This is a genomic window from Rahnella sp. CJA17(1/100) (genome assembly GCF_963881615.1).
Lineage (GTDB): Bacteria > Pseudomonadota > Gammaproteobacteria > Enterobacterales > Enterobacteriaceae > Rahnella > Rahnella aceris.
This window is the reverse complement of record NZ_CAWOJA010000044.1, coordinates 1-230,686: the sequence shown is the minus strand read 5'-3', so window position 1 is coordinate 230,686 and position 230,686 is coordinate 1. Positions and strand designations below refer to the sequence as shown.

Here is a 230,686-nt window from a genome sequence, read left to right as displayed (position 1 = left end):
GCCGACAGAGTGACAGCAAACTGACGATACAGCGCACCGGTAATACCCGGCAGAACCGCAATGGGCACAAATACCGCCAGCAGAACCACAGTAGTGGCGATGACCGGCCCGGCAATTTGCTTCAGAGCCTTGCGGGTTGCGGCCACACGCCCGAGCGACGGATCCTCCATCATCAGGCGCTCAACGTTTTCCACCACCACGATGGCGTCATCGACCACTACTGTCAGCGCCAAAATAATGGCAAACAAGCTGAGGGTATTGGCGGAATAGCCAAAGGCATAAAGCACGGCAAACGTCCCCAGTAAAGACACCGGAATGGTCAGTGCGACGATGAATGTCGCCCGCATACTTTGCAGGAACAGATAAACAATCGACAGGACGACGACGAAGGTCAGTACCAGTGAAACGGCAATCTCATCAAGTGTAGCACTGACAAAACGAGTCGAGTCGAATTTGATTTCATAGGTGAGATCATCCGGGAAATTGCGTGCCTGACGCGACATTTCCTCCCGCACAGCATTCGCCACATTCAGCGCATTTGCCCCCGGTGCGGGATAGACTGACAGGAAGGCAGACGGCGTCTGATTCAGTGTCGCATTCACCTGATAATCCTGCGCACCCAGTTCAATACGCGCGACATCGCGCAAACGCACCGTACCGCCATGAGCATTTTTACGCACAATAATATTGCCGAACTCTTCCGGCGAACTCAGACGCCCCGCGCCGCTGATGGTCAGGGTTTGCTGCTGCATTGACGGACTCGGTGACGCGCCAATCTGCCCGGCCGCCGCCTGCACATTCTGATTCTGAATAGCGGCACTGATTTCCATACTGCTGACATCCAGCGCTTCCATTTTGCGCGGGTCCAGCCAGATACGCATGCTGTAGTCACGGGAACCGAAAACCCGGACATCACCCACACCATCCACACGCGCCAGCGCATCACGCAACTGAATGCTGGCAAAGTTACTGATAAACAGCATGTCATGGGTATTTTCCGGTGAAAGGAGGCTGATGCCCATCAGAATATTAGACGCCTGTTTGCGCACCGACACGCCCGTGCTCAGCACTTCCGGCGGAAGACGTGAGCTGACCTGTGAAATACGGTTTTGTACTTCAACAGCCGCCGTATCCGGATCCGTACCGCTGGCGAACGTAATAGTCAGCGTGTAGCTGCCGTTATTGCCGCTGTTCGACGACATATACAGCATGTTACTGACACCGTTAACCTGCGCCTCAATCGGCGCGGCAACGGATTCCGCTACGTCCCGTGCACTCGCACCGGGATAAATAGCACTGACTGACACCACGGGTGGCGTGATATCCGGATATTGCTCAACCGGAATGACCTTCAGAGCGACGGCACCGATCAGCGCCGTCACCAGCGCGATGACAACCGCAAAGCGGGGTCTTTTAATAAATTGCTGGAGCATCGTTATTCCTTAACGTTTCTTCGCGGCCATATCCGGGGCATCCGTAGCAGCCCGTGCATTCACTTCCATACCTGGCCGGATCCATTGCAGGCCTTCTGTCACAACTTTTTCTCCGCCCTGCAAACCCTCAATGACGAAATAGCCGTATCCCGTTTGTGCACCAAGACGCACCGGGCGTGCTTCCACGCGCTGTCCGTCATTCACCAGCAAGACAAAGTGCCCTGCCGCATTTTGCTGCAAAGCCTGCGCAGGCAGTACCGGCAGAGAATGTCCGGAACGCGGCTCTGCGGCCACATTCACGGTGCCCCCCGGCAGCAAACGATGGTCTGGATTTGCCACGGTCAGCCTGACCGGCAAGGTCCCTGTTTGCGCATCAATACGATTGCCGAGGGATTCCAGCACGGGCGCTTTCATATAAGGTGAACCGTCCGATAAGCGCAGAGAAAGCGTCATGTTATCGGCAGAGAAAGCGTCTTCCAGCGTGCTACTGCTGTGGCTGGCACTGAGAACATCACGTTCATTCACTGAAATCACCACACGTACCGGATCGAGTTGCACGATTTCCGTGAGTGCACCGCTGGCCGGATTCACCAGACTGCCGGTATGAAAATGGCTCACGCCGATGCGCCCTGCAATGGGCGCCGTAATGCGGGTATAGCTTAGTTGCAGTTCCTGCATTTTTAACGCCGCCTGCGCCTGCGCGACAGCCGCACGGGCGGTATCACGGGCAGCCAGCGCGGTATCGACATCAGACTGGCTGACGGTACGCGCATCACCGAGACGCTGTATGCGGTTCAGATGGGTTTGTGCATGGCGTGCGGTAGCATTGGCGCTGTCGAGCTGGGCTTTGGCCTGAGCGACAGCCGCCTGATGCAAGGCGGGATCGATTTCATACAAGACGTCGCCGGCATTCACAAACTGCCCCTCCTCAAAGGCCCGGCGGGCGATAAATCCTTCAGTCCGGCTGGTTACATTGACGGCCTGAACAGCTTCAAGACGCCCGAGATAGGTCCGGCTGACGCCATCAGGTTGAGTGGCGATGGTCGCAGTGGTCACCGTCGGCAAAGGCTGTGCCGCCACACGGGTCAGGGGGAATAATAATGTTGTCAGCAGCACTGGCACTGCCATAAAACGGCTCATTGCAGGAAACATATGTCACTCTCCATGTGATGTCGGATGGTGCTCTTTTAATTCAGCTAAAGCGCCCACACCGGCAAACATCAAATATTAATCTATAAAAAAATTCCTAATCAGGATTATTGAGAATTATAAATATTGTCTGATATCACAAACTGATCTCGATCACCTCGAGAACCAACCTTTAACATATTTACGTTTTATTTAAGAAACATTTAGATTGATAGCCTGAATAACAAAACTTCATGTTCACATCAAAATGACCGGCTAATGAAAAGCATCAACAAGGATTAATCACTCCTGAAATCATTATTTTTACTCAAATTTTTAGTATCATGATTAACTTTACCTTCGATGACAAAACCTTACAGACCCCTGTCATCACTGAAATCGATATAATCAAAACCGCCGTAAGATAACAAAAGCAAAAGCACTGAAGGAAACCTTCCTGATACCATCAAAAATAATGAACAAGTTAAATTAATCGGTTAATTTGAAAATAATAGTTTGCCAATATGTTTCCAAATGTTTATTTTCCACAAACACCCTCTTCACTGAGAACATCATCTTATGCTGTGGAAAAATACACCTGCACGCTTTGGCCATATTTCAGTGTTAATTCACTGGCTCATCGCTGTGGCCGTTTATGGTTTATTTGCACTGGGATTATGGATGGTCGGATTGGGCTATTACGACACCTGGTATCACCGTGCACCGGAAATACATAAAAGTATCGGCATCCTGATTTTTGCTGCGATGGTATTCCGTCTTGCCTGGCGGTTTATTTCTCCGCCACCTAAGCCGCTGGCAAGCTACAGCGTGAAAACGCGTATTGGCGCCTGGCTGGCTCATGTTCTGCTGTTCATCGGCCTGTTCGGCATTCTGATCAGCGGTTATCTGATTTCGACGGCTGAAGGTCAGCCTGTCAGTGTCTTCGGCTGGTTTGAGATCCCTGCCACACTGTCTGGACTGGAACAACAGGCCGATATCGCGGGCACGCTGCATCTGTGGATGGCGTGGGGCATTGTGATCATCTCAGGTTTTCACGCCCTTGCCGCGCTTAAACATCATTTCATCGATCGTGACAGCACCCTGACCCGCATGCTGGGGCGCTGATCCGGCTCACGGTCAGCTCTTTACTTATGTTGTTCATATTATGGATAAACGGAGAATAACCATGTTGAAAAAGACCACTCTGGGTTTAACCCTGGCGTCGCTGTTACTGGCGGCGGGTTCGGCAACGGCAGCCAGCTACAAGATCGACAAAGAAGGTCAGCACGCTTTTATTGAATTCCGTATCAAGCATTTAGGGTACAGCTGGCTGTACGGCAGCTTTAATGATTTCGATGGCGGATTCACCTTTGATGAGAAAGATCCCGCTGCGGATAAAGTGAATGTCACGATTAACACCACCAGCGTATTCACCAATCACGCCGAACGTGACAAACATTTGCGCAGCGCTGAATTCCTGAATGTTGGCAAACATCCGCAGGCCACATTCAAATCAACATCAGTGAAGAAAGAAGGTGAAAATCTGGCAGTGACTGGCGATTTCACGCTGAACGGCGTCACCAAACCTTTAACGTTACAGGCTAAGTTGCTCGGTCAGGGCAAGGATCCATGGGGCGGTTATCGTGCAGGTTTTGAAGCGGCAGGGTCCATCGCGCTGAAGGATTATGGAATTACTACCGATCTCGGTCCGGCATCGCAGAATGTCGAGCTGATTATTTCGGTCGAGGGTGTGCAGGAGAAGTAATCCCCTTCCCTCAACGTATAAAGCCCTGAATCGCTGCCGCCATTCAGGGCTTTTTTATACACGCCGGTCAGTCGTTTTCAGGGGCCGGAATATGCATGGTGGTTTGCAATAAGCCTTTGGACTTGTTGAATATTTTTATGCCATTCTCACGACCCGCGCGCAATGCACGTTGTTCTTCTACTGGCAGCTTCAACTCTGTCATACAGATTTCGCTGCAACAGCCGTCAAATTTCGCTGCACACGTCGGGCACTGAATAAACAGCAGATGGCAGCCGTCGTTTTTGCAGTTGGTATGGTTATCGCAGGCCACACCGCACTGGTGACAGTGTGCAATCACGTCATCGGAAATACGCTCGCCCATACGCTCATCAAAGACAAAGTTTTTGCCTTTAAATTTTACCGGTAACCCCTGCTCTTTGGCACGGCGTGCATATTCGATAATACCGCCTTCCACGTGATAGACGTTTTTAAAACCGTTATGCAACATGTACGCGCTGGCTTTCTCACAGCGAATGCCGCCAGTGCAATACATCACGATTTTCTTGTCTTTGTCTTCTTTAAGCATATCAACGGCCATAGGCAGTTGATCGCGGAAAGTGTCAGACGGGACTTCAATCGCATTATCAAAATGCCCCACTTCGTATTCGTAGTGGTTGCGCATATCGACAAACAATGTGTCCGGATCGTCAATCATGGCGTTGACCTGTTCGGCTTTCAGGTACTCACCCACATTTGACGGGTCGAAAGAATCATCATCAATCCCGTCCGCGACAATGCGGTCACGCACTTTGAGACGCAACACCCAGAAGGATTTACCATCATCTTCCAGCGCGACATTCAGGCGGATCTGATCCAGCGCCGGATGGCTGGAAAACAGCACGGTTTTGAACGCTTCAAACTGGCTTTGCGGCACGCTGATTTGTGCGTTAATCCCTTCTTTTGCTACGTAAATACGGCCAAATACGTTAAGGCGTGTCAGGCTGACGTACAGGGCGTCACGAAAGGCTTTTGGATCTTCGAGCTGGAAATACTTATAAAAAGAAACCGTAGTGCGGGGCTCAGTTTCAGCCAACATGCGCGCACGCAGTTCCTCATTAGAAATACGGTTATGTAACACTGGCATGGTGTACGTTCCTGTCTTTCAGGGGAATTTAACTATTGATACCGAATAGCTACTTTTGAAGCGGCAAGATTATACATTAAAGCAACAATGAGGACATCTCCCGTTGCAAATTCGTCAGGAGAAAAACACCTGCTGTACATTGCCCATTTTTGAAATGCGATAACCTATTCTTAGTTGTTATCTATTCTTGTAGTCCATCACCACGCTGAATTTTAAGGGGCATGAAACATGAGTAAGCTTTTTGAACCGATTTCCTTAGGGAAGCTGACACTCGCTAACCGCATCGTGATCGCGCCAATGTGCCAGTATTCATCCGACGAAGGGAAAGCCACGTCCTGGCATCACGCGCATCTCGGGCAGTTATCCTTTTCAGGTGCGGGTTTGCTGATCCTGGAAGCGACCGCTGTCGAGGCCGTGGGGCGTATCTCGGCTCAGGATCTGGGCTTGTGGGACGATGCAACCGAAGCGGCCATGAAGGATTTAGTGACCGGCTTACGTGAAAACAGCGATATGCCACTTGGCCTGCAACTCGGACATGCGGGACGTAAAGCGTCGTGTGCTGCGCCGTGGCAAGGCGGAGCACAAATCGCCCAGTCAGCGGGTGGCTGGCAGACGATTGCGCCTTCCGCCGTCGCCTTCACCGAAGGCACTGAGGCCCCGCAGGCAATGTCGCTGGAGCGAATCGCTGAGCTGAAAAAAGCCTATGTCGATACAGTTCGTCGCGCCGACCGTCTGGGCTTTGATCTGCTGGAACTGCACGGCGCTCACGGTTATCTGCTGCACCAGTTCCTGTCGCCACTTTCAAACCAGCGCACCGACCAGTACGGCGGCTCACTGGAAAACCGTATGCGCCTGCTGCTGGAGATCTTCGGGGAAATCCGTGCGGCATTCCCGGCAGAAAAACCGATTGGTGTGCGTATTTCCGCCACCGACTGGGTGGAGGGAGGCTGGGATCTGGAGCAATCCATTGAACTCGCCAAAGCGCTTGATGAACTGGGTTGCAGCTACATTCACGTCTCCAGCGGCGGTCTGAGTCCGCATCAGAAAATCACCGTCGGCCCGAACTATCAGGTGCCATTTGCTGATGGCATTAAGCGTTATGTGAAAATGCCGGTGATCGCTGTGGGTCTGATCACTGAACCGGAACAGGCGGAAGCCATTATCGGCACCGGACAGGCAGACATGATTGCTCTGGCACGCGGTATTTTGTATAACCCGCGCTGGCCCTGGCATGCAGCGGCAAAACTGGGGGAAAAAGTGGCCGCGCCGAAACAGTACTGGCGCAGCGAACCGCATAGCGTCAAAGGCCTTTTCCTGCCGGAATAATAACCAGATTTAAGATTAACGCGAAAGTCGCCAGAAAGGGGATTTTGCAAACGTGATCACGGGCGGCCCGACAGCCGCCCGTTTCATTGACAAAAAGACATTCTCTATTGATATTTGAATTGATGGTGAATGAATATGCTGGGACATTAATGAGAATTCGTTTTGTTTTTCATTCACTCAACCTATAAATAAATGAGGTATTAGTGCCGTGAATTTTCACCTCACATCAAAAAAATGCCACAATATGTCACTTTGCTGCAGAAGATAACGGACAACACATATTCCGGATGAATATGTGTGCGTGTTTCTGTGGCAGGCTGCTGCATTAGACAGAGCTTATAAACTTTCTACTTCGACTCACTGACGCAGAGATTCTATGACTCAGGTACCAACCTTTAATCGTTCGTTACTGCACCCTCGTTACTGGATCACCTGGATGGGTCTGGGACTGCTTTATGCACTGGTGTTACTGCCTTATCCGGTTATTTATCGCATCGGTACCGGGCTAGGTCGCTTCTCAATGCGCTTCCTGAAACGTCGCTATAAAATCGCCAGACGCAATATCGAATTGTGTTTCCCGGATATGCGTCCGGAACAGCGCGAAGATATGATTGTGAAAAATTTCGAATCCGTCGGCATGGGGTTGTTTGAAACCGGCATGGCGTGGTTCTGGCCAGACTGGCGCATCGAGCGCTGGTTCAAAGTCAGCGGTCTGGAACATATCCAGCATGCGCGTGATAACAAACAAGGCGTTCTGCTGATCGGTGTACATTTCCTGACGCTGGAACTGGGTGCACGTATCTTTGGTATCCATAATCCTGGCGTGGGGGTTTACCGTCCTCACGATAACAAGCTGATGGATTGGATCCAGACCAAAGGCCGTATGCGCTCGAATAAAGGGATGCTGGATCGCAAAGATCTCAAAGGGATGATCCGCAGCCTCAAGCAAGGCGACATCATCTGGTACGCGCCTGATCATGACTACGGCCCGCGCGCCAGCGTATTTGTACCGTTCTTCGCGGTCGATAAAGCCGCCACCACCACCGGGACATATCTGCTGGCACGCATGGGCAAACCGGCAATTATTCCCTTCACTCCGCGCCGTCTGCCCAAAGGGGAAGGTTATGAGATGATTATTCACCCTCAGGTCGCTGACTTCCCGCTGGATGATGAAGTGGTTGCCGCCACGTATATGAACAAAGTGGTGGAAAACGAGATCTGTCAGGCGCCGGAGCAATATATGTGGCTGCACCGTCGTTTTAAAACACGCCCGCAAGGTGAGCCTTCGCTCTATAAAGCCCTTAGCGATTAATCACCCGGAACCGGTCCGGCAGCCGCAGGTCCGGTTTTTTTGATTTGCTTCATCAGTTTTTTTCACAGACTTCTTCAAACTTATCAGATTTGATCCCACCCGTTTTAGGCCAATACTCTCTCCATAATTTCTGCATGTGATTACTCCGCTGATTTTGGAGCCGCGTGCCTCCCGCCTCTTAAAGGCATGTTACCTTTGCAAGGAACACATTATGTTGGCAAAACTGAACTCCGCTTTTACCCGTGCTGTTGATCATCAGAACTTTGGTAAGCTTTTGTTGCGTCTGACTTTTGGTATTTTAGTTTTATTCCACGGTGTAGCAAAAATGGAAAATGGCGTGGGCTGGATTGCACAGATGTTACAGGCTGATGGCCTGCCGGGCTTTATTGCTTACGGTGCGTACATCGGTGAAGTGATTGCGCCGGTTCTGATTATTCTGGGCATCTTGACCCGCCCTGCCGCTCTGGTGCTGGCATTCAACATTTTAGTGGCAGTTTTCCTGGTCGTGGGTGGCAAATTTTTCACCGTTACTGAAGTCGGTGCATGGGGGCTGGAAGGTGAAGCTCTGTACTTCTTTGGTGGTCTGGTCATCATGTTCCTGGGCAGCGGCCGTTACTCTGTCATGAAGAACGAAGCCCTGCGCTAAGATCCGGTTTTAGTATTGCGTCTTTAATTCTTTGTCTGTCGCGGTCAGCCTCCTTGCTGACCGTTTTTTTGGCTTTCATCTGCTCTCCTTCACTCCTCCAGACTTTTTGAACCTGTATTTCACTTCGCTTGTTACAGTTCGTTAACATCATTGAAGTGAATGATAATTAGGCGCATAATTATTAAGCCAATTGATTGTTACTTATGCTCTGCCTTGTTTCTTTTTGTCATTCCAGAGCGAATCTGACCTCTTTCTTCGGTATTTTATGACTTCGGCCTCTGAACCTGAAATCGCCCCAGATCCCATTAACTGGAAACGTAATCTGTTTGTCGCCTGGATCGGTTGCTTCCTGACCGGTGCCGCATTCAGTCTGATCATGCCCTTCCTGCCCCTTTACGTGGAAACCCTCGGCGTAACCGGTCATGAATCCCTGAATATGTGGTCGGGGCTGGTTTTCAGTATCACCTTCTTGTTTTCCGCCATCGCCTCCCCCTTCTGGGGCGGACTCGCGGACCGTAAAGGCCGCAAAATCATGCTGCTGCGATCCGCACTCGGCATGTCCATCGTCATGGTATTAATGGGATTCGCGCAGAATATCTGGCAGTTCCTGATTCTTCGCGCGTTACTTGGCTTGCTGGGCGGATTTGTTCCCAATGCTAACGCGCTGATCGCCACACAAATCCCACGCAATAAAAGCGGCTGGGCGCTGGGTACGTTATCAACTGGCGGTGTCAGCGGTGCGCTGCTCGGGCCACTGGTCGGAGGGTTGCTGGCGGACAGCTATGGTTTGCGTCCGGTGTTCTTTATCACCGCGTCGGTGCTGTTTTTGTGTTTCATCATGACGCTTTATTTTATCCGTGAGCAGTTTGTCCCGGTGAGCAAAAAAGACATGCTGAACCGTAAGCAGGTCTTTGCCTCGCTGAAAAATCCTAAACTGGTGCTGTGTTTGTTTGTCACCACCATGATTATTCAGGTGGCGACGGGTTCAATTGCGCCGATCCTGACGCTTTACGTACGGGAGCTGGCCGGTAATACACAAAACCTGGCGTTTATCAGCGGCATGATTGCTTCGGTACCTGGCGTGGCCGCGCTGATGAGTGCACCGCGTTTAGGCAAACTCGGCGACCGGATTGGCCCCGAGCGGATCCTGGTGGCGATGATGGCGTTATCTGTGTTGTTGCTGATCCCGATGGCCCTGGTACAAACTCCCCTGCAACTGGGTATTTTGCGTTTTCTGCTGGGTGCCTGCGATGGCGCATTGCTGCCGGCCGTTCAGACCCTGCTCATCTATAACTGCACTAATCAGGTAGCAGGACGGGTATTCAGCTACAACCAGTCGTTCCGTGATGTGGGCAATGTCACCGGTCCGTTACTGGGTGCGGCGGTCTCAGCCAGTTACGGCTTCCGGACGGTATTTTTTGTTACGGCGATGGTGGTGTTATTCAACGCGGGATATTCGTACTGGTGTCTGCAACGCCGGCCTCATCAGGCCATGATTGACTAAATTCCAGCCGACGAAGCAGCAACAGGCTTATTGAGATTTTTCTGCCAGCGGCGGCACTGGCATGTAATCCGGCACCTCGACGACGGCCAGACGCACTTCGTAATGCTTGCCTGCCGTTGTAGCCGGAAGTATCGACGTCAGTTTCTGAATAGTTTCAGTCGGGTTATCACTGGCTACGCTGGCACAGAACAGTTGCCCCGGATGGCAAAAGCCGACCATCATTGGCGGCGGTGGCAGCATGCCCTCACCGTGGAAGGGTGGCAACCCGTGCGGCTGTTCTATCGGTGATTGGGGATGTGTATTTTCAGCCGCGGTACTGGCCACGCTGAATAATACGCCAAGGCCACACAGCGGCATGAGCAAAACGCGGGAAAGAGTCTTCATAACATTCACCTTATCTTGAGAAGTCTGAATCACTTTATGCCTCAAACGCTGCCCGTGTAGCCGGTTTGCTAAACTTTTACCCTCTCCCCTCACAGCCTTTGCAAAGCTGAAATTCCGCTGACATTCGTGCCTATGCCGTCCAGTCCCGCAAAGCCAGCACCACCCTATAACCGTCAATATCCTCGAAGGTTTTACCGCATTCATCCCAGTAGGGATTAAACGAAGGCACGACGATAAAACCGGCCTGCAGCATCCGTTCGCACTGCGTCAGCCACTGCTGATTATCAGGAATATAGAACACCAGGAGATTATCTTCGGTGGGCGCTCGCCCCACGGAGGAACCGTGATGATGGGTAAACTCGAGATGATAATGATGATGCGGATGCCCGACCAGCACGCCATCAAACCCCTGGTGGTCACTAAAACTGCCGATGATGTCGAAACCCAGCCCCTGCGAATACATGCGGGCTACCTGCTCAAGATTGTCCGTCGGGCGCGCCACCCGTAATACTGATTGTCGTGAAACCATGTGCACTCCCGTTTTTTAAACCGCCGCAAAGTCGCCAGCGAGAAATTGAGAATAGCAGAAATAAATCCGACTGATTTAGTCTGAAAACTTGCATCCTGTCAGTTATAGACAACAATCATTTAATCAGGTTTTTCCCTGTCAGATGGCCGTTACTTGTTCATTAATAACGCTATTTGCTGCACAACCATTAACAGTTTCAACTCAGGAGACAACAATGAGCATGTATGCAACGCTGGAAGAAGCTATTGATGCCGCCCGCGAAGAATTCCTTGAAGCCGCGCAGGATAGGATCCATGACGACGAGGAGCCAGTTCCGGACCAGTTTAATCTGCAGAAATACATCATGCAGGATGGCGATGTGATGTGGCAGGCGGAATTCCTCAGCGGTGAAGGGGATTCCATCGAAGCGCTGACGTTCCGCAGCGGTGCGTCGGCGCAGGCTATCTTTGATGAGGACTATGATCAGATAGAACTCGAAGAAGAATGGCAGGAAGAAGCCACGTTGTATGAATGGGATGAAGGTGAATACCAGCATGAACCGCCGCTGGATACTGAAGAAGGTAAAGCGGCAGCTGAAGAATGGGACGATGAAGACGAGTATCCGGGTCGTGATATTGATTAAGTTATTTTATTCGTAAGGCCCGTGGCGGGCGTCAACCGGCAGCATGAAAGTGTCGACAATCATCGACAGCGGAACATCGATGACGGTGACATAACGCCACGGACTGTCCCGCAAATCCCACTGCACACCGGGATAATACTGGTTGCCATGCCCCTGTCCCGGCACAGTCCGGCTGATAATACTGCCGCATCCGGTCAGTACCGTCGCCAGTAACGCCAGCACGCATCCGCGAAAAATAACCCGATTAATCACTCACCCAACCTGTCGATTCAATTCAAAAGAGGCACATTCAGAAGCGCTGAACAGCGCTGTCAGCTTATCATGCACAGCGCCTGCCTTATGTTAAGGCGAGGTAAAATTCCTGCATGACCTGCTAAAGAGTAACCCGTCTTTCATCACAAAGAAAACGGGCAGTATGTTTTCACATACTGCCCGTTTTTTTATTCACTCAATGTCATTTTCAGGCGGGTTTAACTTCCAGCGTCTGAGTGACAGGGAATGCCTGCGCATTGCGAGGTAATTGCTGGTAGTAAGCACTCCAGGTCTGCTGATCAGGTTGCGTCCACACCGCAGAGTGTAAACGCGCCATCAGCACCGGATCGCTCAGCAGAATCAGACGATCCGCCTTGCCCAGATCCTTAGGACCGGTTTTCAGCGCATGCTCCAGATGGGCACGACGGCCGTTTTCTACCGTTTCACGCAACAGGTGACGGGATGTTGCCATCGCCGTTGCCAGTGCGTTGAAGCCCGGATCGAAGACCGCATGCATAAAGCCATTTTGCAGCTTACGCGAACGGTTCAGCGCCAGGTATTCCTCGGTAGCCACCAGTTCACGCGGAGGATCGTATTCTTCCGGGATCAGGAACAGCTTGGCCTTCTTACTCTTAATCCCCAGCGTTGCACGGCTCGACAGCACAGAGACGATTGGCGACAGGATCAGGGAGAATACGATTGGCGCAAGCCACCACAGGAAACGCAAGTCCAGCCACGCCATACCGGCAGCCCAGACCGCACCCAGCAACAACTGAGAACCATGGCGTTTAAAGGCTTCGCCCCACGGAGTATCGTCGTCATCACGCTGCGGTGAGTTCCAGACCACTTCCCAACCCAGGAACGCGCTGACCACGAAGACGGTGTGGAACAACATACGTACCGGCGCCAGTAATACTGAGAACAGCATTTCGAGGAACATGGAAATCAGCAGACGGAATGCACCACCAAACTGTTTCGCCCCCTTCGCCCAAATCAGCACGATACTCAGCAGTTTTGGCAGGAACAGCAACACCATGGTGGTCGAGAACAAGGCTATCGCCAGTTCAGGACGCCACTGCGGCCACACAGGGAATAACTGACGGGGTTGCAGGAAATACTGCGGTTCCATCAGCGTGTGCACGACCTGCAATGCGGTAGACAAAGCCAGGAACGTAAACCATAACGGCGCGGACAGATAAGACATCACGCCGGTCAGAAATACCGCACGGTGAACCGGATGCATCCCTTTCACCAGGAACAGGCGGAAGTTCATCAGGTTACCGTGGCACCAGCGACGGTCGCGTTTCAGCTCGTCAAGCAGGTTCGGTGGCAACTCTTCATAACTGCCCGGCAGATCATAAGCAATCCACACGCCCCAGCCCGCACGACGCATCAATGCCGCTTCCACAAAGTCATGAGACATGATGGAACCGGCGAAGGAGCCTTCACCGGGCAATGGCGCAAGCGCACAATGCTCGATGAACGGTTTCACACGGATAATGGCGTTATGGCCCCAGTAGTGGGATTCGCCCAACTGCCAGAAATGCAGACCGGCGGTAAACAACGGACCGTAAACACGGGTCGCAAACTGCTGGCAACGTGCATACAGCGTATCCATGCCTGACGCTTTTGGCGCAGACTGGATAATACCGGCGTTCGGGTTGGCATCCATCAGACGGGCCAGGCCGGTCAGACATTCGCCACTCATGACGCTGTCAGCATCGAGAATAACCATATAGGCATATTCCCCGCCCCAGCGACGGCACCAGTCATCAATGTTACCGCTTTTACGTTTCACACGACGACGACGACGGCGATAGAAAATACGTCCGTGACCTTCAACGTCGCGGCACACTTCCATCCAGGCTTTTTGTTCCGCTACGCAGATATCCGGATCGTAACTGTCGCTCAGCACGTAGATATCAAACTGATCCAAATCACCTGTCGCTTTAACCGATTCATACGTTGCACGCAGACCCGCGAAAACGCGCTCCACGTCTTCGTTACAAATCGGCATGATCAACGCGGTACGGTTGTTCGGATTCAGCGGCTCATTACCTTTCGTCGAGGCGGTAATGCTGTATTTGTCCCGACCGATGAGCAATTGTAAAAAGCCCATCAATGCCGTCCAGAAACCGGCCGACACCCAACAGAACAGAATGGCGAACAGCACCAGGATCCCGGTCTGTAAAACGTAAGGCAGCAGTTGCAGAACCGACTGTTGCCAGTCCTGATTGAGCATATCGCTTGGATCGATGAGCGCCCAGCCCTGATACGGCAGAATGGTTTTCATGTACCAGGTCGCGATCGCCGTCTGCACCAGCATCAGAACCAGCAGGATGTAGCGACGCACGGAACCGGCGTGACGCCAGCGCTTTTCTGACTCGGGCATATCTGATGTAGAGTGACGCGAAACCGCGCTGCGCCCCATCATATTGTCCCAGAAACGCCCGACCGGGTTGGTGCGCCAGACATCAGGGAACATGCTGGAACGTTTAACCGGTGGCATGGCGCTGGCAATCGTACGCCCTTCGTTATCGACTTCGTCTAACGAGCCCTTTTCAAGGGCATCAGGCCAGCTTGCGCCGACGCGGGCTTTCACTGACACCAATGGCGCATCAGGATCGGCCGCATCAGTTGTGGTCGAGGCATCACCGCCTAAACGGTGATGTACGGTAGCAAAAGCCTGCCCCGGCTCAGCGGGAAGCTGCTGAGAGAGCGCCGCTTTCTGTTCATCAGTAAGCGGCAAAGCTTCTACATAATCTTGAGTAGAGTGCATTGACTTATTCATTTGCAGGCAGCTGATAGCTCCAGGTTTCACTCAGAGTTTTGTCGCCATTGGCCAGAGAAGCGCGCATTTCGATCGCCTTCTTAGGATCCTTCACTTTCAGGCGCAGCGTCAGACGCCAGCCCTTCGTTACAGGATTATAGCGTACGGAGTTTTCAACCAGATCACCGTTGTCGCCCACGCTGACCTGAGACACGACTGGCGTGTCGCTCTTCAGCGCTTTCAGGTTTGGACCGACGAAGTCGACGAGGAAAGCAACGCTGCCATCTGGCTCACGGATCAGATTCGACTGTTTCACATCTCCGGTAGAACGCATGGTGCGTTCAACCCACGCCAGATCAGGAGAATGCAATTTCTCTTCTTCACGGGTGAAATGTAAACGATAGTTCAGGCTGAGCGGTTTGCCTGCATCGGGTAACTGATCAGGGGTCCAGAAGGCGACGATATTATCGTTGGTTTCATCCGCCGTCGGGATTTCCACCAGTTCAACTTTCCCTTTACCCCAGTCACCTTTGGTCTCAACCCAACCGCTTGGACGCAGGTCATAACGGTCGTCCAGGTCTTCGAAGTTAGAGAAACTGCGGCCACGTTGCAGCAGCCCGAAGCCTTTCGGGTTCTCCATCGAGAACTGGCTGACGGCAAGGTGTTTCGGATTGTTCAGCGGACGCCAGATCCATTCACCGTTACCGGCGTGAATAGACAGGCCGTTGGAATCATGCAGCGCCGGACGGTAGTTCAGCACCGGCGAAGGCTGGTTTGCGCCAAACAGGAACATGCTGGTTAACGGAGCCACACCCAGTTTGCCGACTTTATCGCGCAGATAAACCTGAGACTGCACATCGACAGTGGCTTCTTTACCCGGATAAACGTCCAGACGATAAGCACCGGTCGCACGCGGAGAATCCAGCAAGGCGTAAATGACTAAATGCTTTTCATCCGGATTAGGACGTTCGATCCAGAACTCACGAAAACGTGGGAACTCTTCGCCGGAAGCCAGCGCGGTGTCGATCGCCAGACCACGGGCAGACAAGCCATAAACCTGGCCTTTACCGATGACACGGAAGTAGCTGGCACCCAGCACACTCATAATCTCATCATCTTTGTCTGCTTTATTGATGGGATAAAGCACTTTGAAGCCGGCAAAACCGAGGTTTTTCACTGAGTCAGCGTCATGCTTGACGTTGCCAAAGTTGAAGTAGTCCGGGCTGTATTTAATTTCTTTGACTGAATCAGCCGTTACTTCGTTGATTTTCACCGGAGTGTCGAAGTACATACCCTGATGGTAAAACTCAAGCTTGAAAGGCGTATTCAGGTTTTTCCAGTACGCTTTGTCATGATTGAATTGAATTTGTTGGTAGTCTGCGAATTTGAGATCGCGGAACTGAGACGGAAGATTGCTTTTCGGCGCTTCGTAACCTTTATCGGCTAACGCCTTCGCTTGTTTGGCAACATCATCTATAGAAAAAGCCCAGGCAGATGAGGTGAACATGGTCATCAACACTGCGGCACTTAGCAAACGGACTTTGATCATACGTGACCCTATGGAAAAATTTTTATCCGACACCTTGTCTCCTTTACGCGCGCTTCATTCATTTACTGTAACTATTTTAAGGGAAGTGTCAGGTTTCCGACAACTTGAGCAGTCGATGGTTCATCCATTGATGAACCGTTTAAGCGCAACAGGGTACAAGGATATCAATTCGATGAAACTCCGGCTATGGAAACTTGTCCTATAACAAAGCATGTTTTAAGGTTAGAAACTAAACTAATGTCAACGATGGTCATTTTTGCTTACGTGCAAAATTAGCCTTAAAGACAAATTACGCTCTAAAATTAGGATGAGCTACTTACAACGGATACGTAATGACACAGCCAAAACCACAACGTGAGTTTTTCTTAGACTCCATCCGCGCATATTTGATGTTGCTGGGTATTCCTTTCCATATATCATTGATTTACTCCAGTCATATCTGGGCGGTAAACAGTGCAATACCCTCTGACGGCCTGACAATATTTAATGATGTTATTCACGCCTTCCGTATGCAGGTGTTCTTTGTTATCTCGGGCTATTTTTCTTATATGCTGTATGAGCGCTATGACCCGCAGCAGTGGCTGAAGGTGCGTCTGGAGCGGGTTGCCATCCCGCTGGCGGCGGCCTTCCCGCTGATCACGATTCCGCAGCTCTATTTCCTGATGAAATTCACCAGTAAGTTTTCTGACTGGAATAATATGGATTTTTATCAGAGAATTAATGTGACCGTATGGGAACTGGTCTCACATTTATGGTTCCTGTTAACCCTGGTTATTCTCACCAGCATTTGCTTTTACCTCTTCAAATTTATTAAAGAAATTAAGAATAGTCGTATTCAAATAATAAAAAGCCGTACAAATAGCTTAGGAAAAATCTCAATTATATTTCTTTTTATCGGTTTAATTTACGCGGCATTTAACAGAAGCCTGTATCTTTTTGCACCAAATTTACTTTCCAACGGCGCGTTTAATTTCATCGTCATGCAAACGTTGTTTTATCTGCCATTTTTCATCCTGGGTGCACTTGCTTATAAATTCTCCTGGCTGAAAGAACTGTTTCTGAAACCCTCCGCGACCGCCGGGGTAGTCAGCATTTTCCTGTTCGCCGCTTACATGTTCAATCAACATGTCAATACGCCACAGCTGTACTCAATGGAAATCGATGCCATCATCACTACCCTGCTCGGGTTCCTGATGGTCAATGTGGTGTTTTCATTCAGCCATTATTTACTGAATTTCCAGGCGCCATGGATCACCTATCTGGTCAACTCGTCCTTGTTTATCTATCTGATCCACCATCCTTTAACGCTGATTTACGGTGCGTTCATTACACCGAAAATTCACAGCGACTGGCTGGGATTCTGGCTGGGGCTGGTGTTTGTATTCGGTATCGCCTTTTTGCTGTATGAAGTGCATAAGCGCATCCCGATCCTGCGGTTCCTGTTCTCTGGCAAACCACAGCATCCGGCTAAAAAGAATTCAACCGACGCGAATCCGCCGCAGAATCAGGCTTCCTGATACGCGGATATTGACCCCATACAAAGTCAGCGACATGAAAAAGGCGATCTCCGGAGTCGCCTTTTTGTTTCAAAATTTGTTATTCAGCGCGATGTGATATCAATTGTCGGGATCACAGACATCCCGACTTTCAGACGCTTCACATCGGGCTGATTACTGTCGAGCACAATTTTAACCGCCAGACGCTGTACAACTTTAGTGTAATTGCCGGTCGCATTGTCCGGCGAAATAGGCGAAAACGTCACGCCGGTGGCAGGCGAAATGCTGTCCACCTTCCCTTTCAGGGTCACACCCGGCAACGCATCCACCTTAATCTCAACCGGCTGATGCGGCTGCACATCACCCAGTTGCGTCTCAAGGTAGTTCGCCACAATGTAAGCATTTTTCAGCGGCACCACGGCCAGAACGCGTGCTCCTGCAGCCACATATCCGCCGATACGCAACGAGCGCTGCCCGACCACGCCATCCACCGGCGCCGTAATTTCGGTATAAGAAAGATTCAGCTTCGCCTGTGCCAGCGCCGTTGCGGCTGAATCGATTGCAGCTTTCGCTTCTGCCTGTTCCGCTTTCAGTACATCAACCTGCTTTTCAGCGCCCAGTGCTGCGGCCATATCACTCTGCTGCGCAGCCAGTTTTGAACGTAAATTGGCATCAGACTCATCACGTGCATCGGCCGTGCCGGAGCCATTTTGCAGCAGGCGTTTATAACGGTCAGCACTCTGACGCGCATAAGCAATACTGGCCGCATCAGCATTAACCAGTGCCCGGGCCTGCAAGATAGTCTGTTGTTGTTTCGCCAGTTGCGCGGTCAGGCTGAGCATCTGCGCATTAGCGGTTTCCAGATTTGCTTCTGCTGTCAGTACCGCATTGCGGTAATCACGATCGTCGATTCGGGCAAGTACATCACCGGCTTTCACCATCTGGTTATCCTGCACGTAAACATCCGCAATCGTGCCGGAAATCCGCGGCGCGACCAGCGTGGAATCTGCAGAAACAAAGGCATCGTCGGTAACGGGTAGAGTGCTCTTGCCGAGTATCCACAAGGCGATGACAACCAGAAATATCACTACCACAGCGGCACACAGCCAGCTCAGGCGGACAGGTGAGGTTTTTATCATGATGTTGTTCTCTCGTACTTTTCAGAGTGGAATACTACGGTTAATAGTGATGTGATACTCAGGGGCGTTTAACCAGAGACTGAGGCGGATATGTGCGTTTAGGCAAAATGGCGACCAGCAATATCAGCGAGAGTGCCAGCCCGATGATCACCATGTAGGCGTCCGATATTCCCAGCACCAGCGCCTGCTGTCTCACCCCTTGAGAAAACCGGGTGAGGACTTCTGTCGAAATCGCTGCGCCACCGCTGTTCAGCGGGGCCAGAAAGCTGCTGTCGCCACCATAAGGCTGGGAGAGCAGATAGCTCACGCTACCGGCGTGATTGAGCAAAACATTGGAATGGAATTGCTCGCGGTGGCTGACAAAGACAGCCAGCAAAGAACCGCCCATCACGCTGCCCAAACCGCGGGTGGTGTTAAACATCGCGGAGGCAAAAGGCCCTTCCAGTGGCTGTACAACACTGGTTGCACTCATCAGGATCGGCAGGACCGCCATCGGTTGTCCGAAAGCCTGCATAACCTGGATCAGATAGAAATTATCGCGCGCCCAGGCACCGGTAAGGTGTGTTCCCCAGTAACAGGAAAAGCCCACCAACCCTAATCCGCAGACAAGCACCCAGCGGCTGTCTATCCAGCGCATGGTCAGCACAAAAGCGATCAACGGGGCGAGTAATAGCTGCGGTAAACCGATAGTCAGCGCCAGCGGTCCGACCTGTATGGCACGAAATCCGCCAACCTGCTCCATATAACTGGCGGGTAACGCGGAGCCCGATAAGAAGAGAAACATCAGAGCGAACAGTGTGATTAAGCCGTGCGCCAGATTATGTCTTCTCAGCATTTGTAATTTGAACAATGGCAACGGGTGATACCATTCGTTGACCAGGAAAACCGTCAGCAAGCCAAGCGCCGTGAAAAACATCAGCGTAATCAGCGGCGAGCTGAACCAGTCGAGGCGTTCTCCCTGCTGCAAGGCCAGCACCAGCAGCGTTACCCCGCCCGTGCCAGTCAGCATACCGACGACATCCATTTGCCGGAAACGCTCAAAACGCGGCGGATCCTGCGGCAGTCCGTGGGCAATCATCGCTACCGCCAGCAGACACGGTGGGATCACCTGCCAGAACACCCACTCCCAGCCGACATAATCGGTCCAGATGGCCGCCAGTGAAGTCGCCATATTGGGCCCGAAAGTCGCCGTCAGCGCATAAGCACTCAGACCGTATAACTTGTATTGCGGCGGCATAAAACGCAGGGCGGACGTCATCAGTAACGGCGGCAAAGCACCACCGAACACGCCCTGAACTGCGCGCAGTGCAATGAATACCGGCAGATTTGGGGTGTACGGCAAAATAGCGGCGATAAGAACAAAACCCAGCGTGACGAACACGGTGAAACGACGCAGTGAAAAGGTCATGGCAAACCACGGTGCCAGCATCATTGCGGAGACTTCCGCCGCCTGATAGGCACCAATCAGCCATGAGCCCTCATCTGTGCTGATGCTGAGTGCACCACGAACATCGGCAAGCGCAATGTCAGTAACACGGTCGTTAAGGCCAGAACACAATGAGGCGATTAAAACTCCCAGTAACCCGATAACCAGCCTTAACGTAAAAGGGGGCGGCACGGGCAGTGCAGCAACAGGCGCCATTGCGATTGTCTGATTCATCGTTAACTCCACCGCTTTATCATGGCGGCGATAGGAAGAAGGCAGGTTTTGTGTCGCAGAAGTGCAAAATAAGCGACCTGCATCACAAATATTTCGATGCATTGCACCACATTGTGATACACACGGAAATACTATAATACGATGCACTGTATTGCAATGTGATTAAAAATTGTTTTTCACCCGTTGAGCCATTACATTGACCACTCAGGTTTATGGACAGGATCACGCACGGAGATAAAGGAGAAATCATGGCTCAGGACAATCCGGCAGACGAAGAACGCAGCGGTGGGATTCAGGTGATCTCGCGGGCGGCCACCATACTCAATTCGCTGGGAAAACATCCGCAGGGAATGAGTCTCGGTGCCATTGCCAATGAAGTGGATTTACCACGTTCGACTGTACAGCGCATCGTCGCCGCACTGGCCGAAGAAGGGCTGGTTCGCTCAGAAGGTAGCGGCGGTGTACGGCTTGGCCCGACGCTTCTGAAACTCGTTTCAACGGTCCATACCGATGTCATCGCCATCGCCTCCCCATTTCTGCGTCAGCTTTGCGACAACACACAGGAAACGGTGTCGCTCGGGCGGGCAAGTGGTCGGCAGATCGCCAATATTCATAGCATTGTGGCCGAGCGGGAACTGCGCGTGGTGCCGCGCGTCGGCCTGAATCTGCCCATTTACAGCACATCGAGCGGCCGTGCCCTGCTGTCGCTAAAAACCGATGAAGAGATCCGCATTATTGTCGGGGATGTGCTGGAGCCCGCCACGGAAAATACCGTGCGTACCCTTGACTCACTGCTGGAAAAAATCGCCAGTGTGCGGGAAAGCGGAATTGCGATGGAAGAGGGAGAAACGGTAAACGGCGTTACCACGCTGGCTATCGCAATAGATACAATTTTAGGCCGTTACTCAGTATCGGTACTTTTCCCTACCGCCCGGCGGGCAGCCAAAGAGTCGCAAATCCGTGAAGCGTTGCTGGAATGCAAACATGCCCTGATTGGCGAAATTGGTAAATTGGATGAAACCCAGGTATCCGGTGGAAAATAAAGAAAGAAAGGAATTGCCATGTTTGATGTCATTTTGTTAGCCGTAGACGGCTCAAAGCAATCCCTTCTCGTGATTGATCTCGCCCGCCAGCTGGCAAAGGGACGAGCTTCAACGGTTTTCGTCACCTGCTGCATTGACGAGTCTTACGCACTGGAAAATAACGGCGATGTTCCCGGTGAAATTGTCAGCTACCCGCCGGCAGAAGAAGAGCAAAACACCGCACGCGCCGTGGTCGGGCATGCGCTGGAAATTTTGTCGCAAGCAGGGATCAGTGCGAAAGGCAATCTGATCGTCGGTCCGGCCGGAGAAGCGCTGGTGGCTGAAGCTGAAAGAATCAATGCCTCGGTGATTGTCATCGGCCACCGTCAGCTTTCAGCGTTTGGACGGATGATGAAAGGCTCGGTCAGTGCGGAAGTGATCGCGGCCGCCCCCTGCCCGGTTATGGTTGAAGTTCGCGGTAATTAATATTTCTGATGCCAGACGACAAAAAGCGCCCTCAGGCGCTTTTTCAGACGGATAAAGAACAGCAATAACGAAGCGGATTATTTAATGTTTATCAGTCCCATGGATTTTGCCCAATCTGAGATGTGATCCCGATAAAAGAAAGTGATGTCCAGTTCCAGTGAACATTCCTTTGATGGCGTCACACTTCCTAAACACGGATATTCCAGCGGACGATATTCAAAAAGGAAATCATCCATTTCCTCATCAGTCATCAACTTATCGCCTTCTATTTTATCCTGGTAGAAATAGGCATCCAGCATCCAGGCGCGGTATTCAAAATCATTTTTAATCAATTGCATAGGGATAATCTCGCTAAATGACATGTTACATATCTGACAGGGCTTTCCCCTGTATGACGGCCTGTTTCATCAGATATGTGTCGTATTCGAGCCATCCATTGCCGATTTCATAACAAGAAATTAACATATTAATGACCGTTAGCAAGCTGCAATTACTCTTAAAAAAGTTTTTTCCAAACTCACCTGCGCTCAATAGAATGAAAAAACATCTTTATATAATTCAAGTAAATGAATCACATTATTTGCATTCATAAAGTAATTAATTAGGAGAGAATTATTAATAGCGGGGGAGAGAATGTGGAAGGAACAGAACTGACATTGGGGATGCTTTTGCATCGCCACTGCCAACCCTGTTCCCAAAATCTTTTTAACGTCTGCCATTCAACTCATCAAACTTTCGTTACCAGCGGCCCGGAGGAGGTGGACCTTCGCGCCAGTGTCCCGGAGGGCCATCACGCCAGTGCCCAGGAGGGCCATCGCGCCAGTAGCCGGGTGGCGGGCCTTCATGCCAGTGCTCATGATGCCAGTAGCGTGGCGGCGGCGGGGCCGGTTCGTAATAAACCCAGTGCCCGCGGCCTTCATCACGATAATGCTGGTCCCACCAACCCGGTGGACGCCAGTCACCACCATCCCAATAGTATCCGCGGTCGTCACGGTCTCCGATATGCAGTGACAACCCTGGCATATTAACGCCAAGCTCGACGTTCGCCTGTGCGACAGCTGGCAAAGTTAGCAAAACGGCGAGAACTAAAATTAGTTTTTTCATTGTGAACCTCACGACCTGCTTATCAGGTGGTAACAAAGTACCCCCAGCTATCTTCCTGTTCTATAGGAATTTATCCCAAAAAAAAGCCCTTAACGTAACCCTTACATTTGCGTCAATCCACCACCTCGTCCAACCAGGCGCAACGCTATGGCTGCAAAGGAAATTCAGTTCAACATTGCAAAGCCGTTATAAATGACAGATACAAAAAAACCGCCGAAGCGGTTTTCTTTTTGCTGCTTTGTTGTGCAAAATCAGATTTTGCAGCCTTCGCAGTCACTTTCGTCCTGAACGGCTTCAGGCACTTCTGCTGCTTTTTCAGCTGCTTTCACTTCGGCAGTTTCCAGTGCAGCATCAATGTCAAAATCAAAAATATCGTCGCTCATTCTCATCACCTTAAATGTTCAAAATCGCGTTCAGTATAAACGACAGACCCTGCCAGGCGCCGGTTTTTTTGTGCCCTGCCGCCACCGCATTTGCATAAAGTGCATCGGGAAACCATAGTTATAGTGAATGCAACGGTGTAACAGAGACACCTTTATGAATATGAAATCAACATGAGGAGAACCGGATGACGACGTCAAACATCAAAGCGTGGGCAAATACCCGTGAAACCTCTCACGAAATCGCCGAGGCCATTTTCGAACTGGCGAATAACGACGAGACGCTGGCACAGAAAATCTGGGAAGAAGGTAACGACGAAGTATTGCCTATCGCGTTCGCCAAGACCAAAGAAGACCATTTGTTCTGGGGCGAAGAGAAAATTGATCGGCAAAATGTCTGATAGCCACAGCGTGAACGGCTGACAGCCCTGAGTCAGACTTAGGGCTGAATCTGCATTAAACCGGCATGGCAGTTAGCTGTCGAAGCCAAATCCCATTTTATGCGCCCACTCAAAGATTTGCTCTTTGTAGAAAAAACGCGGCTCACACACCCCCGGTTCGCCTGGTGTCTGGATCATCACAGCGACGCACGGATAAGCCACCGGACGGGCGTCAAAGATAAAGTCATCCACTTCCTGATCGGCAAACTCAGAGGTTTCGCCTACCGCACTCGCCTGGAATATTTCATCCATTATCCACTGACGGTATTCAAATTCGTTGCTGATAAATTTCATCATTTACCTCTGTCTGGCTTTTACTCTGCTTGCGGTCATTGCCGGATTAAATCAATGGTGTAAGGCGTCGCCGCCACAGCAAGGGCACACTTCGGCGCGCGTTACGGACATTTGCGCACTGCCGTCGCAGTCCCATTCTACTCTCAGCGGTTTGCCGTTATCGTGTACGACTTTGATGAAACGATCAAAATGTGCAGCCTGCCCGGTCATCGTTTCGGTGACTAACAGTTCATCGCCCGCATAAATACGTGCAGTAGCTTGCGTGTCCTGTTTTTCACCCGAAATGATTTTGTGCAGATGGTGAATGGTAAGTTTGATTCGTTCCACTATAGCTCCTGTAACGGCTCAACATCATTTTCTCGTTTAAACACATTCACGAAAATGATGCCCAGCAGCTATTTTATCAGAGCATGCAGGGTAACGTCATGGCCTGATGCCATGTTTAGAGGGGTTAAGAGTGAGCTAACTGTGCTGTTCCGGTGCTATCTGGCAAATGGCGTTCCAGCCGGGCCAGATCGTAAACATCATAGAAATCCACAAAACCTTTGTGTCGGACAATGGATTCAATGCGGTTTTTGATGTGCTCGCTGACATCAGGGGCGCTGAGTATTTGCTTCACGGCATCAGCAGAAAGCTCGCGGCTGAAATACCATTCGCCGTTATAACAAACGCGTAAATCAAGCACCCCGATATCTTCGTAGCGATAAACTGGCTTAATTTCCAGCAGCAGCATCGCGGACATAAAGATCAGGAAAGCCGTAAATCCGATAAACCAGCCGAGTCCCATATAAGGTGAAACGTACATGACGATGCCCACGGCGATATACCCGACCAGCATAGCCAGACATAACCAGGGATGGTTTATAAAGAACTCAGCATTGATCCGCGCTTTACCATCGCGCCCTTCCTGACGATTGATGCGATCAATTTCACTGTTTAATACGTTTTTGATTACGTCCATCTCATACCTCATTGCGTCACGACTATAATGCAATCTGATTACATAATTTTATCACGACAACTGTTATAGCGCGTAGAGCAGTTCACCGGCGTTAATGGGTAAACTGTTATAGTTTGGCATTTGCACCTTACTCAACATGGAACCCGTTCAATGCATGTCAGATAAAAGGAGATCATCGTGGCATTATTAATTGTAGAGAGACCGGCCAAAAAGCTGGTGAGCTACCGGGTGGTTGGCCCCTATCAGGAGTCAATCCACAGTGGTTTTCAGCAACTGATGAAATGGGCTGCACGGCATCATCAGCCGCAAAACGAATGGCTGACGTGGTTTCATGATAATCCTGACACCACACCGGCAGAAGCTTTGCGTGCTGATCCGTCGGTGTGTGTAGCCGATAATTTTATTCTCGATGATGCAGAAGGACTGGCGTTGCAAACGCTGCCGGGAGGCACGTATGCGGCGTATCACACCACGATCACAGACGGCAATTTTGAAAAGGCCTGGCGGGACTTCTACAGCCAGCTGCTGGCCAGTACGAGCTATCGCCCGGACGGAAAAGCGTGCTTTGAGCACTATCTCAGCGACGGCTCCAAAAATGGCATCTGGGAAGTGGTTTTTTATCAGTCGGTCGAAAAAATCCCGGCAATCCGCTGAAGTGTTAAACCAGCAACGGAATGTCGGAGAGCTCGCAGAAATCGACATAAGCCTGTGGTGGTTCAGCGTCGCTGACCACCACATTAAAACGCGCAAGCGGCGCGATGGCTGCGGGCCTGACCTGATCAAATTTGCTGCTGTCAGCGACGAGAATGCTCTGCGCTGAGCGTTCTATGGCCTGATGTTTCATCAGTAATTCATCAAAATTAAAGCAGGTCACACCGTGTTCAATACTGACGCCCGCAGCGGAAATAAAGGCTTTCGCCGGGCGGATAAAGTCGAGTTCACTGCTGCGCCCGATAGGCGTAAAAATACTGTTACTGGATTTAAACGCACCGCCGCACAAGATGACTTCACAGTGAGGTTTTTCCTGCAGCGCCAGAAACGTATTGAGCGAATAACAAATGGCCGTAAATACCCGGTTATCGGCAATGCTTTCAATTACATAAGGCATTGTCGTGCCACAGTCAAAAAATACCGTATCGTTATCCTGAATAAGACTGGCTGCGCGGGCAGCGAGACGTTGTTTCTCCGCAACATGGCGGGTTTTCTGTTCACTGATAAAGTAGTGCGTCGCCGGATTATTCTTCGGATCAATCACAATATAACCGCCGAGTAAAATTACCGGTGCGGGTGCTGCGCTGAGATCACGGCGGACAGTCATTTCCGAAACATTGAGCAGTAAAGACGCTTCTTTAAGGTGAATTTTGTCGGTCTTTTTTAATGCCAGCAACAGACGCTGAATCCTGTCTTCACGCTTATTTTCCATGATGTTATCCCGTGCCTTCCCGGTTCGCAGCCGCTCACTATACCGTTGCCCGTCAGTCACCGCAAACCCCGGTAACGCCTGACATTACTGCAGCTGAATAAGCGTCAGATAACCGCCAAATACAGCGCCCGTATCAATATAAAACTGATTGGCAAACTGCATTGCATGTTCAACCGGCGTGTGACCGAAATAAAATTCATCAGCGCCAGCTATCGGTTGAAAGCGACCCGCCAGCGCAGAATTCACACGATCACGATCCCAGATAACCTCATCACCATCCAGTAGCTTATCGAACACATATTCATTGGAAAGGTAATCAGCATGAGCCACTACGATACGCCTGCCCTCACAGTTCGTCAGTTCGAGAATATGTGGCAGCGTGTCAGCCTGTAAAATCAGCGCTTTCGCCTCTTCTTGTTTGTCATGTTCAAGAGCATAAAACCAGTCGCCGCCATTACGTAACCAGCGCGGGATATTCTCTTCGTTTATGGCATCAATCGCCATCTGCTCATGATTTCCGCGTACACAAGCAAACCAGGATTCATTGAGCAGTTGCAAACAACCGACGCTGTCAGGCCCGCGATCGGCAAGATCCCCCACAGATAACAGCAGATCGCGGTGGGGATCGAAAGACACTTTCGCCAGCTTTTCCCTAAGTAAACTCAGGCAACCATGCAAATCGCCAACAATATAAATGTGTCTGTATATTGAACAATCAATACGCTGGTACAGAGCAGGAGTCATACTTCGCCAAAATCCATAATCAGGATGAATTCCTTAAGTGTAATGCAAGATGATAATGAGGAAAGTGGAGAAAATCGGGAGAAGACTTTACTCTCTCATCAGCGGCTTATGCGCTCTCTACACTGAGTTGACGCTGAAATCCACTGATAATTAAATTATCGTTAAGTAACTGACGCCTTTTTGTGCTAGACTACTGCCCGCTCTAAGTAAAACCGGAGGTTTTATGAGTTCCACAGTTTTAAGCGCTCAAGACGAGTGTCCGTTATGTCAAAGCAGGAATAAGACGTCGGTTAATATGTCGGCGAAAATTGTTACTGTGACCTGCACTTCGTGTGGCCGCTACAGTATCTTCCGCAAAACCATGGAAGAGATTTCAATCGACAGGAAGAAACGCGTTGCCCTGCAGGCGTTTTTCACCAGCCAGCCTAACTACCATTTGCCGCTATCAATCAGGGCATTGAGCAACACTGATTCATCGGGTGAATTCTGACCCTAAAAACGCCCCTCGGGGCTGTTTTAATTCCTGATTTTCTTCATCCCTTTTACTCAACAACCGACATTGTGTTCAGAGCACCTCATTCTGGCTGAGGTCGCGTGCGCGAAGGATGTTATTGAAGAAACACTTAAGGCCCCTGTTGCAGGTGGCCTTTTTTATTGCATCTGGATTACGCGAATTTCAGGCATAAAAAAACCACCCGAAGGTGGCTATAACGACATTACTACTTTATTGCTTTTGATTATTCAGCTAATTTTCCCATGGTACCCGGGACGAGACTTGAACTCGTACAGCCATAAGCCGAGGGATTTTAAATCCCTTGTGTCTACCGATTCCACCACCCGGGCTCCGGGAAAATTGGAGGCGCGTTCCGGAGTCGAACCGGACTAGGCGGATTTGCAATCCGCTACATAACCGCTTTGTTAACGCGCCTTAAATCTTACTACTTGTCTTGCACTTAAACCAATTCACGAACCAGTTTAAGAAAATTTGGAGCGGGAAACGAGACTCGAACTCGCGACCCCGACCTTGGCAAGGTCGTGCTCTACCAACTGAGCTATTCCCGCTTTAATCAGAACGTACTGATTTTTTTAACTAATCTTCTGGCACAAGACTGGCTGCCTTCCGATGCGTTGCATTCTACTGACCTGACGGATTGAGTCAATAAAATTATCTGCTTCATGCGTTCGTTTGACGTTTTTTACGGCAGTTTGATCAGGGTTCCAGCAAATCATGGCGTGCAGCGTTGAGATATTGGAACATTGACCAGAAAGTCAGCACTGCAGCAATATAAAGTGCAACCACGCCAACCCAGACCACAATAGCATCAGGACGCCACAACAGCGCGACCAGCGACAGCATCTGCGCCGTGGTTTTCACTTTCCCGATCCATGAAACCGCCACACTGCTGCGTTTTCCAATCTCAGCCATCCACTCACGTAGCGCGGAAATAATGATTTCGCGGGCAATCATGGTCGCAGCCGGTAACGTAATCCACCAGGAGTGAAAATATTCAGCCACCAGCACCAGCGCGATCGCCACCATCACTTTATCGGCTACCGGATCAAGGAATGCACCGAAACGCGTCGTCTGCTTCCAGCGGCGTGCCAGATACCCATCAAACCAGTCGGTCACGGCAGCAAAAACGAAAATCAACGCACAGACCATTGATGCCCATGGATAAGGCAGATAAAAGGCCAGCACGAAGAACGGTATCAGTACAACGCGGAACAGGGTGAGGCACGTAGGTATATTAAATTGCATAGCGAAGGTAACTGTTTGTCCGGTGTGGATATTATGAGTATGTTGCTACATTGCCTTTAGTGTTTCAACGCATTATGAATCTTTTCTGCCAATGCGATAGAAATACCCGGTACCTGTGCAATTTCCTCTACGCTGGCATTCAGTAATGGCTGAATGCCTCCCATGTATTTCAGTAAAACCTGACGCCGCTTCGGCCCGACGCCTTCAATTTCTTCCAGCGCACTGGTCGTACGGACTTTCGCACGTCTCTGCCGGTGGCCGGTAATCGCATGGTTATGCGAGTCATCACGAATATGCTGGATGACATGCAACGCTGGCGAATCAGCGGGTAACGCAATCCCTTCACCTTCCGGCACAAAGAACAGCGTTTCGAGCCCGGCCTTACGATCCGCACCTTTCGCGATACCAATCAGTAAAGGTTTGGATTTGTCCCACTCCACATTCAGCGAATGAAACACATCCAGCGCCATGCCGAGTTGCCCTTTGCCGCCATCAATAAAGATAACGTCAGGAATTTTATTGTCATCGAGCGTCTTACCATAGCGACGCTGCAATACCTGCGCCATCGCCGCGTAATCATCGCCGGGCGTAATGCCGGTAATGTTGTAGCGTCGGTATTCAGAACGCACCGGGCCATTGCCGTCAAAAACCACGCAGGAAGCGACCGTCTGCTCGCCCATAGTATGGCTGATGTCGAAGCATTCCATACGGTTAATTTCCGCAAGATTCAGTGTTTTTGCCAGTTCAGACAGCCGCTGATGGATTGTCGACTGCTGCGCCAGTTTGGTCGTCAGTGCAGCAGAGGCATTGGTGCGCGCCAGTTTCAGATAACGGGCACGGTCGCCCCGCGGCTTACTCTGGATTTGCACTTTGCGCCCGGCCAGTTCACTGAGCGAATCGGCCAGCAGATCTTTTTCCGCCAGACTGAAATCCAGCAGAATTTCGCCGGGCAGTGTCCGTTGCTGACTGCCCTGCAAATAGAATTGTCCAACGAAGGTCTGCACCACTTCGCCCAGATCGGTGCCGCCTGGTACTTTCGGGAAATAACTGCGGCTGCCCAGCACTTTGCCCTGACGGATAAACAGAACGTGCAGACATGCCATACCTGACTCGAAGCCCACGCCGATCACATCCAGATCTTCGCTGTTACCCGACACGAACTGACGCTCTGTCACGCGGCGTACAGCCTGAATTTGATCTCTTATCCGCCCGGCATCTTCGAAGCGCAGCGCTTTACTGGCTTCTTCCATGCGGTTTACGAGCTGTGTGACGACCTGCTGGTCTTTACCGGACAGGAAAAGGCGAACGTATTCCACCTGATCTTTATAATCTTCCTCACTCACCAGCCCTTTGACACACGGTCCCAGACAGCGGCCAATCTGATATTGCAGACAAGGGCGCGAACGGTTGCTGTATACGCTGTTTTCACACTGGCGGATCGGGAAAAGTTTTTGCAGCAGCGCCAGTGTTTCACGCACGGCATAGGAATTAGGAAAAGGCCCGAAATACTCGCCTTTGGCGTGCTTAGCACCGCGGTGAACTGAAAGTCTTGGATGATTATCCGCGCTGAGGAAGATCAGCGGATACGACTTATCATCGCGTAACAATACGTTATAACGCGGCTGATAAAGTTTGATGTAATTATGTTCGAGGAGCAGCGCTTCGGTTTCCGTGTGGGTCACCGTCACATCGATTTGCGCGATGTTTTTGACCAGCGTTTCGGTTTTGCGGCTGGAAACCTGGACGCGAAAATAACTCGAAAGACGTTTTTTGAGGTCTTTGGCTTTACCTACGTAGATTACGGTGCCGCTGGCGTCATACATTCTGTAGACGCCAGGCTGGCTGGTGACCGTTTTCAAAAAGGCTTTTGGGTCGAAACGCTCATCACTCACTGCCTGATAAAGTCTCCGTATTGAACAAACCGTGCCGGATTGCCAGATGTGTTAACTCAACATCACCGCTGATATTTAATTTACTAAACATCCGATAACGATAACTGTTAACTGTCTTCGGGCTCAAGTTCAGCTGTTCAGAAATTTCATTGACCTTTTGTCCCTTAGTGATCATCAGCATGATCTGCAGTTCACGCTCGGATAAGGAATCAAAAGGCGTTTCAGATTGCGGTTCAATCTGGCTCAGTGCCATTTGCTGAGCAATGTCGGAGGCAATATAACGCTGACCCGAATCAACCAGACGGATAGCATTAACCACTTCCTGTGGAGCTGCGCCTTTGCTCAGGTAACCGGAAGCCCCCGCCTGCATCACTTTGGCCGGTAGCGGGTTTTCAGTATAGATCGTTAACATGATGATCTTGATATCTGGCGAAAAGCGGACAATTTTCTTGGTCGCTTCAAGCCCGCCAATACCTGGCATGTTCATATCCATCAGGACAATATCAACGTCATTGGTCCGACACCATTTGACGGCATCTTCACCGCATTGCGCCTCACCAACAACTTTGATGCCTTTGATATCTTCAAGAATGCGTCGGATCCCTGCGCGCACCAGTTCGTGGTCATCAACAAGAAGAACGCTTATCAAAGAGAATTCTCCAAAAAATAAGGGCAACACACCGTCAGGGACTTCACGCTTGTCTTACGTAAACCTACGTATCGAACATTAAAAATTTGCTCTCAGACAGCTTATAAATGAAGAGAAGGTGGCAAATAAGAGGCCAATATCAACTAACTCGCCCCACTACCGCTCATCGGTAGTATTTTTAAAGCAGAAAGACACAGTTATTTATTATAGCCCGCGTATTTTACTCTATCAGACGTTCCTGACCAAGGAATGTCTGCAAAAAACTACTTTGCTGAATGTAAATGAGAAGTACCACCAACTGTATTAATAAATTATTAAAAATACTTGTCTAATCAAAGATCAAGCAGAAAAATCTGCGGTTTCTTTTAAGCGGTAAGTAAATAACTCCAGGCCCTTACTCATATCTGAAACTCTCTTTACGCCATGCTGGCTATTTAAGCGTCAGCACTGTCACTTCATATATCTATGATATATCCAATTATTATTTGCGATCGCACGAATTGATGATGGCTTATATGAATAAGTCTGCACATAAAGATGAAAAATTCTCAATCCCCCATTATGTTTAGTATTCTTTACTCATTGTCCGGAAACACTATATGCAGACGCTTAACCTCCCGTTTTAAGCGGCCATTCTGGCCCTGCCCTAAAACGTGCCAACTATGCTAAAATGCGGCCACTTTTCACCTGTTCAGAATTCGGTGCGCTGCCTGACAGCTTGCCTGAGGGGATACAAATAATGAGTAATTGCGATTTTACGACTGAAGCAAACGTTGAAACACTGGCAACAGAAGTTGCCTGCCTGAAAGCCACCCTGACCCTGATCCTCAAAGCGATTGGCCAGGCTGATGCAGGTAAAGTGATGCTGAACATGGAACGTTTTGTCGCGCAGATGGAAGACGAACAACAGGCTGCCGTGTTCAAAAATTCCCTGCAGCAAATCAAGTTTGCTTACCGTCAGTAATGCTATTTCAGAGTCTGTCACCCTGACAGGCTCTGCCTCTCTCCGCCCGGTTATTCCCCGCAATGTCTGCTATAATCATGCCGTGCATTCATTCAATGAGGACATAAGCATGAGCGACGAAAAGAATAAAGAAAACAAAAGCAAAGCCGACGAAGTCCATGTCAGTGACGGGCTGGGAGAACTGTTTGAAGTTTCTGAACAACTGACGGAAGAAGAAATTGAAAAAGCGGCAGAAGAAGCCAAACAAGCCGTAGAAGACGCCAAAAAACAGAAAAATCATTGATCAATGCATCACAACTTCCTTGCCCCGCATCAGGTGCTTGCGCCTCTGGCTATTGATTATCAACATGGTGAGAGCGAGCCAGCCCACAGTCACAACTGCTCACAACTGATTCATACGCTATCCGGTATTGTAGAAGTGCATACGTCGCTCGGCACCTGGATGGTGCCGCCCGGGCGCGGGGTCTGGCTGCCTGCAGAGGTTGAACACAGTCTGCGTTTTATCGGCGGTGTAAAGGCCCGCACGCTGTTTGTCGATCCCCTCGCCCGTGCTGACTTACCTGCGCAATGTCAGGTAGTGCAGATTTCTCCGCTGCTGCGTGAACTGATTTTGGCCTCGCTGACTATTCCGGCCGATTATCTGCCCGGCGGGCGCGATGAACGCATCATGGAATTATTGCTTGATGAACTGCGTCTGTTGCCGACACTGCCTCTTTATCTGCCGGAACCCAGCGAGCCGGAGCTGAGCGGGCTTTGCCAGCAAATTCGTGCAGATCTTTGTTCAACGTGGGAACTGGAAGATGTCGCGCAACGTCTGAATATCAGCAGCCGAACGCTCTCACGCCGTTTCCAGCGTGAAACGGGATTACGTTTCAGTGACTGGGTTCGCCAGGCAAAATTGCTCGAAGCACTGAACCAGCTTGCCGTTGGCGTTTCAGTTATTGATGTGGCGCTGGCACTCGGCTACGACAGCCCGAGTGCCTTCAGTGCGATGTTTCGCCGGTCGCTTGGCGTCTCACCCAGCGAATATTTTAATCAGTCATAATGGCGCTGGCCGCATTGAACAGTGCCTGCAATGAAGCACTGGACACATCGCTGTCAATCCCCACGCCATAACACGTTTCGCCCAACCTCCCCCGACAGCTCAGATACGCCACCGCGCGACTGTGGCTTTGATGTCCCAGCGTATGTTCATGATAATCGCCGATTTCCAGGAGCACATCGTAACTGCGACGCAAAGCATCCGCTGCACCGGACAGCAAACCGTTACCGCTACCCGTAATATGTTGTTCTTCATTGCGATAGCGGATCCGCGCGCTGAAATGACAGACGTTTTGCTCATCGCTGCGGATGTCATAACTGAGCAATTTCACTACGGGCAGATCGGTTAACCCGTAACGCTGCCGGAACAGTCGCCAGATATCGCTGGTACTCATTTCCTTGCCATGCGTATCGGTTTCACGCTGCACCGCTTTACTGAAATCAATTTGCAAACCGCGCGGCAATTTCAGCCCGTGATTCTGTTCCAGCAACCAGGCCGCCCCGCTTTTACCGGACTGGCTGTTCACGCGGATCACCGCTTCATAACTGCAACCGACATCCGCAGGATCTAACGGCAGATACGGCACGCGCCAGACCGTGCTCTCTGATGCTTTCTGTGCAGCAAACCCTTTTTTGATGGCGTCCTGATGCGAGCCCGAAAATGCCGTAAACACCAGTTCACCGGCATACGGATGGCGCGGATGCACCGGTAACTGGTTACATTCCTCCACCGCCTCGACAATCGTCTGCAAATTGCTGAAATCCAGCTGCGGCGAGATGCCCTGCGTGTAAAGGTTCAGCGCCAGCGTCACAATATCCACGTTGCCGGTGCGTTCACCGTTACCAAAAAGACATCCTTCCACACGGTCGGCACCGGCCAGCATCGCCAGCTCGGCACAGGCCACACCGGTTCCGCGGTCAGTGTGCGGATGCACACTGATGGAAACCTGTTCGCGGTGGCTGAAATGACGGCAGAACCATTCAATCTGATCGGCATAAACATTCGGTGTGCTGACTTCTACTGTTGCCGGTAAATTAATGATCATCGGCCTTTCATTGCCCGGTTTCCAGACATCCGCCACGGCTTCACACACTTCCAGCGCAAACTCCAGTTCAGTGAAGCAGAAGGTTTCCGGTGAATACTCAAACGTCCATTCAGTCTGCGAATATTGTTCGCACAACTGACGAATTTGCTGAGCGCCGCGAACCGCCAGCTCACGCGTTGCGGCCTGATCCTGATTAAATACCACTTCACGGAACACAGGCGCAGTGGCGTTATATAAATGCACAATGGCACGCGGCACATCTTTGAGTGCCTCAAAGGTGCGGGCAATCAGATCCGGCCGCGAAGGCGTCAGCACCTGAATCACCACGTCATCCGGGATGAGCCTCTCTTCAATCAGGCTGCGGACAAAATCAAAATCGGTTTGTGAAGCCGAGGGAAACGCCACCTCAATCTGCTTAAAACCACACTTCACCAGCAAATCAAAAAACTGACGCTTACGGGCATTATCCATGGGTTCTGCAAGCGCCTGATTGCCGTCACGCAAATCACTTGAACACCATTGCGGCGCTTTACAGAGCACATTTCCTGGCCACTGGCGATCGGGTAAATTCACCTGCGGGAAGGGGCGATATTTTTGCGACGGGTCGTTTAACATACGATTCTCCTTTTATCATTGGGCAGCGGTTATGTTCCGTTAAATCCATAGTACGCAAACGATAACTTCCTGCGCCTGACTAACTGACAGTCACCCTCGCAAAACGGACAAAAAGAAAATGATCATAAAAAAACCCGCATTCTGCGGGTTTATTCATTTTGTTATTTATTGCCGCTGCCTTCCGGCCGGATATTGTAGGTTCCGAAGAAGCTGCGATCCGTTTCCAGACTGATACTTTTACCATTCGCATCAACGGTAATCGAACCTGATGTCTTGGTCAGCGCGCAGGCAATGCGAACATCAATAGTGCGCATCCCGTTCGGCACATTCAAATCCACGTACTGATTAAAATGCAGGGAAGCCACGGTTTGTCCGTCTAAAAACACTATCAGCGGACAGGTTTTCTCAAACGGCACGACTGACCACTGATCTAAACGGTGTAAACGGATGTGGGTCTGCCCTGCCGGCGCTGCCGGGCTGGCGTTAGCGAAAGATGACTTGACCTGCAGCGTCGGTTCATAAGGATTGGCCGCACACCCGGCTAAAAATAAAGCAGCCAAGGCCACCAGTGTTTTTTTCATCGTTATCTCCCTGAGTTTATGCACGAATGATAGCAGTGTGCGCGCGGCGGGCAACAAAAAACCGGTGGGAGCGGGTACGGAGTGTCCGCAAGCGTAAAAAAGTCATCTAAATCTGTGACGTTAGTACAAAAAAACATCACCCGAATTGCTAATAGTCCTCCACTGGTATTTGATATTCTTGTTAGGATTTATCCGATCAGTCGTTCAACTCAGTTTCAGGAATCACTATGTACAGCTACACATTAATCGCCCCCGCAGGGATCGTTAAAGCCTACGAAGACGAATTCCGCGACAAAGGGATTGAGTTACTGGTTGCCAAACAGAATCGTTCGGAGACGGTCGTCTTGCGCAGTGACCGGTTCACCGAAGAAAGCACATTTATCACGCACGTTCATCTGCTGATCTTCAGCCTGTGCATGCGTGTACAAAAACAACTCAAAAATGGCAATGCACCCAATACCACCATTATGTATTGATGCATTCCTGCACTTAACACTGTTTTGGCCTCAAACCGGGGCCTGACAGCTATTCCCTGTATTTCTTCCTTCCGCTCATCTTTATATGCCATAAAAATATTCCTGCCAGATTGCGTAAATAAACGACAAACCGTTGAGGTTTATTTCCCGACAGCCGATGACTTTATTAGCAGTGCATAAAACAGAGGAACTGACGGATTAAAGAAGAAGGGAAATAACAGCAGAAGGAGCTTAATGCATTGATTAATCATTTGTTGGTGGGTCGTGGCGGGTTCGAACCGCCGACCAATTGATTAAGAGTCAACTGCTCTACCGACTGAGCTAACGACCCAACGGGACGGATTATTCTCCTCTGCAAGGGTGATGTCAAACGCTTACCCCCGCTTTTTTGCCGTTATTTTCATTAATATTTGTGAAGCTCATCACTCTTAAAAACGCTATTATTCCCACCGTCTCTGAAGAGACTTGATTAATTAACACTCAGTTATCCGCGATGTAAAAATTACGATACATTTTTTCCGTTGGCATTTTTCATGCCAGTTATAATAAATGCACACTTAACATTACTATTACAACGTTCACGCACGCTGTCGTTCCGGTCGTGATGACCAAAGGGCCACTCAGAGCTCAAAAAATTGACGTAAATGAATGCGATATGGCGGAGTTCATACGCAAAAAGCAAAAAACAGGAATCAATACAACATGCAAGAAGAGTCAAAAATCCTCGTCCAGCCTGGGGAAGAGAACGCTGAAGGTTTGCGGCGAAATCTTTCCAACCGTCATATCCAGCTCATTGCCATTGGCGGCGCGATCGGTACCGGCCTGTTTATGGGCTCAGGCAAAACCATCAGCCTCGCCGGTCCGTCCATCATCTTCGTCTACATGATCATCGGCTTTATGCTGTTTTTCGTCATGCGCGCGATGGGCGAACTGTTACTGTCCAACCTCGAATACAAATCTTTTAGTGACTTTGCCGCCGACCTGCTGGGCCCGTGGGCCGGGTATTTCACCGGCTGGACCTACTGGTTCTGCTGGGTGGTCACCGGCATCGCCGACGTCGTCGCCATCACCGCTTACGCGCAGTTCTGGTTCCCCGGACTCTCGCAATGGGTCGCCTCGCTGCTCTGCGTACTGGTGCTGCTGAGCCTGAATCTCGCCACTGTGAAAATGTTCGGTGAGATGGAATTCTGGTTCGCGATGATCAAAATCGTCGCCATCGTCGGGCTGATTATCGCCGGGCTGGTGATGGTGCTGACCCACTTCCAGACCCCCACCGGCACCGTCGCGTCCTTCAGCAATCTGTGGAATGATGGCGGGTTCTTCCCGAAAGGCGTGAGCGGTTTCTTTGCCGGTTTCCAGATAGCGGTGTTCGCGTTTGTCGGTATCGAACTGGTGGGCACCACCGCCGCCGAAACTAAAGATCCGCAGAAATCCCTGCCGCGCGCCATCAACGCCATTCCGCTGCGCATCATCATGTTCTATGTGTTCTCACTGATCATGATTATGTCGGTGACACCCTGGAGCCATGTGGTGGCGGATAAAAGCCCGTTCGTTGAACTGTTCGTACTTGCCGGTCTTCCGGCTGCGGCGAGCATTATCAACTTTGTGGTGCTGACTTCGGCGGCGTCTTCCGCCAACAGTGGCGTATTCTCCACCAGTCGCATGTTGTTCGGTCTGGCACAGGAAGGCAATGCGCCGAAAGCATTCGGCAAACTCTCTTCCCGCGCTGTACCGTCAAACGGCCTGACATTTTCCTGCATCTGCCTGCTCGGCGGTGTGGTGCTGATTTACCTGATCCCGAATGTGGTGACGGTCTTCACGCTGGTCACGACCGTTTCGGCGATTCTGTTTATGTTCGTCTGGACCATCATCCTCTGCTCTTATCTGGTCTACCGCCGTCAACGCCCGCAACTGCACGAAGCTTCAATCTACAAAATGCCGCTCGGCAAACTGATGTGCTGGGTCTGTATGGCATTCTTTGCTTTTGTTCTGGTACTGCTGACCTTGCAGGATGATACCCGTCAGGCGTTACTCGTCACGCCGCTGTGGTTTGTGATTCTGGCGATTGGCTACGGGTTGCGCAGACGCCAGTCCTGATTGCACGAATATACTGCCAAAGGTATTTGGTAATCACAGTGTCTTGAATTACTGAGGAGCATAAAAATCCTCCTCAGTAATTCTCTCTCATTAATTATTAATCTCTTTTTTATTATAAATGCGCTGCAAATCTTTGGCGGTACTTTCATTTAAATATTTAAATCATAAACATTCACTAAAAAATATAATTTTCTCTGCGTGATTATTTATGATACACGCCCGCCTCATACCTTAGTTAGCATTAAATTGAATTTAATGTCGATTAGCGTGAGGTCTATATTATGTGTTCTGCAAAGCAAGATGTACAACCAGAAATTATCATTCAGGATAATGACCCCTCTATTATTTATACCGGAAACTGGACCCGATATACCGGACGAGCATACAGCGATGATGGTGCAAGTATGGCGCTGTATGATAACGGTAAGTATTTTGAATACACATTTACCGGTTCCGGCATTGGGTATTACAGCGAAGGAAATACCGATCAGGGCGAAATAGATTTTTATCTTGATGGCGTGTTACACGGTACGGCAACAACCAAAACTTCAACGCGCCAGTACAGCGATCTTATTTATTATATTACCGACATATCGCCCGGAGAACATACTTTTAAAGGGGTGAAAAAAAACGGATCCTGGATGCTGCTTGATCAGCTTAAAGTGTATAACGATGCCCCGCTTACCGCTGAAGTAGAGCAATTTTTGGGCGCAGGCAGTGAAGGGACAGCACGACTTCAGTTCAATCAATCGCTGGATAGCCAAAGCGGAACTGAACCGGGAAATTATCAGTTGAACAACGGAGCAAGCGTTGTCTCCGTCACTTTAAGCAATGACCGAAAAACTGCTGATCTCACCATTACCGGGCTGACCACGCAAACGGATTACACACTTACGTTGAGCCAAATCAGCAACCAGATTCTGACCACTACCGTTCAAAACCAGACCTTTACGCTAAACTACACTGCACTTCCTGCGGAACAGGTTTATGACGACCCGGTCGCCGACATTGTATATGCCGGTAAGTGGACGCACAGCACTAACCGTACACAAAGTATCTTTTATCACACCACCTCGTATACCCAGAGTAATAACTCTGCGACCTTTACACTAAACTTTATTGGTACCGGTATTTCTTATATTGCCGAAAGCAGTAGCGATCAGGGTGATGTTGAAATTTATATTGATGGTGTGTCTCAGGGCAGAACAAGCACCTGGTCTTCCACCCATCTGGACAGCCATATTCTGTATCAAAAGGTGGATTTACCGTTTGGTTCACACACGATTCAGGGAATTAAACGTTCGGGGTCTTATGCACATCTGGATGCATTAAAAGCCTACAATGCTGGTGACCTTGAAATCGTTGAAACCACTACCGACAGTAATAACAATATTCTGGTGACGTTTAACCAGGCTCTGGATTCAACGAGTGCGTTAACTCTCACTAACTCTGTGCTGGATAATGGTGGCGTTATTCAAAGTGTCGCGCTGAATGATTTAAAAACCACACTGACACTTAATGTGCCTGACTTACAAACTGGAATTCCCTATACCCTGACTTTCCACGGGCTTAAAAATGAGATCCTGACGAAAGATTTTGCCGATATTCAGGCCACGTTTACTTACAACCAGGGCATGAAGTATTACTACACCTTTGATGATGAAACTGACGGGGCTTTCTTAGAGACCATTAATAACCAACGTAGTGCAATAAGCCAGGGACAAGCCCCCTCGCTGGTGACGGCAAAGCTCAACAATGGTATCGATTTTGCCAGCGGGCAGCCGGGTTATATTGATTTAGGCGTGCTGGATTGTTTGCAATATTCCGCCTTTACCGTGGAAGCCTGGATTTATCCGCGGTCGACGGCGATGAGCATGATCCTCAGCCAGGACACGCGTAATAACAACAACCAGCGCTGGCAGCTTTACACCCAGGACAATCAGCTGGTTTGCACGATGTCGAATGATACCAACAGCACCTCGTTTACTTTAAAAACCAAGTCTTTTATTCCGCTGAATGCCTGGACCCACGTCGCCATTTTGCGTCAGGGTGATGAATATGCCCTGGCGGTTAACGGCAATATAGCGATGACAGGCGGCAGTAACGTGGTGCAAACAAACGTCACCACTTCGGTGAAAGTGGGCGGACGGCTGGATACCAACGGCGCGGTGACGGATGCTTTCGACGGTATCATTGATGAAGTTAAATTCTTTGATTCACAGATAAGCCCGCAAACGTTGAGCGGGCATTATCGTCAACTGGCCGACACGAACTTCAACCTTCAGGCGAGCAACGGCACGCTGAAAGCTGCGTTTGTTCACCCGCAATCTGTCGAGCCTGTGCTGAGTGATTTCCGGACACACCTCAAAGTGAACAGTGAAATGCGCGTGGGTTTGCCAATAACTGGTTTTGTGTGGGATGCGGCAAGCAATACGGCAACACTCTCTTTCACGCCACTCGAACTTGCGGCGGTTGAACAAAATATCATCTTCACCGTGCGTTATCGGGAGTTGCCTGTCGATGCGGATTTCTCGCTGGAACCGACCACGATAGCTGCCCCTTCCCTCTCGTCACTGGTATTAAACGGTTCGTTACTGACGCGCGAAATTCTACGCCCGGATTATCTTTTTACTGACCCCGGCGGTTTTGCAGAAAATGGCAGTGAATACCTGTGGGAAGTGGCGAGCAGTACGACTGGCCCATTCAGTACCATCAACGGGTTGCATACCCGCACAATGATGCTGTTGCCTGAGCACAACGGGAAATACATTCGTGTCACGGTTACACCGCGCAATGAACGCCTGTGCTTTGGTGAGTCACAATCTGTGATTGTCGGGCCTGTCGTTGCGCGAAGTGGCAACCCGCGAACCGACTGGTTCCGCAATGCGCACTACGGCGTATCGCACCATTTCCTGCCTAACTATCTCAATCTCTCATCGGATATTCCGCAAGATGAGAAATGGCAGCCGGGCGAAAGCTGGGACGATTTCCTCAGTACTTTTGACGTGCAGGCTTATGCCAAAGCCGTCAGCGAAACGGGGGCAGGATTTGTTCTGCTGACGATGGATCAACATGCCGGATATAACCTTGGCCCGAATAAAACTCATGACGCCATTCTGGATATTGAGCCTGGCGTGCGCAGCGCCATTCGTGATTTGCCGCTGGAAATGGCTCAGGAACTGGCGAAATACGATATCAAACTGATGTTGTACATGATGGGTTACGCGCCAGCTAAAGCCAGCCTGGTCTATTACGATGATGACGCGAATCAGCACTCGCCGGATCGCTGGGGTGACATGCTGGTCCCGCATCTGTACGAATGTTCCCCGTTTGACAACGTTATCACGTCAGAAACCACGCGCATGAATTACGCGGTGGTAAGAGAGTTTGGTGAACGCTACGGTGATTTGTTAGCAGGCTGGTGGTTCGATGGCATGTGGAATAACTACACCGACATGAGCCAGCCCTACAATATCAATGACGTGGTGGACGGCTCGCGGGCGGGGAATCCGGACCGAATTGTCACCGGGATTGGTGTTCATACCCTGACTTACACGGATTACTCAGCGGGTGAATCCTACGGCTCGAAAAATGCCGAAGGCAACTATGTGATGACTGACCTGCCGGACACACGCTGGGACAGCAACGACGGCTATCATCAGTGGTTCCGCTGGATAGCACTCGGTAACCAGGCGGTGAATGCGGGCTGGGGCGCGATGGGTTCAAGCGATACCGGTAAACATTACGACACCGACGCGCTCGCCCAATGGGTGAAAGACGTAGCTGCCCGTGATGGCGTGGCCTGTATGGATATTCGCATCAACCGTTTCGGGGAACTGGATCCGATTGTTTCTCAACAGCTTGCGGCCGTCAATGCGGCAGTTTATCCGTCCCTCGATGACGAGCAGTTGCTTGATAAAGTACAGCAAACCACGCTGCGCTATTTCTGGGACTACGCACACCCGACCAGCGGTCTGGCTTTTGAGCGGTTATATCGCAACAGCGATGCCGGGCCTGATGAACCCATTGCTATTGGGGGGAGCGGCTTTGGCATCATGGGGATTTTAGTGGCGATTGAGCGCGGTTTCGTCAGTCGTGAGGATGGGTACGACCGCATTAACAAAATGGTCGATTTCCTTGGCGGACCAACCACGCGCTACAAAGGGGCCTGGCCGCACTGGATTAACGGCAGTACGGGCGCGACCATTCCGTTTGGTTCCGATGATAACGGTGCCGATCTGGTGGAAACGTCGTATATGGTGCAGGGCTTGTTAACAGCGCGTCAGTATTTTAACGACACTGCGCTGACGGACAAAATCAACGCCCTCTGGCATGACATTGACTGGAACTACTTCACCAATAACAGCAACAGCCTGTACTGGCATATCGATAAAGATTTGCAGTTCACCATGGGGATGAAAATCACCGGCTGGAATGAGGCGATGATAACCTATCTTTTGGCTATCGCTTCTCCGACGCATGCCATCGACCCGGCACTCTGGAAAAGTGGCTGGTCACAGGGAAGTTATAACAACAAAAACAAAGTCTATTACGACATCACGTTGCCGATCGGCCCGACGATGGGCGGCCCGATGTTCTTTATGCATTACTCGTTCCTCGGTTTTGATCCGCGTAACCTGCGGGACAGTGCCAATAACGTGAATTATTTCCAGCAGGGTGAAGCGCAAAGCCAGACCCAGCAGGCTTACAGTATCGATAATCCTGGCGGATTTAACGGCTATGCAGAAAATTACTGGGGACTGACATCGGGTTACGGGCCTGCAGGTTATGCAAGTCATGATCCAACGTCTGATGACGGCACGATTACCCTTACCGCTGCACTATGTGACTTACCTTATTTACCTGAAGCGTCGATGGCAGCGCTGCGCCATTTTTATGACGACCTGGGCAATGCGCTGTGGACAGAGAAATGCGGGTTTATTGATGGTGTTAATCTTTCCAAAAACTGGTATTCCGATGGATATCTGGCCATCGACCAGGGGCCAATCATTGGCATGATTGAAAACCATCGTAGTGGATTGTTATGGCGCTATTTTATGACCTGCCCTGAAATTCAGCAGGCATTATCTCTTATCGGTTTTGTCGATGATGACATTCCGCCACGTGAGAGTTAATTAACGGTCGGATCTCCGGTGTTTGTCTGCGAGAGTCAATGCAGGCAAACACTTCCCACCGTTATGACAACACTTTGATGCTAACACCTCAGTCGGGGAGCCAAAATGGCTCCTTTTGCTTTATTGCAGATTACTCCACTTCCAGCGCCTGTCTGAACTGATCCCACATTTTCACCGCCGACGGTCTGGCGGATGCCACTTTCACCGGCAGTTCTGGCGGTGCACCGGCTTTCATCTCGCCGAGATCGAACACAAAGGTGTAATCCGGTTCCTGCCCCATACGTAAATCGCTGACCAGAATATGGCCGCCCTGCTCCTTTACGCTGAAAAAGCCGTGGCTGAACCAGGCGACACGCGCCAGAAAGGCATTATCTTTGTGTGCTTCATACAACGCTTCACCGCGCGGATAGAAGCGGAAACGGATCGGCGAATCCGGATGCAGCAGCGAGGTAAACCCTTCGCCGTAACTGTCTTTACTCATCACCACCACACGCCATACCAGCGAATTGAGCGGGGTCGGCGTGACCAGAATCTGCGTGCTTTCGATGTTCTGGCGTTGTAATTCCTCGCCCACATGCCGCGTCACCTGATGTTGCTCGAAGGCGGTACAGGCCAGATATAAACAACTCACGCCCAGCAACACGTTATTCCACATGATCCCACGCTGTTGCTCGCGGTACAGCGCCAGCCCGACGCCGATGATCAGCGGTAAGGTATAAAGCGGATCGACGATGAAAATGCTGCCGACCGCAAACGGATAGTTTGTGAATGGCAATCCAAGCTGCGTGCCGTACACCGTCATCAGATCCAGCAACGGATGAGTGATCAGTGCCAGCCAGACCGCGCCCCACCAGCGTTTGAAACGCTGCCCGCCGCTGAGCAATTTTGCCATCAGCCAGGCAATCAGCGGCGAAACCAGCGTCAGATAAAACAGCGCATGGCTTTCGGTGCGATGCAGGGTCATATTGCTGATGGCGTCACCGTGATCGTAAAACACATCCAGATCGGGCAAGGTTCCGCATACCGCGCCAGCCAGTGCAGATTTCCACACCGGCACCCGTTTGCCCATCACCGCAATGCCGACCGCAGCGCCAAGAACTAATTGTGAAACCGAATCCATTCTGCCCTCTCAGACCCGAAGCTGAATGCCTTCGGTAATAATGCGCTGCACGTTACTCACCGTTTGTTCAAAGAACTCAGGATCACTGAGCGTTTTGCCGGTGATGGCTTCGACCTGCACGCCGAAATCGGCGTAATGCTGCGTGGTCGCCCACAGCATAAATATCAGTTGCATCGGGTCAACAGGTGCGATCAGTTCTGCTTTAATCCAGCCGCGTATCACATCCGATTTATCTTCCACCAGCGTTTTCAGGCTACCGCCCAGTTCCTGTTTCAGCAGCGGCGCGCCCTGCACCATCTCCAGACAAAACAGCTTTGATGCCTGCGGGTGATCGCGCGAAACGCACAGCTTCAGGCGGATATATTCCCGGATAGCTTCCAGCGGATGTTGATCCGACTGCAACGCTTTCAGCGGCGCCAGCCAGATATCCAGCAACCCTTTGAGCACCGCGATATACAAATCTTCTTTCGACGGGAAGTAATACAGCAGATTGGTTTTGGACACGTCGGCGCGCTCGGCAACCTGATCCAGACTGGTGCCATGCATGCCGTACAACGAAAAGAACTCCAGCGCCGCCGCCATGATATTGCTGCGTTTGGCGGCGACGGCCCGCGAGCGTCGCGTCGGTGCTTTCGCCGCCGTCTGGCGGGATTTTTTCTCTCCGGCGTGAGGCAACGGAGGTTCAACCAATGGCTTCACAATGTCTCCCTGAGACAAACAGCAAGACGGAAATCATAACAAATGGAGGTACAAGCGACTATCGCTAAGCCTGTCGATGATGAAAGTAACACCAAAGACAATAAACATTAACCACAAAGAGTTATCCGTTTAACAAATTTGCACCATTTTTGTTCAATCCTGCCTGATAGATGTGCAGTTATTTTTGACCAGATGGTCTGAAACAGACCATTTGCTCCACCTGAAAACGAAACACATTTTTAACTCATTGATAATACTGCGCATTCTAAAAGTGGCATCACGTTTGCAATAGCTTTCCCGTCAGGAGATTTCAGCACGGTGCAATTCGGAACCCGCAGGACGCACTCAAGCCGCGCAGAGATTTTCGCAAGCCCTTGTTTTGGTAATTTTTATTTTCAACCGAGGTGAGCTATGAAAATCGGTGTATTCATTCCTATCGGCAACAACGGCTGGTTAATTTCAGAAACTGCGCCGCAGTACAAACCGACCTTCGAACTGAACAAAACCATCGTGCAGAAAGCGGAGCATTATCATTTTGATTTCGCGCTGTCGATGATCAAACTGCGCGGCTTCGGTGGCAAAACCGAATTCTGGGAACACAATATGGAGTCGTTCACGCTGATGGCCGGTCTGGCTGCCGTGACCTCCCGCATCCAGCTTTATGCCACCGCCGCCACGCTGGTGATGCCTCCGGCGATTGTGGCGCGCATGGCCGCCACCATTGATTCCATTTCCAACGGACGTTTCGGCGTGAACGTCGTCACCGGCTGGCAGAAACCGGAATACGAGCAAATGGGCATGTGGCCGGGCGATGACTATTTCAGCCGCCGCTATGATTACCTGACCGAATACGTCAGCGTGCTGCGCGACCTGTGGGGCACCGGTCACTGCACACTCGACGGCGAATTCTTCAAAATGGACGACTGCCGCGTCAGTCCGCGCCCGCAGAGCGAAATGAAAGTGATCTGCGCCGGACAAAGCGATGCGGGTATGGCGTTCTCCGCCAAACATGCCGATTTCAACTTCTGCTTCGGCAAAGGCGTTAACACACCGACCGCCTTTGCACCGACCGCCGCACGCATGAAAACGGCGGCCGAAGCCGAAGGGCGCGACGTCTCCTCTTATGTCCTGTTTATGGTCATTGCCGACGAAACCGACGCCGCTGCCCGCGCCAAATGGGATTTGTATAAATCCGGTGCTGACGCCGAGGCGCTCGCGTGGCTCACCGATCAGAGCAGCAAAGACACCAAATCCGGCGCTGATACCAACGTCCGCCAGATGGCTGACCCGACTTCGGCGGTCAATATCAATATGGGCACACTGGTCGGTTCTTACGCCAGCGTTGCCAGAATGCTTGACGAAATCGACACCGTGCCCGGCGCAGGCGGCGTACTGCTGACCTTTGACGATTTTGTCGAAGGCATCGAAAACTTTGGCCGTTATATCCAGCCACTCATGAAAACCCGCCAGCACATCGGCACTGAGCAGAAAGAGGTCGCATGATGAACGTTGTTGAGAATCAAACTGTGGTCCGCCGCGAGCCCCACAACACCGGCGAGGAAACGATCCTCACAGCACGTCCTGAAGCTATTGCCTTTACGCCGCAGCAAACGGCGCTGATTGTGGTGGATATGCAAAACGCCTACGCCTCACAGGGCGGTTATCTGGATCTGGCGGGGTTTGATGTCTCCGCCACCGCGCCGGTGATTGCCAATATCAAAGTGGCGATTGCCGCTGCCCGCGCCGCCGGGATCAAAGTGATTTTCTTCCAGAACGGCTGGGACAATCAGTACGTCGAAGCTGGCGGTGCCGGTTCGCCTAACTTTCATAAATCCAATGCGCTGAAAACCATGCGTAAACGCCCGGAACTGATGGGCAAACTGCTGGCGAAAGGTGACTGGGATTATGACCTGGTGGATGAACTGCAGCCGCAGCCGGGCGACATTGTCCTGCCCAAACCACGCTACAGCGGCTTCTTCAATACTCAGCTCGACAGCCTGCTGCGCAGCTACGGTATTCACCATCTGGTGTTCACCGGTATCGCCACTAACGTCTGCGTGGAATCTACGCTGCGTGATGGTTTCTTCCTCGAATATTTCGGTGTGGTACTGGAAGACGCCACCCATCAGGCCGGGCCGGAATTCGCACAAAAAGCGGCGATTTATAACATTGAAACCTTCTTTGGCTGGGTCTCCAGCGTACGTAATTTCTGCGACGCCGTGGGTTACAAAACTGAACAAAACGCGGCCTGACCGCTTTCTGAAAAGGACAATTAACCATGCCTAAAAGCGCCATTATTCCGGCTGGCAGCGGCGTTCCGCTGGCACCTTTTGTTCCGGGCACCCTCGCCGATGGCGTGGTGTATGTTTCCGGCACGTTGCCGTTTGATAAAGACAACAATGTCGTGCATGTCGGCGATGCCGCGGCGCAAACCCGCCACGTACTGGAGATCATCAAAAAGGTGATCGAAACCGCGGGCGGCACAATGGATGACGTCACCATGAATTCAATTTTCATCACCGACTGGGCGAACTACGGTGCGGTAAATCAGGTTTACGCCGAATACTTCCCGGGCGAAAAACCGGCACGGTTCTGCATTCAGTGCGGGCTGGTGAAACCGGATGCGCTGATTGAAATCGCCTCGATTGCCCATATCGGCAAATAATCCGTGCGATGGAACCTGTCCTGAACTCCCTGAGGTAACAGCATGTATTACAAGGTACTGGGTAAGAAAAATGCTGATGCAGAAACCGTTGTGCTTTCCTCCGGCCTCGGCGGTTCCGGTGGTTTCTGGCAGCCGCAACTGGCCATGCTCGCGGAGCATTTCCGCGTGGTGGTCTATGACCAACACGGTACCGGCGTCAGTCAGGGCACGGTGCCCGCCGGTTACCGGATGGAAGACATGTCCGACGAACTGGCGGGTATGCTCAACGGGCTGGATATCAGCCGCTGTCATCTGGTCGGTCACGCGCTCGGCGGCATTATCGGCCTGCATCTTGCCCTGCGTTATCCGGCGCTGTTGCAAAGTCTGGTGGTGATTAACGGCTGGACAAAGCTCGACAGCCAGACGCGGCGCTGCTTTGAAGTGCGGCAGAATTTACTGCTCAACAGCGGGGTCGATGCCTACGTGCAGGCGCAGCCGCTGTTTCTGTATCCGGGTGACTGGCTTTCTGAACATGACGCGTTATTGCAGGAAGAGCGCCAGCATCAGGTGGCGCATTTTCAGGGGATGGAAAACCTGCTGCACCGTTTGCAGGCGCTGATGAATTCAGACCTGACGGCGTCGCTTGGACAAGTGATCACCCCGACGCTGGCTTTCAGTTGTAAAGACGATTTGCTGGTGCCGTGGTCGCGTTCGGTCGATCTCGCTTCCCGTCTGCCTAACGGCGAACACACGCAAATGCTGTACGGCGGCCACGCCATGAGCGTAACCGACCCGGAAACCTTTAACCCGATTTTACTGGACTGGCTGCTGCGGCACTCATCGCAAGCGTCCGCTACGCCGTCCGGTCACCTGCCCACGGAGACATCATGGCCGAAGCATTAACCGCCAGCGCGCTGGCAACCTTATTCACCGAAGCCCGCACGCACAACGGCTGGCTGGATAAACCGGTCACCGGCGAACAACTGAAAACGATTTACCAACTGGCACGCATGGGGCCGACCTCGGCCAACTGCAGCCCGCTGCGCATCGTGTTTATTCAGAGTCCTGAGGCGAAAGAAAAACTGGCTCCGGCGCTTTCGGGCGGCAATCTGAAAAAAACCATGACTGCGCCGGTGACGGCGATCATTGCCTGGGATCCGGAATTTTACGAACTGCTGCCGGAACTGTATCCCTCCGGAGATGCCCGTTCGTGGTTCACCTCCAGCCCGCAACTGGCGCATGACACGGCATTTCGCAACAGCAGCTTGCAGGCCGCGTACCTGATCATGGCCTGCCGCTCCCTCGGGCTGGATACCGGGCCGATGTCCGGTTTTGACAACGCCAGAGTCGACGAAACATTTCTGGCGCAGGAAGGCTGGAAATCTAATTTCCTGATCAACATCGGTTACGGCGATCACAGCAAAGTGTATCCGCGCGCACCACGCCTTGATTTCGACCGCGCCTGCCGCGTGCTGTAAGCATCAATGAAAAAATTTGAGGACACGACCATGCCATCAACCCTGAACGCCACACTGCCTGTTCCCGATATGCCAGTCGTCGAGAAACACGCTGCCGTTGAGAAACAAGCCGCCGTTGAAAAACAAGAGTACCGCGATGCAATGGCGCGCCTCGGCTCAGCCGTCAACATCATCACCACCGACGGCCCCGGCGGACGTGCAGGTTTCACCGCCTCCGCCGTATGCAGCGTCACCGATTCGCCGCCGACATTGCTGGTCTGCCTGAACCGCTCAGCGTCGGTGTATCCGGTCTTCAAAGAGAATCAGGTGCTGTGCGTTAACACGCTGGCTGATTGTCATGAGTCACTGTCCAATTTATTCGGCGGAAAAACGCCGACGGAGCAACGCTTTGAAGCCGCTGAGTGGGAACGCCTCGCCACCGGCTCGCCGATCCTCACCGACGCGCTGGTGTCGTTTGACTGCAAAGTCACGCAAATCACCAGCGTCGGCACCCACGACATTTTGTTTTGTGAAGCCGTTGCATTGCGACGCAACGACGACAGCCACGGACTGGTGTATTTCGACCGGCGCTATCATCCGCTGATGCGTCAGATAGCCTGTTAACTCAATCCTCTCAACTTAGTAAGGGTCGTGCATGGCAAATACCTCCTGGTTTCCACAATGGCGTAAAAGAGAAGGCAATCTGGATGGCGCAGTGATCGCGCCGGATGAACGGCTGCCGTTCGGATCGACAGTAATCATGGGGCTGCAACATACGGTGGCGATGTTTGGTGCCACCGTGTTAATGCCATTGCTGATGGGTTTTGATGCCAACATGGCGATTTTGATGTCGGGCATCGGCACCCTGCTGTTCTTCCTGGTGGTCGGCGGACGCGTACCCAGTTATCTCGGTTCCAGCGCCGCGTTTGTCGGGCTGGTGATCGCCGTGACCGGCTACAGCGGCCACGGCGCGAACCCGAATATCGGCGTGGCGCTGGGGGGCATTATTGCCTGCGGCGTGATTTATACGCTGATCGGTTTTGTGGTGATGGCAGCCGGTACGCGCTGGATTGAACGTCTGATGCCGCCGGTCGTTACGGGTGCGGTGGTGATGGCAATTGGTCTGAACCTCGCGCCGATTGCCATTAACAGCGTGTCGGCCTCTTCATTTGACAGCTGGATGGCGGTGATGACCGTGCTGTGTATCGGCTCGGTGGCGGTGTTCACCCGCGGCCTGGTGCAGCGCCTGTTATTGTTGCTCGGTCTGGTGGCGGCGTACCTGATTTACATGGTCATTACCAACGGCCTCGGGCTGGGCACACCGGTAGATTTCAGCGCCGTGGCACAGGCGCCGTGGTTTGGCATCCCGGCCATCACCACGCCGGTGTTCAGTTCTCACGCCATGCTGATGATTGCGCCAGTGGCGGTGATTCTGGTGGCGGAAAACCTGGGCCACATTAAAGCCGTGGCCGGTATGACCGGCAAAAATCTCGACCCGTACATGGGCCGTGCGTTTGTCGGTGACGGTCTGGCAACCTTACTTTCTGCCTCGGCGGGCGGCACCGGTGTCACGACTTATGCCGAAAACATCGGCGTGATGGCGGTCACCAAGATTTACTCCACGCTGATTTTTGTTGCTGCGGCGATTGTTGCCATTGTGTTGGGCTTCTCGCCCAAGTTTGGTGCACTGATCCACACCATTCCGGGGCCGGTGCTCGGCGGCGCATCGATTGTGGTGTTCGGACTGATCGCTGTGGCAGGTGCCCGCATCTGGGTACAAAACCAGGTGGATCTGGGACTTAACGGAAATTTGATCATGGTGGCGGTCACGCTGGTACTGGGCGCAGGCAACTTTACCCTGAGCCTGGGCGGCTTCAGCATGGGCGGCATCGGCACAGCCACGTTTGGTGCCATTTTGCTCAATGCCTTCCTGAGTCGCAGCAAACAGACAAAAATTCAGCCTGAAATAAAAGCTGGCACAGAAGCTGCATTAAAAGATCACTGACGACCTCAGTTTCTCCTTAGCTCATCATTTTTGATGATCGCCAGCGGTTAGCCGGTCCACCCGTCCGGATTAGCCGCTGGTTTTTTTCTTTCTGCCTCCCGCACATTCTCCCTAATGCCGTTTCCAGCTAACGATTGCAAAATTCCTTCGTTCACCTCCCTCTTAAATTGGTTTGTTATGGGTTCAGCACTTTGGTTCTAAGCACGCCAAAGTCATCACCTGTCACCATGACCAATAAGAAAAAGGGTTTAACGATGAAGAACATTCGCCGGATTAACGCGGTGACCCGCGCACTGGCTTTAGGGGCACTTCTCACCAGCACGTTTTCTGCCATCGCCGCCGACGGCACACCGGTTCAGGGCGGCACGCTGATTTATCTTGAACAGCAGGCGCACACCAACCTGTATCCGCCCGCAGGTGGCTTCTACCCGAACGGCGGCATACTCAATCAGATCACCGACAAACTGACTTACCAGAATCCGAAGACGCTGGAGATTGAACCCTGGATTGCTGAATCCTGGTCATTCAACGCAGATAAAACCGAATACACCTTTAAACTGCGTCCGGGCGTGACCTTCTCCGACGGCACGCCGCTCGATGCCAACGCGGTCGCCAAAAACTTTGATACTTACGGTCTGGGCAACAAAGAGCATCATCTGCCGGTCTCCGAAGTCATCAACAATTACGATCACAGCGAAGTGGTTGATCCGCTGACCGTGAAGTTCTATTTCAAAAAATCTTCGCCGGGATTCCTGCAGGGCACGGCAACCATTGGCTCCGGTCTGGTGTCGCTGAGCACGCTGGATCGTAATTTTGATGCGCTGGGCGACGCCACGCACATCATCGGTTCCGGCCCGTTTGTGGTCAGCAAAGAAACGCTGGGGCGTGAAGTCGATCTGGCTGCCCGCAAGGATTACAACTGGGGGCCGAAAAACCTTAAACAGCAGGGTCGCGCTAACCTCGACGGCATCAAAGTGATCGTGACCGGTGAAGACAGCGTGCGTATCGGCGCACTGCTGGCGGGTCAGGCTGATTTCATCCGTCAGGTTCAGGCGTATGACGAGAAACAGGCCAAAGACCAGAACTTCCCGCTTTATGCCGCGCCGACCAAAGGCGTTAACGACAGCATTTCGTTCCGTCCGGACAACGCGCTGGTGTCGGATCTGAAAGTGCGTCAGGCGCTGCTGCACGCCACCAACAGCAAACAGGTGGTCGATACACTGTTCTCACCAAACTATCCGCAGGCCACTTCGGTGATTGCCAAAACCGCAGCCGGTTATGTCGATCTGAGCCACAAACTGACCTACGACCCGACGCTGTCCAAAAAGCTGCTCGATGAGGCGGGCTGGAAACCAGGCCCGGACGGCATCCGCCAGAAAGACGGCAAAACGCTGTCACTGACTATTTATGAATCGCTGCCACAGCCGCAGAACAAAGAGGTGTTGCAACTGGTGTCCCAGCAATGGAGCCAGGTCGGCGCGAAGCTGAATATTCTGGCAGGCGACGCGGGCAGCCGCGTAGCGGATAACCTCGATCCGGAGAAAACCCCGGCTAACGTGGTGGAAGTCGGACGCGCCGATCCGGACGTCATCAAAAGCTCCTTCTACCCGACCAACCGCGATGCGCTGCTGCAAAAAGGCGGCCTGAGCAGCAAAGTGAAAAGCTTCCGCGACGACAAACTTAACGATCTGCTGACCGCGATTTCTGCCGAAGTCGATCCGAAAAAACGGCTTGAACTGACCGGTGACGTGCAGAACTACCTGCTCGATCAGGCGTATGTCATTCCGATTTTCGAAGAGCCGCAGGTGTTTGCCGGTGCGCCGTATTTCAAAGGCGTAAGCTTTGAAGCGGTCGGGCGTCCGAGCTTCTACGGCGCCTGGCTGGAAAAGCATTAACTGACGGGAGTCAATCATGAGCCGATACGTTAGCGGTCGATTCGGGCAGGCATTGCTGGTGTTGTGGGCGGCGTTTACCGTCTCCTTCATCCTGTTGCAGGTGCTGCCCGGTGACGCGATTCTGATTAAATTCCAGAACCCGGACATGGGATTAAGCCCGGCACAAATCGCCGATATGCGTGCCGCTTACGGCGCGGATGTGCCGGTCTGGCAACAATATCTGCATACGCTGGGCAATTTCCTGCGCGGGGATCTGGGTTACTCGATTCAGGCTGGCGTACCGGTCACCGAATTACTCAGCAGCAACTTTCCGCCGACACTGCGTCTGGCACTGATGGGTTTTGCTCTGGCCGCCGTGGTGGCTTTTGCGCTGGCATTTCTCTCCAGCCTGCTGCATTTCGGCTGGCTGAAAAATGCCTTACAGGCGCTGCCGTCGCTGTTTATTTCCATCCCGACCTTCTGGCTGGGCATCGCGCTGATTCAGTTTTTCTCGTTCCATCTGCGCTGGATCCCGGTGATTAATCCGGGTGAATGGGTCGGGCTGATTCTGCCGGTTATCACCCTGGCGGTACCGATTTCCGCGCCGCTGGCGCAGATCCTCATCCGCAGTATTGATCAGGTGCAAACCCAGCCGTTTGTCGCCGTCGCCCGCGCCAAAGGTGCCAGCCGCAGCGGCGTGTTGTGGCGTCATGTGGCGCGCAACGCCCTGCTTCCGGCGCTGACCATTGCCGGTTTGCTGTTTGGCGAACTGATTGCCGGAGCGCTGATCACCGAAACCGTCTTCGGTCTTAACGGCCTCGGGCAACTGACCCAGCAGGCAGTGAATAATCAGGATGTCGCCGTGTTGCAGGCGATTGTGGTGATTTCCGCCGCCGCCTTTGTTGGCATCAATTTACTGGTCGATTTGCTGTATCCGCTGCTCGACCCGCGCCTTAAAACCTCTGCCTCTAAACATTCAGGAGGAGCCACCGCATGAGCAGTTTACCGCTTGGCAAAAGCATTCTGTCGTTGCCGGTGACACAGCGCCGCCGCTGGAAACCCGCCCGCCTGCAGCCGGGCTTAATTCTCGCCTGGCTGGTGATGGCGACCGTCATTTTGTGGGCGATTGCCCCCGGCTTATTTACGGATTACAGCGGTACCGAAGGGATTGCCGGGGCGCAGCGTCTGGCACCGCAGGCCGGACACTGGCTGGGCACGGATCAGCTTGGCCGCGATGTCTATGCGCGCATTGTGTATGGCGCATCGCATTCCCTTTCCGGCGCACTGGTTGCGGTGGCGCTCGGGCTGGTGTTCGGCACCGCGTTAGGGCTGGCGGCGGGTGCCAGCGGCGGTCTGGTGGACGCCATTGTCATGCGCATCAATGACGTATTGCTGTCAATTCCCGGCCTGCTGTTGTCACTGAGCGTGATTATTCTGCTCGGCTTCGGCACGGTGCACGCAGCGATTGCCGTCGGTGTGACGTCGGTTGCCAACTTCGCCAGACTGGCACGTGCTGAAGTGGTGCTGGTACGTCACAGCGATTACGTCGAAGCCGCGTACGGCAGCGGCGGTTCCTTTTTCTCCATTTTGTGGCGACACATTTTGCCCAACTCGCTGACCTCGGTGATTGCCTTTTCTGCACTGCAGTTCGGCAGTGCCATTCTGGCGATTTCCACCCTGAGTTTTCTCGGTTATGGCACGCCACCGCCGACACCGGAATGGGGGTTACTGATTGCCGAAGGCCGCAATTACATTTCCACCGCCTGGTGGCTGACCACTTTCCCCGGCGTGGTGGTGGTTTTAGTGGTGCTTTCCGCCAACCGCATCAGCCAGTCATTACGCAGGAGAACGCGATGAACGCACAGGCCACTTTTACGCATGACGCTCCGCCGGTTCTCGAACTGGAAAACGTATCGATTGCCTACGACGGCAAACCGGTGGTGCATAACGTATCGTTTTCCATTAACGCCGGGGAGGTGCTGGCGCTGGTCGGCGAATCCGGCTCAGGGAAAACCACCACCGCACAGGCGATTATTGGCCTGCTGGCAGAGAACGGCCATATCGAACAGGGCGAAATCCGTCTGAACGGCACCGACATCAGCCAGTGGTCGCAGCGCCGTCTTGATGCCCTGCGCGGTGCGCGCATCAGCCTGATACCGCAGGATCCGACCAGTTCGCTGGATCCGGTGAAAACCATCGGTTCGCAGGTGGCGGAAATTCTTGATATCCATCAGCGCCTGCCGCGTGTACAGCGCGACACCCGCGTGGTGGAACTGCTGTCACGCGTCGGTCTTTCGCACCCTGAGCAACGGGCGAAACAGTATCCGCACGAGCTTTCCGGCGGCATGAAACAGCGCGTTTTAATCGCCATTGCCATTGCGCTGCAACCGGCGCTGATCATCGCCGATGAGCCGACCAGCGCGCTGGACGTCACGGTGCAAAAACGCATTCTGGATTTGATCGACGAACTGCGCCGCGAATCCGGCACCGCCGTGTTGCTGGTGACGCATGACCTGGCGATTGCTGCCGAACGCGCCGACCGGTTGCTGGTGTTCCGTCACGGCAAAGTGCAGGAACAGGGCATCACACGCGAGGTGCTGGATGCACCGAAAAGTGATTACACCCGCCAGCTTTTCGCCGATGCCCCGGCCCTTTCCGGCCGTCACCGTGCACAACTTCGCGCAGCGGAAGATCCGGTGCTGGTGGTCGAAAACATCACCCATGATTTCACGCTGGGTGGCAAACATCAGGCGGCGTTCCGCGCGGTGGATCACGTGTCATTCAGCATTCCGCGCGGCACCACCCATTCGCTGGTCGGCGAATCCGGCTCCGGCAAAACCACGCTGGCGCGCATTCTGCTCGGTTTTCAGAAACCGGACAGCGGACGCGTACTGATCGACGGTGAAGATATCACACGGCTAAAAGGTGAAGCCTTGCGGCAGTTGCGCAAGAAAATCCAGCTGGTATATCAGAACCCGTTCGCCTCGCTGGATCCGTCGCAAACGCTGTTTCGCGTGATCGAAGAACCGCTGCTGAATTTCGAAAAAATCCCGGCTGCCGTGCGCCGTGAACGGGTGCTGGATATCGCCCGCCGCGTGGCGCTGCCGGAAGAATTACTCAGCCGTAAACCTCGCGAACTGTCCGGCGGTCAGCGCCAGCGTGTGGCGATTGCGCGCGCACTGATTTTAGAGCCGAAAGTGCTGATCCTGGATGAAGCCACGTCGGCGCTCGACGTCACCGTGCAGGCGCAAATCCTGACGTTACTTCAGCAGTTACAGGACTCACTCGGCCTGACCTATTTGTTTATCTCGCACGATCTGGCCACCGTCCGGCAAATCTCACACAGCGTCTCGGTGTTAAACCGCGGGCAGCAGGTGGATTCCGGCAATGTGGAAGACGTTTTCGCCCTGCCGTCCAGCGATTACACCCGCCAGCTTATCGATGCTATTCCCGGTCGCCACCGCGCCGCATAAACCAGACCATGAAACAAGAGGGACATTATGAGCAGTAAACGTCTTGGATTTTTCACCCGCCTGCTGGACAACACCAGTGCGCAGGAACGTTACCGGCTGGCGACCGAGCAAATCATTCATGCCGAACAGTTAGGTTTTGATTCCGCGTGGGTCGCGCAGCACCATTTTCATGAAGCCGAGGGCGGCCTGCCTGCGCCACTGGTTTTTCTTGCGCAGGTCGCGGCGCATACCCGCTTTATCCGTCTCGGCACCGGCGTAATCACGCTGCCGATGGAAAACGCATTGCGCGTTGCCGAAGACACCGCCGTGCTGGATTTACTCTCCGGCGGACGGCTTGAGGTTGGTTTAGGCTCCGGCGGCACACCGTCATCCTTCCCGCCGTTCGGGCTGGAAAGTCAAGAACGCGGTACGGCATTTGGCAACAATCTGCAAACCCTGCTCACCGCCTGGCGTGGCGAACCGCTGGCGGGCACCGATAACCGCTTATATCCGGCGGCGCCGCAACTGGCGAACCGCGTCTGGCAGGCGACTTTCTCGGTGGACGGCGGCGCACGTGCCGGTAAATCCGGCGACGGACTGATGCTCTCGCGCACCCAGCCACGTCCGGCGGACGCGCCGGATTTGCGTCTCGATGAACTGCAAAACCCGATTATCGATGCCTATCTGGATGCACTGCCCGACGGCGTAGCGCCGCGCATCATGGGTTCGCGTACCGCATTCGTCACCGAAAACGGCGACGAAGCGCGTGAGCTGGCGCAAAAAGGCTTACGCCGTCAGGCCGAAAACCACCGCGCCAGCGGACAGACGGTGCAAGGCGACACGCTGGATGATTACATCCGCGCCTTCGACGTGCATCTCGGCACGCCAGCGCAGGTGACCGCAACGTTGCAGGCCGATACCGCGCTGGCCCGCGTCACCGATCTGGCGTTTCAGGTGCATTCCATCGATCCGCCGCATCCGTATATTTTACGCTCCATCGAACTGATTGCCCGTCACGTTGCGCCCGCGCTCGGCTGGGTTCGCCGCACGCCGCAACGCAGTGTTTCCACCTCTTCTGCCGATTCCTCATTCTCAAGGGAAGCCCTATGACTACCTATTCGACCGACCTGCTGGAAAAACTGGCCGATATTGCCCCGGATTCCGCATTGAAACAGGCTCGCGATACCCGCGACGCCGCCACCCGTCACGCACAGGGCAGCTATGACGCGCTGTTTACCGAACAGGATGGCGTGGATTTCTCACTGGCTGAGCGCCTGCGGCTGGCGCAAAACGTCGCGCGCTGGCACGGCGATTCGCAACTGACTAACCACTATTCCGAGCGTTTGCAGGATTTGCCGGATATCGACGAAAGCGCGCGCCTCGACGCGGCACTGACCCACGGTGAACGTCTGAGCTTCAAACCCGCCAGCGCGACTCCGGCGCATTTGCAGGCACTGAAAAAAGCCGGCTGGTCGGTGGATGCCATTGTGACGCTGTCGCAACTGATCGCCTTCGTCAGTTTCCAGAGCCGCGTGCTGCGCAGCTACCGTCTGATCGGTGGCAAGCCGGTGGAGAACGGCAGCAATAAGCCGGTCGGTGCCGCGTTCTGGCGCACCGAACCGAACACGCACAGCGGCCGCGATGCACCACAGGCCTTTACCCAGGAAGAACTGGGCTGGGAGCCGTGGATCCCGGCGAAAAAACTGGAAGAATTTGATGAAGCCCAGCAGGCGATACTGGCGAAATTCGGCCATACCGATTCTGACTATTTCCGCCTGTTAGGCCGTAATTTACCGGTACTCGAACAGCGCACGCTGACCGACAAAGGGATTTTCTATACCTCCGGCGGGTTGCCGCGCAAAGAGCGCGAACTGGCGGCGACGGTTGCCAGCAAAATTAACGGCTGTATTTACTGCGCCTCGGTGCATTCACGCAAAGCCAGCCAGCTTTCCAAACAGACGGAAGATGTCCAGCGCCTGATCGACACCCCGCCGGGCGGCATTCTCAGCAAAGAGCAATCCCCGCGCTGGCAGGCCGAAATTGATTTCGCCGCCGCGCTTTCCGCTACCCCCCCGGTCGCCACCGGGCAGCACATTGCGGCGCTGCGCGAGCAGGGTTTAAGTGAGCTGGAGATTGTCGATCTGGCGCAGTCTGCGGCGTTCTTCGCCTGGGCCAACCGTCTGATGTTAACGCTGGGAGAACCGTTTAATGACTGAAGCACAACATCCGCGGCCCCTTCGCCCGCAGCTTGATCACGTGGTGATCAACGTCGCCGAACAACTGGATCAGGCCGGGCAGCAGTTCCGCCGTCTGGGGTTTCATCTCACGCCGCGCGGGCATCATTCGCTGGGTTCCAGTAATCATCTGGCGATTTTCGGCGAAAACTATCTGGAACTGCTCGGCTTTGAGCCGGGCAACGCTCACACCCGCAAAGACCTGTGGCAGGCGCCGCTCGGCCTGACCGGTCTGGTGTGGAAAACGCAGAATTCATCGGCGGTATACGAACATCTGCAACAGCAAGATATTGCCGGTTCCGCACCGGCGGAGTTCTTCCGCCCCGTCGCGCTCAACGACGGCACTTCACCGAATGCGCGATTCCGCACCGTACCGCTGGCCGCCAGCCGCGTACCGAATGGCCGCAGTTTCTTTTGTCATCATCTGACGCCGGAACTGGTGTGGCGCAACGAATGGCAACACCACCCGAACGGTGTTGCCGATATCACCGGTTTCGTGATTTCCGCCGCCAGTCCGCAGGATGCCGCGCAGGTATACGGCGAGTTGTTTGGTGTCAGTGCGCTGGAGTTCAAACCGCAGGAAGTCGTGCTGCGCGCAGGCCGCGCCGCCGTCCGGTTTATCACGCCGGAGCAAGCCACCGCTGAATTCGGCATTGTGCCGGAAGGCGAGAACGGCAGCGCCCGCATGGTCGGACTGGAATTCGCCACGCGGTCGCTGGAGGCAGTACGGAATAGTTTGCGGGTGGGGGAAATACCTTTCAGGGATGACGTTAACCGTGTGTCTGTCCGGGCAGCGGACGGGCTTGGGGTGGCGCTTGGATTCAGCGAGGAATGATCTGCTTTTCTCCTCCCCCTGCGAAGGAGGAGGCCGGGAGGGGGTTTTAAGTATTAGCGCAAATGCCTGTCCGGTAACTTAACCCGCTGATTTGTCTTTAATACCCCACCCCAACCCTCCCCTTCGCAGGGGAGGGAGTCGATCGAGTTTCCGCTGAAGACTTTAGATCTTTTCGCTCTTAGTTATCACTTTTATTTTGTTGCTTAAATTCCCTGATATGTTAAAACTCTGCTACTGCGAGTCTTAGACGGCTAAACGTCTAAATCCCCAACCGTCTATTTAATAAGGCCCAACGCCCAGTGACTTCCTCCCTCCTTGAGATGCGTAATATCTCGATTTCATTTGCCGGTTTTCCTGCCCTGCGCCAGGTGGATTTCACGCTGGAAGGCGGATCCGTCCATGCATTAGTCGGCGCAAACGGCGCGGGGAAATCGACGCTGATGGCGGTGCTTTCCGGCACGCATGACCATTACACCGGGCAGATCACTATCGACGGCGAAGCGGTAAATATCCGCCTGCCACATCATGCCCGCGAGCACGGTATTCATCTGGTGCAGCAGGAAGTGGACGTCGCGCTGGTGCCGACGCTGAACGTTGCCGAAAACATCATGCTCGACCGCCTTTCCGAGCCGGGCCATCTGCATAACTGGCCGCAGCTTTACCGCCAGGCGCAACTGCTGACTGAGCAGCTCGGCCTGAACATCAGCCTGCGGGCGCGGATCGAAAGCTGCACGCTGGCCGAGAAACAACTGATTTTGCTGGCGCGGGCGTTATCGCACAAATGCCGTTTTCTGATCCTTGATGAACCGACCGCCCCGCTGGATCAGGCGGAAAGTGCACGCCTGTTCGCGCTGGTCCGCAAGCTGAAAGCCGCAGGAATGGCGATCGTATTTATCTCGCACCGCATTCATGAACTGCGCGATATCTGCGACCGTATGACGGTGCTGCGTGACGGGCGTCTGGTCAGCGATGACAGCATGGACGGTCTGAGCAATGAACACATCATCGAGAAAATGATCGGCCATCAGCTCGACGATATTTATCCGCCGCGCCGCCCGCCGCACAGCGGTGAAACTCTGCTAAGCATTCACGGGATGCATGATAAAGACAAACTGCGCGATATCTCGCTACGTCTGCATCGTGGCGAAATTCTTGGCATCGCCGGGCTGGCGGGGGCCGGAAAAACGGAACTGTGCAAAGCGTTGTTTGGCGCAACGCCGAGTCAGGTAGAAAGCGGTGAGCTGAATGGCAAACCGTGGAAGCCGAAGGAACCGCACCTTTCTGTCGAACAGGGGCTGGCGTTAGTACCGGAAGAACGGCGCAAGGAAGGGATTTTCATTGACGAAAATATCCCGATGAACCTGAGTGTGACCGCTGATGACACCTTTTCGCGCTGGAGTATTTTCAACGCGCGCCAGTCGCTGTCATGGGCAAAAGACATTATCAGCCGCTTAGGCATTCGCGCTTCCGGGCCGATGCAGAAGCTGGCCCGGCTTTCCGGCGGCAACCAGCAAAAGGTCGCCATCGGGAAATGGCTGCGCAGTGAGAGTCAGGTGTTGATCTTCGACGAACCGACCAAAGGCGTGGACATCAAGGCCAAAACGGACGTGTTCAGGCTGATCGACGGCCTGGCGCAACAGGGAAAAGGCATTATTTATGCTTCCGGTGAGTTCGCCGAACTGGTCGGTTTATGCGACCGCATTCTGGTGTTATGGGACGGCCGTATCGTCGCCGAACTGAACGCCGCAGACGTCGACGAAGAAACCTTATTAGTCTATTCAACCGGAGGAATACCCGCGTGAACAAAGCCGTGGTGAGTAAAGAAAACGTGCCCGATGCCCGCCAGCCGTGGCGTCATCAGCTGTTCGAATTTTTATATAAATGGGGCATGTTGCTGACCGTGGTGTTGCTGATCGCCGCTTTTGGGCTGGCGTCAGATAACTTCCTCGAACCGTCGAACATCATCAATATCTTGCGTTCGATTGCCATCGTGACGGTGATTGCCATCGGCGTGTCGATTTCCCTGGCGGTCGGCGGCTTCGATTTATCGGTCGGCTCCACGGCATCGCTTGCCAATGCGCTGGTGATTTCGATGTTCGTCTGGCACGGTTTCGGCACGACCGAAGCGATACTTATCACGCTGGCGTTGTGTACGCTGGTCGGCCTGTTCAACGCCTTTCTGATCGTCATCCTGAAAATTCCTGACATGCTGGCAACGCTCGCCAGTCTGTTTGTGATTCAGGGCGCAGCGATGACTTACAGCTACGGCGGTTCCATCACTGAAAACATGTTATTGCCGAGCGGCGACATGGCCGAAGGCACGGTACCCGCGGTGTTCAGCCTGCTCGGTCAGGTGCCGGTGATTGTGATCGTGATGGCCGTCGTGACCATTGCGGTGCAACTGTTTATGTCGCTGACCAAGCATGGCCGCCGCATGTACGCCATCGGCGGAAATCCGCTGGCCGCACGTCTGGCGGGGATCCGCACCGCGCGCTACCGCGTGATTGCTTATGTGATGTCATCTGTTCTGGCCGGTGCAGGCGGGATTTTGCTGGCTTCACGCATCGGTTCTTCGCAGGTGAATGCCGGTGGCGGCTATCTGATGGATGCCGTTGCCGCCGCTTATATCGGTTTCTCGCTGGCAGGTTCCGGTAAGCCTAATGCGCTCGGCACACTGCTTGGCGCGGTGATTTTAGGCGTGCTGTCGAACGGCCTGGTGATGTTGTCGGTGCCGTATTATGCGATGGATATCATCAAAGGGTTAGTGCTGGCGGTGGCGTTAGCGCTGACATATATCCAGAAGAGATAGCGGAGGCCGCTGCTATATTTCGGCCTCTTTAAGGTCAACACCGTGGGCTCGCCGCCCACACTGGCCCAAAGGGTTTTAAACGAAACCCTTTGGAATCCTGCGTTTTTTTAACTGCGCGCTTCGCTCGCTGACTATGTTTCAGCAACCACAGCGACCGGCTGGAAATCTTGCCGCTGCGCGGTTCCTTCTCTCGGTCTTCGAGCCATAGGTCTCGAAGCCGCTCCGTTCAGCAAGATTTCTGAATCGCCCCTGACTTTTTAAAAGACAAAATCACAACGAGTGAGGTTGTGAAGTATAAGCCTGAGGCCGGTTCCAAAATACCGCCGGACGAGAGGTGGAAAACCGCGCATGTTTTTGCGCGGGTTGTAACCCGATGGGAGGGAACCGCGCAGCGGCGGGATTTTGCGGCTATCACTGCGGCTGATGAAACATAGTCAGCGAGCGGAGCGCGCAGTGAAAGAGCCCGGGGGGTCTTGGGGGGCGGCGGCGATAAGCCGTCCCCCAAGTCGGTGTGGGCCGACGCCCACGACCTTGACCTTGAATTTGAAGTTGAAGTTAAAACCGCCCCTGATTCGGTCAAAATCAGATCACACCAGCACCTTATACATCACACTCGTCGACTCCAGCATTCCCCCCGTCGACATCGCATAATGCGGAATCGTCCCGCTCAGGGTGAAACCCTGATTTTCATACAATGTCTGTGCCGGACTGCCGGTGACGGTATCCAGCACCAGCAAGGTTTTGCCCTCTTCCCGCGCCAGCGCTTCAACCGCCGTCATCAGTTTACGCGCGATACCCTTGCGGCGGCCATCGGGGTGAACCATCAGTTTAACCACGTCACCGCGGTGCGCGCCGTTGGCGGGCTGATCGACCACCAGTTGCACCGTGCCGACGATTTTTCCTGCCATGCGCGCCACCAGCAGGCGTTTTTCGCCACGCTCAAAAGCCGGTAACAGCTTTTGCCAGAACGCCTGCGCCTGCACAAAACCGAAAGGCAAAATAAAACCGATGCTGGCACCCAACGCCACGGACTGCATCAGGGTTTCGGCCAGCGCATCCAGATCGATTTGCGACAATACGCCGCCCTGCACTTCACTGATCACCACTTCATTGCTGTTTTGCATCATGTTAAACCTTACTCAGTCAGACATTTAAGGACGTGAAATGACGATGGCGTAGCGGGCATCTGCCGGGCCGGGTACGTAGAAAGAAGTCCTGCCGTGAAGATGAAAACGCAGGCAGTCGCCCGGTTCCAGCCGGTAGCTGCGGCCATCGAGCACAAATTCCAGTACGCCTTCAAGCATCCAGATATGCTGTTCGAGTCCCTCTACCGGCGGTGCGTCGTAAGTAATGCTGGCGCCAGCTTTCAGCACACCTGAAATCAACTCAGCACGAAAACCCGGTGCCGGTGCGGAAACGGAACGACGCTCGAAGCCGGTTTCCCGGTCATGCCACACCGGTTGTTGCGATGCGCGGATAAGCTCCGGGGGGTTATCTTCCAGCGCCATCAGCAAACGGGAAGTGGTCAGCCCGTAAGCTGCACTCAGTTTGCCCAGCAACGAGGCCGTCGGGCTGGTCTCTGCCCGCTCCACGCGTGAAAGTGTCGCGCGGCTGATGCCGGTCATCTGCGCCAGTTGTTCAAGTGACCAGCCCTGGCTGACGCGTAATTCTGCCAGCCGTTCCGCCAGACGGAGATCGTGATTGTCCTGCCCTTCTCCCATTTTCTTACCCTGCCGTAAAATCTCAATGCAGGGAAAATATCTCTTATATGAGAATGTCGCAAGTTAAAAAAGTGTAACCAAAAGGATTTTCCAAGTTGTACAAAAATAATAAAGTTGTACAACTTTACGATGTGGCGCTAGAGTTAGCTTATAAGTGGTATGAATATTTGGATGGAAATATGTCTCTGTACAGCATCGGTGAAGTCGCCCGAATTTGTGGTATCAACCCGGTCACGTTGCGTGCCTGGCAGCGGCGTTATGGCCTGCTGAAGCCACAGCGCACAGAGGGTGGCCATCGTCTGTTTAATGATGATGATCTCGACACCATCCGCACCATTCTGGGCTGGATCAATCGCGGTATTCCGGTTGGTCAGGTGAAATCTTTGCTGGAAGGTAAAGTGGACGTGCTACCCGGTGGCTGGTCGCAGTCAGAACATCAGCTGCTGACCGCCTTACAGGATGGCCGCCCGCAAAAAGTTCGTCAGTTGATGCTGGAGTTCGGTCGTGAATACCCGGCGGTAACATTTGTGAATAACGTGCTTCGCCCCCTGCGTGAGCGCCTGAGTTCCGGCGATTCACGACTGCTGATGCTGCGCAGCCAGCTTGACGGTCTGATCATTGAACACGCGGTGATGTGCATGAACGCCGCCCGTAAGCGTCCCGGACCGGCTGCCACGTTGATCGGCTGGGGGAATACAGACAGCACCGAGTTGTGGCTTGAGGCCATTGTGCGGTGCGAAGAAGGTTTGCAGGTCGAAATATTGCCGGTTCCTCTCAGCGAGCCGTATCTGGAAAACCTGAGCGGCTCGCAAATTCTGTTGTGGTCCGAAGGCAAGCTGACGCAGGTTCAGCGCCAGCGGCTGCAGAACTGGATGGCGCAGGGTTTGTCGATCATCCTGCTGGGCAGCTCAGCTATCCTGCTCGGCGCAGAAGAAACAGACGCTAAGGAAGATGAGTTCAGCGCCTCCCCCGATGACGATGATCATCGCGCCAGTCTTCGTATTGAGCCTGTTCGCCGGGAGGGAAAAAATGATGCTTAAACATGCTTCTGAACACGCAATCCCGGCCGACGTTCTGACACGGCTGTGCGAATTTTACCGTCACCTTGATACCAGCCGCCTGCCGCAGCTTTCCCTTATTTATCATCCGAATGTGGTGTTTATCGATCCGGTTTCACATTACGACGGCGTGGATGCGCTGGAACACTATTTTGCGCAGTTGCTTGAGAAAACGAATTACTGCCGCTTTGAGATCCAGCCTCCACTTATTCAGGGTGATGAAGTGTCGCTGTTCTGGCGGATGGAATTCTCACACCCGGCGTTGAAAAAAGGGCAGGCAATGTTTCTTGATGGCACAAGCCATCTGCGCCTGAATGAAAACCTTATTATCTATCAGCGCGATTATTACGATCTCGGTGCCATGTTGTACGAGCACATTCCGGTGCTCGGCGGTGTCGTGCGCGCCGTCAAAGGCAGGTTGAAATAATGGGGCGCGTACTGATTACCGGTGCCAGTTCTGGCATTGGCAAACAACTGGCACTGGATTATGCCAGCGGAGGCTGGGAGGTCATTGCCTGCGGGCGAGATGGCGCAAAGCTGACGGCCGTCGCCGCAACCAGCCCGCTGATCATCCCGCTGTGTTTTGATATCACCGATTTACAGGCTACCCGTGAAGCATTGCAGGGCAGGCAGGCCGATTTAGTGATTCTTTGCGCGGGCACCTGCGAATATCTCGACAACGGCGTCGTCGATGCCGAAAAAGTCATGCGGGTGATGAACACCAATTTTTCCGGCCCGGTCAATTGCCTCGACGCCCTGCTCCCCGGCTTAGCGCCCGGCAGCCGGATAGCGCTGGTGGGTTCCGTCGCCTGGCTGCTGCCGTTTTCACGCAGTGAAGCCTATGGGGCATCCAAAGCCGCGCTGGCCTTTTTTGCCCGCTCTCTGGCGGTTGATCTGGCGAAACGTCAGATTCACATTTCGCTGATTCAGCCGGGTTTTGTCGAAACACCACTGACATCGCGCAATGACTTCCCGATGCCGATGATGGTGAGCGTCGCCCAGGCGTCGAAGCACATTCGTAAAAAACTGGCGCGCGGTGCGAGTGAAATCGCCTTCCCTCCGCTTTTTGCCCGTTTACTCAAGGTGCTCTCCTTGCTGCCCGTCAGTTTGCAACAATGGTTATGCCGGAAAATGGTGAAATAAAATGACAACAAAAGTGGCGATTGTAGGCAGCGGAATTTCAGGGCTGAGCTGTGCCTGGCTGCTGGCAAAAAGTCAGCCCGGCTGTGAGATTACCGTCTTTGAAGCGTCTGAAACCTTAGGCGGACATACTGCCACGCAGGATGTGATTTCCGACGGAAAAGAATACGCCATCGATACCGGTTTTATTGTCTATAACTCCCGGACATACCCGCATTTTATTGCCCTGCTCAAAGAACTGGGCATTGAAGGACAGCCGACGGAAATGAGTTTTTCCGTACGCAATCCGGTTAATAAACTCGAATACAACGGCCACTCGCTGAACAGCCTGTTTGCCCAGCGCCGCAACCTGCTCAAACCGCAATTCTGGCGCTTTATTCTCGAGATCCTGCGGTTTAACAAACTGTGCAAAGCACGCCTGCTGAATCCGCACAATGACGAAGATACGCTGGCTGACTTGCTCGATCAAAACGGTTTCACCCCGTTTTTCGCCCTGCATTATGTGCTGCCGATGGGGGCGGCCATCTGGTCTTCTTCGCTGAGCGATATGGCGAATTTCCCCCTGTCGATGTTCCTGCGCTTTTTCGATAATCACGGATTGCTGGACGTCAGCAACCGCCCGCAATGGATGGTGGTCCCCGGCGGTTCACGGGAATATATCCGCCGGATGCAGGAAAAACTGCCGGCCAGCGTCAGGCTGCTGACCAGCGCACCGGTCAGTAAAGTCGTCCGCACACCCTGCGGTGTGACGCTGCATTCCCCGCATGGCGAGGCGCATTTTGATCAGATTATTTTCGCCTGCCATTCCGATCAGGTGCTGACCATTCTGGGTGACAACGCCACTGCTGATGAGCAAAGCATTCTCACTGCCCTGCCTTATCAGAGCAACGACGTCATTTTGCATACCGATACCCACCTGCTGCCTCGCGAAAAACGCGCCTGGGCGAGCTGGAATTATCAGTTGCCGAATGCGCTGAATCTGGCGGACCACGCGGATATACGCGACAGCAATCCTTCGCACCGCCGCCGCGCCAGCGTGACCTATAACATGAATATTTTGCAGGGGCTGAATACGCCGCAGACATTTTGCGTGTCACTCAATCCGCTGACGCCGATTGATGAAAACAAAGTCCTGTTCCGCACCACGTATATGCACCCGGTTCTCAATCTGGCCAGCCGCCACGCACAGCAGGAACGCCACCGGATCAACGGCCACAACCGCACCTGGTTCTGCGGTGCGTACTGGTACAACGGCTTTCACGAAGACGGTGTCAACAGTGCGCGTGACGTGGTGGAACAACTCAATCTGCAACTTTTCAGTGCGCAGCAACAGAATGAGCAGGAAAAACGGGAGGCGTCATGAACAGCCAGTTGTATGTCGGCACGGTGCGCCATCGGCGGTTTACGCCGGTTGAACACCGATTCGACTACGATATTTTCATGCCGCTGATTGACCTTGATGAACTGGACCAGTTACCTGCACAAGGTATCCAGCTCGACCGGTTTTCCGCCGCCAGTTTTCGCCGCAAAGATTATCTCGGCGGCGGTGATATCAAAACCAAAGCGCAGGCGAGAATTGAAGCGCTGACCGGCGAACGCCCGGACGGGCGGGTGATGTTGTTATGTCAGTTGTGTTATTTCGGCTGTTATTTCAATCCGGTGAATTTTTACTATCTTTATGATCAGCATGGTGTTTTGCGCTGGATGCTGGCCGAGGTGCGCAATACCCCCTGGAACGAACGTCACACCTACGCCGTTCTGCCTGACGGTTCACAACCGGTGCCGAAAGCCTTTCATGTGTCGCCCTTTAATCCGATGGACATGGTCTATCACTGGCGGCTGACACCCCCTGGAAAGCAGTTACACATCACTATCGAAAATCACCGTAAAGAACGGGAATTCGATGCCGCCCTTTCACTGACAGCCCGTCCGCTGACCCGCGCGGCGTTGCGTCAGCAATTGTGGCGGCTGCCTGTCATGACCGCTAAAACCGCACTGACTATCTACTGGCAGGCACTGAAACTGTGGCTGAAACGGGCGCCCATTTATTCTCATCCTCCCGTTGATAAGGACTGACCATGAGCCAACCTGAAATGCAACTCGCCCGTGAAGGGACGAATAACAGGCGCAGCAAAGCGGCGCGCGCGCTCATCCTTAGCGTCCTGAAGCAGCTCAAAGGCGCGGGCCTGACGCTGCGTGAACCCGGTGAGCAGGCGATATTTTTTGGCGATCCGGCGGCCATCTTGCAGGGTGAAATTGACATTCTGCATCAGCGCGCTTACCGGCGTGTCTTACTGGGCGGCAGCGTCGCAGCGGGTGAGAGTTTTATTGATGGCGACTGGACCACGCCTAATCTGACCGTCGTGCTGCAACTGCTGGCCGAGAACCTGAAGCTGGTCGATAAAATCGAGGCACGCCTCAGCTGGCTCAGCACCCCGGCCAAAAAAGTCATTCATTTTTTCCGCCGCAACAGTCCGTCGCAGGCGCGTAAAAATATCTCGGCGCACTACGATCTGGGCAACGATTTTTATCAGGGTTTTCTCGATGAGAAGATGCTGTATTCCTCCGCCTGGTATCAGGAGCCGCAGATGACGCTGGAACAGGCGCAGGAAGCCAAAATGCGCCGCCTGTGTGAACAGCTGCAATTAAAAGCGGGCGATCATCTGCTGGAAATCGGCACCGGCTGGGGCGCGATGGCCGAATTTGCCGCGCGCGAATACGGCTGTCAGGTCACCACCACCACCATTTCCCGCGAGCAATATCGCTTTGCCTGTGAGCGGATTGAAAAAGCCGGGCTGAGTGACCGCGTGACGGTGCTATTCGAAGACTATCGTTCGCTGCAGGGGCAGTTCGACAAACTGGTGTCGATAGAGATGATCGAAGCAGTCGGCAAACGCTATCTCTCCACCTTTTTCAAACGCTGCAATGCGCTGCTCAAACCGCACGGGCGTATGGCAATTCAGGCAATCACCATCGCCGACCAGCGTTATGCCGCCTACAGCCGTAACGTCGATTTTATTCAGTGCTACGTTTTTCCCGGCGGTTTTCTGCCCTCAATTACCGCCATGAATGAGACCATGACCCGCTGCACCAGTCTGGTGGTGCGTGACCTGTTCGATATCGGTTCCGATTACGCCCGCACCCTTCATGAATGGCGCGAGCGGGTACAGCGCTACTGGAATGCACAGACTGACGGCGTGCAGGACGAATATTTCCGCCGTCTGTGGCTGTTTTATCTGTGCTACTGCGAGGCAGGTTTTCGTGCACGCACCATCAGCACCGTGCAGTTGGTCGCCGAGCGACGCGGATGAAAGCCTTGCGCTTCTGGCTGCTGACACTGGGTTTTGATGCCTGGTGGACGCTGGCCGTCTGGGGGCGCGGACGGTTTATCCTCTTCCTGCTTTTGAGCAGTTTTCTGATGCTGGCGTTTACACCATCAAAACGCCGGTTGTGGGTCGCCACTGCCTGTACGCTGGGCATCATGATGGACTCGCTGTGGTGCATTTTGGGTCTGTTTGAATTTAGCGATTCTTCCGCCGTACCGCCGTGGATGATGGCGTTATGGCTGGGCTTCAGCGCCTGGTGGCTGTGGTTACTCGGCTATTTACGGCTGACATGGTACTGGCTGATGCCCGTCGGCGCGGTCAGCGGCCCGCTGGCCTATTACCTCGGCATGCAGCTCGGTGCCATGCAACTTCTCGCCGCACCGGTTTATGTCTGGCTTCTGCTGGCGGCGGGCTGGGCGATATTCTTACCGCTGATCAGCCTGCCGGTGCTGCTCAGCCATGACGCAGAGCGGAAAACCTGATGATACGCGCATTTCTGGCAGTACTTTCGCTGATGATTTCTTTCTCTGCCTTTGCCGCCACGCCGTGGAACCAATGGCAACAGGTCGGGCGTGCCACGCTGAGCTGGGGGCCTTTTGAGGTTTATCATTCGCAACTGCTGACGCCCGACGGTAAGTATCAGGCCGGAAAATGGCCGCAGGCGCTGAAGATTGAGTATCTGCGCAGCATTGATCATCAGGAGCTGACCAAAGCGACAGAAGAACAATGGCAGGCACTGGGATTGCTGGCACAGGCACAGAAAAATGGCTGGCTGGAGGCGGTACAAAACACCTGGCCGGATGTCAGCAACGGCAGCGAAATCATGTTTGTCGCCACTGAAAATGGCGGCCAGTTTTACAGCCAGCCCGCAAACAGCGTGCTGAGCACACCGGTCGGTCAGCCTTTCAGCCCGGCATTCCGCGATGCCTTTCTGGCGATCTGGCTCTCGCCCGCCACGCAATATCCTGATTTACGCAGCAAGCTGACCGGCGCATCCGCGTCCGATTAATGGCATCTTATGGAGGTTTTATGACTGTTCTGCGCAAGATTTTTGTCACGCTGATCGTCGGCGGAATGCTGTTACTCACCGGCTGTAAAGCCAATATTCAGGATTACGCACAAGCGCAACCGAAGCTGGATATTTTCACCTGGTTTACCGGTGACAGCGTGGCCTACGGCATGGTGCAGGATTACAGCAACAAACAGACCCGGCGCTTCACCGTGAAAATCCGCGGTGACGTGGCGGGCGATACGCTGACGTTGCATGAAGACTTTGTGTATGACGACGGCGAGAAACAGACCCGCGTATGGCGGATCCGCAAACTGGCGGACGGCAGCTATACCGGCACGGCGGGCGACATTATCGGCACCGCCACCGGGCAATCCGCAGGCAATGCCTTTAACTGGAAATACGTGATGGACGTAAAATCAGGCGGCAGCACCTACCGGCTGACGTTCGATGACTGGATTTATCAGCAGGACGAACAGCACCTGTTTAACGTCACCGCGCTGAAAAAATTCGGCGTGGAAGTGGCGCGGGTGACGATTTTCTTTGAGAAAAAATAGGCTTAACCCGGTCTGATCCCTCCCCTGCGAAGGGGAGGGATTTTAAACTTTCACTTCTTTAATCACCGTCTTCTTACGCCCGAACACCAATTTCCCCAGCGTCACCAGCAGCACCGCGCAGAGGATCACGCCCAACGCTACCCATTCGACCGGAGACAAGGATTCACCGGCGAAGCCGATGCCGAGCAACACCGCCACAATCGGGTTTACATAGGCATAACTGGTGGCCACGGCGGGACGCACAGTTTTCAGCAGAAACATATAGGCGCTGATGGCAATCATCGAGCCAAATACCACCAGATAACCGAGCGCCAGAAAGCCGCTCAGCGAAGGCGTCGCGGTCATGTGTTCCCCGGTGACACGACTTGCCACCAGCAACACCACACCGGCGATAATCATTTCCGCCGCACCCGCCATCAGGCCTGCTGGCAGCGGCAAGCGAGAACTCCACACCGAACCGAATGCCCAGCTTAGTGAGGCGAGCAGGATCAGCGCCGCGCCCCACGGGTTCCCTTCCAGATTACTGCCGGTATTAAGCAGCACAATCCCGAACAGGCCGATGGCGACACCGGTCCATTCCAGGCGACTGTTGGGCATTCCCCACAGGCGGCTGAAACACAGGGTAAACAGCGGCACGGTGGCGACCATTACGGCGGCAATGCCCGACGGCACCTGCATATGTTCCGCCACCGTCACCAGCCCGTTACCGACAGAGAGCAGCAAAATACCTACGGCACCGGCGGCCATCCACTGCTTCAACGTCGGGACTTTATGCCCGCGCAGCAATAAAAACGTGAACAAAATACATCCGGCGACGAAGAAACGCAGCCCGGCCATCATCAGCGGCGGCCAGCTTTCCACGCCCACGCGGATCACGAAATAGGTCGAACCCCAGATAAAATACAGCGCAAACAGTGCAGCAATTAATGGCAGCAGGGAACGGGTGGCAGAACCAGTCATAGGAATAACTTATTAGCGTGATAATGAAGGCAAACAGTTAACGCTATTGCCCTGATTTCCGGCAAGGGAATCCGTGCGATCGCCTCAAAATGTTGCTAAAAAGTTTCTGTATATGACAAAAAATGCGCTGACATCACCGTTAAAAGTAATCACAGCATGAATAGTCTGTTGCAGGGGTGAGGAAACGATTTATAATTCGCCGTTCAAAATCCTGAGGTACTGCACATGAATTCGCTAGGCAAAAAATTATTTATCGCGCTGTTTGGTCTGATGGCGATTGGCGCAATTGGTGGCGTGATGGTTGCCGGTTATGCGGTGGTGATTCAGGACGACGCGAAACCGGTCAGCGATAACGACGCCCCTTCCGTGGTGCCTGCGCCGCCGTCTGCGTCAACGAACTGATTCGTCCACTGACCGCTGCTGCCAGCGTTGTAATCCGTGGCTCCAGCGTTCAAACAGCATATCTACGCAAATCGCCAGCAACGCGACAATTACCGCACCCTGCAATACATAGGCGGTATTAAAACCGCTCAGGCCGATAATAATCGGCGAGCCGAGGCTTAACGTGCCGACCGACGAGGCAATCGCCGCCGTCCCGATATTGATAATCACTGACGTGCGGATGCCGGAAATAATCACCGGCGCGGCCAGCGGAATTTCCACTTTCCGCAGCATCTGCCAGCGGCTCATCCCCACGCCCTGCGCAATCTCCCGCGCCGACGCCGGTACCGATTCAATCCCGGCAATCGTCCCCTGCAGGATCGGCAACAACCCGTAAAGCACCAGCGCAATAATCGCCGGTTTCTCACTGAATCCCATCACCGGCACCGCGACTGCCAGTACCGCAACCGGCGGAAACGTCTGCCCCATCGCCACCAGCGTTTCCACCAGTGAACGGAATTCTTTGCCCGCCGGACGTGTTACGCCCACCCCCGCCGCTACGCCGATAATCACCGCAATCAGGCTGGAAATGCCGACCAGCAACAGATGGGCTTTCACCAGCGCGGCAAAGCTTTCCTGCTGATACACCGGCCTGCTGAGTTCAGGAAACATCCAGTGGAACAGCCCGCCGAGCGAGGTCATACCGAAAATCAGCGCCAGCAATAAAGCGAATAACCAAATCAGAGGATCTGCAAATACCCGTTTCATGCGCTGCCCTCCGGTGCGGTCAGATCCGCAAAATGCAGCACGCCGAGCGGTTGCCCTTGTTCATCCACCACCGGTAACTGCTGAGCCTGCTGCGCGACAAATTTTGACAGCGCCTGACTGAGGCTCATGGTATCAGTCAGCGGTAACTGGCTGCCGGAATACGGCTCGCCGCGCCGCATCAGCGAACCCACGTCGCGCAGCGACAACAAGCGGATCCCCATCTCGCTGCCACCGAAGAAATCACGCACAAACGGCGTCGCCGGTCGGGTCAGCAATTCCAGCGGCGTCCCCTGCTGCACCACTTGTCCGTCATTGAGCAGTACGATGCGGTCGGCCAGCGCCAGCGCTTCGTCGATGTCATGCGTCACCAGTACGATGGTGCGGTGAGTGATTTTATGGATGCGCGCCACTTCTTCCTGCAACGTCGCGCGGGTCACCGGATCGAGCGCGCCGAAAGGTTCATCCATCAGCAATACTTCCGGGTCAGAAGCCAGCGCCCGTGCCACACCGACGCGCTGCTGTTGTCCGCCGGAAAGCTGATGCGGATAACGATGACGGAACTGTTTCGGATCGAGATTGAGGAGTTCGAGCAGTTCAGTCACGCGGTCACGGATTTTCGCCTTCGGCCATTTCAGTAATTGCGGCACGGTGGCGATATTCTCTTCCACCGTCCAGTGCGGGAACAGGCCAATGGACTGGATCGCATAACCCATCCGGCGGCGCAGATCCTGCGCACGGAATTTTTCTATCGGTTCACCGGCAAATAAAATCTCCCCGCGATCGTGCTCCACCAGCCGGTTGATCATTTTGAGCGTGGTGGATTTCCCTGAACCGGAGGTGCCGATCAGCACCGTGAATTCGCCTTTGGCCATTTCCAGCGTGAGATCGCGCACGACCGCTTTTCCGGCAAAGTGTTTGCTAACCTGCTTGAAATGAATCATCTGCGTGTGGTTTCCAGAATTGAGACTGCAAATTTAAAGACGCTGTCGACAACAACGGCCATCAGCACCGCCGGGATCACCCCAAGCAAGACCAGATCCAGCGCACTGCTGAGCAGACCCTGGAACATGATGGCGCCCAGTCCGCCCGCGCCAATCAGCGCCGCAACCATCGCCATACCGACCGTTTGCACCGCAACAATGCGCACACCTGTCAGGATAACCGGCAAGGCAATCGGCATCTGCACGCGGAAAAACACCTGCGCACGGTTCATGCCCATGCCGCGGGCAGATTCGATCACCGATTCCGGCACCGACTCCAGCCCGGCAATCACCCCGCGCACCAGCGGCAACAGCGAATACAGCACCAGCGCGATAATCGCCGGTGCCAGCCCGATGCCACTGATGCCGTGTTCAGCCAGCCACGGCAGCGCTTTTGCCAACCCCGCCAGCGGTGCGAGCAGCAGGCCAAACAACGCAATCGACGGCACGGTCTGAATAATATTCAGCATCGACAATACCGGCCCGCGCCAGCGGGGTTTACGGTGACACAGCAACCCGACCGGCAGACCGATCAGCACCGCAGGCACCAGCGTGCCAAACAAAATGCCAAGATGCTGCCACAGCGCATCGTTGAACACGTCGGAACGGTTGTCATATTCCTTAAGCAGCGAAAGTTCAGCAAGCTGACCGTACGCCAGCAGCAAAACCACCGGCACGATCATCTGCACGTTGAGCAAAATACGCAGGCTGTGATTACGGGTAAAACGGGAAATGGCGTCGGAGGCGATCAGCAGACAAAGCGCCGCACCTGCCCAGAAACCCCCGCCGAGTGAGGTGCGCGCGATACTGTCTTCATCGCCCCCCGCAAGTTGCACCGCGCTGTGACCGGCCAGCCAGACCAGCACGGCCAGCAGGATTTCCGCCAGCAGCATCACCAGCAAATGATGGCGACCATAAAGGGTCAGAAAGGCGCAGGCCAGCAGCAAAACGGCAGGCAACAGGAGTAACGCAGAATAGCCATGCAGCAGGCTCGCCAGTGAAATGCCTTTACCGGATACCAGCCGGTTGGGCGCATGGCTGACAAAAGCCAGCCCGAAACCGGCCAGCAACAGCAGCAAAACCAGCGTCAGCAGGACGCGGTTTTTAACGGGTGAGTGATAAGTCAAAACATTACCTGATATCAGAGAGCACGATCCGAAGATCGTGCTCAGGGCGGTCACTGCCCGGTTATTTTTTAACGAAACCTTTTTCCTGCAAGTACTTCGCCGCCACCTTCTTCGCATCCTGACCATCAACCGCGATTTTCGCGTTCAGCCCTTGCAGCGTTTTGGTATCGAGCGAAGCAAACACCGGTTTGAGCAATTCAGGAATGTTCGGATGCGCTTTCAGTGCGGCCTCGCGGATGACAGGCGCAGGCGCGTAAATCGGCTGTACGCCTTTCGGATCTTCCAGCGTTTGCAGGCCGAGCGCCGCTACCGGGCCGTCAGTGCCGTAAGCCATTGCCGCATTGACGCCGGAAGTCTGCTCAGCGGCCGCTTTGATAGTCACCGCCGTATCACCGCCCGCCAGAGACAACAGTTGCGCCTGATTAAGCTTGAAGCCATAGGCATTCTCAAACGCCGGTAAGGCATCCGGACGCTCGATAAACTCGGCTGACGCCGCCAGTTTGAAATCGCCGCCGCTGCTGATGTACTTGCCCAAATCACCCAGCGATTTCAGGTTGTGCGCACTCGCGACGTCCTGACGTACCGCGATAGTCCAGGTGTTATTGGCCGGAGACGGATCCAGCCAGACAATTTTGTTCTGGTCGTAATCCAGCTTTTTGACTTTATCGAAACCGGCCTGCGCATTTTTCCACGCCGGGTCTTTATCGTCGGAGAAGAAGAACGCGCCGTTGCCGGTGTATTCCGGATAGATATCGATTTCACCGGCGGTGATTGCGCCACGCACCACTTTCGTCGTTCCCAGCTGCAATTTATTGGTAGTGTGAATACCGTTGGCTTCCAGCACCTGAATAATAATGTTACCGAGCAGCGACCCTTCGGTATCAATTTTTGAGCCGACACGCACGGCATCCTCAGCGGCCTGTGCGCTGAAACTTAACACGGAAGCCAGCGCCAGTGCTGCCACTGAAAATCCCCGTACTCGCCCAGTTGTTACAGTCATGTTCTATCCTCTTATCGGGTTATGTTGGTTTTTGTCGCCCGGCGACTGCTCTGTCTTTCGGCTTTCATCTGAATAAACAAGCTGCTAACAAGAATAGTCCAATTTCGCGCAGGGAAACGGAGAGTGAGCCATAAAAGCAGGCGGCGGAAGCGGAGTAAAATGCATAAATGTTCGAAGCTTATCCGCTAAATCACTGAGACAAGACAGGCTGTTTCCCCCGAAGAAGATGTTCACCGCTGCCTTTTAGATCACTTTGTTTTAACTTATAGCCATTTGTTTTCACGCAACGTCTAATCAGGACTTGTGACCGGCATCACCTCGCCTCTATGCTGGTTTTTTGTCAAAAAGCGTAAACACAACAATGTCTGATTCAATTGCGGCCTCTCAGACCGCCTCTTCAGGGGATTACAGCGCAGATTCTGCGTCTGACCAGCCGGTGGTGATTCGTTCCGCTGCCGATATTACTCAGTTAGTGAACCGCGGCGCAGCGAAAATCAGCGACGCACGCATCGTGATTGCTATCGCACTCGGCGGCGTTTTCCTCGACGCTTATGACCTCGGTGCGCTGGCTTTCGGAATGAAAGACATCACCCGCCAGTTTGGGCTGACGCCTTCCGGCGCGGGCTTTGTGGCCTCGGCGATTACCTTCGGGGCGATTGTCGGCGCATTGTTCGGCGGCTATCTGACCGACAAAATCGGCCGTTACCGCGTCTTTATGGCTGATATGTTCTTCTTCGTGATTGCCGCGCTGGCCTGCGCCTTTGCGCCCAACGAATGGGTGCTCGGTGGCTCGCGCTTTGTAATGGGATTAGGCGTCGGCATCGATTTACCGGTGGCGATGGCGTTTCTGGCGGAGTTCTCAAAACTTCAGGGGCGCGGCAATAAAGCCTCGCGCGTGGCAATGTGGTGCCCGACGTGGTACGCGGCGATCAGCGTCTCGTATCTGCTGGTGCTGCTGCTTTACGCAGTACTGCCTGCCACGCACACCGACTGGTTGTGGCGTCTGATCCTCGGCTTCGGCGCAGTGCCTGCGATTCTGATTATCGCTATCCGTCACCGTTATATGAATGAATCGCCGGTCTGGGCGGCCAATCAGGGCGACCTGCAAAGTGCTGCGGCGATCCTGAGAAAGTCTTACAACATCAATGCGGTAGTGGCCGAAGATGCGGACAAAACACCGCAGGTGAAAGTGCGCAAAGCCGCATGGCGTAACTACGGCACGCTGTTGCAGGGCATTTATCTGCGGCGCACCGTGCTGGCGACCGTGACGGCGGTGGCCTCGTCATTTGCCTATAACGCTGTGGCATTCGGGTTACCGGTGATTTTATCCAGCTTCCTGCAACAATCGATGATCAGCACCATTCTGTTCTCGCTCGGTCTGAACCTGTGCTTCGCCTTTGTCGGTGGTCTGATTGCGGTACGGTATGTGTCGAAATTTGGTGCATGGAAAATGACCTACGCCGGTTACGCCTGCCAGCTGGTGGCGATGATCGGTCTGGCTCTGGTCGGCCGCCCGGCAGACGGTGGCGAAGCGGCGATTTCCATCGCCATGCTGGCGTTATTCCTGTTCGGTCAGGGCTTCGGTCCGGGATCGCACACCATGACATTTGCGTCACTGAGCTACCCGACATCACTGCGCGGCATGGGTGTCGGCTTCAATCAGACGCTGATGCGCGCCAGCTCCACCCTTTCACTGTTCCTGTTTCCGGTGCTTTCCACCGCACTCGGCACCGGCGTGTTCTGGGTGATCGCGTTAGCGCCACTGGCGGGCTTAATCGTACTGACAGCGGTACGCTGGGAACCGTCGGGATATGATGTGGATGCTGAGGATTTTCAGCAGGAAATTAAACCGGTTTAGGTTTTTGCCTTGCTCCTCCCCCTGCGAAGGGGGAGGCTGGGAGGGGGTTTTAAAGACAACACAATAGGTACTGCACTCTTCAACTCTTTGATTCTTCTTTAATACCCCACCCCAACCCTCCCCTTCGCAGGGGAGGGAGCAGATCGGTATTCTTACTCATCAGACCACCGCACTTCTCGGCGCAAACACATACCCGATATCGTTCTTGATCATCGCGGCGACCAGTTCAAATCCGCCATTCGGTCTGGCCTGCGCAAACTCCAGTTCGCTGGTAAACACCGGACTGACCCAAAACAGATTCACCGGATCCCCGTAAATTTTTGGCAGACGCATTTTGTCTGCCGGACCGCATAATGCGGAGGAAATCACGTGTCCTTCAAAGCCGAGCGGTGCCATCGGCGACATCAGCGTGTGGCCTTCACCCAACCAGCTGAGAGTCGTCCAGGGAATCTGTGCATAACCGGATAACGCGCTGGCCATCTGCACGGCATTTTCTTCTGTCACATATTCTTTGCCGACCGAAAATGCGAGTTCGATGCGACGATGCTTTTCTGCTTCATCGTTGAAAACAATATCAATTTGCGGCATCGGACGGATACTCATGCCGACCGTGAAGAAGTAATAGTTTTCTTCGTCTTCATGCTGGGAAATCGCCATTGGCGGCCAGTTGCCCTGATTGATCAGATAATATTTCAGTGATGAGCCAAAGCGATCTTCGTAGGATTCCAGCAGCTTGCGCTGGATTTTCGGCCACGGATTGCTGAATTCATTTTGCCAGTCACGCCAGAACAGGCGGGTCTTTTCTGCCAGTTCACATTGCGTGTTGGTCGAGGCAGAACCCAGCGGGAAGGTCAGCGGATTCTGTTTAATGCAGCCGGCGGAATAACACACCGAATGGTCGATATACAAACTCCAGCCGGGGATCACCGCCAGCAATAATCCCTGATACCACAACGCCGCGCCGTCATCGCTTTCATTCCAGAGGATCTGAATTTGTGCAGGCTCCAGCGGCGCTTCGCCCTCCAGATTGCGGCAGTATTGCGCCGCCAGCATCGGGGCAATCCCCTGCTCCATTGCCTCTGTGTCATCGTTCAGCGGTGCGGGCACCAGATTACGTACCCAGCAGGCGCGCATTTTCGGAAAGCGGTCGCGCAAATCTTCGCGGGCGAAAATATAGAAATACACCACGCGGTTATCCTGCTCGACCAGCGCGGTCAGGGTTTGTTTGTCGTTACTGACTTCAGCAACAATGTCGGACTGGCGCATATGACCTCAACAATATCAGGAAGCTTATTATTCCCTGTGATGGTCAGTGTAGAACGGATAAGCCAGGCCGATAACGGGCAATATTCCCAAAAATCCCCGATAAATCATTAAAACAGGTGCTTTTTTGTCAAAATATCAACATCAGCGGCAATACATCCGAAACAGCTGCGCCAGATGCGCGGCCATCGGCGTCAGCGTGGTATCACGTCGCTGAATGAGATAGAACGTGGCTTTCGGCAGCGGCAGATCAAGATCCAGCGCGACCAGACTCTGGCCGATCACCGGATCGTTAATGACATCGACGGACAACACGCTGAGAAAATCGGTTTTGGCGATCAGGCTGGTGCAGGACATAAAAGTTTCGCAAATCACACTGATATTCGGCTCGGCATCCATTTCGCTGAACACTTCGCTGAGCAGTTTGTAATAGCTGCCGCGTGGCGTCGGCATCGTCCAGTCGCAATGCAAAAGCTCCTGCATCGAACGGGCATGCTGCATCGGATGACCACGCCTTGCCACCACGCGATACTCTTTATCCATAAGCTTTTCATATAACAGTTCGTTATCAAAGGGTCCCTGATAATAGGTATTCACGGTGAAATCCAGCTCGCCCTGACGCAGCTCTGGGATCATTGATACCAGTTGTCCCTCGGCAATCCGCACCTTCACATGGGGGAATTCACGGTGAAAACGGTCAATGACTTCCGGCATGATGGTGCGGGCAATGCTGGCACCGACGCCGATATTGACCCTGCCGCTGGTCCCGCCGAGGCGTTGAGCGATGTCTTCCTGCGCCACCCTCAGCTCTTCCAGAATCAGGCTTGCGCGCTTAAAAAACGCGTCACCACAATCAGTTAGCGTCACACCCTGACGGCGACGGACAAATAACCTCGCCCCCAGATTTTCTTCCAGTTCTTTAATTGATTTGGTCAGCGCGGGCTGTGAAAGATTCTGCATCCGGCTGGCGGCACGAATACTGCCCTGACGTGCGACCGAAACAAACGCCCGCAACTGATGCATTTTTATTTGTGATGGCATGAGATTCTTTGATAACCCCTGATTATCACTAAGAAGATTTTGGCATCTTATATGCCCTGAACGCTTTATGTACATTGAAAATCATATCAGGCCACCTTTCGCCGCTTTCTGCGTGCGGGTCTGCACTTCCCGAAGCTTTGATTTCCTCCTTTCTGCCGCTGTGCGGAAAGCCTGCATGTCTGTGTAAAAAGAGAGTCCGTGATGGTTAATGAGATTTCTGAACGTGTAGAAAAGCTGTTCCCTTCCCTGCAAAAGCAACGTCGTGATCTGCATAAATACGCCGAATCCGGCTGGCTGGAGTTTCGTACCTCCACGCTGGTGGCCGATCGTCTGGAAAAACTGGGCTATTCACTGCAACTCGGCAAAGAAGTTATCGACGCTGATTCGCGTATGGGGCTGCCTTCCGCTGCCGTGCTGGCCGAACAGGAGCAGCGCGCACTGGAACAAGGCGCGATTGCCCGCTGGATGCCGCATTTCTCCGGTGGTTTCACCGGGATTGTCGCCACGCTGGAAACCGGTCGTCCCGGCCCGGTCATGGGTTTTCGGGTGGATATGGACGCGCTGGATTTAAACGAAGTACTGGAAGACCAGCACCGCCCGTTCCGCGACGGGTTTGCTTCGGCCAATAACGGCATGATGCACGCCTGCGGTCACGACGGTCACACCACCATTGGCCTGGGGCTGGCAGACGTGCTGATGCAGGTTCGCGACCAGCTCTGTGGCACCATCAAGCTGATTTTCCAGCCTGCCGAAGAAGGCACGCGCGGCGCGAAATCCATGGTTGAAGCGGGCGTGGTGGACGACGTGCAGTATTTCACCGCCGTGCATATCGGCACCGGCGTACCGGCTAATCACATCGTGTGCGGTAACGATACTTTCATGGCAACGACCAAGCTCGACGTGCACTTCACCGGCGTGGCCTCACATGCGGGCGGCAAGCCGGAGGATGGCCGTAATGCCCTGCTGGCGGCGGCGCAGGCAACACTGGGTTTGCATGCGATCCCGCGTCACAGCGGCGGTGATTCACGCATCAATGTCGGCGTTTTACAGGCCGGTACCGGGCGCAATGTGGTGCCTTCCAGCGCCACGATGAAAGTAGAAACGCGTGGCACCACCAATGAGGTGAACGAATTTATTTACCAGCAGGCGCTGAAAGTGATTTCCGGCGCAGCCGAAATGCATCAGGTGAAATTCGACATCACCCTGATGGGCGCGGCGCAAAGCAGCACGCCAACGCCAGCCTGGGTGAATTACATCCACCGGCAGGCGGAAAAACTCGGCGAATTCGAACAGATCATAGACCGTCAGGAAGGCGCGGCCGGTTCGGAAGATGCCACCTATATGATGGAGCGCGTAAAAGCCCGCGGTGGCGAAGCCTCTTATGTCATTTTCGGCACTGATCTGAGCGCGGGTCATCACAATGAACTGTTTGATTTCGATGAAAAAGTGATGTCCCAGGGCATTAAAACCCTGGCGGCACTGGCGCTGAATATCGCTGAATTCAAAGGGGAACGCTGATGACGTCGCAAGTGCAACATCAACAGAACGTCGTGAATTTCATCAATGATTTCATCGATAATCAGCAGCCCGCGCTGGCAGAAATCAGCGATGCCATCTGGGACCATCCTGAAACCCGTTTTGTCGAATCCTTCTCTTCTGCATTACTGGCCGACAAACTCGACGCCAGCGGATTTACTGTTGAGCGCGGCGTCGGTGGCATGGAAACGGCATTTATCGCCAGCTTCGGCAGCGGCAAACCGGTGATCGCCCTGCTCGGCGAATTCGACGCGCTGGCCGGTTTAAGCCAGAAAGCCGGTTGCGATGTAGCGCAGCCACTGGTGGAAAACGGTAACGGCCACGGCTGCGGCCATAACCTGCTCGGCACGGCGGCACTCGGTGGCGCGCTGGCCGTAAAAGCCTGGATGGAACGTGAAAACATTCAGGGCACGGTGCGTTTTTACGGCTGCCCGGGTGAAGAAGGCGGCTCCGGCAAAACCTTTATGGCGCGCGAAGGATTGTTCGATGACGTCGATGCCGCACTGACCTGGCACCCGGAAACCTACAGCGGCATGTTCAGCAACCAGACGCTGGCCAATATTCAGGCGTCGTTCAGCTTTAAAGGCGTGTCCTCACACGCCGCCGCCGCGCCACATCTGGGTCGCAGCGCGCTGGATGCCCTGACGCTGATGAATACCGGCGCGAACTTCCTCCGTGAGCACATCATTCAGGAAGCGCGCCTGCATTACGCGATCACCAACGCGGGCGGGATTTCGCCCAACGTGGTGCAGGCAGACGCCGAAGTGCTGTATCTGGTACGCGCGCCGCAAATGGATCAGGCGCACGCGATTTTCGACCGCGTAGTGGATATTGCCAAAGGCGCAGCGCTGATGACCGGCACACAGATGTCGATGCGCTTTGACAAGGCCTGTTCCAACTACGTGCCCAACCGCACACTGGAAAGCGCGATGTATCAGTATGTGCAGGCTTTCGGCACTCCGCATTACACCGCCGAAGAGCGGGCGTTTGCGGCGTCGATTCATGCCACGCTGAGCGAACAGGATATCGAAAACAATCTGCTGAATATCTCCCGTACCAGCGGCGCGGAAGGCGTGGAATTCGCCGAAACCCTGCGCCATTCCCCGCTGACAGACTCTGTTGCTCCGTATGCCCCGAACGGCAATATCCTCTACGGTTCGACGGACGTCGGTGATGTCAGTTGGCTGGTGCCGACGGCGCAGTGTTTCAGCCCGTGTTTTGCCGTCGGTTCGCCGCTGCATACCTGGCAGATTGTGTCGCAGGGGCGGACCTCCATCGCCCATAAAGGCATGTGTCTGGCAGCGAAAATCATGTCATCGACCGCGATAGACCTGTTCACCCGGCCGGATTTACTGACGGCCTGTCAGAAAGAGCGCGATGCACAACGTGCACGACGCCCGTATCAGTGCCCGATCCCGGCAGGCGTAAAACCTTCGCCATTGAAATAAATCACGGGTGTCAGTTAATGATGTAAACCGCTCATTCGCGTCCCGTTCCGGCACGGATGAGCGGCATAAATATAAAAAAGACAAACACGACAGAGGGTTAACAGATGAGTATTCAGGCGCAAGATTCCGGCCAGAGTCCGGGGGGATTTCTTCAGTGGGTTGAACGTGTGGGGAATAAAATTCCCAACCCGTTTTTGTTATTTGTTTACCTGATTGCCGTGCTGATGGTCGCCAGCGCGGTGATTTCATGGCTGAATATTACGGCAGTAAACCCAACCAACGGTGAGGTAATCCATGTAAAAAACCTGCTGAGTGTGGATGGTATTCAGTGGATTTTGCCGAACGTCATTAAAAATTTCAGCGGATTTACCCCGCTAGGTTCGATTCTGGCGCTGGTGATTGGTGCCGGACTGGCGGAGCGCGTCGGGCTGCTGCAAAGCCTGATGTACAAAATGGCGTCCAAAGTAAACGCCCGTTACGCCAGCTATATGGTGATTTTTATCGCCTTCTTCAGCCACATTTCGTCGGATGCCGCACTGGTGGTGATGCCGCCGCTGGGCGCGCTGATTTTCCTCGCAGTCGGACGTCATCCCGTGGCTGGTTTACTGGCGGCTATCGCCGGTGTTGGCTGCGGTTTCACGGCTAACCTGCTGATTGTGACCACCGATGTGTTGTTATCCGGTCTGAGTACCGAGGCGGCAAAGGCGATTAATCCGGCGGTTCAGGTCAGTGTGATCGACAACTGGTACTTTATGGCGGCCTCGGTGATTTTGCTGACCATCGTGGGTGCCATTCTGACCGATAAATTCGTTGAACCGCGCCTGCCGGTGTATCACGGCGAGCGTAACGAAGAGATGAAAAAGCTGACGCCGGAACAAAACCGTGGCCTGATGGCGAGCGGCATTGCGGCGCTGGTGTTTATCGCCCTGGTCGCCTTGCTGGTGGTGCCGGAAGCCTCGCCGCTGCGCAATCCGAAAACCGGCGGCATCATCCCTTCGCCATTTATTCAGGGCATCGTGCCGCTGATTATTTTGTTCTTTTTCGTGATTTCAGTGCCTTACGGCATGGTGACGAAGCAGATCCGCAGCGCCAGTGACGTGCCGGATTTGCTGGTGGATCCGATGAAATCCATGGCGGGTTTTATTGTGATGGTGTTCCCGCTCTCCCAGTTTGTGGCGTTTTTCAACTGGAGTAATATGGGGAAATTCATGGCGATCGGGCTGACGGATGTGCTGGAAAACTTAGGCATGACCGGCATCCCGGCGTTTCTCGGCCTGATTTTCCTGTCGGCATTGCTGTGTATGTTTATCGCCAGCGGCTCGGCCATCTGGTCGATTCTGGCACCGATATTTGTGCCGATGTTTATGCTGCTCGGTTTCCATCCGGCGTTCGCGCAAATCGTGTTCCGCGTCGCGGATTCTTCGGTGATCCCGCTCGCGCCGATGTCGCCGTTTGTGCCGCTGTTCCTCGGGTTCCTGCAGCGCTACAACAAAGAAGCGAAACTCGGCACCTATTATTCGCTGGTGCTGCCGTATCCGATTGTGTTTTTCGTGGTGTGGCTGCTGATGCTGGTGGGCTGGTATCTGCTGGGTCTGCCGATCGGTCCGGGCGTTTATCCGCATCTTTAACGGTCAGTGCAGACGCCCCATACGGCGCATGGCCCGGTGCCATGAGCCGTTTCTCACCGCCCAGCGCAATACCCCTGAAATGCAACGGGTGGCGAAACGAATCCTCCGGCGCTTCGGCGGGGAAAGGGAAATCCCCAGTTGCATGGCTGCCCACTCAGGCAATAATTCAATGCCAGCCTGAATCATCAGGCTGCCCACCGGTCTGGCCAGACGGCTCGGCGCGGGTGCATTCTGCAATAATCTTACCACTTCAAGCGTCCGTTCATCGCAGCGCAACTGCGGGCGCATCGCCTGCAAATAAGCTTCTACCGCATCGACACTCTCCGGCACATTTCCCGCCCCCAGGCTTTTCGCCACACGGGAAAACTCCTGATAATAAAGGTTCTGATCGCTCAGGCTGAGCGCAGGATTGCGATAACGCAGATGCGATTGCAGGAAGCTGTACGCTTCGGCTACGTGCACCCAGACCAGTAAATCCGGATCGCTGGCCGCATAAGGCGTGCCGTAAGCATCGGTACCGGTCACCCGCAAATGAATGGATTTTACTTTTTCGATTAACGCGTTAGCGTCATTAACAGGCGCAAAAGTCGTCCCGGAAATGAACTGGCTGGTGCGACGAAGTCGCCCGAGCATATCTTCACGAAATGAGGAATGATCCCAGACACCGGCAAGCGCCAGCGGATGAAGCATTTGCAGCAATAAGGCATTGACGCCGCCACAAAGCATGGATGAGAAGTCTCCGTGAATTCGCCAGGTGATGCTGTCAGGGCCAAACAGTCCCGGGTCACCCGGCGGATTCTCAAAGTCTATACCGCCTAACGCCAGGCCCGAAAGACTCAGCACCTGACGTTCTATTCTCTTTCTTAACAATTATCTTAACTCAGTGATTAATGTGCGGCTTTGCTGACAACCGTGGCTTTGGTCAGCTCCGGCCACAGATTCATGACCACGTCAATCAGCCGGTTGAGTTCATCAGAACTTGCGCCGTCACGGGCCTGTACGGAGAAGCCCTGAATGGTGCAGGCCAGGTATTTCGCCAGCAGCGCGCTGTCGGTTACCGCAGTCAAATCACCGCTCTGTTTTTTCTTCTCGAAATATTCAAACAGAGTGCGTTCCTGCGAAAGGTGGCGCGCACGCAGCATTTCGGCAATATCCGCAGAAGATGAAGACATCCCGGATGATGCGCTGATCATAAAGCAGCCACTTGGCGTGTCGCAGTCGGTAAACAGCTCTACGATGGCACGCAGATAGCGCCCAACCGTATCCTCAACGGACAAATCTGTTCTGCTCAGTAAACATGAGCTCTTTTCGTAAAAGTTTTTCAGATAATGTTCAACGGCTGCGCGGAAAAGCCCTTCTTTGTTACCAAATTCGGCATACAAAGTTGGCGCTTTTGCACCGGTTGCTTCGACCAAATCGGCTAATGAAGTGGCCTCGTAACCATGGCGCCAGAATAAATTCAAGGCCTTGCTCAGAGCAGTTCCACGATCGAACTGTTTTGGGCGACCGCGACTTTTCCGGACCAAAGCCGTCTGTTCAGTGCTCATACACCCTCCTTCCATCACCATTGTGATTATGGTTATTAAAATAGTTATAGAAATAACTTAACGATCATTATTAAAAATAGTTGCGCACAAGTCCAGCGGAGTTTATCATTTAATTATCGAGCGATAATAAAATCACTCAAACCCGCAAAGCTGCACAACTAAAACGCTTTTATAAGCCTTTTGCAGACAACACATTCAGGACGTAACATCATGAGTAACTTTAAAATCCTTCTTGCAGTTCTGGCATTAACCGCTGTACCGGTTGCCAATGTTGCCGCACAGCAGGTTATCATGATGCCTTTGCAGAGTCAGGAAGTGCGGATGGTCAATGTGACCGGTGACAGTAACTTCTGTAACCCGGCCACCTGTACGAACAAAAAAATCGAACAGGGCCGTATTCCTACTTCTCCCACTCAGCCACCTGCGCCTTCAACCTCTGGTCATCAGCCCGCTTCTGTTTATTACTAATGACCACGGAGCCTGATGACAGACCGTCAGGGCAGGAATCACGATAAGGCGGCTTATGTCGCCTTATCTTTTTCCTGGCCGCCCCATGTTTTATCACCCTCGCTGGCCAGAACCAACCATTAACTTAGCGATCATTAAAGATTCATTCAGCAAAATTATGCATAAAGGATTTTCAATTCTTATGGCGAATTATTTTAAAAACATTCATTTAACAAAATGAAAACAAAAACCGCGTTTAGCGTGACATTCATCACAGCACGATTAGTTAACGGTCATTAAAAAAACATCTTGCACAAACTCTCAACACTCCCTATCATTTACTTATCGAACGTTAACTAATAACTAACGTTGACCCGAAACTGAGGTTCCTGAATAAGGCACCCCGAATAAAAAATTGACGAACAGGAATTAACATCATGAAAACTATCGCAATGACAATCGCAGCACTGACACTTGCTGCCGCTTCTTTCTCTACCCTGGCGGCGACTGAGGTTCAGTCTGTACCTGCGGGTGAACAAACTATCGGTACTGTCAGCGCCTCTTCAAACGGTGACCTGAGCACACTGCAGTCAAAACTGAACGCGAAAGCCACTGAAGCCGGTGCAAGCTCATACCGCATCATCGGTGCTTCTGGTGAAAACCATCTGTACGGTACTGCTGAGCTGTATAAATAAGGCCTGAAGATTTCGTTAGCAGATTGTTCCGCACAATAAGTTAACGATTAATAAATAAATGAGTTGCACAGAATGTGATCCAGGTCTAACATTTACTTATCAACTGTTAAGAAATAACAGTCGGACCTAATAATCACCTGCTGATAAACAGATAAAAAGGAAGACCATCATGAAAAATATCACTATGACTTTAGCTGCAATTGCGCTTGCTACCGCCTCATTCTCTACCCTGGCAGCGACTGAAGTTCAGTCTGCACCAGAAGGTCAACAAGCAATTGGTGTGGTAAGTGCTTCTTCAGGCAACGATTTATCAAGCCTGCAGAACAAACTGAATGCAAAAGCCAACGAAGCGGGTGCAAGCTCATACCGTATCATCGGTGCTTCAGGTGAAAACCATCTGTACGGTACTGCTGAGCTGTATAAATAAGCACAAGAAAAAGCAATTTAAGGGTACAACAGCATTTAGTTAACGATTAATAAGCTAGATGTTGTATCGGACAGAAGACAGCTTTGCACATTAAATGAACGTTGATGACAACGCCTGGCAAAGCTCAAAAAAAACGAAATGAGGAAAATAACATGAAAAACTTAACAATGACTCTTGCTGCAATCGCACTGGCTACCGCTTCATTCTCGACTCTGGCAGCGACTGAAGTTCAGTCCGCACCGGCAGGTCAGCAGGCAATTGGTGTCGTCAGCGCAACATCAGGTAACAGCCTGAGCAGCCTGCAGGACAAACTGAATGCTAAAGCCAGCGAAGCCGGTGCAAGCTCTTACCGTATCATCGGTGCTTCAGGTGATAACCATCTGTACGGCACAGCTGAACTGTATAAATAAGCTGAAGTAAGCAGTAAAAAAGCAGTAAGCAGAAGAGGCGGCATTTGCCGCCTTTTTCGTGTCTGTGTTTTATGAAAAATTTCTCTGAATGCTCCCTGCCCGCCTGACCTTGTGCTACATTTTTCTCTTCTATTTCCTTATGTTCAATGTTGTTTCGCCACTCAGCATTCTGCTGCTTGATGCCCTGAGTTTTGCCGCATCTGCCATTTTGCTTCTGATCACCCGGAAAATATTTCAGGCCAGATGCGCCGACACAACGCCCGCTGATTCCGCCGTACCCGCGTCACTGCGCTGGAAAAATTACTCACCGCTATTTTAACCCCATGGAAGTGCTTTTCTTCGGCATATCTCGCAAGAATTCTCCTTACTTATCTCGTCAGGCGTTGGCTGTCGTATAAAGACGTTGGCGTGAGGCATATTTAGGTATAAAATTTTATACACAAGGAAAGTGATGGTGATTAAAGATATCGACTGGCGTGGAAGTTCGTTGAAGGATTTACGTGATTTCCCCACAGACGCCAGAAAAAGAGCAGGCTATGAACTTGAACAAATTCAGCATGGGCTTCCCCCAACACAATGGAAGTCAGTCAGCGACTGGGGAGCTGGCGTGGTTGAAATCAAACTTGATGTGTTTGCCGGTACTTTTCGGGTTATCTATCTCGCTAAATTCGACGAGGCCATTTACATCCTGCACTGCTTTGCGAAAAAGAAGCAGCAAACCAGCCCGCAAGATATTTCCATTATAAAAAGCCGCTATGCCCAAATTGTCCGGGAGCGCCACAGGAGAGAAAATGAAAAAGGATGTTATTGATGTCGCATCACGACATATCACACCAGCAGGCGGAAATGTTTTCGCCGATTTGGGATTCAGCGCTGTCGAAGCACAGGCTTTACATGCCGATTCACAGCGTAAAATTGCCCATACTCTGGCGCTCAAAGAACAACTGATGACTGAAATTGGCCTCTGGATCGCCCATCAGAATTTGCTTCAGAGCGATGCTGCAAAAATTTTGCAAGTTTCCCGCCCGCGTGTTTCTGACGTAGTGAACAAAAAGACGGATAAATTTACGCTCGATGCCCTGATTCTGATGCTGAGTCTGGCCGGAAAACAGGTAAAGCTGGTGGTTGAATAATCAGCAAAGAAAACGACAAAGGCAGGGATTTCTCCCTGCCTTTTCATCTCAATGCAAAATTCGAATAATCAGTTGGCAGAACTCTTCAGTTGGTTATCCTGCTGATGTTGCTCGAGCGCCAGCTCAATCAGGCGGGTGATCAGCTCACTGTAACTTAACCCGCTGGCTGCCCAGAGTTTCGGATACATACTGATGTTGGTGAAACCCGGCAATGTATTGATTTCATTGATGACGACATCGCCCTGTTCTGTCAGGAAAACGTCCACACGCGCCATGCCGCGACATTCCAGCACCTGAAATGCCTGCAAGGCAATGGCGCGGATACGGTCGTGGGTCTCACGGGGTAAATCAGCCGGAACCGCAATGGAAGCACCGGATTCGTTGATGTATTTGGTATCGTAGGAATAAAACTCGTCGTGCAGGATCACTTCGCCACACACACTGGCCTGCGGGTGATCATTACCCAACACAGCGCATTCAATTTCACGACCTTTAATGGCCGATTCCACCAGCACTTTGTGGTCGAAGCTGAAGGCTTCATCCAGCGCACGCTGATAGCCATCCTCATCACTGACTTTACTGACGCCCACCGATGAGCCCTGATTCGCCGGTTTGATAAAAAGCGGCAGACCGAGTTGTTGCGAAACACTGGCAAAGGTATTTTTCTGACGGTTCGCACGCGTCAGGCACACAAACGGGGCAACCGCCAGACCGGCATCGCGCAGCAAACGCTTGGTGACATCTTTATCCATGCTCACGGCGGAACCCAGCACGCCGGACCCTACGAAGGCAATATTTGCCATGCGCAGCAGCCCCTGCAAGGAACCGTCTTCCCCCAGCGTTCCGTGCACTATCGGGAAGATCACATCCACTTGCGACAACGCGCTGGCGCTGTGAGTCTCAATTAACTGATTCTCAGTCTGACCGGGGATCAGTGCAACCTGGTTATTCGAGCGGTTCAGGGCAATCAGCGACGGATTTTCAGCATTGATCAGGTAGTTACTGGCATCATTAATATGCCATTCCCCTTTCTTATCAATGCCCAGCAATGTCACATCAAAGCGTTGTTTATCAATCGCATCCACAATGTTTTTTGCCGACTGCAGTGACACTTCATGCTCTGCCGATTTACCACCGAAAATAATACCAACCCGTAATTTACTCACCTGCTGCTCCTTGTCGCCAGCCTCAGCGGACGGCGAACGTTTCTATAAACAACCACGACTAATCAACAACAAACAGTTTCGCGCCAATTGGCGTGGATGAACGGTGTGCTTCAGAATTGTCCGCCACCTGATAACTCATGCCCGGCGATAAGGTGAAATTCCGTCCGTCCTCAAGACGCGTATGAAGCTCTCCCTCCAGGCAGAACAAAACATGGCCTTTACTGCACCAGTGATCAGCCTCATAGCCAGGTGAATATTCAACGATACGCACACGGATATCGCCAAATTTTTGTGTACGCCACAGCGCCATGCCGGTATCACCCGGATGCTGCGTCGGCGTGACATCATTCCAGTCAGTCGTGCAAAACGGAATCGCATCAAGCTTCATGAGTTTCTCAATGTCGGGAAAAGGAAGGAAAGCCAGCATAAAAGTGAGCAGTAAATTTATCAATCGCTTGCTGAAAACAATTCATTAACAGCCGCTCGCAAAGTTGCGTAAAGCCGATTGTTCTTAGAGACAGGCTGCAGCGCACGTATGGCAGGGCCAGGTGAGAATGCGGGCAGCACACGCCATACCGTTGTGTTGCATGAGATGTCTGTGGGACAGCGGTCACGTTTTTTCGACTATGCTTAATGTTCTGTTGAGAACGCAGAAAGGCGCACGCACCTCAATTCCAACGTGCCGTTGTTTTCGACGACACGCCACAAAACAAGGAGCAACATATGCCATATCAAACGATAAATCCGTTCAACAATAAGCTCATCAAAGAATATCAAACACATAACGATCAGCAGGTTGAAGAGGCGCTCTCTGCCGCCCATGCTTTATACAAATCTGACTGGGGTCAGGGCGATATTAAGCAACGCGTTAACGTGCTGCATAAATTGTCCGAACTGATGGCTTCCCGTGTCGATGAACTGGCGGAAGTGGTCAGTGTAGAAATGGGGAAACTCATCGGCCAGAGCCGTGGCGAAGTGCAGATTTGCGCGGATATTGCGAAATTCTATGCCGAAAACGCCGAGGAATTTCTCAAACCTGTGCCGTATAAATCCGATCTCGGCGAAGCCTGGGTCGAGCATCATCCGATTGGGGTGATCATGGCCGTCGAGCCCTGGAATTTCCCGTTTTACCAGTTAATGCGCGTACTGGCACCGAATCTTGCCTCAGGTAACAGCGTGGTCGTCAAACACGCCAGTATCGTTCCTCATTGTGCGGAAACCTTTGAGAAACTGGTTACTGAAGCGGGTGCCCCAAAAGGCGCTTATACCAACCTGTTTATTTCTCAGGATCAGGTCAGTGCCATCATTGATGATGACCGCGTTCAGGGTGTCGCGCTGACAGGTTCGGAGAAAGCCGGTGCGGTCGTGGCTTCACGGGCGGCATCCAAGCTGAAGAAATCGACGCTGGAACTCGGCGGGAATGACGTGTTTGCCGTACTCGATGATGCGGATATCGATAAAGCCGCCAAAGCCGGTGCGCAGGCCCGTGTCTCCAATGCCGGACAGGTGTGTACGGCGGCCAAGCGCTTCATTATTCATGAAAAAATCGCCGATGAATTCCTTAAAAAATTCACCGAACACTTTAAGGCACTGAAAATCGGCGATCCGCTGGATAAATCCACCACACTGGGACCGTTGTCCTCCGCGGAAGCGGTGAAAACGCTGAGCAAACAAGTGGATGATGCCGTGAAACACGGGGCGAAACTGCACTTTGGCGGTAAAAAAGTGGCAGACAATCCGGGCAACTTCTTTGAGCCAACGATTCTGACGCACATTACCCGCGATAATCCGGCCTATTTCGAAGAGTTCTTTGGCCCGGTCGCACAGGTGTACGTGGTGAAAAATGATGAGGAACTGGTGAAACTTGCCAACGACTCACATTACGGCCTCGGCGGTTCGCTGTTTACCACCGATCTGACCCGCGCCCGTAAGCTGGCGAGCCAGATTGAAACCGGGATGGTATACGTCAATTCACCGACGGATACCGCTGCTGAACTGCCTTTCGGTGGTGTGAAACGCTCGGGCTTCGGCCGTGAGCTCTCTGATCTCGGTATCAAAGAATTTGTGAACCAGAAACTGGTGGTGCTGGCCGCGAAGTCCTGATGCTTCTTCTCCCCCTGCGGAGGGGGATTTTTTCCTCTCTCCGCACTTTTCCTTTCTCCCTCATTTACCAAGCCTTGACCCACGACAAAGCGCGCTCAAGCACCGCCTCTCTATAATCAGACCCGTTTGTCTTCCCACGGGTAAATCACATGGCTTATGAACTCAATCTGGACTGGCCGGAATTTTTAGAAAAATACTGGCAAAAAAAACCTGTTGTTATCAAAAAAGCGTTCTCAAATTTTGTTGATCCAATCTCTCCAGACGAATTAGCCGGTCTGGCGATGGAGCCGGAAGTGGACAGCCGTCTGGTGAGCCATAAAGATGGTGAATGGCAGGCAAGTAACGGTCCTTTTGAAGATTTCGACGGGCTGGGTGAAACCGGCTGGTCACTGCTGGCACAGGCCGTAAACCACTGGCATTTGCCTGCGGCAGAACTGGTGAAACCTTTTCGCGTATTGCCGGACTGGCGTTTAGACGACCTGATGATTTCGTATTCCGTGCCCGGCGGCGGTGTCGGCCCGCACATCGATCAGTATGACGTGTTTATCATCCAGGGCATGGGCAGCCGCCGCTGGCGCGTGGGCGATGCTCTGCCGATGCGTCAGTTCTGTCCGCACCCGGCGTTACTGCATGTGGATCCGTTCACGCCAATCATTGATGAAGATCTTGAACCTGGCGACATTCTGTATATTCCGCCGGGCTTCCCGCACGACGGCTTTACCCATGAAACCGCCCTCAACTATTCCGTCGGTTTCCGTGGCCCTAACAGCCGCGATTTCATCAGCAGTTTTGCTGACTACGCGCTGGAAAACGATCTGGGTGGCAGCCATTACAGCGATCCGGATCTCAGGCTGCGCGACCACGCCGGTAAAGTAGAAGATTACGAGCTGGAACGTGTGCGCCAGATGATGGTTGAGCTGATCAGCCAGCCGGAAGATTTCAAACAATGGTTTGGCCGTTTCGCCACTACGCCGCGCCATGAACTGGATATCGCGCCAGCCGAACCGCCATACGAATCACATGAAATTGCCGATGCACTGATGCAGGGCGAAAGCCTGGTGCGCCTGAGCGGTCTGCGGGTTCTCAACGTCGGCGAACGTTTCTTTGTTAACAGCGAGCCGCTGGAAACATCGCAACATGCCGCTGCCGATGCGCTGTGCCGCTATACGCTGATCAGTAAAACAGAGCTGGGTGCTGCGTTGCAGGATCCTGAATTTGTCGCTCTGTTAACGGATCTGGTGAATCAGGGTTACTGGTATTTCGACGAGTAAACTCCCGGCGATTCAATAACAGCAAAGGCGGCATCCATCCCGGATGCCGCCTTCTTTTATTCTGTTTCGACCGTTAACATTTACGAACGATAAAGCTCAACCGGCGGCTTCATTTTCCGTTCTTCCGGTGCGAATAAACTAATCTCTTCGCCCAGGATATATTTGGCGCGCAGCATCGCGGAAATCTTGTCCATAATCATTACGATAGCCACTAAAATCAGTGTGATAAACATCACCACATCCCAGTTCCACAGACGCATATTTTCCGCATACACCAGACCGATCCCGCCCGCGCCAACAAAACCAAGAACAGCGGCTGAACGGGTATTGGATTCAATCTGATACAACGACAATGCAAGGAATGTCGGGAAGGATTGAGTGAAAATCCCGAAGCGGTGCGTTTGTAGCGGGGAAGCCCCCAGCGCCCGCAGGCCGCGGCTCGGCGAACGATCTACCGCTTCATGCCCTTCTGCATAAAGCTTGCCCAGTAAGCCCAAATCCTGCATCACGATCGCCAGCACACCGGCCAGCGGCCCCATGCCGACAGCACGAACGAAAATCAGCCCCCAGATCGCCATATCCAGCCCGCGTAAAACATCCAGAAGACGGCGGATGACCATGGAAACGGGTCTGAGAACCGGCGTCGACATCACATTACGCGCCGCGAGGAATGAAAGAGGCAATGCGAGGAAAGACGCGGTGATGGTTCCGGAAAACACAATCGCCAGCGTGATAGCTATTTGCGAAAAATAATACATAAACGGCCATTCGGAAACGTTATGCCAGACAAACATCCGCAGGAAATAACGTCCTACTTCGCGGGTGCCGCGCACCACTTCGCTCCATGGAATACCGAAATAACTGAAGAAATAGACGTAGTACAGCGTAATCACGACAGCCAGTATCGCGAGGTAGCGCAGATAGCGGCGCTGCGCGGCAAACAGATGCCCGTGCTTCTGCTTCAGGCTGCTGACCACATGAGGTTCGAGCGCATCAGTTAACATCAGAAAGTGCCCTCCACAACGCGTTTGCGCAATTTACCGGAAAGAAAATCCATCGCCGACACCACCAGAATAATCAGCAGTAAGGTCATGCTGACCTGGTCATATCGGTCCAGTTTGATTGAGGTCATCAGTTCCTGCCCGATACCACCGGCCCCGACCAGCCCGAGGATAGTCGACTGGCGGAAGTTAATTTCAAGGCGCATAAAGCTATAGGATAAGAATATCGGTTTCACCTGCGGCCACATGGCGAAACGCATGCGCTGCAAACGCCCCGCGCCGCAGGCTCTGAGTCCGCGCACCGGTTTATCCGATGCGGTTTCAATGGATTCGTAGAACAATTTGGTCAGACTGCCGGCTGTGTGTAACGTCAGGGCGATAAAGCCCGGAATGGCACCGACGCCAAACGCCATCACACACATTACCGCCCAGGCCAGTTCCGGCATGGTGCGCAGGAAAGCGACAAAGGTACGGATGCTGAATTTCACCCATTTAGGCGAATCCGTATTGCTGGCGGCGAGAAAAGCCAGCACGACTGCCAGCGCCGTCGACAATATCGTCGAGGACAACGCCAGCTGAATAGTTTCCCAAATCAGCGGCAGCTGAATATTGAGACGATATCCCCAATACGCCAGTGAACCTTCTGTATGACCGTCAGCAAATAACAATGACCAGTGTAATACCGGCACCGTCTGACCAATATAATCAAAGAAGCTCGGCGCGGAGACAATAATCGTTTTTAAATTAAGTTCGGAAACATTGCCTGACCACAGATATAACAACAACATCAGCCCTGACCAGATCAGCGCTTCCCGCTTTTGTTTACCGCGTATCTGCTGGTAATAACGATTGAAGTCTTTGTTCAAAATAATATTTCCGATTTGCGATAATCATTATTCCTCCCCCTGCGAAGGGGGAGGTCAGGAGGGGGTATTAAAAAAACAATAATGGTAAAAGCTTTCGCTTCCTGAGTTGCCATTAATACCCCACCCCAACCCTCCCCTTCGCAGGGGAGGGAGTTACGGGTTAGCGACCGCCTTTAGTCAGTTCACGCTTCATATCAATAATCTGCTGATATTCAGCCAGGGACGTTTCGCCGATATGCTGTTTGCCGCCCACTGCTTTTACGAAACAAGCGTGGTCATCTTTATCCAGTTTCTTAATGGCAGAAACCAGCTTAGCTTTAAATGCCGGTGGCAAATCGCTGCGCACTAAAATCGGACCATTAGGAATTAATGGAGATTCCCAGATAATGCGGATTTTCTTCATCAGATCCGGATGGTCCATGCGGATCATGCGGTTGAATGCACCGGAGGTATAACCGGTTTCGCGGTCGCCGATCATTGAAGTCCAGGTGACTGCGCCTTCGAACTGGCCGTTCAGCACGCCAAGAATATCCTGCTCATGGCCGCCGGAGAAGGTTACGCTGGAGAAGAAGTTGTTGTATTTGTTATCCGTCGTGCCGCCAAATTCTTTCTTGAATGTCTGGTTTGGGATCAGGTAACCCGAAGTAGAATCCGGGTCAGCGAAACCGAATGATTTGCCTTTCAGGTCAGATAATTTCTGGTACGGGCTGTCGGCTTTCACGACAACCACGGAGTGATAACCCCGGGATTTATCCGTATCGTCAATGACAATGCCGACCAGATCCACCGCTTTCGGATTATTAATATAAACCGAAGCAAAAGATGACGGGGACATGCTTAATACCATATCCACTTTCTTACCTAATAACCCCTGAATAACACCTGAATAATCGGATGAATTACGCAGTTTGGTATCCACATTTAATTCTTTATCGAAGAAATCTTTTACACACTGATTATCGCCGATTTGCTGGGTGGCATTCTGGCCACCCAGAATACCTAAGTTTAATTCTTTAGGAGCATCTTCTGCCATGCTGTGCATTGCAGTAAAAGAACCTGCTACGAAGACTGCCAGACGTAATAACTTCTTCATGTAATGATGACCTTGTGTAGATTGAGAGAAAGTAGAAATAAGCACTGCAAAATAAATAACGTTATTGTTTAACTGTTTATCGCTTCGTGTTCTTCACCGTATAACTGGTGCAAAATGCCTTCAGTTAACTGGTCCGGATGGCCGTCGAAAATAATCTGCCCTTTCGCGATGCCGATAACACGGGTGCAATAATCTTTCACCAACTCGACCGAGTGCAGGTTGACCATCACGGCGATATTCTCTTCGCTGACTTTTTTCAGCGCATTCATGATGCGCAGGGTATTTTTCGGATCCAGTGACGCCACCGGTTCATCGGCCAGCAGAATTTTCGGGTTCTGCATCAGCGCGCGACAAATCGCCACACGCTGCATCTGGCCGCCGGAAAGGTTTTCGGCACGCTGCAATGCATGCGGCAGCATGTGCAACCATTCAAGCAAAGAGATGGCGCGGGCGCGGTCTTCGTCATCGAACTGGTTAAAGAATGATTTGAACGTTGAGGTGTGGCTGAGACGCCCCAGTAACACATTTGTCAGGACATCCAGACGAGGCACCAGGCAGAAATCCTGAAAAATCATGCCACAGCCTGAACGCCAGCGACGCAATGCTTTGCCGGTAAGCCCGGCCAGTTCCTGCTGTTCACCATTTTCGTAATGGCATACTACGCTGCCATCTGTGAGCGGGATCGTGCCGTTAAGCACATGCAGCAAGGTGGATTTACCCGCGCCAGAACGGCCAATTACCGCCACGAACTCACCGGCGTGGAGATCAAAATTGATGTCATTCAGGACACGCTGACCCGATTTATAGGATTTCACCAGGCCTTTGACGTCCAGAACTTTGTTCAGATGCTGTGGCCCGGTCTGAGGATATTCAGCCTGTGCCAGCTTAAGATGAGCTTGCGCCATGATGCTGTCTCTCGGTTGCTTTGGTTATCTGGCGTTCATTAAGCGCGAGTTTTATGACACATCAATGACGATTTAATGGACAGCGCATGACAAAAATGCAACAGATTAAGTGAAATTACCTAACCCATATCCCGAATGACGTTTAACTTAACAAGTATCATTTAAGTCTATGATTAGATGGCATCCCATCAAAAAAGGAAGATGAAATGGATAATCAGTCACTCATCGCCACGCTGAAAGAGATTGCCGGCAGCCGCCACGTTTTAACCGGCGACAGCAACACCGAACGCTACCGCAAAGGGTTTCGCTCCGGTGGCGGCAAAGCGCTGGCGGTCGTATTTCCACAAACGCTGCTGCAACAGTGGCAACTGCTCAAAACCTGCATCGCCGCCGACAAGATTGTCATTATGCAGGCCGCCAATACCGGGCTGACCGAAGGTTCGACGCCCAGCGGCGACGACTATGACCGCGACATTGTTATTTTCAGCACCCTGAAACTGGACACGATCCAGTTACTTGACGGCGGTCATCAGGTGATCGGCTTTCCCGGCAGCACCCTGTATAAGCTGGAAAAAATCCTCAAGCCCTACAACCGCGAACCGCATTCAGTGATTGGCTCGTCCTGCATCGGCGCATCGGTGGTCGGCGGGATCTGTAATAATTCTGGCGGATCGCTGGTGAAACGCGGCCCGGCGTATACCGAAATGGCGCTCTATGCACAAATCGATGCACAAGGTGAATTGCGGCTGATTAACCATCTGGGCATTAATCTTGGTGAAACGCCGGAAGAAATCCTGACTCGTCTGGAAAAAGGCGATTATCTGGAAACCGATATCCAGCATGATCAGCGTCTGGCGTCGGATCACGATTATGCCTCACGTGTCCGCGAAGTGGATGCTGATACGCCGTCGCGTTTCAACGCGGATGAGCGACGTTTATTTGAAGCTTCAGGTTGTGCGGGCAAGCTGGCGGTTTTCGCCGTGCGGCTCGATACGTTTCCGGCAGAAACGCAGCAGCAGGTTTTCTACATCGGCACCAATGACACGGCGGTGCTGACAGAATTACGCCGCCAGATCCTGCGTGACTTCGCTAACCTTCCGGTGGCAGGGGAATACATGCACCGGGATATTTTCGATATCACCGAAGTCTATGGCAAAGACACTTTCCTGATGATCGACAAACTTGGCACCGACAAAATGCCGGACATGTTTACTGCCAAAGGAAAGTTCGATGCACACGCCAGTAAGGTCCCTTTCCTGCCCAAACATTTCAGCGACCGCGTGATGCAGTGTCTGAGCAAAGCCCTGCCGAATCATCTGCCACCGCGTATGAAGCAGTATCGTGACCGGTTTGAACATCACTTACTGCTGAAAATGTCCGGCCCCGGTATTGACGAAGCCCGAACCTTTTTGACACGTTTCTTTAGTGATGGTCAGGGTGATTTCTTTATCTGTTCCGCCGACGAAGGCAAGAAAGCCTTCCTGCATCGCTTTGCCGCCGCCGGTGCCGCCGTGCGGTATCACGCGGTACATGAAAAAGAAGTGGAAGATATTCTGGCGCTGGATATCGCACTGCGCCGCAATGACCGCGACTGGTTCGAGACATTGCCGGAAGATATCGACAATCAACTGGTAGCAAAACTGTATTACGGCCATTTCATGTGCCACGTTTTCCATCAGGATTACATCGTCAAAAAAGGCGCAAACAGCAAGGCGCTGAAACACAGGATGTTAGAACTGCTCGACGCCAAAGGCGCGGAATATCCCGCCGAACATAACGTCGGCCATTTGTATCTGGCAAAACCACATTTGAAAGAATTCTACCGGCAGGCAGACCCGACCAACACCTTCAATCCGGGTATCGGGAAAACCAGTAAGATGAAGAACTGGCAGGAATAATGTCCTTCAAAAGAGGAATGGCGTAGTCGGCGCAGGCAGTTTGTTCCCAGACAGCGCGGAGGACCCGGAGCGTACATAAAGTACGTGAGGAGTCCGAGCACTGCCCGGGGGCAAAATGGCAAGTAAGATAGCCATTAAGTTAAAATAACTGTGTTCCGTAACCCCACATAATTACCGTCAGAGCCAGAAGCAGCTCTAATACCAGAACGCCCATTGCCAGTGTTGAACTGGAGAACAGGAACCCTTCGCGACGGTCGATATTGAGGAAGTTAGGAATGCCGAGATACAACAGGTATCCGCTGTAACACAGGCCGATCAGCCCGACAAACAGGCATAACCAGACCATCGGATACAGTGCTACGACCCCGCTGAGGAACATGGGTGTGGCCACGTAGCCGGCAAAGACGATACAGTTGTTGAGTGTCGGGCGGCTGTCATAGCGACGCGCCATTCCGTAGATAATCCGCCCCATCAGTGCGACAGCAGCGAGCATCAGAACATAGAAAATGACGGCGATATAAGACGCGGTAAACATGGAAACCATCAGCTTCTCGCCATCACCGAAGTTCCAGCCAAGTTGTGTTGTTCCGATGAAAGAACAGACAACCGGGATGAGCGCCATTAAAAGAACATGGTGGGAATACACATGTGAAACGGTTTCCCGCTCACGCTGGATTTGTTGCAATTCGGGACCCGGATTGGATATCAGTCCCCAGACATGATTAGCCATGAAACACCCCCTTGTACGCCGAAAGCCGCCAGCAGCGCGCAGTGATAAACCTTCGGGATTGCCCGTCAGACAGGGGCATAAAGAAGGTGGCGACCTGTCTATATTATAGTCGCTCTTGCCAGCTTTGCTGATACGGCCAATTCAGCGTAATGGGAGATCAACCGTATCAGGTCGCCGTTAGTGAATATAGCGTGCAGCCGTAAACGTCACGCCAACCAGTACCAGCATCATGCTGACAATCCATCGGGTCTGTTTAATCATGAGATCGTAAAACATTGCCTGCATTGCACTCAGTGAAGCTTCAATCTTCACAAAGCGTTCATCTACTTTTTCAAAGCGCTGGTCGATCTTCTCAAATCGTTGATCTATTTTGTCAAAGCGCTCATCTACACGATCAAACTGTTTATCTACCTGTTCAAACTGTTTATCTATCCTCACCAGATGATCGTCAATTCTCAGCAGGTGCCCGTCGATGCGCGCGATGCTCTGTTCGGTTTTACCGACACGATCCCCGATATCTGTCACCGCTTCAGTGAGCGTGACCATCTGGTGCTCCAGTTTGCCGACACGAAGATTCGTCTCCGTGATCACTACCGTTAGCTGACTGACCTGCTGTTCCACCTTCCCTACCCGCAGATTCAGCCCGGCAATTTCCTCACCATTTTTGATTCCCTGCTTTTCAATATTGTTGATCTGGTTTTGCATGAGCTTTTCCATGAGCGATTTTCCTTTGTAATCTTCCGGCCAGGCAGGCGCGCCTGGAAAATAGAGCATCCTGTTGATCGGCGATAGATCCCGTCTGCTGAGCTGAAACATAGTTGTTGTCCCTCACATGAGCTTTCCCTGTTTAGAAATCCTTAATCTGGCCACAGTTTGCACTGGATAAATAACCACCTCAAATCAATTTCCTTCTCGATAAATACGCGATTGCTTATGTATCTATATATGATTGAGTTGCATTGCTTTAATGAATAAATATCAATGAAAATAACCTGTTACGGTGATCGTTAACAGGTCAAACTTAAGGAATTACGGACGGCCGCGGGTTATGGAAATCATAGCGTGCACCGGGGAAACCGGGCATTTTCCAGCCCGCATTAACTCATCAGTTTTTACAGGTAAAAAAGTCTGCGGTACGGTTAAAAAATCATTAACGTAGAGGCAGACACTTATCAGGAGAATTACATGCGCATTACCTGCTTACATACGGCCGACAGCAATATTGCGGTTTTCGAAAATACAGCTCACGAACTTGGGCTGGATCAGCATAAGTTTGTGCATGTTTCGCGGCCCGATTTACTGGCTGCAGCCGAAAAGGCGGGCGGGCTGACTGCAGAAATTCGTCAGCAAACGGCGGATGTGCTGCTGGCATTGAGTGAAAATGCCGATCGCGTTTTACTGACCTGTTCGACGCTGGGTTCTGCCGCGACGCTTGCCAGCGAAAGTGCCGCGGTGCCGGTGTTGCGTGTCGATCAGACGCTGGCGGAACAGGCCATGAAAACAGCGGGCAGTGTGGTCGCACTCTGTGCGGTCGAAACGACCCTGGAGCCGACGCGGCAGTTGTTCGCGCAGGTGGAAAAACATCCGCAGGCGCAGTTTGAAATCCATCTGGTGGCGGGCGCATGGGAAAAGTTTAAGCAGGGGGATCTGGCAGGATATTTACAGGCTATCGCAGCGGCGGCTGATGTGGAATACAGGCGAGGCGCAGCCTGCGTGGTGCTGGCTCAGGCTTCGATGACCGGTGCGGCACAACTGACCCAAATGGGCAAACCGCTTACCAGCCCGGAATGTGGTCTGCGCGCGGCACTGGCCTGAAATTAGCAAGCACACAGCAAAAATGCAGGCAGAAGCTATACTGATAAGGAATATCATTGGCTTAGCCGGATGGCCGATGACGACTGAAGGTTATGTTAAGGAGAAAACATGAAAATTATTCTGTGGATCATCGCCATCATCTTTATCGTCGGCTTACTGACCCTGACAGGGGTGTTTAAACTGATTTTCTGACCACGTTGTCTGTCCCTGCAAAACAAAAAGTCCGGCATCTGGCCGGACTTTTTCATTTCAATCATCTGCTCAATCATCCGCCTCTTCGACGGAAGGCTGCGTTTTCTGCTGCTCTTTCTGCTTACGGTAGTTTTTGGCAATCTGTGGAACAGGCACTGCTTTGCCGGTTTCCATCCAGGTGCGCAGGCGGTTAGCATCGGCAAAGGCCGTAAATTTCCCGAAGGCATCCATCACGACCAGCGTAACGGGCTTGCCGTTAATGGTGGTACGCATCGCCAGGCAATGGCCAGCTTCATCGGTGTAACCGGTTTTGGTCAGCTGGATATTCCACGACGGGTTCATGATCAGATGGTTGGTATTACGGAACGGCAATGCATACGCCGGATGGCTGAAGACAGCCGTTTTTTCAGCAGTCGTACTTAGCTGACCGATCAGCGGATAGCGCTGTGAAGCCAGCAGCAGCCGTGTTAAATCACGCGCGGTGGAGACGTTGCGTGGCGACAAACCGGTCGGTTCAGCATAATGCGTATGGGTCATGCCCAGCGATTTCGCCTTCGCATTCATAGCATTGATAAATGCAGAATAACCGCCCGGATAATGTGCCGCGAGACTGGCCGCAGCCCGGTTTTCTGAGGACATCAGCGCCAGTTGGATCATCTGACGACGGGTAATTTCACTGTTCAGTTTCACGCGGGAGAACACGCCACGCATTTCAGGTGTATTACTGATATCGATATTGATCACTTCGTCGAGTGGCAGATTCGCATCGAGCGTCACCATCGCGGTCATCAGTTTGGTCAGGGAGGCAATCGGCCTCACCTCATCCGGATTTCGGGAATAAATCACTTCGTGGCTTTTCAGATCCACCACCATGGCACTGCCGGAAGCAATTTGAACGATCGGGGCGACGGCCGGCTCATGCTTTGCAGCGGTGGCGGCAGGGGCAGACAACATGCCTGTATTTAAGGCTAATAAGCTCAGAACCAAAAGACGGATTTTCACATGCATTGCTCTGTATTTAGAAAGTTGTCATTAAGATATGTCGTAACAGCGGGCGGAATTATAAGTGAGGCGAAAAGTCTTAGCACCCGCAATTTTCAATTCTATTTGTCACAAAGTCTGTCACCACCACCCACAGACCGTGGAACGACGAGTAAGTGAACACTTGCGTAAGAATGCACTGAAAAAATAAAGGGACGCTCAGAAAGCGTCCCTTCGAAATACACAGGTGAATATTATTGATTGTCGATCAGATAACCAATTTCCTTCGACGTCTTCAGCACGCGCACTTCAGTAAATAACTCTGTCGCCTCTTCGTACTCTTTACGCAAATAACTCAGCCACTGTTTGATGCGCGCAACGTGATACAAACCGGTATCGCCCTGCTTTTCCAGACGGGTGTATTTCTGCAACAACGTTATTACCTCCGGCCACGGCATACGCGGTTCGTTGTACTTAACCACACGGCTGAGATTCGGAATATTCAGCGCACCGCGCCCGAGCATCACGGCATCACAACCGGTGGTGTGCAGACACGCCTGGCCGCTTTCGTAATCCCAGATTTCACCGTTGGCGATCACCGGAATACTCAGGCGTTGACGGATTTCGCCAATCGCAGCCCAGTTAATACGTTCCGGCTTGTAGCCGTCTTCTTTGGTACGCCCGTGCACCGTCAGTTCCGTTGCACCCGCCTGCTGCACGGCATCTGCAATTTCAAAACTGTGTTCCAGCGAATCCCAGCCGAGACGCACTTTGACAGTCACCGGTAAGTGAGCCGGCACCGCTTCACGCATGGCTTTGGCGCCCTGATAAATCAGCTCAGGATCTTTGAGTAACGTTGCTCCACCGCCACTGCCGTTAACCAGTTTGGACGGACAACCGCAGTTGAGATCGACACCGTAAGAGCCCAGTTCCACCGCACGGGCGGCGTTTTCGGCCAGCCATTGCGGATACTGACCGAGTAGCTGAACGCGCACTAACGTGCCCGAAGGCGTGCGGCTGGCATGATGTAATTCAGGACACAAGCGATAGAAGGATTTGGCGGGAAGCAGCTGATCCACCACGCGCAAAAACTCGGTGATGCACAAATCGTAGTCGTTTACTTCTGTGAGAAGTTCACGAACCAGAGGATCAAGCACACCTTCCATCGGAGCCAGTAATACGCGCATCACAGTTCACCCCTTAAAAATGACGCGCAAGATTACCGCAAGGCCCGCCGCCGGGCAATTACCCCTGAGACAAATCGCCGCTTAATGAGGTTTTCGCCCTGCCCTGCAAGCGTCGGACTCTGACGGAGCGCCAGGCAATCCACACCGCCAGAAGCGCAGGCACCGCAAACAGCAGGAACATCCAGAATGCCGCGCTGGCTGCACCGCTATCCCCCTTATCAACACCCGCAAAGTTAGCCACCGTTCCGGCTAACGCCGCGCCAAGCGCCGCCGCAAAAGATTGCACCACGGTTATCGACGCACCGGCTTTTTCGCGATCCTCTTCCGGTGCCTGTTGCAGAACGCGGGTCAGCAAATGCGGCCAGCCGAGGCCAATCCCAAAACCGGCCAGCGTCAGCCCGAGCACCACGCCACTGATATTCAGCCACGGCAGGCCGAAAGCGACCGGTACGGTGAACAACAGTAAAAGCAAACCGGCAGCCAGGATCAGTGGCCCGCAGATAATCGCGCCATCCGCGCGACGGCCTGTCCAGCCGGAACTGGCCACTTCACTTAATGTCCAGCCCGCGGCCGCAGCGGCAGTGATGTATCCGGCAGCCAGCGGGGTCTGACCGTGTAAATGTTGCAGCAGATACGGCACAAACAGTTCGCAACCGAGGCCGATAATCAGCAACGTCATCACCAGATACAGGCCATAGAGCGGTGAGGAACGGCGTAAAGCGTTGCGCGGCAGCAGTCTGACATCCGCCGTAAATTCGCGGTGGCGCAAAATTAAAATCATCACCACCGCGACCACGAAACCGAGCAAGTTAATCAGCCCTGATGAAGACAGACTGCCCGCCGATACCACTAACACTGCGCCGGTCAGTAAGGCCAGTTGCATCAGTGGCAGCGGTTCGTCCGGCTGCCGGTCGTGCCGGGATTTTGGCAAAATCCGCCAGACCCACACCCCGAACAGCGACGTGACCGGCAACAGCAAACCAAACGCCCAGCGCCATGCGTGCAGTTCGGCGAAAATGCCCCCTACCGCCGGGCCGACCAGCGTGGCAATGCCCCACATCGCCGAAATCAGCGCCATGGCGCGCGGCCAGAGAGATTCTTTAAACAGGAGGTTGATCATCGCGTAGGAGAGTGCGAACAGGAATCCGCCCCCCAGCCCCTGCAGCGCCCGTCCGAGCAGCAGCACCGGCATATTCGGCGCGGCGGTACAAATGGCGGCACCGGCAATAAAAATAGCGGTCGCCATCAGATAGCTGCCACGCGGCCCGGCGGTGCGCATCAATCGTGCAGAAAGTGCTGAGCCGAGAATGGAACACACAACATACAGCGTAGTGTTCCAGGCATACCACGCCAGCCCGCCGATATCCTGCACAACGGAGGGTAAAATCGTGATGACGATGTAGCTGTTAGTCGCATAAAGCGCGACACCTGCGCTCAGGGTAATGGCACTGCCGCGGTTTTCGGCGCTGAATAAATCCGCCCATCCGTTCTGACTTCCCGACATTTTCTCTGCATCCCTTTGGTTTGTACTGTCCACGCATTGAAGCGTGCTGTGGTTATGATATGATTAAAACAAGAAATAACTTGGAATATTTTTTACGTAATCTAGAACCCGTCGAGGCAATATGTCAAGCAATGACCTGGAAAATAAAAATGACGTACGGCAAAGCGTCGCAGAGCGCTTACTGATGCTGCTGAAAACCCACGGGGAACTTCAGGCCAGCGATGCCGGCCATCTGCTGGGTACCACAGGTGAAGCCGCGCGCCAGCAGTTTGTGAAGCTGGCGAAGGAAGGACTGGTGGAAGCCAAATCTGTCTCACAGGGTGTCGGACGTCCGGCGCAGTTCTGGCAACTGACCGCCGCCGGTCATGCGCGATTTCCCGATGCCCACGCTGACCTCACCGTACAACTTTTGCAACTGATCCGCACCTCTCTGGGGGATTCTGCGCTGGATCAGCTCATCACCTCGCGGGAAAAAATCACGCAGGAACACTACCGCCAGGCGATGCTCGGGGCGGTGTCGATGGAAGACAAATTGCAAAGGCTGACGGATATCCGTACCCGTGAAGGCTATATGGCGGACTGGAAAATGCAGGAGGATGGCAGTTATCTGTTTGTCGAAAATCACTGCCCGATTTGCGCTGCCGCAGCCACCTGTCAGGGATTTTGCCGTGCGGAACGCGATGTATTCAGCGATGTGCTGAACGCCAGTGTCGAACGCACCGAACATATTTTGCAGGGTGCGCGCCGTTGTGCGTACGTGATTCGTTAGATTACCCGCGAAAAAAAACCGCCTTCAGTGAAGGCGGTTTGATTGCATTACAGGGGATCCGGAAACTTATTTGTTGCCGGTGCCTGCATTGCCGGTGCGTCGCTGGCCTGCATGGGCAGGACGCGAACGTGCCGGACGGTTCTCAGCTGAACCACGGTTTTCTGAACCCCGGTTTTCAGACGTACCGCTGCGCTGACCGTTACCGCCCTGACGCGGAGCGCCTGAACGTGGAGCACCCGTACGCGGTGCGCCAGGACGCTGGCCCTGACGTGGCGCGCCACGACCACCACCACCGCCGCTGCCCTGACGACCATTGATGATCGGCTCAGCTTTGATGCTCGGATCGGGCTCGTAACCTTCCAGTGCGATGCGAGGAATTTCACGTTTCAGCAGACGCTCGATATCACGCAGCAGTTTGTGTTCGTCCACACACACCAGAGAAATCGCTTCACCGGTGGCTTCCGCACGACCGGTACGGCCGATACGGTGAACGTAATCTTCCGGTACGTTTGGCAGCTCATAGTTCACCACGTGCGGCAACATATCGATATCCAGGCCACGTGCAGCGATGTCTGTTGCCACCAGAACACGGACGGAACCGGCTTTAAAATCAGCCAGTGCACGGGTACGTGCGCCCTGACTTTTGTTGCCGTGAATAGCAGCAGCCGTGATGCCATCTTTATTGAGTTGTTCGGCTAAATGGTTTGCACCATGTTTTGTCCGGTTGAACACCAGCACCTGTTTCCAGTCGCCTTCACCGATCATCTGAGACAGCAATTCTCTTTTGCGTTTCTTATCAACAAAATGAACGCTTTGTTCAATTTGCGCAGAAGCGGTGTTACGACGCGCGACTTCGACAGAGGCCGGGTTGGTCAGCAACTTGCTCGCCAGACCTTTAATCTCATCAGAGAACGTCGCGGAGAACAGCAGGTTCTGACGCTTGGCAGGCAGTTTTGCCAGCAGGCGACGGATATCGTGAATGAAGCCCATGTCCAGCATGCGGTCGGCTTCATCCAGCACCAGAATTTCAACCTGAGATAAATCAACAGCACGCTGATGTTCCAGATCCAGCAAACGACCCGGCGTTGCGATCAGCACATCCACACCACCGCGCAGTTTCATCATCTGCGGGTTGATGCTCACACCACCAAATACCACCAGAGAACGCAGGGTGAGGTATTTGCTGTAGGCCTGTACGTTTTCACCAATCTGCGCCGCCAGCTCACGGGTTGGGGTCAGGATCAGCGCACGAACCGGGCGACGTCCTTTGAATTGCGCGTTGGTATGGCTGAGCATATTGAGCAGCGGCAAGGTAAAACCAGCGGTTTTACCGGTACCGGTCTGCGCACTCGCCATCAGGTCACGCCCTTCCAGCACGACAGGAATAGCCTGACGCTGAATAGGCGTAGGTTCGCGATAGCCCTGTTCTTCAACAGCACGCAAAATTTCGGCACTTAAGCCGAGGGAATCAAATGACATATAAGGAAAAGCTCCAGTCCACTCTAACCCGAACGGGGTTCGGTGCAGTTTCAAGAGTGGATGATCAGACGAGGCAAATGAGGCATTACCACGAGGATTCGGCACAAACTGCAGTGCGCCAGTTGGGGCGATAGTAGCACAAAACGCCGCTCTGCGTGAAGTTATCTCCTTCTGGCCTGTAACTGATGGTTACAGCCGCAGACTCTGGTAACAGTTTCAGGCCGCATAATCTGCCGCGATAATCCGAAACTTTGACACAGGATAATCAATTATAAACCTGATGAATGGGTTCCCACTTTTTGCGTCCCACTTCACAGATTTGATTGCTATGCTTCTTTTCTCTCACTCCTCTGTCCATAAGGCTACATCGCTGCAACATGGAAACCTGGAAAGTAAATTTAATCTCCGTCTGGCTGGGTTGTTTTTTTACCGGCATGGCGATGAGTCAGATCCTGCCTTTTTTACCCCTTTATATCGAACAACTTGGCGTAACGTCTCACGAATCCCTGAGCCTGTGGTCAGGGCTGGTATTCAGCGGCACGTTCCTGGTTTCCGCCATCGTTGCGCCGTTGTGGGGCAGTCTGGCTGACCGCAAAGGCCGCAAACTGATGTTGCTGCGTGCCGCGCTGGGGATGGCGATTGTCATGATGTTGCAGGGGTTCGCCACCAACGTCTGGCAGCTTTTCATTCTGCGCACACTAATGGGCCTGACGTCCGGGTATATTCCCAACGCGATGGCGCTGGTCGCCTCGCAGGTCCCGCGCGATAAAAGTGGCTGGGCGCTCGGCACGCTGTCTACCGGTCAGGTATCCGGCGTGATTATCGGCCCGCTGCTCGGCGGCTTTATGGCTGACCATCTCGGCCTGCGCACGGTGTTTTTCGTCACCAGCGGCATGCTGTTTATCAGCTTTCTGATCACATTATTTTTGATTAAAGAACGCGTGGTGCCGGTCACCAAAGCCAACCGTCTGAGCGGCAAAGCCGTATTTACTACGCTGCCCTACCCGTGGCTGATTGTCAGCCTGTTCGTCACCACCATGATGATTCAGCTCGCCAACGGTTCCATCAGCCCGATCCTGACGCTATTTATCCGCGAACTGTCATCGGATACCAGCAATATCGCCTTTATCAGTGGCGTGATTGCCGCCGTACCGGGCGTTTCCGCGCTGATGGCCGCCCCGAAACTTGGCAAGCTCGGCGACCGCATTGGCGCGCATCGCATTCTGATTGCCGCGCTGGTTTTTTGCTTCATTCTGTTTTGCCTGATGGCACTGATTAATACGCCGACCCAGCTCGGGATCCTGCGTTTCATGCTCGGTTTCGGCGATGGCGCGCTGATGCCTGCGGTACAGGCGTTGCTGGTGAAATACAGCAGTGATCAGGTCACCGGCCGGATATTCGGTTACAACCAGTCTTTTATGTATCTCGGGAATGTGGTCGGGCCGCTGATTGGCTCAAGTGCCTCGGCACTGCTTGGCTTCCGCTGGGTGTTTATCGTCACGGCAATACTGGTGCTGTTCAATACGGTGCAGGTTTGGTGGAGTTTTCGGCAGGTGCCGACGGGGCGGGTCAGGTTTTGATTTGCTCCTCCCCCTGCGAAGGGGGAGCCCGGGAGGGGGTTTTAAGGGCTGACACCATTATCCCTGCACACTTCAGCTTTCATTTTTTGATCTTAATACCCCACCCCAACCCTCCCCTTCGCAAGGGAGGGAGCTAATAAACCTAACCTGTCAGCATAAAAAAAGGGACACTTCTCAGTGCCCCTCTCAAACGTTTGAAATCAAAAAACCTTACCGGCGGTTGCCGAAGATCCGCAACAACATCAGGAACAGGTTGATGAAATCGAGATACAAGGTCAGTGCGCCAACAATCGAGTATTTACGAAAGTTATCGCGGTCATCCGCTGACAACTGCGCACCCATATTTTTCAGCTTCTGCGTGTCATACGCCGTCAGACCGACGAAGATCAGCACACCGGCGTACGAAATGATGTTCGCGAGGCCGGAGCTTTTCAGCCACATGTTCACCAGTGATGCCAGCACCAGACCAATCAGCGCCATGAACAACATGCTGCCGATCCCGGTCAGGTCGCGCTTGGTCACGTAACCGTAGACACTCATTGCGCCGAACATACCGGCAGCGACGATGAACGTTCCGAAGATTGAATCGCCGGTGTAGACCAGAAAAATGCTGGAAAGCGTCAGACCGGTCAGTGCGGAATACAGCATAAACAGGCCGGTGGCGACCGTGCCGCTCAGGCGATTCACCATGCCGGAAATCACGAACACCAGCGCCAGTTGCGCGATGATCAAGCCGAAGAAAGTAATCTGGCTGGAGAAAACAAAGCTCATGATTTTTTCAGAGCCGGAAGCGTACCAGGCCACAAATGCGGTCAGCAGCAAACCACAGAACATCCAGCCATACACTTGCGCCATGTACGCCTGAATGCCGGTATTCGCGCGTTCAACAATTGAACCGTTACTGCGTGGATATCGATCCATGATGATTACCCTTTTGCATGGAGGATGAAAAATGAGGCCAAAACAGCCTCCCGATTTGTAAAGCGTATCACAGATAGAGAGAAAAGCATGGGAGGTCTGCGTGTGGTTGAGGCGCTATTTACCAGCGCGCCGCCGCCTCTTTATCACTGTCGCGGGCATCGACCCAGCGATCACCCTCTTCTGTGGCTTCACGCTTCCAGAACGGCGCGCGGGTTTTCAGATGATCCATAATGAATTCATTGGCTTCAAAAGCCATGCCGCGATGTGCGCTGGTCACGCCGACAAACACAATTTCATCGCCCGGATACATGGGTCCCACACGGTGATAAACCGAGACACGTTGCAGCGGCCAGCGGGTACGGGCTTCAGCAACAATCTCAGCCAGCGCTTTTTCGGTCATGCCCGGATAATGTTCCAGCGTTAAGGCGCTGACATGATTACCCAGATTATGATTACGCACTTTGCCGGTAAAGGTGACCACGGCACCGTCGGCGTCCGATTGCGCCAGCCAGTTGTACTCATCACCCACGCTGAATGGCGCGGCATCAACAACAATTTTCGTCTGATCCATCTCAGCCCCCGGTGACCGGCGGGAAGAACGCCACTTCATCGCCCGCACGCAGCGGATGCGCCATCGTGGTCAGCGTCTGGTTAACCGCCACCAGTAATTTCCCGGATTCCAGCGCCAGTGCCCAGCGGTCGCCGCGTCCGGTGAGCGAAGCGCGCAGCTCCTCCACCGTGGCGAAATCAGCAGGGAGTTGCAGACCGGAGGTGCCGGTCAGTTCGCGTACCTGCGCGAAGAACAGAATGTCGATCATACTTCCACCTTACCTTCCGCCTTAAAATCTCCTGATTTACCGCCGCTTTTCTCCAGCAGGCGGATCGGGCCAATCACCATATCTTTCTGCACGGCTTTGCACATGTCGTAGATAGTGAGGGCCGCCACAGAAGCCGCCGTCAGCGCTTCCATTTCCACGCCGGTTTTACCGCTCAGACGGCAGCGGGATTCGATGCGCACACGGTTATGTTCCGGCTGTGCTTGCAGATTCACTTCCACTTTGGTCAGCAGCAGCGGATGACACAATGGGATCAGATCCCAGGTTTTCTTCGCCGCCTGAATGCCAGCGATACGCGCCGTAGCAAACACATCACCTTTATGGTGATTACCGTTGATGATCATCGCCAGCGTGTCAGCGGCCATTTCAACAAAAGCTTCGGCACGGGCCTCGCGGACCGTTTCGGCTTTACCGGAAACATCCACCATGTGAGCGTCGCCGGACGCATTAATATGGGTCAGTTCAGACATACTTATTTCTTCAAATGTGGAGTGAAATTGCACGGCCCCTGACGGGCATCGAGCTGCGCTTCAATAATGTTGTCCCAGGCGGTCTGGCAGGCGCGGGTTGAACCGGGCATAGCGAAAATCACCGTCTGGTTGGCGATGCCGCCGATGGCGCGCGACTGAATCGTCGAGGTGCCGATATCTTCAAACGACACCATGCGAAACAGCTCGCCAAAACCTTCGATTTCACGGTCAAACAAAGGCTTCAGCGCTTCCGGCGTATTGTTGCCCGCGTTAAAACCCGTGCCACCGTTGACCAAAATCGCCTGAATCTTTTCATCCGCAATCCACGCAGATACAACAGCGCGGATGCTGTAAATGTTCTCTTTGACAATTTGCTGCGCGACGACATGATGGCCGCCTTCGGTCACCGCTTCTTTCAGGTAATGCCCGGACGTGTCTTCAGCGTCGGTTCGGCGGTCAGAAACCGTCATGATCGCGACAGATAAAGGCAAGAACTCTTTACTGGCTTTGCTCATCAGTTTGCTCCTTAAACGATCAGTACCGGATTTAACCGCCGATAAACGACAGATTCTGGGTAATTCCGGTATTGCCTTCATGCAGGAAGTGGGTTTGTTTTTTACGGCTGAGGCCGCCCTGAATGCGGTCCATCAAATCGTCCTGTTGCATGTCGTCGGCTAATAAATCCCGTAACGGAATGCCTTGCTCGCCGAACAGACACAAATGCAGATTGCCGAGGGCAGACACACGCAGCCGGTTGCAACTGGCGCAGAAGTCTTTTTCGTACGGCATGATCAGACCGATTTCACCCAGATAATCCGGATGACTGAAGACTTGCGCGGGGCCATCGCTGCGTGAGCGAAGTTGTAACTGCCAGCCCTGACGCACCAGTTGCTCGCGCAGCACTTCGCCGGACACGTGGTGTTTGCGGAACAAGTCGCCGCCGTCGCCGGTTTCCATCAGTTCAATGAAACGCAGCTGGATCGGACGGGTCTTTATCCAGTCGAGGAAGGTATTCAGGCTGGCGTGATTGACATCGCGCATCAGCACGGTATTGACTTTCACCTTGCTGAAACCGGCGTCAAAGGCCGCATCTATACCCGCCATAACGTCGCGGAATTTATCCTGGCCGGTGATGGCGTGAAACTGGCGGGCGTCAAGACTGTCAACGCTGACGTTGATGTTGGTCAGCCCCGCATCGCGCCATTTCGCAATATCACGTGCCATGCGGTAACCGTTGGTGGTGACTGCCAGCGTTTTGATGGAGGGGTTTTCGCGCACTGCGGCAATGATCTCGCAGAAATCGCGGCGCAGCGACGGCTCTCCACCGGTCAGGCGCACTTTTTCCGTTCCCAGACTGGCGAACGCGCGGCTGACCCGACGGATTTCATCGAGCGAGAGAAAGCTTTTATTGCTGTGTCCGTGCGGCTTGTAGCCATCCGGCAGACAATAGGTGCAACGGAAATTGCACACATCTGTGATCGACAGCCGCAAGTAATAAAACTTGCGGGCAAAAGCATCAGTAAGTTGAAGCACCTTAACACCTTTCCAGATACGGGAGATGCGGGCATTTCTGCCATGCACCCTGGTGACTTTCGTCACGGCCAGGGCTCCATATTGTTTCTGTGGGAACGACGTCAGAAAGGCAACTTAGGAACCAGGGCTAGGAGTTGATTCATGCCGTCCATAGCGGATCGAGAATGAATACGGGGGTAACAGGGGATATTCTAACGCCGCAAAGTCCTGAACGCCAAGATGGTTTTTCGTTATGCATTTTGATACATAACGATTTTTTACGAAAAAAGGCTGCATTTTCAACGCTGAAACTGCCCGGTTTTTAATGTCCTGAGAGTGGCGTGAAGGGATAACATCTTGTTGCAAAATTAGGTAAAATCCGCCGCAGAAAACGATGTAAACCCGCCGCTCCCCATTTGAAAGGAAAACCATGCGCAACCGAACATTAGCTGACCTCGACCGGGTGGTGGCATTAGGCGGAGGTCACGGGCTGGGCCGTGTGATGTCTTCACTCTCGCTGCTGGGTCCGCGCCTGACCGGCATTGTGACGACCACCGATAACGGCGGTTCGACTGGCCGTATCCGCCGTTCCGTTGGCGGCATTGCCTGGGGCGATATGCGCAATTGCCTGAATCAGCTGATCACCGAACCGAGTCTGGCGTCGGCGATGTTCGAATACCGTTTCAGCGGCCAGGGCGAGCTGGATGGCCATAATCTTGGCAATCTGATGCTGCGCGCGCTGGATCATCTCACCGTGCGCCCGCTCGAAGCGATCAATCTGGTACGAAGCCTGCTGAAAGTCGACGCAGAACTGATCCCGATGTCAGAACAGCCGGTCGATCTGGCGGCCATTGATGCCAATGGTGAACACGTCCACGGCGAAGTCAACGTCGATAAACTGGCACAAATTCCGCGCGAACTGCGGCTGGAACCCCAGGTGTCCACCACCCGTGAAGCGTTACAGGCCATTGCTGAGGCAAATCTGATCCTGATCGGGCCGGGGAGTTTCTTTACCAGCCTGATGCCGTTGTTACTGATGAATGATCTGACAACCGCGCTGCACCGCAGCCGGGCGCATATCGTGTATATCGGAAATCTGGGGAAGGAACTGAGTGTCGCCGCCGCGTCGCTGACGCTGGATGACAAACTGGATATGATCGAGAAACGCATCGGCCGCCGCGCTGATGCCGCGATTGTCGGGCCGAAAGTCAAAGTCGGCGGAAGCGCCACTGAACATCTGATTATTCAAAGCCCGCTCGAAGCCAGTGATGTGCCCTATCGTCATGACCGCGACATGTTGCGCATGGCGATTGAAGAGGCGCTGCAAAAAATGATCTGATTGATAAACATCAGGTATAAGAAAGGCCGCGCGATGCGGCCTTTTTTGCGTCCGAAAACTGAATTTACTGCCAGTCAGCCAGGATTTCCGCAGTGGTTTTTACCGTTACCGGATTTCCCGGCACAGATAACTCACGCCACACTTCATTATGCTGCCCGATCAGTTGCTGCGCCGTCGCGTGTGTGCGATCGCCGGTAGTGTGCGCATCTGACGCAACCGTCACGGCATAGCCTTTGCTGGCAGCGATTTTGATGGTGGTGTCTACGCAATAATCCGTTGCACAACCGCAAAGGGTAAAACGGGTCGCATTCAGTTCCTGCAGAACGTTATCGAGTGAAGTGCGGTAGAAGGAATCACAGGCGGTTTTAGTCACAGAAATCGCGCCTTCCGGCTGATGTAATTCCGGTAATATCTGCCAGAATTCGCTACCTTCGGTCATGTCACCCTCAGCGTGCTGAATGAAAATAACCCGCCCTGCCCGGTCAATCAGCTGATTAATGCGCTCAGCCCGTCCGCTGCGGTCATAACGCGGGGAAGCGAACACCCCGTTTTGCATATCCACCACGATAAGAACATGTTGCTCTGACACGATCCTTCCCCTCAAATGAACAGAATGAAATGCGCCTAAATTACTTTTTCACCAGCGGATGATTATTCCACGGGCTGTCGGCAGCCGGTTTGGCGGTGCTGACTTTTGGCTTTTGCGCAGCCTGTGCTGAGAGCGGTGTGCGGCGCTTGCTGCGGGTCATATCCGGGCGCAGATGACCTTCAATGAAATCCAGATACAGCGTTTCCACTTCCTTACGCGCCCACGGCGTGCGGCGCAGAAATTTCAGGCTGGATTTCACACTCGGGTCGCTTTTGAAGCAGTTGATATTCACCTGCGAGGCCAGCGCCGGCCAGCCAAAGTTATCCACCAGCGTTGTCAGCAGTTTTTCCAGCGTGACGCCGTGCAGCGGATCTTTCGCTGCGCCAGGGTTTTGTGGTGTATCAGTCATTGGCTCGCTCTTCGTTAAAATGTCTGGGTCATGATTTTTAAGCCGCGCAGTCTACCACCCTTCTCGTTACGAAATCGCAATAAACTGCTCACGCAGGGCATGCAACTCGTCGCGCGTGTTGGCCGCCTCTTCGAATTCCAGATTTTGCGCGTGCGCATACATCTTGCTTTCCAGCTCTTTGATGCGTTGCTCCAGCGCTTTCGGCGTAAGCGATTTGAAGGTTTGCGCCGCTTCGGCATCGCGTTTGTCTTTGTTCTTTTTGGTTTTCGGCTGACCGAGTTGCAGGATGTCGGAGATTTTCTTGTTCAGCCCCATTGGCGTGATGCCGTTTTCGAGGTTGTACGCTTCCTGTTTGGCGCGACGTCGTTCGGTTTCTTCAATGGCGCGGGCCATTGAATTGGTAATTTTATCACCGTACAGAATCGCTTTACCGTTGAGGTTACGCGCCGCACGGCCGATGGTCTGGATAAGCGAACGTTCAGAACGCAGGAAGCCTTCCTTGTCCGCATCGAGAATCGCCACCAGCGACACTTCCGGCATGTCCAGCCCTTCGCGCAGTAAGTTGATGCCGACCAGCACGTCAAATTCCCCCAGACGCAAATCGCGGATAATCTCCACACGCTCGACGGTATCGATATCAGAGTGCAGGTAACGCACCTTCTCGCCGTGTTCTTCCAGATACTCAGTCAGATCCTCGGCCATACGCTTGGTGAGCGTGGTGACCAGCACACGCTCGTTAATCGCCACACGCTTGCGGATTTCAGACAGCAGGTCATCAACCTGCGTGGTTACCGGTCGCACTTCGATGATCGGATCCAGCAAACCGGTCGGACGCACGACCTGATCGACCACATCGTCACCGGATTTCTCCAGCTCGTATTTGCCCGGCGTGGCCGAGACATAAATACTTTGCGGCGCCAGGGCTTCGAATTCCTCAAAGCGCATCGGGCGGTTATCCAGCGCTGAAGGCAGGCGGAAACCGTATTCCACCAGCGTTTCTTTACGCGAGCGGTCGCCTTTGTACATGCCGCCGATTTGCGGAATGGTGACGTGCGACTCATCGACAATCAGCAGGCCGTCAGCCGGTAAATAATCAAATAGCGTTGGCGGCGGCTCGCCCGGCCCGCGGCCAGACAGATAACGTGAGTAGTTTTCGATACCGGAGCAATAACCCAGCTCGTTCATCATTTCGAGATCAAACTGCGTACGCTGGCTGATGCGCTGTTCTTCCAGCAATTTGTTGTTGGCCAGCAACACTTTGCGGCGATCCGCCAGTTCGACTTTAATTTCTTCCATCGCCTGCACAATACGTTCGCGTGGCGTGACGTAGTGGGTTTTCGGGTAGATGGTGAAACGCGGCACTTCATGCTGCACCTGGCCTGTCAGCGGATCAAACAGCGAAAGGCGTTCAACTTCCTGATCAAATAACTCAATGCGCAGCGCCAGATCGTCCGATTCCGCCGGGAACACATCAATCACTTCGCCACGCACGCGGAAAGTACTGCGCTGGAAAGCCTGATCGTTGCGTGCATATTGCAGTTCCGCCAGACGACGCAGGATCGAACGCTGATCGATAATCATCCCTTTGGTCAGGTGAAGCATCATTTTCAGGTATAAGTCCGGGTCGCCCAGACCGTAAATCGCAGAAACAGAGGCCACCACAATGACATCGCGCCGTTCGAGCAGCGCTTTGGTAGCAGAAAGACGCATCTGCTCGATGTGTTCGTTCACCGAGGCGTCTTTTTCGATAAAGGTATCGGAGCTCGGAACATACGCCTCAGGCTGATAATAGTCATAGTAAGAGACGAAATATTCGACGGCGTTTTCCGGGAAGAACTCTTTCATCTCACCGTATAACTGTGCGGCCAGCGTTTTGTTGGGGGCAAGCACCATCGTCGGACGGTTCAGATCCGCAATCACATTCGCCACGGTAAAGGTTTTTCCTGAACCGGTTACCCCGAGCAATGTCTGGTGCGCCAGTCCGTTCTCCAGCCCTTCTTCCAGACGGCGTATCGCCTCAGGCTGGTCACCTGACGGTTTAAATTCGGAATGCAGTTTGAACTCTTTACTCATGACGGGCTACCTGACTGAAATGGGAATGCATAGGGCCGTGCGCGCTGAACGGGTGAACAGTTTGCGGAAAAATAGTATGAAAGACTTCGCGATTTTTGCCAGCCCTGATTTTACCTTCGCTATAATACTGTATATAAAACCAGCTTCCAATCGATAAAAAGTGTTGGCGTTTTAACGTGCTGTCGAGGCTGCACTTTTTTAGGATATGACGAATGAGAATTCTCACCATGAGATGACATTTTTTCCCAAAATCCGCATTCCCTCCATTTTCTGACCACAGGTTGACGAAGATTGACACAACTATGACGAACGAATTACGGCTGTATTGCTTTTAACTAACTCGTTGATTAAAAACAGTATCATTAAAAAGCTGCGAATACGGGCAAACTAAGCGGAACCCGCATGCTGACTCGTCTGTAGCAACTTTTCTCACTCTCATGCACAAGGTTATCCACAGGAATAGTGGATAAGTCCCAGCACGCCCCGCGCTGCGGGAGTTGGTAAAAAACTGAATTTTGCCTTCCGTGGGTCTGAAAGGTCTTTTTTAGTTATTTTTTATCTTTTTTATCTCCTTATTTATGCCTATTTTGCCTAAATTTCTGGGCTGATGTTTCTTGCAAAAACCAAAAGTGCATCTCACCAGAATTTTTTGCTCACGTTTGTCCATGTGTTTGCACCAAAAACAGTGAAGACGGCACTGGCAAAGTGCAGGTCACCGTGGACTACTCCTTATGGGGTAATCTCAAAAACCTCAGAAATGCTAATGAATAATCCGAAATCATCAGCGGCGCGCCTGTTAACACCCCTGTAACTTCTCTTTCCCTGGCCGTTTTTACAAACTTGGCCTGAGAGTTGCAACGTCTCTGCATGTGGAGGTTGCGACAGCCGGAACTGCTTTTTTCGCCCCGCCATAAAAAATGAGAATTCCCCTGCTTTCAGGCAGGAAAAATCATTTTTAGCGCAAGGAAATGCCCCTTAACCCCATTTATCACTGATTAAGGGGGATTTATCTGTAATTGATGCTGTCAGGTTAGCCGTCAACAAACGGAATTAAATTCTGCGTTGGGGCATTAACAGCGGAACATAAATGTCAGAAATATGACAGTGGCCGTCAAAATGAAGTTCAGCGGAAGGCTCCGTGCGGGAGGGAGGTCTGATGTTAAGTGTAAAATCAGTTAATCAGTATTATGGGCAAAAACATATTCTGTGGGATATCAATCTCGAACTGTACCGCGGTCAATGTACCTGCCTGATCGGGCGAAATGGCGTGGGAAAAACCACGCTGGTGAACTGCATCATGGGGCATCTTCCGGTGAAAAGCGGCGCCATCTCCTGGCAGTCGCGTGACGAAGAGCCGCAAAGTCTGCTGAATTTGCCGGTCGAAAGCCGCGCCCAAATGGGGATCGGTTATGTGCCACAGGGACGGCAGATTTTTTCGCAGATGAGCGTCGATGAAAACCTGCAAATCGCCATGATGGCCAGCCGGAATAAGACCCGTCGCGTGCCGGAAGAGGTGTATGACCTGTTTCCGACATTAAAGGAGATGGGGGCGCGCAAAGCCGGTGAGCTCGATGAAAGCCAGCAGCAGCAACTGGCAATCAGTCGTGCGCTGGTTCAGGAACCTGAATTACTGATTCTGGATGAACCGACCGAGCACACCAGCGCATCGATGGCGGCAAACATGGGCAATATCATTCACCGCCTGAACCGTGATCTCGGCCTGACATTGTTGCTGGTCGGTCATAAACTGCCGTTCATCCGCAGCGTTGCCGACCGGTTCTGCCTGGTCGACGGCGGACGCAACATCGCACAAGGCACACTGGCACAGCTTGACGATACATTAGTCAAAAATTATCTGACCGTCTGACGTCTCATGCCGTGAGACGGTTAAGATGAAGATACTGTCCCAAATTAACGTCAGTTCCGGCACTCAGGTACGGGATCTCGCCCAGCAAAGGCGCAGGCAGCATACGCGTGAGCGTATCCATGTATGCCTGATGATGCTTCCCCGTTTCCTGTACGTCGTTAGCTATCCAGCCCGCCAGATGCAACCCGCTTTGTGTGATGGCCTGCGCCGTCAGCACGGCGTGGTTAATGCAACCCAGCCGCATGCCTACCACTAACACTACCGGCAACTGCTCGGCGATAACCCAGTCAGCAAAGGTATAATCTGCCGTCAGCGGTGTGTACCAGCCGCCTGCGCCTTCCACCACCACCCAGTCCGCCAGCGGTTCGAGATGACGTAATCCGTCTGATAGCACCCGCGGATCAATCAGCCGTTTTTCCAGTTCGCTGACGATATGTGGCGAAGTCGGTTCGATAAAGGTGCAGGGGTTCACTTCGTCATAACGCAGCCCGACGGTGCTGTAAGCCTGTAACGCCAGCGCATCACTGTTGCGCGGGCCTTCGCCGGTCATTTCACTGCCGGATGCCACCGGTTTGTATCCGGCTGTTTTGTGTCCTGCCTGCGCGGCAGCCTGCAAAAAAGCGGTGGTCGCGACGGTTTTACCAACTTCAGTGTCGGTGCCGGTAATAAAGTATTTTTGTTTCATGATTTATTTTAATAAAAGCCTGGTGTTGGTTCTGGCTCCCTCCCCTGCGAAGGGGAGGGTTGGGGTGGGGTATTAATGGCAACTCTGACTTTCAAGTTGCCTGCAAAACCCCCTCCCAACCTCCCCCTTCGCAGGGGGAGGAGTTATTTATCGGGGGATCAGTTCTTCGACCTGCAAAATGCCGTAGACCAGCCGGTAGTTGAGCGGCAGGATGCCGTCGCGGCGGGCATAGTGTTTGTCCAGCAATTGCAGGCGTTCGCGCCCGCCCAGACCGCCGAGGCGGCCATTTTTGATGTGCGTCGCACCGATGCCTTTCAGCGAGCGCAGCAGCGACATCACATCGGGGAATTGAGCAACATGATCGCTGAAGGTCACATCATGGCGATACGGCGCGCAGGCTTCGGCGATTTTGTCCGGCGTCAGGAACTGATTCACGTGACGTCGGCCATCGACCTTCATCCATGCTGCGGCCAGCTCATTGAGCGAACCTTCTGCCAGCGTGGAAAACAGCACCAGCCCGCCGTTGCGGGTGACGCGGTGCATTTCTTCCAGTGCGCGTGGCAGTGCGTTACACCACTGCACCGCCAGATTGCTGAAGCAGATGTCGACCGAGTTGTCGGCAAACGGCAAACGTTCGATGTCGCCCGGCACGTATTCATCAGCAGAATCCAGCTCACGGGCGCGATTTAACATGCCCTCAGAGAGATCCAGCGCAATGACATTTTTACCCTGCGCACGCCAGTAACGGCTGAAGTGGCCGGTGCCACAGCCCGCATCGACGACAATCTTGCCGGCGTCTTGCAGATACGGCGCAGCCAGCGCCAGTAATTCCTCACCCACATCACGCTGCAACTGCGCGGCGTTTTCGTAACTGATAGCGGCACGACTGAACGCATCGGCCACCGCTTGTTTGTTCACTAATTCAGTGACTGCACCCATCAAGGGACTCCAGCAAAAAATCGATATCTTCCGGCTCATGCGCCGCTGTCAGGGTAATGCGCAGTCGCGCACTGCCCGGTGGCACCGTCGGTGGACGGATGGCGCTGACCCACAATCCGCGATCGCGCAAGGTGGATGCCAGATCCAGCGCGGGCTGGTTTTCACCCACAATCACCGGCTGGATCGCCGTCTGTGAACCGGTCAGCGGATACGGCAAACCGGCGGCACCCGCGCGAAAACGGGCAATATTGGCGGCCAGTTTATCACGCAGACCGTCATCCTGCCGGACTCGTGCCAGTGCAGCCTGTAACGCGCACACCTGCGCGGCGGGCATCGACGTGCTGTAAATCAGATGGCGGGCAAACTGCAACAGGTAATCGGCGGTAGCATCATCACACAACACCGCCGCGCCGCTGCAACCGAAAGCTTTTCCGAATGTGACCACCAGCAGTTCCGGCCGGATGCCCTGTTGCCAGCAACTGCCGCGCCCTTCTTCACCGGTAACGCCCACACCGTGCGCGTCATCAACCATCAGCCAGCTACCGTGCGCTTTGGACAAGCTATGCAGATCAGCCAGCGGCGCGGCGTCACCGTCCATACTGAATACACCTTCGGTCACCACCAGCGTTTCACCGGCTACCGGTTTTTCCAGCAGGCGCTGCAGGGAATCCGGCTGATTGTGGTGAAAACGCCGCAACTGCGAAGGTGCATGGGCTGCGGCTTCCAGTAAAGACGCGTGACTGAGTTTGTCGGCCAGCACGCGATCCTCAGCCTGCATCAGCGCCGCGAGAATCGCCTGATTCGCTGCAAAACCGGAGATAAACAGCAAAGCCCGCGGATATCCCTGCCACTGCGCCAGTTGTTGCTCAAACGCGGCATGCGCCTCGCTGTAACCGGTGACGTGTCCTGAACCGCCGCTGCCGACACCGTATTTAGCCGCGCCCTGCTGCCACGCGGCGATCACCTCAGCGTCCTGACTCAGGCCGAGATAATCGTTACCGGAAAAATTCAGATAACGCCGCCCGCCCTGCGTCAGAAAACGCGCACTGCCGCCCTCATTCGGCTGCCGTACACGAAATGCCGCCGCCTGTTTGCGCGCCGCCACCGCGTCGTTGATCCGCGTTTGCCAGCTCACCGGTTATACCGCAGCGTTGTAGAACTGTTCGGTATCGGCGTGGACCAGCTGCTCGGCAAGCGCGGCCTGCTGCTGGTTATCGCCCATTTCTGTTTCAAATGACTGCGGGTTAAGCCCCAGCTTGCCGAACAGAATCAGGTCTTTATCTTCTGCCGGGTTTGGCGTGGTCAGCAGTTTGCAGCCGTAGAAGATGGAGTTGGCACCGGCCATAAAGCACATCGCCTGGGTCTGCTCACTCATCTGTTCGCGACCTGCGGAAAGGCGCACATAAGATTGCGGCATCATGATGCGCGCGACTGCGATCGTGCGGATGAAATCAAACGGATCCACATCGTCATTATCCGCCAGCGGCGTACCTTTCACTTTCACCAGCATGTTGATCGGCACACTTTCCGGCGGCACCGGCAGGTTCGCCAGTTGCATCAGCAAACCGGCGCGGTCTTTGACGGTTTCACCTAAACCCACAATGCCGCCGGAACAGACTTTAATGCCTGCGCCGCGCACTTCCGCCAGCGTATCCAGGCGTTCCTGATAGCTTCGGGTCGTTATGATGCTGCCGTAAAATTCCGGCGAGGTATCAAGGTTATGGTTGTAGAAATCCAGCCCGGCGTGCGCCAGACGCTGTGCCTGCGTAGTGTTCAGCGTGCCGAGGGTCATGCAGGTTTCCATGCCCATTTCTTTCACGCCCTGCACCATCTGCTCGAGGTACGGCATGTCACGATCGTGCGGGTTTTTCCACGCCGCGCCCATACAGAAACGGGTTGAACCGGCGGCTTTCGCCTGTCGGGCAGATTCGAGCACCTGCTCGACTTGCATCAGACGTTCAGATTCCAGCCCGGTTTTGTAACGGGAACTTTGCGGGCAATATTTACAGTCTTCGGGACAGGCACCGGTTTTGATCGACAGCAAGGTGCTGACCTGAACCTGTCGCGGGTCAAAATGCTGACGGTGAATTTGCTGCGCTTCGAACATCAGCTCCAGGAATGGCTTATCGAACAGGGCCTGCGTTTTTTCCAGCGTCCAGTGGGTGCGGGCAGTCATTGCGACTCCTTTAAAAAGTGTTCAGTTGTATTTTTTTCATAATCCGTAAACCATTTTTAATTTGTTTTGGTTTACCGTCAACGTTAAAGTTATTTTTTAGTTTACAGCTTAGCCTCAGGATTCGTTTATGACCCCCGCCGATATTGAATTCGACCAGCGCCACATCTGGCATCCGTATACCTCTATGACCAAACCGCTGCCCGCCTATCCGGTGGAATCCGCGTCCGGCGTGATGTTGCAGCTGGCTGATGGCCGCAAACTGGTTGATGGCATGTCGTCCTGGTGGGCGGCAATCCACGGTTACAACCATCCGCAGTTGAACCAGGCGGCCATCGAACAAATCGGAAAAATGTCACATGTGATGTTCGGCGGGATCACCCATCCGTCGGCGGTTGCGTTGTGCCGCCGTCTGGTAGAAATGACCCCCGCCGGGCTGGAATGCGTGTTTCTGGCGGATTCTGGTTCGGTGGCCGTTGAAGTAGCACTGAAAATGGCGATGCAATACTGGCAGGCGCGCGGTGAAAAACGCCAGACGTTGCTGACCCTGCGCAATGGCTATCACGGCGACACCTTTGGCGCGATGTCAGTCTGTGACCCGCAAAACTCGATGCACAGTTTGTATCAGGGTTATCTGCCACAGCATCTGTTCGCCGATGCGCCGCAGAGCCGTTTTGACGGGGAATGGGACGAGGCGGATATCGCGCCATTTGCCAAAATGCTGGACGAAAATCACCGCAAAATCGCCGCAGTCATTGTAGAACCCATCGTTCAGGGGGCGGGCGGGATGCGGATTTATCACCCGTTGTATCTCAAACGCGTGCGTAAGTTATGCGATGAATATGGCGTGTTGCTGATTGCCGATGAAATTGCCACCGGATTTGGCCGCACCGGCAAGCTGTTTGCCTGTGATCACGCCGGGATTTCGCCGGATATCCTCTGCCTCGGCAAAGCCCTGACCGGCGGCTACATGACACTTTCCGCCACGCTCACCACCCGCCATGTGGCACAGGTGATCAGTGACGGCGAGGCGGGATGTTTCATGCACGGCCCGACATTTATGGGCAATCCGCTGGCAGGCGCGGTCGCGAGCGCCAGCCTGCATTTACTTGCGGAAAACCGCTGGCAGGCGCAGGTATTGAGTATTGAGAAACAGCTGAATGCCGGTTTACAGCCGCTGGCCGCACATCCGGCAGTCGCCGATGTGCGGGTGCTCGGGGCGATTGGTGTGGTGGAAATGCGCCAGCCGGTAGACATGGCGCAATTGCAGAAGCATTTCGTCGGTCAGGGCGTGTGGATCCGCCCGTTCGGCAAGCTGATTTACCTGATGCCGCCGTACATCATTTCACCTGAAGAACTGAGCAAACTGACCGGCGCAATCGCCAGCGCACTGGCTGCGCTTTACTGATTAGCCTGTGGTGACTAACCGGTGTGAGGTAGATAACAGCGCGCTCAGTTTTTCCCGGCTGAGCCGCGCTTCTTCATTAAGAAAATCAATTGCCACTTTCAGCGCAGGGGTCGGATTTTCCGGATACAGCAACGTATAAGACGCGCCGCTTGCCACGCACAACGGGAACGGCGCAATCACCCTTCCCGCCTGCAAATCATCTTCAATTAATGTCAGATCGCCTATCGCCACACCGTAGCCCTGTAACGCCGAATTGATCGCCAGATCCAGCGTATCGAAATGCTGTGATTTGGCTGACGGCAATCCCTGTACGCCCTCCTCCCGCAGCCACAACAGCCAGTCGCGACGGTCACGCGTCGGGTGAAGCAGCGTTTTATCGGCCAGATCCGCCACTTTCGTTTTCCCTTTATGACGCGGCAAAAACTCCGGCGTACACACCGGCGTCAGCACTTCATCAAACAGATGATGCGCCCGGCGCTGTGATTCCGGCGGACGACCAAACACTACGGCAGCATCAAAATGTTCATTGCTGAAATCCACGCCGTGGGCGATGGAAGCTGTCAGCTCAATCTGCATATCCGGCCTGTCGTTTTGTAGCTGGATAACACGCGGCAGCAGCCAGCGCATGGAACAGGTCGGGCATTTAATGCGTAAGGTATCCGGATGCGAACCCACGCGTTGCAGGGCTTCTCCCATCAGCGCCAGCGCCTGTTGTACCGGCGGCAACAACTGCGCCCCGCGCGGGGTCAGCGTCAGCCCGCGGGCCTGACGTAAAAACAACGGATAACCCAGCGTGGCCTCAAGTCCGGTGATCTGGCGACTGACCGCGCCCTGGGTAATGTGCAGCAACGCCGCCGCGTGTGTCAGATTCAAGGTTTGCGCAACCACGGCAAAGGTTTTCAGCACGTTGAGCGAGGGTAAATTCAGATACGGCAGTTCAGGAGAAAAACTCACAGTTACCTCGTCAGAAACGTTATAAAGCCATGACTTCAGATCATAACGAGTATGACAAACTTTCCATTGTCGGCACAGGGGAACTATTGCTTAATCATTCAACACCCGTTTTTACCTTCTCATGGCCACCCGGCCTGCTTTTTGGGGAAAATGCTATGAAGAGCGCCATGTCGCCCCTGTCAAAATTACCTGACGTCGGCACCACCATTTTTACCGTTATCGGCCAGCTCAGCGCTGAACATAACGCCCTGAACCTGTCACAGGGGGCACCGAATTTCTCATGCCAGCCCGCGTTAATCGACAGCGTCGCAAAAGCCATGCGCGAGGGGCATAACCAGTACGCACCAATGAGTGGCGTGGCGGCATTACGCCATGCGTTGTCCGCCAAAGTCGAAGCGCTTTATGGCTGCAAATATGATGCCGACAGCGAAGTGACGGTGATTGCCAGCGCCAGCGAAGGCCTGTATTCCGCCATCAGCGCCCTGGTACATCCGGGCGATGAAGTCATTTATTTCGAGCCGTCATTTGACAGCTATGCACCGATCGTCCGTTTACAGGGCGCGAAGCCGGTAGCTATCGGCCTGTCGCTGGATGATTTCAGCATCGACTGGGATCAGGTCGCCAGCGCGATCAACAGCCGCACGCGAATGATCATCATCAACAGCCCGCATAACCCGACCGGTGCCATTTTCACTGAATTTGATATCGAACGACTGACCGCGCTGACCCAAAACACCGACATCGTGATTTTGTCCGATGAAGTGTATGAGCACGTGGTGTTCGACGGCGAGCGCCACGAAAGCATGGCCTGCTATCCGCAACTGGCTGAACGCAGCGTGATTGTGTCGTCTTTCGGCAAAACCTATCACGTCACCGGCTGGCGTGTGGGTTATTGCCTGGCACCGGCAGAACTGATGGATGAAATCCGCAAAGTGCATCAGTTTATGGTGTTCTCTGCCGATACGCCGATGCAGGTCGCATTCGCCGAAGCGCTGGCTGACCCGCAAAGTTATCTGGGACTGGCCGATTTTTATCAGCAAAAACGCGACCTGCTGGCCGAAGCCCTCAGCGAATCCCGCTTTGAATTACTGCCAAGCCGTGGCAGTTTCTTTATGCTGGCGCGTTTTAGTCATTTCAGTCCGCTGACCGACGACGAATTTGTGCTGAGCCTGATCCGCGATCATCAGATCGCGACCATTCCGCTGTCAGCCTTTTACAGCAATAACCAACCAACAGGGCTTATCCGTCTGAGCTTTGCCAAAGATAACGACACGTTGTACGAAGGCGCACGCCGGTTGTGTCGCGTCTGAACCTTTGTATTCATCTCAATAACGCCGGGGAATTGTGAATAATGAAAAAATTGAAAATCGCATTGCTGTTAGGTTGTGCCGTCGCGTCTTTCTCCGCACTGGCGGACGGTTCCACGCTCAAATTTGGTCTGGAAGCGCAATATCCACCGTTCGAATCGAAAAGTGCGACCGGTGAATTACAGGGTTTTGATATCGATCTGGGCAACGCCGTCTGCGCCGCCGCCAGTGTGAAATGCGACTGGTACGACACTTCTTTCGACGGCCTGATTGCGGCCCTGCAGGCGCGTAAATTTGATGCGATTAACTCGGCGATGAACGTGACGGATAAACGTCGTCAGGCGATTGATTTTACCAACGTGATTTACCGCGTCCCCACCAAACTGATTGCGAAGAAAGATTCCGGCCTGCTGCCGACCACGGAGTCGCTGAAAGGCAAGCATATCGGCGTGTTACAGGGGTCGATTCAGGAAAGTTATGCGCAGGCACACTGGGCACCGAAAGGCGTAGATATCGTCTCTTATCAGGATCAGAATCAGGTGTATCTGGATCTGTCATCCGGTCGTCTCGACGGCACATTAGTGCTGGCCCCGGCCGGTCAGACCGGTTTCCTGTCGCGTCCGGACGGTAAAGATTACGGCTTCGTCGGTGACGCCGTACGCGATGACAAAATCCTCGGCAGCGGCATCGCCTTCGGCCTGCGTAAAGGCGATACCCAGTTGAAAGAAAAGCTGGATACAGCGATCGCTAAAGTGCAAAAAGATGGCGTGGTGAAAGAGCTTTCGAAGAAATACTTTGGTGATATTGATGTGAGCGTGAAGTAAAGCCGCCAGGAAGACAGGTTTTACTTTTGCGCCTCCCTCTGCGAAGGGGGAGGCCGGGAGGGAGTTTTTAAGGGCTAACACCTTATCAAAAAAACCTCAACCCATTGATTTTGCTTTAATACCCCACCCCAGCCCTCCCCTTCGCAGGGGTGGGTGCCACTTAATACTCAGAATTCACAATGACTTCTTCTCCAAACGCACCGGCTTGTGGCAATGGTTTGTAGCTTGAGTTAGAGGCGCGCAGTACGCGAATGCCCCTCGCGCTCACGGCCTGAGCGGCAGTGATATCATTGTCAGAGTCGCCATAAAACACTTTAATTTGCTTATCTTTCAGCCACTGCGTTTTTGTGTTCTGACCGGCTTTGTCACCGGCGAAAATAACCGCATTCACTTTGTCCTGCGGGATCTGGAAATCGTTCTGCAGCGTCTTCGTCACGGTCTCAGTTTTGGTTTCGCTGCGGCCGGTCACGAAGTAAATGCTGTCGCCGCGTTTGAGGTGCATGGCAATCAGCGCCTTCGCCACGTCTTTTGGCATGCTGAAATCATCCCAGCCGTTGTTCATTTTCTCCCAGAATTTCGGGTTCTTCAGATAATCCTGTTTTCCGGGGGAAAACTCGACCTGCCCGCGGTAAAAGCCCGGCGAGGAAAACAACACCGTGTCATCGATATCAAAACCGACAGCTATTGGCGGGCGGCCGTTCAGGCTGTTTTCAATTTGCGCGACCGACACCCAGTGAACCGGCGATTGCTGCGCGAGTTGCGCGACATTCACACCCGGATAAAGCGGTGCAGACGTAGCTTCCTTAGCGACAGCAGCCTGATTCAGGCTGAGCAACAGGAAAACGGCACTCAGTGCCAGAGGAGTTTTACGCATTAGGATCCCTTTTTTATGCTTATTAATCTTGCAGATAAAGTGGAGCAACGGGTCAAAAATCTTACCGACCATACCTGTGCAACCTGCAGATTTAAAGGAATTTTCCGGCAGATGTCATAGGAAAAGATGATGGTCACATTTCAGGGAAAAATCGCAGGCTTTATTCAAACATGGCATAAAGCGCTTGGTTCGAAAACTGTTTAGCGTCCTATACTTATTCCCAATTACGTTAGCTTTTAACTTTCTTATAAGAAAACGAAAAGGAATGACTATGCCCCAGTTACAGTCTGAAAACCGCCGCATCGTGCTGGCTTCACGCCCTCACGGCAAACCCGTCGATGACAATTTCCGTCTGGAAAAAGCGCCGTTACCGCAGGCCAGAGACGGTCAGTTATTGCTGCGTACCGTGTGGCTTTCGCTCGACCCGTATATGCGCGGACGTATGAGCGATGCGCCTTCTTACGCTGCGCCGGTACAAATCGGTGAAGTGATGACCGGCGGTGCGGTTTCCCGCGTGGTGGAATCGAAAAGCCCGGATTTTAAAGCCGGTGATTTCGTGGTCGGCAGCACCGGATGGCAGGATTATTCCGTGGCCGACGCCAAAGCCGTGAAGAAACTGGAAGGCGCGGCACTCAAACAACCTTCCCTTGCACTCGGTGTTTTAGGCATGCCGGGCTTCACCGCCTTTATGGGGCTGCTGGATATTGGCGAACCCAAGCCGGGGGAAACGCTGGTCGTCGCTGCAGCGACCGGGCCGGTCGGCTCGCTGGTCGGACAAATTGGTAAAATCAAAGGCTGTCGCGTGATCGGGATTGCCGGTGGTGAAGAGAAATGCCGTTATGCCGTTGAACATTTCGGTTTCGATGAGTGTCTCGATCACCGCGCCCCGGATCTGGATAAACGCCTGAAAGCGGCCTGCCCGGACGGCATTGATGTGTATTTTGAAAACGTCGGTGGCGCGGTGTTTGATGCCGTATTGCCGCTGCTCAATACCAAAGCGCGTATTCCGTTGTGCGGACTGGTTTCCCAATATAACGCGACCGGTCTGAAAGAGGGTCAGGATCGCCTTTCCCTGCTGACCGGCACCATTCTGAAGAAACGCATGCGTGTGCAGGGCTTTATTATTTTTGATGATTACGGCCATCGCTATCCGGAGTTTGCAAAACAGATGAGCGAATGGTTTGAACAAGGGAAAGTGAAATTCCGCGAAGATATCGTGGAAGGATTAGAGAATGCACCGCAGGCGTTCTTTGGCCTGCTTGAGGGTAAAAACTTTGGCAAACTGGTCGTTCGTGTCGGTCAGGACTGATTACTCCTTAACTAAAGCTGACGGCGTCCACAGGAGGTAACATGAAATTACTGATTGTATTGACATCACACGATAAGCTCGGCGAAACCGGTAAGAAAACCGGTTTCTGGCTGGAAGAATTTACCGCGCCGTATTACGAGTTTCTGGATGCAGGCGCCGGGCTGACGCTGGCCTCGCCGAAAGGCGGACAGCCACCACTCGATCCGAAAAGTGATGAGCCGGATGCGCAGACCGAAACAACCGAACGCTTCCGCAGTGATAAAGATGCGCAGAAGGTGCTGGCGAACACGCACAAACTTGCTGATGTTAACGCTGATGACTTCGATGCCATTTTCTATCCGGGTGGTCACGGACCGTTGTGGGATCTGTCTGAAGACCCGCATTCCATCGCGCTGATCCAGGCTTTCTGGGCAGCGGGCAAACCGGTTTCTGCGGTCTGCCACGCGCCGGGGGTGTTGCGCAATGTGCTGGTGGAAGATGGCACGCCGCTGGTGAAAGACAAGCGCGTAACCGGCTTTAGTAACAGCGAAGAAGACGCGGTTGGCCTGACCGACATCGTGCCTTTTTTGGTTGAAGACGAGCTGAAGAAAAATGGCGGCGATTACAGTAAGGCGGCGGACTGGCGGCCTTATGCCGTCACCGATGGCAAACTGATCACCGGTCAGAATCCGGCCTCTTCCAGAGCGGTCGCGCAGGCATTACTGAAAATGCTGGGCGGCGGCGAGGTCGGCAAGTAATCTGCCCGTGACTATTTCATCATCTGAAGAGGGTTCTATGGCATTTACACTGACCAGTAATGATTTGCGCGATGGCGACAAAATGCCGGAAACGCAGGTTTTTAACGGCATGGGCTACAACGGCGACAACCTTTCGCCGCATCTGGCCTGGTCCGGTGCCCCCGCGGGCACCAAAAGTTTTGTGATAACCGTTTATGACCCGGATGCCCCGACCGGCTCCGGCTGGTGGCACTGGGGCGTCGCGAATATTCCGGCAGACGTCACCGAATTGCCGCAAGGCGCGGGCTCCGGCAAAGGCGGTTTACCTGCCGGTGCCGTGCAGACCCGCACCGATTTTGGCAAAGCCGGTTATGGCGGCGCAGCCCCTCCGCAGGGCGAACACCATCACTATCATTTCACCGTATACGCCATCGATACAGAAACGCTGGAAGTCGATGAGAATGCCAGCGGCGCGTATCTCGGCTTCAATGTGCATTTCCATACTCTCGGCAAAGCATCACTGACAGTGATATACAGCTGATTCCTGTGGTATAAAAGACGCAGAAAAGGTGGTCAGTTTTACTGGCCACCGTTTTTTTATTGCGGCGATGACCGCAACATTGAAAAAAAAGAACAATCTTCTTCATCAAGGAGTCAGTCACAGTGAAAATTTCCACCCTGTCGCGCGCGTGCGCTATGTTGTCTGCCAGCCTGATCCTGGCGGCATGCAGCAGCAGCCATCAAGGCTTATCCAGCCAGGTTGCTCCGGGCACCGCGTCACTGCCCGTGTTATCAGCGGACGAAGCGGCCAATTTTACAACGAAAAATTATCTGGCCTTTGGCGGCCCTTCTTTGCAGGTTCAGCAACAGGGCTGGTTCCCTAAACTGGCCAGCACTGACGGTGTGAACACCCATTTCGTGGTCGGCCCGCAGTTAGGCACCGACGGCGCAGAATACTCTAACGTTCAGATGGCGGTAAACGCGGCACTGGCTGTGCGTAACCACGGTGAACGTATCTTCATTAAAATCCTGCCAGGCACTTACAACGGCGCCGTTTACATCCCGGCGGGTTCACCACCGGTCACCTTATTCGGCGCGGGCAACAGCTCTGCTGATGTGACCCTCGCACAAGGTCTGGAAGCCGCAGCGGCACCCGCCACTTACCGTTCAACCGTCAGTCCTAACGGCCAGTTCCTGCCGGGCGATCGCGCGTTCTATATGTTCCAGAACTGCGCCACCCTGACCACTGAAACCATCGGCACCGGCTGTACCGCGACCGTGTGGTCACAAAGCAACGGTGTGCAGATTCAGAACCTGACCATCGGCAATTCCCTGCTCGATACTGTTGACGGGGGCGATCATTCCGCCGTTGCGCTGCGTACCGACGGTGACAATGTGATTCTGGATAACGTGCGCCTGATTGGCCGCCAGAATACCTTTATGGTGAACACCGCCAACATCCACAACCAGACTGACAACAGCCGTTACAGCCGTGCATACGTGCATAACAGCCTGATCGTGGGTGATGTGGATTACGTATTTGGCCGGGCGAATGCCGTCTTTGACCACGTTGAATTCCACACCGTCAGCAGCCGTGGCGTGAAACAGGCGTCTGTCTTTGCGCCAAACACGCCAGCAGCTGCACCGTATGGCTTCCTGGTGATCGACAGCAACCTGACCGGCGACCGTGGCTTCGAGCAGGCAGCGAAAGCGAAAATGGGTCGTGCGTGGGATGCTGATGGCGCAAGCAGCCAGCTGGTAATCCGCGACAGCAGCTTCGACAACAGCTATGACCAGATGAATCCGTGGGGCGCCTCTGTCTTCTCCGGCCAGCCATTTGCCGGCAACGTGCCAAAAGATGAGAAACAACAGCGCAATCTGAATGACACTAACTTCAACCGCCTGTGGCAGTACAACAACGTGCTGACACAGCCTGCGAAGTAATTCAGTCTGATGCCATGAAAAAACCGCCGGGGTTGCCTCCGGCGGTTTTTTTTCGTTCTGCGGACTTCGTTCTGCGAAAATGTTACAACGCTTCGTTGCCCAGACGGAATACCGACACCGTGCGTTCCAGATTCACCGCCTGCTCATCGAGCGAAGCCGCCGCACTGGCAGACTGCTGAACCAGCGCCGAGTTTTGCTGGGTGACGGTATCCATCTCTGCCACCGCCTGCGCAATCTGACTGATGCCGCGACTTTGCTCGTCAGACGCCGATGCGATCTCATGAATGATTTGCGTGACATGACGGACAGAGCCGACGATTTCTTCCATGGTGTCACCCGCTTTGCCAACCAGCACAGAGCCGTTATTGACGTTAATCACCGATTTACCAATCAGCCCTTCAATCTCTTTCGCCGCCTGCCCGCTGCGCTGCGCAAGGCTGCGGACTTCGCTGGCGACCACGGCAAAACCGCGGCCCTGCTCCCCTGCCCGCGCCGCTTCAACCGCAGCATTCAGCGCCAGAATATTGGTCTGGAAAGCGATGCTGTTGATGACCGTGGTAATTTCTGAAATCTGCTTCGAACTGACAGTAATCTCTTTCATCACGCCCACGACATCGGCCACCAGTTTACCGCCCCGCGCTGCCGTATTCGCCGCATCTGAGGCCAGCTGACTGGCCTGTGCGGCATTGTCGGCGTTCTGTTTCACCGTTGAGGTCAGTTGTTCCATGCTGGCCGCTGTTTGCCCCAGCGCTGCCGCCTGCTCTTCGGTACGGGCTGACAGATCGATATTACCTGCGGCTATTTCGCCCGAAGCGCGGGTCACCTGCGTTACGCCTTCGCGAATGTCACCGATGATGCCGTGCAGGTTCTGGTTCATGGTTTCAATGGCGCGGCTCAGTTGCCCCACTTCGTCAAAACTGTGGCTGGTGGCATGGGTAGAAAGATCACCGGCAGCGATACGTTCTGCGGTTTGCAGCGTGCGGCGCAGAGGAAGTGTCAGCTGACGGGTCATGCGCCACGAAATCAACACACCGGCAACCACGGTCGCCACAATGATCACCAGCATTTCAGAAATGGTGCGCGTCACTTCGTTATGCAGATTGTTCATCTCATGATCGAGCAACGTGTTAGACGCAGAGGTCAGGGCCAGCCCGGCTTCGGCCAGCTGCGCGGTGATTTTTTCCGCATCGCTGCCTGCCGGAGGATTCAGCGTGTGCTGCCAGCTTTCACGATAACGGCGGATATTTTCCGGCATGGTTTCCACCAGACGCTGGTCTTGCGGATCCCAGGAGTACGCCTCAACATCAGCCTGACGGGCTTCCAGTTTATCCAGCGCCTGGCGGTTTTCTTCAACAAATCTGGGGTCTTTGCTGGCCATATATGAAAGCCGGGTAAATTTGGCATCGCTCAGCAAATCGTTAACGGTCTTAAGCAAGGACGCTTTTTCAGCGCGTTGATTGATGCTGGTCAGATGGTAGACACCGGACACAGCGATAAAGGATCCCAGAAGCAACACCAGCGCAAATCCTGCACCGAGCTTGCTGGCAATTGTGGCATGGCGAACCCGGCCAGCGATCCCTGAAAGTACATTCATTTTCTTCTCCCTGATAACCAAAAGGACTGACTCTGAAGTGGCAACGCCACCGAAGAATGAGTGAATAACGGGAGAGTTATCGACCAGCAATGTTCAACATTTATAGAAACATTAAAATATTTCTTATCAATAGCACGTATAGCACAGGAAATAAAAAAGCCCCTTATTACAGGGGCTTGATCATTATTTCAGAGCGGTATTATTGATCAGTTAAAAATAAATCATTAGGTAAACTAACCAGTAAACAGCCGTGATTAATTAATTTCCAGAATGCTTACCCACATCGGGCCTTTACCCACTGCGTAGGTTTTCAACGTCGTCAGCTGACCGTTTTGCGGATCAATTTTCGCCACTTCAATCGCATCCGATTTCTGCCCTGCGGTGATCACATACTGGCCGGAGTGATCAATATTGAAACCACGCGGCTGTGTCTGGGTGGCGTGATGCCCGGCCAGCTCAAGCACGCTGCCATCTTCTGAGACGGTCAGCACAGAAATCAGGCTGGCAGTACGGTCTGAGGCATACAGGAATTTGCCGTCCGGCGTGATGTGCAAATCGGCCGCCCAGCAGGTACCGGTGAAATCAGCGGGCATAATCCCCAGTGTCTGCACCTGACGGTATTCGCCGCTGGTGACGTCTTTCTGGTACACATCCACGCTGCTGTTCAGCTCATTTACACAGTAGGCAAAATGATGATTCGGGTGGAATGCCATATGACGCGGGCCCGCACCCGCTGCGGTTTTCAGCTCCGGCGCGTTATGCGGCGTCGCTTCGCCGTTCACACTGAAGTCAAACTGGCGGATACGGTCTTCTTTCAGCGCCGGGATCATCAGCACCTGATTGGTCGGGTCAATATTGGCTGAGTGCGGAGCCTGGATGTTTTCCAGCACCTGCACCGGGGCCAGCGCGAGGCCTTTTTCATCCAGCGGATGAATGCTGACATTGTTAAAACTGTAGGACGCGGAGAACACAAAACGCCCCTGAAGGTCTATACCCAGATGCGTCGGACTGCCCGGCAGAGGTGCCATCGCGGCTTCTTCCAGTTTACCTTCATGGTCGATGCGGTAGGTCAGCACGCCGAACTCAGGACGTACGCCGACGTAAAGACGATGACCATCGGGATGAATCACCATCGGCTGAACCTGTCCCGGAACGTCCACCGTTTGCAGCAGGCTCAGTTCACCATTGTCTGCCAGACGAAAAGCGTGGATTTGCTGGCTCTCAGGGCTGGCAATGTAGACAACTTGCTTCATCACATCTCCTTATTAAGACTGAATGAGTCGTTATGTTTTTTACAGCGTAGCTCAGGTTAGCACGATACGACGGCACCTTTAGTGCCGGATACCCGGTTTAATTAGCAGGCTAAAAAAGGTAATATGGCGATAATTTCCCCTTATTCCCCCTCACTTACGATGGACTGCTCATGACTTATCGCATTATTGCCCTCGATCTCGACGGGACGCTGCTGGACCGCCAAAAACGTATCCTTCCAGAATCCCTTGCCGCACTGGCCGATGCCCGTGCACAGGGAATCAAAGTGGTTGTCGTGACCGGACGCCATCATGTCGCTATCCATCCGTTTTATCAGGCATTGCAGCTCGATACACCTGCTATCTGCTGCAACGGCACCTATTTGTATGATTATCAGGCACGTAAGGTCTTAACTTCTGATCCGCTGGATCCGGTCAAAGCAAAAAAAGTGGTCGACTTGCTGGAATATCACGGCATCCACGGTCTGTTGTATGTCGATGACGCCATGCTGTATCAGCAACCGAGCGGCCACGTCAGCCGGTCCATTGCCTGGGGACAAACCCTGCCGGAGCATCAGCGTCCGAACATTATTCAGGTGAACAGTCTTCGCGAAGCCGCTGATGATGCGCAGTCGATCTGGAAATTCGCCACCTCACATCAGGATCTCGATGCCCTGCATACGTTTGCCTCGCAGGTTGAAAACGAGCTGGGTCTGGCCTGCGAATGGTCATGGCATGATCAGGTAGATGTGGCGAAAGGAGGCAACAGCAAAGGTCGCCGTTTGCAGGAATGGGTCGAATCGCAGGGTATGAGCATGCAGGATGTGGTGGCGTTCGGTGATAACTACAACGACCTGAGCATGCTGGAAAATGTCGGTCTGGGCGTGGCGATGGGCAATGCCGCAGATGCTATCAAAGAACGTGCCGCACTGGTGATTGGCGATCACGAAACACCCGGCATTGCTGAGGTTATCCGCAATAAAGTCCTGAACTAACCTTTAACGACGCACCTTCCTCTTTCGCAGAGGAAGGTGTTTTTTTTGCAGGATAATCAGTCGCTTTTCAGCGTCTTATTTCTGACCGGCCGCACGGCGCGGGTAATTAATTGCTGATTTTCGTCGAAGTACCGGCTGGGCCAGATCACCGACGGATGGATATCCAGAGCCTGAGCAATGATCAGTTCCCCTTTCGGCCACGGACGCGCCAGCGCATTGGCCAGTGTGGATGAGCCTAAACCGGCTTGACGCGAGACCGCCGCCAGTGAGGATTTTTTCTTACGTAATGCAGCAATGATATCTGCCGGATGCCAGTCATTTTCCATTTTTATCCCTCTTCCTTATGTTGTTTGTTCAACTATCTGAATTGTGAATTACACTGACATATAACGATGTCCAGTAACTCTAAACAACAATAATGTTAAGTGATGCTAAACATAACGTCAATACAGTTTCTATGGTTATTGATAATGATCCCACATCGACTGAAATCCGCACGGACAAAAGCCAGACTTACGCAGGAAAAATTAGGTGTTTTAGCCGGAATAGATGAGAGCACTGCGCGTTCGCGGGTGTCGCAATATGAAAACGGCACGTACAGCCCGAACTTCGACACCATGTGTCATTTCGCCCGGGTGCTTAACGTGCCGGAATGCTATTTCTATATTATTGATGACGCGTTTGCCGAAGAGGTTCTGGTGCTTTACGCCGCCTTTAACCCGTCAAAAAAGTAAGACGCAATACGATTAACGACTGACCGACACACTTTTGATCTGCGCATACAACCACTGGCCTGCGCGGATCATCAGTTCGTCCCTCGCCCACGGCGAGATCCGCGCCCAGATGATGTGATCGGCCATCGCCAGTTTGACCTCCACCTGATTCCCCAGATCCAGACATTCGAGCACTTTCGCTGGCAGAATATTGCGGATACTGCTGTTGTTAGCCGTCGGTTGCAGCACCAGCGAAACGTCCGTGGAATTCACGCGAATGCGCAACGCCGTGCCGGGCGCCTCTTCGACTTTACTGATCCATAAACGCTGATCGCCAATGGCCAGTGCGGTCATTTCATAGCGCGGATGATGTTCCAGTACGCTGACATTCAGCACGCTGCTTTGCTCTTCTTTCGGCAGCCACGGCCGCATCACATTGCTCGCCCACACGTCTTCCAGCGTGCCCATCGCCAGCACTTTACCGCCGTCGAGCACCAGCACTTTTTCCGCCAGACGTAAAATCTCATCGAGGCTGTGCGTCACATACAAAATCGGAATGCTGACTTCCTGCGCCAGACGCTCCAGGTAAGGCATCAGTTCGCGTTTACGCGGGATATCGAGCGCGGCCAGCGGCTCATCCATCAGTAAAATTTCCGGTGCTGTCAGCAGCGCACGACCAATTGCCACCCGCTGTTTCTCGCCACCTGAAAGCGTGAGCGGGAAGCGATCCAGCAAGGGGGCGATACCGAGCAACCGCACGATGTTATCGAACTGTCCGCGCATCGACGGCGCCATGCCGTATTGCAGATTACCTTTCACGCGGTAATGCGGGAACAGTCGCGCATCCTGAAAAACATAACCGACGCGGCGTTTTTCTGGCGGCAGGAAAATGTTGTTTTGCTTATCCGATAAGATGCGGCCGTTCAAGGTAATGCGGCCACTATCAGGTTGGGTCAGGCCGCCGATCGCATTAATCAGCGAGGTTTTTCCTGCGCCTGACAAACCAAAAATGGCCGTTATCCCCTGCGCCGGTAAGGTCTGCGACACCTGTAATTCCAGGCTGCCCAGCGTCTGGCTGAAATCGAGTTCAAGCATGTCAGCCTCCCAGCCGGATACGGCTGCGTTTTGCCAGCCAGTCAGAAATCAGCAATGCCGCCAGAGACAGCAGGATTGCCAGCACGCAAAGCCGTGCGGCAGCGCCTTCCGCGCCCGGCGTTTCAATCAGGGTATACATCGCCAGCGGAATGGTGCGGGTCTCACCCGGAATATTCGAGACGAAGGTGATCGTTGCACCAAACTCGCCCAGCGAACGGGCAAATGCCAGCACCACGCCGGCAATGACGCCCGGCACGGAAAGCGGCAGTGTGATGGTGAAAAAGACCCGCCACGGAGAAGCACCGAGCGTGCGGGCGGCGAGTTCAAGTTTGGGGTCAACCGCCTCCAGCGACTGGCGTATCGCCCGCACCATCAGCGGAAATGCCACCACAGCCGAGGCCAGCACTGCACCATGCCAGCTAAAACTGAAGCTGAAACCAAACCATTCGTACAGACGCTGGCCGATAAAGCCGCGTCGCCCCATCACCACCAGCAGCAAATAGCCAATCACCACCGGCGGTAATACCAGCGGCAAATGAATAATACTGTCGAGCAGGGACTTGCCGGGAAAGCGGCCGCGGGCGAGGACCCACGCCATCAGAATACCAAGCGGCAGACTGCAAACAACGGCCAGGCTCGATACTTTCAGACTAAGAAGTACCGCCTGCCACTCATATTCACTCAACATCATGTCGGTTTCTTAATCCTGAATTTATGTGTCGCAGAGATAAAATATCGGCAAAAATTTCGCAGGCTTTAATTTACGTCAAAGTATAGAGAATCACACATGGGGAAAGAAACCGGGATGGACAGATAAAACCTTCTGGCGCAGCGCAGGCTTTATCTGTTTTCAGCAACAGCGATGAACTTAGCCGCGAGGCGTGAAACCGTATTTTTTGAAGATTGCAGCCGCTGCCGGGGTTTTCAGATAATCATAAAAACCGCTGACGGTGGCATTTTCGTGCCCTTTCACCATCGCCATCGGATACTCAACCGGCTTATGGCTGGAGGCAGGGAAAATACCGATCACTTTCACTTTTTTACTGGCGACGGCGTCAGAACCATAAACTATGCCCACTGGCGCTTCTTCGCGTTCAACCAGCGCCATGGCCGCACGGACGTCGCTGGCGCGCGCCAGTTTAGGTTCCAGCGTGCTCCAGGCCCCCAGTTTTTGCAGCGCTTCTTTGGCATAAATCCCGGCCGGGACATGATCAGGGTCCCCCACCGCCAGGCGGCTGTCGCCCGTCAGTTTGGTCCATTCAGTTTTCTCAGAGATGTCGACTTTGTTGATTTTGCTGTTAGCCGCAGAAATCAGCACCAGTTCGTTGCCCAGCAACGTGTAACGGGTGTTATCGACCATCTGCTGCTTGCTGATGGCATAATCCATCCATTGCTGATCGGCAGAAATAAACAAATCTGCCGGCGCGCCCTGTTCAATCTGGCGGGCCAGTGTCGAAGATGAGGCGAAGGATGAGACCACCTGCACGCCTTTTTCTTTCTGGTATTGGGTGGCGATATCCTGCAAAGCATTGGTGAGTGATGCAGCGGCAAACACCGTGATTTTCTCTGCTGCCTGCGCCTGAACGCCAAGCCCTGCGACCAGAATGGTTGCGGTGAATACTTTACCCCATTGATATGTCATCGTTTTCCTTCGCCTTTATGAAGAGATATTTCGCTATGTAATCTTTAATATAGCGCGACGAAAAACGATGTCATTCATTTTTATGAGTCAGGAGGAGATAACCTATGTTTTTTTGATCTGAACTATAAAAAGAAAACCCGGAAAAAAGAAAACCCGGCGCAAGGGCCGGGTTCCGGAAACAAACAGTCTCATTAATCAGTAATGAGGTTTCTCACGGGATTCTTTAGAGTGGCCCACGTGAGAGATGATGTTGAATACTTCGCCCAGCCCCCAGATCAAGCCCAGGATCACAGCGATGAAGACCGGCACCATGATGGCAGCGAAAATCAAACTTTCTAATAGTTCTAACATGATAGCCTCACTTAACTGGCTGAATCGCCCTGAGGCGATGTTGGACTTCGTACATGAAGTCAAAAACGAAAAATCAAACTGTTGCGGATAATAACAGCACGGGACGGTAATTACTTTAGCATTTAGCCAACTTGCCTGCCTGCAGGTTTAGCGGCGACAATAAGCCATGATTCTAACAAGGAAGCTGCGATGCAAGCCGAAATTCTCTTAACCCTTAAACTTCAGCAACGTTTGTTTGCCGATCCGCGCCGTATTGAATTACTGCGACAGGTGCGCCACACCGGTTCAATCAGTCAGGGGGCTAAGCTCGCGAACATCAGTTACAAAAGCGCCTGGGATGCCATCAATGAAATGAATCAGCTTGCCGATCAGACGCTGGTCGATCGCAGCACCGGCGGGAAAGGCGGTGGCGGCGCAGTGCTGACACCTTACGGCGAGCGCCTGATCCAGCTTTATGAATTACTGGCGCAAATCCAGCAAAAAGCCTTCGACGTGCTAAAAGAAGATTCGCTCCCTCTCGACAGTTTGCTGGCGGCCATTTCACGTTTCTCCCTGCAAACCAGCGCGCGCAACCAGTTCTTCGGCAACGTGATTGAACGCGATAACAGCACCGTTCAGCAGCATATTGATGTCCTGCTGGCTGACGGCAAAACAAAAATCCGCGCCGCGATCACTGAACAAAGCGCAGACCGTCTGGCGTTAACGCCCGGCAAGGAAGTGCTGGTGCTGATCAAAGCGCCCTGGATCACCCTTGGCTTCACCGCAGAAAATCCGCATAACGCCTTGCAGGGCAGTGTCACCCACATCCAGCGCGGTGAAAACAGCAGCGAAGTGCTGATGAAACTGCAAAGCAGTGAAATTCTGTGTGCGACGGTACCGAATGCCGAAGCCGATAAACTGGCTCTGAAAAACGGTCAGAGCGTTTACGCGCAGTTTGATGACGACAAAGTGATCCTGGCCACCCTGTGCTAAAAGCAGTATTTAATCAGTATCTTGCAAAATCAGCGTTTTCATTTTGCAGATTTGTCAATTGACTTGCGAAGGTGCAGCGCTTATCCCTTGTTTTATAATCATTTGAAAATGAGAGATTAAGATGTCGTCGTTACATATCTCGCAAGGCGTTTTCCGTCTCAGTGATACCCGGACCCTCACACTTTCTGATCTGAATATCCAGCAGGCCGACAGCTGGGCGTTTGTCGGCTCAAATGGCAGTGGAAAATCCGCACTGGCACGAGCGCTGGCAGGCGATTTAACCCTGCTGAAAGGTACCCGGGAAAACAATTTTCCGCATATTGTGCGTCTCTCATTCGAGCAGTTGCAGAAGCTGGTGGCCGATGAATGGCAGCGTAACAACACCGACTTACTGAGCGAAGGTGAAGACGATACCGGCCGCACCACCGCTGAAATTATTCAGGATGAAGTGCGCGACCCTGCCCGCTGTGCTGCCCTTGCCGCGCAGTTTGGTATTGAGAAATTGCTCGACCGCCGCTTCAAATATTTATCCACCGGCGAAACGCGCAAGACTCTGCTGTGCCAGGTGCTGATGCAAAAAACCGATTTGCTGGTGCTGGATGAGCCGTTCGATGGCCTCGACGTCAACGCCCGGGCGCAACTGGCACAGTTGCTGGAAACCTTGTCCGGGGAAGGTCAGACGATGGTGCTGGTGCTTAACCGCTTTGACGACATTCCTGCATTTGTGAAAAATGTCGGCGTACTGGCTGACTGCACGCTGGCCTCGGTGGGTGCGCGCGAACAGGTGATGGCTGATGCGCTGGTCGCTCAACTGGCACACAGCGAAAGCCTGAACGGCATGGCTGTGCCGGAAGCAGAAGATCCGACAGCCCGCGTCAGTCCGCCTGCCGACAGCCCTTTGATCGTACTGCGTGACGGCGTGGTGCAGTACAACGACAAGCCGATCCTGCACAATCTGAGCTGGCAGGTCGATCACGGTCAGCACTGGCAGATCACCGGCCAGAACGGTGCCGGGAAATCCACCTTACTGAGCCTTATCACCGGCGATCACGCACAGGGCTACAGCAATGATCTGACGCTGTTCGGTCGCCGGCGCGGCAGCGGTGAAACCATCTGGGACATCAAACGCCATATCGGCTACGTCAGCAGCAGTCTGCATCTGGATTATCGCGTCAGCACCAGCGTGCGCAATGTCATTACTTCCGGTTTCTTCGATTCGATCGGCATTTATCAGGCGGTATCTGACCGGCAGAGATTGCTCACCTCGCAATGGCTGACACTGCTCGGACTGGACGGCGATGCCGGTGATAGCCCGTTCCACAGTTTATCCTGGGGACAACAGCGGCTGGCGCTCATCGCCCGCGCACTGGTCAAGCATCCTGCGCTGTTAATTCTGGATGAACCTTTGCAGGGGCTGGATCCGATCAACCGCCAGCTGGTGCGCCGTTTTGTCGATATTCTGATCGGCGAAGGCGAAACCCAGTTGCTGTTTGTTTCTCATCATGCGGAAGATGCGCCGGAATGTATTACTCACCGGCTGAGCTTTATTCCTGATGGCGAAATCTACCGTTATCAGATTGACGCGCTGTAACGTTATTTTGCTTCGCCTTTGCGGGAATCATCAGCGCAGTCACGACACCAGCCAGCGCCAGTGCCGCCAGCAATGAAAATCCGTTTTCAATCCCCTGCTGGCCGGGGTTATTTCTCAGTAGCAGAATGAGCAGTGCAAGTATCACTATGGTACTGCTCACCCGAACCCAATCTCCCAGCAGGATTGCATAATGGTATTCGTCCCCGGTGAGCAGATCCCTTTCTGCCGCGGCGGCGTGGCGAACCATACCCGCCCCGAATCCGGTCAGTAACATCCCCGGCAGCAGCACCGGCCAGAACGAGGGTGTCATCGCCATCCCCTCCAGTCCGCCCGCCACAATCATAAAACCCCACAGCAAGGTGCGGGCAGATGTCATTCTCCGCCCGAGCTTTTCGCTGAGCGCTTTGCCCGGCAGCATTATCAGCAATAAGGCAACAAAGCTGAGAATAATGCCCGGTACGCCCAATCCGTAAAGCTGATACATCGCCACCGCCAGCATGAACCACGTGGCATAAGTGACCGCCGTGACGAAAATACGCGTCCAGAGGCTTATCTGTAACAGCAACGACGACCGCAGATGATGTGGCAGTAGAGGTTCGGGGTGATAACGTTCGCTGATGATAAACAGTACAAAAAAGAGTGCGGCAGCCCCCGCCAGCGAGTGGGACAGCGGTGTGTCCAGACCGTAAAAGGCGACGCTCAGCAGTGTCAGCGTCAGGTTCAGCACAAACAGCGTGCCCAGCGCAGAAGCCAGCAACGGCATGGGTAATTTTTTGGCGTTCATAGCAAGTTCCTTTATCAACATTCATCGGCTCAGTAGATGAATACGTTTCATCTTCATCGTGTTGATGAAAGAGCTTACACCGCCTATTTTAGCTAACTCAAAGTCATAGATTTCAGCAATGGATGAAAATAACTCATCATGAAGAAGATCCGTTTACCGCCGCTGGGTTCGCTCAAAGCGTTTGATGTCGTGGCGCAGCAAAGGAGTTTCAAACGCGCTGCAGAAGATATCGGCGTGACGGCCACCGCCATCAGCCATCAGATCCGTGTGCTTGAAGAAGCACTGGGCACGGCGGTGTTTGAGCGCAGCGCCCGTGAGGTCAGGCTAACCGCTGCGGGGAAAATTCTGCGCCACGCCACCCGGCAGGCATTTGCCGGATTACAGGCAGCCGTCGAAGAAATCCATCACGCCGGGTTGCCTGCGGCACTGACACTGACCACCACGTCCAATTTCCTGACGCACTGGCTGGTGCCACGGCTGGCGGACTTAAAAGCCGCTGCGCCCGAAATGGATTTACGCCTGCACACCGGCATTGAACTGGTGGATTTAACCCGTAATACCGTGGATGTGGCGATCCGTTACAGTGAATCCGCCAATGAAAGCCTCGATTCAACGTTGCTTTATCACGACACTTTTGTGCTGGTTGCCAGTCCTGCACTGGCGCTGAAAACGATGGAAGATCTGAAAGAGGTGACGTTGTTTCATGTAGAAAACCGTCATATTCCCCATCCTTCTCCCGACTGGGAAAACTGGAAAAAACACGTTGGTCCCGCGCAATTAAATACCGACAGCGGCCTGCGCTTTACAGATGAAACCCATGCCATTCAGGCGGCAATTGCCGGTCAGGGCGTGGCGATTGTCAGCAGTTTGCTGGCCCATGACTTCATTGAAAAAGGCATTCTGACCACGCCATTCCCTCAATATCTTCCCGGCGCAAACTATTATCTGGTGACCGCAAAAGAGAAAGCACTGCGCGAGGACATCGTGACGCTCCGCCGCTGGTTACTGGACAAAATGTCGGCATTTCCCCGGCTGGAGTCTGAAAATGAGCACGGAAAACTGATTCAGACAAAGCATAAATGTTAGTGTAATCGATTACACAACCCATCCTTTCTGGATTGCTGCCAGCTGCAGAAGGCTTTCTGCATGGCACGCAGCACCTGTTGAGTCATGTTGAAAGGTGGTAAACTGTTTGTGTAAGCGATTCCATTTTATTGGGGATGGATCACCTTTTTCAGCCTTGCAGCGTGATATCGTTGCATCAAGATAATCATCGGGGAGCTCTTATGTACGTCTTAGTCACAGGTGGTAGCGGTTACATCGGTAGTCATACTTGCGTGCAACTGATTGATGCAGGCTTTACGCCAATCATTCTTGATAACCTTCATAACAGCAAAGTCAGCGTACTGGAACGCATCCACAGCCTGACCGGCAAAACGCCGCTGTTCTACGAAGGTGATATTCGCGACCGCGCGCTTCTCGATAAAATTTTCAGTGAGCACCCTGTTCATTCCGTCATTCATTTCGCTGGCTGGAAAGCCGTGGGTGAATCGGTGGCAAAACCGCTGGCTTATTATGACAACAACGTCACCGGCACGCTGGTGCTGGTTGAAGCCATGCGTGAAGCTGGCGTTAAAAACCTGATTTTCAGCTCTTCGGCGACCGTGTATGGCGATCAGCCAAAAACGCCTTACGTTGAAGATTTCCCGACCGGCAATCCGTCCAGCCCGTATGGCCGCAGCAAACTGATGGTCGAGCAAATTCTGCAGGATGTGCAGCGTGCAGAACCTGAATGGAGCATTACGCTGCTGCGTTACTTCAACCCGGTCGGCGCACATCCGTCTGGCCTGATGGGTGAAGATCCCCAGGGCGTGCCAAATAACCTGATGCCATTTATCGCGCAGGTAGCGGTAGGCCGTCGTGAGTCCGTGGCGATTTTCGGCAACGATTATCCGACCCCGGACGGCACCGGCGTGCGTGATTATATCCATGTGGTGGATCTTGCCGACGGCCATCTGGCGGCAATGAAAACCCTGCACAACAAAGCGGGCGTACATATTTATAACCTGGGCGCGGGCTTCGGCCACAGCGTGCTGGATGTGGTAAATGCCTTCAGCAAAGCCTGCGGCAAGCCCGTGAATTACAAGTTTGCACCGCGCCGTGAGGGCGACTTACCGGCTTACTGGGCGGATCCGACCAAAGCGGCGAAAGAGCTGAACTGGAAAGTCACCCGAACGCTTGAAGACATGGCCAACGATACCTGGCTATGGCAGTCGAAAAACCCGCAAGGCTACCCGGACTAAGGTGCACTAAGGAAAGTTTATGACCACGTTTAACCCGATTGATCACCCGCATCGCCGCTACAACCCGCTGACCGATCAGTGGGTGTTAGTCAGCCCGCACCGCGCCAAACGTCCGTGGCAAGGCCAGCAGGAAGCCGTTTCGCAGGAAACGCTGCCTGCGCATGACCCGGACTGTTTCCTGTGTCCGGGCAACACCCGTGTGACTGGCGATGTGAATCCGAAATACACCGGCACGTTTGTGTTTACCAATGATTATGCCGCGCTGATGCCGGATACCCCTTTTGCGCCGGAAAGCGACGATCCACTGATGCGCGTTCAGAGCGCACGCGGCACCAGCCGGGTGATCTGTTTCTCGCCGGATCACAGCAAAACGCTGCCACAACTGTCGGTTGAAGCCCTGACGGAGATCGTCAGAACCTGGCAGGAGCAAAGCGCGGATCTGGCAAAAACCTATCCATGGGTGCAGGTTTTCGAGAACAAAGGCGCGGCGATGGGATGCTCCAACCCGCATCCGCACGGTCAGATCTGGGCCAACAGCTTCCTGCCTAACGAAGCCGAACGCGAAGATCGCCTGCAACGCACCTATCTTGAACAGCAAGGTTCGCCGATGCTGCTGGATTACGTGCAGCGCGAACTGGCTGACGGCAGCCGTACGGTGGTCGAAACCGAACACTGGCTGGCGGTGGTGCCTTACTGGGCAGCGTGGCCGTTCGAAACCTTGCTGTTGCCGAAAGTTCACGTCAAACGCATTACCGAACTGAGCGATGCACAACGCGGTGATCTGGCGCTGGCGCTGAAAAAGCTGACCAGCCGTTATGACAACCTGTTCCAGTGCTCTTTCCCGTATTCGATGGGCTGGCATGGCGCGCCATTTACCGAAGACGACAACGAACACTGGCAGTTGCACGCACATTTCTATCCGCCGTTGCTGCGTTCAGCCACGGTGCGCAAATTTATGGTCGGCTACGAAATGCTGGCTGAGACCCAACGCGACCTGACAGCGGAACAAGCCGCCGAGCGTCTGCGGGCGGTGAGTGATGTCCATTATCGTGAGGCCAGAGAAAAATAATGAAACTGAAGACCAAAACCCTGGAAATCTTTGCCGATAAATTCGGCTACCCTGCCACCATTACCATCAAAGCACCGGGCCGTGTAAATCTGATCGGCGAACATACCGATTACAACGACGGTTTCGTGCTGCCATGCGCCATCGATTATGAAACAGTGATTGCCTGTGCACAGCGTAATGACCGCACCATCCGCGTGATCGCCGCCGATTTCGATAACGACGAAGACAGCTTCTCGCTCGACGAGCCTATTTTGCACAGCGATGCGCACCCGTGGGCCAACTACGTGCGTGGCGTGGTGAAGCATCTGATGCTGCGTAACAAAGATTTCTCCGGCGCGGACATGGTGATCAGCGGCAATGTGCCACAGGGTGCAGGCCTGAGTTCATCCGCATCGCTGGAAGTGGCGGTCGGTCAGGCGCTGAAATCATTGTACGATCTGCCGCTGGACGGCGTTGCGCTGGCACTGAACGGTCAGGAAGCGGAGAACCAGTTTGTCGGCTGTAACTGCGGCATTATGGATCAGCTTATTTCTGCGCTGGGCAAAGAAAATCATTCACTGCTGATCGACTGTCGCTCGCTGGAAACCCGTGCAGTGTCCATGCCGAAAAACGCCGCGGTGGTCATTATCAACTCCAACGTGAAACGCGGTCTGGTGGACAGCGAATACAATGCCCGTCGCGAACAGTGCGAAGTGGCGGCACGCTTCTTTGGCGTAAAAGCGCTGCGTGACGTTGACCCTGCCCTGTTCTTCTCCATTCAGGATGAGCTGGATCCGGTCGTTGCCCGCCGTGCACGTCACGTCATCACAGAAAATGACCGTACGCTGGCAGCAGCTGACGCGCTGGCCAGTGGCGACCTGAAACGTATGGGCGAACTGATGGCAGAATCTCACGCCTCAATGCGTGATGATTTTGAAATCACCGTGCCGCAAATCGATAAGCTGGTGGAAATCGTTAAAGAAGTGATTGGCGATAAAGGCGGCGTGCGCATGACCGGCGGCGGCTTTGGCGGTTGCATCGTGGCGCTGGTGCCGGAAGACATGGTGGAGAAAGTCCGTCATGCCGTTGAACAGCAATATCACGCGCGCAGCGGTCTGAAAGAAACCTTCTACGTTTGCACAGCTTCCCAAGGAGCAGGCATATGTTAAAACCTGAAAACACGCAACTGGCGCCCGATGGCCAGCCGTTTGAACAGGTTACGCTACAGAATGCGGCAGGTGCCACCGCCACATTCATGGACTGGGGCGCGACCTGGTTATCCTTTACCCTGCCGCTGACAGATGGCTCCACGCGTGAACTGCTGCTGGGCTGCCAGTCGCCGCAGGAATACATGAACCAGAGCGCGTATCTGGGCGCGACCGTCGGACGTTATGCCAACCGTATCGCCCGCTCGCAGTTTGATATCGACGGCAAACCGCATCTGGTGGTCGCCAATCAGGGCGTGCATCAGCTTCACGGCGGGCCGGAAGGTTTCCATGCGCGTCGCTGGACTATTCTCGAACAGACCGCGCAGAAGCTGACGTTCCAGCTATTTTCGGCCGACGGCGATCAGGGTTATCCGGGCAACATGACGGCGAAAGTGCATTACCAGCTGACTGACGATAACCGTCTGGAAATCCGTTACGAAGCGACGGTTGATAAGCTGTGCCCGGTCAATCTGACCAATCATGCCTATTTCAATCTCGACGGCGAAGGCACTGATGCGCGCCAGCACAAGCTGCAACTGTTTGCGGACCGTTTCCTGCCGGTCGACAGCGATGGCATTCCCTGTGCGGATCCGACCCCGGTTGAAAACACCGGCATGAATTTCAACGCAGCCAAAACGCTGGCGAAAGATTTCCTCACCGACCGCGACCAGCAACGCGTGAAAGGCTATGACCACGCCTATCTGCTCAACCGCACCTGCAACAGCGGCAGCAATCCGGCAGCGCATTTGTGGTCTGCCGACGGCAAAGTCAAAATGACAATGTTTACGTCTGCGCCCGCCGTGCAACTCTACAGCGGTAATTTCTTAGGCGGAACACCGAACCGCAGCGGCGGTGAATACGCCAGTTACAGCGGTGTCGCGCTGGAAAGCGAATTTCTGCCGGACAGCCCGAATCACGCCACCTGGCCGCAACCGAGCTGCTGGGTCAAGCCGGGTCAGACTTATAAGTCCTCGACGACGTATCAGTTCTTCGCGTTGTAATTCGTTCAGGACAGGGCTTCAAGGCTCTGTCCTTTTCCCAAACTTCTTCGAATTTGTGACTGACTGCGCATCTGCTTCCGCACTTTCTCAGCTAAACATCTAAACTCAGAGGGTGTCCTGCATAAAAGGACGTTTATTAAGGAGTTTTGATATGCGTTTACCTGTTGTGCTATCCCTGCTGGCAACGCTGTGCGCGGCGGGTTCCGCTCTGGCGGCGGACCCGGTTAAAGTCCCTTCTCCTGCTCAGACTGAGCAACGCCAAAAAATGACCGATTGTAATCAGCAGGCCACTACGCAGTCCCTGAAAGGGGATGAACGTAAAAAATTCATGAGCAATTGTCTGAAAGCAGAGGCTAAAACTGACGATAAAATGAATCCTCAGCAGATGAAAATGAAAACCTGTAATGCCGATGCCGCGAAGCAAAATCTGAAAGGCGATGCGCGTAAATCCTTCATGAGTACCTGCCTGAAAAAAACCAGCTGATCACGCTGACCTGCTTGTACAAAACGCGCTGTCAGGGTGACCTTCTGCGCGTTTTGTTTTACATCGTCGCAGCAAATTCGTTATGTTTAATACAAACAGCGTCCCGCAAAGATTTCCTGAGGAAGTTTCAGATTGCTGAGTGGGATGCCCAGACCCTATAATGATAACTGTTATCATTGAAAATTGAGTTAACTGAGGAGTTTAGCTATGGCTGTAACCAAGCTGGTGCTGGTAAGACACGGTGAGAGTGAGTGGAACAAAGAAAACCGCTTTACCGGTTGGCATGATGTTGAACTGTCCGATAAGGGCCGCACCGAAGCAAAAGCTGCTGGTCAGCTGCTGAAAGACGAAGGCTTCCAATTCGATTTTGCATACACCTCTGTGCTGAAACGTGCCATCCACACACTGTGGAGCGTTTTGGACGAACTGAACCAGCCATGGCTGCCAGTTGAGAAATCCTGGAAACTGAACGAACGTCATTACGGTGCGTTGCAGGGTCTGGATAAAGCAGAAACTGCACAGAAATACGGTGACGAGCAAGTTAAACAATGGCGTCGTGGTTTTGCTGTGACGCCACCAGAACTGGATCGCGCTGACGAACGTTTCCCTGGCCACGACCCACGTTACGCTAAACTGACTGCGGCAGAACTGCCAACGACAGAAAGCCTGGCGCTGACCATCGAACGCGTCATCCCTTACTGGACTGAAGTGATCAAACCACGCATCGCCAGCGGCGAGCGCGTCATCATCGCGGCACACGGTAATTCCCTGCGCGCACTGGTTAAATATCTCGACGACCTGAGCGAAGAGGAAATTCTGGAACTGAACATCCCTACCGGTGTTCCACTGGTTTACGAGTTTGACGAAAACTACAAACCAATCAAACGTTACTATCTGGGTAATGCCGACGAAATCGCAGCGAAAGCAGCGGCCGTGGCAAACCAGGGTAAAGCGAAGTAATTTTGCGTTTTCTGCATTAAGCAGAGCGATTAGAACAGGCACGCGCAAGCGTGCCTTTTTTGTATCTGAACCTAAGGAGAAACTGATGCCAGTCAGACTCGCGTCACCCGATGAAGCAGAAACGCTGTGGGAAATACGGAATCAGGCTATCCGCCACGGATGTAAAAATACCTATGGCGCAGACATTGTGATGGCGTGGACGCCCGAACAGATGCCTGCCGGATATCGCAAAGCTATTGCGGAGAATCCTTTTTTTGTCGGACAGGTGCACGGGCTGGAGACACCGGCGGCAACAGGTTTTCTCGATCTGAAAAATGGCAGTGTTGAAGCGATTTTTACGTTGCCGGAATTCGAAGGCAAAGGACTCGCCACGCAAATTCTTGCTGCCATAAAAGCGGAAGCCAAATCGCGGGGATTCACAGCACTTACGCTGGCTTCCACACCGAATGCTTTTGAATTTTATAAGAGGAACGGTTTCAGTCTGGTAAAAGAGAGTCTTTACCGCTCTGAGATGGCGAATGCTGATTTGCGTTGTATGGATATGCGCTGTGAACTGTAGGGCATATTCAGGCAAGAAAAAGCCCCGCGAAAACGGGGCTCAGAAAGGTATTCTCAGAAGATGAGATTAACCACGGCGCGCTTTGACAGCGTTAGCCAGGCTGCGCAGCAGCACTTCGGTATCTTCCCAGCCGATACAGGCATCGGTCACACTCTGACCATAAAGCAGAGGTTCACCGCTGTCGAGGCTCTGATTCCCTTCGACCAGATGACTTTCGACCATCACGCCCATTACCGCCTGTTCGCCACCCGCAATCTGACCACAAACGTCTTCACACACTTCCATTTGCTTTTTGAATTGCTTACTGCTGTTGGCGTGGCTGAAATCGATCATAATACGGGCTGGCAGTCCGCCTTTTTTCAGGCCTTCTTTCACTTCCTGCACATCCTGAGCGCTGTAGTTTGGCTTTTTGCCGCCGCGCAGAATGATATGGCAGTCGTTATTCCCGCTGGTGTTCACGATAGCGGAGTGACCCCATTTGGTGACAGACAGGAAGCAATGCGGCGCGCCAGCCGCGTTGATGGCGTCGATCGCCACTTTAATGGTACCGTCGGTGCCGTTTTTGAAACCAACCGGGCAAGATAAGCCGGAGGACAACTCACGGTGTACCTGAGATTCCGTGGTACGTGCGCCGATGGCACCCCAGCTCATCAAATCCGCCAGATATTGTGGCGTAATCATGTCCAGGAACTCGCCCGCCGCTGGCAGACCGCTGTCATTAATATCCAGTAACAGTTTGCGGGCAATGCGCAAACCGTCGTTAATCTGGTAGCTGTTATTCATGTGCGGATCATTAATGAGCCCTTTCCAGCCCACCGTAGTGCGCGGTTTTTCAAAATAAACACGCATCACCACTTCCAGCTCACCTTGCAGCTCTTCACGCATTTTCAGCAAACGGGCAGCGTATTCTTTCGCGGCTTTCGGATCGTTAATGGAGCACGGCCCGATGACGACAAGAAGGCGATCATCGTTTCCTTTCAGTATCTTATGAATGGCATTGCGAGCCTGAGAAACTGTTTTTGCCGCTTTGTCAGTGGCGGGAAATTTTTCGAGCAGGGCAACCGGAGGTAAAAGTTCTTTGATTTCTTTAATGCGTAAATCGTCGTTTTGATAATTCATAACTGTTCCATTCGGGTGTTCATAAGAGACAAAGCGAAACGCTGACCGCGTTCAATCTAGCCGTATTGAATGTCAGTGTAAACCTGCTTTTACACTTACGATTCGTCTCATTTTGATTTAGGACATAATTTATTTAGCTAGGCTTTTATCAGGCACATGAAAAACGACCATGGACCTTTAACGAAACAATGGAGATGAACATTATGAAAAAGCTCGCAATCATGTTACTGACCGCAACCATGGCGCTGACCACCGGCGCTGCTTATGCTGCCGGCGAATCCTCAGCCAGCGATAACAATGGCCAGGCAAATCAGTCCGGCTCGCCGGGTTCAATTCAGAAAATTGCGCCAAAAAGTGTGAGCAACGATCAGATCAACAATACCAGTAAACCTGTGAATGAAGTGAATACCAAAACGGATACCACTACGCATCACATGAGCAAAGACAAACAGCATAAGAAAACCATGTGTAAAGATGGCCGTTGTCCGAATCAGACCCCGGGCACAACACCGTCGAAAGAAACCGGTAACTAATCCCGTCACGGTTGCTCACACAGGAGGAACTTTGTTTCCTCCTTCTTCCTTAACTTCCCCTTCTTGCAACACGTTATGATTACGCTATTGTGATTGTCTCGGTTCATCATTTTTGTGAATATAATTATGTCTTTTTCCCTGTTACCACAGGACAAAAACAGTCGCCGTTTGTTGCTGGCTTTCCTCGTTACTGTGATTTTCATGGTGGCCGAAGTGATTGGCGGGCTGATCTCCGGCTCTCTGGCGCTTCTGGCCGATGCAGGACACATGCTGACTGACGCCGCCGCTCTGCTTGTCGCATTGCTTGCCGTACGCTTTGCTAAACGTAAGCCGAATACCCGCCATACTTTTGGCTATTTGCGCCTGACGACCATGGCGGCCTTCGTCAATGCCGCTGCGCTGCTGGTGATTGTCGTTCTGATTGTCTGGGAAGCCATCGCGCGATTCTTTAATCCGCAGCCGGTGATGGGCACCACTATGCTGGTGATCGCCATCGCTGGCCTGTTTGCCAATATTCTGGCCTTCTGGCTGCTGCATCAGGGCCAGGAAAAAGCCAACATTAATGTGCGTGCCGCCGCGCTGCATGTTCTGGGTGATTTGCTGGGGTCAATTGGGGCGGTCGCTGCGGCGCTGATCATCATGTATACCGGCTGGACACCTGTGGACCCGATTTTATCAGTGCTGGTTTCCTGCCTGGTGTTAAACAATGCCTGGCGGTTGCTGCGGGAGAGTTTCCATGAGTTGCTGGAAGGCACACCGGAAGAGATCGATATCAATAAACTGCGCCGGGATTTATCGCTGAGTATCCCGGAGGTGCGTAACGTGCATCACGTTCACGTCTGGCAGATTGGTGAACAGCGTCTGATGACGGTGCACGTGCAGGTTGTTCCACCGCACGATCACGACGCGCTGCTTTACCGCATTCAGCACCATTTACTGGAAAAATGCCGCATCGGCCATGCCACGATACAGATGGAATATGGCCAGTGTGAAGCACCGGATTGTGAGATGAATGAAATTCCGGTGACCAGCGCCGGGCACGATCATCATGGTCATAGCCATGCACATCATCACCACTGATTCCTCAGGTCAGAACCAGAAAGCAAAACGCCTCCGTTATGGAGGCGTTTTTTATGGTCGCAAAATCAGGCCGGTTGCAAAGGCTGAGAACCGTTTTGCTTTGCACTTTTGATCCACAGCCACGAACCGTTCAGTGCAATCAGCGTCAGCAGCACGTATTCAAGCGCCATCGCATAAACGCCCTGATAAGCGAAAATCGCGACGCTGATGACATCAATGATGACCCACAGCAGCCAGTTCTCGACATATTTTCGGGTCATCAGCAGCATTGCCACAATCGACAACACCATCATTGACGAATCCCAGAACGGGAAGGCATCAGGTTGCAGTTCAGGCATCTGCACATTCAGCCCCAGCGCCTGCATCAGATTCACCGCCACTAGCGTCAGGGTGGCAAAAACGCGGTCAATGTTGAAGGTCATCAGCAGAATGCCTGCGATGCACACTACGCCCCATATCAGCGCTTTACCACGCGGCAACCAGCGGATCTGCAATTCAGCTTCCTGATCGGCTGTCTGACGACTCCAGGCATACCAGCCGTAGATATTCGCGGCAAAGAAGAAAATCTGCAGCAGCAGGCTGGCGTAAAGCTGGATCTGGAAAAAGATGATCGCAAACAATGTGACGTTGATCAGACCGAAAGGATAGTTGATCAGCTTTTCTTTGCTGGCGTACCAGATGCAGAGCAATCCAAAAAGGGTGCCTACAGCTTCAATCCACGACAGGTCATATCCGCCCTTTCCAAGCGGTATATGAACCAGAATATTGCTGGTACTGAAAAAATCCATCATCACATCCTTTTCCTTTTATTGTCAGTCACAAGACATTATCAGTCACAAAAAATGCTTACAGCGCTTTAGCCTGCGTCCGTAATCTAAGTTGGGCAGCAAAATCCAGCATGCGATTCAGGGGGATCAGTGATTTCACACGCAGCGCTTCGTCAACCTCGATAGCATGTTCCGTGCCGCCGTGTTCCAGACCTTCAGCAATGGCTTTAAGGCCATTCATCGCCATCCACGGACAATGCGCGCAGGTTCGGCAACTTGCGCCCTCACCCGCCGTCGGCGCTTCAAACAATTCTTTGTCCGGGCACGCCTGCTGCATTTTGTAAAAAATGCCGCGGTCAGTGGCAACGATCAGTTGCTTCTGAGGCAACGTTTTTGCCGCCTGAATAAGCTGACTGGTAGAACCGACCGCATCAGCCATATCAACGATCGCCTGAGGAGACTCCGGATGCACCAGAACAGCGGCGTTCGGATACAAGCCTTTCATTCGGGTCAGGGCCTGTGTTTTAAACTCGTCATGGACGATACAGGCGCCCTGCCAGCACAAGACTTCTGCCCCCGTCTGCTTACGGACGTAATTTCCGAGGTGCCGGTCAGGTGCCCAGATTATTTTTTCACCCAGACTATCGAGATGTTCAATCAGCTCAACCGCAATGCTTGAGGTCACGACCCAGTCGGCTCTGGCTTTTACTGCTGCTGAGGTATTAGCGTAGACCACAACGGTGCGGTCGGGGTGCTGGTCGCAAAAATCTGAGAAAGCCTGCCCCGGGCAACCCAGATCCAAAGAACATTCAGCGTTGAGGGTTGGCATCAGCACGGTTTTTTCCGGGCTGAGGATTTTGGCCGTTTCTCCCATGAAGCGCACACCCGCGACAAGCAGGGTCGAAGCAGGATGCTGGCTGCCAAAACGCGCCATCTCTAAAGAATCCGCGACAATACCACCGGTTTCTTCAGCGAGCGCCTGAATTTCAGGATCGGTGTAATAATGCGCCACCATCACGGCATCACGTTCCTTCAGCAGTTTTCTGATCTTCTCTTTATAGAAGGTCTTTTCATCTGCAGTCAGCACGGCGGGTTTCGGAGGGAAAGGATAAACCGTCGCATTCAGATCCAATGTTTCGCTCATACTCGTTATCTCATTCAGTCAGGCAACTTGCCCGGATAGCCATAAGCCACAACAGATCCCACCCGGGAATCCTTAGTTTTGTATGCTAAACAAAATACCGCAAAAAGCAGGTAAAGTCGTCCAAATAATAGACGCAGGGCTTAAAATGTTTACTGGACTTAAAAGAGTCTCGAACAAGACGCGCAACGGGGGAACAAAAAGCGAAGACTTAAGAAAAAATGAGGTCTTTTGGGACTCACATGCGAAAAAAGCGCCAAAAGGCGCTTTTCTCTGAATTTTGCAATTTAGATGGTTTCACTAAAAAAGTGGTGGGCCGTGCTGGATTGACTCGGTTTCACCTCGCCCTGCGGGCAACGCTGCGCGTTGTCGTCTCGCTTCGCTCGGCTCGAACTTGTGGTTCTCATCCTGCACTGCTTCACTACATTTTCCACTTTGAAAGTGGTGGGCCGTGCTGGATTCGAACCAGCGACCAATTGATTAAAAGTCAACTGCTCTACCAACTGAGCTAACGGCCCATCTAAATGCTGCGTACTGCTTTAATTTTGGCTTTCAAAATCTTCAGGAAATTCCACGTTAAAAGTGGTGGGCCGTGCTGGATTCGAACCAGCGACCAATTGATTAAAAGTCAACTGCTCTACCAACTGAGCTAACGGCCCTTCCTGAATACTTCTTATTGCCAGCGTGTCTTGCAGTTGGTGTGCAAGCCACATGCAATGCTGATTTAGATTGGTGGGCCGTGCTGGATTCGAACCAGCGACCAATTGATTAAAAGTCAACTGCTCTACCAACTGAGCTAACGGCCCATCTAAACCTGCTGCATATTGCCTAAATCTCTGACAGCGTTAGCCGTTTGGAGTTGTCTGGGCAACGGCGGCATATATTACTTATTTAACTTTTCAGTGCAACTTTAATTTTCAGAAAGAGTGCTAACTGATGGCGTTTCACACACTCAAGCCCAGAAAATGCACGATATGTACATTTTCCGGACCTGAACGAGGAACTATTTTGCAGATAAACGTTTTTGAGCTTGTTTTGCCGCATCGGTATTTGGGTACTGTTTCACGACCTGTGCGAAGACGGCTTTGGCTTTATCAGCCTGCCCTTTCTCCTGCATGATCACCCCAACCTTGAACATTGCGTCAGAACTTTTTGGAGACTTAGGGTAGTTTTTGACCACAACTGCAAAATAATAGGCAGCATCGTCTTTTTTACCCTTGTTGTAATACAACTGTCCCAGCCAGTAATTGGCATTAGGCTGATAAGTTGAATCAGGATATTTTTTTACGAAACTCTGAAAAGCCGCGATGGCTTCATCATACTGTTTCTTTTCCAGCGCCAGTGAAACTGCAGCATTGTAGTCACTGTTCACGTCACCGGTGCTTGCCGGGGCTTGTGCAGCACCCGCATCAGGCGTTGTGGCAGCAGAACCGGAAGCGTCACCTGTGGCTGCTGCAGCACCCGTGCTGGCGGCTCCGGCAGAACTCTGGCTTAAGCTGTCCAGTTGATTAAAAATCTGCTTCTGGCGATCACCAAGCTGACTCAACTGATATTGGTTCTCCTGGATTTGACCACGAAGAGTATCCATATCACGTTGGGTATCAGAAAGTTGTTGCTGGAGTTGAGTTAATAGCTGGCTGTGAGCGTTAGAAATACGCTCCAGAGAGGTGACCCGATCTTCAATCGAGCCTGAGCCGACATTACTGATTGGCGCTTGGGCAGTAGCGGCCCATGGGACCGCTACGCCAACCAGTAACGACAGACTCAACAGGTGAGTTCTGAAGTTACTGCTCATACTACTCTCTTAGTATACCAGTACGGCACGACGGTTTTTAGCGTATGCCGCTTCGTCATGGCCCAGTACAGCTGGTTTTTCTTTACCGTAAGAAACGATAGAGATTTGGTCAGCAGAAACGCCTTTGCCTTGCAGGTACATTTTAACAGCAGTAGCACGACGTTCGCCCAGGGCGATGTTGTACTCTGGAGTACCACGTTCGTCAGCATGACCTTCTACAGTCACTTTGTAAGACGGGTTGCTACGCAGGAAAGCAGCGTGCGCGTCCAACATCTGAGCGAATTCAGAAGACACATCGTATTTGTCCAGGCCAAAGTAAACGATGTTGTTTTTCTGCAGTTCTTGCATCTGCAGACGAGCTTGCTCTTCTGAAGACATGTTTGCGTTTTCAGTGCCTGCGCCAGAGTTCAGACCCATACCGTTGGATTGGTCGTTGTCTGCGTTCTTGTGAGAACTACAAGCAGCTACTGCCAGTACAGGCAACGCCAGCATCAGCCCTTTCAGCACTTTATTCAGTTGCATCTATTCGATCCTTTTATAATTTTTTGCCATACATAGTTTTTCTATGCATTACAGATACGGCGACCAGGCAGGAAATTTGACCTGTCCATCAGTTGCCGGAAGACGCGCTTTGAAGCGCCCATCAGTCGATACCAACTGCAATACGGAACCCAGTCCTTGAGAGGAACTGTAAATTACCATGGTGCCATTTGGTGCGAGGCTAGGCGTTTCATCCAGGAACGTGTCCGTCAATGTTTGAACGGCTCCCGTTGCCAGATCTAGTTTAGCGATGTGCTGTGTACCGCTGGCGCTGCTCACCATAACCAGGAACTTGCCATCTGTACTTACATCAGAGTCCTGATTCTGCGAGCCTTCCCAGGTCAGACGCTGAGGCGCACCGCCATTAATGTTGACTTTATAAACCTGCGGACGACCGCCCTGATCCGACGTGAATGCCAGATTCTGGCTGTCCGGGAACCAGGTTGGTTCCGTATTGTTGCTACGTCCGTTAGTCACCTGACTAATCTGGCCAGAAGACAGATTCATCACATACAGGTTCAGGCTACCGTCTTTAGACAGTGCGAAAGCCAGTTTGCTGCCATCCGGAGAGAAAGCAGGTGCACCGTTGTGACGAGGGAATGAAGCAATCTGCTTGATTGCACCGTTTGCCAGCGTCTGAACCACCAATGCTGAACGACCGCTCTCAAAGGTGACGTAAGCCAGTTTGCTGCCGTCCGGAGACCAGGCCGGAGACATCAGAGGCTCAGGTGAACGGTGAACGACAAACTGATTGTATCCATCGTAATCCGCTACACGCAGTTCATACGGGAATTTCCCGCCGTTAGTCTGCACGATATAAGCGATACGGGTACGGAATGCGCCTTTAATACCGGTCAGCTTTTCAAACACTTCATCGCTGGCGGTATGGGCGGAATAACGCAACCATTGTTTGGTCACTTTGTACTGGTTTTGCGCCAGCACGGTACCTGGTGCGCCAGAGGTATCCACCAGTTGGTAAGACACCACATAGCTGCCATCGGCTGCAGGCTGAACCTGACCGATAACAACAGCATCAATACCCAGCGCGGTCCAGGCAGCAGGAGTCACTTCTGCGGCGGAGGTTGGCTGCTGAGGCATACGTGATGCATCAATAGGATTGAATTTGCCGCTGTTACGTAAGTCAGCAGCAACGATACCACCCACATCTTCAGGTGGTGTACCCGGGCCAGCCCATTTGAATGGCACAACGCCAATCGGACGACCTGTATCTACCCCTTGGGTAATTTCAATGCGAACTTCTGCATGAACCACAGATGCCCACATCATCAAAAGGCCGAACGCTACTCGAAATGCCTGCTTCATTGTATCTCCCTTATCTGGACGTATCTGCCCGCGATAATTTAGCAGAATTTTAACAAACCAACGCACACAAAACTAGAATTACACCCTGCAAACCATCGTAAAAATCTGAAAAGTTATCATTTTCATCTTTTATTGAGGTTTGAAATCTATCGGAGCATTTTTAAATACTTCATAGACGGCTTCAGAAGGCGGTTTCGGGAACTTCGCCTGTCGGGCTGCAGCCAGCGCCGCCTGACACAGTGCAGGATCCCCACCTTCTGCCGACACACTGATTAATGAGCCATCAGGGTTCATTTTAACGCGCAACGCACAGGTTTTGCCTGTATAAGATGACGCGTCATAGAATCTGCTCTCGATGGCAGCCTTAATCTGGCTACCATAGTTCGCAATATCAGCCCCGGATGCCCCCGCTTTTTTCTGAGTCCCCTTCCCTGAAGGAGCAGAAGCGCCGCCACCTGTTGCGCCTTTCGGTGCATTTTTGGAGTCGGCAAGGCCATCAAATAAGTTATTCGCATCAGCGGCTTCTTTGGCTGCTGCGGCGGCGGCAGCTTTTTTATCCGCTGCAGCTTTCTTGGCAGCAGCGGCAGCTTCCGCTTTTTTCTCTGCGGCAGCGGCAGCTTTTGCATCGGCGGCGGCTTTGGCATCGGCGTCAGCTTGTGCCTTCGCATCAGCCGCGGCCTGAGCTTTTGCCTCAGCAGCAGCCTGTTTTTTGGCTTCTGCGGCCGCTTCTTTCTTAGCGTCCGCTTCGGCTTGTTTCTTCGCTGCGGCGGCAGCGGCGGCGGCATCAGCCGCTGCTTTTTTCTGCGCATCAGCTTGTGCTTTAGCCGCTTCTTTCGCAGCATCTGCTTTCGCCTGAGCGGCCGCTTTGGCCGCTTCAGCCTTCGCTTGTGCGGCAGCAGCTTCTGCCTGTTTCTGCTGTTCTTTCGCCTGCTCAGCGGCTTGTTCAGCCTGCTTCTGCTGCTGGGCCTGTTCCTGAGCCTGCTGCTTGGCATTTTCCTGCGCTTGCAGACGCTCTTTCTCAAGTTCTTTCAGGCGTTGCTGTTCTGCGGCCTGTTTCTGTTGCAGCTCTTCAGCCTGTTGTTCTGATTTTTTCTGACGCGCTGCGGCAGCACGTTGGGAATCAGCCTGTTGCTGCTGCTGACGGTTGTACTGATCGACCACGGCACTTGGATCAACCATTACGGCAGAGATATCGCTACCGCCACCGCCGCCACTCATGCTGGTATCTTCGTCCAGCGATCCCCAAATCAACAGGGCTATAATGATGATATGCAGAACGACCGAAACAATAACGGCGCGTTTGAGCTTATCGTTTTGTTCAGTTGCAGTTGCCTTTACCAAAATAGATTTCCCAAGACAGGATTACTAAAAACCCGGTTTCCTGTATTGCCTGTCATACTTTTAACAAGCCAGAGAATGCCGGGTTTCAAATAAGTGTTACAAATTACCTATCCTCAGATAGGTTGTGTCATCAATCCGACAGACTTCACGCCAGCCTGATGCAGCATGTTCAGCGCCTTAATAATTTCATCATAAGGCACATCTTTCGCACCACCGATCAGAAATACCGTCTTCGGATTGGCCTGAATACGGCTGGTCGCTTCCGCGATCACCTGCTGTTCAGGCAATTGTTCCATACGCTGATGGTCAACCACGATGGTGTATTGACCCACGCCAGACACTTCAACAATCACTGGCGGATTATCATCGCTGGACACCGTTTTAGAATCCGTTGCGTCAGGCAAATCAACTTCCACACTCTGGGTAATGATGGGCGCTGTTGCCATAAAAATCAGTAACAGAACCAGCAGTACGTCCAGCAGCGGAACGATATTGATCTCCGACTTACCTTCGCGACGGTTACGACGACCTCGTGAACGAGCCATACTCTCCCCCTTTAGTTACTGCTGGTTTCGCGAGAGAAAGCCTGACGGTGCAGGATAGCCGTGAATTCTTCCATGAAGTTATCGTAGTTTTGCTCAAGCTTGTTCACACGCTGGTTCAGGCGGTTATACGCCATAACAGCAGGAATGGCGGCAAACAGACCAATCGCGGTGGCGATCAGTGCTTCTGCGATACCCGGAGCAACCATTTGCAACGTTGCCTGTTTCACAGAACCTAAACCGATAAAGGCGTGCATGATCCCCCAGACTGTACCGAACAGACCGATATAAGGGCTGATAGAACCGACAGTACCAAGGAACGGAATGTGAGTTTCAAGTGATTCGAGTTCACGGTTAAAAGAAATACGCATCGCACGTGAAGAACCTTCAATCACGGCTTCTGGCGCGTGGCTGTTGGCACGATGAAGGCGGGCGAACTCTTTAAAACCGGAATGGAAGATCTGCTCTGCCCCGCTCAGGGTTTCGCGGCGGCCCTGACTTTCCTGATACAGACGGGAAAGTTCGATACCGGACCAGAATTTATCTTCGAACGCTTCTGCCTCGCGGGTGGCGGCATTCAGCACTTTGGTGCGTTGAATGATGATCGCCCAGGACGCGATAGAGAAGCACACCAGGACAAGCATAATCAGCTTGACCAGGATGCTGGCCTTCAAAAATAAATCAAGAATGTTCATGTCAGTCACTGCTTAAACTCCGCGACAATAGACTTAGGAAGCGCTCGGGGCTTCATTTGGTTTGGATCAATGCATGCGATCAACACTTCTGCAGAACTCAGAAGGTTTCCATGCGAATCAAGAATTCGTTGTGCAAAAGTAAGAGAAGCTCCGCGAATGGACGTAATCTCACTCTGAACATCCAGCAGGTCATCTAAGCGAGCTGGTGCAAAGTATTCGACCGTCATGCGGCGGACAGCAAAAGCGACGTGTTCACTCAGCAACTGCTGCTGGTGAAAATTGCGTTGGCGCAACATCTCTGTGCGAGCCCTTTCATAAAAGGCGACGTATCGGGCATGGTAGACCACACCTCCCGCGTCTGTGTCCTCAAAATAGACACGAACCGGCCATCGGAACAACGAATTACTCACTGTACATCCCGTAATGCAATTTGACGGCACTACTATACGCAAGAGAATTGGGGTTGGGAATGGGTAGGATTGCTGGAATGAAAATAATTATGGGCCAGCACGGCCCATAAGAAAATTACTGTAAATTTGTCTTTTTTTTATGCAAAAAATCAGCTGAAAAAGTAATAAAGTCCTGCAGCTAGCGCAATCATCGCCAGTAATGGCGAGAAGAAAGCCTTCCAGACTGATTTATTCGGGCGAAATCCCAGGCCGTGGATCACGCCACTGCACACAGCCCATATCAAAATGAGCCCATGCCAGACTTCAAGCTGACTGGTCGACGAGGCAAACATGCCCGGTTTCCAGAAAACGCAACCGGCCAGTATCAGTGACATCACAAGCGAAAGGGCCCGCAAGGGGCCCTTGTCTGTGATGGCGTAGAGTTTATCCACGATCACACTCATTATTACTTCTCTTCTTTAGCCGCTTTATTGGCTTCGCTGTGTTCAAACGCCAGCGCGGTAATGATACCGAATGAGCAAGCCAGTAAGGTGCCGAGGATCCAGGCAAAATACCACATGGTGTTCTCCTTAATACAACGAATGCTTGTTGTTCTCGATGTAGTGTTTATCGAGGCGCCCGAACATCTTGTAATACGCCCATGAGGTGTAAATCAGGATGATTGGCACAAAGATACAAGCGACAACGGTCATCACTCTCAGCGTCAACAGCGTCGATGTCGCATCCCACATTGTCAGGCTGGCATTCGGTTCAGTGATAGAAGGCATCACGAACGGGAACATAGTGATACCGGCAGTCAGGATCACACAGGCGATAGTCAGTGAGTTACTGATGAACGCCAGCGCGGCTTTATTCATGCGCGAGAACAAAATGGTCAGCAGCGGCAAAATCACACCTAACGCAGGAATTGCCCACAGGCCCGGCGTCTTGTTGAAGTTCGCCAGCCATGCACCCGCTTCATGAGACACAGTTTTGCGCAGCGGGTTAGACGGGCCAGCGTGATCCATAACGGATGTCACGGTGAAGCCATCAATCCCTTTCACTAACCAGATACCCGCCAGCAGGAAGCACACCATCATCACCAGCGCAGAAATCTGCGACGCGGTACGGGTACGCAGGTGCAATTCACCCACAGTACGCATTTGCAGGTAGGTAGCGCCCTGGGTGATCAGCATAGTCAGGCTCACCAGACCGGCCAGAATGCCGTACGGGTTCAGCAGGCCAAACAGGTTACCGGTGTAGAACAGACGCAGGTCGCTGTCGATATGGAACGGAACACCCAGCAGCAGGTTACCGAACGCCACACCGAACACCAGTGCAGGGACGAAACTGCCGATAAAGATGCCCCAGTCCCACATGCCACGCCAGCGCGGGCTCTCGAGTTTTGAACGGTAGTCAAAGCCCAGCGGACGGAAGAACAAGGCGCACAACACCAGCACCATCGCGGCATAGAAGCCGGAGAAAGCCGCTGCGTAGACCATCGGCCAGGCAGCGAACAATGCGCCACCGGCCGTAATCAGCCAGACCTGGTTGCCGTCCCAGTGCGGGGCGATGGCGTTAATCATCACGCGGCGGTCAGTATCGGTTTTACCGATAATGCGCACCAGGATGCCTACGCCCATATCAAATCCATCGGTGACGGCGAAGCCGATAAACAGCACGCCAATCAGCACCCACCAGATGAACCGTAAAACTTCATAATCAAACATAAGTGGACTCCCTATTACCGAGCTTGCTCAAGTGGCGCTGAAGTTTGTTCATAATGATAACGGCCAGTTTTCAGGCTGCTTGGGCCCAGGCGCGCATATTTGAACATCAGGAACATTTCAGCGACCAGGAACAGGGTGTACAGACCGCAGATGAGGATCATCGAGGACAGTACATCACCCACAGTCAGTGAAGAGTGTGCAACCGCAGTCGGTAACACTTCACCAATCGCCCAAGGCTGACGGCCATATTCAGCCACGAACCAGCCCGCTTCGACAGCAATCCACGGCAATGGCAGGCCGATGAATACCGCGCGGTGTAACCAGCGTTTCTGACCAATCTTGCCGCGCAGGACGGTATAGAAGGACAGCGCAATCAGGACGAACATCAGGATGCCGCAGGCAACCATGATACGGAATGCGAAGTACAGAGGCAGAACGCGTGGAATAGAATCTTTGGTAGCTTTCTGAATCTGTGCGTCAGTCGCTCCCGCCGGGTTGTCGGTATAGCGTTTGAGCAACATACCGTAGCCCAGATCCTGCTTAGCATTTTCAAAATCGCTGCGGACTTTCGGGTCAGTATTGCCCGAACGCAGTTCTTCCAGCAGGGTGTACGCTTTCATACCGTTGCGGATACGCACTTCATGTTGCGCCATCAGGTCTTTCAGACCAGTAACCGGCGTATCCACGGAACGCGTAGCAATCAGGCCGAGCAGGTAAGGAATTTGAATGGAATATTCATTTTCCATTTTGTCCTGATTAGGCATGCCGAACAGCGTGAAACTTGCCGGTGCAGGTTGGGTATCCCACTCTGCTTCGATAGCCGCCAGTTTGGTTTTCTGTACGTCACCCATTTCATAACCGGATTCATCACCCAGTACGATAACGGAGAGCACTGCGGCCAGACCGAAGCTTGCAGCGATAGCAAATGAACGCTTCGCAAAACCTACGTCGCGGCCTTTTAACAGGTAGTAAGAGCTGATAGCCAGAATGAACATCGCGCCAGTCACATAACCAGACGCTACGGTATGAACGAATTTAACCTGTGCGACCGGGTTCAGAACCAGCTCAGAGAAGCTGACCATTTCCATACGCATGGTTTCGTAGTTGAAGGTCGATGCAATCGGGTTTTGCATCCAGCCGTTCGCCACCAGGATCCACAATGCTGACAAGTTTGAGCCAAGGGCAACAAACCAGGTCACTGTCATATGCTGAACTTTAGAAAGACGGTCCCATCCGAAGAAGAACAGGCCCACTAAAGTGGATTCCAGGAAGAACGCCATTAAACCTTCAATCGCCAGAGGCGCACCGAAGATATCACCGACGTAATGTGAGAAATATGACCAGTTAGTCCCGAACTGGAATTCCATGGTTAAACCGGTTGCAACGCCCAATGCAAAGTTAATTGCAAAAAGTTTGCCCCAGAATTTGGTCATATCTTTATAGATTTGTTTGCCGGAAAGCACATAAACCGTTTCCATAATTGCCAGTAAAAACGCCATACCCAGCGTTAATGGGACAAATAGGAAATGGTACATGGCTGTTAAAGCAAACTGTAAACGCGACAGTTCAACGATATCAAACATCTTGACCCCTTGCTCCTCGGAGGAAGACCCCAAATTGCGATCTCTGACGAACCGGTTGCCGGAACGCCTCATGACTACCAGTATTCAAATGTGTGCAGAACAGAGAGCCAGCATTCAGTGCGAGTAACGCTGTCAGCGGGACACTCTGAACCCGGAAAAAGCGCGAACAGCGGGCCTGTAACAGGCTGATGAACGGGCAAAATCACGGGAAAAATAATCATACAAAAAACGGATGGTTACAGGAGCATTATGTTACGCCAGTAATCCCACACATTAAATAGGTTTTTTAGTGACCCAAAGCGGATTTCCGTGTACAGGTCAATTTAAGAACAAAACAGTGATAATCGCTGTAATTGATCTGACGCAATTTAAGCCTATCTCATTGTTTATTTCTATAATGTCTTCATCAATTTCGAAAAAAATATTTCAGGATGTTAACCGTTGGTTTCATTGAGCTTTAAGGGTGGCCCTTATGTTAATTAATTGTGTTTATATGGTTATCGTTAATATTTATTTTGCTACCTGTTTAAACCTAATTATTAACCTTTTATTTCCAATGAACCTATCGTGCTGTGTTAATAAATATAGCTCAATTCAGCGAATGTTAACTATTTCGCTTAAAATAAAAAAGGCCACCCGAAGGTGGCCAACATGTCGAATCTTTTTCTTAAATAAATCGGCTTCACCCGCACCGTAATTTCACCGGTGCGGGTGGGGTAATACTTATTGCGGAAGCAATGATTTCACGGCTTCGCCGATATCGGCCAGGCTGCGAACGGTTTTCACGCCTGCCGCTTCCAGCGCTGCAAATTTCTCATCAGCAGTGCCTTTACCACCAGCAATGATGGCGCCTGCATGGCCCATACGTTTGCCTTTAGGCGCAGTCACACCCGCGATATAGCCCACAACCGGTTTAGTCACGTGTGCTTTGATGTACGCGGCAGCTTCTTCTTCCGCGTTACCACCGATTTCACCGATCATCACGATCACTTCAGTCTGTGGATCTTCCTGGAACAGCTTCAGGATATCGATGAAGTTAGAGCCCGGGATCGGGTCACCGCCGATACCGACGCAGGTAGACTGGCCGTAACCGTAATCAGTTGTCTGTTTAACGGCTTCATACGTCAGCGTGCCGGAACGGGAAACGATGCCCACTTTGCCTGGCAGATGAATGTGGCCCGGCATGATGCCGATTTTGCATTCGCCCGGCGTGATAACACCCGGACAGTTTGGCCCGATCATCACTGCATCGCTCTGATCCAGTTTCACTTTAACCACCAGCATATCCAGCGTCGGAATGCCTTCAGTGATACAGATGATCAGTTTAATACCTGCATCCAGCGCTTCCAGAATAGAGTCTTTACAGAACGGTGCCGGCACATAAATCACAGACGCCGTTGCGCCGGTAGTTTCTACCGCTTCACGCACGGTATTGAACACTGGCAAGCCCAGATGCTCGGTGCCGCCTTTGCCTGGCGTAACGCCGCCAACCATTTTGGTGCCGTAAGCGATGGCTTGTTCGGAGTGGAAAGTCCCCTGGCTACCGGTGAAACCCTGGCAGATAACTTTGGTGTTCTTGTTGATTAAAATCGACATTATTTCCCCTCCACTGCCGCGACAACTTGTTGAGCCGCATTCGTCAGGCTGGTCGCTGCAATGATGTTCAAACCGCTGTCTGCCAGTTTTTTGGCACCCAGCTCGGCATTGTTACCTTCAAGACGCACCACAACCGGTACGCTGACGCCCACTTCTTCCACCGCGCCGATGATACCGTCGGCGATCAGGTCGCAACGAACGATACCGCCGAAGATGTTAACGAAGACAGCTTTGACTTTTTCATCGGACAGGATGATTTTGAAGGCTTCGGTCACGCGTTCTTTGGTTGCGCCACCGCCAACATCCAGGAAGTTAGCCGGTTCGCCACCGTGCAGTTTCACGATATCCATGGTACCCATTGCCAGACCGGCACCGTTCACCATGCAACCGATGTTGCCGTCGAGTGCAACGTAGTTCAGTTCCCACTGCGCTGCCTGAGATTCACGGGCATCTTCCTGGCTGTAATCGCGCATTTCGCGCAATTCTGGCTGACGGAACAAGGCGTTGCCGTCTGCACCCAGTTTGCCGTCGAGGCAGATCAGGTCACCAGCGGTAGTCACCACCAGCGGGTTGATTTCGATCAGCGCCAGATCGCGCTCAAGGAAGATGTTCGCCAGACCCATGAAGATCTTGGTGAACTGCTGAACCTGCTTACCGGTCAGGCCCAGTTTGAAAGCCAGTTCGCGACCCTGATAAGGCTGCGGACCTGCCAGCGGATCCAGTGCCACTTTATGGATCAGGTGTGGCGTCTCTTCTGCCACTTTCTCAATTTCCACGCCGCCTTCTGTAGATGCCATGAACACCACGCGACGGGAGCTGCGATCCACTACCGCACCGAGGTACAGTTCCTGATCGATATCCGTTGCCGCTTCAACCAGGATCTGGTTAACCGGCTGACCGCTGGCGTCTGTCTGGTAAGTGACCAGACGTTTACCCAGCCAGTGCTCAGCAAAAGCGCGGATCTCTTCTTTGCTTTTGACCACTTTCACGCCGCCCGCTTTACCGCGGCCACCGGCATGAACCTGACATTTCACCACCCACGGACCGGCACCGATTTTCGATGCAGCCTCTTCCGCTTCACGCGGGGTGGAACAGGCGAAGCCCGTCGGTGCTGGCAGGCCGTAGCGCAGGAACAGCTGTTTCGCCTGATACTCGTGTAAATTCATGATGTTCTATCCATTCTTAGTAGGAAGGCTTATCAGGGCACAGCGAACTGTGCCGCAGATTTTTCGATCTCTAATCTTTCGCAGTGCCGGGACTAGACGTCCAGCAGCAGACGAGCCGGATCTTCCAGCATCTCTTTAATGGTCACCAGGAAGCCGACCGATTCACGGCCATCAACCAGACGGTGATCGTAGGACAGCGCCAGATACATCATTGGCAAAATCACTACCTGACCATTGACCGCCATAGGACGATCTTTAATGGCATGCATGCCGAGGATCGCACTCTGTGGTGGGTTGATGATTGGCGTGGACATCAGGGAGCCGAAGACGCCGCCGTTGGTCACAGTAAAGTTACCGCCGGTCAGTTCTTCCACTTTCAGTTTGCCGTCACGACCTTTGATCGCCAGCTCTTTGATTTGCTTCTCGATATCCGCCATGCCCAGCGTATCGACATCACGCAGAACCGGGGTCACCAGGCCGCGTGGCGTGGATACCGCGATGCTGACATCGAAATAGTTGTGGTAAACCACATCCTCGCCATCAATAGACGCGTTCACTTCCGGATAGCGTTTCAGCGCTTCAACCACGGCTTTCAGATAGAAAGACATGAAGCCCAGACGCACGCCGTGACGTTTTTCGAAACCATCACCGTACTGCTTACGCAGATCCATGATTGGCTTCATGTTGATTTCGTTGAAGGTCGTCAGCATCGCAGTGCTGTTCTTCGCTTCAAGCAGACGCTCAGCAACACGCTTACGCAGACGGGTCATAGGCACACGTTTTTCACTACGTGAACCCAGAGCCGGAGCGGCGCTGTTCGCTGCCGGAGCGGCGGCTGGCGCGGCTGCCGGTTTCGCGTCTTTGGCTTTCGCCAGATGTTGTTCGATATCTTCACGGGTCAGACGACCACCAACACCGCTGCCTTTAATCGCGCTGGCATCCAGAGAATGTTCTGCAATCAGGCGGCGGATAGCCGGGCTGAGTGCGTCGTTGTTCTCTTCTTCCAGTGCTGCTGTGTGGCGTGCCGCAGGAGTCGCTTCTTTATCGGAGCTTTTCTCAGTGCTTGGCTTACCGCTGCTGTTACCCGGACGAATACGCGCCAGGATCTGACGGGAAATGACCGTCGCACCTTCGTCTTCGATAATGCTGTCCAGGATACCGGCTTCACTCGCCGGGACTTCCAGAACCACTTTGTCGGTTTCAATTTCTACCAGTACATCGTCACGCTCAACACTGTCGCCCGGCTTTTTGTGCCAGGTGGCAACCGTCGCATCCGCAACGGATTCAGGAAGGTCAGGGACCAGAATATCTACGCTACTCATTATCAATCCTTCTTATGTTCCATATAGTTAACTGACACCGACGCGGTTATTTAACGTTCAGCGCATCGTTAACCAGATCTTGCTGTTGCTTCTGGTGAACGGACATGTAGCCCACTGCCGGAGAGGCAGAGGCCGGGCGTCCTGCGTAACGTAAAGAAGCCCCGAAAGGAATCACTTCACGGAAATTGTGCTGGCTGCAATACCACGCGCCCTGGTTCAGTGGCTCTTCCTGACACCAGACGAAATCATGAACGTGTGAGAATTTCTCAAGCACTTCCTGAATTGCCTTGTGCGGGAACGGGTAAAGCTGTTCGATGCGGACAATCGCCACATCGGTTTGCTCGTTTTTGCGACGTTGTTCCAGCAGGTCGTAATAAACCTTACCGGAGCACATCACCACGCGCTTAACCTGTTTCGGATCCAATTCGTCGACTTCACCAATCGCTGGCAGGAAGCTGCCGTCAGCCAACTCCTCAAGCGTAGAAACCGCCAGAGGATGACGCAACAGAGACTTCGGTGACATCACGATCAGCGGACGGCGCATACCGCGCAGTGCCTGACGGCGGATCATGTGGTAAACCTGCGCCGGGGTAGACGGGATACACACCTGCATATTTTGCTCAGCGCAAAGTTGCAGATAACGTTCCAGACGCGCGGAGGAGTGCTCCGGCCCCTGCCCTTCGTAGCCGTGCGGCAGCAGCATCACCAGACCACACATGCGGCCCCATTTCTGTTCGCCGGAACTGATGAACTGGTCGATAACCACCTGTGCACCGTTGGCGAAGTCACCGAACTGCGCTTCCCAGATGGTCAGGGTGCGCGGTTCAGCGGTCGCGTAACCGTATTCAAAGGCCAGCACCGCTTCTTCGGAAAGCACGGAATCCCAGACATTGAATTCGCCCTGGCTGTTATGAATATTGGCCAGCGGCACGTACACGGAACCGTTTTTCTGGTTATGGATCACCGCATGGCGATGGAAGAAGGTGCCGCGGCCGGTATCTTCACCGGACAAACGAATCGGAATACCTTCATCTACCAGCGTAGCGTAGGCCAGATTTTCCGCGCCACCCCAGTCGAACTTCTTATTGCCTTCGGCCATCTCGTTACGGTCGCCGTAAATCTTGGCAACGCGGGATTGCATTTCGATCGCATCAGGCACATGGCTGACACGACGCGCCAGTTCCTGCAGGCGTTTCAGCTCGACCTTGTTCGGATAAGCCTCATCCCACTCATGATTCAGATACGGTGACCAGGTGAAAGTGTGCATGTCATTCTGACGCCACTCTTCCACTACGCATTCACCGGCATCCAGCGCATCGCGGTACAGGTTGACCATTTCCGTGGCATCTTCGAGGCTGGCTACGTTTTGCTCAGTCAGGACATCAGCGTAAATCTTGCGTGGCGTCGGGTGTTTCTTGATCTTGTTGTACATCAGCGGCTGGGTTGCGCTAGGTTCGTCGGCCTCGTTATGGCCGTGGCGACGGTAGCAAACCAGGTCGATCATGACGTCACGTTTAAAGGTGTTACGGAAATCCAATGCCAGGCGGGTCACGAAAGCCACCGCTTCAGGGTCATCGGCATTGACGTGGAAAATCGGTGCCTGCACCATTTTCGCGATATCGGTACAGTAATCGGTAGAACGCGCATCTTTCGGATTCGAGGTGGTGAAGCCCACCTGGTTATTAATGACGATACGCACGGTACCGCCCACTTCATAACCGCGTGCCAGCGACATGTTCAGGGTTTCCTGAACCACACCCTGACCGGTAATGGCCGCGTCACCGTGAATGGTGATTGGCAGAACCATGTTGCTGCGCGCTTCGTCCAGACGGTCACGACGGGCACGAACAGAACCGATGACCACCGGGCTGACGATTTCCAGGTGCGACGGGTTAAACGCCAGCGCCAGGTGAACCATACCGCCTTCGGTTTCCACATCAGACGAATACCCCATGTGGTATTTCACATCACCGGTGCCCAGGTGTTCTTTATGCTTACCGGAGAATTCGTCGAACAGGTCCTGAGGTTTTTTGCCCAGCACGTTGATCAGTACGTTCAGACGACCGCGGTGCGCCATACCCAGCACGACTTCGCGGGTTCCGTTTTTGCCAGCATGACGGATCATTTCTTTCAGCATCGGAACCAGCGCATCGCCACCTTCGAGTGAGAAGCGTTTTGCACCCGGGAATTTCGCCCCCAGATAACGCTCCAGACCTTCTGCAGCGGTCAGCTCTTTAAGAAACGTTTTCTTCTCATCATTGGTGAAACTCGCACGACCTGCCACGGATTCGATTCGCTGTTGGATCCAGCGTTTCTCTTCAGTGTTGGTAATGTGCATGTATTCCGCACCAATGGAACCGCAATAGGTTTGCTTCAGGGCTTTATACAGCTCGCCGAGCTGCATGGTTTCCTTGCCAATGGCAAATGAACCGACGTTGAAGGTTTCCTGGAAATCAGCTTCAGTCAGATGGTGGAACGCCGGGTCCAGATCAGGCACGGCGTCCAGCTTCCACAGGCCGAGGGGATCAAGGTTTGCGTTCTGATGACCACGGAAGCGGAAGGCGTTGATTAACTGCAGCACCTTGACTTGCTTGGCATCCGTTTCCGGATCGCTGATGGAGGAGTTATAACGTGACGCGTCTTTCGCCAGGCGGCGGAAGTAGTCCCGAGTTTGAGAATGGAGTTGCTCTGGTTTCACACCCACTGTTGGTAGCTGTTTAAAAATCGAACGCCAGCTATCGTCAACGGAACCAGGATCGGTTAAGTAGTCTTCATAGAGTTGCTCTATGTAAGACTGGTTTGCACCCGCCAGATAGGAGGAATCCAGCCAGGCCTTCATTGCGCCGTTCTGCATCGTGATCCCTTAAGCTTTGAAGCTTTAGTTTTCGCCGTGGTTAATAATAATGACCGTGATACACCGCGGTAAAACGGTTTTCCATACTAAAACAGTTCGTTGGTTGAGCGGTTGGCTCTTCAAGGAACCTTCAGAAATCCGCCATGCGCGTGACTGATTTTTGAAGTTACCCTGCTTATTTCGGCTGCCTTTCGGGGGATTTTTATCTCCCGGTTTTTGACCCGGCTATCTTACTCCAGTCAGGCGCAACTTTGTTGCACTTGTTGCTACTTTGTTATTAAAAAATTAATTATTTGCTATCCCCACCTCAGTTACCACATTTGTAACTAAAGAAAGCGAAAAACCGGTGGTAACTAAATAACAGCGGGAACCTGAGTTCCCGCTGTGCGTGGCTTATCAATCAGGCACCGCGTTGTAGCAGCATCGATTTAATATGGCCGATAGCCTTGGTCGGGTTCAGCCCCTTTGGGCATACACTCACACAGTTCATGATGCTGTGGCAGCGGAATACGCTGAAAGCATCATTCAGATCGTCAAGGCGCGATTGAGTCTCGGTATCGCGGCTGTCGATCAGGAAACGGTAAGCGGCCAGAAGGCCTGCCGGACCGACAAACTTGTCCGGATTCCACCAGAAAGACGGACAGGACGTTGAACAGCAGGCGCAGAGAATACATTCGTACAAACCGTCCAGCTTTTCGCGGTCATCCGGCATTTGCAAATGTTCACGCGCCGGAGGATTTTTCCCATCATTCAACAAGTAAGGCTTAATCTTCTCATACTGCTTATAGAATTGCCCCATGTCTACTACAAGGTCACGGACAACCGGTAACCCCGGCAACGGACGGATAACAATTTTCTTGCTGCCGTTACGCAACGTCGAGACGGGTGTGATACACGCCAGACCGTTTTTGCCGTTCATGTTGACGCCATCTGACCCGCAAACACCTTCACGGCATGAGCGGCGGAAAGCCAGCGTCGGATCCTGTTCTTTCAGCAAAATCAGCGCGTCGAGCAACATCATATCGCGCCCTTCTTTAGCTTCCAGCACGTAATCTTTCATATACGGCACGTCATCAACGTCCGGGTTGTAGCGATAAATCGAAAATTCAATTTTCATAATCTGTCTCCGCTCCGCCCTAGTAAGTACGCGCTTTCGGCGGGAACGCCGCGCGAAGCTTAGGCTGCATGTTCACCTCACGGCGGGTCATGCTTTCTGTTTCTGGCTGATACAACGTGTGGCACAACCAGTTCGCATCATCACGCTCAGGGAAGTCGAAACGGCTGTGAGCACCACGGCTTTCAGTGCGGTAGTTTGCAGAGACAGCGGTGGAGAACGCAGTTTCCATCAGATTATCCAGTTCCAGACACTCAACGCGCTGGGTATTGAACTCTGAGGACGTATCATCCAGACGGGCAGATTTCAGACGCTCGCGGATCACTTTCAGTTCTTCCAGACCTTTCGCCATCGCATCACCTTCACGGAATACCGAGAAGTTGTTCTGCATGCACGATTGCAGGTCTTTACGGATAGCCACCGGATCTTCACCTGAACGGGTGTTGTTCCAGCGGTTCAGACGCTCCAGAGATACATCAATGTCGTCCTGAGAAGCATCACGGCTTTCGCCCTGCTCGGTGATAGATTCCTGCAGATGCATACCCGCCGCACGGCCAAACACCACCAGATCCAGCAGTGAGTTACCACCGAGACGGTTAGCGCCGTGTACCGATACACAGGCAATTTCACCCACCGCGAACAGACCCGGAATCACTTCATCCTGACCCTGTGCGTTAACACGCAGCGCCTGACCGGTCACTTTGGTCGGAATGCCGCCCATCATGTAGTGGCAGGTTGGGATAACAGGGATCGGTTCTTTCACCGGATCGACGTGTGCGAAGGTACGCGACAGTTCAAGGATGCCCGGCAGGCGGGATTCCAGAACGTCTTTACCCAGATGATCGAGTTTCAGTTTAGCGTGCGGGCCCCACGGACCTTCGCAGCCACGGCCTTCACGGATTTCGATCATAATGGAACGCGCCACCACGTCACGACCCGCCAGGTCTTTGGCATTCGGCGCATAACGTTCCATGAAACGTTCGCCGTCTTTATTGAGCAGATAACCGCCTTCACCACGGCAGCCTTCTGTCACCAGAACGCCTGCGCCAGCGATACCGGTCGGGTGGAACTGCCACATTTCCATGTCCTGCACCGGAACACCTGCACGTAGCGCCATGCCAACACCGTCGCCGGTATTAATGTGGGCGTTGGTGGTGGACTGGTAAATACGGCCTGCGCCGCCGGTCGCCAGTACGGTCGCTTTGGCTTTGAAATACACCACTTCGCCGGTTTCAATGCAGATTGCGGTACAGCCGACGATCGCGCCGTCCTGGTTTTTCACTAAATCCAGTGAATACCATTCAGAGAAAATCGTGGTGCCTTTTTTCAGGTTTTGCTGATACAGCGTGTGCAGCAAGGCGTGACCGGTACGGTCAGCGGCTGCCGCAGTACGTGCCGCCTGCTCGCCACCGAAGTTTTTCGACTGGCCGCCAAACGGACGCTGATAAATGCGGCCGTCTTCAAGACGGGAGAAAGGCAGCCCCATGTGTTCGAGTTCCAGAATCGCTTCCGGCCCGGTTTTACACATATATTCAATGGCGTCCTGATCACCGATATAGTCGGAACCTTTTACGGTGTCGTACATATGCCATTCCCAGTCATCCTCATGGGTGTTACCCAGCGCGACGGTGATACCGCCCTGCGCGGACACCGTATGGGAGCGGGTCGGGAAGACTTTTGAAATCAGGGCGCAAGACAGCCCCATTTGTGAAATCTGTAACGCGGCACGCATACCGGCGCCACCTGCACCGATGACGACAGCATCAAACTCTCTGACTGGCAGATTCATTTACTACGCTCCCCAAACAACAATTGTTCCGTAAAGTAGGTAAACCACTAACACCACGACGATAGCCAGTTGCAGCATCAGCCGGACAGCCAGCGGTTTCACATAGTCCGTTAACACCTGCCACATGCCGATCCACGCGTGTATCAGAATTGAGAGCAGCGCCAGCAGTGTGAATACTTTGGTGATGGAGGAAGAGAAGAAGCCATGCCAGACATCAAATGTCAGTTCCTGAGCCAGAACCACGAAGCCCAGAATATAGAGGATATACAGGGTGAGGATAATTGCGGAAGCACGCAGTAACAGCCAGTCGTGCACACCATTACGCCCTAACGCAGAAACGTTGCTTACCATACGAGAACTCCAGCCAGAATTGACAGCACGACGGTCAGACCGATTGCCACCTGGGCAGAACGGGTACCGGCAGCCAAACTCTCTTCGATATAGCCAAAATCCATCAGCAAATGGCGTACGCCACCGCAAACGTGATAGGCCAGCGCAGTGAGTATTCCCCAAAAGATGAATTTGACGAAGAAGCTATTCATGATGGCGGCAGCATGCGCAAACCCTTCAGGAGAAGAGAGAGACAGGCCTAACAGCCAGAGGAGGATACCGACGGCGACGAAGGTAATTACGCCAGAGACTCGGTGTAAGATGGACGCTATCGCAGTAACAGGAAACCGGATCGTTTGCAGATCCAGATTGACAGGTCTTTGTTTTTTCACGGTTTTGCCCACACAGCTCTTATTATTTTTCCTCCGGTCCGGAGCAGTATGTCAGACAGCACCCTTTCCTTCGTTCTTGTCGTTGTGGATGCGTTGACTTACCGCCTCCCCACAGAACCAATAACGTTGGAAAGCTGAGCTAAAAGCCCAACATTTCACGCGCTCAAACAACGACATCCGATGTGCTTAAACGGCGCAGAAATGTGTTTTCCTTTAAGTCCATTTTCATAAAATCTGAGACAAAAAAGAGAGTGCTGGGTGCTCCTACTTCGGATTGCCCGGAGACCTTGTAGGAGTATAGGTTGATCACATTCCTATTACAATTGCCCTACAAATGCTTTATTCACATTTCTCCGAAACAGTGAGTTAGCTCCCATTTTTCACAAAAGACACGAAATAAATTATCCAGTTTGACATTTGATCAACATTTCCATTACAAATGAACTATCCCTATAGGACTGTGATTCTGCGCACATACCGGCTTCGCCTTCACGCACCAAAATGGTGAAAGTTTCTGAAGAATCAGTGGATCACACAATCGCAATGCAGGGTCTTCCCTGACGGCCCAAGTTATGCAAAAGTGGTGATTGTGTAAATCCTCATACTCTTCACAGGTACTGAGCGACAGAACAGTAATGATTTACCGAATCGTTAACAACGATGAAACGCCGCTTGTTTGTCACAGAGCAGTCTGAGACTGCACTTCGACTCAGCTCTACGTTCCCTTCCCATTCGATCGCAGAGCTAAGGCTGACAATAATAATGACCTTACAAGGCGTCGCTTCCAGGCATTTCTGTTGTTACTGATTTTTAAAAATAAGGCGCTAAGGAGACTGTAAATGGCTGATAAGAAAGCGACACTTACCCTACAAGGTCACGACCCGATTGAACTAAACGTGCTGTCCGGCACACTGGGCCAGGATGAAGTGGATATCCGCACCCTCGGTTCTAAAGGTCTTTTCACTTATGACCCCGGTTTCACCTCTACTGCATCCTGCGAGTCCAAAATCACCTATATCGACGGTGACGAAGGCGTTCTGCTGCACCGTGGTTTCCCGATTGACCAGCTGGCACAGGAGTCCACTTTCCTTGAAGTGAGCTATCTGCTGCTGAACGGCGAAGTGCCGACTCAGAAACAGTACGATGAATTCAAAACCAATGTCACCCGCCACACCATGGTGCATGAGCAAATCACCCGTCTGTTCCACGGCTTCCGTCGCGACTCTCACCCGATGGCTGTGCTGTGTGGCGTCACCGGCGCACTGGCCGCCTTTTATCACGACTCCATCGACGTAGAAAACGAACGTCACCGTGAAATCGCTGCTTACCGTCTGCTGTCTAAAATGCCGACCGTCGCCGCCATGTGTTACAAATATTCTATCGGCCAGCCGTTTGTATACCCGCGCAACGACCTGTCTTATGCCGGTAACTTCCTGCACATGATGTTCGCCACCCCATGTGAAGAATACAAAGTGAATCCGATTCTGGAACGCGCGATGGATCGTATTCTGATCCTGCACGCTGACCATGAGCAAAACGCCTCCACGTCCACCGTGCGTACCGCCGGTTCTTCTGGCGCTAACCCGTTCGCCTGTATTGCTGCAGGTATCGCGTCCTTGTGGGGACCGGCTCACGGCGGCGCGAACGAAGCTGCACTGAAAATGCTGGAAGAAATCAGCAGCGTTGATCACATCCCTGAATTTGTGAAACGTGCAAAAGACAAGAATGATTCTTTCCGCCTGATGGGCTTTGGTCACCGTGTTTACAAAAACTACGACCCGCGCGCAACCGTGATGCGTGAAACCTGTCATGAAGTGCTGAAAGAGTTGGATCTGAAAGACAACCTGCTGGAAGTAGCGATGGAGCTTGAACATATCGCGCTGAACGACCCGTACTTCATCGAGAAGAAACTGTACCCGAACGTCGATTTTTACTCCGGCATCATCCTGAAAGCCATGGGTATTCCCTCTTCCATGTTCACCGTGATCTTCGCGATGGCGCGTACTGTTGGCTGGATTGCTCACTGGAGCGAAATGCATCAGGAAGGTATCAAAATTGCCCGTCCTCGCCAGCTTTATACCGGCTATGACAAACGCGATTTCCATTCTCAGCTGAAAAAATAATTCCCTCCTGTCCTAATATACAAGGCCGATGAATAATTCATTGGCCTTTTTATTTATTCAACCCAAAGAGACCTTAATTATATATTAAGCATAAATTAACGATTCAATATATCAGTACCAATATTTGACGCTTATCCTTCCGTGATATACCATCCCCCGAAATTCACCTGACAATAAACTCATAGTCATCAACAATATGATTCATTGCAATCCGCTAATTAAAAAAGCGTATTAATGAAACATGTAAGATAAACACGCCATTATTAAAACAAAGGACACGTTGACATGGAAGAATATCGGGAACATCCGCATTCATTTAAAAAAACATTATTATCGAGCGCCATATTTAGTCTTTTATTACCGTCTTCTATTGCACTTGCAACAACCACATTTTCAACCGGCATAACCCCTGCTGATGCCTTGAGTTTCGCTACGACAGGTACGGGCGATCACGCTTACACCATCACCGGCGCGGGTACAGAAGTTATTGTTGATGGTGAAATCACTGTCCCTGGAATACCTTCGCCAGTGCCCGTTCAATCCGTAGTTTCCACGACCGGCAGCGAAGCTTATGCATTCAATATTATTAGCGGAGGTAAGTTAATCCTTAATTATGCTGATGTCAGCACAACAGATTCCAGCAAAACATTTAACATTATTACTGGCGCATCAGCCGAAATTAATAATACCGACATCCGTACGGGCAAAGATGACAGCAGTGTTATTTATGTCTCAGATGTCGGTTCGACATTAACAGGTAATGATATACGTATCACCAGTGATGCCGCTCAGGCACAGGGAATTAATATCCAGTCGGGTGCATCGGTGAACCTGGGTAATGTAAACATAGAATTAACTAACGCAAAACATGCGCTCACCGTTTCTGACGCCACATTGAGCATTGAAAATCTCACGGTTAAACAAAACTCTGCAGGTTCCCAAAATGTCATTTATGCGTCAGGTTCCAGCGATGCCAAAAGAACTACCGTTGACATAATAAACGGCAACGTCGAAATGACCGGCACTGACGATATCATGGTGAATAGCAACGCCTATAGCGATGTGACGTTGACAGGCGGGACCTACACCACGACAGGCAATAATAACATCGGTTTTTTTGCCAGTCAGGGCGCAACGCTAACGGCCAAAAATATAGTGCTCAAGACCGAAGGTACCCGTTCAGCCGCTGCTGTAGCCACAGGCTCCGGGGCTATGGCACTTGATACCGCTGAGATCACCACAACCGGTACGGGAAGTAATCTGCTGGTAGCAATGAATGATTCTACCCTTGATGCCAATGCGGTTACGGGGATTTCTGCCGGCGAAGGGGCTTCCGCTGTCCGTTCCTATGCCAACAGCCAGATGACCATCAGCAACAGCGAGTTATCGGCCTCCGGTGCATTAGCAAATGGCATCTATACGCAGGGTTTTGATGCAGAACATCAGGCTATCGTGACGCTGGATAACAGTCTTGTCAGCAGCGCCACCAGCGAGGGAATACTGGCTGCAGGTGCCAATACCCGGATTAACGTGAACAACCGGTCAACCGTGCAAAGCGGAAACGGTATTCTGCTGAGAGCCGGAAGTTTCACAGATACTGATACGGGCGTTACCGCGCAAAGTCAGGTGAATTTATCTGCCAGTAATTCTTATATGGAAGGCGACATCATTGCCGATACCGGCAGTGTTGTGGATGTCTATCTTAACAGCAGCTCTGAATGGCAAGGCATCACCGCCAGTACCAACAGCATTAATATCGACGATTCCAGCCGGTGGACGCTGACCGGTGATTCCACGATTTCGCAGATGAACTCCGGTGGCACCACGTTCTTCACACATAACGGTAATGAATACTCTGAACTTACCGTGAACAGCAATATGACCGGCGACGGCACATACCGTATCAATACCTATCTGGATGACAGCAACTCGCCGACAGACAAGATCCACGTAACGGGCGACATTACCGGTCAAAATACCTTGTTTGTCACCAGCACAGGCGGCAACGGTAACTATACACAGGGCAACGGGATTGAAGTGGTTACCGTGGATGGAACCAATACCCAGGGAACCAATGCCTTCACGCTGGGGAATTCTGTTTCAGCGGGTGCGTTCAACTACGGGCTGCGTAAAGGTGATATCACCACCGGTGAGGGTGAAAACTGGTATCTGAGCACCTGCGCTAATTATGATTGTTCAACGCCGATCCCTGCCCCTACGCCTGATCCAACGCCAGATGATAATCCGGACGCGAATCCTGACGCCAATCCGGATGTGAACCCAACTCCGATGCCATCCGACGACAACCAGCCATGGCGTGAGGAAGTGCCGGGATATATCGCGGCACCGGCGCTGAATATGCAGTATGGCTTTGATGCGATTGGCACTTATCACCAGCGTACCGGTGGTGATGTCCTGCATAAAGACGGCGCATGGGGTCGGATTGTCGGTACTCACACCGAGAATGACGCAGGCCGTTACAGCTATGATACCGATACCTGGTATGCGCAGTTAGGGATGGATCTGATGTGGGATAAAAACGAAGCAAACACCGAACGCAGTGCCGGTATTCTCGTGACACTCGGACGTCAGAATACCGACGCGGAAGACAGCCTTCGCAGCAATAACCCGATATATTCCGTACAAGCTGGCAGTGTAGACAGCGACATCTACAGCCTCGGCGGTTACTACACGCTAAAAGCGCAGGATGGCGGCTACATTGACGCGGTGGGTATGGGCAGCTGGTATAAAAACAGCTATGACAGCACGCATGATGCCGATCAGGACGGTTATGGCGTCGCGTTATCAGTGGAAGCAGGCAAACCCTTTACACTGCATAAAAATCTGAAAATTGAACCTCAGGCGCAGGTGATTTATCAGTATCTGAATCTGGAAGATTTCAACGATGGCATCAGCAATGTCTCCGGCGTATCAACCAGTAATGCGCAGGCACGCGGCGGTGTGCGGTTGTTCATGGATAATCCAACCTGGACGCCTTATCTGACGCTGGATGCCGTCACGACTATTGGCGATGAACCCGAAGTACAATTCGCGACTCAACGGCTTAAAGCGGAATTCAGCGACAACTGGTGGCAGACTGGCGCAGGGCTGGCGCAGGGCTGGCGCAGGGCTGGCGGGCAAACTCAGTGAAAACACCACAATTTATACAGACGTCCGCTACCAGAAAGGATTTGATTCAGATCTGGAAGGTTACAGCGGTAATCTGGGTATCAAAGTGAATTTCTGATTCTGAAAACACTGAGCAAGGGCACTCCGGTGCCCTTTTCTTTTTTATCTTTCAGACCTGACACACCGGACACCAGAAGAATGGTCGCGATGACACACTGGTTTTCATGATCGGATCGCCGCAACGTTCACATGGCTGGCCTGTGCGGCCAAATACCTTAAAACGGAACAGCGCGCCGTGATGCACATTTTCATCCATCGTACCTCGCGTGGCGTACGACAACCGCGCAACAGACAAACAGGCATCGGCCAGCGCATCCCGTTCCGTGTCATTCAGCTCTTTCGGTTTATGATCCGGCAGCAGTTTCGCCAGCCAGAGAATTTCCGCCCGCAGATAATTCCCCAACCCGGCCAGAAAAGCCTGATCCAGCAACATTCCGCCTAACTGCCGGTTGCAGAATTTAGGCGAAAGTAACCGTTCACGTACCTGCACGACTGTCAGTCGCTCATCCAGCACATCCGGGCCGATACGTTGCAGGAACGGATGCTTTTCGATTTCCGCCGTATCGTAAATACTGATTTCGGACGCGCTGTAGAGCAAAATCGCCGCTTCGGTGGTTTCCAGCTTTACCCGCAGCGAGCGTTTGGTTTCTTTCGCCACTTCACCGGCATTGACCACCCGCCAGACGCCGTAAAGCTGATTGTGGCTGTACAACGTCAGTCCGTTGGAAAAGTGCGTCAGCAGGGCTTTCCCCCGCGTTTCAATCGACGTGATTCTGGTTCCACGCAGCGCTGACTGATAAGGTTTCAGGGCCGGAAACGCAAACCAGACATCCGTCAGAGGCTTATTCACTACCGCCGTAGCCAGCACATCGGCCGCACGGCGAATTTCAGGACCTTCAGGCATCAGTGAGTCGCACCCCCGGCAATTTTCAAATCTTGTTCCGTGTGCAGCGCGATGGCGATCGTCAGCTCAAGGGCGTTCAGAACAGTATGTACTGACATACTTGGCGCCCCCGGATGATGCGCGGCCTGTTCAGGCAGATAAGGAATATGGATAAAACCGCCCTTCACCACCTTACAGGCAGGCTGTGCCAGACGGTGCATCAGGCCGTACATCACGTGGTTACAGACATAGGTACCGGCGGTTTGTGACACCGATGCAGGGATCCCCGACTCGCGTAATCCGTTGACAATTGTCTTGATCGGCAGAGTAGAAAAATACGCCGCCGGGCCGTCGCTGACAATCACCTCATCCACCGGCTGATTGCCGTCGTTATCGGCAATACGCGCGTCATCGACGTTGATCGCCACGCGTTCGATGCTGAAATCATTGCGGCCACCGGCCTGTCCGACGCAGATCACCATTTCCGGCAGCACTTCATCGATCGCCGCATTCAGCGCATCAATGGCTTTGCCGAACACGCACGGCAACTGACGAACCACAATCTGCGCGCCCGACAATTCCAGGTCACCCAGTTGCTTTACTACTTCCCATGATGGATTAACGCGCTCGCCGCCAAAAGGCTCAAAACCGGTGACTAAAACTTTACGCATAGAGGTACTCCTCAGATTCTGCAAAAATCAGCCTGCGCTGATCTGAATATCCTGTTCAGCAAACGCGTGCCTTAACCGGCGGGCAAACGTCAGCGCGTGCTCACCATCACCATGCAGACAGACAGTCTCCGCATTAACGGGCACCCAGACACCTTCGCGGCTGAGCACTTTTTGTTGCTGTATCATCGACAATGTCTGATCCAACGCCAGTTCGTCGCTTTCGATCATCGCATCAGGCTGAGTGCGCGGCACCAGTGATCCGTTGTTCTGATAACGCCGGTCAGCGAACACTTCCTGACGGGTTTGCAAGCCAAGGCGTTCACCGGCACGAATTAATTCGCTGCCCGCCAGCCCGACCAGACGCAATGCCGGATCCACCGCATGTACCGCTCGGGCGATGGCATCCGCCAGCACGGCTTCGGTTGCTGCCTGGTTGTACAACATGCCGTGCGGCTTTACATGCACCATGTGTCCGCCTTCCGCACGGGTGATGGCAGCCAGCGCACCCAGCTGATACACCACCTGCACATACACGGTTTCGGCAGGGAGTTGCATGGCGGTGCGGCCAAAATTTTCCCGATCAGGGAAACTCGGGTGCGCGCCAATCGCCACACCGTATTTCAGCGCCCGGCGCACGGATTGCTGCATGGTCTGCGCGTCACCGGCATGAAATCCGCAGGCGATATTGGCTGAACTGACGAGCTGCAACAGCGCCTCATCATTCCCACAGCCTTCGCCTAAATCGGCGTTAAGATCAACAACCATGCAGCCCCCGTTTAATCTGTTCGATAAAGAGTGATTGCTCACGTAAGGCCTTCTGCGCGTCTTCCGGTGTGCATTTGACGAAATGAATCGGTTCGCCCAGGCGGATTTGCGCCAGATTATACAAATCCGCCTCAATAACACAGGCAATACGCGGATAGCCGCCAGTAGTCTGAGCATCGGCCATCAGAACAATCGGCTGGCCACCATGTGGCACCTGCACAACGCCCGGCAATAAGCCGTGCGACAGCATTTCACGGTCAGTTTCGCGTTTCAGGGTATGCCCGTGCAGACGGTATCCCATACGGTTACTTTGCGGGCTGAGCTGCCACGCGGCGCGCCAGAATTCATCGCGCGACTTCTCGCTGAATTCCTGATACTCCGGCCCCGGCAATGCACGAATGCGGTTGCCAAACAGCAACTGTTTAATGCCACCGGTTTTTTGCGGTTGCCGGAACGAATCACCGATGGGCAACATATCGCCATCCTGCAACGGACGCCCGTGGAAACCGCCGAATTTGGCTTTCAGATCGGTACTGCGTGATCGCATAACTTCCGGCACATCAATGCCGCCGGAAACCGCCAGATAGCTGCGCATGCCGCGGGTGGGCATTTTCAGAGTCAGCACCTGCCCCGGTTTCACTTCGTAACACCAGCCGGTCCACACCTCTTTACCATCAAGTTGTGCGTGACAACCGGCGCCGGTCAGCGCGATCCAGCCTTCGCGGTGAAACCCGGCACTGAACTGACCAAGGGTAATTTCCAGCGCAGCCGCATTTTCGTCATTGCCAACCAGCAGATTGGCAGACCGCAGCGCCGGGGCATCCAGCGCACCGGACTGACTGACGCCCTGCTGGCGGTAACCATTGCGGCCTAAATCCTGCACCGTGGACAACATCCCGGCGCGTAAAACCTTCAGCATACGCCCTCCTTCTGTGGCACAAAACGCACGCTGTCGCCCGGCAGCAATAATGTCGGCTGTTCCCGCAGCGGATCAAACATCGCGATGAGCGACTGGCCGATCAGTTGCCAGCCCCCCGGGGTCTCAAGAGGATAAATACCTGTCTGACTGCCGCCAATGCCAACCGAACCCGCAGGCACTGACAGGCGCGGTTCGCCGTGACGTGGCGTGGCAAGTGTCGAAGGCATGCCGCCCAGATAAGGGAAACCGGGCTGGAAACCGAGAAAATAGACGATGTAATCAGCACCTGCGTGACATTCGACGACCTGACGCGGCGTCATGCCGGTATGACGCGCCACGTTGTCCAAATCCGGTCCCTGCGTACCCCCGTAAATCACCGGAATTTCAATCAGCCGCGATTCAGGCTCGATGGCTTCGCTTTCTTCCCACCAGTTTTGCAGACGCTCAATGGCATCCAGCGCCGAACTTTGCGCCTCGGAGAGTAATACCGTCAGATTATTCATGCCGGGAATGACTTCACGCACGCCCGGATACGCGGCTCGATCCTGTAAACGTTGCGTCAGCCCCCAGATCCGTTGCTGGCTTACCAGTGATACCGGGGGTTCAAGTTCCAGCACTACCGCGCGTTCGCCCAGCAGGTAACATCGTGCTCGTTGCACTCAGGCACTCCTTAAAGAAGGGTTGTGGATCATTGGGTTATTCATCGAATCAATAGCGTGAGATTTGTTATCAGTTATGCGTGAAACAGAGTGCTGATGTCAACTCATCTGCCTCTTTGCGCAGGCGACGGAGGTTTCGCCCGCCGCCTGCAACTGCTACTCTCAGAAACGTTGCTGTTTTTTAGCGTTTGGATAACGCCTTCGTTACACAATAGGGATGGCCTGTGAGAAAACCATTAGCACTCTTTTTTCCGCTCTACACCACGACATTACTGATGTTACTGGGTTCCGGCCTGCTGACGACTTACATTTCCCTGCGTCTTTCCGCGATTCATGTCAGCGGCGCGATGATCGGGGCGATCATCGCAGCCAACTACATCGGGCTGGTGATCGGCGGCAAAGTCGGCCATATCCTGATCGCCCGCGTCGGCCATATTCGTGCCTACGTTTCCTGCTCCGGCATTATCACCGCCGCCGTGCTGGGCCATGGCCTGACTGACATCATCCCGGTCTGGGTGGTGCTGCGCCTGATCATCGGCTTATGCATGATGGTGCAATATATGGTGCTGGAAAGCTGGCTCAACGATCAGGCCGAAGCCAGTCAGCGCGGCGTGGTATTCGGCTTTTATATGGTGGCGTCTTATCTCGGGATGGCGCTTGGTCAGGTCGTACTGATGCTCAACAGCGATTTAGGCGTCAGTACGCTTATCGTTATTGCCTTGTGTTTTGCCCTGTGCCTGGTGCCGATTGCGCTGACTACACGCACCAACGTCGGCCATATGTCGCCAGCGCCGATGGAACTGAAATTCTTTATTGGTGCTATCCCCAAAGTGCTGGCTATCACGTTGCTGATTGGCATGGTCGTCGGTTCGTTCTACGGGCTGGCGCCGATTTACACCAGCCAGCAATCGCTGAGCACACAACAAACCGGTCTGTTTATGGCGCTGGCGATTTTCGCCGGGCTGCTGGCACAGTTCCCGCTCAGCTGGCTTTCCGATCGCTATAACCGCAACATGCTGATGCGCATAAACGCCATCCTGCTGGCCGTTACCGCCCTGCCGCTGGCGTTGTTCAGCCACATCTCATTCCCGCTGTTGCTCGCCATTGGTTTTGTCGTCAGCCTGATGCAGTTCACGTTGTACCCGCTGATCGTCGCACTCGCCAATGACATGATCGAACCGGAGCGTCGCGTCTCGCTTTCAGCCTGTCTGCTGATGGCTTTTGGCGTCGGCGCCTGTATCGGCCCGCTGGCAGTAGGCGCGCTGATCGAACCGCTGGGTGGCAATATCCTGTATGCGTTTTTTGCCCTGTGCGGTGCCGGGATTGTGGCACTGAGCCGGACGTCGAAAAAGGAAGAAGAAACACAGATGGCGGTCGATGCACCGGTTCCGCACATCGCCATGCCGGACAGCCTGAGCAGTTCCCCGCTCTCGCCTGCGCTAAACCCGGCGTTTGACGAACAGATGATTCAGGAAACCATGCCCGCACCGGAAAACGTGGTGGAACCGCAGGTTGAGGAAAGCGAAGCCGCAGAGGAAGAAGAAAGCAAGTATCCACCGCAGGGCGCAGACCCCGAAGTGGATACCGGATTACAGCGGGCGTTCACCCTGCTGGAAGACAACGTTTCTGAAGAGACGGTCAAAAGAAAAATTAGGCAGGATTGTCGATGTCGATGAACATGACGTCTAACCCGTGTTCCGCTGCCAGCCATTCGCCCAGCGCTTTCACGCCATAACGTTCGGTGGCGTGATGGCCTGCGGCAAAGAAATGCAGGCCCATTTCACGGGCAATATGAATGGTTTGTTCAGACACTTCGCCGCTGATAAAGGCATCGACGCCAAATTCTGCGGCTTTCTGAATGTAGCCCTGACCGCCACCGGAACACCATGCCACGCGACGGATTTCGGCAGGTGCATTCTGTGAACTGTGCAGCACGTTGCGATCCAGCGTCACTTCAATGCGCTGGCGGAATGCTTCACCGGTCAGTGGTTTTTCCAGCTCGCCCCACGGCAACAGCAGGGCAATTTCCCCCTGCACGTCGATACCGAACAGTTTCGCCAGTTGCGCGTTATTCCCCAGCTCCGGATGGCCGTCCAGCGGCAGATGGTAGGCGTACATGTTGGTATCCGTTGCCAGCAACGTCTTAAGACGGTTACGCTTCATGCCGCGGATTTCAGCCGGTTCGTCTTTCCAGAAATAACCGTGATGCACCAGAACCGCATCAGCTTCGACAGCAATTGCGGCATCCAGCAGATCCTGCGACGCCGTCACGCCGGTCACCACGCGCTGCACTTCACGACGCCCTTCAACCTGCAATCCGTTCGGTGCGTAATCTTTGTAATTGCTGATATCTAGTTTCTGATTAATCAGCTTTTCAAGCTGGAGATTATTCATGGCGTTTCTCGTTATTAATGGATGGTCTACTTGATCTCTAATTTATCACCCTGCGCCATCCTGACAAAATTCACGCCCAGATTATTCCCTTTTTCCAGCTGCGCCATGATCGCCTGTTCAGGATCTGCCCCGGCTTTCAGGCTGGGTTTAACGTGGCTGATAATCACCGTCAGGCCTTTCAGCGAACCTTCGCCACCGGCATATTGTTGCAGCGTTCCCAGCTCTTTCAGCAGCCAGTGCGGCGTCAGATGCCCAAACAGTTTGCTGTCGGGTACGCCATCGGGATACGACGTTTCGATAATCAGCCCTTTCAGCCGTTGTGCTTTCACTTCATCGCCCAGCATGCGCCACACGGTATCGAGATTTTTTGATTTCTCGACTTCATCCGGGCCGGTGTCGCCGAAGAAGGCAAAAGACTGATTATTGCGGCTGACCAGGATCATGCTGGATGGCGTACCGCCGTGACTCAGGGGATAAATACTGCCGTCCAGCCCGGTCAGCCCGAGAGAAAATCTCTGTGCCGGACGCTGCTGGTTGAGGCGATAGGTGCCGATACGTAAACCACTGCCGGAGTCAGTAAAGTTCGGCCAGACGCGACCATTGAAATAATGCTGACGCAGCGTGCCAATGGTATCGGCCATGCCGTAAATCGGTTTTTTGCTGTCTTCCGGCGAGCTGATAATCAACCCTGCAAGATGGTCGAGATGACCGTGACTGATAAAGTATCCGCCAATCAGGTTACGGAAAACCGCGCCCTGCGGGGTCAGCGGTGCGGCATTTTCGGCGGTGACCTGCGGAAAACTGCCTTTCTCCAGCGCCTTGCGGATGCCCGGTAAAACAGAACCGGCATCCAGTCCGAGATAGAGTTTTTGATCGTCACTTCGGATCAGATAGGAGGTGAGGTTACCTTCTTCGACGCCGCCGTTCACGCCGAGCGCCACAACGTCAAATCCCGCGTTGGCCTGGCCCGCCCAGCATGCCAGCATCATCGCCAGCAGGTATTTTTTCATCACATCGCTCCTTGTCGTGGTGAGAGAGTAAAGTCAGTCTGACCGGTTTTTTGCCGCCTCAAACGCCGCGAGCGTGTCTTTTCTCGCCTGCGCGTGATCAATAACCGGCAGCGGGTAGTCTAGCACGCGATGATGTTTTTCCGCCCAGCGATGCGGTTGATGAATGTCTCTTTCCGGCACATCCGCGAGTTCAGGCACCCAGGCTTTGATAAAGCATCCGGTTTTATCAAAACGTTCGCCCTGTGTCGTCGGATTGAAAATACGAAAATACGGCGCGGCGTCGGTACCCGTCGAGGCACCCCACTGCCAGCCGCCGTTGTTGGCCGCCAGATCACCATCCAGAAGTTGCGACATGAAATAGCGTTCGCCTTCACGCCAGTTGATCAGTAAATCCTTCACCAGAAAACTGGCGACAATCATACGCAGACGGTTATGCATCCAGCCCGTCGCATTCAGCTGACGCATAGCCGCATCTACAATCGGATAACCGGTTTTCCCGTCTTTCCACGCCTGCAAATCATCGGGCGCATGACGCCAGCGCACGTTGTCAGTCCATGCAACGAACGGCTGATGCTTGCAAAGTTTCGGCCAGGCGACGATCAGATGGCGGTAAAACTCGCGCCACACCAGCTCATTCAGCCAGCCGAACGCGCCGCCGTCGGTTTTCTCCAGCACGTCCGGGCATTCAGCGCGCAGACGGTTCAGACACTGGCGCGGCGAAAGCACGCCAATGGCCAGATACGGCGAAAGCGAACTGGTGCCGTCGACCGCCGGTAAATCACGTTGTTCGAGGTAATCCTGCACCTGTTCACGACAAAAACTGCGCAGCCGGTTACGCGCGGCTTCCTCGCCAATCGCAAAATGATCGCCGATATCCGCCAGCGGATAATCGAACGGCATCAGCCGGTGTGTCACCACTTTTTCAGCATTTCCTCGTGTCTGTGGCGCAGGCAGCGAACGGCTGTCAGATTCGGTCAGGCGGGATAAAAACGCGCGGCGAAAAGGCGTATAAACCTTGTACATTTCATTATTGCCGGTCATTACCGAACCCGGCGGCAGCAGCAGACTGTCGTCAAAAGCGTGGCAGATGACCGATTCACTGACCGCGTTCTCCAGCGCCGCATCACGCTGACGCTCGTTGATTTCATACTGTTTGTTATAAAACAGCGCATCCACTTTTTCGGTTTTGCAGAAATCTTTCAGCCACGTCACGCTGTCGGCAAAATCATCACACTGGTGGTAATGCAGACCGATGCCACGCTCAGCCAGCGCATGCTGTAACGCCTGAAGATGTTGATAAATAAACATCGCCTGCCGCGGTGCCATTTCATGTTGTTTCCACTGTTCGGGCGTGGCAACAAATACGGCAATAACACGCGCCTGTGGGTCTTCACAGGCCGCATGCAACGCGCGATTGTCGGTTATCCGCAGGTCATTACGGAACCAGACTAAATGCGTGGTCATATTTTCCCTTTTATATCCGTATTAATGTCCGTATCGAAGTTTTAAAGCTTCCGGATAAGGCTCGAAATAACGCTGGTCAGCCAGATAGGCATCCGGGTATTCCGACATGTAATGTTTGAGCAAGGTGATCGGCGCCAGCAACGGCTGCATGCCCTGGCGATAGCGGTCGATCAGGCCCGCAAGTTCCTGACGCTGCGGCGAACTCAGCTGTTTGCGGAAATACCCCTGCACATGCATCAGCACGTTGGTGTGATTGCGACGCGTGGCTTTGTGGAGCAACAGGTTCATCAGCCGTAACCGGTATTCAGTGAAGTAGTCCTCAAGAGAGTCCCACTCTGCCATCGCAGCCACAAAGCGCCCCAGCTCACGATATTCCGGCTGAGAATGGGCCAGCAAAATGAGTTTATAACGGCTGTGAAATGCCATCAGTTTGCCGCGCGTCAGGCCACTTTCGCGAAGCTGGTTCAGTTCAAACAGCGCAAAAACGCGCTCAACAAAATTCTCCCGCAGCACCGGATCGTTTAACCGGCCATCTTCTTCCACCGGCAACCACGGATGCTGTTTCATCAGCTCGGCGGTATACATCCCGATACCGGCTTTTTTGGCATCTTTACCGTTAGCGCTGTACACCCGCACCCGCTCCATCCCGCAGCTCGGGGATTTTGCACAGACGATATAACCGCAAAGGCCGGTCAGCGGCGCCACGCGTTTTTCGGCGTAACTCTGCATCTTTTCGGTGACGTCGATGCTCTCGTCATTGCTGAAACGCATCACGATACTGTCATCCATTTTCACCAGACGCAGCGCCGGACGCGGCGTCGGTAAGCCTATCGCCATTTCCGGGCAGATCGGTTCGAACCGCACATAAGGCGCCAGTTGCTCTACGGCAAACGCCAGACGCTTATGCCCGCCATCAAAGCGGACATTTTCACCCAGCAGGCATGCACTGATACCAATCGGAATTGTTTTCGTCATTGTCGGCGCCTTGTGTCCCAGAAAGGAAAGTAAGAGGTGGCATTGATTCATCACCCTTATGTATAACTTTAGCACAAGTTATACATAAAAATAATATTGTACAAGTTTATCGACAGGCAATAAAAAACCCCGCGGGGAACGGGGTTTCTGGCGCCTCCCCTTCGCAGGGGAGAGAGCTAAATCAGTAAAAGTCTTGGGTCGCCATCTCGGCATGACTCAGCCATACCGGCTTATCGCTGGTTTTCATCCAGACGCGGTGTAAATAGCTGTAAAAACGGGCGCGGTCAGCGCGGAACAGCATAACCGGCAGAGCCAGAACACCGGCAGCGATAACAAAAGCGCGGCGGGCCAGTATGCGGGTCATTGTGTATGGCGTGTAATCATTCATCGCGTTGCTCCTGTGAAATTTGCAAAGTTTTCGGAAACTGTAAGTTGTGAAAAATATACTGCAATTGATGAAATTTTACTACTCATCTGACCACTTTAAAGTGTAAATTTTCGCCAATTTTGGCCTCTCGCTGTAATTGAGTTACAAAATGGTTAAATAAATACGCAATTCAGGTTAACCGCCAATTCCTAAGTCATTGGAATGACAGCAAGGCAGCAGGCGAAGAAATCCCGATGAGCGGACTCAGGTCAGTGATTCGGGTTAGTGAGTGCAGGTAACGCCGCTGTGGCTTTAAGGACGAAGGAATTTTTATACTTTTTTTACACGCAGGAACGCTTTCTTTTCAGGATCTTTTCCCGCCTTTCCTTATTCTCGCCACAACATAAAAACACACCTGTGGAGGTGGATTGTGAGTGTTGGCGTAATCTGCGGCGCATTACTGGTTCTTCTGCTGCTCGGCTATCTGGTTTATGCCCTGCTGAATGCGGAGGATTTTTAAATGGCTGCAACCGGATTCTTACTGATTGCCAGTTTTATGCTGGTGCTTTTGCTGCTGGCAAAACCACTGGGTAACTTTATTGCTCAACTGATTGAAGGACAGCCCGGCGCATTTATTCAGCGCATAGAAAACGGTGTTTTACGCACGTCTGGCAGCAGCAATGCTGAAATGAACTGGTGGCAGTATGCACTGGCGATCATGGTATTTAACATTCTGGGCATTATCGTGCTGATGGCGCTGCTGATGGCGCAAGGCGTATTGCCGATGAACCCGCAGCATTTCGGCGGATTGTCATGGGATCTGGCCTTTAATACCGCAGTGAGTTTCGTGACCAACACCAACTGGCAGGCTTACAGCGGCGAAAGCACGCTGAGCTATCTCAGCCAGATGGTCGGGCTGACTGTGCAAAACTTCCTCTCCGCAGCGACCGGTATCGCCGTGGCGTTTGCCCTGATCCGCGCCTTTGCCCGCCCTTCAGCACACACCATCGGCAATGCCTGGACGGATTTATGGCGCATCACACTGTATCTGCTGCTGCCGGTGTCTTTCCTGCTGGCACTGTTTTTCGTCAGTCAGGGGGTACTGCAAAACTTCGAAGCGTATCAGCACATCACCACACTGGAAGGCCTGCAACAGACCTTACCTATGGGGCCGGTGGCTTCGCAGGAAGCCATCAAAATGCTCGGCACCAACGGCGGTGGCTTCTTCGGTGCCAACTCTGCCCATCCGTTTGAGAACCCGACCGCACTGACCAACATGGTGCAGATGCTGGCGATTTTCATTATCCCTTGTGCCTTGTGCTTCGCTTTTGGCCGCGTGGTCGGCGATAACCGTCAGGGGCACGCGCTGGTCTGGGCGATGTCGGTGATTTTCGTGGTGTCGGTCGTGGTAGTGATGTACGCCGAGCTCAAAGGCAATCCGCACTTCATGGCACTTGGCGCCAGCAGCAATTTTAATATGGAAGGTAAGGAAAGCCGCTTCGGCATTCTGGCCTCCAGCCTGTACGCCGTCGTCACTACGGCGGCCTCGTGCGGTGCGGTCAACGCCATGCACGATTCCTTTACCGCACTCGGCGGTATGGTGCCGATGTGGCTGATGCAGATTGGCGAAGTGGTGTTCGGCGGCGTGGGTTCCGGCCTGTACGGCATGCTGCTGTTTGTACTGCTGACGGTGTTTATCGCCGGGCTGATGATTGGCCGTACACCGGAATATCTCGGTAAGAAAATCGACGTTTACGATATGAAGATGACCGCGCTGGCAATCCTGGTGACACCGACGCTGGTGCTGCTCGGCACGGCACTGGCGCTGGTCACCGACGCCGGTCGCGCAGGCATTTTAAACCCCGGCGCGCACGGATTCAGTGAAGTGCTGTATGCGGTGTCTTCCGCCGCCAATAACAACGGCAGTGCGTTTGCCGGGCTGAGCGTCAATACGCCGTTCTACAACCTGTTGCTGGCAGCCTGTATGTTCTTCGGCCGCTTCGGCGTCATCATTCCGGTGCTGGCGATTGCCGGTTCTCTGGTGATGAAAAAACGCCAGCAGGCAGGCAACGGCACGTTGCCGACATCCGGCCCGCTGTTCATCGGTCTGCTGGTCGGTACCGTGTTGTTAGTCGGTGCACTGACCTTTATTCCGGCGCTGGCGCTGGGACCGGTGGCAGAACATTTGCAGGTCTGGTCAGCACAGTAATGCTGCGTAACTCGTTGAACTGATGAATATAGAGACTAAAAAGATGAGTCGTAAACAACGTGCGTTATTTGAACCCCGTCTGATCCGCACTGCCCTGCTGGATTCGGTGAAAAAACTGGATCCCCGTGTTCAGTGGCGCAATCCGGTGATGTTCGTGGTGTATCTGGGCAGCATTCTGACCACACTGATCTGGCTGGCAATTCTGCTGCACCGGACCGACGGCAGCGCGGCTTTTACCGGCAGCGTGTCGCTGTGGCTGTGGTTTACCGTGCTGTTCGCCAACTTCGCCGAAGCACTGGCGGAAGGCCGCAGCAAGGCGCAGGCGCAGAGCCTGAAAGGCGTGCAGAAAACCAGTTGGGCGAAAAAAATCTACGAACCACGCCCTGAATCGCCGGTGATTAAAGTCGCCGCCGATACCCTGCGCAAAGGCGATTACGTGCTGATCGAAGCAGGCGATACCGTGCCATGCGACGGTGAAGTGCTGATCGGCGGTGCGTCGGTGGATGAAAGCGCCATTACCGGTGAATCTGCACCGGTGATCCGCGAATCCGGCGGCGACTTCTCCTCGGTCACCGGCGGGACGCGCGTCTTGTCAGACTGGCTGGTGGTCGAATGTTCGGCGAACCCTGGCGATACCTTCCTCGACCGTATGATTGCGATGGTCGAAGGTGCAAAACGCCGCAAGACGCCAAACGAAGTGGCGCTGACGATTTTGCTGGTGGCGCTGACGCTGGTGTTCGTGCTGGCTACCGCCACGCTGTATCCGTTCTCGCTGTTCAGCGTTGACGCCAGCCATGCCGGTATTCCGGTCACGGTCACCGTGCTTGTCGCCCTGCTGGTGTGTCTGATCCCGACCACCATCGGCGGTTTGCTGTCGGCGATTGGCGTGGCGGGTATGAGCCGCATGCTGGAAGCCAACGTCATCGCCACCAGCGGCCGTGCGGTGGAAGCCGCCGGTGACGTGGATGTGCTGCTGCTGGATAAAACCGGCACCATCACGCTCGGTAACCGCCAGGCATCGCAGTTCCTGCCCGCGCCGCAGGTGACGGAACAGGAACTGGCCGATGCCGCGCAGTTATCCTCTCTGGCTGATGAAACGCCGGAAGGCCGCAGTATTGTGGTGCTGGCGAAGCAGCGCTTTAACCTGCGTGAACGCGATATTCATTCGCTGAATGCAACCTTCGTGCCCTTCTCCGCGCAGACCCGCATGAGCGGCGTCAACGTCGGTGACCGCAGCATCCGTAAAGGGGCGGTTGACGCTATCCGTCGCCATGTGGAATCCAACGGCGGTACCTTCCCGAAAGCCGTCGAGGGGCTGGTGGAAACCGTGGCGCGTAAAGGCGGCACGCCTCTGGTGGTAGCAGAAGGCGCTAAAGTACTGGGCGTGGTTGAGCTGAAAGATATCGTCAAAGGCGGTATCAAGGAACGCTTTGCCGAGCTGCGCAAAATGGGCATTAAAACGGTGATGATCACCGGGGATAACCGCCTGACCGCCGCCGCCATCGCCGCCGAAGCGGGCGTGGATGATTTTCTGGCTGAAGCCACACCGGAAGCCAAACTGGCATTGATTCGTCAGTATCAGTCAGAAGGTCGTCTGGTGGCGATGACCGGCGACGGTACCAACGATGCGCCGGCGCTGGCACAGGCCGATGTCGCGGTGGCGATGAACTCCGGGACGCAGGCAGCGAAGGAAGCCGGGAACATGGTCGATCTCGACTCCAACCCGACCAAGCTGATTGAAGTGGTGCATATCGGTAAACAAATGCTGATGACACGCGGCTCGCTGACCACCTTCAGTATTGCCAACGACGTGGCGAAGTATTTCGCCATTATCCCGGCGGCGTTCGCGGCAACCTATCCGCAACTCAATGCGCTGAACGTGATGCACCTGACGTCGCCGTCTTCGGCCATTATGTCGGCGGTCATTTTCAACGCCCTGGTGATTGTGTTCCTGATCCCGCTGGCGCTGAAAGGGGTGAGCTATAAAGCCATGAGTGCCGCCGCCCTGTTGCGCCGTAACCTGTGGATTTATGGTGCGGGCGGGCTGCTGGTGCCGTTTGTGGGTATCAAGCTGATAGACGTGATCCTGACCGTTTTACATCTGAGCTGATTTTTAAGGAAGACCATTATGTCCGTTACAAGAATGTCCTATGTGCGTCCGGCTCTGGTGATGACAGTTCTGCTGACGCTGGCGACCGGCGTCGTTTATCCACTGCTGACCACCGGCGTTTCAGAGCTGGTATTTCGCCCGCAGGCGATGGGTTCGCTGATTAAAGACAGCGGCAATAAAGTGATTGGCTCAGAACTGATCGGGCAGAATTTTACCCGCAATGATTACTTCTGGGGCCGTCCGTCCGTCACCTCCGATTCGCCGTATAACCCGATGGCGTCGGCAGGGAGTAATCTGGCGGCCAGTAACCCGGCGCTGGATCAGGCAGTGAAAGACCGCGTGGCAGCGCTGCGCAAAGCCAATCCGCAAAGCCCGGCGACGGTGCCGGTGGATCTGGTGACCAGCAGCGGCAGCGGACTGGATCCGCAGATTTCAGTGGAAGCGGCACAATGGCAGGCTCCGCGCATTGCTGCCGCACGCGGGCTGCCACTGGCGCAAGTGAATAAATTGATTGATGATAATACATCATCACCGCTGATTGGTTACCTTGGCCCCGACGTCGTTAATGTGCTCGGCCTGAATCAGGCGCTGGATGAACTGAAAACCCATTAACCAACCTCACAGGATGATATGACAGAAGATCGCCCCGATCCCGACAGCCTGCTGGCGCTCGCCAACGAGAAGCCACGCGGGCAACTGAAAGTCTTTTTCGGTGCCTGCGCGGGCGTCGGTAAAACTTTTGCCATGTTGCAGGAGGCGCAGCGCCTGCGCGCCACCGGCCTCGACGTGCTGGTTGGCGTGGTGGAAACCCACGGCAGGCAGGAAACACAGGCGCTGTTGCCGGGGCTTTCTCTGTTACCGCCGAAACGCATTCAACACCGCGGACGTCAGGTGCAGGAGTTTGACCTCGACGCTGCGCTGGCACGACGCCCTGCCCTGATCCTGATGGACGAACTGGCGCACAGTAATGCTGCCGGTTCGCGCCATCCGAAACGCTGGCAGGATGTCGAAGAGTTACTCGATGCCGGTATCGACGTATTTACCACCGTGAACGTTCAGCATCTGGAAAGCCTGAACGATGTGGTCAGCGGCGTCACCGGCATCATTATTCGTGAAACGGTTCCCGACCGTCTGTTTGATGGCGCCAGCGAAGTCGTGCTGGTGGATTTACCCCCCGACTCCCTGCGTCAGCGCCTGAAAGAAGGCAAAGTTTATATTCCCGGTCAGGCCGAACGCGCCATCGAACACTTCTTCCGCAAAGGCAATCTGATTGCCCTGCGCGAGCTGTCCCTGCGTCGTACCGCCGACCGGGTGGACGACCAGATGCGCGAATATCGCGATGATCAGGGCATCAGCCGTGTCTGGCATACCCGCGATGCGCTGTTGCTGTGTATCGGTCACGGTGGCGGCAATGAGAAATTAGTCCGCGTCGCCTCGCGCCTGGCAGCGCGCCTCGGTTGCGTCTGGCACGCGGTGTATGTCGAAACCCCGCGTCTGCACCGTTTGCCTGAAGGTCAGCGTCGCGCCATTTTGCGTTCCCTGAAACTGGCGCAGGAACTGGGGGCAGAAACTGCCACGCTCTCCGATCCGCAGGAGGAACAGGCGATTTTGCGTTACGCCCGCGAACATCGTTTGGGCAAAATCATGACCGGCAGACGTCGTGAAAAGCGCTGGAAATTCAGCGCCAGTTTTGCTGATAAGCTGGCGGAAATCGCGCCCGACCTCGATTTAATCGTCGTCGGGCTGGAAGATGCACCGGTCACGCCCCTGCGCAAAGAGCAGGACTCGCGCACGTTTGCTGATCGCTTCAGTCGCCAGTTGTGGGGCTGTGCGCTGGCCGTGGCGCTGTGCGCGGTGATCACCGTGATGTCGCAATGGCTGGTGCCGACGTTCGATCAGGCCAATCTGGTCATGGTGTATCTGCTCGGCGTGGTGATTGTCGCGCTGTTTTATGGCCGCTGGCCGTCGGTGCTGGCGGCGGTGATTAACGTCATCAGCTTTGATCTGTTTTTCGTGCAACCCCGTGGCTCGCTGGCGGTGACTGACGCGCAATATCTGGTGACTTTCGGCGTGATGCTGACTGTCGGCATACTGATCGGGAACCTGACAGCAGGGGTGCGTTATCAGGCGCGTATCGCCCGTCACCGTGAAAAGCGTGCGCAGCATCTGTATGAAATGTCCAAAGGATTGAGTCAGTCGCTGACACCGGAAGCCATCGCTCAGACCAGCCGCCACTTTATTTCTTCCAGTCTGAATGCCAAAACTGCCATTTTGCTGCCACAGGAGAACGGTGAACTGGCGCAGCCTGCGGGTGAAATCACCTCGATTGTGGTGGATGACGCTATCGCCCGCTGGAGTTTCGACAAAAAATTGCCAGCCGGTGCGGGCACGGATACCCTGCCTGGCGTGCCGTACCAGCTTCTGCCGCTGATTGCATCCGGCGAATCACGCGGCCTGCTGGCGGTCGAACCGCCGAATATCCGTCAGCTGTTAGTGCCGGAACAGCAGCGTCTGTTGCAAACCTTTACCGTGCTGATTGCCAATGCGCTTGAACGTCTGCATCTGGCTGCCAGCGCGGAAACGGCACGGCTGGAAACCGAACGCGAACAATTGCGCAACTCGCTGCTTTCAGCGCTTTCCCACGATTTACGTACCCCACTGACGGTGCTTTTCGGGCAGGCGGAAATCCTCACGCTGGATCTGGCGTCGGAAGGCTCGAAACACGCACCGCAGGCCAGCCAGATCCGCCAGCAGGTGCTGAGCACCACGCGGCTGGTGAATAATCTGCTGGATATGGCGCGCATTCAGTCCGGCGGATTTAATTTGCGCAAAGAGTGGCAGTCAGTGGAAGAAATCACCGGCAGCGCATTGCGGATGCTCGAACCCGTACTGGCGCACGACAACATCGAAATTGATTTGCCGAAGGAAATGGTGTTGGTTAACTGCGATGCCAGCCTGATTGAACGGGTGCTGATCAATTTGCTGGAAAATGCCCATAAATATGCCGGAACCGGTGCGACAATTGGCATTAAAGCCACGCCGCTGGATGAATGGCTGGAGATGGAAGTCTGGGATAACGGCCCTGGTATTCCGGCTGGCGCCGAGCACACCATTTTCGAAAAATTCGCCCGCGGTAATAAAGAATCCGCCATTCCGGGTGTGGGGTTGGGATTAGCGATTTGTCGTGCCATTATTGAGGTGCACGACGGACGGATCTGGGCGGAAAATGGCCCGAACGGCGGTGCGCGTTTTCGTTTCAGGCTGCCGCTCGAGGCATCGCCGGAGATGGAAAGTGACATGGAATCAGACATCGACGAGGTATCGTGAGCGCATCCCCGATAAATATTTTAATTGTTGAAGACGAAAAAGAGATCCGCCGCTTTGTGCGTACGGCACTGGAGGCGGAAGGCCTGCGGGTATTTGAAAGTGAAACGCTGCAACGCGGGCTGATTGAGGCCGGCACGCGTAAACCGGATCTGGTTATTCTCGACCTCGGTTTACCAGACGGTGACGGCCTGACCTATATTCGTGATTTGCGCCACTGGAGCGCCATCCCGATTATTGTGCTGTCGGCACGCACCCGTGAGGAAGACAAAATTGCCGCGCTGGATGCCGGTGCCGATGATTTTCTCACCAAGCCGTTTGGCGTGGGTGAACTGCTGGCGCGGGTTCGTGTGGCCCTGCGCCGCCATACGGGCAGCGCGCAGGAAAGCCCGCTGGTGACGTTTTCTGATGTGACGGTAGATTTGATCAACCGGCGCGTACAGCGTAACGGTGATGATTGTCATCTGACGCCGATTGAGTTTCGTCTGCTGGCCGAACTGCTGGCGAACAGCGGCAAAGTCATTACTCAGCGTCAGTTACTGAGCCACGTATGGGGCCCGAATTACGTCGAACACAGCCATTATCTGCGCATCTACATGGGGCATTTGCGCCAGAAACTGGAAGCCGACGCCACCCGGCCACGTCATTTACTGACCGAAACCGGCGTGGGCTATCGCTTTATGCCTTAGGTTCGTCAGTCTGCGGTTTGGTTTCGGCAAATTCGGCTTCCAGACTTTCTGCAGCCTGCTGCAAAATCGCACTCACCCGCACCACCTGTTCCGGCGTTAAATCCGCACGCATCATGTTACCGCGCAGTGCATGCCTCAGGCGGTGCATCGACTCATGAATGCCCTCTGCCAGGTTGTTTTCACGCGGACGCTGTGCGCCAGCCAGACGGGCAAAAATCACATCAACCACCGCCTGATGTTGCGCCAGTTCCACTTTACCGGCTTCGGTGATCTGATAACTTTTCCGGCCATTGCCGGTGGCGACAGGCTCGAGGAAATCCTGCTCTTCCAGCAGCGTCAGCGTCGGATAAATCACGCCAGGGCTTGGTACGTAAAGACCTGACGATGCCTCTTCAATCGCTTTGATCAACTCATAACCATGGCTCGGTTTTTTCGCCACCAGCGCCAGCAGGACGCGGCGTAAATCACCGTGTTCGAACAGACGATGTACACCGCGTTCGCCACGACCACCCCGACGACCTTCGCCACGCCCGCGATGTTCATGCCCTTCCTCACCCCGGTCTTCCCCACGATGACGACCATCACGGCGTAACATGTGACGCTCGCTGTGATCACTGCGTTCTGATTCATGACGGCAATGGCCGCGATGCCCTTCTTCCCGGCTACCGTGACCGCGATGGCGGCCTTCAAACATTTTGCTAAACATAATTTATGTCCCATTTAGATATATCGAATCATTTCGATATATCTAAACTAGATCGGTTTTCAGAAACTGGCAAGCCGAAAAACGCATTTAGATAACTCTTTTTGATGTCTGAACTTCCGCCAAAAAATGGACAAAAAAAAAGCGCTGAATAATCAGCGCCTTTGATGAGAAGCAGAGAACGGCTTATTTAGCGTCGGCAAGCACTTTGCTGACGATTTCTACCGCTTCTTTCTCGATTTGCTCACGGTGTTCAGCACCGAGGAAGCTTTCACAATAAATCTTGTAAGCTTCTTCTGTACCGGACGGACGAGCCGCGAACCAGCCGTTTTTGGTCATCACTTTCAGGCCGCCGATGGACGCACCGTTGCCCGGTGCATTGGTCAGACGGGCAGTGATCGGGTCACCGGCCAGCGTGTCGGCTTTCACCTGTTCAGGAGAAAGTTTAGACAACGCGGCTTTCTGCGCATGAGTCGCAGGTGCCTGAATACGGTTGTAGCTTGGTGCGCCAAAGCGGGCAGCCAGCTCATTGTAATGTTCCTGCGGATTCTTACCGGTAACGGCAGTAATTTCCGCCGCCAGCAGGCACATGATGATGCCGTCTTTGTCGGTAGACCACGGCGTGCCGTCGAAACGCAGGAAAGAAGCCCCTGCACTTTCTTCGCCACCAAAACCGAAGCTGCCGTCAAACAAACCATCAACGAACCATTTGAAACCAACCGGCACTTCCACCAGTTTACGGCCCAAATCTTCCACCACGCGGTCGATCATCGCACTTGAGACCAGCGTTTTACCGACGGCAACGTCTTTGCCCCACTGCGGACGGTGCTGGAACAGATACTGAATCGCCACCGCCAGATAATGGTTCGGGTTCATCAGACCCGCAGGCGTCACGATACCGTGACGGTCATAGTCAGGATCATTAGCAAAGGCCAGATCGAATTTATCACGCAGCGCCAGCAGACCCGCCATTGCGGATTCGGACGAGCAGTCCATACGGATCACGCCGTCGTGGTCGAGATGCATGAAACGGAAAGTCTGATCGACTTCATCGTTCACCAGCGTCAGATCCAGTTTGTAATGCTCCGCGATGCGTTTCCAGTATTCGATACCGGAACCACCGAGGGGATCCACACCCAGTTTCAGACCCGCTTTCTGAATCGCGGCCATATCAACGATGTCGGTCAACCCTTCGATAAACGGCTGAACCAAATCTTTCGCTTTCAGATGACCACTTTTCCACGCCAGATCCAGAGACTGACGTTTCACACCTGTCAGTTTCGCGGCCAGCAATGCGTTAGCACGTTTCTCAATCACGGAGGTCAGATTGGTATCCGCCGGACCGCCGTTGGTCGGGTTATATTTGATGCCGCCATCTTCCGGTGGGTTGTGCGAAGGCGTGATGACGATGCCATCCGCCAGCGCGCCGCCGTTGCGGTTATGCGTCAGAATGGCGTGAGACACAGCCGGTGTCGGCGTAAACCCGTTGTTTTCCTGAACAATGACATCAACGCCATTGGCGGTCAGCACTTCCAGCACGGAAATAAACGCCGGTTCAGACAACGCGTGCGTGTCTTTACCCACGTAGCATGGCCCGGTGGTGCCCTGCTCTTTACGCACTTCGGCAATCGCCTGAGCAATCGCCAGAATATGCGCTTCATTAAAGCTGTGACGCAACGCGCTACCGCGATGGCCGGACGTGCCGAATTTCACAGCATGCGCCGTGTTTGCCGGATCCGGTTGCAGAACGTAGTACTGTGACGTTAACTGCGCCACATTGATCAAATCGCTTTGCTGAGCAGGTTGCCCTGCACGGGGGTGATTAGCCACTGGCGCTTCTCCCTTACGCTGAAATTAAAGGGTGCCGCAAACTTTGTCAGTCAGTTCCGTCGGGAACTGCATGAGCTGCATGATGTGTTCAATCATGCTGCGTTTGCGACCTGTGTTGGTATTCGTAATAACCCAATACGGCGTTCCGGGAACGTGTTTAGGCTTGGTATGAATGCCGTTTTGCAGCAAGGTTTGCTGGTCACCGGCAAAGTAAGTCCGCGTGCGCCCGGTCAGAGAGTCGGTCGCCGTCGCAAATTCTTTAGGGTTCAGGGTATACAAGGTCGAGAGGATCAGCATAAAACGGTTAACCGCTTTAGTCTGTTCTGCGTATTCGTCGGACAGCAACAGTTCACGAACGGCGCGGACTTTATCACGCGACGTCGGTGCGGCGGCGGCGGCAGGTTTTTCCTGCGCGACAGTTCCGGCGATAACAGAAGTGGTCACTGGTACGGCAGGAGCGGTCTGACCGGCAGTAAACTTCAACATACGGCGTAAAATATCAGACGCACTTTCACCGATTGCTTGCGTGTGGCTGGCAATGTAGCGGTAGAGTTCTTCGTCAACCTCAATAGTTTTCATCTTTATCCAGTACTGTTTTTCTACTTAATTCATTCGAAAGGATTATACAAATTTCTACGCAGTAACAAACAGAGGAATTGCGCCGCGAAGTAAAATCCAGACAACTTCCCGATTTTGCTGCATGCAGGCTCCGGCCCGTTCTGCTCCTGGTAGTCAAATCCCGCTCAGGCATCTGGCAGAAACTTTCTGTTTTAAAAAATTATCCGCAAGTCATGATAACCTAATGAGATTGTTTATCTGTATGAACTTCTCTATGAAATTACATTATCGCCTGCAAGAATCTGAAGTCGCTGGCAGCACTGCACTGCCGGTTTTGCTCATCCACGGATTGTTCGGCACCCTTGATAATCTGGGCATTCTGGCCCGGGACCTGAGACAACAGCATAACGTGTTACAGGTGGATTTGCGTAATCACGGCCAGTCAGGACGTTCTGATGAAATGTCTTACGCCGCCATGGCGCAGGATTTAGTGGAAACGCTGGATGCTGTTGGTTTCCAAAAAGTCATTGTGATCGGCCATTCAATGGGTGGGAAAGCGGCGATGGCGTTGACGGCACTGATCCCCGACCGTATCGAAAAGTTGATCGCCATTGATGTCGCGCCGGTGGATTATCACGTGCGTCGCCATGATGAGATTTTTGCGGCGATTAATGCCGTGACCGAGGCAGGACTCCGCGACCGTACCTCCGCTACCGAATGCATGCGTACGTATATAAAGGAAGACGGCGTGATCCAGTTCCTGCTCAAATCATTCCAGCAGGGAGAATGGCGCTTTAACGTGCCGGTGCTGCTCAGTGAATACGAAACTATTACCGGCTGGGAAGACGTGCCTCCGTGGGATCGTCCGGCGCTGTTTATCCGTGGCGGGCTATCGCCGTATGTGCAGGATGAATATCGCGACGCGATTGCCCGACAATTTCCGCAGGCCAAAGCGCATGTGGTGGCGGGAGCCGGTCATTGGGTGCACGCGGAAAAACCCGATGCAGTACTGCGCGCGGTGCACCGTTTCATCGATGCGGCCTGAGGTTTAACATCCTGGGGATAAATTGTGCAAAAAGTCTGCACAGCTTAAGAAGTTATCATGAAATCAGGGTAATCAGGCGTTGTGAACCCCTGGTGCGCCAGTGTATGATTGCGCGCTATAATTTTGCCGCCCCGTTTACTCACAGTGAGTCGCGGGAGGTGAATTGGGTCAGGGTTTCTTAGCCCGAAATGTGTGAAACGCTCGTCAGGAACCGGCTTGCGGTTTTCCGATGTAAAAACTTCCCTGGTTGTACCGCTACCTATGGCAAAAGAACAACTGGATCGCACGACGATTGATCTGTTCGCAGATGACCGTCGTCCGGGGCGTCCAAAAACAAATCCGCTATCCCGTGATGAACAGCTCAGGATCAATAAGCGCAACCAGTTACGCCGCGATAAAGCGAGCGGCCTGCGTCGTGTGGAGCTGAAAATGAATGCCGATGCTGTTGATATGCTCAATAAGCTGGCAGAAGAACGCAATATCAGTCGTAGCGAATTGATTGAAGAGATGCTGCTGTCGCATCTTAACGGTCATGAAGGCTGATTGAAAAGCGGGTAACCCTCTCAGGCTACCCGTTTGTTTTTTCTTACTTATTCCATATTAATTCACGTCTTCCTGCTCAGAACGTTTCCCAGTTTTCAGCACTTTTCGCCGAAAGCATGCTGGTATCCGGACGCAATAACGGTGCGGAAATTGACTTCGCCGGACGTGAACCGACGCTCGTCACGCTATCTTTAAGTTTGAACGTAGCAACGGCATTGTTCAGCAATGAAGCCTGCTCTTCCAGTGATACCGCAGCCTGCGACGCCTGTTCTACCAGCGCGGCGTTCTGCTGTGTGACGCTGTCCATTTCTGTGACGGCAACCGCCACCTGACTGATTCCTTTGCTTTGCTCATCGGATGCAGAGGCGATTTCCGCCATGATGTCAGTGACATGCGTAATTGAGCGCACCACTTCATTCATCGTCTGACCGGCGTTTTCAACCAATTTCGAACCGCTGTCGACGCGGGAAACCGATTCGCTGATAAGCTGCTCGATTTCTTTCGCCGCCTGCGCACTGCGTTGTGCAAGATTGCGCACTTCGCTGGCAACCACTGCAAAACCGCGCCCCTGCTCGCCCGCACGTGCCGCTTCGACGGCAGCATTCAGCGCCAGAATGTTGGTCTGGAAAGCGATGCTGTTAATCACAGAAGTGATTTCAGCAATTTTCTTCGAGCTGCCGGAGATATCTTTCATGGTGCTGACCACGTCTGCCACGATGTTGCCGCCCTTCTGCGCGGTGGTGGAAGCCTCCATCACCAGCTGGCTGGCGTGATGCGCGTTATCGGCATTGTGTTTAACGGTAGCCGTCAGTTCTTCCATGCTGGCAGCGGTTTCTTCCAGCGCCGACGCCTGTTCTTCCGTACGGGAAGACAAATCGTTGTTCCCGGCTGAAATTTCTGACGCGCCCTGATAGATGTGATTGGTGCAGTTGCGGATGGTCTGAACGGTATTGACCAGGCTCAACTGCATCTCGTTCAGCAACGGAATCAGCTTACCGGCGCAGTTTTTACCGAATTCTTCCAGATAAAACGTCAGATCGCCGCTGGCGATCACCGCGAAGTGACCGCGGATTTTATCCAGCGGCTTCACCAGCGCCATCACCAGATAACGGTCAGTCAGCAATAAAATCACCAGCCCGATACCAAATGCCGTCAGCAGAATCACTTTGCTAAATGACGTCAGATGGGTGGATTGCCGTTGTGCCGCATCAAAATCGACAGCGATCTGACCGCTGACTTTCTCCATCGATGAGCCAAAGCTGCGGCTCAGTGCAGGTACGGTGGAATTGGCTAGCTGGTTATAGGACTCCGTATTTTTGCTGCGGGCTGCGTCGAACAATGGCGTGACGCCCTGCGTGATCAGATTTTCCCAACTGGTGATTAATTCCTGCACGGAGGAATCTTCCAGCCCCGGATGCGGTGCCGCTTTAAAACTGGCCAGAGCCTGCGTCAGCCCACTGAGTGATTGTTTGGCGGTATCAAAAATTTCCGGACCTTTTGACGGATCGGCCTGAAGCTGTGCCACGGCGCGGCTCAGGCGCGTCACGGTACGAAAATACTGATCATTTCCTTTATTGATCAGCGCCATATTGTTGACCAGCTCGGTACTATTTTTGGTATTTTGGGTCAGTGTGTCCAGTGAGGTGACGGTGTAAAGGGAAACACCTGCCCACATGACGCAAAAGATGCCAAGAATGGTTAATAAAGCGGCCCTGATGGTGATATTTTTTAAAAACTGCACGATATGCCTCTCTCGAAACATGTCTGTTTCTGGCCTGAGGATTGACGGGGATGCGGAGAATCAAGACAGGTAACCAGCAGGCAAGTGCCCCAGGACATGTTTGAACACCTCTCCGGGCATCGATTTCTTTATTATGTTGAGATTGCTCCCGAATCATCTATCGGCGGAATGTTCTCGAAATTTAGTATTGTGACGACTTATTTCTCAAACTTGCTTTTGACCTTATTAAGCCTGAGGTTAATTCGCCGCGGGTGAAAGCACACAAAGGCGATAACACTTAAAAATATTGCCCGATAAACTTATTTCCCAGTTAAGAAGGCGAGCAGAAGCATATTCTCCGCCGCACGAGTTTGCTATCATCTGCATTATTATTGCCTGCGTTGCAGAGCACTTCATTGAGAACAAGAGGTTAGGTAATCTTATGGCCGTTGTAGGTATCTTCTTTGGATCCGATACAGGTAACACCGAAAACATCGCAAAAATGATCCAGAAGCAATTGGGTAAAGATGTTGCAGAGGTGCATGACATTGCGAAGAGCAGCAAAGAGGATCTGGAAAAATTCGATATTTTGCTTATCGGCATTCCAACCTGGTATTACGGTGAAGCGCAGTGTGACTGGGACGACTTTTTCCCAACGCTGGAAGAGATAGATTTCGAAGGTAAGCTGGTGGCACTGTTTGGTTGCGGTGACCAGGAAGACTACGCCGAATATTTCTGCGATGCGCTGGGCACCGTGCGCGATATCATTGAGCCACGCGGCGCAGTGATTGTCGGACATTGGCCTACCGAAGGTTACCACTTTGAAGCATCTAAAGGCCTGGCGGATGATAAGCACTTCATAGGACTGGCAATTGACGAAGATCGTCAGCCCGAACTGACCAGCGAACGTGTTGATGCCTGGGTGAAACAGATCACAGAAGAACTTAGCCTTTCTGAAATTATTGGCTAAAAACCCTGTTGGCCCTGAGGATTTATTCTACAATTGAAGGGCCAAACTATTACTGAAATTAACAATTTAACTGCTACAAAATTGTAACTTTCGGTCGTATCAAGGTACACTGAGTTCCTCTGTTTTTTCTATTGATCAAGTCGTTGCATTCCAAATGTGACCGGCAATTTGTGATCTTTATTAACAGGCTGTCGTTGACGAGAATTGGCACATTGCGTTAAACGAAGAGACTAAACGAATAATTTTGTGCCGCCGATGCCACAGGCTGCATGCCTCAACTTGATTAGCACATAGTAACAGGACTGAATCCGCATGACTGACAACAACACCGCACTGAAGAAAGCCGGCTTAAAAGTCACGCTTCCGCGCCTCAAAATCCTGGAAGTGCTGCAAGCGCCGGAAGGTCATCACGTTAGTGCGGAAGATCTTTACAAGCAACTGATTGATATGGGTGAAGAAATTGGCCTGGCGACGGTTTACCGCGTTCTGAACCAGTTTGACGACGCCGGTATTGTCACCCGTCATAACTTCGAAGGCGGCAAGTCCGTATTCGAACTGACCCAGCAACATCACCACGACCACCTGATCTGTCTGGATTGCGGTCGTGTGATCGAATTCCGTGACGAATATATTGAAGGTCGTCAGCGTGAGATTGCTAAGAAACACGGTATCAAGCTCACCAACCACAGCCTGTATTTGTACGGTCACTGTGAAGCAGGCGATTGCCGCGAAGATGACTCTTTGCACAACGATAAACCTGCGCAGTAATCTGCACAGGCTTTGACTAAATTAACCGCTGAAAAGCGGTTTTTTTATGTCTGATATCGATGCAGATTGAGCCCGGATAGCAGGCATAAAAAACCCCGGCAAGCCGGGGCATGTTTCGCTGCTGAGATTCACGGCTTAGGTGAATTGTTCGTTTTTATTTCCTGCCATATTTTCCCGCAATCAGCAGCATATGCCTGACCGTCGCCAGTTTTACGCGCCGTCAGACATCGCTGGTAATCCACCACGCGCACCGTCTCCTGTTCTGCAAATTGCTGGTGGGCTTTTTCCTGTTTCAGTTTATTCAGTAACACCTCGCAGGATGCCAGTTTGTCCGGATTGCCTTCTGACGTATTGATACAGGCACGGTAATCTTCCCGCGTTTGGGATATTTGTGCCTGATCGGCGGTAGGTGCACAACCAGCCAGAAGCACGGACGACATCACAATCATCAGTAATTTATTCATCGACATAACGACCTCAGAAAATAGTGAATGGAGCGATGACAATGAATTTCACGTCTTTTTCATCCTGGAATATGTTGCCGTACCCGCCACTCCAGCTAGGAAGATCAGAGTGGTTGTCGTACTGGGTGTAATGCAGTTTGAACAACGTCCCTTTCGCGCGACCTTCCTGAATGGTGTACAGCGCATCCAGACTCCAGGCGCTTTCTTTCAGGCGCTGGCTCTGGTCGTAAGCGGCGTTGGTGCTCGGTTTGGCATCCCACGCATAGACGTACGAACCACCTACCGCTAAGCCCGGTAAATCCCATTTCGCCAGATCATAAAGCACGCCGGCATACACGGCTTTCTCACCGTTGGCGTTGAAGTCAGAACGGTTATCCCACCACACGTCAAGACGACCGTTTGAAGAGGAATAGGTCGGGGTCATACGTTGCAGGAAGTAACCCTGATTCCCTTCCGCTTTCACCATCGTCCCTTCCAGACGCCAGTTAAACTGCCCGGTGGTATAGCCGAAAGTCAGCGCCTGCAGCCATGCCAGACCGTCATACAGACTGTTCGGATCATTCTTGTCACTGATGCGGTCTTCTGCGCCATAGAACTGATAGCTGGTGGTCAGCGGATTACCCAGCAGATCCATTTTGTACGAGGCTTTAGCAAAATACTGATCGACATAACTTTCAGCCTGGCCAAATGCGCCTTCCAGTACGAAGTCATTTTTAAAATCATATTTCGCACCGAGCGAATGAATATAAGAAACGCCGGTTTTCTTGTCATTCTGGCGGAAATCATCCATTTCCAGATGCCACGGCGATTTATATTCATCAGCCCACATATAGGAGAAACTCAGTTCACCCGGGTCACCGAAATCGTGTTTATAACCGGCTTCCGCACCGCGATACGTACCCGGCATAAAGCTCCAGTGCGGTGCGATCAGCGTCTGTCCGGTAGGCTGAATATACCCTGCGTGCCCCCAGAATCCGCCGTATTTGAATTTACCGGCTGCCTTATAAAGACTGACCCCACTTTTATCCCCGGAATAATCTTCGTCGTAGGCGCGGTTGCTGTTGGAAAAGGCGATTTCGTTGGGATGGCCGCTCTCGCTGCTCTCGGCCATTTCAATCGCCGTAAAGGCTGCGATATCAATACCAAACATGTCCCAGGCATAGCCGGAAGAAAAATCGAGGTTCAGGTTAGCGGTAGAATGCGAAAGGTTGGTTGTATAGTCTTTGTAGTGGTCACTCGCCGGATCCATGTCCTTGCGGTCACGTTCACGCTGCCAGTAGTACACACCGCCGGTCAGTGTGGAATCATCAATAAAACCGGCTGCTTTGGTCTCTTGTGAAAACATCATTCCGCCACCCAGTAAGGTGCCGGCGAGAGAATACATGGCAGGTTTCAGGTAAGCCGATCCCCTGCCCCTGTTACGGTGCTTGTGCATAGAGATTCCTCATGTTGACTAAAAAAACGAGCAAAACCCAAACGGGTATAAAAAGCGGTCGCCAGAGGCGTAACCGGTTAAATCAACATCAAGAGTATTTTTCGCGACACGAATTATCAATGAGTAATTAATCATTAATTATCGAAATATGACAAAGTGCACATAAAGATGAAAAAGTATTACAGAGGTATGCAGGAAAGGATTAAAGCAGTGGGCTACAATAATACATAATTAAAACAGATGATTAAACAAAATCATCTTACAATTTAAACGTTTCAGCAATATGAACGGCTGTGGCACAACGTTTTAAAAGTAAGCATAGGAAATACATTAATTCGCGACGAAAAACAAAAGGCATCTCTGACAAGAATAACAGGCGAAAAAAAACGCAGCCTGAACTGCGTTTTTGTTACCTCATACTGAGGGCTTACGCGACGGGTTTGCTTTCCCAGGTATCACGCAGGCCAACGGTACGGTTAAACACCAGATGTTCAGCACTTGAGTAGCGGTTGTCGGCACAGAAGTAACCTTCACGCTCAAACTGCAGGCTGATTTCAGCCTGTGCAGCCACCAGTGATGGCTCCACGAAACCGTGGGAAATCACCAGGGAATCCGGGTTGATGGTGGTCAGGAAGTCTTCCGCCTGGCCCGGGTTTGCGACGCTGAACAGACGGTCATACAGGCGGAACTCAGCAGGTTTACCTTCAGACGCGGACACCCAGTGGATCACGCCTTTCACCTTGCGGCCATCGGCAGGATCTTTGCTCAGCGTGTCGATATCGTAAGAACAGAAGATAGTGGTGATATTCCCTTCCTCGTCTTTCTCGATACGTTCTGCTTTGATCACATACGCATTACGCAGGCGCACTTCTTTGCCCAACACCAGACGTTTGTACTGCTTGTTGGCTTCTTCGCGGAAATCAGCCTGATCAATGTAAATCTCACGGGTAAACGGCACTTCGCGGGTGCCCATTTCCGGTTTGCCCGGATGATTCGGCATCTTCACCATCTGCACATCATCACCGGTAAAGTTTTCAATGATCACTTTAACCGGATTGATAACCGCCATGGCGCGCGGTGCGTTCTCGTTGAGATCGTCACGGATGCAAGATTCCAGCGCCATCATTTCGACGTTGTTATCCTGCTTGGTAACGCCGATACGACGGCAGAATTCACGGATAGACGCCGCGGTATAGCCCCGGCGACGCAGACCTGAAACGGTCGGCATGCGCGGGTCATCCCAGCCTTCAACAATCTTCTCGGTCACCAGCAGGTTCAGCTTGCGCTTGGACATGATGGAGTATTCGAGATTCAGACGGGAGAATTCGTACTGACGCGGGTGGCATGGAATAGAAATATTATCCAGAACCCAGTCGTACAGACGACGGTTATCCTGGAATTCCAGCGTACACAGCGAATGGGTAATCCCTTCCAGCGCATCGGAAATGCAGTGGGTGAAATCGTACATCGGATAGATGCACCATTTTTTACCGGTCTGGTGATGTTCTGCGAATTTAATACGGTACAGAACCGGATCACGCATGACAAAGAATGGCGAGGCCATATCGATTTTTGCACGCAGACACGCAGCGCCTTCGGCGAACTCACCGTTACGCATTTTTTCAAATAACGCAATGTTCTCTTCCACGGTGCGATCGCGGTACGGGCTGTTTTTACCCGGCGACGTCAGGGAACCGCGATATTCACGGATCTGGTCAGGAGACAGTTCATCAACATACGCCAGACCTTTGTTGATCAGTTCAAGCGCATAAGCATGCAGTTGATCAAAATAGTCCGAGGAGTAATGAATATCGCCGCTCCAGTCGAAACCTAACCACTGGACGTCGCGTTTGATTGACTCAACGAATTCGATGTCTTCTTTTGCCGGGTTGGTATCGTCAAAACGCAGATTACACTGGCCCTGATAGTCTTGCGCGATGCCGAAATTCAGGCAGATAGATTTCGCATGACCGATGTGCAGATAACCATTAGGCTCAGGTGGGAAACGGGTGTGAACGGTATTGTGTTTCCCGGTCGCCAGATCTTCATCAATAATCTGACGGATAAAATTTGTTGGGCGGGCTTCAGCCTCACTCATTGTGCAATTCCTCTACGCAACATTGACTCTACGGATAACCGCTTATGTTCCAACAAGCCACGCCGGGAAACAACCGTTAGTTGCATTAAATCGTGGTTATCTCTGGTGCCTCTGTCCTCAGACAATAAAAAACGGGAAGAGATCGCTCTCTTCCCGCTGTCACTACGTCGACCTGTTACGTCATCCGCAGGGTTATTTGCCCTGGATATCGAACAGTTTCGTTTGACCGGCAACCACTGAACCGCTGGCCAGTGACGTCACACCGGTATAATCATCAATATTGCTGACGACTACCGGGCTGATCATTGAGCGCGCATTGGCATTCAGATAATCCAGATCCAGTTCCAGTACAGGCTGACCGGCAGTGACTGTTGCCCCTTCTTCAACCAGGCGGGTAAAGCCCTGGCCGTTCAGTGCAACAGTATCAATCCCCATATGCACCACGATTTCAGCACCGGAAGTCGTTTCCAGGCAGAACGCATGATTGGTATTGAAGATTTTCACCACCGTGCCCGCAGCCGGCGACACAACGATTTTATCGGTAGGACGGATGGCAACACCATCACCCACCGCTTTGCTGGCAAAGGCTTCATCAGGCACCTGATCCAGCGCCACAATGTCACCGGTAACCGGAGACACTAAGGTTTCCACTACCGTTTTCACGCTGTTTGGCACTGCCTGAGGTTTGATTTCAGACACTGGCGCAGCCGGAGTCACGGTAGCCGCAGCAATCGGGCCTGCATTCAGTGCGGTACGCATCGCACCGGCAATGATTTCGGCACGGGTACCGACAATCACCTGCACGCTTTGTTTATTCAGACGGATAACTCCTGAAGCGCCCAGACGTTTCGCCAGTCCGTCGTTGACCAGTGCCGAGTCTTTCACGTTCAGGCGCAGACGGGTGATACAGGCATCAATGCCGGTCAGGTTTTCTGAACCACCGATGGCACTGATATAACGGCGTGCCAGAGCAACGGTTTCGTCACCTTTGTTGCCAGCAGATTCCACATCAACGTCGTAACCGTCCGCTTCGTCACCGGCCACTGCCAGTTCACGTCCCGGGGTCAGCAGGTTGAATTTCTGGATGGTGAAACGGAACACCACATAGTAAATCACGAAGAACACCAGACCCTGAGGGATCAGCATGTACCAGTGAGTCGCCAGCGGGTTACGGGAAGACAGCACCATATCCACCAAACCTGCGCTGAAGCCGAAACCGGCAATCCAGTGCATGCTTGCTGCGATGAAGACCGAAATCCCGGTCAGTACGGCGTGAATCACATACAGCACCGGCGCAACGAACATGAAGGAGAACTCCAGCGGTTCGGTGATACCGGTAAAGAAGGAAGCGAAAGCAGCAGCCAGCATGATACCAGCAACTTTTGCTTTGTTTTCAGGACGTGCGCAGTGGTAAATCGCCAGTGCCGCGCCCGGAAGACCAAACATCATGATCGGGAAGAAACCGGCCTGATAACGACCGGTGATACCTACCACCGCTTTACCTGACTGGATAGATTCCTGACCACCGAGGAAGTTAGGGATATCGTTAATACCTGCAACATCAAACCAGAACACGGAGTTCAGTGCATGATGCAGACCGACCGGGATCAGTAAACGGTTGAAGAAGGCATAGATACCGGCACCGGCAGAACCCAGTTGCTGGATATGCTCACCGAAGGTCACCAGACCGTTGAAAATCAGTGGCCATACATACATCAGGATGAAGGCGACGATGATCATCAGGAAAGAAGTCAGGATCGGAACCAGACGACGACCACTGAAGAATGACAGCGCTTTCGGCAACTCGACGTGGCTGAAACGGTTGTACAACTCGGCAGAAATGATACCGACTAAGATACCGACAAACTGGTTATTGATTTTACCAAATGCCGCCGGCACCTGGTCTAACGGGATCTTCTGAATCATGGACACGGCTGCAGGCGAACACAGCGTGGTCAGCACCAGGAAACCGACAAAACCCGTCAGTGCAGCTGCACCGTCTTTGTCTTTGGACATGCCATACGCCACACCGATCGCAAACAGTACGGACATGTTTTCAATGATGGCGGAGCCAGATTTAATGAAAAATGCCGCCAGCGCATTGTCTCCCCCCCAACCCACAGGGTCGATCCAGTAACCGACGCCCATGAGGATTGCGGCGGCTGGCAACGTAGCAACGGGCACCATTAATGCCCGGCCAATCTTTTGTAAATAACTCAGTATATTCAACATTCCCCCTACTCGCCCGTAAGCGAATCACCAAAGTAGTTTAATTAGTATGTTTACTACCTTTTACATTTACCGTTCCGATTTAACCAACTGCAATTGCGAGTGTAAAAATATTATTTCGTATCGCAAATTAAAACCTCTCTTTTTGTGAGATTTGTCACCAAAAAGAGGTCATAACATGCCATTTCACTGGTCAATACACCAAACTTATTTTATCATTAAAAAAATCCAGACGGTATTGTGCCAGTCATAAACCGTTGCGGTGGTTTACGCTTAACAAGACCGCCCTGAACCCAAAACTGCTTTCTGACTTATTGTCCCGCGCTAACACTTCAGCGGAGGACAGACACATTATATTCAATATTCTGAAACTAAGAGGTATCTGATGAGACTTATTCCATTAAACACCCCCACTGAAGTTGGCAAATGGGCTGCACGTCATATTGTTGAACGCATCAACGCATTTAAACCCACTGCTGACCGCCCGTTTGTTCTGGGCTTACCAACCGGTGGTACGCCGCTCGAAGCTTACAAACATTTAATCGCCATGCATAAAGCAGGCCAGGTTAGCTTTAAGAACGTAGTGACCTTCAACATGGACGAATATGTCGGTCTGCCGCAGGAACACCCTGAGAGCTACCATACGTTTATGTACAAAAACTTCTTTGACCACGTTGATATTCCACGCGAAAACATCAATCTGCTGAATGGTAATGCAGCAGACGTCAACGAAGAATGCCGCCAGTACGAAGCGAAAATTAAGTCTTACGGCAAAATTCACCTGTTTATGGGCGGCGTGGGTAATGACGGTCATATCGCATTCAACGAACCAGCCTCTTCTCTGGCTTCCCGTACGCGTATCAAAACCCTGACCCATGAAACCCGTATCGCGAACTCACGTTTCTTCGACAACGATGTCTCTCAGGTGCCAAAATACGCCCTGACCGTTGGCGTGGGCACGTTGCTGGATGCAGAAGAAGTGATGATTCTGGTGACCGGCCATGCGAAAGCGCAGGCGCTGGAAGCGGCAGTTGAAGGTAATATCAACCATATGTGGACCATCAGCTGCCTGCAATTGCACGCGAAAGCCGTTATGGTGTGTGACGAACCGTCCACCATGGAACTGAAAGTCAAAACTGTTAAATATTTCCGCGAGTTAGAAGCGGAAAATATGAAAAATCTCTGATCCAAAATTATGCCCAAAGCCAGTCGGGTTGCGGCAAGGCGGCAACGAGCGAATCTCCGGTCACTTACTGAAGTAAGTGACCGGAGTGAGTGAGGCAGCCAACGCAGCAGCAGCGTGACTGGAGAAGGGCAAACGTACTAGGGGGCATGATGTACGCTTTAGTGAACGGCCGGGTCTATACCGGTCATGACGTTCTGGATAACCACGCGGTGGTCATTGCCGATGGCAAAATTGAACGTGTCTGCCCGGTAAGTGAATTGCCGGCGAATGTGGAAACCCGCAGTCTGGATGGCGCCATTCTTGCCCCCGGATTTATCGATCTGCAACTTAATGGTTGTGGCGGCGTGCAATTCAACGATTCACTGGAAGCGATTTCAGTAGAAACGTTAGAAATCATGCAGAAAGCCAATGAAAAATCCGGCTGTACCAGTTTCTTACCGACGCTGATTACCTGTAGCGATGACTACATGAAACACGGTATCAGCGTGATGCGTACCTATCTGGAAAAGTATCCGAACCAGGCACTGGGTCTGCACCTTGAAGGACCCTACCTCAGCCCGCTGAAAAAAGGCACGCACAACCCGGCCTTTATCCGCCTGCCAGACAGCGCGATGATTGATTTTCTGTGTGCAAACGCGGACGTGATCACCCAACTGACGCTCGCACCCGAACAGGTTGATGCAAAATATATCCGCCAGATGCGTGATGCAGGAATAGTGATTTCCGCAGGCCATTCAAATTCCACCTATGCTGAAGCCCGTGCCGGTTTTGCCGCAGGTATCAGCTTTGCTACGCACCTTTATAATGCAATGCCCGCCATCACGGGCCGTCAGCCTGGTCTTATTGGTGCAATCTTCGATACGCCAGAAGTCTATACCGGCGTGATTGCTGATGGTCTTCACGTTGACTGGGCGAATATTCGCAATGCGAAAAAGCTCAAAGGCGAGAAGCTGGTGCTGGTCACTGACGCAACGGCTCCGGCTGGCGCGAATATTGATGAGTTCATTTTTGCCGGTAAAACAATATACTACCGTGACGGACTCTGTGTGGACGAAAACGGAACACTGAGCGGCTCTGCGCTGACGATGATCGAAGCGGTACAAAATAGCGTCGAACATGTTGGCATCGCACTGGACGAAACGCTGCGTATGGCAACGCTTTATCCGGCACGCGCCATTGGTGTTGAAGACCAACTGGGCAGCATCGAAGCAGGTAAAGTCGCCAACCTCACCGCGTTCACTCATGATTTTAAAATCACAAAAACTATCGTTAATGGTGACGAAGTTTAATTGAGCGGATAACAGCATTGATGACAACTGGCGGACAGCAGGCACAAATCGGCAACGTTGATCTGGTTAAGCAGTTAAACGGCGCGGCGGTTTACCGCCTGATTGACCAACAAGGTCCCATCTCGCGCATTCAGATTGCTGACATGAGTCAGTTAGCGCCCGCCAGTGTGACCAAAATTACCCGACAATTGCTTGAGCGCGGGCTGATTAAAGAAGTTGATCAGCAGGCTTCCACCGGAGGGCGCCGCGCTATTTCTATCATCACCGAAACCCGCCCTTTCCATACCATCGCAGTACGTCTTGGTCGCCATGATGCGACGATAACGCTTTATGATCTCAGCGCAAAATCGCTGGCCGAACAACATTACGCCCTGCCCGAACGCACTCAGGAAACCCTGGAGAACGCGCTGTTCGAAGCTATCCAGCAATTCATTGAACTGAATCAGCGCAAAATCCGCGAACTGATTGCCATTTCCGTCATCCTTCCGGGGCTGGTCGATCCGAATAAAGGCATCGTGCGCTATATGCCGCATATCAGCGTGGGCGCGTGGAAATTAGTCGATGCGCTGGAAACCCGGTTTAAAGTCACCAGTTTTGTCGGCCACGATATCCGCAGTCTGGCGCTTGCCGAACACTACTTCGGTGCAACCCGCGACTGTCAGGACTCCATTTTGGTTCGTTTACACCGTGGTACCGGTGCCGGAATCATCGTTAACGGCCAGATTTTTCTCGGCAGTAACGGCAACGTCGGTGAAATCGGCCATATTCAGATCGACCCGCTGGGCGAACGCTGCCATTGCGGTAATTTCGGCTGTCTGGAAACCGTTGCGGCTAACGCTGCCATTGAAAATCGGGTGCGCCATTTACTGACGCAAGGCTACGCCAGCAAGCTGAGTCTGAATGACTGTTCAATTTCAGCGATCTGCAAAGCGGCCAACCGCCACGATCCGCTGGCAACCGAAGTCATCGAACACGTTGGCCGCCAGTTGGGTAAAGGTGTGTCGATCGCGATAAATCTGTTCAACCCGCAAAAAGTCGTGATTGCCGGCGAAATCACCGAAGCAGATAAGGTTCTGCTTCCGGCAATTCAGAACTGCATTAATGCGCAGGTTCTGAAAGATTTCCGCCGTAATTTACCGGTAGTGACCTCTGCCCTGAATCATCAGTCAGCGATTGGTGCGTTTGCCCTGGTTAAACGGGCGATGCTGAATGGCGTTCTGTTACAGCGTCTGATGGAAAATTAAGACGTGCTATAGTATCTGGCTGCCAGGAATGGGACTGAAAATGTGGGTTTGGAAATTATGACGATAAAGAACGTAATTTGTGACATTGATGGCGTGCTGTTGCACGACAATACCGCAGTACCTGGCGCCGATCGTTTTCTGGCGCGGATTCAGGAACAGGGAATGCCTCTGGTTATTCTCACTAACTACCCTTCCCAGACAGCACAGGATCTGGCAAACCGCTTCGGCGCTGCCGGTCTCGACGTGCCTGAAAGTGCATTTTTCACCTCTGCGATGGCCACAGCCGATTTCCTCAAACGTCAGGAAGGCAAAAAAGCCTATGTCGTCGGCGAAGGTGCGCTGATTCATGAACTCTATAAAGCCGGTTTTACCATTACCGATATCAATCCTGATTTCGTGATTGTCGGCGAAACCCGTTCTTATAACTGGGACATGATCCATAAAGCCGCCTATTTCGTGGCAAACGGCGCGCGCTTTATCGCGACAAATCCTGATAACCACGGACACGGTTTTGTCCCTGCCTGCGGCGCATTGTGTGCACCGATCGAAAAAATTACCGGACGCCAGCCATTTTATGTCGGCAAACCGAGCCCGTGGATTATCCGTTCGGCGTTAAATAAAATGCAGGCGCATTCCGAAGATACCGTCATTGTGGGGGATAATCTGCGTACTGACATTCTGGCGGGCTTCCAGGCAGGTCTGGAAACCGTTCTGGTGCTGACTGGCGTTTCCACGCTCAACGATATTGAGGGAATGCCTTTCCGTCCGACCTGGATTTACCCTTCAGTTGCCGATATCGACGTGATTTAAGCGTTTCCGGCCACTGCCTGAAAACGAGTCTGGATGTTTATTCAGGCTTTTTTTTTTGTCTTGCCGTCTGATTTTTATCCACTTTTCTCTTTTTTTGAATCCTCCTCAATTTTTGGCGATTAAATTAATAATCCACTAATAGAATCGCCATAAAACTGGTGATTCATCAAAGATCACCCACCATCAACCAACTATTTATCAGAAGAGCGTTAAACCACTTGCACAACATAGGGGTTTTGACGCATTTTCATAGTCAGCAACGCAACAACGCCGGGCTAAAACTGAAAGAACGGCAACGTTGATCCTCATTCGTAATCATAAAAATAACAGCCAGAGAAAGGTCGTTAGGGAGAAAGTCATATGTGTTCAATTTTCGGTGTGCTCGATATCAAAACTGACGCTGTCGAGCTGCGCAAAAAAGCGCTGGAACTGTCGCGCCTGATGCGTCACCGCGGACCCGACTGGTCCGGTGTGTTTGCCAGCGATAAAGCCATTCTGTCGCATGAGCGTCTGTCCATTGTCGACGTGAACAACGGCGCACAACCTTTGTACAACGCAGCACACACCCACGTTCTGGCTGTGAACGGCGAAATTTACAACCATCAGGCTTTGCGCGCAGAACTAGGCGACAAGTATGAATTCCAGACCGCATCTGACTGTGAAGTCATTCTGGCGCTGTATCAGGAAAAAGGCCCTGCCTTCCTCGATGAACTGCAAGGTATGTTCGCCTTTATTCTGTATGACACAGAAAAAGACGCCTACCTGATTGGCCGCGACCATCTGGGCATTATCCCGCTGTACATGGGCTACGACGAACACGGCAACATGTACGTCGCTTCAGAAATGAAAGCGCTGGTGCCGGTTTGTCGCACCATCAAAGAATTCCCGGCAGGCAGCTATCTGTGGAGCCAGGACGGTGAAATTCGCGAATACTACCAGCGTGACTGGTTTGACTTCGAAAACGTCAAAGACAACGTCACTGACGCTGCGGCGCTGAAAGATGCACTGGAAGAAGCGGTAAAAAGTCACCTGATGTCTGACGTGCCTTACGGCGTGCTGCTGTCTGGTGGTCTGGATTCCTCCGTGATTTCCGCCATCACCAAGAAATTTGCCGGCCGCCGTATTGAAGATAAAGATCAGAGCGAAGCCTGGTGGCCGCAACTGCACTCCTTTGCCGTCGGTCTGCAAGGTTCACCGGACCTGCGCGCTGCTCAGGAAGTCGCCAACCATTTAGGCACTGTGCACCACGAAATTCACTTCACCGTGCAGGAAGGTCTGGATGCTATCCGCGATGTTATCTATCACATTGAAACGTATGACGTCACGACTATCCGCGCATCAACGCCGATGTATCTGATGTCGCGTAAAATCAAAGCGATGGGCATCAAAATGGTGTTGTCTGGCGAAGGCGCAGACGAAGTGTTGGGCGGCTACCTGTATTTCCATAAAGCACCAAACGCTAAAGAATTCCATGAAGAAACCGTGCGTAAATTGCTGGCCCTGCATATGTATGACTGTGCGCGTGCCAACAAAGCCATGTCAGCCTGGGGTGTTGAAGCCCGCGTCCCGTTCCTGGACAAAAAATTCCTCGACGTCGCGATGCGTATCAACCCGAAAGACAAGATGTGCGGCAACGGCAAGATGGAGAAACATATCCTGCGTGAATGTTTCGAGTCTTATTTGCCTCACAGCGTGGCCTGGCGACAGAAAGAACAGTTCTCTGATGGCGTAGGTTACAGCTGGATCGATACCTTAAAAGAAGTGGCCTCTCAGCAGATCACCGATCAACAGCTTGAAACTGCACATTTCCGTTTCCCGTACAACACGCCGACCTCGAAAGAAGGCTACCTGTACCGTACGATTTTTGAAGAGTTATTCCCGGTGCCAAGCGCGGCTGAATGTGTGCCTGGCGGGCCGTCAGTGGCCTGTTCTTCAGCGAAAGCCATTGAATGGGACGAAGCGTTCAAAAACATGGACGATCCTTCTGGCCGTGCCGTTGGCGTGCATCAGTCCGCTTATAAATAACCGATTTACCGGTAAATATCCTTGTAGCAAACGGGCCTCTTCAGGCCCGTTTTTTAATGGGTAAAGCCAGTAAAAATAATGTCTTTTGTCCAATTAATCACCAGAGTGGTTATAAGCCAGACAAATGGACGCCGTCAGGCCTTTTTCTCCAAAAAAGGTGTTGACGCAAAACGGTCATATACGCATAATGCGCCCCGCAACGCCGATGAAGGTAGCGCGAAAAAAGATGGCTACGTAGCTCAGTTGGTTAGAGCACATCACTCATAATGATGGGGTCACAGGTTCGAATCCCGTCGTAGCCACCATCTTTTTGCGGGAGTGGCGAAATTGGTAGACGCACTAGATTTAGGTTCTAGCGCCGCAAGGTGTGCGAGTTCAAGTCTCGCCTCCCGCACCATTTCCAGACATCGGCAGCACAGTTGGGGTATCGCCAAGCGGTAAGGCACTGGTTTTTGATACCAGCATTCCCAGGTTCGAATCCTGGTACCCCAGCCATTTTCTTACCTTTCACATTGTTGTACTGATGTGGTTGTGAGGAAAATCCAATTTGAAGAAGTTGTACTGTTGGGGTATCGCCAAGCGGTAAGGCACTGGTTTTTGATACCAGCATACCCTGGTTCGAATCCAGGTACCCCAGCCATACTTCTTTCTGTATAATTGGTAAGCACTTGAAATTTATTATTAAGTTAGTTAAATTAGTGCTTGAAGTTTTGAAGTAAGTCAGTAGAATTTGGCTACGTAGCTCAGCTGGTTAGAGCACATCACTCATAATGATGGGGTCACAGGTTCAAATCCCGTCGTAGCCACCATTTTACTTGCAGTACACTACTCAAAAGGTAGTGAGAAACAAAATTGGGGTGTCGCCAAGCGGTAAGGCTCTGGTTTCTGATACCAGCATACCCAGGTTCGAATCCTGGCACCCCAGCCACATTAGAAAGGCCTGCTTTTTAGCAGGCCTTTTGCTTTTCTGTATTTTAAATATTTATCTAAAAATAGAGGTCTGGTGGAGATGTTTTCCCACCAGCCTTGACGTCATTAAATCCCCAATGCGTATTTAAGTGCTTTGGTTTTCAGTGCGCCCGTACGTTGTGCGGTCATCAGCGCCAGATTACGCAACGCTTTCACCGGTGCCAGATCGTTACTGAAGGCGGTATAGAATAAATCCATCCCGCTTTGCATCAGCAGATTATCCAGACGACGCTGACGCTGATAGCGCAGTAATACTTTCTCGCTGCTCCACGCTTCATCATGGTCACGCGCCTTTTCCAGCACCGATAATAACGCTTCCACATCACGGTATCCCAGATTGACGCCCTGCCCTGCCAGAGGATTGATGGTGTGCGCTGCGTCACCCACCAGCGCCAGCCCCGGTAAGACATAACGCTGAGCGTGACGGCGAACCAGCGGGAATGCACCTGCGGATATTGCTTTCACTGTGCCCAGCCGTGCCGGGAAAGCCTGCATCACTTCTGTCGTAAGTTGCTGCATATTCAGCGTTTTCAGATAACGGATACGCTGCGGGCTGTCATACCAGACCAGCGAGGCCTGATTATCAAACAGCGGCAGGAACGCCCTCGGGCCGGAAGGGAAAAATTGCTGCCATGTCACGTCCTGATTCGGCGTTGCGGTTTCGACATGAATCAGCATACAGTGCTGGCGGTATTCCCAGCCATCCACACCAATCCCCGCTAACTGCCGCACCAGCGAATTCGCACCATCGGCAGCGACCACAAGTGGCGTGCGCAGTAATTCACCCGTAGTCAGTTGCAGAGACCAGGTTTTATCATCGTGCTGCAAAAGGTGACGCAATTTTGCCGGGCAAAAACGGGTCAGACTTGTGAGGGCATCAAACTGTTGCCACAGCGCCAGCTGAAGTACCCGGTTTTCGACCATGAAGCCCAGTTCCGGCAATCCGAGAGACTGCGCATCGAATTTCACTTCAGAACCGTCAACTTCCCAGGTTTCCAGGCGGCGGTATGGGACTGAGCGCATTTTCTCAACCGCATCCCACGCACCCAGTTTCTGTAAAAAGCGCACAGACGCGCAACCAATCGCGGAGATACGCAAATCAGCCGGCGCTGACGGATCAAACCCGGCAGGTTCTTCATTCTCTATCAAAGCGACCTGCAATCCCTGCTGCGCCAGCCCCAGGGCTGTGGCAGCGCCCACCATGCCGCCCCCCACAATGACTGCATCAAATGTCTTCTCAGAATTATTCATTATTATTCCGGCTTTCTGTTCAGTTCATTATGCGAAGTGTACCGGATTTTTGTGTTGGCATCAGGGCCTAAGCTGCTTTCCTGCACTGGTCAGCACTGGAGTGAGGGTTTACAATAGCGCCCCTGAACTATGCTATGCACTGCGGCACTGCCGATCTAACGTTTCCCGTATTGAGTACTGACACGCTGATGACTAAAAAACTGCACATAAAAACCTGGGGCTGCCAGATGAATGAATATGATTCATCCAAAATGGCTGACCTTCTCGACAGCACCCATGGTTACCAGCTGACGGATAACGCTGAAGAAGCAGACATTCTGCTGCTGAATACCTGCTCAATAAGGGAAAAAGCGCAGGAGAAAGTGTTCAGCCTGCTCGGACACTGGAAATTACTGAAAAAGAAAAACCCGAATATTATCATTGGGGTGGGTGGCTGCGTCGCATCACAGGAAGGCGAAATGCTGCGTAAACGTGCGCCTTGTGTCGACATCGTCTTCGGTCCGCAAACCTTGCATCGTTTACCGGAAATGGTGAACCACGTACGTGGCACCAAAAGCCCTGTCGTGGATATCAGCTTTCCTGAAATCGAAAAATTTGACCGCCTGCCGGAACCGCGCGCAGACGGCCCGACAGCTTTCGTTTCCATCATGGAAGGCTGCAACAAATATTGCAGTTTCTGTGTAGTGCCTTATACGCGCGGTGAAGAAGTCAGCCGCCCGTGCGATGACGTATTGTTTGAAGTGGCACAACTGGCCGCGCAAGGCGTGCGTGAAGTTAACCTGCTGGGCCAGAACGTTAATGCGTATCGTGGCGATGCGTTTGAGGGTGGCGTGTGCACCTTCGCTGAGCTGCTGCGTCTGGTGGCAGCGATTGATGGTATCGACCGTATCCGTTTCACCACCAGTCATCCGGTGGAATTTACTGATGATATTATAGAAGTCTATAAAGATACGCCTGAAGTGGTGAGCTTCCTGCATCTGCCGATCCAAAGTGGTTCCGATCGCATTCTGACGATGATGAAGCGTCCTCATACAGTGCTGGAATATAAATCGACTATCCGCAAGTTACGCGCCGCGCGTCCTGATATTCATTTCAGTTCAGATTTTATCATCGGTTTCCCTGGCGAAACGAACGAAGATTTTGAACGTACGATGGATTTGATTGCGCAGGTGAATTACGACGTCAGCTTCAGCTTCATCTATTCTCCGCGTCCGGGCACACCGGCGGCAGATATGGTTGATGATGTGAGCATGGATGAGAAGAAACAGCGTCTGGCGCTGTTACAGGACAGAATCACACAGCAAGTCATGCGCTTTAGCCGCGCCACGCTGGGTACTGTTCAGCGTATTCTGGTGGAAGGCACGTCCCGCAAGGACATTATGGAGCTGACCGGCCGTACCGAATGCAACCGCGTGGTCAACTTCGAAGGCACACCGGACATGATTGGTAAGTTCGTTGATGTCGAAATTGTCGACGTGTATGCCAACTCACTGCGCGGTGTGGTTGTCCGTACGGAAGAACAGATGGCGCTTCGCCTGCATGAATCACCACAATCAGTTATCGAACGCACCCGCAAAGAAAATGAATTGGGCGTTGGACTATATCAACCCTGAACCACCAGAATAATGCACAGCCTGAAATCAACAGGGCGCTCCGGCGTCCTGTTTCTTTTGAGATTTTCGGTAATAACCTCATCATAAGGGTTTAATTTTCCAGCAAAGGCCGCATATCCGGATGACGGTGCCTGCAACTGCTGCCACGGCGCAGCATATTTTGCCAAGGGCATGTATTATTAAGTCAGGTATGGTTGGCGGCTGAAAGCAGTGACTCAGCCGGGTGAAATGACAACTGGTCCGAAGTGACCCAGAGGATTCGTTTGAACGTTGTAACACAAGAGATTTTACTGGAGCCCGAAGACAACCAGCGTTTGCTGAGCCTGTGCGGGCCGTTTGATGACAATATCAAACAACTGGAGCGCCGGTTGGGCGTTGAAATCAACCGTCGTGATAACGCGTTTAAATTGGTCGGAAAGAGCCTGCCGGTTGCGGCAGCCGCCGACATCCTGCGTGATTTATACGTTGACACTGCGCCGCTGCGCGGTGAGATCCAGGATATCGATCCTGAAAAAATTCATCTGGCGATCAAAGAAAGCCGGGTACTGGAACAAACAGCAGAAAGTGTGCCCGACTTCGGCAAAGCGGTCATCATCAAAACCAAGCGTGGCATGGTGAAGCCGCGCACGCCCAATCAGGCGCAGTATATCGCCAACATCCTCGACCACGACATTACCTTCGGGATCGGTCCTGCAGGTACCGGTAAAACGTATCTGGCCGTGGCTGCTGCGGTGGATGCGCTGGAGCGTCAGGAAGTGCGCCGCATCCTGCTGACCCGCCCTGCCGTTGAAGCCGGTGAAAAACTGGGCTTCCTGCCGGGAGATCTCAGTCAGAAAGTTGACCCATATCTGCGCCCGCTGTATGACGCATTGTTCGAAATGCTCGGTTTTGAGAAAGTTGAAAAACTGATTGAGCGCAACGTTATTGAAGTCGCCCCGCTGGCTTACATGCGTGGACGTACATTGAACGACGCTTTTATTATCCTTGATGAAAGCCAGAACACGTCTATCGAACAAATGAAGATGTTCCTGACCCGTATTGGTTTTAACTCCAAAGCGGTGATCACCGGTGACGTGACGCAAATCGACTTGCCGCGTCATCAGAAATCAGGACTGCGTCATGCGATTGAAGTGCTGTCGTCAGTCGAAGAACTCAGCTTTAACTTCTTCCACAGTGAAGACGTGGTACGTCACCCGGTCGTTGCGCGCATTGTTGTCGCGTACGAAGCCTGGGAAGAAGAAGATCAAAAACGCCGCGATGCGATTGCCGCAGAGCGTAAACATGAACATCAGAACAGCTCAACACAACAGGCCAGTCAATGAACACGGTAATCCTCGATTTACAAATTGCCTGCGAAGATGCAGCAGGTTTACCGTCAGAAAATGATTTTCAGACCTGGCTTGAAGCGGTTCTTCCTCAGTTTCAGGAAGAATCAGAAGTCACAATCCGTCTGGTCGATATCCCTGAAAGCCATGAACTTAATATGACTTATCGTGGGATGGATAAACCGACCAACGTGTTATCCTTTCCGTTCGAAGCACCTCCTGGTATGGAGATGCCGCTTCTTGGCGACCTGATTATTTGTCGCCAGGTTGTGGAGAAAGAAGCAAAAGAGCAGGACAAAGAACTTCTGGCTCACTGGGCGCATATGGTCATTCACGGCAGTTTGCATTTGCTGGGCTATGACCATATCGTTGACGAAGAAGCCGAAGAAATGGAATCGATTGAAACTGAAATCATGCAGGGTCTGGGGTATCCGGATCCGTATATTTCAGAGAAAGAAGATAACTAAGCTTCACAGTAAACTCGCGTAATGCCTGCCTGATAACGTGTTCATCCGCAGGCGTTTCGCATAATTTTCACTAACTACGAGTAAAAAAAACCAAACGCCATGAGCGATGACCATTCACAAAATAGTGACAGCCCCAGTCCCAAGAAGGGCTTCTTTTCCCTTATCCTTAGCCAGCTTTTTCACGGTGAACCTAAAAACCGTGGCGATTTGGTTGAGCTGATCCGTGATTCAGAACAAAACGATCTGATCGACCCCGATACCCGTGACATGCTGGAAGGCGTGATGGATATCGCCGAGCAGCGCGTCCGGGACATCATGATCCCACGTTCACAAATGATCACGCTAAAACGCAACCAGCCGCTGGAAGAGTGCCTCGATGTCATTATCGAATCTGCACACTCACGCTTCCCGGTGATCAGCGAAGATAAGGATCACATTGAAGGCATCCTGATGGCCAAAGACCTGCTGCCGTTTATGCGCACAGAGTCTGAGCCATTCAGCATAGATAAAGTGCTGAGAACCGCGGTCGTTGTCCCTGAAAGCAAACGCGTAGACCGCATGCTGAAGGAATTCCGCTCACAGCGTTACCACATGGCGATTGTCGTTGATGAATTCGGCGGCGTTTCAGGTCTGGTAACCATCGAAGATATTCTCGAACTGATCGTCGGCGAAATCGATGATGAGTACGATGAAGCAGAAGATCTGGATATCCGCCAGCTCAGCCGCCATACCTACACCGTCCGCGCACTGGCACCGATCGAAGATTTTAATGAAGTGTTCCGGACCCATTACAGTGACGACGAAGTCGATACGATTGGTGGTCTGGTCATGCAGTCATTCGGCCATTTACCGGCGCGTGGTGAAAGCATTGAAATTGACGGTTACCTGTTCAAGGTTGCGATGGCTGACAGCCGTCGTATCATTCAGGTTCATGTAAAAATACCGGACGACGCGCCGCAACCGATACTGGAAGAATAATTACTTCATGGCAATTGCCTCTTTATATCAACGCCAGCGGGTTCGCGCCCTGCTGGCGCTCTTTTTCGGTGCCTGTGGCACGCTGTCATTTTCCCCTTATGACTTCTGGCCTGCGGCGATCATTTCGCTGTGCGGTCTGCTGGCATTAACGCTCGATCGTCGTCCGGCTCAGGCCGCGCTCATCGGCTTTTTCTGGGGAATGGGTCTTTTTGGCAGCGGCGTAAACTGGGTGTATGTCAGCATCGCCACGTTTGGCGGCATGCCGGAAGCGATCAACCTTTTCCTGGTGGTCTTGCTGGCAGCGTATTTATCGCTGTACACGATGTTGTTTGCCGGCTTGTTCAGCAAACTGTGGCCGAAAACCACCTGGTGGAAACTGGCACTTGGCGCGCCCGCCTTGTGGCAAATTACTGAATTCCTGCGCGGCTGGGTGCTGACCGGTTTCCCGTGGTTGCAGTTCGGCTACAGCCAGATCGACGGTCCGCTGAAAGGCCTCGCGCCGATTACCGGCGTCGACGGCATCACGATTTTACTCACCTCGCTGAGCGGACTGATTGTGTACGCAGTACATCAGCGTCGCGTCACACCGGGAATTATCGCTGTTGCTATGCTGTTGCTGCCGTGGCCTCTGCGTTATATCCACTGGTATCAGGAACAGACCGATAAAACGGTCGATGTGGCACTGGTTCAGGGCAATATTCCGCAGTCGATGAAGTGGGATCCAAAGGCGCTGGAAAGTGCATTGCAGACCTATCTGGATCTCAGCCGCCCGTACGTGGGCAAATCCAGCATGATCATCTGGCCGGAATCAGCAATTTCAGACATTGAATCCGATCAGCAGGGCTTCCTGAGCATGGTGGATAATATCTACCGCTCACACGGCACCCAGTTAATCACCGGCATTATCGATGCCCGTCGCAATGAAGAAGGCATGAAAGTGTATAACAGCGCCATCGTGCTCGGCGGTGAAAAGCCCTATCACTATCCTGACGAAAACCGCTTCAACAAACATCATCTGGTGCCTTTTGGTGAGTTCGTGCCGCTGGAAGCCATTCTTCGCCCGCTGGCACCTTTCTTCGATTTGCCGATGTCCGGGCTGACCAGTGGTGATTACGTGCAGAAACCGTTGTTTGTCAGTGGTCTGAATCTGACCACGGCGATTTGTTACGAAGTCGTCTTCGGCGAACAGGTGCGCGACAATCTGCAACCGGATACTAATTTCCTGCTGACAATTTCAAACGATGCCTGGTTTGGTCATTCGATTGGCCCATGGCAACACTTCCAGATGGCGCGAATGCGTTCGCTGGAACTGGGGCGTCCGTTGCTGCGCAGCACCAATAATGGCATTACCGCCGTCGTTGATGCTCAGGGCGATGTGACCCACGAAATTCCGCAGTTTACCCGTCAGGTGCTGAACGTGAAGGTCACACCGACAACGGGTATGACACCTTATGCCCGGGCTGGCTGGTGGCCGGTGTGGTTTGCTACGGCAGTCATGGCGGCAGTTGCGCTGTGGTTGGGCCGCCGTAAATCCTGAGCACAAGCGTTTTGTTTCTAAAACAGGCACCTCGGGTAATGCCGATCGTTTAAGGATCAGTTGACCGATCCTGTGGCTCGTGTAAAAAGGGTTCATGCTCATCATGGACCCTTTTTAAATGGAACTTTCACAAGCTCTCGGTATTATCAATCTTACTGCCCC

At 52.9% G+C, this 230,686-nt stretch carries 220 protein-coding genes, 13 tRNA genes, 1 other RNA gene, 1 pseudogene and 1 riboswitch (1 of these 236 cut by a window edge); of the genes and pseudogenes, 115 read left to right on the top strand and 120 right to left on the bottom strand.

The features are described 5' to 3' along the window. Positions 1-1,433: the 5' portion of an efflux RND transporter permease subunit gene (locus AACU55_RS17975; RefSeq protein ID WP_134705870.1), read on the bottom strand. It extends 1,663 nt beyond the left edge of the window; only the first 1,433 of its 3,096 coding nucleotides appear in the window; its start codon is at positions 1,431-1,433; its stop codon lies off the left edge, out of view. A 9-nt stretch (positions 1,434-1,442) separates the two neighbouring features. Further along, entirely contained in the window at positions 1,443-2,585 is a 1,143-nt protein-coding gene (locus AACU55_RS17970) for an efflux RND transporter periplasmic adaptor subunit (RefSeq protein ID WP_134705869.1), read from the bottom strand. 555 nt (positions 2,586-3,140) lie between these two features. Here AACU55_RS17970 and AACU55_RS17965 point away from each other — a divergent pair. Next, the gene (locus AACU55_RS17965; RefSeq protein WP_013576265.1) at positions 3,141-3,686 is read left to right on the top strand and encodes a cytochrome b; all 546 of its coding nucleotides are present in this window, start codon (positions 3,141-3,143) and stop codon (positions 3,684-3,686) included. A gap of 64 nt (positions 3,687-3,750) precedes the next feature. Further along, positions 3,751-4,326, top strand: a complete 576-nt coding sequence (locus tag AACU55_RS17960) for a YceI family protein (protein ID WP_015690191.1) — start codon at positions 3,751-3,753, stop codon at positions 4,324-4,326. 67 nt (positions 4,327-4,393) lie between these two features. Here AACU55_RS17960 and trhO read toward each other — a convergent pair whose 3' ends face one another. Next, complete coding sequence (gene trhO, locus AACU55_RS17955; RefSeq protein WP_013576267.1) at positions 4,394-5,449, bottom strand: oxygen-dependent tRNA uridine(34) hydroxylase TrhO; 1,056 nt, start codon at positions 5,447-5,449, stop codon at positions 4,394-4,396. Between the two features lie 228 nt (positions 5,450-5,677). On the opposite strand from trhO, the gene AACU55_RS17950 reads away from it, so the two are divergent. From AACU55_RS17950 to mdtG, 4 genes are all read left to right on the top strand, one after another. Further along, positions 5,678-6,775 (top strand): NADH:flavin oxidoreductase/NADH oxidase, encoded by a 1,098-nt coding sequence (locus tag AACU55_RS17950; RefSeq protein WP_013576268.1) that lies wholly within the window; start codon positions 5,678-5,680, stop codon positions 6,773-6,775. A gap of 376 nt (positions 6,776-7,151) precedes the next feature. Next, positions 7,152-8,087, top strand: coding sequence for a Kdo(2)-lipid IV(A) acyltransferase (locus AACU55_RS17945; RefSeq protein WP_013576269.1), 936 nt, complete (start codon positions 7,152-7,154; stop codon positions 8,085-8,087). A 211-nt stretch (positions 8,088-8,298) separates the two neighbouring features. Further along, the gene (locus AACU55_RS17940) at positions 8,299-8,733 is read left to right on the top strand and encodes a DoxX family protein (RefSeq protein WP_013576270.1); all 435 of its coding nucleotides are present in this window, start codon (positions 8,299-8,301) and stop codon (positions 8,731-8,733) included. Positions 8,734-8,998: 265 nt separating this feature from the next. Then, positions 8,999-10,237, top strand: a complete 1,239-nt coding sequence (gene mdtG, locus AACU55_RS17935) for a multidrug efflux MFS transporter MdtG (RefSeq protein WP_013576271.1) — start codon at positions 8,999-9,001, stop codon at positions 10,235-10,237. A gap of 27 nt (positions 10,238-10,264) precedes the next feature. On the opposite strand, the gene AACU55_RS17930 is transcribed toward mdtG, so the two are convergent. Both AACU55_RS17930 and AACU55_RS17925 read right to left on the bottom strand, forming a co-directional pair. Beyond that, entirely contained in the window at positions 10,265-10,621 is a 357-nt protein-coding gene (locus AACU55_RS17930; protein WP_134705868.1) for a hypothetical protein, read from the bottom strand. A gap of 130 nt (positions 10,622-10,751) precedes the next feature. Further along, entirely contained in the window at positions 10,752-11,150 is a 399-nt protein-coding gene (locus AACU55_RS17925) for a VOC family protein (protein ID WP_013576273.1), read from the bottom strand. A 214-nt stretch (positions 11,151-11,364) separates the two neighbouring features. Here AACU55_RS17925 and AACU55_RS17920 point away from each other — a divergent pair, with 214 nt between their 5' ends. After that, positions 11,365-11,772, top strand: a complete 408-nt coding sequence (locus AACU55_RS17920) for a MysB family protein (protein ID WP_134705867.1) — start codon at positions 11,365-11,367, stop codon at positions 11,770-11,772. A 6-nt stretch (positions 11,773-11,778) separates the two neighbouring features. On the opposite strand, the gene AACU55_RS17915 is transcribed toward AACU55_RS17920, so the two are convergent. From AACU55_RS17915 to AACU55_RS17905, 3 genes are all read right to left on the bottom strand, one after another. Beyond that, positions 11,779-12,024 carry a YceK/YidQ family lipoprotein gene (locus tag AACU55_RS17915; protein WP_037037281.1) on the bottom strand — a complete coding sequence of 82 codons (246 nt, stop codon included), beginning with the start codon at positions 12,022-12,024 and terminating at the stop codon, positions 11,779-11,781. Between the two features lie 208 nt (positions 12,025-12,232). Continuing rightward, the gene (gene mdoH / locus AACU55_RS17910; protein WP_037037278.1) at positions 12,233-14,815 is read right to left on the bottom strand and encodes a glucans biosynthesis glucosyltransferase MdoH; all 2,583 of its coding nucleotides are present in this window, start codon (positions 14,813-14,815) and stop codon (positions 12,233-12,235) included. Then, positions 14,808-16,343, bottom strand: a complete 1,536-nt coding sequence (locus tag AACU55_RS17905; RefSeq protein WP_013576277.1) for a glucan biosynthesis protein G — start codon at positions 16,341-16,343, stop codon at positions 14,808-14,810. Before AACU55_RS17905 ends, mdoH begins: the two co-directional genes overlap by 8 nt. A gap of 332 nt (positions 16,344-16,675) precedes the next feature. On the opposite strand from AACU55_RS17905, the gene mdoC reads away from it, so the two are divergent. Continuing rightward, positions 16,676-17,860: a glucans biosynthesis protein MdoC gene (gene mdoC / locus AACU55_RS17900; protein WP_013576278.1), complete on the top strand. Its 1,185-nt coding sequence runs from the start codon at positions 16,676-16,678 to the stop codon at positions 17,858-17,860. 83 nt (positions 17,861-17,943) lie between these two features. On the opposite strand, the gene AACU55_RS17895 is transcribed toward mdoC, so the two are convergent. Further along, positions 17,944-18,978, bottom strand: coding sequence for an HlyD family secretion protein (locus tag AACU55_RS17895; protein WP_013576279.1), 1,035 nt, complete (start codon positions 18,976-18,978; stop codon positions 17,944-17,946). A gap of 58 nt (positions 18,979-19,036) precedes the next feature. Next, a complete protein-coding gene (locus AACU55_RS17890) occupies positions 19,037-20,638 on the bottom strand; it encodes an MFS transporter (protein ID WP_134705866.1) in 1,602 nt (533 codons plus the stop codon). 248 nt (positions 20,639-20,886) lie between these two features. On the opposite strand from AACU55_RS17890, the gene AACU55_RS17885 reads away from it, so the two are divergent. Both AACU55_RS17885 and AACU55_RS17880 read left to right on the top strand, forming a co-directional pair. Beyond that, positions 20,887-21,681, top strand: a complete 795-nt coding sequence (locus AACU55_RS17885) for an IclR family transcriptional regulator (protein WP_013576281.1) — start codon at positions 20,887-20,889, stop codon at positions 21,679-21,681. 18 nt (positions 21,682-21,699) lie between these two features. Beyond that, positions 21,700-22,146, top strand: a complete 447-nt coding sequence (locus AACU55_RS17880) for a universal stress protein (protein ID WP_134705865.1) — start codon at positions 21,700-21,702, stop codon at positions 22,144-22,146. 77 nt (positions 22,147-22,223) lie between these two features. On the opposite strand, the gene AACU55_RS17875 is transcribed toward AACU55_RS17880, so the two are convergent. From AACU55_RS17875 to AACU55_RS17865, 3 genes are all read right to left on the bottom strand, one after another. Further along, entirely contained in the window at positions 22,224-22,484 is a 261-nt protein-coding gene (locus AACU55_RS17875; protein WP_013576283.1) for a hypothetical protein, read from the bottom strand. 400 nt (positions 22,485-22,884) lie between these two features. Next, positions 22,885-23,250: a DUF2502 domain-containing protein gene (locus AACU55_RS17870; RefSeq protein WP_072012304.1), complete on the bottom strand. Its 366-nt coding sequence runs from the start codon at positions 23,248-23,250 to the stop codon at positions 22,885-22,887. A gap of 251 nt (positions 23,251-23,501) precedes the next feature. Further along, positions 23,502-23,633, bottom strand: coding sequence for a hypothetical protein (locus AACU55_RS17865; RefSeq protein ID WP_013576285.1), 132 nt, complete (start codon positions 23,631-23,633; stop codon positions 23,502-23,504). 185 nt (positions 23,634-23,818) lie between these two features. Here AACU55_RS17865 and AACU55_RS17860 point away from each other — a divergent pair, with 185 nt between their 5' ends. Next, positions 23,819-24,031 (top strand): YccJ family protein, encoded by a 213-nt coding sequence (locus AACU55_RS17860; RefSeq protein ID WP_013576286.1) that lies wholly within the window; start codon positions 23,819-23,821, stop codon positions 24,029-24,031. A gap of 72 nt (positions 24,032-24,103) precedes the next feature. On the opposite strand, the gene AACU55_RS17855 is transcribed toward AACU55_RS17860, so the two are convergent. From AACU55_RS17855 to AACU55_RS17845, 3 genes are all read right to left on the bottom strand, one after another. After that, complete coding sequence (locus AACU55_RS17855) at positions 24,104-24,367, bottom strand: hypothetical protein (protein WP_015690199.1); 264 nt, start codon at positions 24,365-24,367, stop codon at positions 24,104-24,106. A 48-nt stretch (positions 24,368-24,415) separates the two neighbouring features. Beyond that, complete coding sequence (locus AACU55_RS17850; RefSeq protein WP_013576288.1) at positions 24,416-24,691, bottom strand: hypothetical protein; 276 nt, start codon at positions 24,689-24,691, stop codon at positions 24,416-24,418. Between the two features lie 124 nt (positions 24,692-24,815). Then, complete coding sequence (locus tag AACU55_RS17845; protein ID WP_013576289.1) at positions 24,816-25,325, bottom strand: YlaC family protein; 510 nt, start codon at positions 25,323-25,325, stop codon at positions 24,816-24,818. A gap of 177 nt (positions 25,326-25,502) precedes the next feature. Here AACU55_RS17845 and AACU55_RS17840 point away from each other — a divergent pair, with 177 nt between their 5' ends. Further along, on the top strand, positions 25,503-25,979 hold the full coding sequence (locus tag AACU55_RS17840) for a GyrI-like domain-containing protein (protein ID WP_037037262.1): 477 nt from the start codon (positions 25,503-25,505) through the stop codon (positions 25,977-25,979). Between the two features lie 4 nt (positions 25,980-25,983). Here the strand turns inward: AACU55_RS17840 and deoR are convergent, their stop codons facing one another. Both deoR and AACU55_RS17830 read right to left on the bottom strand, forming a co-directional pair. Further along, a complete protein-coding gene (gene deoR, locus AACU55_RS17835) occupies positions 25,984-26,748 on the bottom strand; it encodes a DNA-binding transcriptional repressor DeoR (RefSeq protein WP_112151618.1) in 765 nt (254 codons plus the stop codon). 84 nt (positions 26,749-26,832) lie between these two features. Continuing rightward, positions 26,833-27,492 carry a metallophosphoesterase gene (locus AACU55_RS17830; protein WP_134705864.1) on the bottom strand — a complete coding sequence of 220 codons (660 nt, stop codon included), beginning with the start codon at positions 27,490-27,492 and terminating at the stop codon, positions 26,833-26,835. 223 nt (positions 27,493-27,715) lie between these two features. On the opposite strand from AACU55_RS17830, the gene AACU55_RS17825 reads away from it, so the two are divergent. Further along, complete coding sequence (locus tag AACU55_RS17825; protein WP_013576293.1) at positions 27,716-27,982, top strand: hypothetical protein; 267 nt, start codon at positions 27,716-27,718, stop codon at positions 27,980-27,982. A gap of 267 nt (positions 27,983-28,249) precedes the next feature. On the opposite strand, the gene AACU55_RS17820 is transcribed toward AACU55_RS17825, so the two are convergent. The 6 genes from AACU55_RS17820 to uvrY form a co-directional block, all read right to left on the bottom strand. Further along, positions 28,250-28,335, bottom strand: a tRNA-Leu gene (locus AACU55_RS17820). 11 nt (positions 28,336-28,346) lie between these two features. Continuing rightward, positions 28,347-28,420: transfer RNA gene (locus AACU55_RS17815), tRNA-Cys, on the bottom strand. Between the two features lie 58 nt (positions 28,421-28,478). Further along, a tRNA-Gly gene (locus AACU55_RS17810) sits at positions 28,479-28,554 on the bottom strand. A 148-nt stretch (positions 28,555-28,702) separates the two neighbouring features. Further along, positions 28,703-29,251 carry a CDP-diacylglycerol--glycerol-3-phosphate 3-phosphatidyltransferase gene (gene pgsA / locus AACU55_RS17805; RefSeq protein WP_013576294.1) on the bottom strand — a complete coding sequence of 183 codons (549 nt, stop codon included), beginning with the start codon at positions 29,249-29,251 and terminating at the stop codon, positions 28,703-28,705. A gap of 56 nt (positions 29,252-29,307) precedes the next feature. Beyond that, the gene (gene uvrC, locus AACU55_RS17800; RefSeq protein WP_013576295.1) at positions 29,308-31,143 is read right to left on the bottom strand and encodes an excinuclease ABC subunit UvrC; all 1,836 of its coding nucleotides are present in this window, start codon (positions 31,141-31,143) and stop codon (positions 29,308-29,310) included. Further along, positions 31,136-31,792 (bottom strand): UvrY/SirA/GacA family response regulator transcription factor, encoded by a 657-nt coding sequence (gene uvrY / locus AACU55_RS17795; RefSeq protein WP_013576296.1) that lies wholly within the window; start codon positions 31,790-31,792, stop codon positions 31,136-31,138. The genes uvrC and uvrY overlap by 8 nt, the downstream gene beginning before the upstream one ends. 739 nt (positions 31,793-32,531) lie before the next feature. On the opposite strand from uvrY, the gene AACU55_RS17790 reads away from it, so the two are divergent. The 3 genes from AACU55_RS17790 (at position 32,532) to AACU55_RS17780 (ending at position 33,801) form a co-directional block, all read left to right on the top strand. Next, the gene (locus AACU55_RS17790; protein WP_037037254.1) at positions 32,532-32,756 is read left to right on the top strand and encodes a DUF2594 family protein; all 225 of its coding nucleotides are present in this window, start codon (positions 32,532-32,534) and stop codon (positions 32,754-32,756) included. A 109-nt stretch (positions 32,757-32,865) separates the two neighbouring features. Further along, positions 32,866-33,039: a hypothetical protein gene (locus AACU55_RS17785; RefSeq protein WP_162906065.1), complete on the top strand. Its 174-nt coding sequence runs from the start codon at positions 32,866-32,868 to the stop codon at positions 33,037-33,039. 3 nt (positions 33,040-33,042) lie between these two features. Then, positions 33,043-33,801: an AraC family transcriptional regulator gene (locus AACU55_RS17780; RefSeq protein ID WP_134705863.1), complete on the top strand. Its 759-nt coding sequence runs from the start codon at positions 33,043-33,045 to the stop codon at positions 33,799-33,801. Here AACU55_RS17780 and leuA read toward each other — a convergent pair. Together leuA and AACU55_RS17770 are read right to left on the bottom strand one after the other, a co-directional pair. After that, the gene (gene leuA, locus AACU55_RS17775) at positions 33,788-35,458 is read right to left on the bottom strand and encodes a 2-isopropylmalate synthase (RefSeq protein WP_134705862.1); all 1,671 of its coding nucleotides are present in this window, start codon (positions 35,456-35,458) and stop codon (positions 33,788-33,790) included. The genes AACU55_RS17780 and leuA overlap by 14 nt on opposite strands. Before the next feature lie 161 nt (positions 35,459-35,619). After that, positions 35,620-36,039 (bottom strand): hypothetical protein, encoded by a 420-nt coding sequence (locus tag AACU55_RS17770; protein WP_037037247.1) that lies wholly within the window; start codon positions 36,037-36,039, stop codon positions 35,620-35,622. 227 nt (positions 36,040-36,266) lie between these two features. On the opposite strand from AACU55_RS17770, the gene AACU55_RS17765 reads away from it, so the two are divergent. Then, the gene (locus tag AACU55_RS17765; RefSeq protein WP_013576302.1) at positions 36,267-36,515 is read left to right on the top strand and encodes a hypothetical protein; all 249 of its coding nucleotides are present in this window, start codon (positions 36,267-36,269) and stop codon (positions 36,513-36,515) included. Positions 36,516-36,770: 255 nt separating this feature from the next. Here AACU55_RS17765 and AACU55_RS17760 read toward each other — a convergent pair. Next, positions 36,771-36,846, bottom strand: a tRNA-Lys gene (locus tag AACU55_RS17760). Between the two features lie 371 nt (positions 36,847-37,217). Between AACU55_RS17760 and cycA the strand changes: the two genes are divergently transcribed. After that, positions 37,218-38,612, top strand: coding sequence for a D-serine/D-alanine/glycine transporter (gene cycA, locus AACU55_RS17755; RefSeq protein WP_015690203.1), 1,395 nt, complete (start codon positions 37,218-37,220; stop codon positions 38,610-38,612). 404 nt (positions 38,613-39,016) lie between these two features. After that, positions 39,017-43,747: a glucoamylase family protein gene (locus AACU55_RS17750; protein WP_240785642.1), complete on the top strand. Its 4,731-nt coding sequence runs from the start codon at positions 39,017-39,019 to the stop codon at positions 43,745-43,747. A gap of 130 nt (positions 43,748-43,877) precedes the next feature. On the opposite strand, the gene AACU55_RS17745 is transcribed toward AACU55_RS17750, so the two are convergent. Both AACU55_RS17745 and rutR read right to left on the bottom strand, forming a co-directional pair. Further along, on the bottom strand, positions 43,878-44,867 hold the full coding sequence (locus tag AACU55_RS17745; protein ID WP_134705860.1) for a metal-dependent hydrolase: 990 nt from the start codon (positions 44,865-44,867) through the stop codon (positions 43,878-43,880). 9 nt (positions 44,868-44,876) lie between these two features. Further along, entirely contained in the window at positions 44,877-45,566 is a 690-nt protein-coding gene (rutR, locus tag AACU55_RS17740; RefSeq protein WP_013576306.1) for an HTH-type transcriptional regulator RutR, read from the bottom strand. A gap of 411 nt (positions 45,567-45,977) precedes the next feature. Between rutR and rutA the strand changes: the two genes are divergently transcribed. The 16 genes from rutA (at position 45,978) to AACU55_RS17660 (ending at position 62,876) form a co-directional block, all read left to right on the top strand. Continuing rightward, positions 45,978-47,069, top strand: a complete 1,092-nt coding sequence (gene rutA / locus AACU55_RS17735; protein WP_015690205.1) for a pyrimidine utilization protein A — start codon at positions 45,978-45,980, stop codon at positions 47,067-47,069. After that, a complete protein-coding gene (rutB, locus tag AACU55_RS17730) occupies positions 47,066-47,818 on the top strand; it encodes a pyrimidine utilization protein B (RefSeq protein WP_015690206.1) in 753 nt (250 codons plus the stop codon). Before rutA ends, rutB begins: the two co-directional genes overlap by 4 nt. Positions 47,819-47,844: 26 nt before the next feature. Beyond that, positions 47,845-48,231, top strand: coding sequence for a pyrimidine utilization protein C (gene rutC, locus AACU55_RS17725; protein WP_013576309.1), 387 nt, complete (start codon positions 47,845-47,847; stop codon positions 48,229-48,231). A gap of 42 nt (positions 48,232-48,273) precedes the next feature. Then, entirely contained in the window at positions 48,274-49,113 is an 840-nt protein-coding gene (gene rutD / locus AACU55_RS17720) for a pyrimidine utilization protein D (RefSeq protein WP_134705859.1), read from the top strand. Beyond that, on the top strand, positions 49,098-49,688 hold the full coding sequence (locus AACU55_RS17715; protein WP_134705858.1) for a malonic semialdehyde reductase: 591 nt from the start codon (positions 49,098-49,100) through the stop codon (positions 49,686-49,688). Before rutD ends, AACU55_RS17715 begins: the two co-directional genes overlap by 16 nt. A gap of 69 nt (positions 49,689-49,757) precedes the next feature. Then, positions 49,758-50,291 (top strand): NADH-dependent FMN reductase RutF, encoded by a 534-nt coding sequence (gene rutF / locus AACU55_RS17710; protein ID WP_134705926.1) that lies wholly within the window; start codon positions 49,758-49,760, stop codon positions 50,289-50,291. Positions 50,292-50,322: 31 nt separating this feature from the next. Further along, positions 50,323-51,672, top strand: a complete 1,350-nt coding sequence (gene rutG / locus AACU55_RS17705; RefSeq protein WP_134705857.1) for a pyrimidine utilization transport protein G — start codon at positions 50,323-50,325, stop codon at positions 51,670-51,672. A gap of 254 nt (positions 51,673-51,926) precedes the next feature. Next, the gene (locus AACU55_RS17700) at positions 51,927-53,567 is read left to right on the top strand and encodes a TIGR04028 family ABC transporter substrate-binding protein (RefSeq protein ID WP_134705856.1); all 1,641 of its coding nucleotides are present in this window, start codon (positions 51,927-51,929) and stop codon (positions 53,565-53,567) included. A gap of 16 nt (positions 53,568-53,583) precedes the next feature. Next, complete coding sequence (locus AACU55_RS17695) at positions 53,584-54,543, top strand: ABC transporter permease (RefSeq protein WP_119261827.1); 960 nt, start codon at positions 53,584-53,586, stop codon at positions 54,541-54,543. After that, complete coding sequence (locus AACU55_RS17690; protein ID WP_037037228.1) at positions 54,540-55,403, top strand: ABC transporter permease; 864 nt, start codon at positions 54,540-54,542, stop codon at positions 55,401-55,403. Before AACU55_RS17695 ends, AACU55_RS17690 begins: the two co-directional genes overlap by 4 nt. Then, entirely contained in the window at positions 55,400-57,019 is a 1,620-nt protein-coding gene (locus tag AACU55_RS17685) for a dipeptide ABC transporter ATP-binding protein (protein ID WP_134705855.1), read from the top strand. Before AACU55_RS17690 ends, AACU55_RS17685 begins: the two co-directional genes overlap by 4 nt. Before the next feature lie 27 nt (positions 57,020-57,046). Further along, positions 57,047-58,108, top strand: coding sequence for a putative FMN-dependent luciferase-like monooxygenase (locus AACU55_RS17680; protein WP_134705854.1), 1,062 nt, complete (start codon positions 57,047-57,049; stop codon positions 58,106-58,108). Further along, a complete protein-coding gene (locus AACU55_RS17675) occupies positions 58,105-59,214 on the top strand; it encodes an alkylhydroperoxidase domain protein (protein WP_037037223.1) in 1,110 nt (369 codons plus the stop codon). Before AACU55_RS17680 ends, AACU55_RS17675 begins: the two co-directional genes overlap by 4 nt. After that, positions 59,207-60,067: a VOC family protein gene (locus tag AACU55_RS17670; protein ID WP_134705853.1), complete on the top strand. Its 861-nt coding sequence runs from the start codon at positions 59,207-59,209 to the stop codon at positions 60,065-60,067. The genes AACU55_RS17675 and AACU55_RS17670 overlap by 8 nt, the downstream gene beginning before the upstream one ends. 320 nt (positions 60,068-60,387) lie before the next feature. Further along, on the top strand, positions 60,388-61,869 hold the full coding sequence (locus AACU55_RS17665; protein ID WP_112198698.1) for a sugar ABC transporter ATP-binding protein: 1,482 nt from the start codon (positions 60,388-60,390) through the stop codon (positions 61,867-61,869). A gap of 11 nt (positions 61,870-61,880) precedes the next feature. Then, positions 61,881-62,876 (top strand): ABC transporter permease, encoded by a 996-nt coding sequence (locus tag AACU55_RS17660; RefSeq protein ID WP_015690214.1) that lies wholly within the window; start codon positions 61,881-61,883, stop codon positions 62,874-62,876. 587 nt (positions 62,877-63,463) lie between these two features. Here the strand turns inward: AACU55_RS17660 and AACU55_RS17655 are convergent. Together AACU55_RS17655 and AACU55_RS17650 are read right to left on the bottom strand one after the other, a co-directional pair. Beyond that, complete coding sequence (locus tag AACU55_RS17655) at positions 63,464-64,000, bottom strand: GNAT family N-acetyltransferase (RefSeq protein ID WP_134705852.1); 537 nt, start codon at positions 63,998-64,000, stop codon at positions 63,464-63,466. Between the two features lie 27 nt (positions 64,001-64,027). Then, entirely contained in the window at positions 64,028-64,597 is a 570-nt protein-coding gene (locus AACU55_RS17650) for a helix-turn-helix domain-containing protein (protein ID WP_013576324.1), read from the bottom strand. A 179-nt stretch (positions 64,598-64,776) separates the two neighbouring features. On the opposite strand from AACU55_RS17650, the gene AACU55_RS17645 reads away from it, so the two are divergent. From AACU55_RS17645 to AACU55_RS17605, 9 genes are read left to right on the top strand one after another with little or no spacing between them, the layout of a single operon-like run. Continuing rightward, entirely contained in the window at positions 64,777-65,637 is an 861-nt protein-coding gene (locus AACU55_RS17645) for a MerR family transcriptional regulator (protein WP_112198504.1), read from the top strand. After that, complete coding sequence (locus AACU55_RS17640; protein ID WP_240785641.1) at positions 65,627-66,082, top strand: nuclear transport factor 2 family protein; 456 nt, start codon at positions 65,627-65,629, stop codon at positions 66,080-66,082. The genes AACU55_RS17645 and AACU55_RS17640 overlap by 11 nt, the downstream gene beginning before the upstream one ends. Next, positions 66,082-66,798 (top strand): SDR family NAD(P)-dependent oxidoreductase, encoded by a 717-nt coding sequence (locus AACU55_RS17635; protein ID WP_013576327.1) that lies wholly within the window; start codon positions 66,082-66,084, stop codon positions 66,796-66,798. Before AACU55_RS17640 ends, AACU55_RS17635 begins: the two co-directional genes overlap by 1 nt. A gap of 1 nt (position 66,799) precedes the next feature. Beyond that, a complete protein-coding gene (locus AACU55_RS17630; RefSeq protein ID WP_134705851.1) occupies positions 66,800-68,158 on the top strand; it encodes an NAD(P)/FAD-dependent oxidoreductase in 1,359 nt (452 codons plus the stop codon). Then, positions 68,155-68,871, top strand: coding sequence for a DUF1365 domain-containing protein (locus AACU55_RS17625; RefSeq protein WP_013576329.1), 717 nt, complete (start codon positions 68,155-68,157; stop codon positions 68,869-68,871). The genes AACU55_RS17630 and AACU55_RS17625 overlap by 4 nt, the downstream gene beginning before the upstream one ends. 2 nt (positions 68,872-68,873) lie before the next feature. Next, positions 68,874-70,106, top strand: a complete 1,233-nt coding sequence (locus AACU55_RS17620) for an SAM-dependent methyltransferase (RefSeq protein ID WP_134705850.1) — start codon at positions 68,874-68,876, stop codon at positions 70,104-70,106. After that, entirely contained in the window at positions 70,103-70,603 is a 501-nt protein-coding gene (locus AACU55_RS17615; protein ID WP_134705849.1) for a DUF2878 domain-containing protein, read from the top strand. Before AACU55_RS17620 ends, AACU55_RS17615 begins: the two co-directional genes overlap by 4 nt. Continuing rightward, positions 70,603-71,130: a hypothetical protein gene (locus tag AACU55_RS17610; RefSeq protein WP_134705848.1), complete on the top strand. Its 528-nt coding sequence runs from the start codon at positions 70,603-70,605 to the stop codon at positions 71,128-71,130. Before AACU55_RS17615 ends, AACU55_RS17610 begins: the two co-directional genes overlap by 1 nt. Before the next feature lie 20 nt (positions 71,131-71,150). Continuing rightward, the gene (locus tag AACU55_RS17605; protein WP_134705847.1) at positions 71,151-71,687 is read left to right on the top strand and encodes a DUF3833 domain-containing protein; all 537 of its coding nucleotides are present in this window, start codon (positions 71,151-71,153) and stop codon (positions 71,685-71,687) included. Between the two features lie 42 nt (positions 71,688-71,729). Here AACU55_RS17605 and yedA read toward each other — a convergent pair whose 3' ends face one another. Continuing rightward, a complete protein-coding gene (gene yedA, locus AACU55_RS17600) occupies positions 71,730-72,647 on the bottom strand; it encodes a drug/metabolite exporter YedA (RefSeq protein ID WP_134705846.1) in 918 nt (305 codons plus the stop codon). Positions 72,648-72,872: 225 nt separating this feature from the next. Between yedA and AACU55_RS17595 the strand changes: the two are divergent. Continuing rightward, positions 72,873-72,974 (top strand): annotated as a pseudogene (locus tag AACU55_RS17595) (hypothetical protein); the annotation flags it as partial. 63 nt (positions 72,975-73,037) lie between these two features. Here the strand turns inward: AACU55_RS17595 and AACU55_RS17590 are convergent. From AACU55_RS17590 to osmF, 4 genes are all read right to left on the bottom strand, one after another. Further along, on the bottom strand, positions 73,038-73,796 hold the full coding sequence (locus AACU55_RS17590; protein WP_134705845.1) for an ABC transporter permease: 759 nt from the start codon (positions 73,794-73,796) through the stop codon (positions 73,038-73,040). Next, positions 73,793-74,737, bottom strand: coding sequence for an ABC transporter ATP-binding protein (locus tag AACU55_RS17585; RefSeq protein ID WP_134705844.1), 945 nt, complete (start codon positions 74,735-74,737; stop codon positions 73,793-73,795). The genes AACU55_RS17590 and AACU55_RS17585 overlap by 4 nt, the downstream gene beginning before the upstream one ends. Then, a complete protein-coding gene (locus AACU55_RS17580) occupies positions 74,734-75,903 on the bottom strand; it encodes an ABC transporter permease (protein WP_134705843.1) in 1,170 nt (389 codons plus the stop codon). The genes AACU55_RS17585 and AACU55_RS17580 overlap by 4 nt, the downstream gene beginning before the upstream one ends. 61 nt (positions 75,904-75,964) lie before the next feature. Continuing rightward, entirely contained in the window at positions 75,965-76,903 is a 939-nt protein-coding gene (osmF, locus tag AACU55_RS17575) for a glycine betaine ABC transporter substrate-binding protein OsmF (RefSeq protein WP_134705842.1), read from the bottom strand. A 361-nt stretch (positions 76,904-77,264) separates the two neighbouring features. Between osmF and AACU55_RS17570 the strand changes: the two genes are divergently transcribed. After that, on the top strand, positions 77,265-78,761 hold the full coding sequence (locus AACU55_RS17570; RefSeq protein ID WP_134705841.1) for an MFS transporter: 1,497 nt from the start codon (positions 77,265-77,267) through the stop codon (positions 78,759-78,761). A gap of 159 nt (positions 78,762-78,920) precedes the next feature. Here AACU55_RS17570 and AACU55_RS17565 read toward each other — a convergent pair whose 3' ends face one another. Next, a complete protein-coding gene (locus AACU55_RS17565; protein ID WP_013576341.1) occupies positions 78,921-80,027 on the bottom strand; it encodes a suppressor of fused domain protein in 1,107 nt (368 codons plus the stop codon). Positions 80,028-80,168: 141 nt separating this feature from the next. After that, positions 80,169-81,065 (bottom strand): LysR family transcriptional regulator, encoded by an 897-nt coding sequence (locus AACU55_RS17560; RefSeq protein WP_013576342.1) that lies wholly within the window; start codon positions 81,063-81,065, stop codon positions 80,169-80,171. 201 nt (positions 81,066-81,266) lie between these two features. Here AACU55_RS17560 and AACU55_RS17555 point away from each other — a divergent pair, with 201 nt between their 5' ends. The 3 genes from AACU55_RS17555 to abgT all read left to right on the top strand — a co-directional run bounded on the left by AACU55_RS17555 (position 81,267) and on the right by abgT (position 85,677). Continuing rightward, the gene (locus tag AACU55_RS17555) at positions 81,267-82,583 is read left to right on the top strand and encodes a M20 family metallo-hydrolase (RefSeq protein ID WP_134705840.1); all 1,317 of its coding nucleotides are present in this window, start codon (positions 81,267-81,269) and stop codon (positions 82,581-82,583) included. Beyond that, positions 82,583-84,049 (top strand): M20 family metallopeptidase, encoded by a 1,467-nt coding sequence (locus tag AACU55_RS17550; protein ID WP_134705839.1) that lies wholly within the window; start codon positions 82,583-82,585, stop codon positions 84,047-84,049. Before AACU55_RS17555 ends, AACU55_RS17550 begins: the two co-directional genes overlap by 1 nt. 104 nt (positions 84,050-84,153) lie before the next feature. Continuing rightward, a complete protein-coding gene (gene abgT, locus AACU55_RS17545; RefSeq protein WP_134705838.1) occupies positions 84,154-85,677 on the top strand; it encodes a p-aminobenzoyl-glutamate transporter in 1,524 nt (507 codons plus the stop codon). Positions 85,678-85,680: 3 nt separating this feature from the next. Here the strand turns inward: abgT and AACU55_RS17540 are convergent, their stop codons facing one another. Beyond that, positions 85,681-86,547, bottom strand: coding sequence for an oxygenase MpaB family protein (locus AACU55_RS17540; RefSeq protein WP_134705837.1), 867 nt, complete (start codon positions 86,545-86,547; stop codon positions 85,681-85,683). 17 nt (positions 86,548-86,564) lie between these two features. Then, on the bottom strand, positions 86,565-87,224 hold the full coding sequence (locus AACU55_RS17535; RefSeq protein ID WP_013576347.1) for a TetR/AcrR family transcriptional regulator: 660 nt from the start codon (positions 87,222-87,224) through the stop codon (positions 86,565-86,567). Positions 87,225-87,434: 210 nt separating this feature from the next. On the opposite strand from AACU55_RS17535, the gene AACU55_RS17530 reads away from it, so the two are divergent. From AACU55_RS17530 to AACU55_RS17505, 6 genes are all read left to right on the top strand, one after another. After that, positions 87,435-87,692, top strand: coding sequence for a hypothetical protein (locus tag AACU55_RS17530; RefSeq protein ID WP_013576348.1), 258 nt, complete (start codon positions 87,435-87,437; stop codon positions 87,690-87,692). A 416-nt stretch (positions 87,693-88,108) separates the two neighbouring features. Further along, positions 88,109-88,366 (top strand): multiple stress resistance protein BhsA, encoded by a 258-nt coding sequence (bhsA, locus tag AACU55_RS17525; RefSeq protein WP_134705836.1) that lies wholly within the window; start codon positions 88,109-88,111, stop codon positions 88,364-88,366. A 169-nt stretch (positions 88,367-88,535) separates the two neighbouring features. Next, positions 88,536-88,793 carry a multiple stress resistance protein BhsA gene (gene bhsA, locus AACU55_RS17520; RefSeq protein WP_015698030.1) on the top strand — a complete coding sequence of 86 codons (258 nt, stop codon included), beginning with the start codon at positions 88,536-88,538 and terminating at the stop codon, positions 88,791-88,793. A gap of 152 nt (positions 88,794-88,945) precedes the next feature. Then, positions 88,946-89,203 carry a multiple stress resistance protein BhsA gene (gene bhsA / locus AACU55_RS17515; protein ID WP_015698031.1) on the top strand — a complete coding sequence of 86 codons (258 nt, stop codon included), beginning with the start codon at positions 88,946-88,948 and terminating at the stop codon, positions 89,201-89,203. Between the two features lie 451 nt (positions 89,204-89,654). After that, the gene (locus AACU55_RS17510; protein WP_134705835.1) at positions 89,655-90,014 is read left to right on the top strand and encodes a type II toxin-antitoxin system RelE/ParE family toxin; all 360 of its coding nucleotides are present in this window, start codon (positions 89,655-89,657) and stop codon (positions 90,012-90,014) included. Continuing rightward, a complete protein-coding gene (locus tag AACU55_RS17505; RefSeq protein ID WP_013576354.1) occupies positions 89,995-90,336 on the top strand; it encodes a helix-turn-helix domain-containing protein in 342 nt (113 codons plus the stop codon). Before AACU55_RS17510 ends, AACU55_RS17505 begins: the two co-directional genes overlap by 20 nt. A 68-nt stretch (positions 90,337-90,404) precedes the next feature. Here AACU55_RS17505 and ddlA read toward each other — a convergent pair whose 3' ends face one another. Both ddlA and AACU55_RS17495 read right to left on the bottom strand, forming a co-directional pair. Continuing rightward, positions 90,405-91,502 carry a D-alanine--D-alanine ligase gene (gene ddlA, locus AACU55_RS17500; RefSeq protein ID WP_037037176.1) on the bottom strand — a complete coding sequence of 366 codons (1,098 nt, stop codon included), beginning with the start codon at positions 91,500-91,502 and terminating at the stop codon, positions 90,405-90,407. 58 nt (positions 91,503-91,560) lie between these two features. After that, on the bottom strand, positions 91,561-91,890 hold the full coding sequence (locus AACU55_RS17495; RefSeq protein ID WP_134705834.1) for a DHCW motif cupin fold protein: 330 nt from the start codon (positions 91,888-91,890) through the stop codon (positions 91,561-91,563). Between the two features lie 335 nt (positions 91,891-92,225). Between AACU55_RS17495 and AACU55_RS17490 the strand changes: the two genes are divergently transcribed. Beyond that, positions 92,226-93,605: an NAD-dependent succinate-semialdehyde dehydrogenase gene (locus AACU55_RS17490; protein WP_134705833.1), complete on the top strand. Its 1,380-nt coding sequence runs from the start codon at positions 92,226-92,228 to the stop codon at positions 93,603-93,605. A 149-nt stretch (positions 93,606-93,754) separates the two neighbouring features. Beyond that, positions 93,755-94,876, top strand: coding sequence for a ribosomal protein uL16 3-hydroxylase (locus tag AACU55_RS17485; protein ID WP_134705832.1), 1,122 nt, complete (start codon positions 93,755-93,757; stop codon positions 94,874-94,876). A gap of 80 nt (positions 94,877-94,956) precedes the next feature. Here AACU55_RS17485 and phnE (AACU55_RS17480) read toward each other — a convergent pair whose 3' ends face one another. The 4 genes from phnE (AACU55_RS17480) to phnC all read right to left on the bottom strand — a co-directional run bounded on the left by phnE (AACU55_RS17480) (position 94,957) and on the right by phnC (position 98,741). Further along, positions 94,957-95,880, bottom strand: coding sequence for a phosphonate ABC transporter, permease protein PhnE (gene phnE / locus AACU55_RS17480; protein ID WP_013576359.1), 924 nt, complete (start codon positions 95,878-95,880; stop codon positions 94,957-94,959). After that, the gene (gene phnE / locus AACU55_RS17475) at positions 95,880-96,743 is read right to left on the bottom strand and encodes a phosphonate ABC transporter, permease protein PhnE (RefSeq protein WP_013576360.1); all 864 of its coding nucleotides are present in this window, start codon (positions 96,741-96,743) and stop codon (positions 95,880-95,882) included. The genes phnE (AACU55_RS17480) and phnE (AACU55_RS17475) overlap by 1 nt, the downstream gene beginning before the upstream one ends. A 160-nt stretch (positions 96,744-96,903) precedes the next feature. Next, positions 96,904-97,836: a phosphonate ABC transporter substrate-binding protein gene (gene phnD, locus AACU55_RS17470; RefSeq protein WP_013576361.1), complete on the bottom strand. Its 933-nt coding sequence runs from the start codon at positions 97,834-97,836 to the stop codon at positions 96,904-96,906. A 68-nt stretch (positions 97,837-97,904) separates the two neighbouring features. Then, positions 97,905-98,741: a phosphonate ABC transporter ATP-binding protein gene (gene phnC, locus AACU55_RS17465; protein WP_037037171.1), complete on the bottom strand. Its 837-nt coding sequence runs from the start codon at positions 98,739-98,741 to the stop codon at positions 97,905-97,907. 206 nt (positions 98,742-98,947) lie between these two features. On the opposite strand from phnC, the gene dld reads away from it, so the two are divergent. Next, on the top strand, positions 98,948-100,639 hold the full coding sequence (dld, locus tag AACU55_RS17460) for a D-lactate dehydrogenase (RefSeq protein WP_037037169.1): 1,692 nt from the start codon (positions 98,948-98,950) through the stop codon (positions 100,637-100,639). A 139-nt stretch (positions 100,640-100,778) separates the two neighbouring features. On the opposite strand, the gene AACU55_RS17455 is transcribed toward dld, so the two are convergent. Continuing rightward, positions 100,779-101,369, bottom strand: a complete 591-nt coding sequence (locus AACU55_RS17455; protein ID WP_013576364.1) for a Yip1 family protein — start codon at positions 101,367-101,369, stop codon at positions 100,779-100,781. 177 nt (positions 101,370-101,546) lie between these two features. Then, positions 101,547-102,185, bottom strand: coding sequence for a hypothetical protein (locus tag AACU55_RS17450; RefSeq protein WP_134705831.1), 639 nt, complete (start codon positions 102,183-102,185; stop codon positions 101,547-101,549). Between the two features lie 369 nt (positions 102,186-102,554). On the opposite strand from AACU55_RS17450, the gene AACU55_RS17445 reads away from it, so the two are divergent. Next, entirely contained in the window at positions 102,555-103,184 is a 630-nt protein-coding gene (locus AACU55_RS17445; RefSeq protein ID WP_013576366.1) for a hypothetical protein, read from the top strand. Positions 103,185-103,292: 108 nt separating this feature from the next. After that, complete coding sequence (locus AACU55_RS25770) at positions 103,293-103,376, top strand: membrane protein (RefSeq protein WP_019105993.1); 84 nt, start codon at positions 103,293-103,295, stop codon at positions 103,374-103,376. Between the two features lie 69 nt (positions 103,377-103,445). On the opposite strand, the gene pbpG is transcribed toward AACU55_RS25770, so the two are convergent. The 3 genes from pbpG to AACU55_RS17430 form a co-directional block, all read right to left on the bottom strand. After that, positions 103,446-104,384 (bottom strand): D-alanyl-D-alanine endopeptidase, encoded by a 939-nt coding sequence (pbpG, locus tag AACU55_RS17440; RefSeq protein ID WP_015690223.1) that lies wholly within the window; start codon positions 104,382-104,384, stop codon positions 103,446-103,448. Between the two features lie 227 nt (positions 104,385-104,611). Continuing rightward, positions 104,612-105,544, bottom strand: coding sequence for a tRNA dihydrouridine(16) synthase DusC (gene dusC / locus AACU55_RS17435; RefSeq protein WP_013576368.1), 933 nt, complete (start codon positions 105,542-105,544; stop codon positions 104,612-104,614). 58 nt (positions 105,545-105,602) lie between these two features. Further along, entirely contained in the window at positions 105,603-107,048 is a 1,446-nt protein-coding gene (locus AACU55_RS17430; protein WP_112151651.1) for an MFS transporter, read from the bottom strand. 121 nt (positions 107,049-107,169) lie between these two features. On the opposite strand from AACU55_RS17430, the gene AACU55_RS17425 reads away from it, so the two are divergent. Then, positions 107,170-107,817, top strand: a complete 648-nt coding sequence (locus AACU55_RS17425; protein WP_134705830.1) for a helix-turn-helix transcriptional regulator — start codon at positions 107,170-107,172, stop codon at positions 107,815-107,817. A 66-nt stretch (positions 107,818-107,883) separates the two neighbouring features. On the opposite strand, the gene rhlE is transcribed toward AACU55_RS17425, so the two are convergent. Next, positions 107,884-109,296 (bottom strand): ATP-dependent RNA helicase RhlE, encoded by a 1,413-nt coding sequence (gene rhlE / locus AACU55_RS17420; RefSeq protein WP_134705829.1) that lies wholly within the window; start codon positions 109,294-109,296, stop codon positions 107,884-107,886. A gap of 377 nt (positions 109,297-109,673) precedes the next feature. Between rhlE and AACU55_RS17415 the strand changes: the two genes are divergently transcribed. Further along, entirely contained in the window at positions 109,674-110,876 is a 1,203-nt protein-coding gene (locus AACU55_RS17415; protein WP_013576372.1) for a multidrug efflux MFS transporter, read from the top strand. A 210-nt stretch (positions 110,877-111,086) separates the two neighbouring features. On the opposite strand, the gene AACU55_RS17410 is transcribed toward AACU55_RS17415, so the two are convergent. From AACU55_RS17410 to moaA, 6 genes are all read right to left on the bottom strand, one after another. Further along, the gene (locus AACU55_RS17410; RefSeq protein ID WP_013576373.1) at positions 111,087-111,797 is read right to left on the bottom strand and encodes a Bax inhibitor-1/YccA family protein; all 711 of its coding nucleotides are present in this window, start codon (positions 111,795-111,797) and stop codon (positions 111,087-111,089) included. 118 nt (positions 111,798-111,915) lie between these two features. Continuing rightward, positions 111,916-112,368 carry a molybdopterin synthase catalytic subunit MoaE gene (moaE, locus tag AACU55_RS17405; protein WP_015690227.1) on the bottom strand — a complete coding sequence of 151 codons (453 nt, stop codon included), beginning with the start codon at positions 112,366-112,368 and terminating at the stop codon, positions 111,916-111,918. A gap of 1 nt (position 112,369) precedes the next feature. Beyond that, a complete protein-coding gene (moaD, locus tag AACU55_RS17400; RefSeq protein ID WP_013576375.1) occupies positions 112,370-112,615 on the bottom strand; it encodes a molybdopterin synthase sulfur carrier subunit in 246 nt (81 codons plus the stop codon). Then, a complete protein-coding gene (gene moaC / locus AACU55_RS17395; protein WP_013576376.1) occupies positions 112,612-113,103 on the bottom strand; it encodes a cyclic pyranopterin monophosphate synthase MoaC in 492 nt (163 codons plus the stop codon). Before moaC ends, moaD begins: the two co-directional genes overlap by 4 nt. Positions 113,104-113,105: 2 nt before the next feature. Beyond that, the gene (moaB, locus tag AACU55_RS17390; RefSeq protein ID WP_013576377.1) at positions 113,106-113,618 is read right to left on the bottom strand and encodes a molybdenum cofactor biosynthesis protein B; all 513 of its coding nucleotides are present in this window, start codon (positions 113,616-113,618) and stop codon (positions 113,106-113,108) included. Between the two features lie 31 nt (positions 113,619-113,649). Then, positions 113,650-114,636, bottom strand: coding sequence for a GTP 3',8-cyclase MoaA (moaA, locus tag AACU55_RS17385; protein WP_037037506.1), 987 nt, complete (start codon positions 114,634-114,636; stop codon positions 113,650-113,652). Then, a riboswitch (molybdenum cofactor riboswitch) is annotated at positions 114,626-114,782 on the bottom strand. (Overlaps the previous gene by 11 nt.) A 263-nt stretch (positions 114,783-115,045) precedes the next feature. Between moaA and AACU55_RS17380 the strand changes: the two genes are divergently transcribed. Further along, a complete protein-coding gene (locus AACU55_RS17380) occupies positions 115,046-115,954 on the top strand; it encodes a gluconeogenesis factor YvcK family protein (RefSeq protein WP_037037160.1) in 909 nt (302 codons plus the stop codon). Between the two features lie 64 nt (positions 115,955-116,018). Here the strand turns inward: AACU55_RS17380 and AACU55_RS17375 are convergent, their stop codons facing one another. The 3 genes from AACU55_RS17375 to uvrB all read right to left on the bottom strand — a co-directional run bounded on the left by AACU55_RS17375 (position 116,019) and on the right by uvrB (position 119,025). Next, on the bottom strand, positions 116,019-116,543 hold the full coding sequence (locus AACU55_RS17375) for an isochorismatase family protein (protein WP_134705828.1): 525 nt from the start codon (positions 116,541-116,543) through the stop codon (positions 116,019-116,021). 40 nt (positions 116,544-116,583) lie between these two features. Continuing rightward, on the bottom strand, positions 116,584-116,952 hold the full coding sequence (locus AACU55_RS17370) for a VF530 family protein (protein ID WP_037037158.1): 369 nt from the start codon (positions 116,950-116,952) through the stop codon (positions 116,584-116,586). A gap of 66 nt (positions 116,953-117,018) precedes the next feature. After that, positions 117,019-119,025 carry an excinuclease ABC subunit UvrB gene (gene uvrB, locus AACU55_RS17365; RefSeq protein ID WP_013576382.1) on the bottom strand — a complete coding sequence of 669 codons (2,007 nt, stop codon included), beginning with the start codon at positions 119,023-119,025 and terminating at the stop codon, positions 117,019-117,021. A gap of 1,156 nt (positions 119,026-120,181) precedes the next feature. Between uvrB and AACU55_RS17360 the strand changes: the two genes are divergently transcribed. Then, positions 120,182-120,892, top strand: a complete 711-nt coding sequence (locus AACU55_RS17360) for an ABC transporter ATP-binding protein (RefSeq protein WP_013576383.1) — start codon at positions 120,182-120,184, stop codon at positions 120,890-120,892. Between the two features lie 4 nt (positions 120,893-120,896). On the opposite strand, the gene bioD is transcribed toward AACU55_RS17360, so the two are convergent. The 4 genes from bioD to bioB all read right to left on the bottom strand — a co-directional run bounded on the left by bioD (position 120,897) and on the right by bioB (position 124,692). Continuing rightward, positions 120,897-121,577, bottom strand: a complete 681-nt coding sequence (bioD, locus tag AACU55_RS17355; protein WP_134705827.1) for a dethiobiotin synthase — start codon at positions 121,575-121,577, stop codon at positions 120,897-120,899. 147 nt (positions 121,578-121,724) lie between these two features. Beyond that, complete coding sequence (gene bioC, locus AACU55_RS17350) at positions 121,725-122,516, bottom strand: malonyl-ACP O-methyltransferase BioC (protein WP_015690232.1); 792 nt, start codon at positions 122,514-122,516, stop codon at positions 121,725-121,727. Beyond that, positions 122,500-123,651, bottom strand: coding sequence for an 8-amino-7-oxononanoate synthase (gene bioF, locus AACU55_RS17345; RefSeq protein WP_134705826.1), 1,152 nt, complete (start codon positions 123,649-123,651; stop codon positions 122,500-122,502). The genes bioC and bioF overlap by 17 nt, the downstream gene beginning before the upstream one ends. Before the next feature lie 3 nt (positions 123,652-123,654). Next, positions 123,655-124,692 (bottom strand): biotin synthase BioB, encoded by a 1,038-nt coding sequence (bioB, locus tag AACU55_RS17340; protein ID WP_037037151.1) that lies wholly within the window; start codon positions 124,690-124,692, stop codon positions 123,655-123,657. 127 nt (positions 124,693-124,819) lie between these two features. On the opposite strand from bioB, the gene bioA reads away from it, so the two are divergent. Then, positions 124,820-126,097, top strand: a complete 1,278-nt coding sequence (bioA, locus tag AACU55_RS17335) for an adenosylmethionine--8-amino-7-oxononanoate transaminase (RefSeq protein ID WP_134705825.1) — start codon at positions 124,820-124,822, stop codon at positions 126,095-126,097. Here bioA and AACU55_RS17330 read toward each other — a convergent pair whose 3' ends face one another. Next, positions 126,098-127,051, bottom strand: coding sequence for a LysR substrate-binding domain-containing protein (locus AACU55_RS17330; RefSeq protein ID WP_015690235.1), 954 nt, complete (start codon positions 127,049-127,051; stop codon positions 126,098-126,100). A 155-nt stretch (positions 127,052-127,206) separates the two neighbouring features. Here AACU55_RS17330 and AACU55_RS17325 point away from each other — a divergent pair, with 155 nt between their 5' ends. Together AACU55_RS17325 and AACU55_RS17320 are read left to right on the top strand one after the other, a co-directional pair. Beyond that, positions 127,207-128,361, top strand: coding sequence for a methionine aminotransferase (locus AACU55_RS17325; protein WP_013576390.1), 1,155 nt, complete (start codon positions 127,207-127,209; stop codon positions 128,359-128,361). A gap of 41 nt (positions 128,362-128,402) precedes the next feature. Then, positions 128,403-129,182 (top strand): ABC transporter substrate-binding protein, encoded by a 780-nt coding sequence (locus AACU55_RS17320; protein ID WP_037037147.1) that lies wholly within the window; start codon positions 128,403-128,405, stop codon positions 129,180-129,182. Positions 129,183-129,342: 160 nt separating this feature from the next. On the opposite strand, the gene aphA is transcribed toward AACU55_RS17320, so the two are convergent. Then, positions 129,343-130,056 carry an acid phosphatase AphA gene (gene aphA, locus AACU55_RS17315; protein ID WP_134705824.1) on the bottom strand — a complete coding sequence of 238 codons (714 nt, stop codon included), beginning with the start codon at positions 130,054-130,056 and terminating at the stop codon, positions 129,343-129,345. Positions 130,057-130,327: 271 nt separating this feature from the next. Here aphA and AACU55_RS17310 point away from each other — a divergent pair, with 271 nt between their 5' ends. From AACU55_RS17310 to AACU55_RS17295, 4 genes are all read left to right on the top strand, one after another. Next, complete coding sequence (locus AACU55_RS17310; RefSeq protein ID WP_013576393.1) at positions 130,328-131,365, top strand: NADP-dependent oxidoreductase; 1,038 nt, start codon at positions 130,328-130,330, stop codon at positions 131,363-131,365. Positions 131,366-131,406: 41 nt separating this feature from the next. Further along, complete coding sequence (locus AACU55_RS17305; RefSeq protein WP_013576394.1) at positions 131,407-132,102, top strand: type 1 glutamine amidotransferase domain-containing protein; 696 nt, start codon at positions 131,407-131,409, stop codon at positions 132,100-132,102. Between the two features lie 37 nt (positions 132,103-132,139). Then, a complete protein-coding gene (locus tag AACU55_RS17300; protein ID WP_037037143.1) occupies positions 132,140-132,622 on the top strand; it encodes a kinase inhibitor in 483 nt (160 codons plus the stop codon). Between the two features lie 122 nt (positions 132,623-132,744). Then, complete coding sequence (locus AACU55_RS17295; protein ID WP_013576396.1) at positions 132,745-134,025, top strand: putative acyl-CoA thioester hydrolase; 1,281 nt, start codon at positions 132,745-132,747, stop codon at positions 134,023-134,025. Positions 134,026-134,107: 82 nt separating this feature from the next. Here the strand turns inward: AACU55_RS17295 and AACU55_RS17290 are convergent, their stop codons facing one another. Both AACU55_RS17290 and pgl read right to left on the bottom strand, forming a co-directional pair. Then, positions 134,108-135,619, bottom strand: coding sequence for a methyl-accepting chemotaxis protein (locus tag AACU55_RS17290; protein WP_134705823.1), 1,512 nt, complete (start codon positions 135,617-135,619; stop codon positions 134,108-134,110). A 254-nt stretch (positions 135,620-135,873) separates the two neighbouring features. Continuing rightward, positions 135,874-136,872 (bottom strand): 6-phosphogluconolactonase, encoded by a 999-nt coding sequence (gene pgl / locus AACU55_RS17285; protein ID WP_013576398.1) that lies wholly within the window; start codon positions 136,870-136,872, stop codon positions 135,874-135,876. Positions 136,873-137,042: 170 nt separating this feature from the next. Between pgl and AACU55_RS17280 the strand changes: the two genes are divergently transcribed. Then, positions 137,043-137,864 carry a pyridoxal phosphatase gene (locus AACU55_RS17280; protein WP_013576399.1) on the top strand — a complete coding sequence of 274 codons (822 nt, stop codon included), beginning with the start codon at positions 137,043-137,045 and terminating at the stop codon, positions 137,862-137,864. A gap of 56 nt (positions 137,865-137,920) precedes the next feature. Here AACU55_RS17280 and AACU55_RS17275 read toward each other — a convergent pair whose 3' ends face one another. Further along, positions 137,921-138,190 (bottom strand): helix-turn-helix domain-containing protein, encoded by a 270-nt coding sequence (locus AACU55_RS17275; protein ID WP_015690238.1) that lies wholly within the window; start codon positions 138,188-138,190, stop codon positions 137,921-137,923. A gap of 144 nt (positions 138,191-138,334) precedes the next feature. On the opposite strand from AACU55_RS17275, the gene AACU55_RS17270 reads away from it, so the two are divergent. After that, entirely contained in the window at positions 138,335-138,598 is a 264-nt protein-coding gene (locus AACU55_RS17270; protein ID WP_037037138.1) for a helix-turn-helix transcriptional regulator, read from the top strand. 12 nt (positions 138,599-138,610) lie between these two features. Here AACU55_RS17270 and modC read toward each other — a convergent pair whose 3' ends face one another. From modC to AACU55_RS17250, 4 genes are all read right to left on the bottom strand, one after another. Further along, entirely contained in the window at positions 138,611-139,672 is a 1,062-nt protein-coding gene (gene modC, locus AACU55_RS17265) for a molybdenum ABC transporter ATP-binding protein ModC (protein ID WP_013576402.1), read from the bottom strand. A 1-nt stretch (position 139,673) separates the two neighbouring features. Then, on the bottom strand, positions 139,674-140,363 hold the full coding sequence (gene modB, locus AACU55_RS17260; RefSeq protein WP_013576403.1) for a molybdate ABC transporter permease subunit: 690 nt from the start codon (positions 140,361-140,363) through the stop codon (positions 139,674-139,676). A 177-nt stretch (positions 140,364-140,540) separates the two neighbouring features. Continuing rightward, entirely contained in the window at positions 140,541-141,314 is a 774-nt protein-coding gene (modA, locus tag AACU55_RS17255) for a molybdate ABC transporter substrate-binding protein (RefSeq protein ID WP_134705822.1), read from the bottom strand. 195 nt (positions 141,315-141,509) lie between these two features. Beyond that, a complete protein-coding gene (locus AACU55_RS17250; protein WP_013576405.1) occupies positions 141,510-141,665 on the bottom strand; it encodes an AcrZ family multidrug efflux pump-associated protein in 156 nt (51 codons plus the stop codon). Between the two features lie 189 nt (positions 141,666-141,854). Here AACU55_RS17250 and modE point away from each other — a divergent pair, with 189 nt between their 5' ends. Both modE and modF read left to right on the top strand, forming a co-directional pair. Next, positions 141,855-142,637, top strand: a complete 783-nt coding sequence (modE, locus tag AACU55_RS17245; protein ID WP_112151656.1) for a molybdenum-dependent transcriptional regulator — start codon at positions 141,855-141,857, stop codon at positions 142,635-142,637. A 121-nt stretch (positions 142,638-142,758) separates the two neighbouring features. Next, entirely contained in the window at positions 142,759-144,228 is a 1,470-nt protein-coding gene (gene modF / locus AACU55_RS17240; RefSeq protein WP_134705821.1) for a molybdate ABC transporter ATP-binding protein ModF, read from the top strand. Here the strand turns inward: modF and AACU55_RS17235 are convergent. Continuing rightward, positions 144,182-145,012, bottom strand: a complete 831-nt coding sequence (locus tag AACU55_RS17235) for a hypothetical protein (protein WP_134705820.1) — start codon at positions 145,010-145,012, stop codon at positions 144,182-144,184. The genes modF and AACU55_RS17235 overlap by 47 nt on opposite strands. Positions 145,013-145,150: 138 nt before the next feature. Between AACU55_RS17235 and AACU55_RS17230 the strand changes: the two genes are divergently transcribed. The 8 genes from AACU55_RS17230 to AACU55_RS17195 all read left to right on the top strand — a co-directional run bounded on the left by AACU55_RS17230 (position 145,151) and on the right by AACU55_RS17195 (position 152,575). Continuing rightward, positions 145,151-146,098, top strand: a complete 948-nt coding sequence (locus AACU55_RS17230; RefSeq protein ID WP_037037127.1) for a LysR substrate-binding domain-containing protein — start codon at positions 145,151-145,153, stop codon at positions 146,096-146,098. 200 nt (positions 146,099-146,298) lie between these two features. Beyond that, on the top strand, positions 146,299-147,315 hold the full coding sequence (gene galE, locus AACU55_RS17225) for a UDP-glucose 4-epimerase GalE (RefSeq protein ID WP_013576410.1): 1,017 nt from the start codon (positions 146,299-146,301) through the stop codon (positions 147,313-147,315). Positions 147,316-147,334: 19 nt separating this feature from the next. Then, complete coding sequence (galT, locus tag AACU55_RS17220) at positions 147,335-148,384, top strand: galactose-1-phosphate uridylyltransferase (protein ID WP_134705819.1); 1,050 nt, start codon at positions 147,335-147,337, stop codon at positions 148,382-148,384. After that, a complete protein-coding gene (gene galK / locus AACU55_RS17215; protein ID WP_134705818.1) occupies positions 148,384-149,532 on the top strand; it encodes a galactokinase in 1,149 nt (382 codons plus the stop codon). Before galT ends, galK begins: the two co-directional genes overlap by 1 nt. Then, positions 149,526-150,572: a galactose-1-epimerase gene (galM, locus tag AACU55_RS17210; protein ID WP_112198511.1), complete on the top strand. Its 1,047-nt coding sequence runs from the start codon at positions 149,526-149,528 to the stop codon at positions 150,570-150,572. The genes galK and galM overlap by 7 nt, the downstream gene beginning before the upstream one ends. A 151-nt stretch (positions 150,573-150,723) precedes the next feature. Next, positions 150,724-151,056: a PsiF family protein gene (locus AACU55_RS17205; RefSeq protein WP_134705817.1), complete on the top strand. Its 333-nt coding sequence runs from the start codon at positions 150,724-150,726 to the stop codon at positions 151,054-151,056. Positions 151,057-151,263: 207 nt separating this feature from the next. After that, complete coding sequence (gene gpmA, locus AACU55_RS17200) at positions 151,264-152,016, top strand: 2,3-diphosphoglycerate-dependent phosphoglycerate mutase (RefSeq protein ID WP_013576415.1); 753 nt, start codon at positions 151,264-151,266, stop codon at positions 152,014-152,016. An 85-nt stretch (positions 152,017-152,101) separates the two neighbouring features. Beyond that, positions 152,102-152,575: a GNAT family N-acetyltransferase gene (locus AACU55_RS17195; RefSeq protein WP_134705816.1), complete on the top strand. Its 474-nt coding sequence runs from the start codon at positions 152,102-152,104 to the stop codon at positions 152,573-152,575. A gap of 66 nt (positions 152,576-152,641) precedes the next feature. On the opposite strand, the gene aroG is transcribed toward AACU55_RS17195, so the two are convergent. Continuing rightward, complete coding sequence (gene aroG / locus AACU55_RS17190; RefSeq protein WP_013576420.1) at positions 152,642-153,694, bottom strand: 3-deoxy-7-phosphoheptulonate synthase AroG; 1,053 nt, start codon at positions 153,692-153,694, stop codon at positions 152,642-152,644. Positions 153,695-153,897: 203 nt separating this feature from the next. On the opposite strand from aroG, the gene AACU55_RS17185 reads away from it, so the two are divergent. Further along, the gene (locus tag AACU55_RS17185) at positions 153,898-154,227 is read left to right on the top strand and encodes a protein YbgS (protein WP_013576421.1); all 330 of its coding nucleotides are present in this window, start codon (positions 153,898-153,900) and stop codon (positions 154,225-154,227) included. A gap of 126 nt (positions 154,228-154,353) precedes the next feature. Then, entirely contained in the window at positions 154,354-155,307 is a 954-nt protein-coding gene (gene zitB, locus AACU55_RS17180; protein ID WP_134705815.1) for a CDF family zinc transporter ZitB, read from the top strand. 65 nt (positions 155,308-155,372) lie between these two features. On the opposite strand, the gene pnuC is transcribed toward zitB, so the two are convergent. From pnuC to sdhC, 25 genes are all read right to left on the bottom strand, one after another. Continuing rightward, positions 155,373-156,095, bottom strand: a complete 723-nt coding sequence (pnuC, locus tag AACU55_RS17175; protein WP_037037501.1) for a nicotinamide riboside transporter PnuC — start codon at positions 156,093-156,095, stop codon at positions 155,373-155,375. Between the two features lie 58 nt (positions 156,096-156,153). After that, a complete protein-coding gene (nadA, locus tag AACU55_RS17170) occupies positions 156,154-157,218 on the bottom strand; it encodes a quinolinate synthase NadA (RefSeq protein WP_134705814.1) in 1,065 nt (354 codons plus the stop codon). Between the two features lie 306 nt (positions 157,219-157,524). Further along, a non-coding RNA gene (locus tag AACU55_RS17165) (RtT sRNA) lies at positions 157,525-157,643 on the bottom strand. Positions 157,644-157,657: 14 nt separating this feature from the next. Next, positions 157,658-157,733, bottom strand: a tRNA-Lys gene (locus tag AACU55_RS17160). 65 nt (positions 157,734-157,798) lie between these two features. After that, positions 157,799-157,874 (bottom strand) — tRNA-Lys (locus AACU55_RS17155). 71 nt (positions 157,875-157,945) lie between these two features. Then, a tRNA-Lys gene (locus AACU55_RS17150) sits at positions 157,946-158,021 on the bottom strand. A gap of 197 nt (positions 158,022-158,218) precedes the next feature. Next, positions 158,219-159,010: a cell division protein CpoB gene (gene cpoB, locus AACU55_RS17145; RefSeq protein ID WP_013576425.1), complete on the bottom strand. Its 792-nt coding sequence runs from the start codon at positions 159,008-159,010 to the stop codon at positions 158,219-158,221. A gap of 9 nt (positions 159,011-159,019) precedes the next feature. Further along, on the bottom strand, positions 159,020-159,532 hold the full coding sequence (gene pal / locus AACU55_RS17140) for a peptidoglycan-associated lipoprotein Pal (protein ID WP_013576426.1): 513 nt from the start codon (positions 159,530-159,532) through the stop codon (positions 159,020-159,022). A gap of 48 nt (positions 159,533-159,580) precedes the next feature. Continuing rightward, positions 159,581-160,873 (bottom strand): Tol-Pal system beta propeller repeat protein TolB, encoded by a 1,293-nt coding sequence (gene tolB / locus AACU55_RS17135; protein ID WP_134705813.1) that lies wholly within the window; start codon positions 160,871-160,873, stop codon positions 159,581-159,583. A gap of 129 nt (positions 160,874-161,002) precedes the next feature. After that, on the bottom strand, positions 161,003-162,214 hold the full coding sequence (gene tolA / locus AACU55_RS17130) for a cell envelope integrity protein TolA (RefSeq protein WP_134705812.1): 1,212 nt from the start codon (positions 162,212-162,214) through the stop codon (positions 161,003-161,005). Positions 162,215-162,327: 113 nt separating this feature from the next. Next, positions 162,328-162,759 carry a colicin uptake protein TolR gene (gene tolR, locus AACU55_RS17125; RefSeq protein ID WP_013576429.1) on the bottom strand — a complete coding sequence of 144 codons (432 nt, stop codon included), beginning with the start codon at positions 162,757-162,759 and terminating at the stop codon, positions 162,328-162,330. An 11-nt stretch (positions 162,760-162,770) separates the two neighbouring features. Further along, positions 162,771-163,460 carry a Tol-Pal system protein TolQ gene (tolQ, locus tag AACU55_RS17120; RefSeq protein WP_013576430.1) on the bottom strand — a complete coding sequence of 230 codons (690 nt, stop codon included), beginning with the start codon at positions 163,458-163,460 and terminating at the stop codon, positions 162,771-162,773. Further along, on the bottom strand, positions 163,457-163,861 hold the full coding sequence (gene ybgC, locus AACU55_RS17115; RefSeq protein ID WP_013576431.1) for a tol-pal system-associated acyl-CoA thioesterase: 405 nt from the start codon (positions 163,859-163,861) through the stop codon (positions 163,457-163,459). The genes tolQ and ybgC overlap by 4 nt, the downstream gene beginning before the upstream one ends. Positions 163,862-164,010: 149 nt before the next feature. After that, a complete protein-coding gene (ybgE, locus tag AACU55_RS17110; protein ID WP_037037109.1) occupies positions 164,011-164,304 on the bottom strand; it encodes a cyd operon protein YbgE in 294 nt (97 codons plus the stop codon). Positions 164,305-164,306: 2 nt separating this feature from the next. Then, positions 164,307-164,420: a cytochrome bd-I oxidase subunit CydX gene (gene cydX / locus AACU55_RS17105; protein ID WP_013576433.1), complete on the bottom strand. Its 114-nt coding sequence runs from the start codon at positions 164,418-164,420 to the stop codon at positions 164,307-164,309. 10 nt (positions 164,421-164,430) lie between these two features. After that, positions 164,431-165,570, bottom strand: a complete 1,140-nt coding sequence (gene cydB / locus AACU55_RS17100) for a cytochrome d ubiquinol oxidase subunit II (protein ID WP_037037106.1) — start codon at positions 165,568-165,570, stop codon at positions 164,431-164,433. A 14-nt stretch (positions 165,571-165,584) separates the two neighbouring features. Then, complete coding sequence (cydA, locus tag AACU55_RS17095; RefSeq protein ID WP_013576435.1) at positions 165,585-167,153, bottom strand: cytochrome ubiquinol oxidase subunit I; 1,569 nt, start codon at positions 167,151-167,153, stop codon at positions 165,585-165,587. Between the two features lie 723 nt (positions 167,154-167,876). Next, positions 167,877-168,749, bottom strand: a complete 873-nt coding sequence (gene sucD, locus AACU55_RS17090) for a succinate--CoA ligase subunit alpha (RefSeq protein ID WP_013576436.1) — start codon at positions 168,747-168,749, stop codon at positions 167,877-167,879. Continuing rightward, entirely contained in the window at positions 168,749-169,915 is a 1,167-nt protein-coding gene (sucC, locus tag AACU55_RS17085) for an ADP-forming succinate--CoA ligase subunit beta (RefSeq protein ID WP_013576437.1), read from the bottom strand. Before sucC ends, sucD begins: the two co-directional genes overlap by 1 nt. A gap of 92 nt (positions 169,916-170,007) precedes the next feature. Then, the gene (odhB, locus tag AACU55_RS17080; protein ID WP_134705811.1) at positions 170,008-171,237 is read right to left on the bottom strand and encodes a 2-oxoglutarate dehydrogenase complex dihydrolipoyllysine-residue succinyltransferase; all 1,230 of its coding nucleotides are present in this window, start codon (positions 171,235-171,237) and stop codon (positions 170,008-170,010) included. Between the two features lie 46 nt (positions 171,238-171,283). After that, a complete protein-coding gene (gene sucA, locus AACU55_RS17075) occupies positions 171,284-174,091 on the bottom strand; it encodes a 2-oxoglutarate dehydrogenase E1 component (protein ID WP_013576439.1) in 2,808 nt (935 codons plus the stop codon). Between the two features lie 400 nt (positions 174,092-174,491). Then, positions 174,492-175,208 (bottom strand): succinate dehydrogenase iron-sulfur subunit, encoded by a 717-nt coding sequence (locus AACU55_RS17070; RefSeq protein WP_013576440.1) that lies wholly within the window; start codon positions 175,206-175,208, stop codon positions 174,492-174,494. Between the two features lie 19 nt (positions 175,209-175,227). Beyond that, positions 175,228-176,994: a succinate dehydrogenase flavoprotein subunit gene (sdhA, locus tag AACU55_RS17065; protein ID WP_013576441.1), complete on the bottom strand. Its 1,767-nt coding sequence runs from the start codon at positions 176,992-176,994 to the stop codon at positions 175,228-175,230. A gap of 3 nt (positions 176,995-176,997) precedes the next feature. Continuing rightward, positions 176,998-177,345: a succinate dehydrogenase membrane anchor subunit gene (gene sdhD / locus AACU55_RS17060; RefSeq protein WP_013576442.1), complete on the bottom strand. Its 348-nt coding sequence runs from the start codon at positions 177,343-177,345 to the stop codon at positions 176,998-177,000. Then, positions 177,339-177,728, bottom strand: a complete 390-nt coding sequence (gene sdhC / locus AACU55_RS17055; protein ID WP_013576443.1) for a succinate dehydrogenase cytochrome b556 subunit — start codon at positions 177,726-177,728, stop codon at positions 177,339-177,341. The genes sdhD and sdhC overlap by 7 nt, the downstream gene beginning before the upstream one ends. 827 nt (positions 177,729-178,555) lie before the next feature. On the opposite strand from sdhC, the gene AACU55_RS17050 reads away from it, so the two are divergent. From AACU55_RS17050 to AACU55_RS17040, 3 genes are all read left to right on the top strand, one after another. Continuing rightward, the gene (locus tag AACU55_RS17050; protein WP_013576444.1) at positions 178,556-179,839 is read left to right on the top strand and encodes a citrate synthase; all 1,284 of its coding nucleotides are present in this window, start codon (positions 178,556-178,558) and stop codon (positions 179,837-179,839) included. Between the two features lie 285 nt (positions 179,840-180,124). Then, complete coding sequence (locus AACU55_RS17045; RefSeq protein ID WP_240785640.1) at positions 180,125-182,989, top strand: autotransporter family protein; 2,865 nt, start codon at positions 180,125-180,127, stop codon at positions 182,987-182,989. Further along, positions 182,937-183,086: an autotransporter outer membrane beta-barrel domain-containing protein gene (locus tag AACU55_RS17040; protein WP_240785645.1), complete on the top strand. Its 150-nt coding sequence runs from the start codon at positions 182,937-182,939 to the stop codon at positions 183,084-183,086. The genes AACU55_RS17045 and AACU55_RS17040 overlap by 53 nt, the downstream gene beginning before the upstream one ends. 51 nt (positions 183,087-183,137) lie before the next feature. On the opposite strand, the gene nei is transcribed toward AACU55_RS17040, so the two are convergent. The 5 genes from nei to pxpB are packed head-to-tail and all read right to left on the bottom strand — an operon-like array spanning position 183,138 to position 186,925. Continuing rightward, a complete protein-coding gene (nei, locus tag AACU55_RS17035; RefSeq protein ID WP_134705810.1) occupies positions 183,138-183,932 on the bottom strand; it encodes an endonuclease VIII in 795 nt (264 codons plus the stop codon). Beyond that, positions 183,932-184,582, bottom strand: a complete 651-nt coding sequence (gene pcp, locus AACU55_RS17030) for a pyroglutamyl-peptidase I (RefSeq protein WP_013576447.1) — start codon at positions 184,580-184,582, stop codon at positions 183,932-183,934. Before pcp ends, nei begins: the two co-directional genes overlap by 1 nt. Before the next feature lie 27 nt (positions 184,583-184,609). After that, positions 184,610-185,347, bottom strand: a complete 738-nt coding sequence (pxpA, locus tag AACU55_RS17025) for a 5-oxoprolinase subunit PxpA (protein WP_134705809.1) — start codon at positions 185,345-185,347, stop codon at positions 184,610-184,612. Next, positions 185,337-186,266, bottom strand: a complete 930-nt coding sequence (gene pxpC, locus AACU55_RS17020) for a 5-oxoprolinase subunit PxpC (RefSeq protein WP_134705808.1) — start codon at positions 186,264-186,266, stop codon at positions 185,337-185,339. Before pxpC ends, pxpA begins: the two co-directional genes overlap by 11 nt. Beyond that, positions 186,260-186,925: a 5-oxoprolinase subunit PxpB gene (gene pxpB, locus AACU55_RS17015; protein WP_013576450.1), complete on the bottom strand. Its 666-nt coding sequence runs from the start codon at positions 186,923-186,925 to the stop codon at positions 186,260-186,262. Before pxpB ends, pxpC begins: the two co-directional genes overlap by 7 nt. 224 nt (positions 186,926-187,149) lie before the next feature. On the opposite strand from pxpB, the gene AACU55_RS17010 reads away from it, so the two are divergent. Beyond that, positions 187,150-188,601, top strand: coding sequence for an MFS transporter (locus tag AACU55_RS17010; RefSeq protein WP_134705807.1), 1,452 nt, complete (start codon positions 187,150-187,152; stop codon positions 188,599-188,601). Here AACU55_RS17010 and AACU55_RS17005 read toward each other — a convergent pair. The 5 genes from AACU55_RS17005 to AACU55_RS16985 form a co-directional block, all read right to left on the bottom strand. Further along, positions 188,576-189,319: a type 2 GTP cyclohydrolase I gene (locus AACU55_RS17005; protein ID WP_013576452.1), complete on the bottom strand. Its 744-nt coding sequence runs from the start codon at positions 189,317-189,319 to the stop codon at positions 188,576-188,578. The two genes, AACU55_RS17010 and AACU55_RS17005, sit on opposite strands and share 26 nt — an antisense overlap. A 26-nt stretch (positions 189,320-189,345) precedes the next feature. After that, positions 189,346-190,329, bottom strand: a complete 984-nt coding sequence (locus AACU55_RS17000; protein ID WP_134705806.1) for an MBL fold metallo-hydrolase — start codon at positions 190,327-190,329, stop codon at positions 189,346-189,348. Positions 190,330-190,362: 33 nt separating this feature from the next. After that, positions 190,363-191,793, bottom strand: coding sequence for a deoxyribodipyrimidine photo-lyase (phrB, locus tag AACU55_RS16995; protein ID WP_134705805.1), 1,431 nt, complete (start codon positions 191,791-191,793; stop codon positions 190,363-190,365). 21 nt (positions 191,794-191,814) lie between these two features. Beyond that, positions 191,815-192,768 (bottom strand): YbgA family protein, encoded by a 954-nt coding sequence (locus AACU55_RS16990; RefSeq protein WP_112151674.1) that lies wholly within the window; start codon positions 192,766-192,768, stop codon positions 191,815-191,817. A 181-nt stretch (positions 192,769-192,949) separates the two neighbouring features. Then, positions 192,950-193,156 carry a YbfA family protein gene (locus tag AACU55_RS16985; protein ID WP_013576456.1) on the bottom strand — a complete coding sequence of 69 codons (207 nt, stop codon included), beginning with the start codon at positions 193,154-193,156 and terminating at the stop codon, positions 192,950-192,952. Positions 193,157-193,565: 409 nt separating this feature from the next. On the opposite strand from AACU55_RS16985, the gene AACU55_RS16980 reads away from it, so the two are divergent. Genes AACU55_RS16980 through kdpE form a run of 6 tightly spaced genes read left to right on the top strand, consistent with a single transcriptional unit; the run spans position 193,566 to position 201,467 of the window. After that, the gene (locus AACU55_RS16980; protein WP_071823630.1) at positions 193,566-193,655 is read left to right on the top strand and encodes a K(+)-transporting ATPase subunit F; all 90 of its coding nucleotides are present in this window, start codon (positions 193,566-193,568) and stop codon (positions 193,653-193,655) included. Continuing rightward, positions 193,656-195,344: a potassium-transporting ATPase subunit KdpA gene (gene kdpA / locus AACU55_RS16975; RefSeq protein ID WP_134705804.1), complete on the top strand. Its 1,689-nt coding sequence runs from the start codon at positions 193,656-193,658 to the stop codon at positions 195,342-195,344. Positions 195,345-195,387: 43 nt separating this feature from the next. Next, entirely contained in the window at positions 195,388-197,454 is a 2,067-nt protein-coding gene (gene kdpB / locus AACU55_RS16970) for a potassium-transporting ATPase subunit KdpB (RefSeq protein WP_013576458.1), read from the top strand. Positions 197,455-197,487: 33 nt separating this feature from the next. Further along, a complete protein-coding gene (gene kdpC / locus AACU55_RS16965) occupies positions 197,488-198,066 on the top strand; it encodes a potassium-transporting ATPase subunit KdpC (RefSeq protein WP_173362110.1) in 579 nt (192 codons plus the stop codon). 18 nt (positions 198,067-198,084) lie between these two features. Continuing rightward, entirely contained in the window at positions 198,085-200,781 is a 2,697-nt protein-coding gene (gene kdpD / locus AACU55_RS16960) for a two-component system sensor histidine kinase KdpD (protein WP_013576460.1), read from the top strand. Next, positions 200,778-201,467 (top strand): two-component system response regulator KdpE, encoded by a 690-nt coding sequence (kdpE, locus tag AACU55_RS16955; protein WP_013576461.1) that lies wholly within the window; start codon positions 200,778-200,780, stop codon positions 201,465-201,467. Before kdpD ends, kdpE begins: the two co-directional genes overlap by 4 nt. On the opposite strand, the gene AACU55_RS16950 is transcribed toward kdpE, so the two are convergent. The 3 genes from AACU55_RS16950 to seqA all read right to left on the bottom strand — a co-directional run bounded on the left by AACU55_RS16950 (position 201,457) and on the right by seqA (position 204,579). Further along, a complete protein-coding gene (locus tag AACU55_RS16950; RefSeq protein ID WP_134705803.1) occupies positions 201,457-202,173 on the bottom strand; it encodes a PadR family transcriptional regulator in 717 nt (238 codons plus the stop codon). The two genes, kdpE and AACU55_RS16950, sit on opposite strands and share 11 nt — an antisense overlap. A 183-nt stretch (positions 202,174-202,356) precedes the next feature. After that, entirely contained in the window at positions 202,357-204,000 is a 1,644-nt protein-coding gene (pgm, locus tag AACU55_RS16945; RefSeq protein ID WP_134705802.1) for a phosphoglucomutase (alpha-D-glucose-1,6-bisphosphate-dependent), read from the bottom strand. A gap of 24 nt (positions 204,001-204,024) precedes the next feature. Then, positions 204,025-204,579 (bottom strand): replication initiation negative regulator SeqA, encoded by a 555-nt coding sequence (gene seqA / locus AACU55_RS16940; protein ID WP_037037064.1) that lies wholly within the window; start codon positions 204,577-204,579, stop codon positions 204,025-204,027. A 241-nt stretch (positions 204,580-204,820) separates the two neighbouring features. Here seqA and ybfF point away from each other — a divergent pair, with 241 nt between their 5' ends. Further along, positions 204,821-205,603: an esterase gene (ybfF, locus tag AACU55_RS16935; protein WP_134705924.1), complete on the top strand. Its 783-nt coding sequence runs from the start codon at positions 204,821-204,823 to the stop codon at positions 205,601-205,603. Between the two features lie 261 nt (positions 205,604-205,864). Next, positions 205,865-206,146 (top strand): LexA regulated protein, encoded by a 282-nt coding sequence (gene ybfE, locus AACU55_RS16930; RefSeq protein WP_015690259.1) that lies wholly within the window; start codon positions 205,865-205,867, stop codon positions 206,144-206,146. Positions 206,147-206,222: 76 nt separating this feature from the next. On the opposite strand, the gene AACU55_RS16925 is transcribed toward ybfE, so the two are convergent. After that, positions 206,223-207,887, bottom strand: coding sequence for a methyl-accepting chemotaxis protein (locus AACU55_RS16925; protein WP_037037061.1), 1,665 nt, complete (start codon positions 207,885-207,887; stop codon positions 206,223-206,225). A gap of 421 nt (positions 207,888-208,308) precedes the next feature. Here AACU55_RS16925 and fldA point away from each other — a divergent pair, with 421 nt between their 5' ends. Then, positions 208,309-208,836: a flavodoxin FldA gene (gene fldA, locus AACU55_RS16920; RefSeq protein ID WP_013576468.1), complete on the top strand. Its 528-nt coding sequence runs from the start codon at positions 208,309-208,311 to the stop codon at positions 208,834-208,836. A 312-nt stretch (positions 208,837-209,148) separates the two neighbouring features. Further along, positions 209,149-209,604 (top strand): ferric iron uptake transcriptional regulator, encoded by a 456-nt coding sequence (gene fur, locus AACU55_RS16915; RefSeq protein ID WP_013576469.1) that lies wholly within the window; start codon positions 209,149-209,151, stop codon positions 209,602-209,604. A gap of 128 nt (positions 209,605-209,732) precedes the next feature. Here fur and chiQ read toward each other — a convergent pair whose 3' ends face one another. The 4 genes from chiQ to nagE all read right to left on the bottom strand — a co-directional run bounded on the left by chiQ (position 209,733) and on the right by nagE (position 215,830). Then, entirely contained in the window at positions 209,733-210,068 is a 336-nt protein-coding gene (chiQ, locus tag AACU55_RS16910; protein WP_037037495.1) for a ChiQ/YbfN family lipoprotein, read from the bottom strand. A 13-nt stretch (positions 210,069-210,081) separates the two neighbouring features. Next, positions 210,082-211,452, bottom strand: coding sequence for a chitoporin ChiP (gene chiP / locus AACU55_RS16905; protein ID WP_231576106.1), 1,371 nt, complete (start codon positions 211,450-211,452; stop codon positions 210,082-210,084). A 478-nt stretch (positions 211,453-211,930) separates the two neighbouring features. Next, complete coding sequence (gene glnS, locus AACU55_RS16900) at positions 211,931-213,601, bottom strand: glutamine--tRNA ligase (RefSeq protein ID WP_015690263.1); 1,671 nt, start codon at positions 213,599-213,601, stop codon at positions 211,931-211,933. A 192-nt stretch (positions 213,602-213,793) separates the two neighbouring features. Beyond that, the gene (gene nagE / locus AACU55_RS16895) at positions 213,794-215,830 is read right to left on the bottom strand and encodes an N-acetylglucosamine-specific PTS transporter subunit IIBC (RefSeq protein ID WP_126125306.1); all 2,037 of its coding nucleotides are present in this window, start codon (positions 215,828-215,830) and stop codon (positions 213,794-213,796) included. A gap of 385 nt (positions 215,831-216,215) precedes the next feature. Between nagE and nagB the strand changes: the two genes are divergently transcribed. The 11 genes from nagB (at position 216,216) to AACU55_RS16840 (ending at position 223,312) form a co-directional block, all read left to right on the top strand. Beyond that, positions 216,216-217,016 carry a glucosamine-6-phosphate deaminase gene (gene nagB, locus AACU55_RS16890; protein WP_037037052.1) on the top strand — a complete coding sequence of 267 codons (801 nt, stop codon included), beginning with the start codon at positions 216,216-216,218 and terminating at the stop codon, positions 217,014-217,016. A 149-nt stretch (positions 217,017-217,165) separates the two neighbouring features. Further along, on the top strand, positions 217,166-218,305 hold the full coding sequence (nagA, locus tag AACU55_RS16885) for an N-acetylglucosamine-6-phosphate deacetylase (RefSeq protein WP_013576475.1): 1,140 nt from the start codon (positions 217,166-217,168) through the stop codon (positions 218,303-218,305). Positions 218,306-218,325: 20 nt separating this feature from the next. Beyond that, the gene (gene nagC / locus AACU55_RS16880; RefSeq protein WP_134705800.1) at positions 218,326-219,549 is read left to right on the top strand and encodes a DNA-binding transcriptional regulator NagC; all 1,224 of its coding nucleotides are present in this window, start codon (positions 218,326-218,328) and stop codon (positions 219,547-219,549) included. Between the two features lie 57 nt (positions 219,550-219,606). Continuing rightward, entirely contained in the window at positions 219,607-220,359 is a 753-nt protein-coding gene (locus AACU55_RS16875) for an HAD-IIA family hydrolase (RefSeq protein WP_015690266.1), read from the top strand. A gap of 360 nt (positions 220,360-220,719) precedes the next feature. Next, the gene (gene asnB, locus AACU55_RS16870; protein WP_013576478.1) at positions 220,720-222,384 is read left to right on the top strand and encodes an asparagine synthase B; all 1,665 of its coding nucleotides are present in this window, start codon (positions 220,720-220,722) and stop codon (positions 222,382-222,384) included. Positions 222,385-222,612: 228 nt separating this feature from the next. Next, positions 222,613-222,689: transfer RNA gene (locus AACU55_RS16865), tRNA-Met, on the top strand. 7 nt (positions 222,690-222,696) lie between these two features. Continuing rightward, positions 222,697-222,781 (top strand) — tRNA-Leu (locus tag AACU55_RS16860). Positions 222,782-222,804: 23 nt separating this feature from the next. Continuing rightward, positions 222,805-222,879: transfer RNA gene (locus AACU55_RS16855), tRNA-Gln, on the top strand. A 70-nt stretch (positions 222,880-222,949) separates the two neighbouring features. Then, positions 222,950-223,024: transfer RNA gene (locus AACU55_RS16850), tRNA-Gln, on the top strand. A gap of 92 nt (positions 223,025-223,116) precedes the next feature. After that, a tRNA-Met gene (locus tag AACU55_RS16845) sits at positions 223,117-223,193 on the top strand. Between the two features lie 44 nt (positions 223,194-223,237). Further along, positions 223,238-223,312 (top strand) — tRNA-Gln (locus tag AACU55_RS16840). A 107-nt stretch (positions 223,313-223,419) separates the two neighbouring features. Here the strand turns inward: AACU55_RS16840 and ubiF are convergent. Beyond that, positions 223,420-224,604, bottom strand: a complete 1,185-nt coding sequence (gene ubiF / locus AACU55_RS16835) for a 3-demethoxyubiquinol 3-hydroxylase (RefSeq protein ID WP_134705799.1) — start codon at positions 224,602-224,604, stop codon at positions 223,420-223,422. Between the two features lie 188 nt (positions 224,605-224,792). Here ubiF and miaB point away from each other — a divergent pair, with 188 nt between their 5' ends. From miaB to lnt, 5 genes are all read left to right on the top strand, one after another. Next, the gene (miaB, locus tag AACU55_RS16830) at positions 224,793-226,217 is read left to right on the top strand and encodes a tRNA (N6-isopentenyl adenosine(37)-C2)-methylthiotransferase MiaB (protein ID WP_013576480.1); all 1,425 of its coding nucleotides are present in this window, start codon (positions 224,793-224,795) and stop codon (positions 226,215-226,217) included. 245 nt (positions 226,218-226,462) lie between these two features. Then, the gene (locus tag AACU55_RS16825) at positions 226,463-227,539 is read left to right on the top strand and encodes a PhoH family protein (RefSeq protein WP_112151683.1); all 1,077 of its coding nucleotides are present in this window, start codon (positions 226,463-226,465) and stop codon (positions 227,537-227,539) included. After that, positions 227,536-228,009, top strand: coding sequence for an rRNA maturation RNase YbeY (ybeY, locus tag AACU55_RS16820; RefSeq protein WP_013576482.1), 474 nt, complete (start codon positions 227,536-227,538; stop codon positions 228,007-228,009). Before AACU55_RS16825 ends, ybeY begins: the two co-directional genes overlap by 4 nt. Before the next feature lie 99 nt (positions 228,010-228,108). After that, the gene (gene corC / locus AACU55_RS16815) at positions 228,109-228,987 is read left to right on the top strand and encodes a CNNM family magnesium/cobalt transport protein CorC (protein WP_013576483.1); all 879 of its coding nucleotides are present in this window, start codon (positions 228,109-228,111) and stop codon (positions 228,985-228,987) included. 7 nt (positions 228,988-228,994) lie between these two features. After that, positions 228,995-230,524, top strand: coding sequence for an apolipoprotein N-acyltransferase (gene lnt, locus AACU55_RS16810; RefSeq protein WP_134705798.1), 1,530 nt, complete (start codon positions 228,995-228,997; stop codon positions 230,522-230,524). The last annotated feature ends 162 nt before the right edge of the window (positions 230,525-230,686 follow it).

Excerpts from the sequence above, each read along its gene's own strand:
- AACU55_RS17970 (WP_134705869.1), bottom strand. The coding sequence starts at position 2,585 with ATGTTTCCTGCAATGAGCCGTTTTATGGCAGTGCCAGTGCTGCTGACA.
- AACU55_RS17965 (WP_013576265.1), top strand. The coding sequence starts at position 3,141 with ATGCTGTGGAAAAATACACCTGCACGCTTTGGCCATATTTCAGTGTTA.
- trhO (WP_013576267.1), bottom strand. The coding sequence starts at position 5,449 with ATGCCAGTGTTACATAACCGTATTTCTAATGAGGAACTGCGTGCGCGC.
- AACU55_RS17950 (WP_013576268.1), top strand. The coding sequence starts at position 5,678 with ATGAGTAAGCTTTTTGAACCGATTTCCTTAGGGAAGCTGACACTCGCT.
- AACU55_RS17945 (WP_013576269.1), top strand. The coding sequence starts at position 7,152 with ATGACTCAGGTACCAACCTTTAATCGTTCGTTACTGCACCCTCGTTAC.
- AACU55_RS17940 (WP_013576270.1), top strand. The coding sequence starts at position 8,299 with ATGTTGGCAAAACTGAACTCCGCTTTTACCCGTGCTGTTGATCATCAG.
- mdtG (WP_013576271.1), top strand. The coding sequence starts at position 8,999 with ATGACTTCGGCCTCTGAACCTGAAATCGCCCCAGATCCCATTAACTGG.
- AACU55_RS17930 (WP_134705868.1), bottom strand. The coding sequence starts at position 10,621 with ATGAAGACTCTTTCCCGCGTTTTGCTCATGCCGCTGTGTGGCCTTGGC.
- AACU55_RS17925 (WP_013576273.1), bottom strand. The coding sequence starts at position 11,150 with ATGGTTTCACGACAATCAGTATTACGGGTGGCGCGCCCGACGGACAAT.
- AACU55_RS17920 (WP_134705867.1), top strand. The coding sequence starts at position 11,365 with ATGAGCATGTATGCAACGCTGGAAGAAGCTATTGATGCCGCCCGCGAA.
- mdoH (WP_037037278.1), bottom strand. The coding sequence starts at position 14,815 with ATGAATAAGTCAATGCACTCTACTCAAGATTATGTAGAAGCTTTGCCG.
- AACU55_RS17905 (WP_013576277.1), bottom strand. The coding sequence starts at position 16,343 with ATGATCAAAGTCCGTTTGCTAAGTGCCGCAGTGTTGATGACCATGTTC.
- mdoC (WP_013576278.1), top strand. The coding sequence starts at position 16,676 with ATGACACAGCCAAAACCACAACGTGAGTTTTTCTTAGACTCCATCCGC.
- AACU55_RS17895 (WP_013576279.1), bottom strand. The coding sequence starts at position 18,978 with ATGATAAAAACCTCACCTGTCCGCCTGAGCTGGCTGTGTGCCGCTGTG.
- AACU55_RS17890 (WP_134705866.1), bottom strand. The coding sequence starts at position 20,638 with ATGAATCAGACAATCGCAATGGCGCCTGTTGCTGCACTGCCCGTGCCG.
- AACU55_RS17885 (WP_013576281.1), top strand. The coding sequence starts at position 20,887 with ATGGCTCAGGACAATCCGGCAGACGAAGAACGCAGCGGTGGGATTCAG.
- AACU55_RS17880 (WP_134705865.1), top strand. The coding sequence starts at position 21,700 with ATGTTTGATGTCATTTTGTTAGCCGTAGACGGCTCAAAGCAATCCCTT.
- AACU55_RS17875 (WP_013576283.1), bottom strand. The coding sequence starts at position 22,484 with ATGCAATTGATTAAAAATGATTTTGAATACCGCGCCTGGATGCTGGAT.
- AACU55_RS17870 (WP_072012304.1), bottom strand. The coding sequence starts at position 23,250 with ATGAAAAAACTAATTTTAGTTCTCGCCGTTTTGCTAACTTTGCCAGCT.
- AACU55_RS17865 (WP_013576285.1), bottom strand. The coding sequence starts at position 23,633 with ATGAGCGACGATATTTTTGATTTTGACATTGATGCTGCACTGGAAACT.
- AACU55_RS17860 (WP_013576286.1), top strand. The coding sequence starts at position 23,819 with ATGACGACGTCAAACATCAAAGCGTGGGCAAATACCCGTGAAACCTCT.
- AACU55_RS17855 (WP_015690199.1), bottom strand. The coding sequence starts at position 24,367 with ATGATGAAATTTATCAGCAACGAATTTGAATACCGTCAGTGGATAATG.
- AACU55_RS17845 (WP_013576289.1), bottom strand. The coding sequence starts at position 25,325 with ATGGACGTAATCAAAAACGTATTAAACAGTGAAATTGATCGCATCAAT.
- deoR (WP_112151618.1), bottom strand. The coding sequence starts at position 26,748 with ATGGAAAATAAGCGTGAAGACAGGATTCAGCGTCTGTTGCTGGCATTA.
- AACU55_RS17830 (WP_134705864.1), bottom strand. The coding sequence starts at position 27,492 with ATGACTCCTGCTCTGTACCAGCGTATTGATTGTTCAATATACAGACAC.
- AACU55_RS17825 (WP_013576293.1), top strand. The coding sequence starts at position 27,716 with ATGAGTTCCACAGTTTTAAGCGCTCAAGACGAGTGTCCGTTATGTCAA.
- pgsA (WP_013576294.1), bottom strand. The coding sequence starts at position 29,251 with ATGCAATTTAATATACCTACGTGCCTCACCCTGTTCCGCGTTGTACTG.
- AACU55_RS17790 (WP_037037254.1), top strand. The coding sequence starts at position 32,532 with ATGAGTAATTGCGATTTTACGACTGAAGCAAACGTTGAAACACTGGCA.
- AACU55_RS17785 (WP_162906065.1), top strand. The coding sequence starts at position 32,866 with ATGAGCGACGAAAAGAATAAAGAAAACAAAAGCAAAGCCGACGAAGTC.
- AACU55_RS17780 (WP_134705863.1), top strand. The coding sequence starts at position 33,043 with ATGCATCACAACTTCCTTGCCCCGCATCAGGTGCTTGCGCCTCTGGCT.
- leuA (WP_134705862.1), bottom strand. The coding sequence starts at position 35,458 with ATGTTAAACGACCCGTCGCAAAAATATCGCCCCTTCCCGCAGGTGAAT.
- AACU55_RS17770 (WP_037037247.1), bottom strand. The coding sequence starts at position 36,039 with ATGAAAAAAACACTGGTGGCCTTGGCTGCTTTATTTTTAGCCGGGTGT.
- AACU55_RS17765 (WP_013576302.1), top strand. The coding sequence starts at position 36,267 with ATGTACAGCTACACATTAATCGCCCCCGCAGGGATCGTTAAAGCCTAC.
- cycA (WP_015690203.1), top strand. The coding sequence starts at position 37,218 with ATGCAAGAAGAGTCAAAAATCCTCGTCCAGCCTGGGGAAGAGAACGCT.
- AACU55_RS17750 (WP_240785642.1), top strand. The coding sequence starts at position 39,017 with ATGGCGCTGTATGATAACGGTAAGTATTTTGAATACACATTTACCGGT.
- AACU55_RS17745 (WP_134705860.1), bottom strand. The coding sequence starts at position 44,867 with ATGGATTCGGTTTCACAATTAGTTCTTGGCGCTGCGGTCGGCATTGCG.
- rutA (WP_015690205.1), top strand. The coding sequence starts at position 45,978 with ATGAAAATCGGTGTATTCATTCCTATCGGCAACAACGGCTGGTTAATT.
- rutB (WP_015690206.1), top strand. The coding sequence starts at position 47,066 with ATGATGAACGTTGTTGAGAATCAAACTGTGGTCCGCCGCGAGCCCCAC.
- rutC (WP_013576309.1), top strand. The coding sequence starts at position 47,845 with ATGCCTAAAAGCGCCATTATTCCGGCTGGCAGCGGCGTTCCGCTGGCA.
- rutD (WP_134705859.1), top strand. The coding sequence starts at position 48,274 with ATGTATTACAAGGTACTGGGTAAGAAAAATGCTGATGCAGAAACCGTT.
- AACU55_RS17715 (WP_134705858.1), top strand. The coding sequence starts at position 49,098 with ATGGCCGAAGCATTAACCGCCAGCGCGCTGGCAACCTTATTCACCGAA.
- rutF (WP_134705926.1), top strand. The coding sequence starts at position 49,758 with ATGCCAGTCGTCGAGAAACACGCTGCCGTTGAGAAACAAGCCGCCGTT.
- rutG (WP_134705857.1), top strand. The coding sequence starts at position 50,323 with ATGGCAAATACCTCCTGGTTTCCACAATGGCGTAAAAGAGAAGGCAAT.
- AACU55_RS17700 (WP_134705856.1), top strand. The coding sequence starts at position 51,927 with ATGAAGAACATTCGCCGGATTAACGCGGTGACCCGCGCACTGGCTTTA.
- AACU55_RS17695 (WP_119261827.1), top strand. The coding sequence starts at position 53,584 with ATGAGCCGATACGTTAGCGGTCGATTCGGGCAGGCATTGCTGGTGTTG.
- AACU55_RS17690 (WP_037037228.1), top strand. The coding sequence starts at position 54,540 with ATGAGCAGTTTACCGCTTGGCAAAAGCATTCTGTCGTTGCCGGTGACA.
- AACU55_RS17685 (WP_134705855.1), top strand. The coding sequence starts at position 55,400 with ATGAACGCACAGGCCACTTTTACGCATGACGCTCCGCCGGTTCTCGAA.
- AACU55_RS17680 (WP_134705854.1), top strand. The coding sequence starts at position 57,047 with ATGAGCAGTAAACGTCTTGGATTTTTCACCCGCCTGCTGGACAACACC.
- AACU55_RS17675 (WP_037037223.1), top strand. The coding sequence starts at position 58,105 with ATGACTACCTATTCGACCGACCTGCTGGAAAAACTGGCCGATATTGCC.
- AACU55_RS17670 (WP_134705853.1), top strand. The coding sequence starts at position 59,207 with ATGACTGAAGCACAACATCCGCGGCCCCTTCGCCCGCAGCTTGATCAC.
- AACU55_RS17665 (WP_112198698.1), top strand. The coding sequence starts at position 60,388 with ATGCGTAATATCTCGATTTCATTTGCCGGTTTTCCTGCCCTGCGCCAG.
- AACU55_RS17655 (WP_134705852.1), bottom strand. The coding sequence starts at position 64,000 with ATGCAAAACAGCAATGAAGTGGTGATCAGTGAAGTGCAGGGCGGCGTA.
- AACU55_RS17650 (WP_013576324.1), bottom strand. The coding sequence starts at position 64,597 with ATGGGAGAAGGGCAGGACAATCACGATCTCCGTCTGGCGGAACGGCTG.
- AACU55_RS17645 (WP_112198504.1), top strand. The coding sequence starts at position 64,777 with ATGTCTCTGTACAGCATCGGTGAAGTCGCCCGAATTTGTGGTATCAAC.
- AACU55_RS17640 (WP_240785641.1), top strand. The coding sequence starts at position 65,627 with ATGATGCTTAAACATGCTTCTGAACACGCAATCCCGGCCGACGTTCTG.
- AACU55_RS17635 (WP_013576327.1), top strand. The coding sequence starts at position 66,082 with ATGGGGCGCGTACTGATTACCGGTGCCAGTTCTGGCATTGGCAAACAA.
- AACU55_RS17630 (WP_134705851.1), top strand. The coding sequence starts at position 66,800 with ATGACAACAAAAGTGGCGATTGTAGGCAGCGGAATTTCAGGGCTGAGC.
- AACU55_RS17625 (WP_013576329.1), top strand. The coding sequence starts at position 68,155 with ATGAACAGCCAGTTGTATGTCGGCACGGTGCGCCATCGGCGGTTTACG.
- AACU55_RS17620 (WP_134705850.1), top strand. The coding sequence starts at position 68,874 with ATGAGCCAACCTGAAATGCAACTCGCCCGTGAAGGGACGAATAACAGG.
- AACU55_RS17615 (WP_134705849.1), top strand. The coding sequence starts at position 70,103 with ATGAAAGCCTTGCGCTTCTGGCTGCTGACACTGGGTTTTGATGCCTGG.
- AACU55_RS17610 (WP_134705848.1), top strand. The coding sequence starts at position 70,603 with ATGATACGCGCATTTCTGGCAGTACTTTCGCTGATGATTTCTTTCTCT.
- AACU55_RS17605 (WP_134705847.1), top strand. The coding sequence starts at position 71,151 with ATGACTGTTCTGCGCAAGATTTTTGTCACGCTGATCGTCGGCGGAATG.
- yedA (WP_134705846.1), bottom strand. The coding sequence starts at position 72,647 with ATGACTGGTTCTGCCACCCGTTCCCTGCTGCCATTAATTGCTGCACTG.
- AACU55_RS17590 (WP_134705845.1), bottom strand. The coding sequence starts at position 73,796 with ATGAAACGGGTATTTGCAGATCCTCTGATTTGGTTATTCGCTTTATTG.
- AACU55_RS17585 (WP_134705844.1), bottom strand. The coding sequence starts at position 74,737 with ATGATTCATTTCAAGCAGGTTAGCAAACACTTTGCCGGAAAAGCGGTC.
- osmF (WP_134705842.1), bottom strand. The coding sequence starts at position 76,903 with ATGACTGTAACAACTGGGCGAGTACGGGGATTTTCAGTGGCAGCACTG.
- AACU55_RS17570 (WP_134705841.1), top strand. The coding sequence starts at position 77,265 with ATGTCTGATTCAATTGCGGCCTCTCAGACCGCCTCTTCAGGGGATTAC.
- AACU55_RS17565 (WP_013576341.1), bottom strand. The coding sequence starts at position 80,027 with ATGCGCCAGTCCGACATTGTTGCTGAAGTCAGTAACGACAAACAAACC.
- AACU55_RS17560 (WP_013576342.1), bottom strand. The coding sequence starts at position 81,065 with ATGCCATCACAAATAAAAATGCATCAGTTGCGGGCGTTTGTTTCGGTC.
- AACU55_RS17555 (WP_134705840.1), top strand. The coding sequence starts at position 81,267 with ATGGTTAATGAGATTTCTGAACGTGTAGAAAAGCTGTTCCCTTCCCTG.
- AACU55_RS17550 (WP_134705839.1), top strand. The coding sequence starts at position 82,583 with ATGACGTCGCAAGTGCAACATCAACAGAACGTCGTGAATTTCATCAAT.
- abgT (WP_134705838.1), top strand. The coding sequence starts at position 84,154 with ATGAGTATTCAGGCGCAAGATTCCGGCCAGAGTCCGGGGGGATTTCTT.
- AACU55_RS17535 (WP_013576347.1), bottom strand. The coding sequence starts at position 87,224 with ATGAGCACTGAACAGACGGCTTTGGTCCGGAAAAGTCGCGGTCGCCCA.
- AACU55_RS17530 (WP_013576348.1), top strand. The coding sequence starts at position 87,435 with ATGAGTAACTTTAAAATCCTTCTTGCAGTTCTGGCATTAACCGCTGTA.
- bhsA (WP_134705836.1), top strand. The coding sequence starts at position 88,109 with ATGAAAACTATCGCAATGACAATCGCAGCACTGACACTTGCTGCCGCT.
- bhsA (WP_015698030.1), top strand. The coding sequence starts at position 88,536 with ATGAAAAATATCACTATGACTTTAGCTGCAATTGCGCTTGCTACCGCC.
- bhsA (WP_015698031.1), top strand. The coding sequence starts at position 88,946 with ATGAAAAACTTAACAATGACTCTTGCTGCAATCGCACTGGCTACCGCT.
- AACU55_RS17510 (WP_134705835.1), top strand. The coding sequence starts at position 89,655 with ATGGTGATTAAAGATATCGACTGGCGTGGAAGTTCGTTGAAGGATTTA.
- AACU55_RS17505 (WP_013576354.1), top strand. The coding sequence starts at position 89,995 with ATGAAAAAGGATGTTATTGATGTCGCATCACGACATATCACACCAGCA.
- AACU55_RS17495 (WP_134705834.1), bottom strand. The coding sequence starts at position 91,890 with ATGAAGCTTGATGCGATTCCGTTTTGCACGACTGACTGGAATGATGTC.
- AACU55_RS17490 (WP_134705833.1), top strand. The coding sequence starts at position 92,226 with ATGCCATATCAAACGATAAATCCGTTCAACAATAAGCTCATCAAAGAA.
- AACU55_RS17485 (WP_134705832.1), top strand. The coding sequence starts at position 93,755 with ATGGCTTATGAACTCAATCTGGACTGGCCGGAATTTTTAGAAAAATAC.
- phnE (WP_013576359.1), bottom strand. The coding sequence starts at position 95,880 with ATGTTAACTGATGCGCTCGAACCTCATGTGGTCAGCAGCCTGAAGCAG.
- phnD (WP_013576361.1), bottom strand. The coding sequence starts at position 97,836 with ATGAAGAAGTTATTACGTCTGGCAGTCTTCGTAGCAGGTTCTTTTACT.
- phnC (WP_037037171.1), bottom strand. The coding sequence starts at position 98,741 with ATGGCGCAAGCTCATCTTAAGCTGGCACAGGCTGAATATCCTCAGACC.
- dld (WP_037037169.1), top strand. The coding sequence starts at position 98,948 with ATGGATAATCAGTCACTCATCGCCACGCTGAAAGAGATTGCCGGCAGC.
- AACU55_RS17455 (WP_013576364.1), bottom strand. The coding sequence starts at position 101,369 with ATGGCTAATCATGTCTGGGGACTGATATCCAATCCGGGTCCCGAATTG.
- AACU55_RS17450 (WP_134705831.1), bottom strand. The coding sequence starts at position 102,185 with ATGTTTCAGCTCAGCAGACGGGATCTATCGCCGATCAACAGGATGCTC.
- AACU55_RS17445 (WP_013576366.1), top strand. The coding sequence starts at position 102,555 with ATGCGCATTACCTGCTTACATACGGCCGACAGCAATATTGCGGTTTTC.
- AACU55_RS25770 (WP_019105993.1), top strand. The coding sequence starts at position 103,293 with ATGAAAATTATTCTGTGGATCATCGCCATCATCTTTATCGTCGGCTTA.
- pbpG (WP_015690223.1), bottom strand. The coding sequence starts at position 104,384 with ATGCATGTGAAAATCCGTCTTTTGGTTCTGAGCTTATTAGCCTTAAAT.
- dusC (WP_013576368.1), bottom strand. The coding sequence starts at position 105,544 with ATGCGCGTATTACTGGCTCCGATGGAAGGTGTGCTTGATCCTCTGGTT.
- AACU55_RS17430 (WP_112151651.1), bottom strand. The coding sequence starts at position 107,048 with ATGTCGGGAAGTCAGAACGGATGGGCGGATTTATTCAGCGCCGAAAAC.
- AACU55_RS17425 (WP_134705830.1), top strand. The coding sequence starts at position 107,170 with ATGTCAAGCAATGACCTGGAAAATAAAAATGACGTACGGCAAAGCGTC.
- rhlE (WP_134705829.1), bottom strand. The coding sequence starts at position 109,296 with ATGTCATTTGATTCCCTCGGCTTAAGTGCCGAAATTTTGCGTGCTGTT.
- AACU55_RS17415 (WP_013576372.1), top strand. The coding sequence starts at position 109,674 with ATGGAAACCTGGAAAGTAAATTTAATCTCCGTCTGGCTGGGTTGTTTT.
- AACU55_RS17410 (WP_013576373.1), bottom strand. The coding sequence starts at position 111,797 with ATGGATCGATATCCACGCAGTAACGGTTCAATTGTTGAACGCGCGAAT.
- moaE (WP_015690227.1), bottom strand. The coding sequence starts at position 112,368 with ATGGATCAGACGAAAATTGTTGTTGATGCCGCGCCATTCAGCGTGGGT.
- moaD (WP_013576375.1), bottom strand. The coding sequence starts at position 112,615 with ATGATCGACATTCTGTTCTTCGCGCAGGTACGCGAACTGACCGGCACC.
- moaC (WP_013576376.1), bottom strand. The coding sequence starts at position 113,103 with ATGTCTGAACTGACCCATATTAATGCGTCCGGCGACGCTCACATGGTG.
- moaB (WP_013576377.1), bottom strand. The coding sequence starts at position 113,618 with ATGAGCAAAGCCAGTAAAGAGTTCTTGCCTTTATCTGTCGCGATCATG.
- AACU55_RS17380 (WP_037037160.1), top strand. The coding sequence starts at position 115,046 with ATGCGCAACCGAACATTAGCTGACCTCGACCGGGTGGTGGCATTAGGC.
- AACU55_RS17370 (WP_037037158.1), bottom strand. The coding sequence starts at position 116,952 with ATGACTGATACACCACAAAACCCTGGCGCAGCGAAAGATCCGCTGCAC.
- uvrB (WP_013576382.1), bottom strand. The coding sequence starts at position 119,025 with ATGAGTAAAGAGTTCAAACTGCATTCCGAATTTAAACCGTCAGGTGAC.
- AACU55_RS17360 (WP_013576383.1), top strand. The coding sequence starts at position 120,182 with ATGTTAAGTGTAAAATCAGTTAATCAGTATTATGGGCAAAAACATATT.
- bioD (WP_134705827.1), bottom strand. The coding sequence starts at position 121,577 with ATGAAACAAAAATACTTTATTACCGGCACCGACACTGAAGTTGGTAAA.
- bioC (WP_015690232.1), bottom strand. The coding sequence starts at position 122,516 with ATGGGTGCAGTCACTGAATTAGTGAACAAACAAGCGGTGGCCGATGCG.
- bioB (WP_037037151.1), bottom strand. The coding sequence starts at position 124,692 with ATGACTGCCCGCACCCACTGGACGCTGGAAAAAACGCAGGCCCTGTTC.
- bioA (WP_134705825.1), top strand. The coding sequence starts at position 124,820 with ATGACCCCCGCCGATATTGAATTCGACCAGCGCCACATCTGGCATCCG.
- AACU55_RS17325 (WP_013576390.1), top strand. The coding sequence starts at position 127,207 with ATGAAGAGCGCCATGTCGCCCCTGTCAAAATTACCTGACGTCGGCACC.
- AACU55_RS17320 (WP_037037147.1), top strand. The coding sequence starts at position 128,403 with ATGAAAAAATTGAAAATCGCATTGCTGTTAGGTTGTGCCGTCGCGTCT.
- aphA (WP_134705824.1), bottom strand. The coding sequence starts at position 130,056 with ATGCGTAAAACTCCTCTGGCACTGAGTGCCGTTTTCCTGTTGCTCAGC.
- AACU55_RS17310 (WP_013576393.1), top strand. The coding sequence starts at position 130,328 with ATGCCCCAGTTACAGTCTGAAAACCGCCGCATCGTGCTGGCTTCACGC.
- AACU55_RS17305 (WP_013576394.1), top strand. The coding sequence starts at position 131,407 with ATGAAATTACTGATTGTATTGACATCACACGATAAGCTCGGCGAAACC.
- AACU55_RS17300 (WP_037037143.1), top strand. The coding sequence starts at position 132,140 with ATGGCATTTACACTGACCAGTAATGATTTGCGCGATGGCGACAAAATG.
- AACU55_RS17290 (WP_134705823.1), bottom strand. The coding sequence starts at position 135,619 with ATGAATGTACTTTCAGGGATCGCTGGCCGGGTTCGCCATGCCACAATT.
- pgl (WP_013576398.1), bottom strand. The coding sequence starts at position 136,872 with ATGAAGCAAGTTGTCTACATTGCCAGCCCTGAGAGCCAGCAAATCCAC.
- AACU55_RS17280 (WP_013576399.1), top strand. The coding sequence starts at position 137,043 with ATGACTTATCGCATTATTGCCCTCGATCTCGACGGGACGCTGCTGGAC.
- AACU55_RS17275 (WP_015690238.1), bottom strand. The coding sequence starts at position 138,190 with ATGGAAAATGACTGGCATCCGGCAGATATCATTGCTGCATTACGTAAG.
- AACU55_RS17270 (WP_037037138.1), top strand. The coding sequence starts at position 138,335 with ATGATCCCACATCGACTGAAATCCGCACGGACAAAAGCCAGACTTACG.
- modC (WP_013576402.1), bottom strand. The coding sequence starts at position 139,672 with ATGCTTGAACTCGATTTCAGCCAGACGCTGGGCAGCCTGGAATTACAG.
- modB (WP_013576403.1), bottom strand. The coding sequence starts at position 140,363 with ATGATGTTGAGTGAATATGAGTGGCAGGCGGTACTTCTTAGTCTGAAA.
- modA (WP_134705822.1), bottom strand. The coding sequence starts at position 141,314 with ATGACATATCAATGGGGTAAAGTATTCACCGCAACCATTCTGGTCGCA.
- AACU55_RS17250 (WP_013576405.1), bottom strand. The coding sequence starts at position 141,665 with ATGTTAGAACTATTAGAAAGTTTGATTTTCGCTGCCATCATGGTGCCG.
- modE (WP_112151656.1), top strand. The coding sequence starts at position 141,855 with ATGCAAGCCGAAATTCTCTTAACCCTTAAACTTCAGCAACGTTTGTTT.
- modF (WP_134705821.1), top strand. The coding sequence starts at position 142,759 with ATGTCGTCGTTACATATCTCGCAAGGCGTTTTCCGTCTCAGTGATACC.
- AACU55_RS17235 (WP_134705820.1), bottom strand. The coding sequence starts at position 145,012 with ATGAACGCCAAAAAATTACCCATGCCGTTGCTGGCTTCTGCGCTGGGC.
- AACU55_RS17230 (WP_037037127.1), top strand. The coding sequence starts at position 145,151 with ATGAAGAAGATCCGTTTACCGCCGCTGGGTTCGCTCAAAGCGTTTGAT.
- galE (WP_013576410.1), top strand. The coding sequence starts at position 146,299 with ATGTACGTCTTAGTCACAGGTGGTAGCGGTTACATCGGTAGTCATACT.
- galT (WP_134705819.1), top strand. The coding sequence starts at position 147,335 with ATGACCACGTTTAACCCGATTGATCACCCGCATCGCCGCTACAACCCG.
- galK (WP_134705818.1), top strand. The coding sequence starts at position 148,384 with ATGAAACTGAAGACCAAAACCCTGGAAATCTTTGCCGATAAATTCGGC.
- galM (WP_112198511.1), top strand. The coding sequence starts at position 149,526 with ATGTTAAAACCTGAAAACACGCAACTGGCGCCCGATGGCCAGCCGTTT.
- AACU55_RS17205 (WP_134705817.1), top strand. The coding sequence starts at position 150,724 with ATGCGTTTACCTGTTGTGCTATCCCTGCTGGCAACGCTGTGCGCGGCG.
- gpmA (WP_013576415.1), top strand. The coding sequence starts at position 151,264 with ATGGCTGTAACCAAGCTGGTGCTGGTAAGACACGGTGAGAGTGAGTGG.
- AACU55_RS17195 (WP_134705816.1), top strand. The coding sequence starts at position 152,102 with ATGCCAGTCAGACTCGCGTCACCCGATGAAGCAGAAACGCTGTGGGAA.
- aroG (WP_013576420.1), bottom strand. The coding sequence starts at position 153,694 with ATGAATTATCAAAACGACGATTTACGCATTAAAGAAATCAAAGAACTT.
- AACU55_RS17185 (WP_013576421.1), top strand. The coding sequence starts at position 153,898 with ATGAAAAAGCTCGCAATCATGTTACTGACCGCAACCATGGCGCTGACC.
- zitB (WP_134705815.1), top strand. The coding sequence starts at position 154,354 with ATGTCTTTTTCCCTGTTACCACAGGACAAAAACAGTCGCCGTTTGTTG.
- pnuC (WP_037037501.1), bottom strand. The coding sequence starts at position 156,095 with ATGGATTTTTTCAGTACCAGCAATATTCTGGTTCATATACCGCTTGGA.
- nadA (WP_134705814.1), bottom strand. The coding sequence starts at position 157,218 with ATGAGCGAAACATTGGATCTGAATGCGACGGTTTATCCTTTCCCTCCG.
- cpoB (WP_013576425.1), bottom strand. The coding sequence starts at position 159,010 with ATGAGCAGTAACTTCAGAACTCACCTGTTGAGTCTGTCGTTACTGGTT.
- pal (WP_013576426.1), bottom strand. The coding sequence starts at position 159,532 with ATGCAACTGAATAAAGTGCTGAAAGGGCTGATGCTGGCGTTGCCTGTA.
- tolB (WP_134705813.1), bottom strand. The coding sequence starts at position 160,873 with ATGAAGCAGGCATTTCGAGTAGCGTTCGGCCTTTTGATGATGTGGGCA.
- tolR (WP_013576429.1), bottom strand. The coding sequence starts at position 162,759 with ATGGCTCGTTCACGAGGTCGTCGTAACCGTCGCGAAGGTAAGTCGGAG.
- ybgE (WP_037037109.1), bottom strand. The coding sequence starts at position 164,304 with ATGAGTGTGATCGTGGATAAACTCTACGCCATCACAGACAAGGGCCCC.
- cydX (WP_013576433.1), bottom strand. The coding sequence starts at position 164,420 with ATGTGGTATTTTGCCTGGATCCTCGGCACCTTACTGGCTTGCTCATTC.
- cydB (WP_037037106.1), bottom strand. The coding sequence starts at position 165,570 with ATGTTTGATTATGAAGTTTTACGGTTCATCTGGTGGGTGCTGATTGGC.
- cydA (WP_013576435.1), bottom strand. The coding sequence starts at position 167,153 with ATGTTTGATATCGTTGAACTGTCGCGTTTACAGTTTGCTTTAACAGCC.
- sucD (WP_013576436.1), bottom strand. The coding sequence starts at position 168,749 with ATGTCGATTTTAATCAACAAGAACACCAAAGTTATCTGCCAGGGTTTC.
- sucC (WP_013576437.1), bottom strand. The coding sequence starts at position 169,915 with ATGAATTTACACGAGTATCAGGCGAAACAGCTGTTCCTGCGCTACGGC.
- odhB (WP_134705811.1), bottom strand. The coding sequence starts at position 171,237 with ATGAGTAGCGTAGATATTCTGGTCCCTGACCTTCCTGAATCCGTTGCG.
- sucA (WP_013576439.1), bottom strand. The coding sequence starts at position 174,091 with ATGCAGAACGGCGCAATGAAGGCCTGGCTGGATTCCTCCTATCTGGCG.
- AACU55_RS17070 (WP_013576440.1), bottom strand. The coding sequence starts at position 175,208 with ATGAAAATTGAATTTTCGATTTATCGCTACAACCCGGACGTTGATGAC.
- sdhA (WP_013576441.1), bottom strand. The coding sequence starts at position 176,994 with ATGAATCTGCCAGTCAGAGAGTTTGATGCTGTCGTCATCGGTGCAGGT.
- sdhD (WP_013576442.1), bottom strand. The coding sequence starts at position 177,345 with ATGGTAAGCAACGTTTCTGCGTTAGGGCGTAATGGTGTGCACGACTGG.
- AACU55_RS17050 (WP_013576444.1), top strand. The coding sequence starts at position 178,556 with ATGGCTGATAAGAAAGCGACACTTACCCTACAAGGTCACGACCCGATT.
- AACU55_RS17045 (WP_240785640.1), top strand. The coding sequence starts at position 180,125 with ATGGAAGAATATCGGGAACATCCGCATTCATTTAAAAAAACATTATTA.
- nei (WP_134705810.1), bottom strand. The coding sequence starts at position 183,932 with ATGCCTGAAGGTCCTGAAATTCGCCGTGCGGCCGATGTGCTGGCTACG.
- pcp (WP_013576447.1), bottom strand. The coding sequence starts at position 184,582 with ATGCGTAAAGTTTTAGTCACCGGTTTTGAGCCTTTTGGCGGCGAGCGC.
- pxpA (WP_134705809.1), bottom strand. The coding sequence starts at position 185,347 with ATGGTTGTTGATCTTAACGCCGATTTAGGCGAAGGCTGTGGGAATGAT.
- pxpC (WP_134705808.1), bottom strand. The coding sequence starts at position 186,266 with ATGCTGAAGGTTTTACGCGCCGGGATGTTGTCCACGGTGCAGGATTTA.
- AACU55_RS17005 (WP_013576452.1), bottom strand. The coding sequence starts at position 189,319 with ATGAATAATCTCCAGCTTGAAAAGCTGATTAATCAGAAACTAGATATC.
- AACU55_RS17000 (WP_134705806.1), bottom strand. The coding sequence starts at position 190,329 with ATGAAAAAATACCTGCTGGCGATGATGCTGGCATGCTGGGCGGGCCAG.
- phrB (WP_134705805.1), bottom strand. The coding sequence starts at position 191,793 with ATGACCACGCATTTAGTCTGGTTCCGTAATGACCTGCGGATAACCGAC.
- AACU55_RS16990 (WP_112151674.1), bottom strand. The coding sequence starts at position 192,768 with ATGACGAAAACAATTCCGATTGGTATCAGTGCATGCCTGCTGGGTGAA.
- AACU55_RS16985 (WP_013576456.1), bottom strand. The coding sequence starts at position 193,156 with ATGAATGATTACACGCCATACACAATGACCCGCATACTGGCCCGCCGC.
- kdpA (WP_134705804.1), top strand. The coding sequence starts at position 193,656 with ATGGCTGCAACCGGATTCTTACTGATTGCCAGTTTTATGCTGGTGCTT.
- kdpB (WP_013576458.1), top strand. The coding sequence starts at position 195,388 with ATGAGTCGTAAACAACGTGCGTTATTTGAACCCCGTCTGATCCGCACT.
- kdpC (WP_173362110.1), top strand. The coding sequence starts at position 197,488 with ATGTCCTATGTGCGTCCGGCTCTGGTGATGACAGTTCTGCTGACGCTG.
- kdpD (WP_013576460.1), top strand. The coding sequence starts at position 198,085 with ATGACAGAAGATCGCCCCGATCCCGACAGCCTGCTGGCGCTCGCCAAC.
- AACU55_RS16950 (WP_134705803.1), bottom strand. The coding sequence starts at position 202,173 with ATGTTTAGCAAAATGTTTGAAGGCCGCCATCGCGGTCACGGTAGCCGG.
- seqA (WP_037037064.1), bottom strand. The coding sequence starts at position 204,579 with ATGAAAACTATTGAGGTTGACGAAGAACTCTACCGCTACATTGCCAGC.
- ybfF (WP_134705924.1), top strand. The coding sequence starts at position 204,821 with ATGAACTTCTCTATGAAATTACATTATCGCCTGCAAGAATCTGAAGTC.
- ybfE (WP_015690259.1), top strand. The coding sequence starts at position 205,865 with ATGGCAAAAGAACAACTGGATCGCACGACGATTGATCTGTTCGCAGAT.
- fldA (WP_013576468.1), top strand. The coding sequence starts at position 208,309 with ATGGCCGTTGTAGGTATCTTCTTTGGATCCGATACAGGTAACACCGAA.
- fur (WP_013576469.1), top strand. The coding sequence starts at position 209,149 with ATGACTGACAACAACACCGCACTGAAGAAAGCCGGCTTAAAAGTCACG.
- chiQ (WP_037037495.1), bottom strand. The coding sequence starts at position 210,068 with ATGAATAAATTACTGATGATTGTGATGTCGTCCGTGCTTCTGGCTGGT.
- chiP (WP_231576106.1), bottom strand. The coding sequence starts at position 211,452 with ATGTATTCTCTCGCCGGCACCTTACTGGGTGGCGGAATGATGTTTTCA.
- glnS (WP_015690263.1), bottom strand. The coding sequence starts at position 213,601 with ATGAGTGAGGCTGAAGCCCGCCCAACAAATTTTATCCGTCAGATTATT.
- nagB (WP_037037052.1), top strand. The coding sequence starts at position 216,216 with ATGAGACTTATTCCATTAAACACCCCCACTGAAGTTGGCAAATGGGCT.
- nagA (WP_013576475.1), top strand. The coding sequence starts at position 217,166 with ATGTACGCTTTAGTGAACGGCCGGGTCTATACCGGTCATGACGTTCTG.
- nagC (WP_134705800.1), top strand. The coding sequence starts at position 218,326 with ATGACAACTGGCGGACAGCAGGCACAAATCGGCAACGTTGATCTGGTT.
- AACU55_RS16875 (WP_015690266.1), top strand. The coding sequence starts at position 219,607 with ATGACGATAAAGAACGTAATTTGTGACATTGATGGCGTGCTGTTGCAC.
- asnB (WP_013576478.1), top strand. The coding sequence starts at position 220,720 with ATGTGTTCAATTTTCGGTGTGCTCGATATCAAAACTGACGCTGTCGAG.
- ubiF (WP_134705799.1), bottom strand. The coding sequence starts at position 224,604 with ATGAATAATTCTGAGAAGACATTTGATGCAGTCATTGTGGGGGGCGGC.
- miaB (WP_013576480.1), top strand. The coding sequence starts at position 224,793 with ATGACTAAAAAACTGCACATAAAAACCTGGGGCTGCCAGATGAATGAA.
- ybeY (WP_013576482.1), top strand. The coding sequence starts at position 227,536 with ATGAACACGGTAATCCTCGATTTACAAATTGCCTGCGAAGATGCAGCA.
- corC (WP_013576483.1), top strand. The coding sequence starts at position 228,109 with ATGAGCGATGACCATTCACAAAATAGTGACAGCCCCAGTCCCAAGAAG.
- lnt (WP_134705798.1), top strand. The coding sequence starts at position 228,995 with ATGGCAATTGCCTCTTTATATCAACGCCAGCGGGTTCGCGCCCTGCTG.